The organism is Pseudomonas sp. GW822-FHT07A10 (assembly GCF_058798795.1).
Genome location: NZ_JBXAKV010000002.1, coordinates 56,073 through 286,269, shown reverse-complemented (window position 1 = coordinate 286,269; position 230,197 = coordinate 56,073). Strand labels below are relative to the sequence as shown.

Annotated in this window: 204 protein-coding genes and 3 pseudogenes (1 of these 207 running past the window's edge); 99 read left to right on the top strand and 108 right to left on the bottom strand. The window is 59.9% G+C overall.

All coding sequences use genetic code 11. From position 1 onward, the window contains the following. Window positions 1–29 precede the first annotated feature (29 nt). Both AC1RL4_RS04755 and AC1RL4_RS04750 read left to right on the top strand, forming a co-directional pair. Entirely contained in the window at window positions 30–200 is a 171-nt protein-coding gene (locus AC1RL4_RS04755) for a hypothetical protein (RefSeq protein ID WP_230173221.1), read from the top strand. A gap of 179 nt (window positions 201–379) precedes the next feature. Next, window positions 380–1,873, top strand: a complete 1,494-nt coding sequence (locus tag AC1RL4_RS04750) for a YifB family Mg chelatase-like AAA ATPase (protein WP_019580491.1) — start codon at window positions 380–382, stop codon at window positions 1,871–1,873. Window positions 1,874–1,879: 6 nt separating this feature from the next. Here the strand turns inward: AC1RL4_RS04750 and AC1RL4_RS04745 are convergent, their stop codons facing one another. The 3 genes from AC1RL4_RS04745 to AC1RL4_RS04735 all read right to left on the bottom strand — a co-directional run bounded on the left by AC1RL4_RS04745 (window position 1,880) and on the right by AC1RL4_RS04735 (window position 6,359). Then, entirely contained in the window at window positions 1,880–3,094 is a 1,215-nt protein-coding gene (locus tag AC1RL4_RS04745) for an aldose 1-epimerase family protein (protein WP_019580490.1), read from the bottom strand. Between the two features lie 182 nt (window positions 3,095–3,276). Further along, window positions 3,277–5,253 (bottom strand): methyl-accepting chemotaxis protein, encoded by a 1,977-nt coding sequence (locus AC1RL4_RS04740; RefSeq protein ID WP_230173219.1) that lies wholly within the window; start codon window positions 5,251–5,253, stop codon window positions 3,277–3,279. Window positions 5,254–5,438: 185 nt separating this feature from the next. Further along, window positions 5,439–6,359 carry a LysR substrate-binding domain-containing protein gene (locus tag AC1RL4_RS04735; RefSeq protein ID WP_493119195.1) on the bottom strand — a complete coding sequence of 307 codons (921 nt, stop codon included), beginning with the start codon at window positions 6,357–6,359 and terminating at the stop codon, window positions 5,439–5,441. A 157-nt stretch (window positions 6,360–6,516) separates the two neighbouring features. Here AC1RL4_RS04735 and AC1RL4_RS04730 point away from each other — a divergent pair, with 157 nt between their 5' ends. Continuing rightward, on the top strand, window positions 6,517–7,914 hold the full coding sequence (locus tag AC1RL4_RS04730; RefSeq protein WP_018927512.1) for a NorM family multidrug efflux MATE transporter: 1,398 nt from the start codon (window positions 6,517–6,519) through the stop codon (window positions 7,912–7,914). A gap of 104 nt (window positions 7,915–8,018) precedes the next feature. Here AC1RL4_RS04730 and AC1RL4_RS04725 read toward each other — a convergent pair whose 3' ends face one another. Continuing rightward, window positions 8,019–9,683 carry a putative bifunctional diguanylate cyclase/phosphodiesterase gene (locus tag AC1RL4_RS04725; RefSeq protein WP_019580484.1) on the bottom strand — a complete coding sequence of 555 codons (1,665 nt, stop codon included), beginning with the start codon at window positions 9,681–9,683 and terminating at the stop codon, window positions 8,019–8,021. Between the two features lie 261 nt (window positions 9,684–9,944). Here AC1RL4_RS04725 and rep point away from each other — a divergent pair, with 261 nt between their 5' ends. Together rep and AC1RL4_RS04715 are read left to right on the top strand one after the other, a co-directional pair. Beyond that, window positions 9,945–11,954: a DNA helicase Rep gene (gene rep, locus AC1RL4_RS04720; RefSeq protein ID WP_018927510.1), complete on the top strand. Its 2,010-nt coding sequence runs from the start codon at window positions 9,945–9,947 to the stop codon at window positions 11,952–11,954. Window positions 11,955–12,011: 57 nt separating this feature from the next. Further along, complete coding sequence (locus tag AC1RL4_RS04715) at window positions 12,012–12,584, top strand: xanthine phosphoribosyltransferase (RefSeq protein WP_018927509.1); 573 nt, start codon at window positions 12,012–12,014, stop codon at window positions 12,582–12,584. Window positions 12,585–12,714: 130 nt separating this feature from the next. Here the strand turns inward: AC1RL4_RS04715 and AC1RL4_RS04710 are convergent, their stop codons facing one another. The 6 genes from AC1RL4_RS04710 to dadA form a co-directional block, all read right to left on the bottom strand. Beyond that, window positions 12,715–14,637 (bottom strand): acetyl-CoA hydrolase/transferase C-terminal domain-containing protein, encoded by a 1,923-nt coding sequence (locus AC1RL4_RS04710; RefSeq protein WP_493119192.1) that lies wholly within the window; start codon window positions 14,635–14,637, stop codon window positions 12,715–12,717. A gap of 129 nt (window positions 14,638–14,766) precedes the next feature. Further along, window positions 14,767–15,195, bottom strand: coding sequence for a c-type cytochrome (locus AC1RL4_RS04705; RefSeq protein ID WP_081625748.1), 429 nt, complete (start codon window positions 15,193–15,195; stop codon window positions 14,767–14,769). 170 nt (window positions 15,196–15,365) lie between these two features. Further along, window positions 15,366–15,914 carry a cupin domain-containing protein gene (locus AC1RL4_RS04700; RefSeq protein ID WP_018927504.1) on the bottom strand — a complete coding sequence of 183 codons (549 nt, stop codon included), beginning with the start codon at window positions 15,912–15,914 and terminating at the stop codon, window positions 15,366–15,368. A gap of 128 nt (window positions 15,915–16,042) precedes the next feature. After that, window positions 16,043–17,116 carry an alanine racemase gene (alr, locus tag AC1RL4_RS04695; protein ID WP_019580481.1) on the bottom strand — a complete coding sequence of 358 codons (1,074 nt, stop codon included), beginning with the start codon at window positions 17,114–17,116 and terminating at the stop codon, window positions 16,043–16,045. Between the two features lie 109 nt (window positions 17,117–17,225). Continuing rightward, window positions 17,226–17,579 carry a RidA family protein gene (locus AC1RL4_RS04690; protein WP_019580480.1) on the bottom strand — a complete coding sequence of 118 codons (354 nt, stop codon included), beginning with the start codon at window positions 17,577–17,579 and terminating at the stop codon, window positions 17,226–17,228. Continuing rightward, on the bottom strand, window positions 17,551–18,855 hold the full coding sequence (gene dadA / locus AC1RL4_RS04685) for a D-amino acid dehydrogenase (protein WP_096481591.1): 1,305 nt from the start codon (window positions 18,853–18,855) through the stop codon (window positions 17,551–17,553). The genes AC1RL4_RS04690 and dadA overlap by 29 nt, the downstream gene beginning before the upstream one ends. Window positions 18,856–19,011: 156 nt before the next feature. Between dadA and AC1RL4_RS04680 the strand changes: the two genes are divergently transcribed. After that, window positions 19,012–19,500: an Lrp/AsnC ligand binding domain-containing protein gene (locus tag AC1RL4_RS04680; protein ID WP_003177284.1), complete on the top strand. Its 489-nt coding sequence runs from the start codon at window positions 19,012–19,014 to the stop codon at window positions 19,498–19,500. Window positions 19,501–19,503: 3 nt separating this feature from the next. Here the strand turns inward: AC1RL4_RS04680 and AC1RL4_RS04675 are convergent, their stop codons facing one another. Next, a complete protein-coding gene (locus tag AC1RL4_RS04675; protein ID WP_007934627.1) occupies window positions 19,504–19,857 on the bottom strand; it encodes a YkgJ family cysteine cluster protein in 354 nt (117 codons plus the stop codon). Between the two features lie 147 nt (window positions 19,858–20,004). Between AC1RL4_RS04675 and AC1RL4_RS04670 the strand changes: the two genes are divergently transcribed. Beyond that, the gene (locus tag AC1RL4_RS04670; RefSeq protein WP_230173213.1) at window positions 20,005–21,318 is read left to right on the top strand and encodes an NAD(P)/FAD-dependent oxidoreductase; all 1,314 of its coding nucleotides are present in this window, start codon (window positions 20,005–20,007) and stop codon (window positions 21,316–21,318) included. A gap of 46 nt (window positions 21,319–21,364) precedes the next feature. Here the strand turns inward: AC1RL4_RS04670 and AC1RL4_RS04665 are convergent, their stop codons facing one another. After that, window positions 21,365–21,610: a DUF1127 domain-containing protein gene (locus tag AC1RL4_RS04665; RefSeq protein WP_028939146.1), complete on the bottom strand. Its 246-nt coding sequence runs from the start codon at window positions 21,608–21,610 to the stop codon at window positions 21,365–21,367. Between the two features lie 179 nt (window positions 21,611–21,789). Here AC1RL4_RS04665 and AC1RL4_RS04660 point away from each other — a divergent pair, with 179 nt between their 5' ends. Both AC1RL4_RS04660 and AC1RL4_RS04655 read left to right on the top strand, forming a co-directional pair. Beyond that, window positions 21,790–23,211, top strand: a complete 1,422-nt coding sequence (locus tag AC1RL4_RS04660) for an aminotransferase-like domain-containing protein (protein WP_019580476.1) — start codon at window positions 21,790–21,792, stop codon at window positions 23,209–23,211. A gap of 58 nt (window positions 23,212–23,269) precedes the next feature. Continuing rightward, window positions 23,270–24,841 carry a phospholipase D family protein gene (locus AC1RL4_RS04655; RefSeq protein WP_230173211.1) on the top strand — a complete coding sequence of 524 codons (1,572 nt, stop codon included), beginning with the start codon at window positions 23,270–23,272 and terminating at the stop codon, window positions 24,839–24,841. Between the two features lie 16 nt (window positions 24,842–24,857). Here the strand turns inward: AC1RL4_RS04655 and AC1RL4_RS04650 are convergent, their stop codons facing one another. Beyond that, entirely contained in the window at window positions 24,858–26,000 is a 1,143-nt protein-coding gene (locus tag AC1RL4_RS04650) for an MFS transporter (RefSeq protein ID WP_019580474.1), read from the bottom strand. A 189-nt stretch (window positions 26,001–26,189) separates the two neighbouring features. After that, window positions 26,190–27,683: an aldehyde dehydrogenase gene (locus tag AC1RL4_RS04645; protein ID WP_019580473.1), complete on the bottom strand. Its 1,494-nt coding sequence runs from the start codon at window positions 27,681–27,683 to the stop codon at window positions 26,190–26,192. 236 nt (window positions 27,684–27,919) lie between these two features. Between AC1RL4_RS04645 and AC1RL4_RS04640 the strand changes: the two genes are divergently transcribed. Further along, window positions 27,920–28,282 (top strand): cupin domain-containing protein, encoded by a 363-nt coding sequence (locus AC1RL4_RS04640; RefSeq protein ID WP_019580472.1) that lies wholly within the window; start codon window positions 27,920–27,922, stop codon window positions 28,280–28,282. An 84-nt stretch (window positions 28,283–28,366) separates the two neighbouring features. Here AC1RL4_RS04640 and rpmG read toward each other — a convergent pair whose 3' ends face one another. After that, window positions 28,367–28,522 (bottom strand): 50S ribosomal protein L33, encoded by a 156-nt coding sequence (gene rpmG / locus AC1RL4_RS04635; RefSeq protein WP_003177274.1) that lies wholly within the window; start codon window positions 28,520–28,522, stop codon window positions 28,367–28,369. Window positions 28,523–28,533: 11 nt separating this feature from the next. Beyond that, window positions 28,534–28,767 carry a 50S ribosomal protein L28 gene (gene rpmB / locus AC1RL4_RS04630; RefSeq protein WP_007894701.1) on the bottom strand — a complete coding sequence of 78 codons (234 nt, stop codon included), beginning with the start codon at window positions 28,765–28,767 and terminating at the stop codon, window positions 28,534–28,536. Between the two features lie 446 nt (window positions 28,768–29,213). On the opposite strand from rpmB, the gene AC1RL4_RS04625 reads away from it, so the two are divergent. Next, a complete protein-coding gene (locus tag AC1RL4_RS04625; RefSeq protein WP_019580471.1) occupies window positions 29,214–30,800 on the top strand; it encodes an ABC transporter substrate-binding protein in 1,587 nt (528 codons plus the stop codon). Window positions 30,801–30,866: 66 nt separating this feature from the next. On the opposite strand, the gene radC is transcribed toward AC1RL4_RS04625, so the two are convergent. Continuing rightward, window positions 30,867–31,541, bottom strand: a complete 675-nt coding sequence (gene radC, locus AC1RL4_RS04620; RefSeq protein WP_019580470.1) for a RadC family protein — start codon at window positions 31,539–31,541, stop codon at window positions 30,867–30,869. Window positions 31,542–31,676: 135 nt separating this feature from the next. Between radC and coaBC the strand changes: the two genes are divergently transcribed. From coaBC to AC1RL4_RS04590, 6 genes and pseudogenes are all read left to right on the top strand, one after another. After that, a complete protein-coding gene (gene coaBC / locus AC1RL4_RS04615) occupies window positions 31,677–32,885 on the top strand; it encodes a bifunctional phosphopantothenoylcysteine decarboxylase/phosphopantothenate--cysteine ligase CoaBC (RefSeq protein WP_019580469.1) in 1,209 nt (402 codons plus the stop codon). Window positions 32,886–32,890: 5 nt separating this feature from the next. Then, window positions 32,891–33,346, top strand: coding sequence for a dUTP diphosphatase (dut, locus tag AC1RL4_RS04610; RefSeq protein WP_019580468.1), 456 nt, complete (start codon window positions 32,891–32,893; stop codon window positions 33,344–33,346). Between the two features lie 65 nt (window positions 33,347–33,411). Beyond that, a complete protein-coding gene (locus AC1RL4_RS04605) occupies window positions 33,412–33,612 on the top strand; it encodes a hypothetical protein (protein ID WP_019580467.1) in 201 nt (66 codons plus the stop codon). A gap of 17 nt (window positions 33,613–33,629) precedes the next feature. Continuing rightward, window positions 33,630–35,006 (top strand): annotated as a pseudogene (locus tag AC1RL4_RS04600) (phosphomannomutase/phosphoglucomutase); the annotation flags it as partial. 25 nt (window positions 35,007–35,031) lie between these two features. Further along, window positions 35,032–35,937: an acetylglutamate kinase gene (argB, locus tag AC1RL4_RS04595; protein WP_018927486.1), complete on the top strand. Its 906-nt coding sequence runs from the start codon at window positions 35,032–35,034 to the stop codon at window positions 35,935–35,937. Window positions 35,938–36,133: 196 nt separating this feature from the next. After that, window positions 36,134–36,394, top strand: a complete 261-nt coding sequence (locus AC1RL4_RS04590) for a zinc ribbon-containing protein (RefSeq protein ID WP_019580466.1) — start codon at window positions 36,134–36,136, stop codon at window positions 36,392–36,394. A gap of 91 nt (window positions 36,395–36,485) precedes the next feature. On the opposite strand, the gene pyrE is transcribed toward AC1RL4_RS04590, so the two are convergent. Next, window positions 36,486–37,130 carry an orotate phosphoribosyltransferase gene (gene pyrE, locus AC1RL4_RS04585; RefSeq protein WP_018927484.1) on the bottom strand — a complete coding sequence of 215 codons (645 nt, stop codon included), beginning with the start codon at window positions 37,128–37,130 and terminating at the stop codon, window positions 36,486–36,488. 82 nt (window positions 37,131–37,212) lie between these two features. On the opposite strand from pyrE, the gene crc reads away from it, so the two are divergent. Beyond that, the gene (gene crc / locus AC1RL4_RS04580; RefSeq protein ID WP_007934608.1) at window positions 37,213–37,992 is read left to right on the top strand and encodes a catabolite repression control protein Crc; all 780 of its coding nucleotides are present in this window, start codon (window positions 37,213–37,215) and stop codon (window positions 37,990–37,992) included. Window positions 37,993–38,064: 72 nt separating this feature from the next. Here crc and AC1RL4_RS04575 read toward each other — a convergent pair whose 3' ends face one another. Together AC1RL4_RS04575 and rph are read right to left on the bottom strand one after the other, a co-directional pair. Beyond that, window positions 38,065–38,433, bottom strand: a complete 369-nt coding sequence (locus AC1RL4_RS04575; RefSeq protein WP_018927483.1) for a DUF4870 domain-containing protein — start codon at window positions 38,431–38,433, stop codon at window positions 38,065–38,067. Between the two features lie 30 nt (window positions 38,434–38,463). Then, window positions 38,464–39,186, bottom strand: coding sequence for a ribonuclease PH (gene rph / locus AC1RL4_RS04570; RefSeq protein WP_007934600.1), 723 nt, complete (start codon window positions 39,184–39,186; stop codon window positions 38,464–38,466). Between the two features lie 268 nt (window positions 39,187–39,454). On the opposite strand from rph, the gene AC1RL4_RS04565 reads away from it, so the two are divergent. The 6 genes from AC1RL4_RS04565 to AC1RL4_RS04540 all read left to right on the top strand — a co-directional run bounded on the left by AC1RL4_RS04565 (window position 39,455) and on the right by AC1RL4_RS04540 (window position 44,759). Next, window positions 39,455–40,318: a YicC/YloC family endoribonuclease gene (locus AC1RL4_RS04565; protein ID WP_019580465.1), complete on the top strand. Its 864-nt coding sequence runs from the start codon at window positions 39,455–39,457 to the stop codon at window positions 40,316–40,318. A gap of 12 nt (window positions 40,319–40,330) precedes the next feature. Next, a complete protein-coding gene (gene gmk / locus AC1RL4_RS04560) occupies window positions 40,331–40,951 on the top strand; it encodes a guanylate kinase (RefSeq protein ID WP_018927481.1) in 621 nt (206 codons plus the stop codon). Between the two features lie 167 nt (window positions 40,952–41,118). After that, complete coding sequence (gene rpoZ, locus AC1RL4_RS04555; RefSeq protein ID WP_003177259.1) at window positions 41,119–41,382, top strand: DNA-directed RNA polymerase subunit omega; 264 nt, start codon at window positions 41,119–41,121, stop codon at window positions 41,380–41,382. Between the two features lie 56 nt (window positions 41,383–41,438). After that, complete coding sequence (spoT, locus tag AC1RL4_RS04550) at window positions 41,439–43,544, top strand: bifunctional GTP diphosphokinase/guanosine-3',5'-bis pyrophosphate 3'-pyrophosphohydrolase (RefSeq protein ID WP_007934594.1); 2,106 nt, start codon at window positions 41,439–41,441, stop codon at window positions 43,542–43,544. A gap of 24 nt (window positions 43,545–43,568) precedes the next feature. Next, window positions 43,569–43,949, top strand: a complete 381-nt coding sequence (locus tag AC1RL4_RS04545; protein WP_003177257.1) for a RidA family protein — start codon at window positions 43,569–43,571, stop codon at window positions 43,947–43,949. Window positions 43,950–44,018: 69 nt separating this feature from the next. Next, window positions 44,019–44,759, top strand: a complete 741-nt coding sequence (locus AC1RL4_RS04540; RefSeq protein WP_019580464.1) for a hypothetical protein — start codon at window positions 44,019–44,021, stop codon at window positions 44,757–44,759. A gap of 140 nt (window positions 44,760–44,899) precedes the next feature. Here AC1RL4_RS04540 and AC1RL4_RS04535 read toward each other — a convergent pair whose 3' ends face one another. Continuing rightward, window positions 44,900–45,757: an SDR family oxidoreductase gene (locus tag AC1RL4_RS04535; protein ID WP_028939149.1), complete on the bottom strand. Its 858-nt coding sequence runs from the start codon at window positions 45,755–45,757 to the stop codon at window positions 44,900–44,902. Window positions 45,758–45,946: 189 nt separating this feature from the next. Here AC1RL4_RS04535 and exbB point away from each other — a divergent pair, with 189 nt between their 5' ends. The 7 genes from exbB (at window position 45,947) to AC1RL4_RS04500 (ending at window position 53,195) form a co-directional block, all read left to right on the top strand. Then, window positions 45,947–46,945 (top strand): tonB-system energizer ExbB, encoded by a 999-nt coding sequence (exbB, locus tag AC1RL4_RS04530; RefSeq protein ID WP_028939150.1) that lies wholly within the window; start codon window positions 45,947–45,949, stop codon window positions 46,943–46,945. 6 nt (window positions 46,946–46,951) lie between these two features. Continuing rightward, window positions 46,952–47,380, top strand: a complete 429-nt coding sequence (gene exbD / locus AC1RL4_RS04525) for a TonB system transport protein ExbD (protein ID WP_019580461.1) — start codon at window positions 46,952–46,954, stop codon at window positions 47,378–47,380. Then, on the top strand, window positions 47,377–48,126 hold the full coding sequence (locus tag AC1RL4_RS04520) for an energy transducer TonB family protein (RefSeq protein ID WP_019580460.1): 750 nt from the start codon (window positions 47,377–47,379) through the stop codon (window positions 48,124–48,126). The genes exbD and AC1RL4_RS04520 overlap by 4 nt, the downstream gene beginning before the upstream one ends. 188 nt (window positions 48,127–48,314) lie before the next feature. After that, window positions 48,315–49,244 (top strand): hydrogen peroxide-inducible genes activator, encoded by a 930-nt coding sequence (locus tag AC1RL4_RS04515; RefSeq protein ID WP_008007618.1) that lies wholly within the window; start codon window positions 48,315–48,317, stop codon window positions 49,242–49,244. A 9-nt stretch (window positions 49,245–49,253) separates the two neighbouring features. Next, complete coding sequence (gene recG / locus AC1RL4_RS04510; protein ID WP_018927475.1) at window positions 49,254–51,329, top strand: ATP-dependent DNA helicase RecG; 2,076 nt, start codon at window positions 49,254–49,256, stop codon at window positions 51,327–51,329. A 78-nt stretch (window positions 51,330–51,407) separates the two neighbouring features. Beyond that, the gene (locus AC1RL4_RS04505; RefSeq protein ID WP_028939151.1) at window positions 51,408–52,808 is read left to right on the top strand and encodes an aminoacyl-tRNA deacylase and HDOD domain-containing protein; all 1,401 of its coding nucleotides are present in this window, start codon (window positions 51,408–51,410) and stop codon (window positions 52,806–52,808) included. Between the two features lie 129 nt (window positions 52,809–52,937). After that, window positions 52,938–53,195, top strand: coding sequence for a hypothetical protein (locus tag AC1RL4_RS04500; RefSeq protein WP_230173209.1), 258 nt, complete (start codon window positions 52,938–52,940; stop codon window positions 53,193–53,195). Between the two features lie 93 nt (window positions 53,196–53,288). Here the strand turns inward: AC1RL4_RS04500 and AC1RL4_RS04495 are convergent, their stop codons facing one another. Then, the gene (locus AC1RL4_RS04495; RefSeq protein ID WP_230173207.1) at window positions 53,289–53,660 is read right to left on the bottom strand and encodes a helicase; all 372 of its coding nucleotides are present in this window, start codon (window positions 53,658–53,660) and stop codon (window positions 53,289–53,291) included. Between the two features lie 531 nt (window positions 53,661–54,191). Here AC1RL4_RS04495 and AC1RL4_RS04490 point away from each other — a divergent pair. Then, window positions 54,192–54,572, top strand: a complete 381-nt coding sequence (locus tag AC1RL4_RS04490) for a DUF6124 family protein (protein ID WP_204124197.1) — start codon at window positions 54,192–54,194, stop codon at window positions 54,570–54,572. 62 nt (window positions 54,573–54,634) lie between these two features. Here AC1RL4_RS04490 and AC1RL4_RS04485 read toward each other — a convergent pair whose 3' ends face one another. The 16 genes from AC1RL4_RS04485 to tagH all read right to left on the bottom strand — a co-directional run bounded on the left by AC1RL4_RS04485 (window position 54,635) and on the right by tagH (window position 74,961). Beyond that, the gene (locus tag AC1RL4_RS04485) at window positions 54,635–55,999 is read right to left on the bottom strand and encodes a lysozyme inhibitor LprI family protein (RefSeq protein ID WP_230173199.1); all 1,365 of its coding nucleotides are present in this window, start codon (window positions 55,997–55,999) and stop codon (window positions 54,635–54,637) included. A gap of 50 nt (window positions 56,000–56,049) precedes the next feature. Beyond that, window positions 56,050–56,583: a lysozyme inhibitor LprI family protein gene (locus AC1RL4_RS04480; RefSeq protein WP_493119180.1), complete on the bottom strand. Its 534-nt coding sequence runs from the start codon at window positions 56,581–56,583 to the stop codon at window positions 56,050–56,052. 342 nt (window positions 56,584–56,925) lie between these two features. After that, the gene (locus tag AC1RL4_RS04475) at window positions 56,926–57,390 is read right to left on the bottom strand and encodes a hypothetical protein (RefSeq protein ID WP_026331816.1); all 465 of its coding nucleotides are present in this window, start codon (window positions 57,388–57,390) and stop codon (window positions 56,926–56,928) included. A 99-nt stretch (window positions 57,391–57,489) separates the two neighbouring features. Beyond that, on the bottom strand, window positions 57,490–57,690 hold the full coding sequence (locus AC1RL4_RS04470; protein ID WP_230173197.1) for a hypothetical protein: 201 nt from the start codon (window positions 57,688–57,690) through the stop codon (window positions 57,490–57,492). A 46-nt stretch (window positions 57,691–57,736) separates the two neighbouring features. Further along, entirely contained in the window at window positions 57,737–58,666 is a 930-nt protein-coding gene (gene tagQ / locus AC1RL4_RS04465; protein WP_019580428.1) for a type VI secretion system-associated lipoprotein TagQ, read from the bottom strand. Window positions 58,667–58,750: 84 nt separating this feature from the next. Beyond that, window positions 58,751–60,478: a formylglycine-generating enzyme family protein gene (locus tag AC1RL4_RS04460; RefSeq protein WP_230173195.1), complete on the bottom strand. Its 1,728-nt coding sequence runs from the start codon at window positions 60,476–60,478 to the stop codon at window positions 58,751–58,753. After that, on the bottom strand, window positions 60,471–61,667 hold the full coding sequence (locus AC1RL4_RS04455; protein WP_028939177.1) for an ABC transporter permease: 1,197 nt from the start codon (window positions 61,665–61,667) through the stop codon (window positions 60,471–60,473). Before AC1RL4_RS04455 ends, AC1RL4_RS04460 begins: the two co-directional genes overlap by 8 nt. Beyond that, a complete protein-coding gene (locus AC1RL4_RS04450; protein WP_019580425.1) occupies window positions 61,667–62,383 on the bottom strand; it encodes an ABC transporter ATP-binding protein in 717 nt (238 codons plus the stop codon). Before AC1RL4_RS04450 ends, AC1RL4_RS04455 begins: the two co-directional genes overlap by 1 nt. Next, the gene (locus tag AC1RL4_RS04445; RefSeq protein ID WP_230173193.1) at window positions 62,383–65,415 is read right to left on the bottom strand and encodes a serine/threonine-protein kinase; all 3,033 of its coding nucleotides are present in this window, start codon (window positions 65,413–65,415) and stop codon (window positions 62,383–62,385) included. The genes AC1RL4_RS04450 and AC1RL4_RS04445 overlap by 1 nt, the downstream gene beginning before the upstream one ends. After that, window positions 65,412–66,131 carry a PP2C family protein-serine/threonine phosphatase gene (locus AC1RL4_RS04440; RefSeq protein WP_275406297.1) on the bottom strand — a complete coding sequence of 240 codons (720 nt, stop codon included), beginning with the start codon at window positions 66,129–66,131 and terminating at the stop codon, window positions 65,412–65,414. Before AC1RL4_RS04440 ends, AC1RL4_RS04445 begins: the two co-directional genes overlap by 4 nt. A 12-nt stretch (window positions 66,132–66,143) precedes the next feature. Next, complete coding sequence (gene tagF, locus AC1RL4_RS04435; protein ID WP_019580422.1) at window positions 66,144–66,794, bottom strand: type VI secretion system-associated protein TagF; 651 nt, start codon at window positions 66,792–66,794, stop codon at window positions 66,144–66,146. Beyond that, window positions 66,791–70,291 (bottom strand): type VI secretion system membrane subunit TssM, encoded by a 3,501-nt coding sequence (gene tssM, locus AC1RL4_RS04430; protein WP_230173191.1) that lies wholly within the window; start codon window positions 70,289–70,291, stop codon window positions 66,791–66,793. The genes tagF and tssM overlap by 4 nt, the downstream gene beginning before the upstream one ends. Then, window positions 70,288–71,586: a DotU family type VI secretion system protein gene (locus AC1RL4_RS04425; RefSeq protein WP_019580420.1), complete on the bottom strand. Its 1,299-nt coding sequence runs from the start codon at window positions 71,584–71,586 to the stop codon at window positions 70,288–70,290. Before AC1RL4_RS04425 ends, tssM begins: the two co-directional genes overlap by 4 nt. A 6-nt stretch (window positions 71,587–71,592) precedes the next feature. Then, a complete protein-coding gene (tssK, locus tag AC1RL4_RS04420) occupies window positions 71,593–72,927 on the bottom strand; it encodes a type VI secretion system baseplate subunit TssK (protein WP_019580419.1) in 1,335 nt (444 codons plus the stop codon). A 15-nt stretch (window positions 72,928–72,942) separates the two neighbouring features. Beyond that, complete coding sequence (gene tssJ / locus AC1RL4_RS04415) at window positions 72,943–73,449, bottom strand: type VI secretion system lipoprotein TssJ (RefSeq protein WP_019580418.1); 507 nt, start codon at window positions 73,447–73,449, stop codon at window positions 72,943–72,945. 75 nt (window positions 73,450–73,524) lie between these two features. Further along, window positions 73,525–74,961, bottom strand: coding sequence for a type VI secretion system-associated FHA domain protein TagH (tagH, locus tag AC1RL4_RS04410; protein WP_096479356.1), 1,437 nt, complete (start codon window positions 74,959–74,961; stop codon window positions 73,525–73,527). 404 nt (window positions 74,962–75,365) lie between these two features. Here tagH and tssA point away from each other — a divergent pair, with 404 nt between their 5' ends. From tssA to AC1RL4_RS04310, 20 genes and pseudogenes are all read left to right on the top strand, one after another. Further along, window positions 75,366–76,403 carry a type VI secretion system protein TssA gene (gene tssA, locus AC1RL4_RS04405; protein WP_028939181.1) on the top strand — a complete coding sequence of 346 codons (1,038 nt, stop codon included), beginning with the start codon at window positions 75,366–75,368 and terminating at the stop codon, window positions 76,401–76,403. An 80-nt stretch (window positions 76,404–76,483) separates the two neighbouring features. Beyond that, window positions 76,484–76,993, top strand: a complete 510-nt coding sequence (tssB, locus tag AC1RL4_RS04400) for a type VI secretion system contractile sheath small subunit (protein ID WP_007894500.1) — start codon at window positions 76,484–76,486, stop codon at window positions 76,991–76,993. A 15-nt stretch (window positions 76,994–77,008) separates the two neighbouring features. After that, complete coding sequence (tssC, locus tag AC1RL4_RS04395) at window positions 77,009–78,502, top strand: type VI secretion system contractile sheath large subunit (protein WP_018927417.1); 1,494 nt, start codon at window positions 77,009–77,011, stop codon at window positions 78,500–78,502. A gap of 86 nt (window positions 78,503–78,588) precedes the next feature. After that, on the top strand, window positions 78,589–79,077 hold the full coding sequence (locus tag AC1RL4_RS04390; RefSeq protein WP_018927416.1) for an Hcp family type VI secretion system effector: 489 nt from the start codon (window positions 78,589–78,591) through the stop codon (window positions 79,075–79,077). Between the two features lie 82 nt (window positions 79,078–79,159). Then, window positions 79,160–79,618 carry a type VI secretion system amidase effector protein Tae4 gene (locus AC1RL4_RS04385; RefSeq protein WP_028939182.1) on the top strand — a complete coding sequence of 153 codons (459 nt, stop codon included), beginning with the start codon at window positions 79,160–79,162 and terminating at the stop codon, window positions 79,616–79,618. Then, on the top strand, window positions 79,615–80,055 hold the full coding sequence (locus AC1RL4_RS04380; protein WP_019580414.1) for a hypothetical protein: 441 nt from the start codon (window positions 79,615–79,617) through the stop codon (window positions 80,053–80,055). Before AC1RL4_RS04385 ends, AC1RL4_RS04380 begins: the two co-directional genes overlap by 4 nt. 89 nt (window positions 80,056–80,144) lie before the next feature. Further along, window positions 80,145–80,564, top strand: coding sequence for a hypothetical protein (locus tag AC1RL4_RS04375; protein WP_169342489.1), 420 nt, complete (start codon window positions 80,145–80,147; stop codon window positions 80,562–80,564). Beyond that, window positions 80,558–81,070: a type VI secretion system baseplate subunit TssE gene (gene tssE / locus AC1RL4_RS04370; protein WP_019580412.1), complete on the top strand. Its 513-nt coding sequence runs from the start codon at window positions 80,558–80,560 to the stop codon at window positions 81,068–81,070. The genes AC1RL4_RS04375 and tssE overlap by 7 nt, the downstream gene beginning before the upstream one ends. Then, complete coding sequence (gene tssF, locus AC1RL4_RS04365; RefSeq protein ID WP_493119170.1) at window positions 81,067–82,926, top strand: type VI secretion system baseplate subunit TssF; 1,860 nt, start codon at window positions 81,067–81,069, stop codon at window positions 82,924–82,926. Before tssE ends, tssF begins: the two co-directional genes overlap by 4 nt. Continuing rightward, window positions 82,890–83,942, top strand: a complete 1,053-nt coding sequence (gene tssG, locus AC1RL4_RS04360; RefSeq protein WP_026331811.1) for a type VI secretion system baseplate subunit TssG — start codon at window positions 82,890–82,892, stop codon at window positions 83,940–83,942. Before tssF ends, tssG begins: the two co-directional genes overlap by 37 nt. Then, on the top strand, window positions 83,935–86,613 hold the full coding sequence (gene tssH, locus AC1RL4_RS04355) for a type VI secretion system ATPase TssH (RefSeq protein WP_230175584.1): 2,679 nt from the start codon (window positions 83,935–83,937) through the stop codon (window positions 86,611–86,613). The genes tssG and tssH overlap by 8 nt, the downstream gene beginning before the upstream one ends. 48 nt (window positions 86,614–86,661) lie before the next feature. After that, window positions 86,662–88,599, top strand: a complete 1,938-nt coding sequence (locus AC1RL4_RS04350; RefSeq protein ID WP_230175585.1) for a type VI secretion system Vgr family protein — start codon at window positions 86,662–86,664, stop codon at window positions 88,597–88,599. Between the two features lie 18 nt (window positions 88,600–88,617). Beyond that, window positions 88,618–89,052, top strand: coding sequence for a DcrB-related protein (locus AC1RL4_RS04345; RefSeq protein ID WP_019580407.1), 435 nt, complete (start codon window positions 88,618–88,620; stop codon window positions 89,050–89,052). A gap of 12 nt (window positions 89,053–89,064) precedes the next feature. Continuing rightward, window positions 89,065–93,516: an RHS repeat-associated core domain-containing protein gene (locus AC1RL4_RS04340; protein ID WP_230175586.1), complete on the top strand. Its 4,452-nt coding sequence runs from the start codon at window positions 89,065–89,067 to the stop codon at window positions 93,514–93,516. 2 nt (window positions 93,517–93,518) lie between these two features. After that, complete coding sequence (locus AC1RL4_RS04335; RefSeq protein ID WP_230175587.1) at window positions 93,519–93,800, top strand: hypothetical protein; 282 nt, start codon at window positions 93,519–93,521, stop codon at window positions 93,798–93,800. Between the two features lie 96 nt (window positions 93,801–93,896). Beyond that, window positions 93,897–98,270, top strand: coding sequence for an RHS repeat-associated core domain-containing protein (locus tag AC1RL4_RS04330; protein ID WP_230175588.1), 4,374 nt, complete (start codon window positions 93,897–93,899; stop codon window positions 98,268–98,270). Window positions 98,271–98,278: 8 nt separating this feature from the next. Continuing rightward, window positions 98,279–99,148 (top strand): tetratricopeptide repeat protein, encoded by an 870-nt coding sequence (locus AC1RL4_RS04325; protein WP_019580405.1) that lies wholly within the window; start codon window positions 98,279–98,281, stop codon window positions 99,146–99,148. A 44-nt stretch (window positions 99,149–99,192) separates the two neighbouring features. After that, window positions 99,193–99,264 (top strand): annotated as a pseudogene (locus AC1RL4_RS04320) (RHS repeat domain-containing protein); the annotation flags it as partial. Window positions 99,265–99,671: 407 nt separating this feature from the next. Beyond that, window positions 99,672–100,694 (top strand): IS110 family RNA-guided transposase, encoded by a 1,023-nt coding sequence (locus AC1RL4_RS04315; RefSeq protein WP_204124222.1) that lies wholly within the window; start codon window positions 99,672–99,674, stop codon window positions 100,692–100,694. Window positions 100,695–100,950: 256 nt separating this feature from the next. Further along, window positions 100,951–101,175, top strand: a pseudogene (locus AC1RL4_RS04310) (DUF6124 family protein); the annotation flags it as partial. An 88-nt stretch (window positions 101,176–101,263) separates the two neighbouring features. Here the strand turns inward: AC1RL4_RS04310 and AC1RL4_RS04305 are convergent. From AC1RL4_RS04305 to AC1RL4_RS04295, 3 genes are all read right to left on the bottom strand, one after another. Continuing rightward, on the bottom strand, window positions 101,264–101,539 hold the full coding sequence (locus AC1RL4_RS04305; protein ID WP_003213368.1) for an HU family DNA-binding protein: 276 nt from the start codon (window positions 101,537–101,539) through the stop codon (window positions 101,264–101,266). 192 nt (window positions 101,540–101,731) lie between these two features. Continuing rightward, window positions 101,732–102,880, bottom strand: coding sequence for an NAD(P)/FAD-dependent oxidoreductase (locus AC1RL4_RS04300; protein WP_007934519.1), 1,149 nt, complete (start codon window positions 102,878–102,880; stop codon window positions 101,732–101,734). 18 nt (window positions 102,881–102,898) lie between these two features. Then, window positions 102,899–103,066: a rubredoxin gene (locus AC1RL4_RS04295; RefSeq protein WP_007896465.1), complete on the bottom strand. Its 168-nt coding sequence runs from the start codon at window positions 103,064–103,066 to the stop codon at window positions 102,899–102,901. Window positions 103,067–103,266: 200 nt separating this feature from the next. Between AC1RL4_RS04295 and AC1RL4_RS04290 the strand changes: the two genes are divergently transcribed. After that, window positions 103,267–103,830, top strand: a complete 564-nt coding sequence (locus AC1RL4_RS04290) for a chorismate--pyruvate lyase family protein (RefSeq protein WP_230175589.1) — start codon at window positions 103,267–103,269, stop codon at window positions 103,828–103,830. Then, complete coding sequence (ubiA, locus tag AC1RL4_RS04285; RefSeq protein WP_204124225.1) at window positions 103,830–104,720, top strand: 4-hydroxybenzoate octaprenyltransferase; 891 nt, start codon at window positions 103,830–103,832, stop codon at window positions 104,718–104,720. Before AC1RL4_RS04290 ends, ubiA begins: the two co-directional genes overlap by 1 nt. 66 nt (window positions 104,721–104,786) lie before the next feature. On the opposite strand, the gene AC1RL4_RS04280 is transcribed toward ubiA, so the two are convergent. Further along, complete coding sequence (locus AC1RL4_RS04280) at window positions 104,787–105,170, bottom strand: COG4315 family predicted lipoprotein (protein ID WP_018927397.1); 384 nt, start codon at window positions 105,168–105,170, stop codon at window positions 104,787–104,789. A 152-nt stretch (window positions 105,171–105,322) separates the two neighbouring features. Between AC1RL4_RS04280 and phoB the strand changes: the two genes are divergently transcribed. The 3 genes from phoB to AC1RL4_RS04265 all read left to right on the top strand — a co-directional run bounded on the left by phoB (window position 105,323) and on the right by AC1RL4_RS04265 (window position 108,838). Then, window positions 105,323–106,012, top strand: coding sequence for a phosphate regulon transcriptional regulator PhoB (phoB, locus tag AC1RL4_RS04275; protein ID WP_007896474.1), 690 nt, complete (start codon window positions 105,323–105,325; stop codon window positions 106,010–106,012). A gap of 75 nt (window positions 106,013–106,087) precedes the next feature. Then, window positions 106,088–107,374 carry a phosphate regulon sensor histidine kinase PhoR gene (gene phoR / locus AC1RL4_RS04270; protein ID WP_218585017.1) on the top strand — a complete coding sequence of 429 codons (1,287 nt, stop codon included), beginning with the start codon at window positions 106,088–106,090 and terminating at the stop codon, window positions 107,372–107,374. 123 nt (window positions 107,375–107,497) lie between these two features. Then, window positions 107,498–108,838 carry a hemolysin family protein gene (locus AC1RL4_RS04265; RefSeq protein WP_018927395.1) on the top strand — a complete coding sequence of 447 codons (1,341 nt, stop codon included), beginning with the start codon at window positions 107,498–107,500 and terminating at the stop codon, window positions 108,836–108,838. Window positions 108,839–108,904: 66 nt separating this feature from the next. Here AC1RL4_RS04265 and AC1RL4_RS04260 read toward each other — a convergent pair whose 3' ends face one another. The 8 genes from AC1RL4_RS04260 to AC1RL4_RS04225 form a co-directional block, all read right to left on the bottom strand. Beyond that, entirely contained in the window at window positions 108,905–109,825 is a 921-nt protein-coding gene (locus AC1RL4_RS04260; RefSeq protein ID WP_019580403.1) for a peptidoglycan DD-metalloendopeptidase family protein, read from the bottom strand. A gap of 200 nt (window positions 109,826–110,025) precedes the next feature. Further along, window positions 110,026–110,976, bottom strand: coding sequence for a response regulator (locus tag AC1RL4_RS04255; RefSeq protein ID WP_028940113.1), 951 nt, complete (start codon window positions 110,974–110,976; stop codon window positions 110,026–110,028). A gap of 176 nt (window positions 110,977–111,152) precedes the next feature. Next, entirely contained in the window at window positions 111,153–111,914 is a 762-nt protein-coding gene (gene phoU / locus AC1RL4_RS04250; protein ID WP_007934507.1) for a phosphate signaling complex protein PhoU, read from the bottom strand. A gap of 71 nt (window positions 111,915–111,985) precedes the next feature. Beyond that, complete coding sequence (gene pstB / locus AC1RL4_RS04245) at window positions 111,986–112,819, bottom strand: phosphate ABC transporter ATP-binding protein PstB (RefSeq protein ID WP_008150054.1); 834 nt, start codon at window positions 112,817–112,819, stop codon at window positions 111,986–111,988. A gap of 166 nt (window positions 112,820–112,985) precedes the next feature. Then, complete coding sequence (gene pstA, locus AC1RL4_RS04240; RefSeq protein WP_230175590.1) at window positions 112,986–114,656, bottom strand: phosphate ABC transporter permease PstA; 1,671 nt, start codon at window positions 114,654–114,656, stop codon at window positions 112,986–112,988. Window positions 114,657–114,671: 15 nt separating this feature from the next. After that, a complete protein-coding gene (locus AC1RL4_RS04235; RefSeq protein WP_019580400.1) occupies window positions 114,672–116,954 on the bottom strand; it encodes an ABC transporter permease subunit in 2,283 nt (760 codons plus the stop codon). Window positions 116,955–117,194: 240 nt separating this feature from the next. Beyond that, a complete protein-coding gene (locus tag AC1RL4_RS04230) occupies window positions 117,195–118,196 on the bottom strand; it encodes a phosphate ABC transporter substrate-binding protein PstS (protein WP_019580399.1) in 1,002 nt (333 codons plus the stop codon). A gap of 246 nt (window positions 118,197–118,442) precedes the next feature. After that, window positions 118,443–119,741 carry an MFS transporter gene (locus AC1RL4_RS04225; RefSeq protein ID WP_230175591.1) on the bottom strand — a complete coding sequence of 433 codons (1,299 nt, stop codon included), beginning with the start codon at window positions 119,739–119,741 and terminating at the stop codon, window positions 118,443–118,445. A 363-nt stretch (window positions 119,742–120,104) separates the two neighbouring features. Here AC1RL4_RS04225 and AC1RL4_RS04220 point away from each other — a divergent pair, with 363 nt between their 5' ends. Both AC1RL4_RS04220 and AC1RL4_RS04215 read left to right on the top strand, forming a co-directional pair. Next, window positions 120,105–120,509: an acyl-CoA thioesterase gene (locus AC1RL4_RS04220; RefSeq protein ID WP_007896491.1), complete on the top strand. Its 405-nt coding sequence runs from the start codon at window positions 120,105–120,107 to the stop codon at window positions 120,507–120,509. Between the two features lie 73 nt (window positions 120,510–120,582). Beyond that, complete coding sequence (locus AC1RL4_RS04215) at window positions 120,583–121,482, top strand: D-hexose-6-phosphate mutarotase (RefSeq protein WP_019580398.1); 900 nt, start codon at window positions 120,583–120,585, stop codon at window positions 121,480–121,482. A 47-nt stretch (window positions 121,483–121,529) separates the two neighbouring features. Here the strand turns inward: AC1RL4_RS04215 and AC1RL4_RS04210 are convergent, their stop codons facing one another. The 5 genes from AC1RL4_RS04210 to AC1RL4_RS04190 form a co-directional block, all read right to left on the bottom strand. Next, window positions 121,530–122,066, bottom strand: a complete 537-nt coding sequence (locus tag AC1RL4_RS04210; protein ID WP_026331809.1) for a DUF3299 domain-containing protein — start codon at window positions 122,064–122,066, stop codon at window positions 121,530–121,532. 88 nt (window positions 122,067–122,154) lie between these two features. After that, window positions 122,155–122,400, bottom strand: a complete 246-nt coding sequence (locus AC1RL4_RS04205; protein WP_028940111.1) for a GlsB/YeaQ/YmgE family stress response membrane protein — start codon at window positions 122,398–122,400, stop codon at window positions 122,155–122,157. Window positions 122,401–122,506: 106 nt separating this feature from the next. Continuing rightward, complete coding sequence (locus tag AC1RL4_RS04200; RefSeq protein WP_019580395.1) at window positions 122,507–123,589, bottom strand: 5-(carboxyamino)imidazole ribonucleotide synthase; 1,083 nt, start codon at window positions 123,587–123,589, stop codon at window positions 122,507–122,509. Between the two features lie 11 nt (window positions 123,590–123,600). Beyond that, entirely contained in the window at window positions 123,601–124,092 is a 492-nt protein-coding gene (purE, locus tag AC1RL4_RS04195) for a 5-(carboxyamino)imidazole ribonucleotide mutase (RefSeq protein ID WP_003196369.1), read from the bottom strand. Window positions 124,093–124,389: 297 nt separating this feature from the next. Further along, window positions 124,390–125,304: a LysR substrate-binding domain-containing protein gene (locus AC1RL4_RS04190; RefSeq protein ID WP_019580394.1), complete on the bottom strand. Its 915-nt coding sequence runs from the start codon at window positions 125,302–125,304 to the stop codon at window positions 124,390–124,392. A 180-nt stretch (window positions 125,305–125,484) separates the two neighbouring features. On the opposite strand from AC1RL4_RS04190, the gene aspA reads away from it, so the two are divergent. From aspA to AC1RL4_RS04160, 6 genes are all read left to right on the top strand, one after another. Further along, window positions 125,485–126,909: an aspartate ammonia-lyase gene (aspA, locus tag AC1RL4_RS04185; protein WP_019580393.1), complete on the top strand. Its 1,425-nt coding sequence runs from the start codon at window positions 125,485–125,487 to the stop codon at window positions 126,907–126,909. A 488-nt stretch (window positions 126,910–127,397) separates the two neighbouring features. Continuing rightward, window positions 127,398–128,849, top strand: coding sequence for an alanine/glycine:cation symporter family protein (locus AC1RL4_RS04180; protein ID WP_028940109.1), 1,452 nt, complete (start codon window positions 127,398–127,400; stop codon window positions 128,847–128,849). Between the two features lie 149 nt (window positions 128,850–128,998). Then, window positions 128,999–130,003 (top strand): asparaginase, encoded by a 1,005-nt coding sequence (locus AC1RL4_RS04175; protein WP_019580391.1) that lies wholly within the window; start codon window positions 128,999–129,001, stop codon window positions 130,001–130,003. A 212-nt stretch (window positions 130,004–130,215) separates the two neighbouring features. Further along, window positions 130,216–131,208: an AraC family transcriptional regulator gene (locus AC1RL4_RS04170; protein ID WP_096479346.1), complete on the top strand. Its 993-nt coding sequence runs from the start codon at window positions 130,216–130,218 to the stop codon at window positions 131,206–131,208. 264 nt (window positions 131,209–131,472) lie between these two features. Continuing rightward, a complete protein-coding gene (locus AC1RL4_RS04165) occupies window positions 131,473–132,504 on the top strand; it encodes a histone deacetylase family protein (protein WP_230174600.1) in 1,032 nt (343 codons plus the stop codon). Window positions 132,505–132,516: 12 nt separating this feature from the next. Then, window positions 132,517–133,617 carry a polyamine ABC transporter substrate-binding protein gene (locus AC1RL4_RS04160; RefSeq protein WP_019580389.1) on the top strand — a complete coding sequence of 367 codons (1,101 nt, stop codon included), beginning with the start codon at window positions 132,517–132,519 and terminating at the stop codon, window positions 133,615–133,617. A gap of 193 nt (window positions 133,618–133,810) precedes the next feature. Here the strand turns inward: AC1RL4_RS04160 and pdxR are convergent, their stop codons facing one another. Then, on the bottom strand, window positions 133,811–135,361 hold the full coding sequence (gene pdxR / locus AC1RL4_RS04155) for a MocR-like pyridoxine biosynthesis transcription factor PdxR (protein ID WP_230174602.1): 1,551 nt from the start codon (window positions 135,359–135,361) through the stop codon (window positions 133,811–133,813). 124 nt (window positions 135,362–135,485) lie between these two features. Between pdxR and AC1RL4_RS04150 the strand changes: the two genes are divergently transcribed. Together AC1RL4_RS04150 and AC1RL4_RS04145 are read left to right on the top strand one after the other, a co-directional pair. Then, window positions 135,486–135,932 carry a GNAT family N-acetyltransferase gene (locus tag AC1RL4_RS04150; RefSeq protein WP_019580387.1) on the top strand — a complete coding sequence of 149 codons (447 nt, stop codon included), beginning with the start codon at window positions 135,486–135,488 and terminating at the stop codon, window positions 135,930–135,932. Between the two features lie 17 nt (window positions 135,933–135,949). Further along, the gene (locus AC1RL4_RS04145; protein ID WP_019580386.1) at window positions 135,950–136,621 is read left to right on the top strand and encodes a GNAT family N-acetyltransferase; all 672 of its coding nucleotides are present in this window, start codon (window positions 135,950–135,952) and stop codon (window positions 136,619–136,621) included. Window positions 136,622–136,709: 88 nt separating this feature from the next. Here AC1RL4_RS04145 and AC1RL4_RS04140 read toward each other — a convergent pair whose 3' ends face one another. After that, window positions 136,710–137,609: a homocysteine S-methyltransferase family protein gene (locus tag AC1RL4_RS04140; protein ID WP_019580385.1), complete on the bottom strand. Its 900-nt coding sequence runs from the start codon at window positions 137,607–137,609 to the stop codon at window positions 136,710–136,712. A 110-nt stretch (window positions 137,610–137,719) separates the two neighbouring features. On the opposite strand from AC1RL4_RS04140, the gene AC1RL4_RS04135 reads away from it, so the two are divergent. The 3 genes from AC1RL4_RS04135 (at window position 137,720) to AC1RL4_RS04125 (ending at window position 141,850) form a co-directional block, all read left to right on the top strand. After that, complete coding sequence (locus tag AC1RL4_RS04135; RefSeq protein WP_018927375.1) at window positions 137,720–138,541, top strand: ABC transporter substrate-binding protein; 822 nt, start codon at window positions 137,720–137,722, stop codon at window positions 138,539–138,541. After that, window positions 138,538–139,374, top strand: a complete 837-nt coding sequence (locus tag AC1RL4_RS04130) for an amino acid ABC transporter permease (protein ID WP_230174604.1) — start codon at window positions 138,538–138,540, stop codon at window positions 139,372–139,374. Before AC1RL4_RS04135 ends, AC1RL4_RS04130 begins: the two co-directional genes overlap by 4 nt. 322 nt (window positions 139,375–139,696) lie before the next feature. After that, window positions 139,697–141,850, top strand: a complete 2,154-nt coding sequence (locus AC1RL4_RS04125; RefSeq protein WP_230174607.1) for an autotransporter outer membrane beta-barrel domain-containing protein — start codon at window positions 139,697–139,699, stop codon at window positions 141,848–141,850. A 126-nt stretch (window positions 141,851–141,976) separates the two neighbouring features. Here the strand turns inward: AC1RL4_RS04125 and oadA are convergent, their stop codons facing one another. Both oadA and AC1RL4_RS04115 read right to left on the bottom strand, forming a co-directional pair. Continuing rightward, window positions 141,977–143,785, bottom strand: coding sequence for a sodium-extruding oxaloacetate decarboxylase subunit alpha (gene oadA / locus AC1RL4_RS04120; RefSeq protein WP_105342466.1), 1,809 nt, complete (start codon window positions 143,783–143,785; stop codon window positions 141,977–141,979). Window positions 143,786–143,796: 11 nt separating this feature from the next. Continuing rightward, window positions 143,797–145,212 carry an acetyl-CoA carboxylase biotin carboxylase subunit gene (locus AC1RL4_RS04115; protein ID WP_019580379.1) on the bottom strand — a complete coding sequence of 472 codons (1,416 nt, stop codon included), beginning with the start codon at window positions 145,210–145,212 and terminating at the stop codon, window positions 143,797–143,799. Window positions 145,213–145,402: 190 nt separating this feature from the next. Between AC1RL4_RS04115 and AC1RL4_RS04110 the strand changes: the two genes are divergently transcribed. Beyond that, entirely contained in the window at window positions 145,403–146,365 is a 963-nt protein-coding gene (locus AC1RL4_RS04110; protein ID WP_007934452.1) for a LysR family transcriptional regulator, read from the top strand. Here the strand turns inward: AC1RL4_RS04110 and AC1RL4_RS04105 are convergent. From AC1RL4_RS04105 to AC1RL4_RS04095, 3 genes are all read right to left on the bottom strand, one after another. Then, window positions 146,307–146,519: a PA3496 family putative envelope integrity protein gene (locus AC1RL4_RS04105; RefSeq protein ID WP_019020903.1), complete on the bottom strand. Its 213-nt coding sequence runs from the start codon at window positions 146,517–146,519 to the stop codon at window positions 146,307–146,309. The two genes, AC1RL4_RS04110 and AC1RL4_RS04105, sit on opposite strands and share 59 nt — an antisense overlap. Before the next feature lie 215 nt (window positions 146,520–146,734). Then, window positions 146,735–147,601, bottom strand: coding sequence for a transcriptional regulator HexR (hexR, locus tag AC1RL4_RS04100; RefSeq protein WP_017850032.1), 867 nt, complete (start codon window positions 147,599–147,601; stop codon window positions 146,735–146,737). Window positions 147,602–147,736: 135 nt separating this feature from the next. After that, the gene (locus AC1RL4_RS04095) at window positions 147,737–150,610 is read right to left on the bottom strand and encodes an EAL domain-containing protein (protein WP_230174609.1); all 2,874 of its coding nucleotides are present in this window, start codon (window positions 150,608–150,610) and stop codon (window positions 147,737–147,739) included. A gap of 259 nt (window positions 150,611–150,869) precedes the next feature. On the opposite strand from AC1RL4_RS04095, the gene uvrD reads away from it, so the two are divergent. The 4 genes from uvrD (at window position 150,870) to AC1RL4_RS04075 (ending at window position 155,174) form a co-directional block, all read left to right on the top strand. Further along, complete coding sequence (gene uvrD / locus AC1RL4_RS04090; RefSeq protein WP_007934438.1) at window positions 150,870–153,053, top strand: DNA helicase II; 2,184 nt, start codon at window positions 150,870–150,872, stop codon at window positions 153,051–153,053. Window positions 153,054–153,141: 88 nt separating this feature from the next. Further along, on the top strand, window positions 153,142–153,582 hold the full coding sequence (locus AC1RL4_RS04085; protein ID WP_007934436.1) for an EamA family transporter: 441 nt from the start codon (window positions 153,142–153,144) through the stop codon (window positions 153,580–153,582). A 179-nt stretch (window positions 153,583–153,761) separates the two neighbouring features. Next, a complete protein-coding gene (locus AC1RL4_RS04080) occupies window positions 153,762–154,631 on the top strand; it encodes a Tim44 domain-containing protein (protein WP_230174611.1) in 870 nt (289 codons plus the stop codon). Between the two features lie 135 nt (window positions 154,632–154,766). Then, window positions 154,767–155,174 (top strand): SMI1/KNR4 family protein, encoded by a 408-nt coding sequence (locus tag AC1RL4_RS04075; protein WP_007934432.1) that lies wholly within the window; start codon window positions 154,767–154,769, stop codon window positions 155,172–155,174. 19 nt (window positions 155,175–155,193) lie between these two features. Here the strand turns inward: AC1RL4_RS04075 and AC1RL4_RS04070 are convergent, their stop codons facing one another. Next, window positions 155,194–156,957: a cation:proton antiporter gene (locus AC1RL4_RS04070; protein WP_019580376.1), complete on the bottom strand. Its 1,764-nt coding sequence runs from the start codon at window positions 156,955–156,957 to the stop codon at window positions 155,194–155,196. A gap of 205 nt (window positions 156,958–157,162) precedes the next feature. Here AC1RL4_RS04070 and AC1RL4_RS04065 point away from each other — a divergent pair, with 205 nt between their 5' ends. Continuing rightward, the gene (locus AC1RL4_RS04065) at window positions 157,163–157,645 is read left to right on the top strand and encodes an acyl-CoA thioesterase (RefSeq protein WP_007934430.1); all 483 of its coding nucleotides are present in this window, start codon (window positions 157,163–157,165) and stop codon (window positions 157,643–157,645) included. 80 nt (window positions 157,646–157,725) lie between these two features. On the opposite strand, the gene pdxY is transcribed toward AC1RL4_RS04065, so the two are convergent. Further along, on the bottom strand, window positions 157,726–158,598 hold the full coding sequence (gene pdxY / locus AC1RL4_RS04060; protein ID WP_028940100.1) for a pyridoxal kinase PdxY: 873 nt from the start codon (window positions 158,596–158,598) through the stop codon (window positions 157,726–157,728). A 120-nt stretch (window positions 158,599–158,718) separates the two neighbouring features. On the opposite strand from pdxY, the gene AC1RL4_RS04055 reads away from it, so the two are divergent. Then, window positions 158,719–159,132 carry a DUF3301 domain-containing protein gene (locus tag AC1RL4_RS04055; RefSeq protein WP_019580374.1) on the top strand — a complete coding sequence of 138 codons (414 nt, stop codon included), beginning with the start codon at window positions 158,719–158,721 and terminating at the stop codon, window positions 159,130–159,132. 42 nt (window positions 159,133–159,174) lie between these two features. On the opposite strand, the gene AC1RL4_RS04050 is transcribed toward AC1RL4_RS04055, so the two are convergent. Beyond that, window positions 159,175–160,140 carry a CobW family GTP-binding protein gene (locus AC1RL4_RS04050; RefSeq protein WP_230174613.1) on the bottom strand — a complete coding sequence of 322 codons (966 nt, stop codon included), beginning with the start codon at window positions 160,138–160,140 and terminating at the stop codon, window positions 159,175–159,177. Between the two features lie 27 nt (window positions 160,141–160,167). Here AC1RL4_RS04050 and AC1RL4_RS04045 point away from each other — a divergent pair, with 27 nt between their 5' ends. Then, a complete protein-coding gene (locus AC1RL4_RS04045) occupies window positions 160,168–160,524 on the top strand; it encodes a hypothetical protein (RefSeq protein WP_028940098.1) in 357 nt (118 codons plus the stop codon). Window positions 160,525–160,528: 4 nt separating this feature from the next. Here AC1RL4_RS04045 and AC1RL4_RS04040 read toward each other — a convergent pair whose 3' ends face one another. Continuing rightward, complete coding sequence (locus AC1RL4_RS04040; RefSeq protein WP_204124241.1) at window positions 160,529–161,179, bottom strand: DUF1826 domain-containing protein; 651 nt, start codon at window positions 161,177–161,179, stop codon at window positions 160,529–160,531. Further along, a complete protein-coding gene (zigA, locus tag AC1RL4_RS04035; RefSeq protein WP_230174615.1) occupies window positions 161,179–162,387 on the bottom strand; it encodes a zinc metallochaperone GTPase ZigA in 1,209 nt (402 codons plus the stop codon). The genes AC1RL4_RS04040 and zigA overlap by 1 nt, the downstream gene beginning before the upstream one ends. Window positions 162,388–162,530: 143 nt before the next feature. On the opposite strand from zigA, the gene AC1RL4_RS04030 reads away from it, so the two are divergent. Further along, the gene (locus tag AC1RL4_RS04030) at window positions 162,531–162,908 is read left to right on the top strand and encodes a hypothetical protein (RefSeq protein ID WP_019580369.1); all 378 of its coding nucleotides are present in this window, start codon (window positions 162,531–162,533) and stop codon (window positions 162,906–162,908) included. Here the strand turns inward: AC1RL4_RS04030 and AC1RL4_RS04025 are convergent. After that, complete coding sequence (locus AC1RL4_RS04025; RefSeq protein WP_230174617.1) at window positions 162,905–164,113, bottom strand: N-acetylmuramoyl-L-alanine amidase; 1,209 nt, start codon at window positions 164,111–164,113, stop codon at window positions 162,905–162,907. The two genes, AC1RL4_RS04030 and AC1RL4_RS04025, sit on opposite strands and share 4 nt — an antisense overlap. Window positions 164,114–164,199: 86 nt before the next feature. Between AC1RL4_RS04025 and folE2 the strand changes: the two genes are divergently transcribed. Genes folE2 through AC1RL4_RS03990 form a run of 7 tightly spaced genes read left to right on the top strand, consistent with a single transcriptional unit; the run spans window position 164,200 to window position 170,339 of the window. Then, complete coding sequence (gene folE2 / locus AC1RL4_RS04020) at window positions 164,200–165,096, top strand: GTP cyclohydrolase FolE2 (protein ID WP_204124244.1); 897 nt, start codon at window positions 164,200–164,202, stop codon at window positions 165,094–165,096. Beyond that, the gene (locus tag AC1RL4_RS04015; RefSeq protein WP_204124245.1) at window positions 165,093–165,761 is read left to right on the top strand and encodes a metal ABC transporter ATP-binding protein; all 669 of its coding nucleotides are present in this window, start codon (window positions 165,093–165,095) and stop codon (window positions 165,759–165,761) included. Before folE2 ends, AC1RL4_RS04015 begins: the two co-directional genes overlap by 4 nt. Continuing rightward, complete coding sequence (locus tag AC1RL4_RS04010; RefSeq protein ID WP_230174619.1) at window positions 165,761–166,627, top strand: metal ABC transporter permease; 867 nt, start codon at window positions 165,761–165,763, stop codon at window positions 166,625–166,627. Before AC1RL4_RS04015 ends, AC1RL4_RS04010 begins: the two co-directional genes overlap by 1 nt. 11 nt (window positions 166,628–166,638) lie before the next feature. Then, window positions 166,639–167,514, top strand: a complete 876-nt coding sequence (locus tag AC1RL4_RS04005) for a metal ABC transporter substrate-binding protein (protein WP_019580364.1) — start codon at window positions 166,639–166,641, stop codon at window positions 167,512–167,514. Further along, window positions 167,511–168,071, top strand: coding sequence for a gamma carbonic anhydrase family protein (locus AC1RL4_RS04000; protein WP_230174621.1), 561 nt, complete (start codon window positions 167,511–167,513; stop codon window positions 168,069–168,071). The genes AC1RL4_RS04005 and AC1RL4_RS04000 overlap by 4 nt, the downstream gene beginning before the upstream one ends. A gap of 2 nt (window positions 168,072–168,073) precedes the next feature. Beyond that, window positions 168,074–169,411 (top strand): dihydroorotase, encoded by a 1,338-nt coding sequence (locus AC1RL4_RS03995; protein ID WP_230174623.1) that lies wholly within the window; start codon window positions 168,074–168,076, stop codon window positions 169,409–169,411. A 34-nt stretch (window positions 169,412–169,445) separates the two neighbouring features. Continuing rightward, window positions 169,446–170,339 carry a His/Gly/Thr/Pro-type tRNA ligase C-terminal domain-containing protein gene (locus AC1RL4_RS03990; protein ID WP_028940089.1) on the top strand — a complete coding sequence of 298 codons (894 nt, stop codon included), beginning with the start codon at window positions 169,446–169,448 and terminating at the stop codon, window positions 170,337–170,339. 78 nt (window positions 170,340–170,417) lie between these two features. Here the strand turns inward: AC1RL4_RS03990 and AC1RL4_RS03985 are convergent, their stop codons facing one another. Further along, entirely contained in the window at window positions 170,418–170,939 is a 522-nt protein-coding gene (locus AC1RL4_RS03985) for a DUF3617 domain-containing protein (RefSeq protein ID WP_019580360.1), read from the bottom strand. A 132-nt stretch (window positions 170,940–171,071) separates the two neighbouring features. Here AC1RL4_RS03985 and cls point away from each other — a divergent pair, with 132 nt between their 5' ends. Beyond that, entirely contained in the window at window positions 171,072–172,511 is a 1,440-nt protein-coding gene (gene cls / locus AC1RL4_RS03980; RefSeq protein WP_019580359.1) for a cardiolipin synthase, read from the top strand. Here the strand turns inward: cls and cfaB are convergent. From cfaB to hflK (AC1RL4_RS03955), 5 genes are all read right to left on the bottom strand, one after another. After that, window positions 172,508–173,692 (bottom strand): C17 cyclopropane fatty acid synthase CfaB, encoded by a 1,185-nt coding sequence (gene cfaB / locus AC1RL4_RS03975; protein WP_230174625.1) that lies wholly within the window; start codon window positions 173,690–173,692, stop codon window positions 172,508–172,510. The genes cls and cfaB overlap by 4 nt on opposite strands. Before the next feature lie 203 nt (window positions 173,693–173,895). Further along, window positions 173,896–175,806 carry a heavy metal translocating P-type ATPase gene (locus tag AC1RL4_RS03970; protein ID WP_230174627.1) on the bottom strand — a complete coding sequence of 637 codons (1,911 nt, stop codon included), beginning with the start codon at window positions 175,804–175,806 and terminating at the stop codon, window positions 173,896–173,898. Then, the gene (gene hflK / locus AC1RL4_RS03965) at window positions 175,803–176,861 is read right to left on the bottom strand and encodes a protease modulator HflK (protein WP_230174628.1); all 1,059 of its coding nucleotides are present in this window, start codon (window positions 176,859–176,861) and stop codon (window positions 175,803–175,805) included. The genes AC1RL4_RS03970 and hflK (AC1RL4_RS03965) overlap by 4 nt, the downstream gene beginning before the upstream one ends. Continuing rightward, window positions 176,858–177,913: a protease modulator HflC gene (gene hflC, locus AC1RL4_RS03960; protein WP_026331807.1), complete on the bottom strand. Its 1,056-nt coding sequence runs from the start codon at window positions 177,911–177,913 to the stop codon at window positions 176,858–176,860. The genes hflK (AC1RL4_RS03965) and hflC overlap by 4 nt, the downstream gene beginning before the upstream one ends. Beyond that, complete coding sequence (hflK, locus tag AC1RL4_RS03955; RefSeq protein ID WP_230174661.1) at window positions 177,910–179,874, bottom strand: protease modulator HflK; 1,965 nt, start codon at window positions 179,872–179,874, stop codon at window positions 177,910–177,912. The genes hflC and hflK (AC1RL4_RS03955) overlap by 4 nt, the downstream gene beginning before the upstream one ends. Before the next feature lie 211 nt (window positions 179,875–180,085). On the opposite strand from hflK (AC1RL4_RS03955), the gene lpdA reads away from it, so the two are divergent. Then, window positions 180,086–181,486 carry a dihydrolipoyl dehydrogenase gene (lpdA, locus tag AC1RL4_RS03950; RefSeq protein ID WP_018927339.1) on the top strand — a complete coding sequence of 467 codons (1,401 nt, stop codon included), beginning with the start codon at window positions 180,086–180,088 and terminating at the stop codon, window positions 181,484–181,486. Between the two features lie 44 nt (window positions 181,487–181,530). On the opposite strand, the gene AC1RL4_RS03945 is transcribed toward lpdA, so the two are convergent. Further along, window positions 181,531–182,004, bottom strand: a complete 474-nt coding sequence (locus tag AC1RL4_RS03945; protein ID WP_019580354.1) for an Lrp/AsnC family transcriptional regulator — start codon at window positions 182,002–182,004, stop codon at window positions 181,531–181,533. A 144-nt stretch (window positions 182,005–182,148) separates the two neighbouring features. Between AC1RL4_RS03945 and AC1RL4_RS03940 the strand changes: the two genes are divergently transcribed. Further along, window positions 182,149–182,778, top strand: a complete 630-nt coding sequence (locus tag AC1RL4_RS03940) for a LysE family translocator (protein ID WP_019580353.1) — start codon at window positions 182,149–182,151, stop codon at window positions 182,776–182,778. 3 nt (window positions 182,779–182,781) lie between these two features. Here AC1RL4_RS03940 and AC1RL4_RS03935 read toward each other — a convergent pair whose 3' ends face one another. The 27 genes from AC1RL4_RS03935 to rpmH all read right to left on the bottom strand — a co-directional run bounded on the left by AC1RL4_RS03935 (window position 182,782) and on the right by rpmH (window position 211,148). Next, on the bottom strand, window positions 182,782–184,914 hold the full coding sequence (locus AC1RL4_RS03935; RefSeq protein ID WP_019580352.1) for a hypothetical protein: 2,133 nt from the start codon (window positions 184,912–184,914) through the stop codon (window positions 182,782–182,784). Continuing rightward, the gene (locus tag AC1RL4_RS03930) at window positions 184,901–186,094 is read right to left on the bottom strand and encodes a DUF3142 domain-containing protein (RefSeq protein ID WP_230174630.1); all 1,194 of its coding nucleotides are present in this window, start codon (window positions 186,092–186,094) and stop codon (window positions 184,901–184,903) included. Before AC1RL4_RS03930 ends, AC1RL4_RS03935 begins: the two co-directional genes overlap by 14 nt. A 129-nt stretch (window positions 186,095–186,223) precedes the next feature. Further along, window positions 186,224–186,601, bottom strand: coding sequence for a DUF6124 family protein (locus tag AC1RL4_RS03925; protein WP_230174632.1), 378 nt, complete (start codon window positions 186,599–186,601; stop codon window positions 186,224–186,226). 439 nt (window positions 186,602–187,040) lie between these two features. Next, window positions 187,041–189,071 (bottom strand): 2Fe-2S iron-sulfur cluster-binding protein, encoded by a 2,031-nt coding sequence (locus tag AC1RL4_RS03920; RefSeq protein WP_230174634.1) that lies wholly within the window; start codon window positions 189,069–189,071, stop codon window positions 187,041–187,043. A 63-nt stretch (window positions 189,072–189,134) separates the two neighbouring features. Next, window positions 189,135–189,761 (bottom strand): glutathione S-transferase family protein, encoded by a 627-nt coding sequence (locus tag AC1RL4_RS03915; protein ID WP_018927332.1) that lies wholly within the window; start codon window positions 189,759–189,761, stop codon window positions 189,135–189,137. A gap of 131 nt (window positions 189,762–189,892) precedes the next feature. Further along, the gene (locus AC1RL4_RS03910; protein ID WP_028940081.1) at window positions 189,893–190,795 is read right to left on the bottom strand and encodes a LysR family transcriptional regulator; all 903 of its coding nucleotides are present in this window, start codon (window positions 190,793–190,795) and stop codon (window positions 189,893–189,895) included. 80 nt (window positions 190,796–190,875) lie between these two features. Beyond that, complete coding sequence (gene glmS, locus AC1RL4_RS03905; RefSeq protein WP_019580348.1) at window positions 190,876–192,708, bottom strand: glutamine--fructose-6-phosphate transaminase (isomerizing); 1,833 nt, start codon at window positions 192,706–192,708, stop codon at window positions 190,876–190,878. A gap of 1 nt (window position 192,709) precedes the next feature. Further along, window positions 192,710–193,489 carry a DeoR/GlpR family DNA-binding transcription regulator gene (locus AC1RL4_RS03900; protein WP_172901217.1) on the bottom strand — a complete coding sequence of 260 codons (780 nt, stop codon included), beginning with the start codon at window positions 193,487–193,489 and terminating at the stop codon, window positions 192,710–192,712. 191 nt (window positions 193,490–193,680) lie between these two features. After that, window positions 193,681–195,048, bottom strand: a complete 1,368-nt coding sequence (gene glmU, locus AC1RL4_RS03895; RefSeq protein ID WP_028940080.1) for a bifunctional UDP-N-acetylglucosamine diphosphorylase/glucosamine-1-phosphate N-acetyltransferase GlmU — start codon at window positions 195,046–195,048, stop codon at window positions 193,681–193,683. A 117-nt stretch (window positions 195,049–195,165) separates the two neighbouring features. After that, the gene (locus AC1RL4_RS03890) at window positions 195,166–195,591 is read right to left on the bottom strand and encodes a F0F1 ATP synthase subunit epsilon (RefSeq protein WP_007985046.1); all 426 of its coding nucleotides are present in this window, start codon (window positions 195,589–195,591) and stop codon (window positions 195,166–195,168) included. A 45-nt stretch (window positions 195,592–195,636) separates the two neighbouring features. After that, window positions 195,637–197,016, bottom strand: coding sequence for a F0F1 ATP synthase subunit beta (atpD, locus tag AC1RL4_RS03885; RefSeq protein WP_007911961.1), 1,380 nt, complete (start codon window positions 197,014–197,016; stop codon window positions 195,637–195,639). A gap of 27 nt (window positions 197,017–197,043) precedes the next feature. Further along, window positions 197,044–197,904, bottom strand: a complete 861-nt coding sequence (atpG, locus tag AC1RL4_RS03880) for a F0F1 ATP synthase subunit gamma (protein WP_007934344.1) — start codon at window positions 197,902–197,904, stop codon at window positions 197,044–197,046. A gap of 50 nt (window positions 197,905–197,954) precedes the next feature. Next, entirely contained in the window at window positions 197,955–199,499 is a 1,545-nt protein-coding gene (atpA, locus tag AC1RL4_RS03875) for a F0F1 ATP synthase subunit alpha (protein ID WP_007934342.1), read from the bottom strand. A 21-nt stretch (window positions 199,500–199,520) separates the two neighbouring features. Next, window positions 199,521–200,057 (bottom strand): F0F1 ATP synthase subunit delta, encoded by a 537-nt coding sequence (locus tag AC1RL4_RS03870; RefSeq protein WP_019580345.1) that lies wholly within the window; start codon window positions 200,055–200,057, stop codon window positions 199,521–199,523. A 12-nt stretch (window positions 200,058–200,069) separates the two neighbouring features. Continuing rightward, window positions 200,070–200,540 (bottom strand): F0F1 ATP synthase subunit B, encoded by a 471-nt coding sequence (locus AC1RL4_RS03865; RefSeq protein ID WP_008064601.1) that lies wholly within the window; start codon window positions 200,538–200,540, stop codon window positions 200,070–200,072. 58 nt (window positions 200,541–200,598) lie between these two features. Further along, window positions 200,599–200,856: a F0F1 ATP synthase subunit C gene (gene atpE / locus AC1RL4_RS03860; protein WP_003097235.1), complete on the bottom strand. Its 258-nt coding sequence runs from the start codon at window positions 200,854–200,856 to the stop codon at window positions 200,599–200,601. A 133-nt stretch (window positions 200,857–200,989) separates the two neighbouring features. After that, entirely contained in the window at window positions 200,990–201,859 is an 870-nt protein-coding gene (atpB, locus tag AC1RL4_RS03855) for a F0F1 ATP synthase subunit A (RefSeq protein WP_007934337.1), read from the bottom strand. A gap of 16 nt (window positions 201,860–201,875) precedes the next feature. Further along, window positions 201,876–202,283, bottom strand: coding sequence for a F0F1 ATP synthase subunit I (locus AC1RL4_RS03850; protein WP_007934335.1), 408 nt, complete (start codon window positions 202,281–202,283; stop codon window positions 201,876–201,878). 148 nt (window positions 202,284–202,431) lie between these two features. Further along, complete coding sequence (locus AC1RL4_RS03845; RefSeq protein ID WP_007934333.1) at window positions 202,432–203,304, bottom strand: ParB/RepB/Spo0J family partition protein; 873 nt, start codon at window positions 203,302–203,304, stop codon at window positions 202,432–202,434. Between the two features lie 9 nt (window positions 203,305–203,313). Then, window positions 203,314–204,111, bottom strand: coding sequence for a ParA family protein (locus AC1RL4_RS03840; RefSeq protein WP_007934331.1), 798 nt, complete (start codon window positions 204,109–204,111; stop codon window positions 203,314–203,316). Between the two features lie 18 nt (window positions 204,112–204,129). Next, complete coding sequence (rsmG, locus tag AC1RL4_RS03835; protein ID WP_007934329.1) at window positions 204,130–204,774, bottom strand: 16S rRNA (guanine(527)-N(7))-methyltransferase RsmG; 645 nt, start codon at window positions 204,772–204,774, stop codon at window positions 204,130–204,132. After that, window positions 204,771–206,669: a tRNA uridine-5-carboxymethylaminomethyl(34) synthesis enzyme MnmG gene (gene mnmG, locus AC1RL4_RS03830; protein WP_019580344.1), complete on the bottom strand. Its 1,899-nt coding sequence runs from the start codon at window positions 206,667–206,669 to the stop codon at window positions 204,771–204,773. Before mnmG ends, rsmG begins: the two co-directional genes overlap by 4 nt. A gap of 550 nt (window positions 206,670–207,219) precedes the next feature. Then, window positions 207,220–208,590 (bottom strand): tRNA uridine-5-carboxymethylaminomethyl(34) synthesis GTPase MnmE, encoded by a 1,371-nt coding sequence (gene mnmE, locus AC1RL4_RS03825; protein ID WP_019580343.1) that lies wholly within the window; start codon window positions 208,588–208,590, stop codon window positions 207,220–207,222. Window positions 208,591–208,669: 79 nt separating this feature from the next. Beyond that, window positions 208,670–210,355 carry a membrane protein insertase YidC gene (gene yidC, locus AC1RL4_RS03820; protein WP_019580342.1) on the bottom strand — a complete coding sequence of 562 codons (1,686 nt, stop codon included), beginning with the start codon at window positions 210,353–210,355 and terminating at the stop codon, window positions 208,670–208,672. Window positions 210,356–210,357: 2 nt separating this feature from the next. After that, window positions 210,358–210,603, bottom strand: a complete 246-nt coding sequence (yidD, locus tag AC1RL4_RS03815; protein WP_003213574.1) for a membrane protein insertion efficiency factor YidD — start codon at window positions 210,601–210,603, stop codon at window positions 210,358–210,360. Next, the gene (rnpA, locus tag AC1RL4_RS03810; RefSeq protein WP_026286513.1) at window positions 210,596–210,997 is read right to left on the bottom strand and encodes a ribonuclease P protein component; all 402 of its coding nucleotides are present in this window, start codon (window positions 210,995–210,997) and stop codon (window positions 210,596–210,598) included. Before rnpA ends, yidD begins: the two co-directional genes overlap by 8 nt. Before the next feature lie 16 nt (window positions 210,998–211,013). Beyond that, the gene (gene rpmH, locus AC1RL4_RS03805) at window positions 211,014–211,148 is read right to left on the bottom strand and encodes a 50S ribosomal protein L34 (RefSeq protein ID WP_003213577.1); all 135 of its coding nucleotides are present in this window, start codon (window positions 211,146–211,148) and stop codon (window positions 211,014–211,016) included. A 568-nt stretch (window positions 211,149–211,716) separates the two neighbouring features. Here rpmH and dnaA point away from each other — a divergent pair. From dnaA to gyrB, 4 genes are read left to right on the top strand one after another with little or no spacing between them, the layout of a single operon-like run. Next, window positions 211,717–213,237, top strand: coding sequence for a chromosomal replication initiator protein DnaA (dnaA, locus tag AC1RL4_RS03800; protein ID WP_007934322.1), 1,521 nt, complete (start codon window positions 211,717–211,719; stop codon window positions 213,235–213,237). A gap of 39 nt (window positions 213,238–213,276) precedes the next feature. Then, entirely contained in the window at window positions 213,277–214,380 is a 1,104-nt protein-coding gene (dnaN, locus tag AC1RL4_RS03795) for a DNA polymerase III subunit beta (protein ID WP_007903001.1), read from the top strand. A gap of 20 nt (window positions 214,381–214,400) precedes the next feature. Further along, window positions 214,401–215,504 (top strand): DNA replication/repair protein RecF, encoded by a 1,104-nt coding sequence (gene recF, locus AC1RL4_RS03790; RefSeq protein ID WP_018927321.1) that lies wholly within the window; start codon window positions 214,401–214,403, stop codon window positions 215,502–215,504. A 5-nt stretch (window positions 215,505–215,509) separates the two neighbouring features. Continuing rightward, window positions 215,510–217,927: a DNA topoisomerase (ATP-hydrolyzing) subunit B gene (gene gyrB / locus AC1RL4_RS03785; RefSeq protein WP_007934319.1), complete on the top strand. Its 2,418-nt coding sequence runs from the start codon at window positions 215,510–215,512 to the stop codon at window positions 217,925–217,927. Between the two features lie 123 nt (window positions 217,928–218,050). Here the strand turns inward: gyrB and AC1RL4_RS03780 are convergent, their stop codons facing one another. Continuing rightward, window positions 218,051–218,848: an AraC family transcriptional regulator gene (locus tag AC1RL4_RS03780; RefSeq protein WP_032831051.1), complete on the bottom strand. Its 798-nt coding sequence runs from the start codon at window positions 218,846–218,848 to the stop codon at window positions 218,051–218,053. A 158-nt stretch (window positions 218,849–219,006) separates the two neighbouring features. Between AC1RL4_RS03780 and AC1RL4_RS03775 the strand changes: the two genes are divergently transcribed. After that, entirely contained in the window at window positions 219,007–219,906 is a 900-nt protein-coding gene (locus tag AC1RL4_RS03775) for an EamA family transporter (RefSeq protein WP_028940077.1), read from the top strand. A gap of 123 nt (window positions 219,907–220,029) precedes the next feature. On the opposite strand, the gene AC1RL4_RS03770 is transcribed toward AC1RL4_RS03775, so the two are convergent. Beyond that, window positions 220,030–220,749 carry a response regulator transcription factor gene (locus AC1RL4_RS03770; protein WP_026331802.1) on the bottom strand — a complete coding sequence of 240 codons (720 nt, stop codon included), beginning with the start codon at window positions 220,747–220,749 and terminating at the stop codon, window positions 220,030–220,032. A gap of 236 nt (window positions 220,750–220,985) precedes the next feature. On the opposite strand from AC1RL4_RS03770, the gene AC1RL4_RS03765 reads away from it, so the two are divergent. From AC1RL4_RS03765 to AC1RL4_RS03755, 3 genes are all read left to right on the top strand, one after another. Then, complete coding sequence (locus AC1RL4_RS03765; protein WP_169342502.1) at window positions 220,986–221,189, top strand: hypothetical protein; 204 nt, start codon at window positions 220,986–220,988, stop codon at window positions 221,187–221,189. Between the two features lie 341 nt (window positions 221,190–221,530). Further along, complete coding sequence (locus AC1RL4_RS03760) at window positions 221,531–222,517, top strand: FecR family protein (protein ID WP_425439710.1); 987 nt, start codon at window positions 221,531–221,533, stop codon at window positions 222,515–222,517. 18 nt (window positions 222,518–222,535) lie between these two features. Next, complete coding sequence (locus tag AC1RL4_RS03755) at window positions 222,536–224,848, top strand: CHASE2 domain-containing protein (RefSeq protein ID WP_019580334.1); 2,313 nt, start codon at window positions 222,536–222,538, stop codon at window positions 224,846–224,848. Between the two features lie 182 nt (window positions 224,849–225,030). On the opposite strand, the gene AC1RL4_RS03750 is transcribed toward AC1RL4_RS03755, so the two are convergent. The 4 genes from AC1RL4_RS03750 to glyQ form a co-directional block, all read right to left on the bottom strand. Further along, on the bottom strand, window positions 225,031–225,810 hold the full coding sequence (locus AC1RL4_RS03750) for a lysophospholipid acyltransferase family protein (RefSeq protein WP_018927315.1): 780 nt from the start codon (window positions 225,808–225,810) through the stop codon (window positions 225,031–225,033). Between the two features lie 81 nt (window positions 225,811–225,891). Further along, the gene (gene gmhB, locus AC1RL4_RS03745; RefSeq protein ID WP_177324973.1) at window positions 225,892–226,431 is read right to left on the bottom strand and encodes a D-glycero-beta-D-manno-heptose 1,7-bisphosphate 7-phosphatase; all 540 of its coding nucleotides are present in this window, start codon (window positions 226,429–226,431) and stop codon (window positions 225,892–225,894) included. 4 nt (window positions 226,432–226,435) lie between these two features. Further along, complete coding sequence (glyS, locus tag AC1RL4_RS03740; protein WP_230174643.1) at window positions 226,436–228,490, bottom strand: glycine--tRNA ligase subunit beta; 2,055 nt, start codon at window positions 228,488–228,490, stop codon at window positions 226,436–226,438. Next, a complete protein-coding gene (glyQ, locus tag AC1RL4_RS03735) occupies window positions 228,487–229,440 on the bottom strand; it encodes a glycine--tRNA ligase subunit alpha (protein WP_200667348.1) in 954 nt (317 codons plus the stop codon). Before glyQ ends, glyS begins: the two co-directional genes overlap by 4 nt. Window positions 229,441–229,521: 81 nt before the next feature. Between glyQ and tag the strand changes: the two genes are divergently transcribed. Both tag and AC1RL4_RS03725 read left to right on the top strand, forming a co-directional pair. Further along, the gene (gene tag / locus AC1RL4_RS03730; protein WP_019580331.1) at window positions 229,522–230,079 is read left to right on the top strand and encodes a DNA-3-methyladenine glycosylase I; all 558 of its coding nucleotides are present in this window, start codon (window positions 229,522–229,524) and stop codon (window positions 230,077–230,079) included. A 40-nt stretch (window positions 230,080–230,119) separates the two neighbouring features. Next, window positions 230,120–230,197 carry the 5' end (the start) of a lysophospholipid acyltransferase gene (locus AC1RL4_RS03725; RefSeq protein WP_019580330.1) on the top strand. 810 nt of this gene lie beyond the right edge of the window, so only the first 78 of its 888 coding nucleotides appear in the window; the start codon lies at window positions 230,120–230,122; its stop codon lies off the right edge, out of view.

Below are 230,197 nucleotides of genomic sequence, written 5' to 3'. Positions count from 1 at the left end.
ATCCACTCATCCGGGCACGCGAGGTGTCTATGAAACCCAAAAAGCAAAAAGCGAAGCCATCAAAGATCGCTGAGTATCATGCCGAGGCGCTCCGCTTGGCGGGAAACGTTTCTGTCAGTCAGCGTCGCTTTTTTAAAGTCGCAGCTACGTATGGCAAAGAACTTGAACCTGATGGCTTGCTTGCAGGTGCACGAGTCTGATTAGGCTTCCCGAAGAAACCGCCCGAGTGGCGGTTTTTTTGTGCCTCGCGATTGGCCTGCTTCGTACTTGCAACATCCAGTGAAAGTTTGTCGCCTAAACCACCCCACCAGAACTTCCTCCGCCAACTACCCTTCAAAAACCCGCAGGAAGCGGTTCCCTGTCAGCTCAAGGAACGACCATGTCCCTATCCATCGTCCACAGCCGCGCCCAAGTCGGCGTGGATGCGCCCGCCGTCACCGTCGAAGTGCATCTGGCTAACGGCTTGCCGTCGCTGACCATGGTCGGGCTGCCCGAGGCGGCGGTGAAAGAAAGCAAGGACCGGGTGCGTAGCGCGATCATCAATTCCGGCCTGCAATTTCCGGCACGGCGCATCACTTTGAATCTCGCCCCTGCCGATTTGCCGAAGGATGGCGGGCGATTCGATCTGGCGATTGCCTTGGGGATTCTGTCGGCCAGTGTGCAAGTGCCGACGTTGACGCTGGATGACGTGGAGTGCCTGGGAGAGCTGGCGCTGTCGGGCGCGGTGCGGGCGGTTCGAGGAGTGTTGCCGGCGGCGCTGGCGGCACGCAAGGCCGGGCGCACGTTGGTAGTCCCGCGAGCGAACGCTGAAGAAGCCTGCCTGGCGTCGGGGTTGAAGGTGATTGCGGTGGATCATCTGCTTCAAGCGGTCGCGCATTTCAATGGTCACACGCCCATCGAACCCTACGCTTCCAATGGTTTGCTCTACGCCAGCAAACCCTACCCCGACTTGAATGAAGTTCAGGGACAACTGGCGGCCAAGCGAGCCTTGCTGATTGCAGCGGCGGGGGCTCATAACCTGCTGTTCAGCGGTCCGCCGGGGACGGGAAAAACGTTGTTGGCGAGTCGTCTGCCGGGGCTGTTACCGCCATTGGCCGAGAGCGAAGCACTGGAAGTCGCGGCGATTCAATCGGTCGCCAGTTGTGTGCCGCTGAGTCATTGGCCACAGCGCCCCTTCCGACAGCCTCACCACTCCGCTTCAGGCCCTGCACTGGTAGGCGGCGGCTCGAAACCGCAACCCGGTGAAATCACCCTCGCCCACCATGGCGTGCTGTTCCTCGATGAACTCCCGGAATTTGATCGCAAGGTATTGGAGGTATTGAGAGAGCCATTGGAGTCCGGTCACATCGTGATTTCCCGCGCCAAGGACCGCGTACGCTTTCCGGCGCGCTTTCAATTGGTGGCTGCGATGAACCCCTGCCCCTGTGGATATCTTGGCGAGCCAAGCGGCCGTTGTTCCTGTACGCCGGACATGGTGCAGCGCTATCGCAACAAACTGTCGGGGCCGCTGCTGGACCGCATCGATCTGCACCTGACGGTTGCTCGGGAGGCTACGGCGCTGAATCCTGCGTTAAAACCCGGCGACGATACAGCCACCGCCGCCAAGCTGGTTGCTGATGCAAGAGAGCGGCAACACAAACGCCAAGGTTGCGCCAATGCCTTTCTCGACCTGCCAGGCCTACGCCGACACTGTAAGTTATCCACAGCCGATGAAAACTGGCTGGAATCCGCCTGCGAGCGTTTAACGCTGTCGTTGCGAGCGGCCCATCGACTGCTCAAGGTCGCGCGCACGCTGGCGGACCTTGAGCAGGCTGACGGGATCAGACGCGAACACCTGGCCGAAGCGCTGCAATATCGGCCAACAACACTCTAGTCCGTGTCACCCCTTGGTCAGATCAACCAACGGCGTCTGCCGCACTTCAGTCTCCCGACCACCCTGAATCTCGCTCACCCGCTTCAACGCCTTATCCACAGCCGCCTTATCCGCCAACAAGCTGTAGCTGATACGGAACTGCTTCTGTTCTTTCGGCGCAATTGTCGGCACCAGGTTCAGTGGCCGCTGATACCGGCGGTTATAGGAAAAGCTCGTTCCCGGCTCCAGCCCCGTAACATAGCCCTGGCCTTGGGTATCGGTGTTTTTCCACAGGGAGAACACCGGCAGTGTTTGAGTATTGAAACCGACCGAGACACCCAGGCTGCCGGCCTTGTTATGCAGCACGGTCAACGTATCGCCCTTGGCATCGGCATACGGCACCACGTTGTAAACCGTTTCGTCGTAGTCCTTGGTCGGTGCGCGGTAGGTTTGCCAGTCCGGCAGATCGCCCTTGGCTTTGTCGTTGAACGGCGACACCTGCTTCACCGGAGCGGCGAAACGGGCGCCCTGTTCCAGGAACGGAGTGCTGAAGTTGCTGTGATACAGCGCCTGATATTCCTTCGGATAATCACCGTTGTTGGTCAGGGTGTCGTTGAGGGCGAACACGACGCTGCCGGGTTCGGTGACCAGTTCGGTCGCGACGGAGAAGTCGACTTTCTTGAATGCCTGCTCTTTCAGTTCACCGCGCAGGCTGATGGCGTATGGCGGTTTTTCATCAATATGCAGGGTGACTTTGTTGGCCGGGATGTTGGCGGCGCGACCGTGCAGGGTCAGCAGCTCGCCATTGTCCATGCCGGGATGGCCGACCCATTCGTAGCCGCAGCGGGTGACCAGTTCATTGAAACCTTCCAGCCAGCCCAGGCCACCGCGACCGTTGAGTTCGATGAAGGACGGGTTGACCACTTCCTTGACCGGCGAATCCCAGCCCATGCGCACATTGCCGACCGAAGCTTGCAGCACGTTCATACCGCGAGTCGGCACCACCGAGAGTTTCATCGTGCCGTTATCGATGTCGACGATGCTGACACCCTCCTGCCGACCGCCGTGCAAGGTGCGCAGGGTTACGGAGAAGGGTTTGGCGGTTTTTACGCCGAGTTGCTGGCTGGTGATCTGCCAGTTCTGGGCGGCTTTGTCGGTATCGAGCAGGACGTAATCCCAGGCCATGGCGTGGGAAGCAGCGGACAGTGCGCTGAGGGCAACTAAGAGTTTGAGCGGGGTCATGGCAGCAGCCTTTATTGGAGTTGTGCCATTTTTATAAACTTGAAGAAACGTTTCAGCAAGCATAAAAATCGAGATCACGACGGCAAATGCCAAATGATCGTCGATGCGGGGCTTGTGGGTAACGCGGAGAATCGAGTTGATGCCATCGCGAGCCTACTCGCGATGGCGATTTGGGCAGCGCCTCAACGAAACCGGTCAACCTCATGCCGCAAGTCCGCCGCGAGCTTCTCCAGCTCTTTGGCAGTCACCGCCAGGTTCGACACCACTTCCCGCTGCTCACTGTTCGCCAGGGCAATGCTTTGCAGATTGCTGCTGAGCAAGGTCGCGGTACTGCTTTGCTCTTGGGTGGCGGTGGTGATGGCGGCGAACTGCTGACCGGCCGAGCGGCTTTGCTCATCGATTCGCGCCAGGGCTGAAGCGACCTTGGCGTTGCGCGACAAGCCTTCCTGCATCAGCACGTTACCCTGCTCCATGGTGCTGATCGCGTTGCCGGTTTCCTGCTGGATACTCTGGATCATCCCGGAAATTTCGTCAGTGGCCTGGCGAGTACGTGAGGCCAGGTTACGCACCTCATCGGCCACCACCGCAAACCCACGACCTTGTTCACCGGCACGGGCGGCTTCGATGGCAGCGTTGAGTGCCAGCAAATTGGTTTGCTCGGCGATCGCGGTGATCACCCCGACAATGCCGCCGATTTCCTGGGAGCGCTGACCCAAGGTGTTGATCACAGTCGCGGTGCTGTTCAGCGCACCAGCGATTTGTTCCAGGGATGAGGACGCTTCGTCCATCGACGTACGACCGATCTGGGTTTGCTGTGCATTTTCCTGCGCCAAGCGCTGGGTGTTGCCCATGTTGTCGGCAATGTTCAACGAGGTGGCGCTGAACTCTTCCACGGCGCCGGCCATGCTGGTGATCTCGCCGGACTGCTGCTCCATCCCTTCATAGGCACCACCGGACAAGCCAGACAACGCCTGGGCGCGGCTGTTGACCTCTTCCGAGGCTCTACGAATGTGCTCGACCATGGTCGACAAAGCCTGGCTCATCTGGTTGAAAGCGCGGGCCAACTGACCGATTTCGTCGTTGCTCGACACGCTCAGGCGCACGCTCAAATCACCGGCACCCAAGGCTTCGGCCTGACGCACCAGATCCCCCAGCGGCGCCAGTTTGCTGCGCAACAACCAGACCGCCGAACCCACCGCCAGCAACATCGCCAACAGGCTGCCGATGGCCAGGCGAATGCCGACGCTCCAGGTCACCGCGCGGATTTCCGCTTTCGGCATGCTCGCCACCACCGACCACGGCCCGCCTTCGAACGGCACGGCAATGCTGTAGAAGTCTTGCGACTTGTCGCTCCAGAAATCGCCCTTGCCCGGTGTCTTGGCCAGACCGACGATGGCCGGTGCTGCCACGTCCAACGCTTGCACACCGGCGATCGGTACCAGCCATTTGCTCTGCTCATCGAGCAACGCCAGGGAGCCGGTCTGGCCGATGCGGAAGCGCTTGAGGTTTTCGAATTGGGCGTTCTGTGCGTCGGTGTAATCGAATCCTACGAACAGCACGGCAATCACCTTACCGCCGCTGTCGCGTACGGGGGTGTACTGAGTCATGTAGGACCGTTCGAAGAGCAAAGCACGACCGACGTAGCTCTGCCCGGCCATCAAGCGCGCATAGGCCGGATGAGCGTGATCCAGCAATGTGCCGATGGCCCGGGTGCCGTCCTGTTTGCTCAGGGACGTGCTGACCCGGATGAAGTCTTCGCCACTGCGCACGAACAGCGTCGCAACGCCGGCAGTCATTTGCTTGAACTCATCCACTTCCTTGAAGTTGTTGTTCAACACTTCGCCACCCAGGTGCAGGCCCGGGGTCTGCACACCCGCCACGGTCACCGGCTCATCCGGGTGCACGCTCAGACCGGCGCTGAAGCGCTTCTCGAACAGCCCGCTGAGGCGCTGGGTACTCTCACGCAACGTGCCGTGGAACGTGCTCAGCTGATCGGCCAGCAGCCGCGCCTCGCTGGCCAGGTGCTCTTCGCGGGTGGCGAGGTTGGCGGCGTCCAGCGAGCGCAGGGCAAACACGGCGCTGCCGCTGATGACAATCGCCAGTATCACGGCAAGCGCAAGACCCAGCTGTGAAGCAATCCGAGCACGAGGTTGAGACATGACAGCTCCTGACCCAGTGGGCCGGATCATCCTGATCCCGTCGCACTCGGCTAAATTTCTGATTGTGGGGAAAACGTGGAGCCTGGTACGAAGGTTCCATCAGCAGATTTTCGGCGGCAAAGCCGAATACTTGAGTGATTAACGGGGATATGGCTCAAGGCCGCCATTGCAGCGACTCCATCGATTCAGCCCAGGCGCTCGACATCCGGTAATTCCATAGCCCGGACTTCGCCTTGCAGGAAATCGCTGAGCCGGCGCAAACGTTCACCTCCCGGGCGGGTTTTCGGCCAGACCAGGTAATAATTCTCACCACTGGCGACGGCCGTCGGCCACGGCAAACTCAGACGTCCCTGCGCGACATCCTCCGCCACCATCAGCAAATCACCCATGGACACGCCGTAGCCACGGGCGGCAGCGATCATGCCCAGTTCCAGGGTGTCGAACACCTGCCCGCCCTTGAGCGAGACCTGATCGCTCAGGCCCATGCGCTCCAGCCAGTTGCGCCAGTCACGGCGGTCCGGCGTCGGGTGCAGCAGTTCGGTGTTGGCCAGGCGCGCAACGTCCCACGGTTGATCCTTCAGCAGATTCGGCGCGCCCACCGGAATCAACTCTTCGGGGAACAGCAAAGTCGTCTCCCAGTCCGGTGGAAAATGCCCGTTGCTGAGGATGACGGCGCAGTCGAAGGGTTCGTGGTTGAAGTCCACCGTATCGACGTCCATCCAGGCGCTGGTCAATTGCACCTCGTTCCCCGGGCGCAAATGCCGAAAGCGACTGAGCCGCGCCAACAGCCAACGCATGGTCAGGGTCGACGGGGCTTTCATGCGCAGGATGTCGTCTTCGGCGCGCAAGGTGTTGCAGGCCCGCTCAAGGGCGGTGAAGCCTTCGCGAATGCCCGGCAGGATCAGCCGCGCTGACTCGGTCAGTTGCAGGTTGCGCCCGCTGCGATGAAACAGCCGACAGGCGAAATGCTCTTCGAGCGTACGAATGTGCCGGCTGACCGCACTTTGCGTGATCGACAACTCTTCGGCGGCGCGGGTAAACGAACTATGCCGCGCCGCCGCTTCGAATGCTCGAAGGGCATACAAGGGAGGAAGACGACGAGACATTGGGAAACCTCCTATAGCGCGGTTGCCTCAACTTATCAGAAAGTCCCGAGCATGAGTTTAAATCATGCCACCCATCCTTTTTATCCCTTTGTGGAAACCCCGCAGAGCGCCGAGAATCGACGCTTCCTGTTCTCTCTGACAATCGAGCGTGATGATCATGCAGCATCCAGCGCGTATTGAACTCTGGGCCATCCTGCGGCTGGCGGGGCCGTTGATTGCCTCGCAGTTGGCGCACATGTTGATGGTCCTCACCGACACCTTGATGATGGCGCGCCTGAGTCCCGAGGCGCTGGCCGGCGGCGGTCTGGGCGCGGCGACGTATTCGTTCGTGTCGATCTTCTGCATCGGCGTGATCGCGGCGGTCGGCACCCTGGTGGCGATCCGTCAGGGCGCGGGCGACATCATCGGCGCAGCGCGGCTGACCCAGGCCGGTTTGTGGCTGGCCTGGTTGATGGCGCTGGTGGCGGGCCTGCTGCTGTGGAACCTCAAACCGGTGCTGCTGCTGTTCGGCCAGACCGCAACCAACGTCCAGGCTGCCGGCCAGTTTCTGTTGATCCTGCCGTTCGCCCTGCCCGGCTACCTGAGTTTCATGGCGCTGCGCGGCTTCACCAGCGCCATCGGCCGGGCGACGCCGGTGATGGTCATCAGCCTCGGCGGCACCGTGGCCAACTTCCTGCTCAACTACGCGTTGATCACCGGCATGTTCGGCCTGCCGAAAATGGGCCTGATGGGCATCGGTCTGGTCACAGCGATCGTGGCCAACCTGATGGCGCTGGCGCTCGCGCTGCACATTCGTCGGCACCCGGCCTATGACGCTTATCCGTTGCGCCAGGGGCTGTCGCGGCCCAATCGTCAGTACTTGAAGGAGTTGTGGCGCCTGGGCCTGCCGATTGGCGGCACCTATGCGGTGGAAGTCGGCCTGTTTGCCTTCGCCGCGCTGTGCATGGGCACCATGGGCAGCACGCAACTGGCGGCGCACCAGATCGCCCTGCAAATCGTCTCGGTGGCGTTCATGGTGCCGGCGGGGCTTTCCTACGCGATCACCATGCGCATCGGCCAGCATTACGGCGCCGGGCAATTGCTGGATGCGCGGCTGGCCGGACGGGTCGGGATCGCCTTCGGGGCGGTGTCGATGCTGGGGTTTGCGATGGTCTTCTGGCTGCTGCCGAATCAGTTGATAGGCTTGTTCCTCGACCACAACGACCCGGCGTTCCGCCCGGTCATCGAACTGGCCGTGAGCTTGTTGGCGGTAGCGGCGTGGTTCGAGCTGTTCGACGGCACGCAAACCATTGCCATGGGCTGCATTCGCGGACTCAAGGATGCCAAGACCACGTTCCTGGTGGGTTTGGGCTGCTATTGGCTGATTGGTGCGCCGGCCGCCTGGTGGATGGCCTTCCATCTGAACTGGGGGCCGACGGGCGTCTGGTGGGGGTTGGCGCTGGGGCTGGCGTGTGCGGCGGTGAGCCTGACGCTGGCGTTTGAGTGGAAGATGACGCGGATGATTCGGCGCGAGCCATCGTCGCAGCCGAGCTTCCAAATCACCCAGCCTGATTAAACCCTGCAGGAGCGAGGCTTGCCCGCGAAGGCTGAGTGTCAGTTAACAACAATATCGACTGACACTCCGCCTTCGCGGGCAGGCCTCGCTCCTACGGTACGTTGTTAAGCCAGCACAGCCTGCTGGCTGGAGCCGAAGGTCAAATACTCAACCAATTCCGCCAACGGCAACGGCTTGCTGATCAGATACCCCTGCACCTGATCGCAACCAAATCCGCGCAACAAATCCAGCTGCTCCGGTGTTTCCACCCCTTCGGCAACCACTTCGAGGTTGAGGTTGTGCGCCAGGTTGATCATTGCGTGCACCAGTTTGCGATTCTCTTCCCGCTCTTCCATGCCGCCGACAAAGCTCTTGTCGACCTTCAACAAGGCGATCGGCAGGCTGTTCAGGTGCACGAACGATGAGAACCCGGTACCGAAATCGTCCAGCGAGAAGCGCACACCGAGCCGCCCGAGGGCGTCCATGGTCTGCTTGACCAGGTCACTGCGACGCATCACCGCGGTTTCGGTCAGTTCGAATTCCAGCCATTGCGCCTCGACGCCACGCTCGGCAATCAGCCGGCTCAGGGTCGACAGTAACTGGCTGTCCTGAAACTGCCGGAACGACAGGTTGATCGCCATGTGCAGCGCCGGCAGACCCCGCTCACGCAACGCCTGCATGTCCCGCAGGGCTCGGGAAATCACCCAGTAACCCAGCGGCACGATCAAGCCGCTTTGCTCGGCCAGCGGCACGAACTCGCTGGGGGGCAGCAAACCGCGTTCGCCATGACGCCAGCGCACCAAAGCTTCGAGGCCGACGATCTGACCGTCCTCAAGGTTCAGGCGCGGCTGGTAATGCAACTCCAGCTCATCGCGGCGTAAGGCCCGGCGCAGCTCGCTTTCAAGGTCGGCGATGCTGCGGGCATTGCGATTGATCCGCTCGTTGAAGATGTGAAAGGTGCAGCCTTGAGTACTCTTGGCCTGCTGCATGGCGATGTGCGCGTGCCACATCAGCGGGTCGGCGCCGGCCTGCGCCCGGGCGTGAGCAATGCCGAGACTGGAACCGATCAACAGGCTTTCGCCGTCGATCCAGTAGGGTTCGGACAAGGCTTCGGTAATCCGTTCGGCCATCCATTCAGCGCGCTGCGGGGCGCGGCGGGTGTCGATCAGCAGGGCGAACTCATCGCTACCCAGCCGCGCCAGTTGATCGCCGGCCTCCAGCTGGCTTTTCAGCCGCGAGACCACTTGCAGAATCAACCGGTCGCCTGCCTGGTGGCCGAGGGCGTCGTTGGCATGTCGAAAGTTGTCGAGGTCGAGGTGACCGAGGGCCAGGCCGCGGCCGTCGTTGTCCGCCAGACGCGCCGCCAGCAAGGTCTGGAAACCCTGACGGTTGGCGATGCCGGTCAGCGGATCCTGCTCGGCCAGGCGCTGCAAGGTGTTTTCCAGCACCCCGCGCTCACGCACATGACGCAGACAGCGGCGCAACATGCCGGGATCCAGCAGATTGCGCACCAACCAGTCGCTCACACCGTCGGGCGGCGCCAGCGGCTCGTGTTCGAGCAGCAACACCGTCGGCAGGCTGCAACGGCCAGGTGCCGGCTGCAGAGCAGGAATCGTCAACAACACCGCGCTGCGGTTGTCATCGAACAGGTTGCTGACCGACTCCCAGCTCGGCGCGCTGAGCAGCACTGCCGAACTCCCCATTGGAGCCAGACACTCGCGCAACAACGCTGCCCACGCCGGCTCTTCGGCCAGTAGCAGCAAACGCAAGGGTTCGACAGGCGTAGACAAGCTAGCTCCCTAGACTCTGCAAAGATGTAGGCGGCGCGCATTATGCCGCTCGGGTAACCAATGACCAATATCATCGGTTATCAAACACGACTTCGAGTCTTGAATACGTACATTAGACGCGAATTCATTGCGCATCCTGCGTGAAAGTATCAAAACCGGCAAATAGAGATCGCGTGTTGCGTCACAAGTCGGAGAGAGCAGCACAATTCTCAGAGCCTGTTAAAATGCCGGCCCATTTCGCTAACGACTCCCTGATTTCGTATGTCCCGACTCAATCCCCGGCAGCAAGAAGCCGTGAGCTACGTCGGCGGCCCTCTTTTGGTGCTCGCCGGCGCAGGCTCCGGCAAGACCAGCGTGATCACCCGCAAAATTGCGCATCTGATCCAGAGCTGCGGCATCCGTGCCCAGTACATCGTCGCCATGACCTTTACCAACAAGGCCGCGCGGGAGATGAAGGAACGGGTCGGCACGCTGCTCAAGGGCGGTGAAGGCCGCGGCCTGACGGTGTGCACCTTTCACAACCTGGGCCTGAACATCATCCGCAAGGAACATGTGCGGCTGGGCTATAAACCGGGCTTCTCGATCTTCGACGAGACCGACGTCAAAGCCCTGATGACCGACATCATGCAGAAGGAATACTCGGGCGACGACGGCGTCGACGAGATCAAGAACATGATCGGCGCCTGGAAAAACGACCTGATCCTGCCGCCCGAAGCCCTGGAAAACGCACGCAACCCCAAGGAACAGACCGCCGCCATCGTCTACACCCACTACCAGCGCACGCTCAAGGCGTTCAACGCGGTGGACTTCGACGACCTGATCCTGCTGCCGGTAAAACTGTTCCAGGAACACGACGACATCCTGGAAAAATGGCAGAACAAGGTCCGCTACCTGCTGGTGGACGAATACCAGGACACCAACGCCAGCCAATATTTGCTGGTGAAACTGCTGATCGGCAAACGCAACCAGTTCACCGTGGTAGGCGACGACGACCAGTCGATCTACGCCTGGCGCGGCGCCCGCCCGGAAAACCTGATGCTGCTCAAGGACGATTACCCGTCCCTGAAAGTGGTGATGCTGGAGCAGAACTACCGCTCCACCAGCCGCATCCTGCGCTGCGCCAACGTGCTGATTTCGAACAACCCGCACGAATTCGAAAAGCAGCTGTGGAGTGAAATGGGTCACGGCGACGAGATCCGCGTGATCCGCTGCCGCAACGAAGACGCCGAAGCCGAGCGTGTGGCCGTGGAAATCCTCAGCCTGCACTTGCGCACCGACCGGCCCTACAGCGATTTTGCGATTCTGTATCGCGGCAACTACCAGGCCAAGCTGATCGAGCTGAAGCTGCAGCATCACCAGGTGCCTTACCGACTGTCCGGCGGCAACAGCTTTTTCGGACGCCAGGAAGTGAAGGACCTGATGGCCTACTTCCGCCTGATCGTGAACCCGGACGACGACAACGCCTTCCTGCGGGTGATCAACGTCCCACGCCGGGAGATCGGTTCGACCACCCTGGAGAAGCTGGGCAACTACGCCACCGAGCGAAAAATCTCGATGTACGCCGCCACCGACGAAATCGGCCTGGGCGAACACCTGGACAGCCGCTTCACCGATCGCCTGTCGCGCTTCAAACGCTTCATGGACAAGGTCCGCGAGCAGTGCGCCGGCGAAGACCCGATCTCCGCCCTGCGCAGCATGGTCATGGACATCGACTACGAGAACTGGCTGCGCACCAACAGCTCCAGCGACAAGGCCGCCGATTACCGCATGGGTAACGTCTGGTTCCTGATCGAGGCGCTGAAGAACACGCTGGAGAAAGACGAAGACGGCGAGATGACCGTCGAAGACGCCATCGGCAAACTCGTGCTGCGCGACATGCTGGAGCGTCAGCAGGAAGAGGAAGACGGCGCCGAAGGTGTGCAGATGATGACCTTGCACGCCTCCAAGGGCCTGGAATTCCCTTACGTGTTCATCATGGGCATGGAAGAGGAAATCCTCCCGCACCGTTCCAGCATCGAAGCCGACACTATCGAAGAGGAACGCCGCCTGGCCTACGTCGGGATTACCCGAGCGCGTCAGACGCTGGCTTTCACCTTCGCCGCCAAGCGTAAGCAATATGGCGAGATCATCGACTGCGCGCCCAGCCGCTTCCTCGATGAACTGCCGCCGGACGACCTGGCCTGGGAAGGCAACGACGACACCCCGACCGAAGTCAAAGCCGTTCGTGGCAACAGCGCATTGGCAGATATACGCGCAATGCTAAAGCGCTAGAATTGACCACATTTATTTAGACCTTCGGCGCAACAGACGCCAACAGAGGACAGCTTCATGGAAGCACTGCACAAGAAAATTCGCGAAGAAGGCATCGTGCTTTCCGACCAGGTCCTGAAAGTCGACGCCTTTCTGAACCACCAGATCGACCCGGCCCTGATGAAGCTGATCGGCGACGAATTCGCCTCGCTGTTCAAGGATTCCGGCATCACCAAGATCGTCACCATCGAAGCCTCGGGTATCGCCCCGGCGATCATGACCGGCCTGAACCTCGGCGTACCGGTGATTTTCGCGCGCAAGCATCAGTCCCTGACCCTGACTGAAAACCTGCTGTCGGCGACGGTCTACTCGTTCACCAAGCAGACCGAAAGCACTGTGGCGATCTCCCCGCGTCACCTGACCAGCAGCGACCGCGTGCTGATCATCGACGACTTCCTGGCCAACGGTAAGGCGTCGCAAGCGCTGATCTCGATCATCAAACAGGCCGGCGCGACCGTGGCCGGTCTGGGCATCGTGATCGAGAAATCGTTCCAGGGTGGCCGGGCGGAGCTGGATGCCCAGGGTTATCGCGTGGAATCGTTGGCTCGGGTGCAGTCGCTGAAGGATGGCGTTGTAACCTTCATCGAATAAAGCCGCCATACCGCAAAACCAATGTGGGAGCGGGCTTGCTCGCGAATACGGGGTGTCAGTCAAAGAGGATGTCGACTGATACACCGTATTCGCGAGCAAGCCCGCTCCCACATTTGAGCTATGTTCGCCGCTACTGAGCGGTGGCTTTGAGTCCGGTGAGCAATAGCCGCTGAAACAAATCCTCTTTCAACCCCTCCGGCTTCGTCAGCTGCATCCGCTCCAGATGCACGGGAAACTCCGAAGGTTCTGGCGCATCCAGCGCCGCCTTGCCCAACTCCAGAATCTCCGTGAGCTTGAACTTGCTCTTCAACCAGTTCAGCGCCCGCAATAAATCCCGTTCTTCAGCGGTGAAATCACACCCCAACGGATATTCCGGAAACAGATTCGATTGCCGGGCCTGAATGGCCTGTAAACGCTGCGGGCTGTTGTCGGCGAAACGCGGATCGAGGCGAAAATGCTTCGATAATTTGCCAGCGTTCTGCGCCTGTTCAATCAGCCCCGGCTGGAAGCGTGAGTCGCTGATGTTCAGCAACGCCTCGATCACCGCCGCGTCGGTCTTGCCCCGCAAATCGGCGATGCCGTACTCGGTGATGACGATGTCCCGCAGATGCCGTGGGATCGTGCAATGGCCGTATTCCCAGACGATGTTCGAACTGACCTCACCGCCCGACTCACGCCAACTGCGCAGGAGCAGGATCGAACGCGCGCCTTCCAGCGCATGGCCTTGGGCGACGAAGTTGTATTGCCCGCCAACGCCGCTCAGCACCCGCCCGTCTTCGAGCTGATCCGCCACACCCGCACCGAGCAACGTCATGGTGAACACAGTGTTGATGAAGCGCGCATCAAGGCGCTGCAAGCGTTTGAGTTCTTCCTGACCGTAGAGCTCGTTGATGTAACTGATGCGGGTCATGTTGAATTCGAGCCGCTTGCTCTGCGGCAACTCGCGCAAGCGCTCGTAGAAACTGCGCGGCCCGAGGAAAAACCCGCCATGTACCGAGATGCCATCGGTTTGCGCCGACTCATTCAGCGTCCCGGCGTTCGCCTGCTGCTGGGTCTGCACATCCGGGTAGACCTTGCGTCGCACGATCCCGGCGTCCGCCAGCACCAGCAAGCCGTTGACGAACATTTCGCTGCAACCGTAAAGGCCCTTGGCAAACGGCTCGACGCCACCTTCGCGCTCGATCAACTGCACCCACTGGCTGAGATTCAGATCCGCCAGCAACGCCTTGTAACCGTCACTGTCCGCCTGCCGCGCCAGTAACGCCGCCGTCAGGGCATCGCCCATGGCGCCGATGCCGACCTGCAAGGTGCCCCCATCGCGCACCAGCGTGCTGGCGTGCAGCCCGATGAAATGATCCTGGCAACCTACCGGCATGTTCGGTGTGGAGAACAACGTGGTGTTGTCCTTGGCGTCGATCAGCAGATCGAAGGTGTCGATGCCGACTTCCGCATCACCGGGCATGTACGGCAAATCGTTGTGCACCTGGCCCACCATCAGGATCGTCTCCCCCGCCGCCCGGCGCTTGGCGATCATCGGCAACAGGTCGAGGGTGATGTCCGGGTTGCAGCTCAGGCTCAGGCGATCGGGATGTTCGCTATGGCTGGCGACCAGTTGCGCCACCAGATTCAAACCGGCGGCATTGATGTCCCGTGCGGCGTGGCTGTAATTGCTGCTGACGTAATCCTGCTGGGCCGGGGCGCTGTTCAGCAGGCTGCCCGGTTGCATGAAAAACTGATGAATGTGGATGTTGTTCGGCAGGCTGTCGCGATGCAGGTCGGCGAGGAAATCCAGTTCCGGGTAATCGCCGAACACCCGCTCGATGAAGGGTTCGAGGAAGCGCTTTTGCAAGCCATCACCCAAGGGCGGACGGCCGAGACACAGGGCGGTGTAGACCGTCAGCTGCCGCTCGGGCAGTTGCGCAATGCGTTGATACAGCGCGTTGACGAAGTGGTTGGGTTTGCCCAGCCCCAGCGGCAGGCCCATGTGGATATGCGCCGGCAACCGTGCCAGAACGTCATCGACCGCCTGCTCGATAGAACACAACTGCACCATCTGATCCTCCCGCCCAACCCATGAATTGGGTTGAACCGAGCTTGCCGGGTCTTTGCTGCAAAGAATAGCCTCAGGCAAATCGCAGGCACAAAAAAGCCGCTCGCAAGCGGCTTTTTGTTGAAAACAGGCTTATTTCAGGCCAGACATCTTCTGGATGGCGCCTTCAAGGTCTTTCAGTTCGCAGTCACTGCATGTGCCTTTTGGTGGCATCGCATTGAGCCCGCTCAACGCTACCTTCGCCAAGCCAGCAGCGGTGCCGCCTTCTTTATCGGCACGTTTTTTCCAGTCTGCGGCATCACCGATCTTCGGTGCGCCCAACAGGCCGGTGCCATGGCAAGCATTGCAGTGTTTGGCAATAATTTCGTCAGGAGTTTTCGACGCACCGCCGCCAACCGAAGCAGCGACTTCCATCCCCTTGCATTCTTTACCCTGCACACAGACTTGGCCGACTGGTTCAAGACGTTTAGCGATATCGTCGTTGGTCGCAGCTTGTGCGCTGACTGCCCAAAGGGCCAATACGGTTGCTGGTGCGGCCAGCATTTTCATAATTAGGTTCACGCGTACACCCTCAATGGTGGCTAGTCACGCCTGCGGCCACGGTTCGCAGGCGGGCGCAAGTATAGCGGTAAGCCCGCCACACTGAAACAACCCCAAAGTCGAAGGGGTCTTATCACAAGGCGGGAATACAGCATGGGCGTCTGTGCAATCCGGGCACGACGCCGTGCCTCTTAGAAATTCGCTGGAGTGGCTGCGCTGATTAGTCGCGCCGGGGCATCGAACGGATTCCGGAAACGGTGCGGCTTGGTACTTTCAAAGTAGTAGCTGTCGCCGGCCTCGAGCACAAATGTTTCGAGCCCTACCACCAGTTCCAGCCGACCCTCCACCAGGATCCCGGTTTCCTCGCCCTCGTGGGTGAGCATCTCCTCGCCGGTGTCGGCGCCTGGCGGGTAGATTTCGTTGAGGAACGCGATAGCCCGGCTCGGGTGAGCCCGACCGACGAGCTTCATGGTCACTGCGCCATCGGAAATATCGATCAGCTCGTGGGCTTTGTAGACGATCTGAGTCGGCTTTTCCTGCAGGATTTCTTCGGAAAAGAACTCGACCATGGACATGGGAATCCCGCCAAGTACCTTCCTCAGCGAACTGATCGAGGGGCTGACGCTGTTCTTCTCGATCATCGATATGGTGCTGTTGGTAACACCCGCGCGTTTGGCGAGCTCACGCTGGGAAAGACCTTTGAGCTTACGGATCGATTGCAGTCGTTCACCGACGTCCAATGCTGGAGCCTCCAGGGATTCAGGTTGCAAGAATATTGAGCGTTATCATGGCGACAGCGTTCAGTATTTACAACACTTGCGCCTGAATCCAGCCTGGCGAAGCGACTTTCGGTCGGGAGCGCTGTTTGTCAGGCCCCGGAATAGAGCAGCGGAACCCGACGCAGGTTGCAGAAGATCTGATAAGGAATCGTGTCGGCGGCTGTCGCGACATCACTGGCGAGGATATTTTTACCCCATAGCTCGACGGGCGAACCGAGGCCGGCTTGCGGTACGTCGGTCAGGTCGACGCAGAGCATGTCCATCGATACCCGCCCCAGCAACTGACTGCGCTGCCCGGCCACCAGCACCGGTGTGCCGCTCGGAGCCTGACGCGGATAACCGTCGGCATACCCCATCGCCACCACACCCACACGCATCGGTTTGGGGGTGATGAATTTCGCGCCGTAACCAATCGGCTCGCCGGCCGGCAGTTCACGCACGCAAATCACCTTCGATTCCAGAGTCATCACCGGTTGCAGGCGAGACGCCACGGCATTGGCCTCTTCGAACGGCGTCGCGCCGTAGAGCATGATGCCCGGGCGCACCCAATCGCTCGGAATCTGCGGCCAACCAAGCACCGCCGGCGAGTTACGCAGGCTGATTTCGGCCGCCAAACCCTTACGCGCCGCTTCGAATACCGCGACCTGATCGACGCTGGCGTGGCAGTGCAGTTCATCGGCGCGGGCGAAGTGACTCATCAACACGATCTTCGCCACCTGGCCGCTGGCCAGCAGCCGTTGATAGGCTGCCTGGTAATCCGCTGGATGCAGGCCAACCCGATGCATGCCGGAGTCGAGCTTGAGCCACACCGTGATCGGTTTGCTCAGCGTGGCTTTTTCGATGGCTTCGAGTTGCCACAACGAATGCACCACACACCAGAAGTCATGCTCGACGATCAGCGCCAACTCATCGGCTTCGAAAAAACCTTCCAGCAGCAACACCGGCGCACGAATACCGGCGGCGCGCAGCTCCAGGGCCTCTTCGATACACGCCACGGCAAAGCCGTCCGCCTCGGCTTCCAGCGCCTGGGCGCAACGCACCGCGCCATGGCCATAGGCATCTGCCTTGATCACCGCGAGGGCACGGGCACCCGTGACTTCACGGGCAATCCGGTAGTTGTGACGCAGGGCTTGAAGGTCGATCAGGGCACGGGCAGGACGCATGGCGGCAGACTTCTAGTCGGTCGTTGAAAAAAAACCGGCGCTGGCTGACAGCGTGAACCACCAACAGCGCCGGGAGAGGGATCTTGTGACTTGATTCAGGGCAGAGCGTTTATGGCAACGCGGCAACGACCGACAGCTCGACCAGGATTTGCGGTTCGCACAGTTTCGATTCGACCGTGGCACGGGCCGGCGCGACGCCTTTTGGCAGCCACTGGTCCCACACCGAATTCATGCCTGCGAAGTGCGCGTCGATGTCTTTCAGGTAAATGGTCACCGACAGTAGACGGTTCTTGTCCGTCCCGGCCAGATCCAGCAAACGCTCGATATTGGCGAGGGCTTCACGGGTCTGCTGTTCAATCCCGGCGCCCATGTCGTCGCCGACCTGTCCTGCCAGATACACAGTACCGTTATGGACAACGATCTGGCTCATGCGCTCATTGGTGAGCTGGCGCTGGATTGACATGTTTTGCAGGCTCCTTAAGTTTGTTGCCATAACGAGAAATATCGAGGCCTTCGGCGCTGATCTGCGGCGTTCTCTTGGCCATCAGGTCAGCCAGCAAACGACCGGAACCACAAGCCATGGTCCAGCCGAGCGTACCGTGGCCCGTATTCAAGAACAGGTTTTTGAACGGTGTGGCACCGACAATCGGCGTGCCGTCCGGAGTGGTCGGACGCAGGCCGGTCCAGAAACTCGCTTCGGGCAGATTGCCGCCCTGAGGATAAAGGTCGTTGACGATCATCTCCAGGGTTTCGCGCCGGCGCGGGTTCAACGACAGGTCAAAACCGGCGATTTCAGCCATGCCGCCGACGCGGATGCGGTTGTCGAAGCGGGTGATCGCGACCTTGTAGGTCTCGTCGAGAATGGTCGACGTCGGGGCCATCGCCGGGTTAGTGATCGGCACGGTCAGCGAGTAACCCTTGAGTGGGTACACCGGGGCCTTGATGCCCAGCGGCTTGAGCAACTGCGGCGAGTAACTGCCGAGGGCCAGCACGTAACGGTCGGCGGTTTCCAGCTTGCCGTCGATCCACACACCGTTGATGCGATCACCGGCGAAGTCGAGACGCTGGATGTCCTGGCCGAAACGGAACTCCACACCCAGTTTCACGGCCATTTCGGCCAGGCGGGTGGTGAAAATCTGGCAGTCGCCGGTCTGGTCGTTCGGCAGGCGCAAGGCACCGGCGAGGATGTCGGTGACGCTGGCCAGGGCCGGTTCGACCCGGGCAATACCGGCGCGGTCGAGCAGCTCGAACGGCACACCGGACTCTTTCAGCACGGCGATGTCTTTGGCGGCGCCATCGAGCTGCGCCTGGGTGCGGAACAGCTGGGTAGTCCCCAGGCTACGGCCTTCGTAGGCAATGCCGGTTTCGGCGCGCAATTCGTCGAGGCAGTCGCGGCTGTACTCGGACAGACGCACCATGCGCTCCTTGTTCACCGCGTAACGGCTGGCGGTGCAGTTGCGCAGCATCTGCGCCATCCACAGGTATTGGTCGATGTTGGCGGTGGCCTTGATCGCCAGTGGCGCATGGCGCTGCAGCAGCCACTTGATGGCTTTGAGCGGCACGCCCGGTGCGGCCCACGGCGAGGCATAACCCGGCGAAACCTGCCCGGCGTTGGCGAAACTGGTTTCCATGGCCGGTGCTGGCTGACGGTCCACGACCGTCACTTCAAAGCCGGCTCGTGCCAGATAATAGGCACTGGCGGTACCGATGACGCCGCTACCCAAGACCAGAACGCGCATTTTCATATCCCTCATCGCGGCTTACCGCTGACGTTTATTGTGCAGACCGAAGATGTGGGCAGTTTAAAAAAGATTAGCCAGTGCTTTTCACTATATAAGTGCTTATATTTGGCGACAATTCTCGGCAAAAACCCTTTTCACGGAGGCGCATCCCCTATGCGGACCAATACTCAGACCAAACGTGAGCTGGACAAGATCGACCGCAACATCCTGCGGATTCTGCAAGCGGATGGGCGTATCTCCTTCACCGAACTGGGGGAAAAGGTCGGCCTCTCCACCACTCCCTGCACTGAACGGGTACGGCGCCTGGAGCGCGAAGGGATCATCATGGGCTACAACGCCCGGCTGAATCCGCAGCACCTGAAGGGTAGTCTGTTGGTGTTCGTCGAGATCAGTCTCGACTACAAATCCGGCGACACTTTCGAAGAGTTCCGACGTGCGGTGCTGAAACTGCCCCACGTCCTTGAATGCCATTTGGTGTCAGGGGACTTCGATTACCTGGTGAAAGCGCGGATTTCCGAGATGGCCTCGTACCGCAAATTGCTGGGCGACATCCTGCTCAAGTTGCCGCATGTGCGCGAATCCAAGAGCTATATCGTGATGGAAGAAGTGAAAGAGAGTTTGAGTCTGCCGATTCCGGATTGAGCCCTACACCAACACCTGCCGGGTACTGGCCATGTATTCGTGGATCTGCTTCTCGACCCGCGGGTGAATCAGCTCCACCGGCCGCCGCCCGTTGGGGCAAGGCAACGTCTTGGTGGTACCGAACAGACGACAAATCAGCGGTCGCTCGTCATACACCGTGCAGCCGTTGGGCCCAAGATGGACGCAATTGAGTTCGTCCATCGCCGCGTCCTGCTCGGCCCGGGTCTTGCGCGGCAGGCGGGACATTTCTTCGGGCGAGGTGGTGACCGGCCCACAGCAGTCATGGCAGCCGGGCACGCACTCGAAGGTGGGAATCTGCTGGCGCAGCGTGCGAATTTTCTGACTGTTGCAGCTCATCTGAACGGTGACCGAATGCGGAATAGATGGGGATTCTGACGCAAAAGCCCCGACCCAGACAGCACCAACCGACCAATGTTGCCCGTATCCGAAGGGGCGGCTTATGCTCCGTCAACTTTTTCAAACACACGCATCAGGATCACGTCCATGAACGCCCCCGTTCAGCAACCTGCCCCTAACCACCGGCACGTCGCCTCTTATTACGCCGCCAGCAGCCTGCCGCAACCCGACCTTCCAACACTCACAGGTGAGCTGGTCGCGGACGTGTGCGTGGTGGGCGGCGGGTTCTCGGGGCTGAACACCGCGCTGGAACTGGCTGAACGAGGCTTGCGCGTGGTGCTGCTGGAAGCGCACAAGATCGGTTGGGGCGCCAGTGGACGCAATGGCGGGCAATTGATTCGCGGCGTCGGCCATGGCCTCGATCAGTTCACCAACGTGATCGGTGCAGACGGCGTGCGTCAGATGAAACTGATGGGACTGGAAGCGGTGGAAATCGTCCGACAGCGAATCGAGCGCTTTCAGATCGCTTGCGACCTGACCTGGGGTTACTGTGACCTCGCCAACAAAGCCCATGACCTGGAAGGCTTCGCTGAAGACGCCAGCGAGCTGCGCAGCCTCGGTTACCGTTACGAAACCCGTCTGCTGCAAGCTAACGAAATGCACAGCGTGGTGGGTTCCGATCGCTATGTCGGTGGTTTGATCGACATGGGCTCCGGGCATCTGCACCCACTGAACCTGGCGCTGGGCGAAGCGGCCGCCGCCCGACAATTGGGCGCTAAACTGTTCGAGCAATCGGCCGTAACCCGCATCGATTATGGCCGCGAGGTCAAGGTCCACACCGCCCGGGGCTCGGTCCGTGCCAAGACCCTGGTGCTGGGCTGCAACGCCTACCTCAACGATCTCAACCCGCAACTTGGCGGCAAGGTGCTGCCCGCCGGCAGTTACATCATCGCCACCGAACCCTTGAGTGAAGAGCAGGCTCACGCGCTGCTGCCGCAGAACATGGCGGTCTGCGATCAACGGGTAGCGCTGGATTATTACCGACTCTCGGCGGACCGCCGCCTGCTGTTCGGCGGCGCCTGCCATTATTCAGGACACGATCCGAAAGACATCGCCGCGTACATGCGTCCGAAGATGCTGGCGGTGTTCCCGCAACTGGCCGGGGTGAAAATCGACTATCAGTGGGGCGGGATGATCGGCATCGGGGCTAATCGCCTGCCGCAGATCGGCCGGCTCAAGGAGCAGCCGAATGTGTATTACGCCCAGGCCTATTCCGGTCATGGCGTAAACGCCACGCACCTGGCAGGCAAGTTGTTGGCTGATGCCATCAGCGGCCAGCAGAGTGGTGGTTTCGATCTGTTTGCCAAGGTGCCGCACATTACCTTTCCAGGCGGCAAACATTTGCGCTCGCCGTTGTTGGCCCTGGGGATGTTGTGGCATCGACTTAAAGAGTTGGTTTGAGGAAGATGATCGTTCCCTCGCTCCTGCGTGGGAACGATCAACAGTACTAGATCCGCCAGAAAGGTTTAAGCCCCTCCTCCCGCGCCTGCTCCCGACTCAACCCGACATCCTTGAGTTGCTCCGGCGTCAGCTCCAACAACGCCTTACGCGTGTGCAGACGATGCCAGAACAGACCCCAGCGACCCAGGCAGGACGGTGCGTTGCGCATAATTGCCTCGCGCGCGCCGTTCTGTTGCCCTGCCGCCAGTTCCTGACTGTGTAACGTCAGCCGCACATCGCTCAAGCCGTTCATTTTCGTCGCTCCTGTTTACTTGGGTAGCCAGAGCTTTCATGATGCGCGGACGGCAAAAAGCATTACAGATTCAACAGAGCAGTATTAATTCCATACAGCTTTTCTGTTTCAGCCTCTGAATCGCTTATTTTTGCCCAATCTGTATTGGTTAACCGAATCACCCACATCGAGACTGCACCATGACCCTTTACGTCAACCTCGCCGAGTTGCTCGGCACACGTATCGAACAGGGCTTCTATCGCCCCGGTGACCGGCTGCCCTCGGTACGGGCGCTGAGTGTCGAGCACGGGGTCAGTCTGAGCACGGTGCAACAGGCCTATCGAGTGCTGGAGGACGTGGGCCTGGCGATGCCCAAACCCAAATCCGGCTATTTCGTACCGGTGAGCCGCGAACTGCCAGAGCTCCCCGTGGTTGGCCGCCCAGCCCAACGACCGGTGGATATTTCACAGTGGGATCAGGTGCTGGAACTGATCCGCGCCGTGCCGCGCAAGGATGTCGTGCAATTGGGCCGCGGCATGCCGGATATCACCTCGCCGACCATGAAACCGCTGCTGCGCAATCTGGCGCAAATCAGCCGTCGGCAGGACATGCCCGGCCTGTATTACGACAATATCTACGGCACCCTGGAGCTGCGCGAGCAGATCGCTCGCCTGATGCTCGACTCCGGCTGCCAGTTGAGCGCCAACGATCTGGTGGTCACCACCGGTTGCCACGAAGCGCTGTCCACCAGCATCCGCGCCATCTGCGAGCCCGGCGACATCGTGGCGGTTGATTCACCAAGCTTTCACGGCGCCATGCAGACGCTCAAGGGGCTGGGCATGAAAGCCCTGGAAATTCCCACCGACCCGCTCACCGGCATCAGCCTCGAAGCGTTGGAGCTGGCGTTGGAGCAATGGCCGATCAAGGCCATACAGTTGACCCCCAACTGCAACAACCCACTGGGCTACATCATGCCCGAGTCACGCAAACGTGCGCTGTTGACGCTCGCGCAGCGTTTTGACGTGGCGATTATCGAGGACGATGTGTATGGCGAACTGGCCTACACCTACCCACGCCCGCGCACGATCAAATCCTTCGACGAAGACGGCCGCGTCCTGCTCTGCAGTTCCTTTTCCAAGACCCTGGCACCGGGCCTGCGCATTGGCTGGGTGGCACCGGGCCGTTATCTGGAACGGGTGCTGCACATGAAGTACATCAGCACCGGCTGCACCGCGCCGCAGCCACAGATTGCAATTGCCGAATTTCTCAAGGCCGGACACTTCGAACCACATTTGCGGCGGATGCGGATGCAATACCAGCGCAATCGCGACGTAATGATCGATTGGGTCACCCGTTATTTCCCCGCCGGTACCCGCGCCAGTCGTCCGCAAGGAAGCTTCATGCTGTGGGTCGAACTGCCGGAGGGCTTTGACACCCTGAAACTCAATCGCGCACTGCATGATCAAGGCGTACAGATTGCCGTGGGCAGTATCTTTTCCGCCTCGGGCAAATACCGTAATTGCCTGCGGATGAACTACGCTGCCAAAACGACCCCGCAGATTGAAGAAGCTGTGCGCAAGGTCGGTGCAGCGGCGATCAAACTGCTGGCGGAAACCGACTGACCTTTCTTCGGGATCCAGCGTCGATATGCTAACGACGGCCGCCACCGGAACATTCCACGTGAGAATCAGACAGCCCCTGCTTGCTCTGCTGTTACTCGCCTCGTTCCTGGGTGGCTGCACGACGCTCCACGTCCCTCGCGAACCGAGCCAGGCCCTGCCGGCGGCCGACTCTGCTTTTGGCCGCTCGATCCAGGCCCAGGCGACACCCTACAAGGGCCAGTCGGGCTTCCGCTTGCTGTCCGATAGCACCGAGGCCTTCACCGCTCGCGCCGAGCTGATTCGAAATGCCCAAAGCAGCCTCGACTTGCAGTACTACATCGTCCATGACGGCATCAGCACACGGATACTGATAAGCGAGCTGCTCAAAGCCGCCGACCGCGGCGTGCGGGTGCGGATTCTGCTCGACGACACCACCAGCGATGGCCTGGACCGGATCATCGCAACTCTTGCCGCGCATCCGCAGATTCAGATCCGCGTGTTCAACCCACTGCACCTGGGCCGCAGTACTGGCGTCACGCGAACCATGGGCCGGTTATTCAACGTGTCACTGCAACACCGGCGCATGCACAACAAACTGTGGGTGGCGGACAACAGCGCGGCAATCGTGGGCGGGCGCAACCTGGGGGATGAGTATTTCGATGCAGAGCCCAAACTGAATTTCACCGACATCGACATGCTCAGTGTCGGCCCGGTTGCAGAGCAGTTGGGACACAGCTTCGATCAATACTGGAACAGCGCCCTGAGCAAGCCGATCGAGCAGTTTCTCTCAAGCAGGCCGAGCGCCAGGGACCTGAGAAATACCCGGACCCGCCTGGACGAATCCCTGGAAGAAACGCGCAAGCAGAACCACGCGCTCTATCTGCAGTTGATGACCTACACCACTCATCCACGCCTGGACGCCTGGCGGCAGGAGCTGATCTGGGCCTGGAACAAGGCGCTATGGGACGCACCGAGCAAGGTGTTGTCCGACGGAGAACCTGATCCGCACTTGCTGCTGACCACCCAGTTGGCGCCTGAACTCAACGGGGTCAGCAAAGAGCTGATCATGATCTCGGCCTACGTCGTACCCGGCCAACCGGGACTGGTGTACCTGACCGGTCGCGCCGATGCCGGGGTGTCGGTCAGTTTGCTGACCAACTCACTGGAAGCCACCGATGTACCCGCCGTGCATGGTGGGTATGCGCCTTATCGCAAAGCCTTGCTGGAGCATGGCGTGCAGCTGTTCGAATTACGCCGCCAGCCCGGGGACAACGGCGGCAGCGGACCGAGCCTGTTTCACAGAGGATCATCCAACCAAAGCTCCGATTCCAGCCTGCACAGCAAGGCCATGATCTTCGACCGACAAAAAGCCTTCATCGGCTCATTCAATTTCGACCCGCGCTCGGTGCTCTGGAACACCGAAGTCGGGGTGCTGGTGGACAACCCGGAACTTGCCGAGCGTGTGCGCGAACTGGCGCTGGAGGGTATGGCCCCGGCCCTCAGCTATCACGCGCGACTGGAAAAGGGTCAGATAGTCTGGGTCACCGAAGACGATGGCAAGCAGCACACATTGACCAAGGAACCGGGGAGCTGGTGGCGGCATTTCAATTCGTGGTTCAGCAGTACGATTGGCCTGGAAAAGATGCTGTAGCTTGAGTTGCCAGGATCTACGCCGGCTGCACCGTCCCAAACGCCCCTTGCCGCGATACCAGAATCACCAACCCCAACGCGCCCGCCGCCATCAGCAACGGCAAGGCATGCCCGCTGATCCACTGGCTCCCGGCACCGGCCGCCAACGGCCCGATCAGGCAACCGATCCCCCACAGCTGCGCGATATGGGCATTGGCCCGCACCAGCGCATCGTCGCGATAACGCTCACCGATCAGGATCAGCGACAAGGTGAACAGACCGCCAGCGCTGGCGCCAAACAACACCCACAGCGGCCAGATCAGCAACGTATCGATCAGCAATGGAATCGCCAGGCTCGACAGCAGCAAGAGCATCGCGCAGCCGGTAAACAATGTACGCCGCGACAAGCGATCAGCCAGCGCACCAATCGGCAATTGCAGCAAGGCATCCCCCACCACCACCGTACTGACCATCGCCAAAGCGATTTCCGTGGTGAAGCCCTGACGCAGGCAGTAGACCGGCAACAAGGTCAGGATCATCGCTTCGAACGCAGCAAACAGCGACACCGCCCAGGCAATTGCCGGCAGGCCGCGGCAGAAGTTCAGCAAATCGTTGAGGGTCACGCTGCAGGCCTCACTGGTGGGCGCTCCGCTACGGCCCAGCAGCAGGAACGGTGACGTCATCAGCAAACCGACGCCCACCCAGAAACCGTAATCGTGCTCGGTGCCCAACGCCCCCAACAGTAGCGGCCCGGCCAGCTGACTCAGCGCATAACTGCTGCCATACAGCGCTACCAATCGGCCGCGCCATTGCTCGACCACCAGTTGGTTGATCCAGCTTTCACCAAGGATGAAGACGAGTGTCAAGATCACCCCGATCATCAACCGCAGCACCAGCCAGATAGGGTAGCTCGGCCATAGCGCCAGCAAGCCGATGGACACCGCCCCGGCCCACAGGCACAGGCGCATCAGATTGGCCGTGCCAAGACGGGCCGCGAGATGGCTGGAGATCTTCGCCCCCAGCAACACGCCAATGGCCGGCATCGCCGCCATCACGCCAATCGCGAACGAGCCGTAACCCCAGCCTTCCAGGCGCAGCGACACTAACGGCATGCTGACGCCCAGGGCCAGGCCGACACTCAAGACAGACGCCAAGACGGCGAAATAAGTCGCCCAACGCATGTTCCACGCTCCTGTGGATTGTTATTTTTACTGGCCGCACAAAGTAAATGTGGGAGCGGGCTTGCTCGCGAAGAGGCCATCACATCCAACATCATCGTTGGCTGTTACGGCGCCTTCGCGAGCAAGCCCGCTCCCACAGGGGATCTGTGTCGCTCGGGAGCCCGATGTTCGATCGGGCTCCACACAGGCTTACAACTTGATCCAGGTCGCCTTCAGCTCGGTGTACTTGTCGAACGCGTGCAATGACTTGTCGCGACCGTTCCCGGACTGTTTGAAGCCACCGAACGGCGCGGTCATGTCGCCGCCATCGTACTGGTTGACCCAAACGCTACCCGCACGCAATGCCTTGGCGGTGAGGTGGGCCTTCGAGATGTCCGTGGTCCATACTGCCGCCGCGAGGCCGTAAGGGGTGTCGTTGGCAATCGCAACGGCTTCTTCGGCGGTATCGAACGTGATCACCGACAACACCGGGCCAAAGATTTCTTCCTGGGCAATTTTCATCGCGTTGCTGACACCGTCGAAAATCGTCGGCTCGACGTAGGTGCCCCCGGTCTCCTGAAGAATACGCTTGCCGCCAGCCACCAGTTTGGCGCCATCGGAGTGACCGGATTCGATGTAGGACAGCACGGTGTTCATCTGCTGGGTATCCACCAGCGCACCGACGTTGGTCGCCGGGTCCAGCGGATTACCCGGCTTCCAGGCCTTGAGGGCTTCGATCACCAGTGGCAGGAATTTGTCTTTGATCGAACGCTCGACCAGCAGGCGCGAACCGGCGGTGCAGACTTCGCCCTGGTTGAAGGCAATAGCGCTGGCAGCCGATTCGGCGGCGGCTTGCAGGTCCGGCGCATCGGCGAACACGATGTTCGGGCTCTTGCCACCGGCTTCGAGCCAGACACGTTTCATGTTCGATTCGCCGGAGTAGATCAGCAGTTGCTTGGCGATCTTGGTCGAACCGGTGAACACCAGGGTATCGACATCATTGTGCAAGGCCAGGGCCTTGCCGACGGTATGACCGTAACCCGGCAGCACGTTCAGCACACCTTTCGGGATGCCGGCTTCAACTGCCAGCGCTGCAATACGAATAGCCGTCAGCGGCGATTTTTCCGAAGGCTTGAGGATCACTGAGTTACCGGTAGACAGCGCCGGGCCGAGTTTCCAGCAGGCCATCATCAACGGGAAGTTCCACGGCACGATCGCACCGACCACGCCAACCGGCTCGCGAGTCACCAGCCCCAGCTGATCGTGCGGGGTGGCGGCGACTTCGTCGTAGAGCTTGTCGATGGCCTCACCGCTCCAGCTCAAGGCTTGCGCCGCGCCGGGAACGTCGATGTACAGGGAATCGCTGATCGGCTTGCCCATATCCAGGGTTTCGAGCAGGGCCAACTCTTCGGCATGCTGTTTCAACAAGCCGGCAAAACGAATCATGGTGGCTTTGCGCTTGGTCGGCGCCAGGCGCGACCAGACACCGGAATTGAACGTGGTGCGAGCGTTTTCCACGGCGCGCTGGGCGTCGGCGGCGTCACAGCTGGCAATCTTGCCCAGCAGACGGCCATCGACAGGGCTGATGCACTCGAACGTTTCACCGGAGACTGCATCGGTGTATTCGCCATTGATGTAGGCACGGCCTTCGATCTTCAGATCGCGAGCCCGTTGTTCCCAGTCGGCACGAGTCAGGGTGGTCATACGAGTGTCCTCCTCTTATTGAATACGAGCGCCCACGCTCTTCGCGGGTGCTGTCAGGAATTCTGCCCGGCCAGCCTGCTTTTCGGCTCAAGGCAACCGTTACCCTAAACCAGCGGCGGGTGAAGTTTCAATATATTTGACAAAAGGCCGTTAAACGACCTTGCGATGTTCATTTTAATAAACATAGACTTTCAATTTTCCAGCCAGTCGCGCCGCAATCACGGGGGAATACCAGCATGAGCATTCAGGATATCGTCGATTTCAGTCAGGCCACCACCCAGCCCGATCGCTATCGGCCAGACCAGGCCAAAGTCCTCAAGGGCGACCCCGAGCAAGCGGTGTACAACCACTACAACAGCCCGTGCGGCCAGATGAGTGCAGGTGTCTGGGAAGGCGAAATCGGTCAGTGGCGGGTGAACTACACGGAACACGAATACTGCGAAATCGTTCAGGGGGTGTCAGTGCTGCGCGATGACGACGGCGGCGCCAAGACCCTGCGCGTGGGCGATCGCTTCGTGATTCCGGCCGGCTTCAAAGGCACCTGGGAAGTGCTGGAGCCGTGCCGCAAGATTTATGTGGTGTTTGAACAGAAGGCTTGAAGGTTTGTGCCACTTGAACCGACAGCCAACAAAAAAGGCCCGTATCTCGCGATATGGGCCTTTTTCGTAAGAGGGAAAAATCAATTACTTGATTTTGCCTTCTTTGTAGATCACGTGCTTGCGAACAACCGGATCATATTTCTTGATCTCGATTTTGTCCGGAGTAGTGCGCTTGTTCTTGTCAGTAGTGTAGAAGTGACCAGTACCGGCGCTCGAAATCAAACGAATCAATTCACGCATGATTAGCTCCCTTAGATCTTGCCAGCTTTGCGGATTTCGGCCAGCACGACAGTGATGCCACGCTTGTCGATGATACGCATGCCTTTGGCAGATACGCGCAGACGCACGAAACGTTTCTCTTCTTCAACCCAGAAGCGGTGATGCTGCAGGTTCGGCAGGAAACGACGACGGGTTTTGTTGTTTGCGTGGGAAATGTTATTCCCAGTCACCGGACCCTTACCGGTAACTTGACAGACTCTCGACATGCCTCAGCCCTCTAAAACCACATGCCCAACCCGGCATGGGTTGGCCGCTTAATCTCTCAGTCATTTGGCGCCAGGCGCCGCGTTTCTTTAAGGGTCTTACCGGCTACACCTACAAGCGAAGGAACCGGGCCCCTAGAAAAGAGCGCTGCTTTATACCAGAAAGACCAGAGAGCAACAACAACCGGTGTGAATTGAGTTGATAAAAACCCGGCTTTTCGGGCGCCGAGTGCCTTGGACAAAGGCTGAGCCCGATAGCGACCGCTCGTCGCAGAAAATCGGCCAACAGGCCAATCCAGGGGTTTTATCAATCGTCACCCACCGAAAACAATCGCCCATACTCCCCTCAAAATGAAAAAGGGGATAGTCATTTTCAAAAGAGCCCACTAGGGTAGGCCTTTTCCAGACTGCACTTGCAGATGGGCCTTCATCTGTAAAGGAATCCAACCATGCGCCTCGCTGCCCTACCGCTGCTGCTCGCACCGCTTCTACTGAGCCCCCTGGCCCATGCAGCCGCCCTGAGCGTCTGCACCGAGGCCAGCCCGGAAGGGTTCGATGTGGTGCAATACAACTCGTTGACCACCACCAATGCCTCGGCCGATGTGCTGATGAACCGCCTGGTGGACTTCGATACCGTCAGCGGCAAGGTGGTCGCCAGCCTCGCGGACAGCTGGGAAGTTACGCCGGACGGCCTGACTTACGTTTTCAAATTGCACCCGCAGGTGAAATTTCACCACACCGAGTACTTCAGCCCGACGCGCGACCTGACCGCCGAAGACGTCAAGTTCAGCTTCGACCGCATGCTCGACCCGGCGAACCCGTGGCACAAAGTAGCCCAGAGTGGTTTCCCACACGCTCAATCGATGCAGTTACCGACGCTGATCAAGAAGATCGACGCACTAGACCCGCTGACCATTCGCTTCACCCTCGATCACCCGGACTCGACGTTCCTGCCGACCCTGAGCATGGGCTTCGCCTCGATCTATTCGGCCGAGTACGCCGACCAACTGATGAAGGCCGGCACTCCGGAGAAGCTCAATAGCCAGCCGATCGGCAGCGGCCCGTTCATCTTCACGCGCTTCCAGAAGGATGCGTCGATTCGCTACAAGGCCAACCGCGACTACTTCCAGGGCAGGCCATCGGTGGACCCGTTGATCTTCGCAATCACTCCGGATGCCAACGTGCGCCTGCAGAAATTGCGCCGCAACGAGTGCCAGATCGCCCTGTCGCCGAAACCGCTGGACGTACAGGCTGCGAAGCAGGAACCGACCTTGAAGGTGGAAAAGACTGACGCGTTCATGACCGCATTCGTCGGCATCAACAGCCAGCATCCGCCGCTGGACAAGCCGGAAGTGCGCCAGGCAATCAACCTGGCGTTCGACAAGGCCAACTACCTCAAGGCCGTATTCGAAGACACCGCCGAGCCTGCCAATGGGCCCTACCCGCCCAATACCTGGAGCTATGCCAAAAACCTGCCGGGCTACCCGCATGATGTCGAGAAAGCCCGGGCACTGATGGCCAAGGCCGGGCTCAAGAATGGCTTCCAGACCACCATCTGGACCCGCCCTTCCGGCAGCCTCCTGAATCCCAATCCGAGCCTCGGCGCACAGTTGCTTCAGTCGGACCTGGCGGAAATCGGCATTCAGGCCGAGATCCGCGTGATCGAATGGGGCGAGCTGATTCGTCGCGCCAAGGCCGGCGAACATGACCTGCTGTTCATGGGCTGGGCCGGCGACAATGGTGACCCGGACAACTTCCTCACACCGCAGTTTTCCTGCGCGGCGATCAAATCCGGCACCAACTTCGCCCGCTACTGCAACCAGGACCTGGACAAACTGATCAGCGCCGGCAAGACCACTGGCGAGCAAGGTGTGCGCACCAAGCTTTATGAACAGGCCCAGGCGCAGATCCAGCAACAGGCGTTGTGGCTGCCACTGGCTCACCCAACGGCCTTCGCCTTGACGCGCAAAGACGTCGAGGGTTATCAGGTCAGCCCGTTTGGCCGGCAGGATTACTCCAAGGTCAACTTCAAGTAATCAGCGTCGCCACAAAAGCTGTGGGAGCAGGCTCGCTCCCACAGGGACTCATCCAGCCTTTCCCCTTCACATCCACCCGTACTCAGCCATCGACAACGGATCGCCGTCACCGACGATGAAATGGTCGAGCACCCGCACATCGATCAGGTCCAGCGCCTCTTGCAGGCGCTTGGTCAGCATTCGGTCGGCTTGACTGGGGTTGGAGTTACCCGACGGATGGTTGTGGCAGAGGATCAACGCTGCGGCGTTGTGGGCTAAAGCGCGTTTAACCACTTGCCTTGGATAGACACTGGTGCTGTCGATAGAGCCACGAAACAGCACCTCAAAGGTCAGCACTTGATGCTTGGAATCCAGAAACAGACACCCGAACACCTCGTGAGGCTCGTGGCGCAGCATCGACTTCAGGTAATCACGAACCGCCTGCGGATTTTCCAGCGCCGACTTCTGGCGCGCACGTTCGGCTAAATGCCGCCTGCCCATTTCCTGTGCCGCTTGCAACTGAGCGAATTTCGCTGGCCCGAGCCCCAACTGCCTGCTGAACGCAGCCTGATCGGCTTCGAGCAGTGAGCGCAGGCTGCCAAACTGACTCAACAGATGTCGTGCCAGATCTACTGCACTTTTACCCGATACACCGGTACGTAAAAAAATCGCTAGCAACTCGGCGTCCGAAAGACTCGCCGAACCCAACTCAAGTAACCTCTCCCGCGGTCGCTCCGCCGCTGGCCAATCGCGAATGCTCATAACACCTCCATGTCTGTGGGCGCCGCTGTTCCGTAGCGGTCGCTGTGATATCGTAGCCCATCTTTTTTGCGGGCGATTTCACCCCTGGGGAGGGGGTATCGCCATGCAGTCATCAACGAAATGAAAGGCAGACCTATGCAGCGGCTGTATCGGAAACGCATCGTTCTGGGCGTCGGCGGCGGCATTGCTGCCTACAAGAGCGCCGAGCTGGTTCGCCGCCTGATCGACCAGGGCGCTGAAGTGCGCGTGGTCATGACCCGTGGCGGCAGCGAATTCATTACCCCGCTGACCATGCAGGCCCTGTCCGGGCACCCGGTCCACCTGGACCTGCTGGACCCGGCGGCCGAAGCCGCAATGGGCCACATCGAACTGGCCAAATGGGCCGATCTGGTATTGATCGCCCCCGCCACTGCGGACCTGATCGCTCGCCTGGCCCAAGGCATTGCCGACGACCTGCTGACCACGCTGGTGCTGGCCACCGACGCGGTAGTCGCCGTGGCGCCGGCGATGAATCAGGCCATGTGGCGCGACCCGGCGACCCAGGCCAACCTGCAAACCCTCGAAAGCCGCAACTTCAAAGTCTTCGGCCCGGCCTCCGGCAGCCAGGCCTGCGGCGACGTCGGCATGGGCCGCATGCTCGAAGCCACCGACCTCGCCCAGTGCGCGGCAGACTGCTTCCAGCGTCAGGCGCTGACCGGTAAACACGTGCTGATCACCGCCGGCCCGACCCAGGAAAACATCGACCCGGTGCGCTACATCACCAACCACAGCTCCGGCAAAATGGGCTTTGCCCTGGCCGAGGCAGCGGTGGAAGCCGGCGCCCGCGTGACCCTGATCACCGGCCCGGTGCACCTGCCGACTCCGGATCGCGTCACGCGCATCGACGTGGTCAGCGCCCGGGACATGCTCGCCGCTTGTGAAGCCGCGATTCCTTGCGACCTGTTCATCGCCTCGGCAGCGGTCGCGGATTACCGTCCGGAAGTCGTGGCCCCACAGAAACTCAAGAAAGACCCTACAAGCGGCGACGGCTTGTTGCTACAAATGGTGCGCAACCCAGACATTCTGGCCACCATCGCCACCCGTCCCGACCGTCCGTTCAGTGTCGGCTTTGCCGCCGAAACCGAACACCTGCTCGACTACGCTGCCCGCAAGTTGAAAGACAAGAACCTCGATCTGATCGTCGCCAACGACGTCGCCAACCCGAGTATTGGCTTCAACAGCGAAGAAAACGCCTGCAGCGTGATCGACCGGGAATTGCACGCCACTATTTTTGCCCAGACCAGCAAAGGCAAGATTGCCCGCCAGCTGATCACTTTTATCGCCGAACGTCTGAACCAGGTTTAATTTACATGCACGCTTTGCAAGCCAAGATCCTCGACCCACGCATCGGCACCGAATTTCCGCTGCCGCAGTACGCCACGCCCGGCTCCGCCGGCCTCGACCTGCGCGCCATGCTGGAAAAAGACACTGTCATCAAGCCGGGCGAGACCCTGCTGATCCCTACCGGCCTGTCGGTGTACATCGGCGATCCGGGCCTGGCGGCGTTGATTCTGCCGCGCTCGGGCCTGGGCCATAAGCACGGCATCGTGCTGGGCAATCTGGTCGGCCTGATCGACTCCGATTACCAGGGCCCGCTGATGGTGTCGTGCTGGAACCGTGGCCAGACCGATTTCAACATCGTTGTCGGCGAACGCCTGGCCCAATTGGTGCTGGTACCGGTGGTTCAAGCGCATTTTGAAATGGTCGAAGAGTTCGTCGAAACCCAGCGCGGCACCGGCGGGTTCGGCCACTCCGGCAGCCACTGATCATCGGCATTCAGGCTGGGAGCACTGCCTGGCCTGACCTGCCCTCTGCATTTTAAGGATGAAAATTGCACAGACGTCATCTGGAAGGTTTACCACTGGAAATCAAGGCATTGGCCGGCCAATTGCTCGCCGATGTTGATGGCATGGCCTTTTCACACCACGAACTCTCGGTGGAAAACACCGTCATACCCTTCAGTTTGAGCCTGCCGACGAGTTTTTCGCCGGCAGGTCCAGCCACTTTCAAGATGGAGCATTCCTACAGATGAGCACCCCAGCCCAAGTCGCACCCAAGTTCCCCGACAGCATCTTCCGCGCCTACGACATTCGTGGCACCGTCCCGGAATTCTTGAACGCTGAAACGGCTTATTGGCTCGGCCGCGCCATCGGCTCCCAGAGCCTGGCCCAGGGCGAACCCAATGTGTCCGTCGGCCGCGACGGTCGCCTGTCCGGCCCGGAACTGGTGGAACAACTGATTCAGGGCCTGGCCGACAGCGGTTGCCACGTCAGCGACGTCGGCCTGGTGCCAACGCCAGCGCTGTACTACGCCGCCAACGTACTGGCCGGCAAATCCGGGGTGATGCTCACCGGCAGCCACAACCCGTCGAACTACAACGGCTTCAAGATCGTCATTGCCGGCGATACCCTGGCCAACGAACAGATCCAGGCCCTGCACGACCGCCTCAAGACCAACAACCTGAGCAGCGGCAAGGGCAGCATCACCAAGGTCGAGATTCTCGACCGCTACAACACCGAAATCGTCCAGGACATCAAACTCGCCCGCCGCCTGAAAGTGGTGGTCGACTGCGGTAACGGCGCGGCCGGCGTGATTGCCCCGCAACTGATCGAAGCCCTGAACTGCGAAGTCATCCCGCTGTTCTGCGATGTCGATGGCAATTTCCCGAACCATCACCCGGACCCGGGCAAGCTGGAAAACCTGGTAGACCTGATCGCCAAGGTCAAGGAAACCAACGCCGACCTGGGCCTGGCCTTCGACGGCGATGGCGACCGCGTAGGCGTGGTCACCAACACCGGCAGCGTCGTGTTCCCGGACCGCCTGCTGATGCTGTTCGCCAAAGATGTGGTAGCACGCAACCCCGACGCGGAAATCATCTTCGACGTCAAATGCACCCGCCGCCTGATCCCGCTGATCAAGGAATATGGCGGTCGTCCGCTGATGTGGAAAACAGGTCACTCGCTGATCAAAAAGAAAATGAAACAATCCGGCGCCCTGTTGGCCGGCGAAATGAGCGGGCATATCTTCTTCAAGGAGCGCTGGTTCGGTTTCGACGACGGCATTTACAGCGCCGCGCGGCTGCTGGAGATCCTCAGCAAAGAGAAATCCACCGCGGAAGAGTTGTTCGCGACCTTCCCGAACGATATTTCTACGCCGGAAATCAATATCCATGTGACCGAAGAGAGCAAATTCAGCATCATTGATGCACTGCATGACGCACAGTGGGGTGAAGGCGCCGACCTGACCACCATTGACGGCGTGCGAGTCGACTATGCCAAAGGCTGGGGCCTGGTTCGCGCCTCCAACACCACACCGGTGCTGGTGCTGCGCTTCGAGGCCGATGACGAGGCTGAATTGCAGCGCATCAAGGATGTATTCCACGTCCAGCTGAAGCGCGTTGCACCTGATCTCCAACTACCGTTTTGATCTATTGAAGCACCCGGAGCCCTGAATGACCCTCGAACGCGAAGCCGCCGCCAACACCGCCAAGGTCCTGTCCGAAGCGCTGCCTTACATTCGCCGCTATGTCGGCAAGACGCTGGTGATCAAATACGGCGGCAACGCGATGGAAAGCGAGGAGCTGAAAACCGGCTTCGCCCGTGACATCGTGCTGATGAAAGCCGTCGGCATCAACCCGGTGGTGGTTCACGGCGGCGGCCCGCAAATCGGCGACCTGCTCAAGCGACTCTCGATCGAGAGCCACTTTGTCGATGGCATGCGCGTCACCGACGCCGCGACCATGGACGTGGTGGAAATGGTCCTCGGCGGCCAGGTCAACAAGGACATCGTCAACCTGATCAACCGTCACGGCGGCAGCGCCATCGGCCTGACTGGTAAAGACGCCGAGCTGATTCGCGCGAAGAAGCTCACCGTCACCCGCCAGACCCCTGAGATGACCCAGCCGGAAATCATCGACATCGGCCACGTCGGCGAAGTGGTCGGGATCAACACCGACCTGCTGAACCTGCTGGTCAAAGGCGATTTCATTCCGGTGATCGCGCCGATCGGCGTCGGTGCCAACGGCGAGTCGTACAACATCAACGCCGATCTGGTGGCCGGTAAAGTGGCCGAGGCTCTGAAAGCTGAGAAGCTGATGCTGCTGACCAACATTGCCGGCCTGATGGACAAGAGCGGCAAGGTCCTGACTGGCCTGAGCACCCAGCAAGTCGACGATCTGATCGCCGACGGCACCATTTACGGCGGCATGCTGCCGAAGATCCGTTGCGCACTGGAAGCGGTACAGGGTGGCGTGGGCAGCTCGCTGATCATTGATGGTCGGGTGCCAAATGCAATTCTGCTGGAAATCTTCACCGACACCGGTGTGGGTACGCTGATCAGCAATCGCAAGCGTCCCTGATTCAAAACCTTAAAAAGATCGCAGCCTTCGGCAGCACCTACGGATTTCGGATGTACGAAAAACCTGTAGGAGCTGACGAAGTCTGCGATCTTTTTTATGCGCGCCGGAAATGCCTGACCTGATTGGGCGAAACGTCCGACTTCACGAAGAAAGCAATCTGCATAGGATCTTCTCTGAATCCACAGGAGGTCTACCCATGCAAAAAGACTACGTCCCTTACGGCAGCGATGTTTCACCTGGCACCTATGCCTGTGTCGATTGCGGTCACGAATACTCGAATCAGGGCAAAACATCGATGCCGCCCTGCCCGCAACTCCGCAAAACCGCACACACCCGTCATGGCTGGAGAATTCTGACTGGCCAGGGCGATGCTGTGGCTGATCCGTACCCGGAGAAAACCAATAAACCCACCGGGATCAAAAAGGCCGAGACATTCAGCAGCACCAGCAAAAAATAAAGCTGGGGGACTGGGCCATACATAAACAAAAGACCCCGCTCAGCTTGCTGAGCGGGGTCTTTTGCTGCCTGCGATCCCTGTGGGAGCGTGGTTACACGCCGAACTGGGCGCGGTAGGCTTCAACCGCAGGCAAATGTTGCTTGAGCTGCGGATCGTCAGCCAGGAACTCCAGCACCTGGTTCAGCGAAACGATGCTGATCACTGGAATGCCGAAGTCACGTTCCACTTCCTGGATGGCCGACAATTCACCATTGCCACGTTCCTGACGGTTCAGGGCGATCAGCACACCGGCAGCTTTGGCGCCGTCCTGGGAAGCGATGATCTGCATCACTTCACGGATGGCGGTGCCCGCGGTGATCACGTCGTCGATGATCAGCACGTCGCCAGTCAATGGCGCGCCGACCAGGCTGCCACCTTCGCCGTGGGCCTTGGCTTCCTTGCGATTGAAGCACCATGGCAGGTCACGGTCGTGATGTTCGGCCAGCGCCACGGCGGTGGCTGCCGCCAACGGGATGCCTTTGTAGGCCGGGCCGAACAGTACGTCGAAGGAAATACCGCTCTCGACGATGGCTGCCGCGTAGAAACGGCCCAACTGCGCCAGGGCCTTCCCTGAGTTGAACAGGCCGGCATTGAAGAAGTATGGACTGGTGCGCCCGGACTTCAGGGTGAACTCACCGAAGCGCAAAACGCCGCGATCGATGGCAAAACGAATGAAATCGCGTTGATACGCTTGCATGAAAAAAACCCCAAATACCACGGATTTAGCTAATTAGGTAGACGCCGTGTATCATACCCGCACGCGATTTTTGGGGCCACTTATGCGGATCATCAGTGTGAACGTCAATGGTATTCAGGCTGCAGTCGAGCGTGGTTTGCTCAGTTGGCTGCAAGCACAGAATGCCGACGTCATCTGCCTGCAGGACACCCGCGCCTCCGCCTTTGAACTGGACGATCCAGCCTTCCAACTGGATGGCTACTTCCTTTATGCCTGCGAAGCCGAAGTTCCCGCCCAAGGTGGCGTGGCTTTGTACTCGCGGTTGCAACCGAAGGCTGTCATCAGCGGTCTCGGCTTCGAGACGGCCGACCGCTACGGGCGCTACCTGCAAGCCGATTTCGACAAGGTCAGCATCGCGACCTTGCTGCTCCCTTCGGGGCAGAATGGCGATGAAGACTTGAACCAGAAGTTCAAGCTAATGGACGACTTCGCCCGTTATCTGGATAAACAGCGACGCAAACGTCGCGAGTACATTTATTGTGGCTCGCTGTACGTGGCGCAACAGAAGCTGGATATCAAGAACTGGCGCGACAGCCAGCAATCCCCGGGCTTCCTGGCGCCTGAGCGTGCCTGGATGGACGAGATTGTCGGCAACATGGGTTATGTCGACGCCCTGCGGGAAGTCAGCCGCGAAGGCGACCAGTACAGCTGGTGGCCGGACAACGAACAGGCCGAGATGCTCAACCTGGGCTGGCGCTTCGACTACCAGTTGCTGACCCCTGGCCTGCGCCGCTTCGTACGCAGCGCACGCCTGCCACGTCAGCCACGGTTCTCGCAGCACGCACCGCTGATCGTGGACTACGACTGGACGCTGACCATCTAAGCGTCTTTTCGCAGATGCAAAAAAGCCGACATCGCTGTCGGCTTTTTTGTGCGCGCTGATTTTTACTGCCTGTTATTTGATCAACCGCCAGGTGAAGGGATAGCGGTAAGGCACCCCGTCATTGGCCTTGAGCCCGGCAATGATGCACAGCACCATCGCCCCGATCAGGACCAGCGGCAGCAGCGCAAAACCGATCAACACCAGCATCAGCACGTAACAGATGCCCGAGACCAGGGCCACGGTGATCTGAAAGTTCAGCGCTTCTTTGCCTTGGGCATCGATGAACGGGTCGGCTTCACGCTTCCACTGCCAGAGTATCAGCGGCCCGATCAGGTGACCGAACGGAAACCAGACACCGAGAAACGCCGAGAGGTGACAAAACATCGCCCACTGGCGAGCCTCGGAGCTCGGGGTGGGAAGCAACTGCTGTTCATCACTCATGGCGCTCTCCTTTGCCGGACATCAAAACAATCAGTCAGCCAGTGCAGCCTTCTGCAGTTCGAAAATCTCGATCATGCCTTTCTTCGCCAGTGCCAGCATCGCGTTCAGCTCTTCCGGCTGGAACGGTGCGCCTTCGGCAGTGCCCTGGACTTCGATGAAACCGCCAGTGCTGGTCATCACCACGTTGAGGTCAGTCTCGGCAGCCGAGTCTTCCAGGTAGTCGAGGTCAAGCACAGGTTCGCCCTGATACATGCCCACCGAAACGGCAGCGATCATTTGCTTGAGCGGGTCGCCACCTTTGAGGCCGCCGCGCTTCTTGATCACTTTCAAGGCATCGACCAGTGCAACCATGGCGCCGGTGATGGACGCGGTGCGGGTGCCGCCATCAGCCTGGATCACATCGCAGTCGACGTACAAGGTGACGTCGCCCAGCTTGGACATGTCCAGCGCAGCGCGCAGGGAACGACCGATCAGACGCTGGATTTCCAGAGTGCGGCCGCCTTGCTTGCCGCGGCTCGCCTCACGCTGGTTACGCTCGCCAGTGGCGCGCGGCAGCATGCCGTATTCAGCGGTCAACCAGCCCTGGCCCTGACCCTTGAGGAAACGCGGCACGCCGTTCTCGACGCTGACGGTGCAGATAACCTTGGTATCACCGAACTCGACCAGTACAGATCCCTCGGCGTGTTTGGTGTAGTTGCGGGTAATGCGGATCGAGCGGAGCTGATCGGCAGCGCGACCACTTGGACGTTTCATAGGGATTACCTGTACGGGGGACGGAAAACTGCCGAGCATTATAGAGCCGTGGGCCGCGAGTGGGCACTTCTAAAAAAATCACCCGACGATTGAAGGCTCTGAATAGAGCGTAGCCGACGGCCTGCAGCTCATTGTCACCGCGTGTGATTGGGCGCATCCGCCCCACTGCGCTACAATCCTGCGCCTTTGCTGCCTGTCGGCTTTAATTCACAGATAGCGGGTCCGCGAACCATGGGTTACGCGCCGACCTGCATTGCGAGGTACCTCCATGGTGCACAGCATGACCGCCTTCGCCCGCGTCGAGAAAGCCGGCGTCCAGGGCACCCTGAGCTGGGAGCTGCGCTCGGTCAACAGCCGCTACCTGGAACCCCATCTGCGCCTGCCGGAATCTTTCCGCGACCTCGAGGGCGCCGTCCGCGAAGCCCTGCGCCAGGGAATTTCCCGGGGCAAGCTCGAATGCACCCTGCGTTTCACCGAAGAAAGCACTGGCAAACCACTGCAAGTGGACCGCGAGCGCGCCGCGCAATTGGTCGCTGCCGCCGAGACCGTCGCCAGCCTGATCAAGAACCCTGCCGCGCTGAACCCGCTGGAAGTCCTGGCCTGGCCCGGCGTGCTGGTGGCCGACGCCGCCGACCCGCAAGCGCTGAATGCCGAAGCCCTGACGCTGTTCAACCAAGGCCTGAAAGAACTCAAGGCCGGCCGCGAGCGCGAAGGCGCGGAGCTGGCGCGGTTGATCAACGAACGCCTGACGTCCATCGAAGAAGATGTGGTGATCCTGCGTGAGCTGGTCCCGCAGATGCTCGCCACGCAGCGTCAGAAAGTCCTCGACCGCTTCACCGACATGAAGGCCGACCTCGACCCGCAGCGCCTGGAGCAGGAAATGGTCATGCTCGCGCAAAAGAGCGACGTCGCCGAAGAACTGGATCGCCTGAGCACTCACATCATCGAAGTTCGCCGGGTGCTCAAATCCGGCGGCGCTGCCGGTCGACGCCTGGATTTCCTGATGCAGGAGCTCAACCGCGAAGCCAACACACTGGGCTCCAAAGCCTTCGACCCGCGCAGCACCCAAGCGGCGGTCAACCTCAAGGTGTTGATCGAGCAGATGCGCGAACAAGTACAGAATATTGAGTAAGGCAAACCTGACATGACCCACAGTACCGGCACCCTGTACATCATTTCCGCACCTTCGGGTGCGGGCAAGAGCAGCCTGGTCAAAGCCCTGACCGATGCTGACCAGGAGATCCGCGTCTCGGTCTCCCACACCACCCGCGCCATGCGCCCTGGTGAAGTGAACGGCGTGAACTATCACTTCGTCGAACGCAGCGAGTTCGTGAAGATGATCGAGCACGGAGATTTCCTCGAGCGCGCCGAAGTGTTCGGCAATCTCTATGGCACTTCGCAAAGCCACCTGCAGCAGACCCTGGATGAAGGCCACGACCTGATTCTGGAAATTGACTGGCAGGGTGCAGAGCAAGTGCGCAAGTTGATGCCCCAGGCCCGCTCGATCTTCATTCTGCCGCCGTCCCTGGAGGCCTTGCACCAGCGCCTGACCAATCGCGGCCAGGACAGTGACGAGATCATCGAAGGCCGGATGCGCGAAGCCGTCAGCGAGATGAGCCATTACGTCGACTACGATTACCTGATCATCAACGACAATTTCGCCCACGCACTGGACGATCTGAAGGCGATTTTCCGCGCCAATCAGCTACATCAGAAGCGTCAGCAGCAGCGTCATGGCAAATTATTGGCTGAATTGCTCGGCTAATCAGCTCTTCCCAAAACCGCTGCAAGGGCTTTACATTGGTGCTTATAGCGCGTTGAAGAGCCTGGTCAAAAAATCAGCGCTTCCCTAATCGCTGGTGATTTTTTAAACTGTTGAGTCCGCTCGCCCAACCGGGCAGCGCGCATATTGCATTCGCTCCGAGGAATACCATGGCCCGCGTAACCGTTGAAGACTGCCTAGAACACGTGGAAAACCGCTTTGAGCTGGTCATGCTCTCTACCAAGCGTGCCCGTCAACTGGCCACTGGTGGCAAAGAGCCCCTGGTTCAGTGGGAAAACGACAAGCCTACAGTTGTAGCGCTGCGTGAAATCGCTGAAGGCCTGATGAGCTACGAGTTCATCGCCAACGCTGAAATCGTCGAAGACGAACCGCTGTTCGCAGCGTTCGAGGACGAGTCCAACGAGGCAGTATAAGCCATGCCTGGTCGACGTAGCACGGCGCGGGGTCATAGCAAACGGCAGGTGTCATCATGCCGAGCATAGACGCCCTCGCCGATCGCTTATCGACCTACCTCGGCAAGGACCAGGTCAATCTGGTCCGCCGAGCGTACTTCTACGCCGAACAAGCCCACGACGGTCAACGCCGCCGCAGCGGTGAGGCGTACGTCACGCATCCTCTTGCGGTGGCGAATATTCTTGCCGACATGCACATGGACCATCAAAGCCTGATGGCCGCAATGCTGCATGACGTGATCGAAGACACCGGTATTGCCAAGGAAGCGCTGCAAGCGCAGTTCGGCGAAACCGTGGCCGAACTGGTCGACGGGGTCAGCAAACTGACCCAGATGAACTTCGAGACCAAAGCCGAAGCCCAGGCCGAAAACTTCCAGAAAATGGCCATGGCCATGGCACGCGATATTCGCGTGATCCTGGTCAAGCTGGCCGACCGCCTGCACAACATGCGCACCCTGGAAGTGCTGTCCGGCGAAAAGCGCCGGCGGATCGCCAAGGAAACCCTGGAAATCTATGCGCCGATCGCCAACCGGCTGGGCATGCACGCCATCCGCATAGAATTCGAAGACCTCGGCTTCAAGGCCATGCACCCGATGCGTTCCGCGCGGATCAACCAGGCGGTCAAGCGCGCCCGGGGCAACCGCAAGGAAATCGTCAACAAGATCGAAGAGTCCCTCAGCCACTGCCTGGCCATCGACGGCATCCAGGGCGAGGTCAGCGGTCGTCAGAAACACCTCTACGGCATCTACAAGAAAATGCGCGGCAAGCGTCGGGCCTTCAACGAGATCATGGACGTGTATGCGTTCCGGATCATCGTCGACAAGGTCGACACCTGCTACCGCGTGCTGGGTGCTGTGCATAATTTGTACAAACCGTTGCCGGGGCGCTTCAAGGATTACATCGCGATTCCCAAGGCCAACGGCTACCAGTCGCTGCACACCACGCTGTTCGGCATGCACGGTGTACCGATCGAGATCCAGATCCGCACCCGTGAAATGGAAGAGATGGCCAACAACGGCATCGCCGCCCATTGGCTGTACAAATCCAGCGGCGACGAACAGCCCAAAGGCACTCATGCCCGCGCCCGCCAGTGGGTCAAAGGCGTGCTGGAGATGCAGCAACGGGCCGGCAACTCGCTGGAATTCATCGAGAGCGTGAAGATCGACCTGTTCCCGGACGAGGTCTACGTGTTCACGCCCAAGGGCCGGATCATGGAGCTTCCAAAAGGCTCCACGGCAGTCGACTTCGCTTATGCGGTGCACACCGATGTGGGCAACAGCTGCATTGCCTGCCGGATCAACCGTCGTCTCGCGCCGCTGTCCGAACCGCTGCAAAGCGGCTCCACGGTCGAGATCGTCAGCGCCCCCGGCGCACGGCCGAACCCGGCATGGCTCAACTTCGTGGTCACCGGCAAGGCGCGGACCCACATCCGCCATGCGCTTAAGCTGCAACGCCGCTCCGAATCCATCAGCCTCGGCGAACGCCTGCTGAACAAGGTGCTCAACGGCTTCGACAGCTCGCTGGAAAAAGTCCCGGCCGAGCGTGTGCAGTTGATGCTCCACGAATATCGCCTGGAACTGATCGAAGACCTGCTCGAAGACATCGGCCTGGGCAATCGCATGGCTTACGTAGTCGCCCGCCGCCTGCTCGGCGAAGGCGAGCAGCTGCCAAGCCCGGAAGGTCCGCTGGCCATTCGCGGCACCGAAGGCCTGGTGCTCAGTTACGCCAAGTGCTGCACGCCGATCCCGGGCGACCCGATCGTTGGCCATCTGTCCGCCGGCAAAGGGATGGTGGTGCACCTGGACAACTGCCGCAACATCAGCGAAATCCGCCACAACCCGGAAAAATGCATCCAGCTCTCGTGGGCCAAGGATGTCACCGGCGAATTCAACGTCGAGCTGCGCGTCGAACTGGAACACCAGCGCGGCCTGATCGCCCTGCTGGCCAGCAGTGTCAACGCGGCCGACGGCAATATCGAAAAAATCAGCATGGACGAACGCGACGGTCGTATCAGCGTGGTCCAACTGGTGGTCAGCGTGCACGACCGCGTGCACCTGGCCCGCGTGATCAAGAAACTGCGCGCCCTGACCGGGGTCATCCGCATCACCCGCATGCGTGCGTAGCCCACCCTTCACAAGGAGTCATACATGACCAAGACCGTTATCAACAGCGACAAGGCCCCGGCCGCCATCGGTACTTACTCCCAGGCGATCAAGGCTGGCAACACCGTGTACATGTCGGGTCAGATTCCTCTGGACCCAAAAACCATGGAATTGGTCGAAGGCTTCGAAGCCCAGACCGTCCAGGTGTTCGAGAACCTCAAAGCCGTGGCTGAAGCCGCTGGCGGTTCGTTCAAGGACATCGTCAAACTGAACATTTTCCTCACTGACCTGAGCCACTTCGCCAAGGTCAACGAGATCATGGGCAAGTACTTCGACCAGCCTTACCCAGCCCGCGCCGCCATCGGTGTTGCAGCCCTGCCAAAGGGTTCGCAGGTTGAAATGGATGCCATTCTGGTCATCGAGTAATGTGTCCGGCGCAACCTTGCGAGGCTGCGCCGACTGATCTTGTACAAAGGGTTCTGAAAGGATTCCATCATGCGCCATGCGCTAGCTCTCTCGCTGGTCGCCCTACTCCTGGGCGGATGTGCCAGCAACCCTGCCGACCGTGATATCAGCGGCACCTGGATCAATCAGGCGGCGATCGATTCAGCCTCCAAAGGCGGCTCCCTGCGTGAAGCGCTCCAGGCCTATGGCCCGAACCTGGAATGGGATGTCAACACCAGAGCAGGTCAGGCGCGCTACACCAATGGTTTTGAAAACGTCGAAGGCAAGCTGCTGGGCGAAGAATCCGGCGCCTGGAAAGTCGATTTTTATGGCAGTTCCGCCAGCGAGCTGAAGCGTGATGGCAAGCAACTGCACCAAGTCGCCAGCGAAAACGAACCAGAGCAGCTTTTCGACCGCGCCCAGATCCAGGTCCCGGACGGAGCACCAATCGGTGCCAGCTTCGAGCGCGCGCTGTACTCGGCCTACATGGGCGGCAGCTGGAAAATCATCAGCGGTCCAGGTGAAGGTGGCACTGTGCAGTTTCAGGCCGACGGCCAAGTGTCCGGCCTGCCCGGCGCCGACCGTTACGCCCTGTGCCTGACCGGCGATTGCGCATCGATGAGCATCGGCAACGACAACATCTGGCTGCAACTCAATGGCCAAGGCAATACCTGGATCTTCGCCCGCAAAGGCAAGGAACTGGAGCTATTTCAGGCCGTGAACACCGCCTTGGCGGACGAGATGCCGCAGTTTGCACCCGGCGAGCGCAAGTGGTTGCTCAAAAAGCAGTAACCCGGCCCTAAGGCCAACGCAAAACCCATTGTAGGAGCGAGGCTTGCCCGCGAAGACGGTGTAACAATCAACGTTGATGTTGGATGTTACGACGTCTTCGCGGGCAAGCCTCGCTCCTACAATATTGATGGGCCCGGAAATTAGCAGCGACCTTCAAGAATCGCGGCATAGCCCTCGCGGAAACTCGAATACTTCGGCGTCCAACCCAACGCCTTCGCCCGAGCATTGCTGCAGCGCTTGCTGCCGGCACGACGCACACTGGCATCCTCGGCCCATTCGGTAACGCCCAGATACTCACGCAACCAGCCCACCACCTCTGCCATTGGCGCAGGCGCATCATCGACACCTATATAGGCATCATCCAGCGCCACTCCACGCCGATCCGCCTCAAGCAGGAACGCCAGCAACCCCGCCGCGTCGTCGACGTGAATCCGATTGGCGTACAGCGGCGGATCGATCGCCACGCGATAACCGCGACGAACCTGAGTCAGCAGCCACTCTCGACCTGGACCATAAATACCGGTCAGACGCACGATGCTGGCCGGGATGCCGCTATCACGCGCTACTTGCTCGGCCTCCAGCATCACACGCCCTGAATAGCCAGCCGCCACGGTCGGCGAATTCTCGTCGACCCACTCACCCTCTTGCTGGCCGTAAACACTGCTGCTGGAAACGAATAGCAGCCGATTGGGCACTTGCCCGTAGTCGCCCAGCCATTCCAGCACGTGCTGCAAACCCTGAACATAAGCGGCGCGGTATCCGGCCTCATCGTGATCGGTAGCCGCCGCGCAATACACCAGGTAATCCACCGCCCCGATTGGCCAGGTCGCCGGGCAGTCTTTATTGAACAAGTCACCGGCAACGCCAATCACCCCTTGGGGTAGGCGTGAGACGTCACGCCGCAAGCCGTGAACCTCCCACCCCGAATTCAACAATTGCGTAGCCAGACGGCTGCCGACATCACCGCAGCCGGCGATCAAAACAGAAGGCGCGGACATCAGAAGACTCCCTCAAGAAAGGTACAGACTAGCGCCCGAAATGGATGGACAGCTAGCAATGGAAGAAAAAAAGAGACGCTATTACTTTTGTTAACAAGAATTAATTGCAATAATGCCAGCCACTTTTGTTCTCGGCCTTACGAGGCCTGGAAGAACACTTACCGTCTTTTCCTCTCAGGTCCGGCCAGCATGACACGCAATCAACTCTCCGCTTCGCCAACCAAACGACCTCGCGCCTGGAGCGCGGTAGCCGCCCTGCTGCTCAGCCTGATGCTGGCGCCGACCGCCGCATTCGCTACTGAAACTTCTGTTCCCGCAGCCACCAACGTGCCAGCTGCTCATGCCACGCCTGACGTACCGAGAAACCCCGACGGCAGTGTCGATACTTCATCACTGCCGCCAGAAGTGCAAAAGGCTTTGGCTGAATTCGGTGAACAGACAAAGCTGATGGAAAAGCAGCTGGAAGAAGGTAACTCCCTGGGCATGGCCCACGACCTGTCGCCATGGGGCATGTACCAGAACGCCGATATTATCGTGAAGATCGTGATGATCGGCCTGGCCATCGCCTCGATCATCACCTGGACCATCTGGATCGCCAAGGGCTTCGAGTTGATCGGCGCCAAGCGTCGTCTGCGCGTTGAAATCACCCACCTGAAAAAAGCCGCCACCCTTAAGGAAGCCAGCACAACGGCGGCCAAGGAAGGCACCCTGGCCAACCTGCTGGTCCATGACGCGCTGGAAGAAATGCGCCTGTCGGCCAACAGCCGCGAGAAAGAAGGCATCAAGGAACGCGTGAGCTTCCGCCTTGAGCGCCTCGTCGCAGCCTGCGGTCGCAACATGAGCAGCGGCACCGGCGTGCTGGCCACCATTGGTTCTACCGCGCCGTTCGTCGGCCTGTTCGGTACCGTATGGGGCATCATGAACAGCTTCATCGGCATCGCCAAAACCCAGACCACCAACCTCGCCGTCGTGGCCCCCGGCATCGCCGAAGCCCTGCTGGCGACCGCGCTGGGTCTGGTTGCAGCGATTCCTGCGGTGGTCATCTACAACGTCTTCGCCCGCTCCATTGCCGGTTACAAGGCACAAGTGTCCGACGCCTCGGCGGAAGTCCTGCTGCTGGTCAGCCGCGACCTCGACCACCAGCCGCCCGAGCGCAGCTCGCAACCGCACATGGTGAAAGTGGGGTAATCGGCCATGGGCCTGCATTTGAAAGAAGGCGCAGACGACGATCTGGCCGAGAACCACGAAATCAACGTCACGCCGTTCATCGACGTGATGCTGGTGCTGTTGATCATCTTCATGGTGGCGGCACCGCTGGCCACCGTGGACATCAAGGTCGACCTGCCCGCCTCCACCGCCAAACCGGCGCCGCGGCCAGAGAAGCCGGTGTTCCTCAGCGTCAAGGCTGACCAGCGCCTGTTCCTCGGCGAAGACGAAGTGAAGGCCGAAGCCCTCGGCGCCACACTCGACGCCAAGACCCAGGGCAAGAAAGACACGACGATCTTCTTCCAGGCCGATAAAGGCGTGGATTACGGTGACCTGATGAGCGTGATGGACGCCCTGCGCGCCGCCGGCTACCTGAAGGTCGGTCTGGTCGGACTCGAGACGGCAGCCAAAAAATGATCAACACGCGCCAAAAGCTGACGCGTTACAGCGGTAGCCTGGCCGTGGTGCTGGGCGTCCATGCGCTGGCCATTGCGCTGGCGCTGAACTGGACGTCACGCCCGCCGATCGAGCTGCCGCCGCAAGCGATGATGGTCGAGCTAGCGCCGATGCCGGCCCCGCCACCGCCCGCACCGCCGAAGGTGATCACGCCGCCACAGCCACCGGCACCGGTGGAAGAACTGCCGATTCCAAAACTCGCTGAAGCGCCGAAGGCCGAGATTGCCGTGCCGAAACCGGTCAAACCCAAGCCGAAGCCGCAACCGCCCAAGCCTGTGGAGAAAAAGCCGGAGCCACCGAAGGAAAAGCCTTCCGAGGAGAAGCCTAGCGACACGCAGCCAACCCAGGCGCCGACGGAGAAATCCGCTCAGCCGGCTCCCGGTCCATCACCGGCACAGCAAGCGGCTAAAGCTAACTGGCAAGGAACCCTGCTCGCGCACTTGGCCAAGTACAAAGAGTACCCGGCCAGTGCACGGATGCGAGGCAAGGAAGGTTTGAATCGCCTGCGCTTCGTGGTAGATGCCGAAGGTAACGTGTTGTCATTTGAACTGGTGGACCGCTCGGGCACTGCCGACCTGGACCGGGCCACACTGCAAATGATCCGCCGCGCCCAACCGCTGCCCAAGCCACCGGCCGACATGCTGAACAACGGCACCATCGAAATCACTGCACCGTTTGTTTACTCGCTGGAAAAACGCCGACGCTGAAACACCGCCGCTCCCACAGGTTCTTCGGCAGCCACAAAACCTATAAAAAGGCACCGAAAGGTGCCTTTTTGCATATCTGGAAACGGCAAACCTGCATTGCCCAGTGTCACTTAGCACACTCAGTCTGATAACGTGCGTCTATCGATTGCAGCCGGTATGCTTGGCCCGCAACTTCATGGACGCTTGCTATGACTCTCACAGAATTACGCTACATCGTTACCCTCGCCCAAGAGCAGCACTTCGGTCACGCGGCCGAGCGTTGCCACGTCAGCCAGCCGACCCTGTCGGTGGGCGTGAAAAAGCTTGAAGACGAACTCGGTGTGCTGATTTTCGAGCGCAGCAAGAGCGCCGTGCGCCTGACCCCGGTCGGCGAAGGCATTGTTGCCCAGGCACAGAAAGTCCTGGAACAGGCCCAAGGCATCCGCGAACTGGCCCAGGCCGGCAAGAACCAGCTGACCGCCCCATTGAAAGTCGGCGCGATCTACACCGTCGGCCCGTACCTGTTCCCGCACCTGATTCCACAATTGCACCGGGTCGCCCCGCAGATGCCGTTGTACATCGAAGAAAACTTCACCCACGTGCTGCGCGACAAACTGCGCAACGGCGAGCTCGATGCGATCATCATCGCCCTGCCGTTCAACGAAGCCGATGTACTGACCTTGCAGCTCTACGACGAGCCGTTCTACGTCCTGATGCCAGCCCAGCATCCCTGGACGCAAAAAGAATCCATCGACGCCGCCCTGCTCAACGACAAGAGCCTGCTGCTGCTCGGCGAAGGCCACTGCTTCCGCGATCAAGTGCTTGAGGCCTGCCCGACGCTGGCCAAAGGCAACGACGGCGCCAAACACACCACGGTGGAATCCAGCTCGCTGGAAACCATCCGCCACATGGTCGCCTCTGGCCTGGGCATTTCGATCCTGCCGCTGTCGGCGGTGGACAGCCACCACTACGCCCCGGGCGTGATCGAAGTGCGTCCATTGAGTGCGCCGGTGCCGTTCCGCACCGTAGCCATCGCCTGGCGCGCGAGCTTCCCGCGGCCCAAGGCGATTGAAATCCTCGCCGACTCCATTCGCCTGTGCTCGGTGGCCAAGCCGCCAGCGCCGGTGGTGGCCGGTTAAGTCGCTGTCATGACCGAGTTGTCGCAAGTGTCGGTGACGGCACTCAAGGGTGTCGGCGAAGCCATGGCCGAGAAACTCGCCAAGGTCGGCCTGGAGAATCTCCAGGACGTGCTGTTCCACCTGCCGTTGCGCTATCAGGACCGCACTCGCGTGGTCCCGATCGGCCATTTGCGACCCGGGCAAGACGCGGTGATCGAAGGCACCGTCAGCGGCGCCGACGTGGTCATGGGCCGGCGCCGCAGCCTGGTTGTCCGTCTGCAGGACGGCACCGGCGGGCTCAGCCTGCGCTTCTACCATTTCAGCAACGCCCAGAAAGAAGGCCTCAAACGCGGCACGCGTATTCGCTGCTACGGCGAAGCCCGGCCCGGTGCCTCGGGGCTGGAGATCTACCACCCCGAATACCGCGCCATTACCGGCGACGAACCGCCGCCGGTGGATGAGACCCTGACCCCGGTCTACCCGCTCACCGAAGGCCTGACCCAGCAGCGTTTGCGCCAATTGTGCATGCAAACCCTGACCCTGCTCGGCCCCAGCAGCCTGCCCGACTGGCTACCGACCGAACTGGCCCGGGACTATCAACTGGCGCCGCTGGCCGATGCGATCCGCTACCTGCATCACCCGCCCGCTGATGCCGACGTCGACGAACTCGCCCTCGGTCATCACTGGGCCCAGCATCGTCTGGCCTTCGAAGAACTGCTGACCCATCAACTGTCCCAGCAGCGCCTGCGCGAAAGCATGCGTGCCCTGCGCGCGCCGGCCATGCCCAAAGCCACGAAACTGCCACAACAGTATCTGGCCAACCTCGGCTTCACCCCGACCGGCGCCCAGCAACGGGTCGGCAACGAAATCGCTTACGACCTCAGCCAGCACGAACCGATGCTGCGGCTGATTCAGGGCGACGTTGGCGCGGGCAAAACCGTGGTCGCCGCCCTCGCCGCGCTTCAGGCGCTGGAAGCGGGTTATCAGGTCGCACTGATGGCGCCCACCGAAATCCTCGCCGAGCAGCACTTCATCACCTTCAAGCGCTGGCTCGAACCGCTGGGCATCGAAGTCGCGTGGCTGGCGGGCAAGCTCAAGGGCAAAAACCGCGTGGCCGCGCTGGAGCAGATCGCGGGCGGCGCACCGATGGTGGTCGGCACCCACGCGTTGTTCCAGGACGAAGTGCAGTTCAAGAACCTGGCACTGGCGATCATCGACGAACAGCACCGCTTCGGCGTGCAGCAGCGCCTGGCTCTGCGGCAGAAAGGCGTCGGCGGGCGGATGTGTCCGCACCAGCTGATCATGACCGCCACGCCGATCCCCCGGACGCTGGCCATGAGCGCCTACGCCGACCTCGACACCTCGATCCTCGACGAACTGCCGCCCGGCCGTACCCCGGTGAACACGGTGCTGGTCACCGACACCCGGCGCGTTGAAGTGATCGAACGGGTGCGCGGCGCTTGTGCCGAGGGCCGTCAGGCCTATTGGGTGTGCACGCTGATCGAAGAGTCGGAAGAGCTGACCTGCCAGGCCGCCGAAACCACACACGAAGACCTCACCGCCGCCCTCGGCGAGTTGAAGGTCGGCCTGATCCACGGCCGCATGAAGCCCGCCGAGAAAGCCGCCGTCATGGCCGAATTCAAGGCCGGCAACCTGCAACTGCTGGTCGCCACCACCGTGATCGAAGTTGGCGTGGACGTGCCCAACGCCAGCCTGATGATCATCGAAAACCCTGAACGCCTTGGCCTCGCACAATTGCACCAGTTGCGTGGCCGCGTCGGCCGGGGCAGCGCCGTCAGCCATTGCGTGCTGCTCTACCATCCACCGCTGTCGCAGATCGGCCGTCAGCGCCTGGGCATCATGCGCGAAACCAACGACGGTTTTGTCATCGCCGAAAAAGACCTCGAACTGCGCGGCCCCGGCGAAATGCTCGGCACACGCCAGACCGGTCTGCTGCAATTCAAGGTCGCGGACCTGATGCGCGACGCCGACTTGCTGCCCGCCGTACGCGACGCCGCTCAGGCTTTGCTCGAGCGCTGGCCGGATCACGTCAGCCCGCTGCTCGACCGCTGGCTACGCCATGGGCAGCAATACGGCCAAGTGTGAGCACTGTCGCAGTTTCTGGACCCTGGCCGTAAACAAGCTGGTTATACTCCTGCAATTGTTTGAAAACGGATACAGACCATGACAGAAGCTGCCCTCGCCCCTGAAACCCCGCACGCTCCGTCTGTTATTCGGCTGCTGCTCGGCAAACTGGGCATCGCCTACCAGGAAGTCCTAGACCATCACGGCCTGAACGCCGCGCGTAAAGTGCAGGCGGTTTTGCTGGACGATGCCGTCGGCGCGCTCATGGTGCTGTTTCCGCAAAGCCAATTGCTCGACCTCAACCGCCTCGCCGAACTCACTGGCCGCCGGTTGACCGCTGTATCCACCGAACGCTTGGTAAAAATGCTAGGCAAACACAGCCTGAGCCTGCTGCCCGGCCTGCCGGCGCTCACCAGTTCGCCGTGCCTGTATGACGAAAGCCTGCTGCGCGAGCCTAAGTTGCTGATCAACTCAGGCGAGCCAGGCGTGCTGCTGGAAATCACCAGCGAAGATTTCAAAACCATGCTCACCAAGGCCAGCGCCGGCAACTTCGGCGAAGCCGTGCACAGCATCCGCCCGAACCTCGACCGCCCCGACGATGACCGCGAGGAAATCACCCAGGCCGTGCAAGCGTTCACCGCGCGGCGCATTCAGCAACGCCTGGAAGCGACCATCGAGATACCGCCGCTGGCCGAAACCGCGCAAAAAATCATCAAACTGCGGGTCGACCCCAACGCCACCATCGACGACATCACCGGCGTGGTCGAAACCGACCCAGCCCTGGCCGCCCAAGTCGTCAGCTGGGCAGCGTCGCCGTACTACGCCTCGCCGGGCAAGATTCGTTCAGTGGAAGACGCCATCGTCCGCGTGCTGGGTTTCGACCTGGTGATCAACCTGGCGCTGGGCCTGGCCCTGGGCAAAACCCTGAGCCTGCCCAAAGACCACCCGCAACACACCACGCCGTACTGGCAGCAATCGATCTACACCGCCGCCGTCATCGAAGGCCTGACCCGCGCCATGCCCCGCGCCCAGCGCCCGGAAGCCGGCCTGACCTACCTCGCCGGCCTGCTGCACAACTTCGGCTACTTGCTGCTGGCCCACGTCTTCCCGCCGCACTTCTCGCTGATCTGCCGCCACCTGGAGGTCAACCCGCACCTGTGCCACAGCTATGTGGAACAACACCTGCTGGGCATCAGCCGCGAACAGATCGGCTCATGGCTGATGCGCTACTGGGACATGCCCGAAGAACTGGCCACCGCCCTGCGCTTCCAGCACGACCCGAGCTACGACGGCGACTACGCGGAATACCCGAACCTCGTGTGTTTGGCGGTGCGTTTGCTGCGTAGTCGCGGGATTGGCTCTGGTCCGGATGAAGACATTCCGGATGCCTTGCTGGAGCGTGTGGGGCTGACTCGCGACAAGGCCAACGACGTGGTCAGCAAAGTGCTTGAGGCTGAAGTGTTGTTGCGTGAGCTGGCTTCGCAATTTAGCCAGGCCTGAAAAGCTTCGCGGGCAAGCCTCGCTCCTACAAGGGATCACCAAAACCCTGTAGGAGCGAGGCTTGCCCGCGAAGAATCCACCTCGGTCTGACTGACCACTATGAGTCGATTGCAAATAGAGGGCCTTCCAATGACCCGAACAGCGGCTGTCAGTGTTGCCAGTCAAATCCGCAAGCTTGCTAAAGATCACAAGGTTACGGCTGGACAGAACGGCATGAGTCGTATGGCCGTGAGCATTACCCGCTTGGCTGGCGATGTCGTCGAGTTGGATGGCATCGAACAGTTGCTCGTCAATCTCAAGAAAAAAGGCGTTCTGAGCAAGTCTGAGATCCTGGCTCTCCAAGGGCGCTACCTTCAGGAGAGGCGTTCACAGAAACGTAGCGCATGACTTTTGATCCGTTCGGCGACTTAGAGGCCCAGCCACGCGACGCCCGCGAACCTTCTGAGTCGGATGGCTGTAAAGGCGAGCTTCCTAAAGGACCTATGCCTTCCTAGGCTTCAAATACTTGGTCAACCCCTGAAACCAGATCACCAACGCCGGGTTGCCCTTGATCTGAATCGACTTGTCCTGAATCCCCTGCATGAACGCCAACTGCTTGTTCTTCGCCTGCATCGTGGCAAAGCCATACGCCGCGTTTTTAAAGGCAATCGCAAACGCAGGCTCGGCATACACGCCGGACTTGCTGGTAATGCGCTGATCCTTCACCACGAAATGCCGCGCCACCTTCCCGTCCAGGGTCTGTAGCTGAAACACCAACGCCTTGTCACCCAACTGCTGCTGAAACGCAGGATTAGTCCGACTGGCCTTACCCATCAACAAACCCAGCATCCACAGAAGAAAACGAAATTTCATGCGCACAGCCTCAAAAGAAAAATGAACGGCCGGCGCAGTGTAGCCGCTTCAAGCAAGAACGCCACCGTCGTGTTGCGTTAGAAGAAGATGAACCTCTTTTCCCGCATGATGACTGCCAAGTCACGCTTTGCACTTCATTCTGAGGGACCCGCCCTACACCTGAAGAAACACATTTCTGTAGGAGCTGCCGAAGGCTGCGATCTTTTGATCTTGATGCCCTCAAACCTCTCGGACATTTCCTTCAAAACGCCGGGCTGTCCATGAACTAGGCGCTCTTGGCGTTCATCGATAACCTTTGTTCGTCACCGCAAAATCGGTGACTCGGACGTGCAAGTCCGGAATCGGCACACAATCGGTTATGGCTATTCATTGAGCGTTTTCTTATGCTCCCGGATCGTTATGGCGGCTGTGTGTGGGAGACCTTCGGGTCTGCCGGTTTGCCGATTCCGGTCTTGCACACCTATACACAGCTGCCACCTCATTCGAAGTGCAAGCGAAACGGTGCTAGCCCCTAATATCGGTACTACCCCAATGTTCAAGCCAACACCAAATCCTCCTGAAAACGAAGCCACATCCCCCTACGAATCATTAGATTCCAGAAAACTCCACGAAGCCGCCGAACGCGCCCTCGACCACCATTTCGGCCCGCCACCCAACGAAAAACCCAAGCGCAAAGGCAAACTCTTCACCGTCTCCCCCGACATCGACACCGAAGCCCTTTTGGCCAATGCCTCCGAAGACCTGAAGTCCATCAGCGCCATCGCCGCCGACCTGGCCGACGACATCGAAGGCACCCGCCGCTCAGTCGCCCTGGCACTCAGCAGAATGGCGGATGGGGCGCAGTTGTTGGTGGAGCGAGCGCTGGATCATATTGATTCGCCGAATCCGGCGGAGCATCGGGCGAAGGCGTAGCAAAAAAGTACGAAGGGGACTTAAAGTCCCCTTCTTCAGCGTTTATACCTGCACGGCGAAATTTACAGACAGTGACTGGCCTTTATGTCTGAGCCTTGCGAAACCAAACGCTTCACGCCGGCGCTCCCCCCCGGGCTACCTTTATCAGCTGACATCTGATAACAGGCCAACGCCCGGGACATATCCTTTGCTCCCAATTCACCACTCTCAAAAGAAGACCCCAGGTAGTTCATCGCCTCTGTGGATCCCATGGAAACCGCGCGAATAGCTTCCCTTTCTGCCTGCTCGGGGTGGAGGCAAGGGCCGTTATAGTCGGTGGAATTACCGTTACAAAAATAAGTGGCATAACCCAGCGCGCCGCTCGCTGTCGTCGACGCCGCTTTGAACAAAGCCTCAACCTTGCTGGTTTCCAGCTGAGGTGCCATCTGCGAAAGACTTAAGCTTGCCGCCGACAGACTCGCCTGTGGATCACCCGACTCTGCAGCACAGACATAGTTTTCCAGGGACGCTTCAATCAACTCCCCAGTCAGACGGTATCGTTCAAGAAACCCCAACCCACCCAAGCCCTCAGCACGTTGATAACAAAGGTTCTCCGCGCGGCTCATTCCAGGTCTACCGGATGCGACAAGCTCCTTCTCGCTGATCGACCAATCCTCAATCCCCACCAGCGCCCAGCACGACTTCTTAGCAAAGTTAAAAATCTTGATGTTGCTGTTACCGGCTCGTTTATCCACAACGTTCATGTGAGTGTCGTCGACCGTTTCGATCTCAATTCCTTCAGTCTTGCCTTCCATCGCAGTCATCAACGGAAACGTCAAACTGGAGCCAGTCTCCGCAGTAATTTGCGGTTCAAATCGACCAGGGTCCGAGGTCCGCTTCAACACCAATATTTTCACCGCCAGTGCGGTAAGGCGCTTCTGGGACTCGGCATTGGTGGAAAACACTGGCAGAAACTGCGCGAAGTCTGAGGATGGACACGAAGCACTTCCCCCGCCCCCACTGCCTGAACGACCCACAGTCTCAGGCGCGATCCCGTCCAAATAAGCCGAACGCTCCTGACTCATTTTTGCAATGCAATTGTTCACTACCGCCACATGAGCAGGCTTGGCTGCCTCAATCTCGAACGCCTCTACGGTGCAATTCGTATCCCGTAATTTGATCCACGCACGCTGGGATTCCTTTACCTGCGTCGAATACTCCACCCCTAATTTCGGGTCAACTGAATATTGAGATTCAAGCCTTGCCATCAGTTGGTGATAGCTCGTATTCAACTGAGAATCTGCGGAATTCTTTGCAGCCTCGGAACACGGGACAACCTGCGGGCTAGAGCTGATTTCACTGCAGTCGTCTTGGGCGAACGCGGCTGAAAACGGTAGTAGCGCGAACGCGATTAACACGCTGGTCAACCCTAAAACAAAGCGTTTCACTGTCTTCAATCCTTGATTATGGAACATACCTATTTTTAAGTTTATTTCAGCTACTTTGATGGCGGAGCAACCGCGATTTGCCTGGCACGATCAAGGGTCAGACGAATCAAGCAACTAGCAGATTGCTCACCATATATAGACTTTACGCACTCGAGATCCCGAAACTTCATCCAAGCTCGTTGAACCTCACGAAACGCGGTTCTTTTTTCGTCACTTAAACGATTTGCCTTATCATGGTAAGCCGAATTAAGCAGCGCATCCGCATCCGCCAAAACCAACTGATAAATATCGCTCTCTTGCACTATTTTTACTTGAGGCAAACTCTGAGGAATATCCGCATCCCAGTTATTCAATCCATTATTGTCATCAACTCTTAGCTTAACCGTTTTATTATCAAACCACCCATATTGATTTTTTGTCTGCTCCGATTTGTAAAGCAACTCAATATAAATTGGGTCGCTTCCCCGTTGCGGATCATTTAGCAGAGTCTGCTTTAAAACACCGACATTTCCATCTCCCTCATCCAGTTCGAAAGAAAAGCAAGGGGTTGGCCCAGGCTGAGCAGCTGACTTGCTAGCACGCATACAGTCCGCTCGAGTAGAGCCGCTCGGCTCATTACTTCCCGTTTCTACATCTTGAATTCTAATTAGCAGTCTCAAGTTAGGGGCCGCAGAATAGTCGGCCTGTAATATCTTCGCGGAATAGAACGGTTCTGCTTGAACGGTAGCGACGCTAAATACAAAAAATGCTGAGCACGCCAAGAAAATTGTATTTTTAACCACAGGGCTTAACTCCATTTAATTTAAAAAATGGGGAGATATTTATTTATCGAAAGTTAAAACCTACTTTACAAAATAAATTCGTCCCCTTTTTGCTGATCAGCACCCGCTTGTAGGCGCCGCCGGCAAACGGGTTGGACTTGCTCACTATCTTTCTGGAGGGGATTTCCGACGATCATGGCGCAGCAACCAGACCAGCGGCGGCAACAGCACCAGCAGCGCAAAACCGTCGAGCCACAGATGCGACCAGACCTGTTTTTGCGCTGAAAGCCACATGTCCTGCGGTGCCCATAACAGAACGCCAGCCATCAACCATCCCCAAATTGCGGGTGCTTTAAGACGGTTGCCGAGGTGCACCAACGCGAGCATGTACAGCGAATAACTTTGCAGCGTCGCGCCGAACAACGCGAGCCACCAGACCTGCTGCTCGTGACCGGCAGCAGGAACCGCATCGGCGCCCCAGAACGCGAGTTCGAGGGTGTGAAGATAGCCGTCAAGTAATCCGGAATGACCGGCCCAGGTCAGCGTGAGACCGGCGAGCACATGCACGATCGCGGCGGCATACAGCCAAAGCACCATCGTGGAGCGAAGAGAGAAAGAGGGGGCTGGCATTCCGTGTCCTGAGCGCATTCCTTGAGGGCGGGGAGTTTAATGGAAAATGGGGGTTGTCAGATGCACAAGCGTTAAACGTTTACCGTGACGGGTTCAGGCTCAGCGCTTGTGAAAGCGCGTCACGCATGACTGCGGCCCGTCCATTCCCCAGTAGGTGCTGAGCAAGACTTTGCGTTTCTTGTCTACACGGAGATTGACGAAACCATCGCCACAATCCGGCTGCACTTCCTCGAAGTCAGCGGTTTTCGGCCGGTAGATGAAAATCCGGTGGATCGTATAGGCGTAGCCAGTACAGATCATCCCCACGCAACACGTGGGAATGATCAAAGCCCTACAGAAAACTCAATCAAACATTCGGGCAAGGTACCGGTGCCCAGTCGCCCAGGTCCGGGTTCTTGCACATGCTGTTGACCTGAGTGGTGCCTGCGCTGGCGACTTGCTTGCTTTCCGCCTGTTTGGCTTGTGCGGTTTGCAGGGTTTTCTCGGTGGTGACCGCTTCTTTCGGCACGGTTGGCAGCACCGGTTTTTTCGCTGGTTTCACCGCTTTCTTGCTCTTGGTCGGGGTCACGACCGGTGTGGTGTCGGCGGTCGCCACGGTGACCACGTCAGTGCGCTGCACGCCTACTTGCTGCAGGTCTTTTTCGTAGGCCTGGGTGTAGTTGCTCAGGTCTTCGCTGGCTTTACCGTTCACCGCGACGATCAGGTCGTTGGACTCTTTGAGGCCGGCGACGATTTCTGCCAGGCGCTTGCGGCCCTCGGTGTCGTTGACGGTCTTGGCCTTGCGGTCGGCGACCAGTTTGGTGAACGCGCTCTGGTAGCACTGTTGCGAAGCCTTGGCATACGCGGTGCTGCGGTCGATGTCGGCGGCGCTTTTGTTGACGTCGGAGGCGTAGGACGCGATGCGCTGGTTGTCATCGGCGATCTGCTTCTGACGCTCGTTGTAGTAACCGACCGCGCCGCCCGCCAGGGCACCGCCTGCTGCACCGATGGCGGCGTTGCGGCCACGGTTCTCGGAATCGGTCAGGGCGCCCAACAGTGCACCGCCGACAGCGCCGACCGCCGCACCGGTAACCACCGATTTGGTCATGTTCGAATCGGTGGCGCGCAGGTGCTGCACCGGCTCGTAGCAGTTCGGGTAGTACTCGACCTTGGTGCTCGAGGCGACTTTGGACGTCGGCGATGTAGCGCAACCGGTCAGTACGGTGCTGAAGCCGACGGCAATCAGCAGCAGATGACGCTTGGAAACCGAAGCAAAAGGTTTACGGGAGGAAAGCATAGTTGTGTTCTCGTTTAAGTTTGACCAGCTCAGCACGGCCCATCGCCGCCTGAGTCCCTTCCAAGCTCGCTGTACAACGAACGATCAAGACCGCTGAGCGTTCGATGCGAGCAATTCCTTCAATATCGCCGCCGGGTCGGCTCGTCGTTGCTGACGATAATCACCGACATGGCGAACGAATAACGTCGCGCGCGTCACCAGGCTCTTGCCCAGTACCGGCTTGCGCTCCAACTCTTCCTTGATGCGTTGAAACTGCGCCTGGATCACGGCATCGGTGTAGCGCGTGCCAGTCGCCAGGTTGTCGATGTAGATCGCCACCGCGCCGTCCAGCGCGCTGCGGCCGTTGTCGATGGCCATGGCGAACAGCTTGGCGCTGGCCTCGTCCTTGGCGTCCACGGCCTGCTGGCGACTCTTCTGCAAATTGGTCAGGCGAATGTTGTAGTTGTTGACGGTCTCGGCCACCAGGGCCGCCGACTGGATCAGGTTGCCGGCCGCTTCCTCGCGCTGTTGGGCGATGAGCGAGACGTTGCGCTTGAGCTCTTCGTTGACCAGCCCCAACTCGGCTTGCAAACGCGGATCGACGCTGGCGGCAATGATGCTGTCCAGGCGTTTGGTCGGGTCCTGGGCGTCATCGATGGCATCGGTCAGCGAAGCCAGACGACCTTCTTTCTGCCATTGGGCAAACAGTTCCTTGTAGCGCGAACGGGGCGCCGACAACGCGCCAACCGCGACCCGGAAGCCGGTGGTTTCGTTGTTTTGCTCGGTGCCGTCGGCGGCGAACAGCGAGTACTCGCGGCGCATCCCGGTGAACAAGGTGCCCTCGCCTTCCAGGTAATTGCCACCCTTGACCACGAAGCCACCGTAGGTGCCCTGGCGGCGTCCGGCGTGCACCAGCTGGAAGGACTCCTGGACCATTTCGGCGGCGTTGCCGATCACGTCGAACAAGCCAATGGGGTTTGGCAGTTTGGTACCGATCGGCATCAACCGCGCGGCCTGACCGGTGCCGCCGGCGACCTGATTGAAGACCGCCCAATCGCCCAGCGGTCCGTCGCTTTCGCTGCCGTCCAGGCGCCGTGGAAACAGGCGCCCTTCCAGGTCCTGACGGCTGACGGCCTGCCCGCCACGGGCAGCAAATTCCCATTCGACTTCGGTCGGCAAGCGCACAAAACCCAGCCCGCCCTCCTCTGCCGAGGTGCCGCGACCGCTCACCGGCAGCAGATCCTTGTGGTATTTCATCAGCCAGGCGCTGTACACCGCCGAGAAGCGTTCAGCCTCGAATCGCGACAGCTTCACCTTGGGTAAACGCCCGGCCATGCCTTGCGGAATTTCAGCCTGCAACGCCTCGCAGGCTGGCGCTGGTTCACCGCTGGCCAACGATTGCGCCTGTGCCATGACCTGCGCGTATTGGCGGGCGGTGACTTCGTATTTGCCGATGAAATAGAGCATCGGTTTGAGCGGGGTGTTGGCGTCGGTCTTGGGCATCAACGGGGTGATGCTCTTGCTCCAGTCCTTGGGCAGATCCTTGAGGGTGAACTGGCCATTGATGAAGTCCCGGCGATAACCGGAAATGAACGACTGCTGATAGCCGGCCTCACCTTCGCTGAACGGGTAACCGAGGCTGATCTCACGGTCGTCCAGACTGCCTTGGGCCAGGATGTAGACGTAACGGAACACCATCTGCCCTTCGCACGGCAGCGGCAGGCTGACGTCATCGGGCAACGGCTTGGGGTTGTCCAGCTTGTCGGTGCCTTCATCAGCCCAGACCATGCCGGCCAGGCTCAGCGCCACGGCGGCGCCCAGTAACTTATACATCTCGGATTCCTTCACACGCCTGGATACGCGCCACTCGCCAGCCACCACAGAGCGCCGCCACGGCACTGACGCCGAGCACTGCCGCCAGGGCCAACGCGTAGTGACGCGCCAGCAGATGGCTGGCGTACTCGCCCGGCATCTGCGCAAATAAATGGTTCAGGCCCGATTGCGCCAGGCCATACAGCCCGGCACTCAACAGGGCGGCAAGACCGGCGCTGTACAGCGCCTGCACCACCACAAACAACAGCAACGCTGCCGTGGAAAACCCCAGCAAGCGCAGCACCGATAACGCTCGACGCTTGCGCTCGACCGCCGCCAGCGCCCCGGCAAAAATCGCCGCGAACGCTCCCGCCACGGCCAATCCGGCGATGATCCAGAACACGATCGACAGGTTGCGGCTCAGCGATTGCACTTGGGCGATGGCCTGGGCCTGGGTCGAGACCAGCAGGTTCTGCGCAGCGAAGTACTGACGCAGCGGTTCGACATCCTTGAGGCTGCGGGCGTACAGGCGAAACGCCGGATATACCCGCTGCTCCGTCGCGCCCACCGCATCACCTGGCCAACCGAACGCTGGCACGGCGCGGCCGTCCCGGTAATCTTCAGCCGCTTCCAGTAACGTCAACGGCGCGAACAATCCGTCCCGGGCGAAGGCTTCCAGCGGCAGAACCTGCAGCACCTGAACGCGAGTGTGCTGCGCCTCACCACGACCAGCCACCTGCCGGCCAAAACCGGCCTGTAACCAATCACCGGCCTTGGCCCCGAGCTTTTCGGCGGCGGTCTGGCTGAGCAGCACCTGATCCAGCCCTTGGGGCGCCGGCAGACTGCCGAGCAACGGATCGTTGGCGGTGGTGGGGATCATTTCCACAGTCACCGTCGAAGCGCCTGCGGTCAGATCCGCTGTCGCGGCAATCTGCCGGGTGCGCGGCAAGGCGAACGACACGTCGCTGCGCTGGCTCAACTGCTCGATAAACGCGGCACTGAACCGGCCGCCACCCAGGGGGATGATCTCCCGGGTGGCCGGGTCGTTTTCCAGGCGCTCGGTCAAACTGCTGACCAGGCCGAATTTCAAACCGAACAGCACCAGCAGCGGCGCGATCACCGCCACCAGCGCCAATACCGAGCAGGCCGACAGCCAGGCATCGTTGCGGTAATCCTGCCAGGCCAGGGAAGCCACCAGCGCGCCGCGCATCAGCAGGCCTCCCCAAGGGTGGCGGTGACACCGCCATCGACGTCGCGATGACAACTGATGCGTCGCACCTGCAAACCGCTGGCGCGGGCCAGTGACTCGTCGTGGGTGGCAACGACGCAGCACACCCTGTGTTCACGAGCCTGGGTCACCAGTAACTGCATCACGCGTTCCGCGTTCAGCGGATCGAGGGCAGCGGTCGGTTCATCGGCCAACAGCAGGCGCGGCCCATGGGCCAGGGCGCGGGCACAACTCACCCGTTGCCGTTGGCCGACGGACAAGTCGCACGGTCTTTTGCCCAGTTGATCGGTGATATCCAACGCCCCGGCCAGGCGATCGACGCTGCCGTCGTCTTTCAAGCCGAGCAGTTGGCGCGACAGGTCGATGTTGCCGCGCACGTCCAGAAAATCCAGCAGGCCACCGGTTTGCAGCACGTAGCCCAAGTGCCGGCTGCGCAGGTTCGCCAAGGCACTTTGCGCATCTGCGCGCCACAGCCCGGCAATGTCCGTCGTGGTTTGACCGGACGCAAAATCAAACTGCCCGGCCCGATCCGGCGCCAGCACCAGCGCCAGCAAATCGAGCAACGTGCTTTTGCCGCAGCCACTGGGACCGACCACCGCCAGTTGCTCACCGGCACGCAGTTGCAGCCGTGGAATCACCAGGCTGTAGCGCTGGCTGCCGGCGCCCCGGCTTTTGTGCACTGCGTTCATGTTCAGCATCACGGCAGCGTCGACAATGGAACGCGGTACAAGGCATCACCCGGTTCGGCATCGCCGAAACGCACCCAGTTGGCCAGGTCGTTGTGGAAGGTTTCGTAGAGGCGGATTTTCGAGTCCAGCTCGTCGATAAAGTCCTCCTGCTCGGCCACGCTCAGGGAAAGCCACAAATCCTGGGTCATGTTCAGCGACTTGCTGCGATAAGGCAGTCCTTCCAGGTACTCCCCCAAAACTCCGCCATCGGCCAGATTGCCGCCCTTGCGCAAGGCCGAGGGATCACGGCTCATGTAGGCACTGGCACTGGCGATTTCCTGGAAGAAATTCTTCGGTGAGGTCTGGGTCTTGCGGGCGGCGTCGACGATCAGTTTCAGCGATTGCTGCAAGTCGTTGAGCTGCAGTTTGGTCAGCATCACGCACACTTGGAACGCCGGCAGGGCCGGGTTGGTCAGGTCGCGGTCGGCGGTCCAGGCGCTGACCAGTTGCGGCGCCTGGCTGGCGGCTTTTCGCCCCAGGAAGTCCATGTGCATCGCGTAGCCGATGGCCGCCGATTTGTCGGCCAGGCTCGGCGCAGCGCTCAGCAGCGGCACGGTTTGCGACTTGTTGCTGCGCACCTGATGCACCAGGTCGGCAAACACCGAACCGATCTCGTCCACCCGTTCACCGAACTTGCGCACATCGGCGCCCGGCACCGGGATGTACAGATCGCCGATCTGCGGGTTGGCGTCGGCGGTCAGGGTGCGATACTGACTTTGCGCACCGCCATGGGTTTTCTTGCCGGCATCGCTAAGCAGGTGCAAGGCGTAGATTTTGATCTGTTTGCCCAATGCGGCCTGACGCACTTCGGCCTCGTTCATTTGTGTGGCGGCATACGGGTCGTTCTTGCGCAACGCACCGGCATCGGTGACCAACAGAATCAAGCGTCCGCCATAACCGGACCAGTCCATGCCCTCGACCGCTTCCATCACGCCGGCAAAGGCATCTTCATTGAACGAATGGCTCGAAACCGTGGACGCCTTGACCTGCCGCGCCAAGTCCATGAAGCGCTGTGGGTCGCGGCCCTGGTCCAGGGTGATCAAGGTTTTGGCGACGTATTCCAGGCCCGGGGTTTTCTGGATGCTGTTTCGAAACCCCACCAGGCCAAAGCTGACACTGTCCAGCTCGCCCCGCTCGGCGATGCGGGTTTGCAGTTGGTGCACCACGTCGCGGACCTGATCGATGTAGGGCTGCATGGACACCGTGGTGTCGACGACCAACACCACAGCGGTGCGAAATGCATCGGCATTGGCGGCGCTGATCGGAGTGTTGCCGACAGTGGCCTTCGGTGCATTGCCGGGGTCGATGGACGCCACGTTCAGCAACTGCACCGGCTGGCCGTTTTCATCGAAGCTCTCGCGCGAATCAAAAATCGGCAACAGATAAAACTGGTTCTGCGGCACCGCGCTGGCGGCCGGTTCCAGGGCCAGCACCTGCTGATTGTCTTCACGGTTCTGCTGGGCCTTGAGCAACAGGTTTTTTGCAGCCGACGGATCGGCCAGCAGCCGCTCCACTTCGCCGGGCTGACGCAGGAACATCACCGGCGCACGACCGGAGCGTTCGGTGAACTTGAGCACCAGGCTTTGCTTCCAGTCGCTGACTTGTTCGGCTGGCAACCAGCCGTCACTGCGCCCGTCGGTGGCGGCGCCGACGCGTAGCCACGGGCTGCCGGCCACCTCTTGGCGCTGATAGACGTACAGCACGGAAAACGCCGGCAAGGCCTTATCAGGTGCTGCCCCCGGTTCACTGGCGAGTTTCGCTCCCGGCTTGCTGAGCACCCGCTGGAACAAGGTTTTTTTGCCGGCCATCAGCAGCGGGCGCTGACCGTTATCGACTTCTGTCGCCACAGGGGGGTTCACCGGTGGCGCCACGGCTGGCGGCGGTGTTTTGACTGGAGGCACTGAAGCCACTGGCGCCTTGGCGTCCGCTTCGACGTCACCGGACAGCCACCAATAACCCGCGCCGCCCAAGGCCAGCACCACGGCTACCGCAACAGCGGCAAGCGCGAACACCGGTCCCTTGCGCTGCTCCGAGGCCAAGGATTGCGGCGTCGACTTCGCCGTCGGCGCAACAGGCTTGGCTTGGGGTTGTGGCTGTGCAGGGCTCGTCGGAATGTCGATAGACACCGGCGTCAGTCCCGCCAGGTCATTGTTCATTGGAAGGGGCAACGGCCGGATCGTGGTCGCTTCAACCGATTCCCCGGGCAGATTATCCAGCGCCTGCAACAACGCCTTTGCATCCGGGAAACGCTCGGCCGGATCCTTGGCCAACAGCTTGCGCAGCACCTCTTGATAACGGCCGTGGTGCACCGGCAGCTCCGGCAGCGGTTCGGTCAAATGCGCCAGGGCCGTAGAGAGCGCGTCGTTGCCGGTGTACGGCAGTTTGCCGACGAGGATTTCGTAGAGCACCACGCCCAGGGCATAAAGATCGGCCCGGCCGTCAATGTCCTGGCCGCGCGCCTGTTCCGGGCTCATGTAGCTGGGCGTGCCGACGGCGAAACCCGCTTGGGTGAACTGGGTGCGGTCGTCCAGCGACTTGGCGATGCCGAAGTCCGAGAGCACCGCTGTGCCATCGGCGCGGAACAGAATGTTCGCCGGTTTGACGTCGCGATGAACCAGCCCCAGCCCGTGGGCATAGCCCAGCGCCGAGGCGATCTGGCGGATGTAGATCAGGCCCTGCTCCGGCGTCAGGCCGGCGGAAATGCGCTCCTTGAGCGTGCCATTGGGCAGGTATTCCATGGCCATGTAATACAGCTCACCGACATTGCCGATGTCATGGATGGTGACCGTATGCGGGTGAGACAGGCGCGCCAGGGTTTTGCCTTCGCGCAGGAAGCGCTCGCAGAAACTCGGATCGGCTGCCAGCGCGGCGGCCATGACCTTCAACGCCACCTTGCGCTCCAGCGAGCGTTGGGTCGCCAGGTAAACGCTGGCCATGGCGCCCTCACCGATCTCACCGCCGATGTCGTAGCCCGGGATCAGAATGTTCGCGGTGAGGTTCATGAAGGCACCTTCACGACGACGACGGTGATGTTGTCCGGAGCACCGCGCATCAGGCCCAGGGACACCAGGCTGCTGGCGATTTCCCCTGGCTCGTCGTGGCCCAGCACCTCGCGGATCTCATGATCTTCAACGGTTTTGTTCAGCCCGTCGCTGCACAACAGGTAACTGTCGCCGGGCTTCAACAGCAACTCGACCATCGCCAGCTCCAGCTGTGCCTGGACCCCGATGGCGCGGGTGACAATATTGGACCGCGGGTGCACCCGGGCTTCGGCTTCGCTGAGCAGGCCGCTGTCCTGCAGGTCCTGGACGTAACTGTGGTCCCGCGAGATCCGTTTGAGCCGGCCGTCACGCAGGCGATACAAGCGGCTGTCACCCGCCCACAAACACACCCCACGCAAGTCACGCGCCGCCATCACCACCACCGTGCTGCCCATCATGGTCACGCCGCGGTTGGCGGTTTCTTCACGCACGGCGGCGTTGACCCGCAGCAGGTCGGTTTTCAACGCCGCGACGTATTCATCCAGCGAACGGCCCACAGCAATGCTACGCAGACTGTCGACAATCAGACTGCTGACGTAGTCGCCCGCCGCGTGCCCGCCCATGCCATCGGCGACCACCCACAGGCCTTTTTGCGGCAGGTCCAGGCAAGCGTCTTCGTTAACCTGGCGGACCATGCCGACATGGCTTTTGCTTGCAGACTTCAGGGTCCTTCCCACGTTTGAACACATCTACACAAAACCTTCTTGGCCGAGCAAAAATTGCGCAAAATCAGCGGCGGCCGGCAGGCCCTGGCACCGCAATAAACCGGGGGCGATACGCTCCGAACCCTGGCCCCACCACACACTGGCCCCTTCGCAGGCCTGTTCGGCGAGGGCGATCATTCGCGCCTGCGGATCGGTGACATCAAAGCGGTGCAGGCCGGCAATACGGCTGCTCGGGGTGCGCGGCAGGCAGGTCGGACTGCCCAGTGTCTCCAGCGCTGCACCGAAGGCTTCGAAGCTCGCCTCCACGCTCAACGTGCTCAACAGCAATTGCTCGACCTGTTCAAACCAGGCGTCCGAACCGCTCACCACCGACGCCGGGTCGGCATCGTGATCCAGCAGCACCGCGACGGTCAGCGGAAAATACCGGCCAACCCGATCAATGCTCGGCATCACCACCCCCACGGCGGCCTGCGGCCCACACACACCGGGCGCGACCATAAAGCGCCACAGCGGACTGACCAGATAGGCATTCAGCCAACGGTCGCCAAGGCTCTGGCTGGCGAGCAACCCCGCCGCCAGCCACGAATCCCAAGGGCCGATAAAACTCTGCGGCAAGCCACGGCTGACAAAGTCCCCGCGACTGGCCAACTTTCCATAGAAGCCCGGCGTGCTCATAAGCGCTCCGGCAGGCTGAAACCGCTGAGCACACGGCTCTTGAACGGGTTGAAGGCGCTGTTGGCCCGCAGCTCATAAGAGGCGCTGGCGCCGTCGACCCGCAGCCGCAGGTTGAAGCGGTCCGGCGAGTTGCCGGCGGTGAGATCCGATTGCTCGAGCAGGCGGAACCAGGCCCAGGGCCCGTCCAGAGTGATGCCGGACCGACCGCTGGCCGTGGGCGGCATGATCGAGATCCGCACCACGCCGATGCTGCCGGGGTTGGGCCATTGCATGGCGGTCGGACGGCTCGGGCCGTGGTCGTAGCTCAATTGCTGGCCGTCGAGGTCGAGCAAAAACTGAGTGATGGTGGAATCCATGGCCACGGGCTTGAGTTCGAAGCGCACCATCGGTTGGGTACCGCCGGAACGGAAAAACGCATCCCGGATGGTCGCTGCCCGCTGGAAGGTTTGCAGCACGCCCGGGGCGATGCCGAGCTTCTGCGCGGCACCCGGTTGCCAGCGCCAGGCCTGGGCCGAGGTATCCACATAGGGCTGCAGGTATTTGCGGAAGTAGTTGTCCATCACCCCGCCCACGCCGAAGAACTGACCGAAGTCATCCAGGGTCGCGTCCCGCGCACTGCCCGGCGACATCGGATAACGCCCGGCCAGGGACTGGCGATAGATGTTCACCACTTCGCTGGTCCAGGCCGCGTTCAGTTGATTGCGTACTCCACCCATCATGCTGTTGGTGGTGGAGTTGACCACCGACTTGACCAGGCCCTGCACCAACGCCGGTTGACGCTCGGCGTTGAGGCTGACCCGCGTCGCCGCCGCTGCGGCCTGGTTCTTGGCTTCGCCAAGCAAGGCGTCGCCGCTGGCACCGACCATGGCGCTGACCTGCACATACAGGGCGTTCATGTCGGCCAGCAGGCCGTCGATGGCTGCCGGCTCGCCTTCGTTCTTGCTGACGATGCGGTTGAGTTCGGCAAAATGCGTGGTGACTGGATCGTCACTGGCCTCAGGTGCGTTTTGCATCGCCTGCTCCTGGCCGAGCAAGGTGCCCAGGCGCTCTTTGAGCTTGTCGACCCCACCCTCCACCGGCGCCCCCTTGGCCGCCAGCAGGCGTTCTTCCTGTTGCAGGTCGGTTTCCTTCGCCACCGCCACCAGCAATTTTTTCAACGGCGAAGTCGGCCCGGAAATCACCCGCAGCACATCGGCGGCCTGGGCCACGCTGGTGATCGGCACGAAGTCGATATCAGCCAACAAGGCGTCCCACTGGCGCTGGTAATCCTGGAAATACAGGCGACGCACATCGGCGGCCAGGCTGGCGACGTTCTGTTGTTCTGCCTGATCGCGACCGAGCACCCACTGCTCCTCGGCCAAGGTGCCGGTCTGGTTCAGGCTGGTGAGCAAAAACCCTTGGCGGTAACCCTTGGCCGTGAAGAAGCCACTCAAGGGATCGCCCAGCGGCTTGCCGCTCTTGCGGCTGAACACCAGCGCAGCATCGCGCCCGGCCGCTTCGTTGAGACGAAAGTCCGGGATACCGTCCGGCAGTTTCTGCCGCTTGATCCGGTCATAGACACGCTGGGCCACCGGCAGCTGTTGCAATTGCCGGCGCAAGTCATCGATCAGGCGCGGGTCGAGACGCGCGGTGGGCGGATGGCGCTCGAACAGCGCCTGCAAGTGCTCACCGAGGGCTACGCGCTGCTCGGCCGGCAAGTCGCGGGGCAGGCTGCGGTCCCAGTCCAGGGCGATCCAAGCCTTGATGAAATCAGCATCGTAATGCTCACTGTCGGCGAGCATCAGGTAGGCCTTCAAGCCTTCGTAAAGGAAGTCCGAATTGCCGCCGCCGTGCAGTTGCTCCTCGATACGCGTGAGCAAGCGCGGCGCGAAGACCGCGATCAATAGCTTGCGATAGACGCTGCCGGACTCGGCTTCAAGCATGTCGCCCTGATACAGACCCAGGCCTTCGGCCCAGTTCGGCGCATCATCGGCCAAGTGCTTCACTGCGTTGAGCAAGGGCAACACGGCGAGCACGTCCCGCTGCGCCGGGCTGAGGTTCTGCACGGCCTGGCCCAGGGGCACGACTTTCTGATCGACTTGCGCGATATACGCCTGATTGGCGCGGTAGCTGACCCACCACAAGGTCCCGACCACCAACACCAAGGCTACGGTCGAGGCCAGCACGCCCTGGGCGATCCACTTGCGTCGACGTTCGACTTTCGGATTGACACCCACCAGCCCACGCTCGGCAAAGGCCACGGCGCTGAAGAGCTTTTCGATGAAGTAACTGCGCCCGGTGCCGTTCTGGCGCACCAGGTGCTGGCGGTCCAGGTTCATGCTCTGGGCCATGGAGCCGATCAGCCGGTCAATCGGGCTGCCTTCCTGGGTGCCGCTGGTGAAATACACCCCGCGCAACAGCGCCCGCTCTTCAAAGGCGTTGGGTTTGAACACGCCCTCAAGGAAGCTTTGCAGGCAATCCTTCAACGCGCCGAACTGCTGTGGAAAACCGTAGATCAGATCGCGTCGCGCCGGGTCGCGTTCCTGCTGCAAGCGCTCCACCAGCCGATCGTTCAGGCGTTGCTCCAGACCGGCGAATTCACTTTGCAGATGGGCCAGCGGGCTGTCATTGCTTTTGCCGTCATCCAGAGCGAAGGTCATGCCCCAGACCTGGGCTCGCTCTTCCTTGCTCAGGGAGTCGAAATACTCCATGAACCCAGGCACCAGATCGAGCTTGGTCAGCATCAGGTAGATCGGGAAGCGCACGCCCAGTTGGGTGTACAGCTCCTGAATGCGCAGGCGTATCGCAGCGGCATGGGCGGCGCGTTCGGCATCGCTGCCCAGCAACAGGTCGGAGAGGCTGATGGCGATAAATGCACCGTCGATCGGGCGACGGGCCCGCTGTTTTTTCAACAGACCCAGAAAGCCCAGCCATGCGGCCTTGTCGACCGTCGCGTCGCTGTCCTGAGTGGTGTAGCGGCCTGCGGTGTCGAGCAGCACAGCCTGGTCGGTAAACCACCAATCACAATTGCGCGTACCGCCGACGCCGCGCACCGCACCGGCGCCCAACTGCGCGGCCAACGGAAAATGCAGACCGGAGTTGACCAGCGCCGTGGTCTTGCCCGAACCCGGCGGGCCGATGATCACGTACCACGGCAATTCGTAGAGATTGCGTCGTTCGTCGCCGCCCAGCTTGGCTTTCTTCAACAGCGTCAGGGCTTCGTCCATGCGCTGGCGCAGGGTTTCGAGCTCTTCGGCCGTAGCGATGCTGGTCGGGTCCGGCGGGGTTTGCGCCGCCAGGCTGCGCATGACTTCGGCGGCCTGACGGCGGGCCTGGATGATGCGAAACACTCGATAGGCGATCCACACCGCGAACAGCAGAATGATCAGCGCCCAGCGCCGGCCTTCGGGCACCAGGAGTTCAAGCAGCGGCCCGACAAACCAGATGATCAGGCTCAGGGCGATCAGCCCCAGCAACGGAATGACCCAGCGAGTCATAAAACTGAAAAACGCCTTCACTCGACCCCCTCCGCCAACACTGTGATTTCGACCCGACGATTGCGTGCGCGGCCCTCGGTCGTAGCGTTCGAGGCCAGCGGCTCGGTGTCGCTGCGGCCTTCGGCGCTGAAGCGCTCGGGCTGGCCGGTCTTGGCCGAAAGGATTTGCAGCACCGAAGTGGCCCGCGCCTCGGACAACGCCCAGTTCGATGGAAACCTCAAGGTGGCAATCGGGCGATTGTCACTGTGGCCGGTCACCCGGACCTGGCCCTTGACCTTGCGAATGGCATCGGCGATGCGCAGCATCAGCGGCTGGAAATTGTCGACGATACTGGCGCTGCCCGAGGCGAACAGCTCATCGCCACGGATGGTCACCACTGAACGGTCAACGGCATCTTCCACGGCCACCCGGCCGGCCTTGATTTCATCAGCGAGAAAACCGGCCAAGCGTGGCCGCTCGACCAGTTTCGGCTGCACCACCGGACGGTCGATGGCCTGCACCGGGATCTCGCCCAGCGCATGAATGTTTTTAAACACCGGCTCGGCATCGGCGGCCAGTTTCAAGCGCAGGCCGAACACCAGGGCCAGCAGCAACGCCACGCCGATGGCTACCGCGATCCATGGCGGCATGAATTGCGCCAGTCGATCGCGCGCCACGGTCACGCCGCGCCAATGGGGCGACAGTTCGCGCTCATATTCGCCACGGGCGCTGCGGATAACCGCACTGGTGCGCTCACGCAACGCCTCCAGTTGGCTGCGACCGTCATTCATGACCCGGTAACGCCCTTCGAAACCCAGGCACATGCACAGGTACAACAGCTCCAACAGATACAAACGTTCGCGGGGGCTTTGCAGGCAATGTTCCAGGAGCTGGAACACTTTCTCACCACCCCAGGCTTCGTTGTGCACAGTGATCAACAGGCTTTGCTTGCCCCAGTCACTGGCGCCGCCCCACGGCGTACTCAACACCGCTTCATCCAGGGCGGTGCACAAGGCGTAGCGGGCCAACAACACATCGTTGCGCACCACGCCGGCGGCCTCGGCGCGCTCCTCGAACTGGCGCAGGTAGGCCAGTAGTTGCGCCCGCAGACTCGCTGGTGCCGGGTGGGCAATGGTGTTGCGCAAACGGGTCAGCAAAGCCAGCAGCGGGCCCGCGGCGCTCTCCAGGGGGTTGAGACCTTCGGTTTTACCGGTCAACAGCGGCGCGGCCGGCATCGACAGTGGCGCGGGCTGGGCGCGGCCAGGGTCCGGGCGGGCCGGCTCGGCGCCACGACCACCGGGGGTCGGCATGAACTGGGTACGATCGTCGTTGTTCATCGCGGTTTATCCTCGGATCGCCCAGAAAGCCAGGTTCAACCCCGGGAACTGACCCGCGATGTGGAACGCAAAACCGCCGGAGTTGGCCAGTTGTTGCCAATGCTCGCTGCCCCGGTCGAGTTCGTAATAGGTGGAGCCGGCGTGATAGGGAATCTGCCGTGGCGCCACCGGCAGCGGCAGCAGACCGATGCCCGGCAATTGCAGGTTGACCATGTCGCGAATGTGTTCCACCGAGCCGATTTTGCTCTGCAGGCCGAAGCGGCTGCGCAGGGTCTCGGCAGGTACATCGGCGCGCACCACCAGAATAAAACTGGCGTTGTCGAGCAGGGTCTTGTCAGCCAGCATGGCCACATGAATGCCATAGGCTTTTTCGACGATCGGAATCGGCGTGGCCTTGCTGTCGATCAGCATCGACAGCGCTTCACGCAGGGCTTGCATCACCGGGGCAAAACTCAGCGCGAGGTCATCATGCTGGTACTGCGGGAATTCCTGCGGTCGCCGCCCGGAAGCGGTAAAAGTCGAGAATTCCCCGGCCAGGCTCACCAACTCGCTGTAGAACCGCTCGGGATGCAACGGACTCAACCGGCTCAAGTGCTGGATCAGCGGTTGGGCACGGTTGACCAGTTGCAGCAGCATGAAGTCGGCAATCTCCGAGGCACCGCCAGCACCGGACGCCACCACCCGCCCGGCGAGCGCTTCGCCGCGCTGATGAAGCAGGCCCAGTAGCTCGTTGCGGAACGCAGCCAAGGGCGTGGAGGCAACCACATCCAACAGCGGCGGGATGTAAGTGTCATCGAGCACCAAGGCGCGGTCGGCGCGTTTCTCCTTGATTCGCACCAGGCCGATGGCCGCGTAGTCGCTGATGCCATCCCGGGCTATCAATAATCGCAGCGCCCTCGACCCCACGGCCACCGGGGCCTGGTTTTCGAATGGCGCGTTATCGTCCCGCACTTCGCGCACCTGACTCACATAGCGCGCAGCGCCCAGGGCCTCGCCTTCGTCAACGGTGTCACGCGCACCGGCGCGCTTGAGCGGCAAGGCCAAATACACCAAACCATCGCGCAGGTTGTCATCGATATTCAACGGGCTCGGCGCCAGGTCATCCTGGGGAATGTTGAATGGCGTGCCGTCTGGCAACAGGCCCCGCGCCGAGATGATCGCCAGTTTGCCCTGGGCCAGCAGGCCCTGGTCGATCAGCAACTCAGAAAACCCCCAGGCACCGGCCGACAATGGGCGACTCCGGGCGTCGATGAGGTTCTCCAGGTAACGGTCATGCTGCTGGAAGTGCTGCGTTCCAATGAACATGCCTTCCGACCAGACCACGCGATTGTTCCAGGACATGGGGGCTCCGATTGTTTATTGGGCAGGGCTGGATGGGGGAACCGCGACGGCGCTGCGCACGGCTCGCACGTCGAGGCTGATCTGGTATTCGGTGTATTGGCGCGGCGGGACGTTCATCACCGTGCGCCACAGCGACTGATCCAGCTCGCGATACCCCACCAGCACGCCGATATGGCGGGTGGCCGGATCGAGGTCACGCTGCAGACTCAACTGCTGGCCAGGCTGGATCAGCACTTCGTCCTGGTCGATCAGATCCGCACCGAGCGTCGCCTGGGCTCGTTCGGCCAGTGCGAAATAATCGGAACGACCGAAGGTGGCGGCATTTTTCAATTCGAAAATGCGCACCCGGACCGGGGCCGGCTGGCCAGTGGCTCCGGGGTTGAGCCCGGCGATGGCGTGAAAGTGCAACTCGACGGCGGCCGTGTCGGCCTCAGCCTCTTCGGGCTGGGGTTTGGTGGCATCCTTGGCACACGCGGTCAGCAGAAGCGCGGTGGCGACTGCGAGTAAAAACCTGTGAATCATCCTGCGTCCTCAATGACGTTTCAGCTATCCGTTGTTCCGTTCTTTGCTATGAATCGCGTTATGTGACGGCGACGCTCAGTGGCGACGTTGTCTTGCACTGTGTTCTTCGTAGGCACGGCTGAATTCCCGACCGAACAGGTCCTGGAAATCCTCCTGGGCCTCACGGGAAATATTGCTGTAGAGCTCGGTGAACTGCTGCCAGTACTGGGCCTGTCGTGAACCATTGAAAATGCTCGACAGGCCACCGGGCTTGCCCATGCGCTCTTCCAGTTGTGCCGGTTCGAAACGCGCCAACAGGTGCTTGATCGCAGCTTCCACACCGGCCATCACCGCCAACTGGTGGGCACGCAAGTCATCGAAGCTGTCGCGCACCGCCAGGTCCGGCGCCATGAACGCTTGATTGGTGTGGCGCAACAGCAGCAGCAAGGCCTCATCGACGTTGGGAGCGAATTTCAGCGGGTTGTTTTCCACCGGCTGAATCATCGTCTGCTGAATGCGAAACTCGCCCTTGAGGCTGCTGCGGGCGCGCAAGACATCGATCAGGCCTTCGACCATCAATCGATAACTGCGGCCGATGTTTTCCATCTGCGCTTCGGCCTGGGCCTTTTCCAGGCGCACTTGATCCAGCCCGGCGCCGCGTAGAAAGGCTCGTAACAGGTCGGGTTGCGAATGGTCGACCGGGCCGGGCGGATTGACCGGATGCTCGACGATGGCCACGGGTGGTTCGTGCGGTAGTGACGGCTCGATCGGTACGCTGACTTGAGGCGCCGGCTGCGCAACCTCTGCAACAGGCAAGGGGGCGACAGGCAGGGGTGCAACCGCCACTGGCGCGGGCTTGTCGCTGAACAGGTCCCAATCTTCCGGAATCACCGGGGCTGGGGCTGGGGCTGGGGCCGACGCCAGCGGCACAGGCTCGGCCATGGGCGTCGGGTTGGGGATCGGGGTCGGTGGGCGGAAGTCGTGCTGCTCAGCCGGGACATGGTCGGACTGGGTGGCCGGCGGGACGGTGGTCGGTGCCAGAAAGTCGAACAAGTCCGGCAACGTGTCCATGGCCGACACACCCTGGAAATGTGCAGGTGGTGTCATGGGCGACGATGTCGGCGTAGCCACGCCGGCGCCCTGACGCCCCATCAGAGCCTCGAAGCTGTTGGACGAATCGGCAAAAGGGTTGCTGTCAGTCACCGGCAGATTGAAATCGATGCGCGCCTGGATTTCATAATCACCTATGCGGATAACTTCCCCATCTTGCAACGGCTCGCTGTTTCCTTTGCGCAGACGAATGCCGGCCTTAACCAATTCCACACCATTAGTGCTGTTATCGGTTAAATAATACCGGCCATCTTTATATTGAATAACGCAATGCTTTCCGGAAACCAAGCGCTCTGGATCGGGCAATACCCAGTCATTATCAGAATTGCGGCCAATTGCCATCACTCCCTGATCCATGGATTTTTCAGAGCATTGACCAGGGGTAATCTTGTGATAACTAGTGATAGTCAAACACAGCGGCATCTTGCCTCCTTGCTGCACACTTTGCGCGCCGGCGAATGAGGGGATCAATCCCCGCGGAACTCGCCGACAAACCTTGCAAACAACCTCAAAAACAGCTTTTTACCAGCATATTTGCTGATCTTAACCGGTTTACGTGACAAAAAACCTGCATCAGTACCTTCCCTGACCTACCGGTCGCAAGGGTTGTTAAGCACCTCACATCTGTCACACAGGAGAAATAGCTTACCTTGACAAGCCATAAGTACTACACCAAAAATGAACAACTTTCTTGAATACAGTGATGGCACTTTAAGATCATAGAGGATCCAAAGGGCCATTACGCACAAGGAAACATGCGAAGTTCCACTTGGAGCTTACGTGTGAACTGCCCGATTCTGTCGCGGGCGATAGGGAGATCAATTTCAGTGGAAGTGCCTTTGCTGCTCGCCGCCGTTTCTGCGACTTCGCCTTGTGGCGAAGATCTGGAATACGACGCGGACTTTTTGCGCCTGGAACGCGATTCCCAAGGCCAGCCCGAGCGCAGCATGGGCGATTCGATATTGCCTGCCGAACCGCCTGAATGGCGCAGCATCCAGCAGCAAAGCCTGGACTTGTTGCAACGCAGCAAAGACCTGCGTATCACCCATTTCCTTTTGCAAAGCTCCCTTGCCCTGGAAGGTGTCACCGGCCTGGCCCGCGTCCTGACGCTGATCAGTGAATTGCTCAAGCAATACTGGGCCGACCTGCATCCACGCCTGGATGCCGAAGACGACAACGACCCCACCGTGCGCATCAATGCCCTCGCCGGCCTGGCATCCGATGCCACCATTCGCCTGCTGCGCGAAAGTATCCTGGCCCGTTCGCGAACCTTTGGCGCTGTCAGCCTGCGCGCCGCCGCCAACGCCAGCGGCCTGCAAAGCTTCCCTGACGAAAACCTCGGCGCCGAACAACTCGCCGGAGCGTTCCTCGACAGCGATCCCGAACAGTTGGACATCATCCGCAAAGCCTTGCACGAGGCCCGTAGCGCCGCCGAGACCATCGAGCAACACGTCAGCGAACAAGTCGGCTCCGCCCAAGGCGTTGACCTTGGCCCGTTGAAGCAACCGCTCAAAATGGCCTTGCAGATTCTCGGCCAGTTCGCCCCGCAGAGCGGCGACAGCCCCCTGCCCGATGCCATCAGCGACGACAGTGCCGCGCCGGTTGAATACCCCACCGCACCAAGCGCGCCGCGCAACGCCAGCACCAGCACCAGCACCGGCGAAATCAACAACCGTGACGACGTGCTGCGCAGCCTGGACCGGATTCTTGCGTATTACACCCGTCACGAGCCCTCCAGCCCCCTGCCGGTGCTGTTGAACCGGGCAAAGAATCTGGTGCACGCCGACTTCGCGGCGATCGTGCGCAACCTGATTCCCGACGGCATCAGCCAATTTGAAAACCTGCGCGGACCAGACAGCGAATAAAAGCGTACGGATCACGCAGTCACGTCACCGGCACCGCCGATGACGCCAACACCGTCGCTTGAGCGACCAGGAGCAGCAACGTGGCGAAGCAAAGTTCTCAGAAATTCATCGCGCGCAACCGTGCGCCTCGAGTGCAGATCGAGTACGACGTCGAGCTTTACGGCGCCGAGAAAAAGGTTCAGTTGCCCTTCGTGATGGGGGTTATGGCTGACCTCGCCGGCAAGCCCGCCGAGCCTCTGGCACCTGTGGCCGATCGCAAGTTCCTTGAAGTGGATGTGGACAACTTCGACTCCCGCCTCAAGGCCATGCAGCCACGCGTTGCGTTCCACGTGCCCAACGAGCTGACCGGCGAAGGCAACCTGAGCCTGGACATCACCTTTGAAAGCATGGACGACTTCAGCCCGGCCGCCGTGGCGCGCAAGGTCGACTCGCTGAACAAGCTGCTCGAAGCGCGCACTCAATTGGCCAACCTGCTGACCTACATGGACGGCAAGACCGGTGCCGAAGAAATCATCATGAAGGCCATCAAGGATCCGGCGCTGCTCCAGGCACTTGCCAGTGCGCCCAAGCCCGCCGAGCCTCAGGCTTAATCAGGACGAATGATCATGACCGATCCAGTACGCGCAAGCGCCCAGACACTGGGCACCACCGAAGAAGCCAGCGAGTTCGCCTCCCTGCTGCTGCAAGAATTCAAACCCAAGACCGAACGCGCCCGCGAAGCCGTCGAGACCGCCGTGCGCACCCTGGCCGAACAGGCCCTGGCGCAGACCGACCTGGTGTCCAACGACGCCATCAAGTCGATCGAGTCGATCATCGCCGCCATCGACGCCAAGCTCACCGCCCAGGTCAACCAGGTCATCCATCACCCGGAGTTCCAGCAACTGGAAAGCGCCTGGCGTGGCTTGCACTACCTGGTCAACAACACCGAGAGCGACGAGCAGCTCAAGATCCGCGTGCTCAACATCTCCAAGACCGACCTGCACAAGACCCTGAAGAAATTCAAGGGCACCGCGTGGGACCAGAGCCCGATCTTCAAAAAGATGTACGAAGAAGAATACGGCCAGTTCGGCGGCGAACCTTACGGCTGCCTGGTGGGCGATTACTACTTCGACCAGTCGCCGCCGGATGTCGAATTGCTGGGCGAACTGTCGAAAGTCTGCGCCGCCATGCACGCGCCATTCATTGCCGCCGCATCGCCGACCGTGATGGGCATGGGCTCGTGGCAGGAACTGTCGAACCCGCGCGATCTGACCAAAATCTTCACCACCCCGGAATATGCCGGCTGGCGCTCGCTGCGTGAATCGGAAGACTCGCGTTACATCGGCCTGACCATGCCGCGCTTCCTGGCACGCCTGCCGTACGGTGCCAAGACCGACCCGGTGGAAGCCTTCGCCTTCGAAGAAAACACCGACGGCGCCGACAGCTCCAAGTACACCTGGGCCAACGCCGCTTACGCGATGGCGGTGAACATCAACCGCTCGTTCAAACACTTTGGCTGGTGCTCGCGCATTCGTGGCGTGGAGTCTGGTGGTGAAGTGGAGAACCTGCCGGCGCACACCTTCCCGACTGACGACGGTGGCGTGGACATGAAGTGCCCGACGGAAATCGCCATTTCGGACCGCCGTGAAGCGGAACTGGCGAAGAACGGTTTCATGCCGCTGCTGCACAAGAAAAACACCGACTTCGCCGCGTTCATCGGCGCCCAGTCGCTGCAAAAGCCGGCCGAGTACGACGACCCGGATGCTACCGCCAACGCCAACCTGGCCGCGCGCCTGCCCTACCTGTTCGCCACCTGCCGTTTCGCCCATTACTTGAAGTGCATCGTGCGCGACAAGATCGGCTCCTTCAAAGAGAAGGACGAAATGCAGCGCTGGTTGCAGGACTGGATCCTCAACTACGTCGACGGTGACCCAGCGCACTCCACCGAAACCACCAAGGCCCAGCACCCATTGGCGGCGGCCGAAGTGATTGTCGAAGAGGTGGAAGGCAACCCGGGGTATTACAACTCTCGGTTCTACCTGCGCCCGCACTATCAGCTCGAAGGTCTGACGGTGTCGCTGCGCCTGGTATCCAAGCTGCCTTCGGCTAAAGGCGCGTAACACCGCCCTTGATGTGATCGCTCCCACGCTCAGCGTGGGAACGATCAGAAAAACACAACGTGGTAGACACCACACAGGGAGAGAACATGGCTGTTGATATTTTCATCAAGATCGGCGACATCAAGGGCGAGTCCATGGACAAGGCCCACAAGGACGAAATCGACGTCTTGAACTGGAGCTGGGGCATGTCTCAGTCCGGCAATATGCACGTGGGCGGCGGCGGCGGTGCCGGCAAGGTGAACGTCCAGGACCTGTCGCTGACCAAGTACGTCGACAAGGCTACACCCAACCTGATGATGCACTGCGCCAGCGGCAAGCACATCGACAAGGTCAAGCTGACCGTGCGCAAGGCCGGCGGCGAAAGCCAGGTCGAGTACATGATCATCAACCTGGAAGAAGTGCTGATCAGTTCCCTGAGCACCGGCGGCTCGGGCAGCGATGATCGTCTGACTGAAAACGTCACCCTGAACTTCGCCAAGGTGCTGGTGGACTACCAGCCGCAAAAAGCCGACGGCACCAAGGAAGGCGGGCCGATCAAGTTCGGCTGGAACATCCGCCAGAACGTCAAGGTGTAATCGAACGTGCCCCCGTCGTTATGCGCCGGGGGCATTTTGGTGCTTGCTCGAATCCAATCCTTTCCCATCCGGTGTCTGAGTCATGGCCAAGCCGTCGTTTATTAATTTGTGGAAAGCGTATTCCGATCTCCTGGTCACGTACCCTGATGCAAAGCCCTGTGATGGCCCTTGGGAAAACCAGTGTGCTATCCGCATGAGCATGACGCTCAACACAGAGCTGACCATCAAGGTCAACAAATCCACCTATACCGAACCCAAGTGTGCACATGAGCACGCCCGGGGTGCCGAGTCACTGGCGAACTGGTTGTGGAAACATCATCTGGGGCGGCCACTGATTCTCGGTGGAAGTGCCGAAGAACGTCGGAAGTTGCAAGACAAGACCGGGCTCATCTTCTTCAAGGATTGTTTCCAGCAGACAGGAGAGTCATCGGACAGTCGCACCGGCGACCATATCGACCTGTGGAATCGCGGCCTGACCATCGGCCGGTATAGCGACCCATCCTACCGATCCCGAGCCATCTGGTTCTGGGAGCTGACATGATCAAGTCCAGCCGAAACGCTGTGGTCCTGTGTTGCGTATTGTCGAGTGTATCCGCGTGCGCCGACCAGCAAGCCCCGTCTGCTGCCGCAGACCAGGTAGTCACCCTGGGCGCACAACAGCTGACACTGGAGAACGACCAGCAGCGCTGCGTGTTGCGTAAACCGGATCGGAGCGTGCTGCCACTTGAAATGCCATGGCCTTGCCAATTTGCGGTCGACCGCCAAGGCAAGCCGCACGTCGAGTCCTTCAACAATGTGCCGATTGCCATCGTGCTGCACATAAGCGTTGACCCTGCGAACAGTCGCGACTGTCGGTCCGAGTACCGCGCCGTACGCCAGATCAAAGGCCAGCTCGAACCTTCGGTGGTTTCTCGCAGTGCCAGTTGCCTGCGCGGTGCAGGCGATCAGAAAGACTACACAGCGCTTTTCACTTGGTAAGCGACTTCACATGCAATCACTTACGACTCTGCGCATCGCGCAAAACAGGTTGGGCTTTGAGGGTTGAAATGATCAAACGAACCCTGTTGATGCTGCTGTCCGGCTGCCTGCCGTTGAGCCTCAACGCCTGGGCCGGGCAGCAACCACTTGCTGCCCCCAGCAATGAAGTCATTGTCGCCGGACAAACATTGACTCTGGAAAACCACGATCAGCAATGTGCGTTACGCAAACAGGACCAAAGCATCTTGAAACTAGACATGCCGTGGCCTTGTTTTCTGAGTGTCAACCGTGAGGGTCAGCCACGGGTCGAAACCTTCAACAACGCCCAAATCATTATCGTGGAGCACTCCACGCCCGAGCCCCCTCCCAGCCGTGATTGTGACGCTCGGTATCAGGCCATCCGCCAAATCAAAGGTCAGCCCATGGAAGTGTCAAACGTCGCCCATAGTGCTGGCTGCATGACCGGCGGCATGGACCAGAAAAATTTCGTGGCGCATTTCTCGTGGTAACCGAAATCGCCACCCGTGATCGCCTGCAACCGTCCCTGCTGGATCGGTTGACCGACGACGACCCAAGCAACCTCAAGGAAAGCGCCGACAAGCGCGTACTGTCCCTGACCCAACTCAAAGCCTCGGTGCTGCGGGACCTGGCATGGCTGCTCAACACCACGTCATTGCTCAGCGCCGATGCGACGCTGCACACACCGGCCGGCACTTCGGTGGTCAACTTCGGGCTGCCAGCCCTGGCCGGCAACAGTGCATCGAACGTCGATATCGCGGCGCTTGAAGCACTGATCCACCAGGCCATCGCCACGTTCGAGCCGCGGATTCTGCGCCATACCCTGCGCGTGCGGGCCCGGGCATCAGCCGAGATGAATCACAACGCCCTGAGCTTCGAGATCGAAGGCGACCTCTGGGCCCAGCCAGTGCCGCTGCGCCTGATGCTGCAAACCGACCTGGACCTGGAATCCGGCCATGTGCGAGTGGTCAACGCCGACCAGCGGAGACACTCATGAACCCGCGCCTGCTGGAACTGTACAACCAGGAACTGCACCACGTGCGCGAAAGCGCGGCGGAGTTCGCCCAGGAATACCCGAAAATCGCCAGTCGGCTGACGTTGTCTGGCATGGACTGCGCCGACCCGTACGTCGAGCGCTTGCTGGAAGGGTTCGCCTACCTGACGGCGCGGGTACAGCTCAAACTCGATGCCGAATACCCGACCTTCACCCACAACCTGCTGGAAATCGCGTACCCCCATTACCTGGCGCCGACACCCTCGATGACCGTGGTGCAATTGCAGGCCGACCCCGATGAAGGCTCACTGAGCAGCGGTTTCCCGTTGCCTCGGGATACGGTTCTGCGCGCCGCCCTGGGTCGCGAAAGCCAAACCTGCTGTGAGTACCGCACCGCCCATGCGGTGACGTTGTGGCCATTGCAGGTCAGCCAGGCCGAGTACTTCGGCAACCCGTCCGCCGTGCTCGGGCGCCTGGCCGCCAGCGCCCCCAAGGCCAAGGCTGGCCTGCGCCTGACCCTGCGCACCGGTGCCGAACTGCCGTTCAACAGTCTGGCCCTGGACAACCTGCCGCTGTACCTCAACGGCGCCGACGAACAACCCTTTCGCCTCTACGAACAGTTGCTGGGTAACGCCTGCGCCGTCTTCGCCCGTCAGCCCGGCGGCGATTGGGTAGAACGCCTGCCCCAGGATGCACTGCGCTCCGTGGGGTTCGACGATACCGACGCCGCGTTGCCAGTGGTGTCGCGAGCCTTCCAGGGCTATCGTCTGTTGCAGGAATACTTCGCCCTGCCCCGCCGCTTTCTGTTTGTCGACTTCACCGGGTTGAGCCGGGCGGTCAAACGCTGCCAGGGCCAGGAGCTGGAATTGATCGTGCTGTTCGACCGTCACGATCCGAGCCTGGAAGGCAGTGTCGGTGCCGCACAGTTCCTGCCGTTCTGCACCCCGGCAATCAACTTGTTTCCCAAGCGCCTGGATCGCATCCACTTGTCGGAACGGGTGAATGAACACCATGTGATCGCCGACCGTACCCGGCCGATGGATTTCGAGATTCATTCCCTGACCGCCCTCACCGGCCACGGCACCGGGTCGGAACAGCCTTTTTTGCCGTTCTACGCCGTCCGCGATCCGTCTCGCTACGGCCGCGATCAGGCGTATTACACGGTGCGGCGCGAACCCCGTATGTTCTCCAGCGGTCAGCGGCGCAACGGCCCACGTTCGACTTACATCGGCAGCGAAACCTTCGTCAGTCTGGTGGACAGCCAGCAGGCGCCCTATCGTCACGACCTGCGCCAATTGGGCGTAACGGCGTTGTGCACCAACCGCGACCTGCCGCTGTTCATGAGCGTGGGTAACAACAAGACCGACTTCACCCTGGCCGACAGCGCGCCGGTAGCGGCGGTACGCTGCGTGGCAGGCCCGAGCCGCCCACGCGCCAGCCATGCCCACGACGCCAAGGCCTGGCGGTTGATCAGCCAGCTTTCGCTCAATTACTTGTCCCTCAGCGAGCAAGGCCAGGGCGCCGCCGCTCTGCGCGAGCTGCTGCGCCTGTATGGCGACGACAACGATGCAGCCTTGCAATTGCAGATCGAAGGCCTGCGCGAAGTCAGCAGCAAACCCTGCACCCGACGTTTGCCAATGCCGGGCCCGATCGTGTTTGGCCGCGGTATGGAAATCACCCTGGAATTCGATGAGAACGCGTTTCGTGGCACGGGCGTCTTTTTGCTCGGTGCAGTCTTCGAGCGCTTCCTGGCACGTTACGTGTCGATCAACAGTTTTACCGAGACGGTGATCCGTACCACCGAGCGCGGCGAGATCATGCGATGGAAAGCCAAACCCGGACGCCGTCCGACCCTGTGAATACCCTGGACGCGATGCACCAGCAGCCCTGGGAATACGACTTCTTCCAGGCATTACGGCGCATCGAGTGCGAATCGCCTGAGCTTCCGCGCCTGGGCCATTCGTTGCGCCTGGCCGATGACCCCTTGCGCCTTGGGCAACAGGCCGATTGCACCTTCGCCCCGGCGACCCTGGCCTCGGTACAGCCGGGCATCGACGGTTCGCCGGCGCGTCTGGAACAGTTCTTTTTTGGCCTCGGCGGCCCCAACGGCCCGTTGCCGCTGCACCTCACCGAATATGTGCGTGAACGCCAGCGCAACAACGCCGACAGCACCAGCAAACGCTTTCTGGATGTGTTCCATCATCGCCTGCTGAGCCTGTTTTACCGGGCCTGGGCCGAAGCACGACCGACAGTCAGCCATGATCGCCCGGACGATGACTACTGGTCGGCACGTCTGGCAGCGCTGAGCGGTCGAGGCATGCCGAGCCTGCTCAAACAAGGCCTGATACCCGACACGGCGAAGCTGCATTACAGCGGTCATCTGTCGGCACAAACCCGCTATCCCGACGGTTTGAAGGCAATCATCGGCGAGTACTTCGGCCTGCCGGTGGAGATCGAAGAATACGTCGGCCAATGGCTGGTGCTGCCGGAGCGCAGCCGCGTGGGCGTCAGCGCTCATCAATTGGGCGTGGATTTTTGCCTGGGCCGCTGCGTCTGGGATCGCCAGCACAAATTCCGCATTCGCCTGGGGCCGCTCAAGCTGGATGACTACATGAGCATGTTGCCCGGCAGCCCATCCTTCAATGAGCTGGTGGCCTGGGTGGCCGAATACCTGGGCCATGAACTGGACTGGGATCTGAACCTGGTTCTGAAACAGCCCGAAGTGCCGACACTGCAACTCAATGGCCGCTTCCGCCTGGGGTTCAATACCTGGGTGGGCAAGCCCGCAAAAGATGCCAAGGACTTAATACTCGCCCGGCATTACGCCGAACAAGCCAACACCTCACAGATCTCAAGGAGCCAAGAGCATGGGTGAAATCAGTCGCGCCGCGTTGTTCGGCAAACTAAATAGCGTGGCCTACAAAGCCATCGAAGCCGCCACCGTGTTCTGCAAGTTGCGCGGTAACCCTTATGTGGAACTGGCCCACTGGTTTCATCAGTTGCTGCAATTGCAGGATTCGGACCTGCACCGCCTCATCCGCCAGTTCAATATCGAGCCGGCGCGCCTGGCCCGGGACCTGACCGAAGCCCTGGACCGTTTGCCACGGGGCTCGACGTCAATCACTGACTTGTCTTCCCATGTGGAAGAAGCCGTGGAGCGTGGCTGGGTCTACGGCAGCCTGATGTTCGGCGAAAGCCAGGTGCGTACCGGTTATCTGATGCTGGGCATCCTCAAGACCCCGAGCTTGCGCCATGGATTACTGGGACTGTCGGCAGAGTTCGACAAGATCAAGGTCGAGGCCCTGAGCGAGCGTTTTGACGAGTACGTCGGCGACTCGCCGGAAAATGCACTCAGCGCCAGCGATGGTTTCAACGCCGGCAGCGTGCCCGGTGAAGCCAGTGGCGCCATGGCCCCAAGCGCCATGGGCAAGCAGGAAGCGCTCAAGCGTTTTACCGTCGACCTCACCGAACAAGCGCGCAGTGGCAAGCTTGACCCGATCGTCGGCCGTGACGAAGAGATCCGCCAATTGGTAGACATCCTCATGCGTCGTCGGCAGAACAACCCGATTCTGACCGGTGAAGCCGGCGTCGGTAAAACCGCCGTGGTCGAAGGTTTTGCCCTGCGCATCGTCGCCGGTGACGTGCCGCCGGCGCTCAAGGATGTGGAACTGCGCAGCCTGGACGTCGGCCTGCTACAGGCCGGCGCGAGCATGAAAGGTGAATTCGAACAGCGCCTGCGCCAAGTCATCGAAGACGTCCAGGCCTCACCAAAACCGATCATCCTGTTTATCGACGAAGCCCACACCCTGGTAGGTGCCGGTGGCGCCGCCGGCACCGGGGACGCGGCCAACCTGCTCAAGCCGGCTCTGGCCCGGGGTACCCTGCGCACCGTGGCCGCCACGACCTGGGCCGAGTACAAAAAGCATATCGAAAAAGACCCGGCCCTGACCCGCCGCTTCCAGGTGGTGCAAGTCGCCGAACCGTCCGAAGACAAGGCGCTGCTGATGATGCGCGGCGTGGCCTCGACCATGGAAAAACACCATCAGGTGCAGATCCTCGACGAAGCCCTGGAAGCCTCGGTCAAACTGTCCCATCGCTACATCCCCGCGCGCCAGTTGCCGGACAAATCCGTGAGTCTGCTGGACACCGCCTGCGCCCGGGTCGCCATCAGCCTGCATGCCGTGCCGGCCGAAGTGGACGACAGCCGTCGGCGCATCGAGGCGTTGGAAACCGAGCTGCAGATCATCGCCCGCGAGCACGCCATCGGCATCGTCATCGGCGCCCGCCAGACCCAAAGCGAAAACCTGTTGAGCGCCGAACGCGAACGCCTGGCCGAACTGGAAAACCGCTGGGCCGAAGAAAAAGCCCTGGTGGATGAATTGCTCGCCACCCGCGCCACCCTGCGCGAGCGCGTCGGTGTGGTGGACAGCGAGGACGGCAGCGAGACCAGCCACGCCTTGCGCGAAAAACTGGTGGACCTGCAACAGCGTCTCAGCGCCCTGCAAGGGGAAACGCCGCTGATTCTGCCGACGGTCGATTACCAAGCCGTGGCCTCGGTGGTCGCCGACTGGACCGGGATTCCGGTGGGGCGCATGGCCCGTAACGAACTGGAAACCGTGCTCAACCTCGACCTGCACCTGAAGAAACGCATCATCGGCCAGGACCACGCCTTGCAGATGATCGCCAAACGCATCCAGACCTCCCGCGCCGGCCTCGACAACCCGAGCAAGCCGATCGGGGTATTCATGCTCGCCGGCACCTCCGGCGTGGGCAAGACCGAAACCGCCCTGGCGCTGGCCGAAGCCATGTACGGCGGCGAGCAAAACGTCATCACCATCAACATGAGTGAATTCCAGGAAGCTCACACGGTGTCCACCCTAAAGGGCGCGCCACCGGGCTACATCGGCTATGGCGAGGGCGGAGTGCTGACTGAAGCCGTGCGGCGCAAACCCTACAGCGTGGTACTGCTGGACGAAGTGGAAAAGGCTCACCCGGATGTGCACGAGATCTTCTTCCAGGTCTTCGACAAAGGTGTGATGGAGGACGGCGAAGGTCGGGTGATTGACTTCAAGAACACCTTGATTCTGCTGACCACCAACGCTGGCACCGAGCTGATTGCCCAGGTCTGCAAAGACCCGCAAAACGTGCCGGAGCCCGAAGAAATCGCCAAGGCCCTGCGCCAACCGCTGCTGGAGATTTTCCCGCCGGCATTGCTGGGCCGGCTGGTGACCATTCCGTATTACCCGCTCAGCGACGAGATGCTCAAGGCCATCACCCGCCTGCAACTCAACCGCATCAAGAAGCGCGTGGAAAACACCCACAAGGTGGCTTTCGATTACGACGACGCGGTGATCGACCTGATCGTCTCCCGTTGCACCGAAACCGAAAGCGGCGGGCGGATGATCGACACCATCCTGACCAACAGCCTGCTGCCGGACATGAGCCGCGAATTCCTCACCCGCATGCTCGAAGGCAAAGCGCTGGCAGGCGTGCGGATCAGCGCCCGGGATAACGAATTGCACTACGACTTCAGCGACGCCGCCTAAGCGGCCCTCCTCCGTAGGAAGGAACCGAGCAGTGACAAGGGATAACTGATGCTATTCAAGCAACTCTCACGCCTGGCAAAGATCACCAGCCCCCTGGGGCCGGATGTGCTGTTGCTCAAGGACATGGGCGGAGACGAAGAATTGGGGCGGCTGTTCAGCTATGAGCTGCAGTTGCACTCGCTGGACAACGCCATCGACCTCAACCAGTTGCTCGGCAAACCCATGTGCCTGAGCCTGCAACTGGACGGCGGTGGCGAGCGTCATTTCCATGGCATCGTTGCCCGTTGCAGCCAGAACGTCGACCAGGGCCAGTTCGCCAGTTACCAGGCCACGCTGCGGCCCTGGCTATGGCTGCTGACCCGCACCTCCGATTGCCGGATTTTCCAGAACCTGACCATCCCGCAGATCATCAAGCAGGTGTTTCGCGACCTGGGTTTCTCGGATTTCGAAGATGCCCTGAGCCGGCCCTATCGCGAGTGGGAATACTGCGTGCAGTATCGCGAAACCAGCTTCGATTTCGTCAGCCGCCTGATGGAACAGGAAGGGATCTATTACTTCTTCCGCCATGAACAGGGTCGTCATGTGCTGGTGCTGGCCGATGCCTACGGCGCCCACACCAGCGCGCCCGGCTACGCCTCGGTGCCCTACTACCCCAAGAATGAACAGCAGCGCGAACGCGATCACATCCACGATTGGCACCTGGCCCAGCAAGTCCAGCCGGGTTCGCTGGAACTCAACGACTATGACTTCCAGCGCCCCAGTGCGCGAATTGACGTGCGCTCGGCCATGCCTCGTCCGCACACCGCCGGCGATTATCCGCTGTACGACTACCCCGGCACTTATGTGCAAAGCGCAGACGGCGAACACTACGCCCGCACCCGCATCGAAGCGTTGCAGACCCTGCACGAACAGGTCGAGCTGGCCGGTAACGCCCGAGGCCTGGGCTCGGGTCATTTGTTCAGCCTCACCGGCTTCAGCCGCCATGACCAGAACCGTGAATACCTTATCGTCGGCACCCGCTATTACATTTCCCAGGAAAGCGGGGAAACCGGTGGTGGCGCGCCTTCGGCACAGTTCGAAAGCAGCCTGACCTGCATCGACGCCCAACAAAGCTACCGCCCGCTGCCCAACACCCACCGCCCCATCGTCAAAGGCCCGCAGACCGCGTTGGTGGTGGGCCCCAAAGGCGAGGAAATCTGGACCGATCAGTTTGGCCGGGTGAAGGTGCATTTCTATTGGGACCGGCATGATCAGTCCAACGAAAACAGTTCGTGCTGGATTCGCGTGTCGCAATCCTGGGCCGGAAAAAACTGGGGCTCGATGCAGATCCCACGAATCGGCCAGGAAGTCATCGTCAGCTTCCTCGAAGGCGACCCGGATCGGCCGATCATCACCGGCCGCGTCTACAACGCCGAACAGACCGTGCCCTATGACTTGCCGGAAAACGCTACCCAGAGCGGCATGAAAAGCCGTTCGAGCAAGGGCGGCTCGCCGGCCAATTTCAACGAAATCCGCATGGAAGACAAAAAAGGCGCCGAGCAGTTGTACATCCATGCCGAGCGCAATCAGGACATCGTGGTCGAGGTGGATGAAAGCCACTCGGTGGGCCACGACCGCAACAAAAGCATCGGGCATAACGAGACGGTGACCATCGGCAACAATCGGCTGCGCATCGTCAAGCAGGAAGACATTCTGTCGGTGGGCCAGCGCAAGACCGACAGCATCAGCCAGAGCTACGTCATCGAAGTGGGCGAAAACCTGCGGCTGGTATGCGGCGAAAGCATCCTGGAGCTCAATGCCAGCGGCCAGATCAACCTGACCGGCGTGCAAATCAGCTTCTATGCCAGCGGTGACGCCGAGATCAACACCGGCGGCGTGCTGCACCTGAACAACGGCGGCGGCCCTGGCGCCACGCCTGACGGCCAGGGCGTCAAGGCCAGCATCGACGCCAATATCAATGCCGCGTTTCCCAAGCCCAAGGGCTAATCACGAGATCTGTGTTCCATGGCTTACCGAATCAATGAATTCCAGTTCCAGCTGCCGGCAAGCGAGCTGCAAGACGCGACGATCAACATCCTCAAGTTCCCCGAACTGGGCACCTCGCTGATAGTCAGCCGCAGCTTGCTGGCCGAGGGCGAAACACTGCAAAGCAACTTCGACGACCAGCTCAAGCGCCTGGAAAAACAAGTGCAGGACTTGCGTTTTCAGCCGGGCGTCGCCGTGCGCCTGGGCGCCAGCCAGGAGGTCGAAGGCATCGAGTTGCGCAGCCAGTTCAACAAGGGCAACGACAAAGTCTTCCAGTATCAGTTGGCGCTGGTATTGCCCGGCACCCGCAAAATGCTCGCCCTGAGCTACGTGAAGGCGGAAAAACTCGGCGATGCCGAAGCCGCGCATTGGGCAACCATCAAGAGTTCGCTGTTGTTCGACGTTCCGGCCTGATGAGCACCCTGCATGTCTGACGCACTCTGGGCCGCCCGCCTGGGCGATGCACTCGACCACACCTCGATGATGGCCGACATCCTCGGCGGTGTGCTGGAGGTGGCGGCCAATATCGCGATCACCGCGGTGGCGACGGCTGCCGTGGTGGCGGCGACGGGCATCACCGTCGTCACCGGCGGCCTCGGCTGCTTCCTGCTCGGCGCGGTGGTGGGCACCATCGTCGGCCTTGCCATGAGCAAGACTGGAGCCGACAAGGGCTTGAGTAATCTGTGCGAGAGCTTCAGCAATGCGCTGTTTCCGCCCACGGTGCAGGCGACGATTCTCACCGGTTCCACCAACACCCTCACCAACAACATCCCCGCCGCCCGCGCCGCCGGGGCGATCCCGTCCCATGTCGCGCCGGCCGGCACCGAGCTGGAGGCACCCGAGCCCGAAGCCGAGCCCAGCTATCTGGACATGGCCGAGAGCTTCTTCTCGCAGATGTGGCGCCCCACCGTCGCCACCCCAGCGCCCGGCGCCGTACCCAAGCCGCTGGACCTGGTCACCTGCATGAAGCATCCGCCGATGCCGCCGCAGTTTCTGGCCGAGGGCTCGGACAAAGTCACCATCAACGGCCAACCGGCCGTGCGCAGCGGCGACCGCACCACCTGCGACGCCAAGGTCGTATCGTCCGGGCTGATCTCATCGAACGTGACCATTGGTGGCGGTTCGGTGGTGGTGCGCGAGATCCGCAGCGGCAAGACCCCGGGCGTGGGGCTGGCGGTCACCGCGTTGCTGATGCTCAAGGGCAGCAAGGGCAAGTTCTTCAGCAAACTGCCGTGCATGCTGATCGGCGGCGCGGCATCGATGGCCGTCAGCAGCGCCATGGGCGCCATGGCCAACGCCGCCATGGGTTCGTCGAATCCGGTGCATGCCGCCACCGGGGCCAAGGTGCTGGGTGGGGACGAAGAGCTGGATTTCGTGCTGCCGGGCATCTTGCCGATCGATTGGCAGCGCTTCTACAACAGCCGTGACGAACGCCGCGACGGGTTGTTCGGCGCAGGCTGGAGCGTGTCCTACGAGGTGTGCGTTGAAATCCTGCCTCACCCGGAGGGTGGAGAAACGCTGGTCTACACCGATGAGCAGGGCCGGCGTATCGACATGGGTTCGATTCCTCTGGGCGGCGCGGTGTTCAGTGCGGGTGAAGGGCTGAGTGTTCGGCGACACGTCAATGGGCAGTTGTTGATTGAAAGTACGGACGGGTTGTACCGGCTGTTCGACCCGACGCCGGGATATGCATCGCTGCTGCGCCTGAGCCAGCTCGGAGACCGCAACGACAATCGCATCCACCTCGACTATGGCGATGACGGGCGCCTGCTGCAGCTCCGAGACACCTTCGATCTGGTCAGCATTGAGCTGATCTACGATGCGCGCTGGCGCCAACGGGTCAGCCGGATCGAGCGATTGTATGCAGACCAGCGCCGCGAAGTGCTGATGCACTACGGCTACGATACCCAGGGTGATCTAATCGAGGTGCGCCAGTCCAACGGGCAGGTGAAACGTCAGTTTGCCTATGACACCGGACGCCGTATGGTCGAGCATCAGTTGCCGACCGGGCTGCGTTGCTTCTACGAATGGGCGTTGGTTGAAGACCTTGAATGGCGCGTGGTCCGCCACTGGACCGACGCGGGCGACCAATACACCTTCGACTATGACCTGGCAGCCGGGACCACACGCATCACCGACGGTCTGAATCGGGTCAGCACGCGTCACTGGGATGCTCAGTACCAGATCATCGAAACTACCGACGCGCTGGGACGTACCTGGACATTCCGGTGGAATGACGAAAACCAATTACTTGGGGCGACCGATCCTGCGGGCGGGCAGCATCAATTCAGCTACGACGAAGCGGGAAATCTCAGCGAGACTCGCGACCCGCTCGGGCGCAGCGAATCAACCCTGTGGCTGGAACACTGGGCCTTGCCGCTGGCAGAAACCGATGCGGCTGGAAATACCTGGCTGTATCACTATGACTCACACGGCAACTGCATCCGCGAAACCGACCCGTTGGGCCACGTCACCCGCTATCGCCATGATGCCCACGGCCAGGTCGTGGAGATCATCGACGCCAGCGGCAAGCGCAAAACATTACGCTGGACGGCACTCGGCCAACTCAGTGAACACACCGACTGTTCCGGTTTCACCACGCGGTTGAGTTACTGCGAGCGTGGGTTGCTGCTCACCAGTACCGATACGCTGGGCGAACGCACGCGTTTCACCTACGACGACCAGGGCCGGTTGCTCAGCAAGCAACTGCCAGACGGGCGCACTGAACATTATCAGCGTGACGCGAGCGGCCAGCTGATCGGCTACTGCGACCCCGCCGGGCACACCACTCACTTCGAGCACACATTGGGTGGTCACCTGCGTCTGCGCACCGACGCCCACGGTCGCCGGGTGGAATTGAACTACGACGTCTATGGTCGCCTGCAAACCCTGACCAATGAGAACGGCGAACGCTATATGTTTGCCTGGGATTCCAGCGACCGGCTGATTGCGCAACATAGCCTGGACGGCAGCCTCAAACGCTATGCCTACGACCCGCTGGACAACGTCACTCGCGTGGAGGCACTCACCGCTCCCGGTAGCACGGACCTGGACCTTTCGCCGCAAGCGCCTGTCGTCCATGACTTGGAACGCGATGCGGTGGGTCGATTGGTGGCCAAGGTCACCGAGGATGGTCGCACCGAGTACTGCTATGACGCGCTGGATCAAGTCACCGCCATCACCTTCACCAGCCACACGGGCGAGCAACAGAACCTGGGCTTCAGTTACGCCCCCCTTGGACAACTGATCGCCGAACAGAGCTGGGCCGGACGCCTGGAGCATCGCTATGACGAACTGGGCAACCTGACCCAGACGCTGCTGCCTGATGGCCGATGGCTGAACCGCCTGCATTACGGCAGTGGTCATCTGCATCAGATCAACCTCGAAGGTCAGGTCATCAGTGACTTCGAACGCGATCGCCTGCACCGCGAAGTGCTGCGAACCCAGGGGCGCCTCAATACCCGTAGCGAATACGACCGCAGCGGCCGCCTGCGTACCCGCCAACGTCGGCACCAGAGCCAGTCCGCGCTGCTGCCACCGGCAACGAAAAGCCAATTTGGTTATGACGCCAGCGATCAACTGGTCGAACGTTTCGACAGCCAACCCGACGCCCAGCACCGCCAACTGCTGCACTACGACGCCACAGGTCGCATCCTCGCCAGCCAAGACAATGTCCAGGGCCAGCGCGAAGCGTTTGCCTATGACCCCGCCGCCAACCTGCTCGATGGTTTATCGACGGGCGCAGGTCTGGTGCTGCATAACCGACTGCTGACCTTTCAGGACAAACGTTACCGTTATGACGGCTTCGGCCGTATGGTTGAAAAACGCAGTGCCCAACGCGGTGTCCAGCGCTTCAGTTATGACGCCGAGCAGCGTCTGGTGGAAGTTCGCAACAACGACGGTTCGGTAGTGAAGATGACCTACGACCCTATGGGCCGGCGCATCGAAAAAGCCGAGTATGACCGCCACTCGACCCTGCTGAGCCGAACCCGCTTTACCTGGGATGCGTTGCAACTGTTGCAGGAGCATCGAAATAACCAGACCAGCCTCTACATTTACGCCGACGAGGGCCATGAACCGCTGGCGCGGGTCGACGGGCTGGGTGAGCAACAGAAAGTCCGTTACTACCACAACGACCTCAACGGCCTGCCCGAGCAACTCTCGGAAAGTGACGGCCACACGCTCTGGCAAGCTCGTTACCAGGTCTGGGGCACCACGGCTGAAGAGTTGCGCGAGCCGTATTACATCGAAGAACAGAACCTGCGGTTCCAGGGCCAATACCTGGATCGGGAAACCGGGCTGCACTACAACACGCTGCGCTTCTACGACCCGGACATCGGGCGCTTTACCACACCGGACCCCATCGGGCTGGCTGGTGGGCTGAACCTCTACCAATACGCGCCAAATCCGGTGAGCTGGATCGATCCCTTGGGGCTGATGAAATGCTCGAGCCCGCCAAAGGGCCGAAAAGTCAGCCGAACGGTTTACCGTTTCGAAGAGCCTGGACGTATCAGCACGACCTGGACCGCCCACAAGTGGAACGTTGCATCAACTCACCGTTACACCGCCTCGGGACTGGGTGGAGTCTATGGCGCGAACTCGCGAAAAACCGCATTAGGGGAAGTCACTCACTGGAAAGTCGACTTGTCCACGCGAGTGCTGGTCAGCAAAAAAGTGCAGCTCAACAACGTTCTGGACCTGACCCGCGCCGATGTGCGCAAACAAATGGGGGTCAGCCTCAAAAGCATTACCGGTTCGAAATACACCGAGACTCACCAGATTGGCGCCTGGGCGAAAGCCAACGGCTATGATGGGATCCTGGCGCCGTCAGCCCGTAACCCGACCGGCAGCAACTTAATTTCCTTTGCAGGTTTTTGAAGATGGAAAAACTGGAAGACGATTACCCTGGCGATGCCGAATGGCAAGTGCTTGTGCAGTTATATGAAGAAGACTATCTCGACGACGACGCCCGCTCCCTGGCGAAACAACTGGATGGCAACCTCGATATGGCGGTCATTCTCTACGGTAAAAGAGGGCTCAAGGAAGGTTTGTGGTGGGTCGAACAGCAGGTGCCGGCCTTGGATAACATGCGGCCGGCCGATTGCCTCAAGGATCCGAAGCTGATCAAACGCCTGAGGACTGCGCTAATGCGCATGCCGTAACCAACAAGGAGAAAGGTGCAATGGAAGGCATCGAATTGCGCAACCCGCACAACGATTACGCAGCCGTCAGACACTTACGTCGGATTAACATCCCGCATGTCTGACGCACTCTGGGCCGCCCGCCTGGGCGATGCACTCGACCACACCTCGATGATGGCCGACATTCTTGGCGGCGTGCTGGAGGTGGCAGCGAACATCGCGATCACCGCGCTGGCGACGGCGGCCGTGGTGGCGGCGACGGGCATCACCGTCGTCACCGGCGGCCTCGGCTGCTTTCTGCTCGGCGCGGTGGTGGGCACCATCGTCGGCCTCGCCATGAGCAAGACCGGGGCCGACAAAGGCTTGAGCAACCTGTGCGAGAGCTTCAGCAATTCGCTGTTTCCGCCCACGGTGCAGGCGACGATTCTCACCGGTTCCACCAACACCCTCACCAACAACATCCCCGCCGCCCGGGCCGCCGGGGCGATTCCGTCCCATGTCGCGCCGGCCGGCACCGAGCTGGAGGCACCCGAGCCCGAAGCCGAGCCCAGCTATCTGGACATGGCCGAGAGCTTCTTCTCGCAGATGTGGCGCCCCACCGTCGCCACCCCGGCGCCCGGCGCCGTACCCAAGCCGCTGGACCTGGTCACCTGCATGAAGCATCCGCCGATGCCGCCGCAGTTTCTGGCCGAGGGCTCGGACAAAGTCACCATCAACGGCCAACCGGCCGTGCGCAGCGGCGACCGCACCACCTGCGACGCCAAGGTCGTATCGTCCGGGCTGATCTCCTCGAACGTGACCATTGGTGGCGGTTCGGTGGTGGTGCGCGAGATCCGCAGCGGCAAGACCCCGGGCGTGGGGCTGGCGGTCACCGCGTTGCTGATGCTCAAGGGCGGCAAGGGCAAGTTCTTCAGCAAATTGCCGTGCATGCTGATCGGCGGCGCGGCGTCGATGGCCGTCAGCAGCGCAATGGGCGCCATGGCCAACGCCGCCATGGGTTCGTCGAACCCGGTGCATGCCGCCACCGGGGCCAAGGTGCTGGGTGGAGACGAAGAGCTGGATTTCGTGCTGCCGGGCATCTTGCCGATCGATTGGCAGCGCTTCTACAACAGCCGTGACGAACGCCGCGACGGGCTGTTCGGCGCCGGTTGGAGCGTGTCCTACGAGGTGTGTGTTGAAATCCTGCCTCACCCGGAGGGTGGAGAAACGCTGGTCTACACCGATGAGCAGGGCCGGCGTATCGACATGGGTTCGATTCCTCTGGGCGGCGCGGTGTTCAGTGCCGGTGAAGGGCTGAGTGTTCGACGCCACGTCAATGGGCAGTTGTTGATTGAAAGCGATGACGGCGTATACCGTTTGTTCAATCCAACGCCGGGCAATACGGCGCTGCTGCGCCTTGATCAATTGGGCGACCGCAATGACAACCGCATCTACCTCGACTATGACGACGGCGGGCAGCTTGTTCGGCTGCGGGACACCTTCGATCTGGTGCAGGTCGAGCTGATTCAAGAAGGCCGTCGCGTGGCTCGGGTGGAACGCCTGTACCCCGACCAACACCGCGAAGTACTCGTCAGTTACGGCTATGACGCAGCCGGCAACCTGGCCGAAGTGCGCGACGCCACCGGCCAGGTGCAACGGCGCTTCAGCTACGACGCTAGGCGGCGGATGGTCGAGCATCAGTTGCCCACGGGGCTGCGTTGTTTCTATGAATGGGCCTTGATCGAAGACCTTGAATGGCGCGTGGTCCGGCACTGGACCGACGAGGGCGACACTTACCAGTTCGACTATGACCTGAAGGCCGGTGCAACGCGCATCACCGACGGCTCACAGCGCATCAGTACACGGCGCTGGAACACTCAGCACCAGATCACCGAATACACCGACAACCTCGGCCAGACCTGGCAGTTCGAGTGGAACGACGAACGCCAATTGCTCAGCGCCACCGACCCGCTGGGCGGGCGCTACGAATACAGCTACGACGACGCCGGCAACCTGATCGGCGAAACCGACCCGCTGGGCCGCAGTGACTCGACCTTATGGCTCGAGCATTGGGCCTTGCCGCTGGTGGAAACCGATGCTGCAGGCAACAGCTGGCAATATCGCTACGATCAGCGCGGCAACTGCATCGCCGAAACCGATCCGCTGGACCATGTCACCCGCTACCGCTACGACACCCAAGGCCAGGTCGTCGAGATCATCGACGCCACCGGCAAAAGCAAAAGACTGCGCTGGAACCCGTTCGGCCAACTGGTCGAACACATCGATTGCTCGGGTTATCCGACGCGGTTCAGCTACGACAACCGGGGCTATCTGCAAACGATCACCGATGCCCTCGGCGAACGCACCCAATTCAGCTACGACGCCCAGGGGCGGTTGCTCAGCAGCCAGTTGCCGGACGGCCGCACCGAGCAGTATCAGCGCGACGTCAGCGGCCAGTTGATCGGCTACACCGACCCGGCCGGGCACACCACGCTGTATCAACACAACCGCCGCGGCCAGGTGCGTCAGCGTACCGACGCCCATGGCCGACAGGTGCAGTTCGGGTACGACCGCTATGGGCGGCTGCAATCGCTGACCAATGAGAATGGCGAGAGTTATCGGTTTGCCTGGGATGCAGGGGATCGGCTGACAGAACAACAGGATCTGGATGGCAGTGCCAAGCGCTACACCTATGACCTGCTGGATAACGTCGCGGCGGTCACGGCTGTTCCGGCGCCTTACGGCAACGGCCTGGCCGTCGTCCCCGAGTCGCCCCCCGCTCCCATCGTTCACCGACTGGAACGCGACGCCGTCGGCCGGCTGATCGCCAAAATCACCGACGATGGCCGCACCGACTACACCTACGACCCACTGGACCAGCTCACCGCCGTCACCTTCACCGACCACCAGGGCAACGCACAAACCCTGAGCTTCGCCTACGACGCCCTCGGCCAGTTGCTCGCCGAACACAGCGCGGCTGGCAGCCTGCAATATCACTATGACGAACTCGGCAACCTGATCCAGACCCAACTGCCCGACGGCCGCTGGCTCAATCGCCTGTACTACGGCAGCGGCCACCTGCACCAGATCAACCTCGACGGCCAGGTCATCAGCGACTTCGAACGCGACCGCCTGCACCGCGAAGTGCTGCGCACCCAAGGCCAGATCAGCACTCGCAGCGACTACGACCGCAGCGGGCGCTTACGCTCACGCCAACGCCGACACACCAGCCAGCCATCGCTGATGCCGGCAGCGGTGCAGAAACATTTCGAGTACGACCCCGCCGACAACCTGATCGGCAAACTCGACCAACAACCCACTGCGCAACACCGCCAACTGCTGCACTACGACGCCACCGGCCGCATCATCGCCAGCCAGGACAGCCTGCACGGCCAGCGCGAAACCTTCGCCTACGACGCCGCCGCCAACCTGCTGGACGGCCCACAACCCGGCGCCGGGCTGGTGGTGCACAACAAACTGCTGACCTATCAGGACAAGCGTTATCGCTATGACGCGTTTGGCCGGATGATCGAAAAACGCAGCGCTCAACGGGGCCTGCAGCGCTTCGGTTACGACGCCGAAAGCCGGTTGATTGAAGTGCGCAATGAAAACGGCAGCGTGGTCAGGATGACCTACGACCCACTGGGCCGGCGCATCGAAAAAACCGTACACGACACCAACGGCTACCCTCTCGGCGAAACCCGCTTCACCTGGGACGGCCTGCGCCTGTTGCAGGAACATCGCCATCAACAGACCAGCCTCTACCTCTACGAAGACGAAGGTTACGAACCCCTGGCCCGCGTCGACGGCACCGGCCCACTGCAAAAAATCCGCTATTACCACAACGACCTCAACGGCCTGCCGGAACAACTCACCGAAGCAGACGGCCACAACGTCTGGCAGGCGAGTTATCGGGTGTGGGGCAACACGTTAGAAGAGGTGCGCGAGCCGTATTACATTGAAGAGCAGAATCTGCGGTTTCAGGGGCAGTACCTGGACCGGGAGACGGGGCTGCATTTCAATACGTTCAGGTTTTATGATCCGGATGTGGGGCGGTTTACTACGCCGGATCCGATTGGGTTGGATGGGGAACTCAACCTATACCAATACGCGCCGAATCCGATTGTTTGGGTGGATCCATGGGGATGGAAAACCTGTGGGGCAGCAAACGGAAACTCTAGGCAAAATAACAAGGCGAACCACGTCTACGTCATCCGGAACAAAAAGACTGGCCAGGTTTACAAGTTCGGCATCAGCGGTGGGAAAATTTCTAAAAATGGAAAGTCCTACCGAGCTGAATCTCAGGTACGCAAACTTAACAAGCGCCCAGGCTCTGATAAATACGAGTCCGCCATCATCAGAAAAAATGTAACGAGATCCAAGGCACTGAAAGTTGAGCAAGGTAGAGTCAATGGTTACTCGGTAGCCGCTCAAAGAGCCGGTCAAACGCCTTCGTTTCCAAAGGTTGGTATTAATCCAGTGGGCAACTCACTGCCAAACGCGACGAGATAGAAACTCTGATGAGCAAATATTTATCGACACTTGAAATCGACTCCCCTACGGAGCGCCTCCAGGCTCACAGCATTCGAGAGGCAGCCGTACTCTACGTTTATCTCCTTGCTACTAAGTGCAAGCTACCTGCTGGCGGCATTTCCAAAATAATTCTTCAGCAAGCTCCAGTCGAAGCAGAGAACACGCTTCTGGATGTTTGCACCTACTCTCATCCGTTCAAGCACCTCGATAAGCTACCTGCGGACGCTACGGACAGCGCCATTCGCCAATCGTTAATCGAGGACATTAACGAAGCGCTTTTGTCGCTGGCGGCGCTCAAAGGGTGGGATAGCGACCCGATACATAAGCTCCAAGCTGAAATAATCAAACGTGACTATCGGTTCTCAGGCACCTCGGGACGCTCACTAAAAAACCCGTCCAAAACGCTCACTGCAACGGCTGCTTGGCGCACGGATCAATACATCAACATCGGCGTCCTGATGCAGGGTTCAAAAAACACGCCTGAAGCATTTTTCACAGTCACGCGAATCAGCGTCGCGCTGGGTCTTTTTGAGTCGTTGCTGGGGCCTGTTGAATGGGTGAACGATCAAACCGTTCGGCTATTCCAGGTAAACAAACGCGATTATTGGGAGATTGATACCACATCCCAAACGGTGGAATTTCACTTTCCCCGAGCCGAATCCGGTGATGCCCACGGTCAATATGACTTGGCGAAAATGTACCTTGATGGATGGATAGTCGAGCAGGACTTTGAACGAGCCAGGCAGTGGCTGGAACGTTCAGCCGCTCAAGGTTTTTCCCGCGCAGTAAAGCTTTTGCAGCGAATGAATGATGGCGATGAAAACCTTGCCGATCCGGTGATGAACAGCAAGAAATAAACCAGCGAACACTGCTTCAAGCGCCCTCTGCTGCTCCTGATCGGATTGAAGTGTGCAACGAAAACGGCAGCGTGGTCAGGATGACCTACGACCCGCTGGGCCGACGCATCGAAAAACCGTACCGTCCCACGCCAATGCCTGACAGTGCTTGTTTAAAGAGCCTTGTAGGTAACGTCGTGAAAGCTACAACACCTTGCGTCGTTGCCTACGGCTACGCCAGAATCCGCCGGCTTGTGCGCTTTGGGGTCGGTCGGTAACTTGATTCGTGTCACTGATCGTCAGTGGTCGGGTTTAGTCGCCCGCTGGTAATTGAAGTTGTACAAGCGTCCGTCAGACAGGTACTTGCTACCTGCATTTTGATGGTGGCTGTGCGTAGGGCACCTTTGGGTGCGCCGGCTTCTTCAATTCCCCGGTCCGACTAACCTGCGTACAGCCGCCACCCCTAATGAGATGGTCAGCCCGGTACGGGAACCCCGGTAAATCTAAACTTGCCGGGGTTCTCACTTACTTGCGGAGACCTCTCATGGACAACTTGGACTTGCTCGGCCTGGATATTGGAAAAAGCACCTTTCATCTCATAGGGCACGACGCCAAAGGCAAGGAAGTCCTGCGCAAGAAATTCAATCGCAGCCGCTTGCTTGAGTTTGCCGCAAGGCTGAAGCCCTGCACCATAGCGATGGAGTCTTGTGGCGGTTCACACTGGCTTGCCAGGAAGCTCTTGTCCTTCGGTCATCAAGTGAAATTGATCGCGCCGCAGCATGTAAAACCCTACGTCACCGGAAACAAAAACGACTACATCGACGCTGAGGCAATCTGCGAAGCCGCATCCCGTCCTAAAACACGTTACGTCGCCATCAAAACCGTGGAACAGCAAGTGCTATCGACCCAGCACCGTCTACGGGAGGCGTTGGTAGGTCACCGGACTCAAACGATAAATCGCATTCACGGGTTCTTGCTTGAGTTCGGGATCGCATTGCCTGCAACAAAAGCGGCCATGAATCAGGTTCACCAAATTCTGGACGACCCTGCCGCAGAGTTACCGCAACAGCTGAAGTCCTTTATTGAACATCTGCTGGAAGAGATGAAACGGCTCAACGACGAGATTAAGGCGATTGACCGGAGTATCAAAGAGCAAGTGGACACTGATGATGCGGGAACACGCCTGATGAGCATCCCCGGCATCGGCCCTATCATCGCTAGCGCGCTGCTGGCCGACGTCGGGGACGCTTCCAATTTTCACTCGTCGCGAGACTTCGCCGCTTCGCTGGGACTGGTGCCGAGGCAGTATTCAACAGGCGACCAAACCGTCCTTTTGAACATCAGCAAGCGCGGTGATAAATACCTTCGAAAGCTTATGATTCAAGGCTCGCGTGCAGTTCTGGTGCACATAGATAAACGTACTGATGCTTTGGGGATTTGGTGCAGAGACCTGCTGATACGAAAACACCCGAATAAAGTCGCCTGCGCTTTGGCCAATAAATTGGCAAGGATCGTCTGGGCTGTTTTAGCTCGCGGAGTTAGCTACAACGCACAATCCATGGCTTGATCGAAATTCACTACCGGCTTTTGCGACGACAAGATGATGACGATAAACAGCTCAACTCCTGCATGAAAACCTGGTAAACGAGACAGCTCTCGAAGCTGGCCCCCTTTTTAAGGACAGGCAGGAGCGACTACTAAGGGCCAGGCGGCAAAACTGCCGACCATGAGCCCGGATACATTAGCGCAAGCATGCTTTACCGCTCATCACTCGTGGTTGCAGGAGGTGGGCTGACCATACATTCGTTTAGTCGGCGAAGGGCATCAACACTGAAGCCCTCCTCGCCAATGCCTCGGAAGATATCTTGTCCATCAGCGCCATCGCCGCCGACCTCGCCGACGACGTGGACGGTTCACGCCGCTCCGTAGCCCTGGCGCTCAGCCGCATGGCCGACGGGGTGCATTTGTTGGTGGAGCGAGCGCTGGATCACCTGAATGAGCCGGAAATAGCAGCGATTCTCGCCAGGAAACAAAGCCGAGTCGGCTGATCCGCCAGACAGAAAAAATGGGCACCCAACCTCGTTGGCGTGCCCATTTTTTATCCCGCTCGCCCGCTGCGCGGGAAGTCGGTGCGTGTTACGGATTAACGCTGTCTTTCAACGACTTGCCTGGCTTGAACGCAACAGTGTTGCTGGCTTTGATTTTTACCGGCTCACCGGTTTGCGGGTTCTTGCCGGTGCGGGCACCGCGATGGCGTTGCAGGAAGGTGCCGAAGCCCACCAGCGTGACGCTATCCTTGCGATGCAGAGCGCCGGTGATTTCTTCGAGAACGGCGTTGAGAACGCGATTGGCCTGTTCTTTGGTGAGATCTGCTTTTTCCGCGATGGCAGCGGCGAGTTCTGGTTTACGCATGAGTGAAGCCCCTTTGACGGTTTTTTGTTGTTATGTCCGTGCTGTTCTCGTTGGAACAGCGCCCAAGGCGCCGCAGGTGCTCTACTCTGCGGCAGACGGGAATGAGGATGGCATGCGCGCAAGAGCGGCGCCAGTCTCCCCGCGACCTTTGTGGGGGCAAAAACGGGGTGATTCCGACAGAACGACCGGCATTTACGCCAACAGGGCCGGAAGTTCTTTGTTCAGGGCGAGTTTTTCCATCACCGCCGCGCCGGTCAGGGCATAGCCCAGCAATTTGCCGGCGCTGTCGCGGCACAGCACCTTGATGTCCGCGCCCTGCCCTTCGACCGTCCAGACGCCCTCCGCGCCCCGTGGTGGCGGGGAAACCACCAATGGGCAGACCGGGGTTTTCACGGTGATCGGCATCGGGCCGTAACTCACCGCCGTAGGGTTTCCGGCGAGGGTCTGGGCCAGCGCTCTCGCACAGCTCATGAGGGGCATGACGTACAACAGATTCAGCCCATCGACCTCGGCGCAATCGCCCAGGGCGTAGATGTTGGCGTGAGAGGTTTTCAGGTGACGGTCAACCACCACACCACGATTGACCTGCACCCCGGCAGCGGCCGCCAGGTCGATGCGCGGACGCAGACCGATGGCTGACACCACTACGTCGCAAGGGATGACCTGGCCGTCAGACAAATGCGCTTCCAGGCCGTCAGCCACTCGCTGCAGGCGATTGAGCACCGGCCCGAGGTGGAAGCGCGCGCCCAGGCTTTCCAGGCCGGCCTGGACCGCAGCGGCCGCCGCCGGGTGGAGCAAGGTCGGCATGACTTGTTCGCAGGGGGCAACCAGCTGCACTTCGTAGCCACCGAGAATCAGGTCGTTGGCGAATTCGCAGCCAATCAAACCGGCGCCCAGCAGCAGCACCCGACGCTTGCCGGCCGCGGCTGCGCGAAAACGTGCGTAGTCTTCAAGGTCGTTGATCGGGAAAACCGCGTCGGCCGCGTCGCCTTCGATCGGCACCCGCACGGTTTCCGCGCCCCAGGCCAGGATCAGGTCACGATAGATCACTGATTCTTCGCCGATCCACAGGCGCTTGTGGCCCGGATCGATGCCGCTGATGCGCGTGTGGGTACGCACTTCGGCCTTCAATTGCTCGGCCATGGCGCCCGGTTCGGCCATGCTCAGGCCATCGGCGTCTTTATTCTTGCCAAAGCCGGTGGAAAGCATCGGCTTGGAGTAGGAGCGTCCGTCATCTGCGGTAATCAACAGCAGCGGGGTTTCGCCATCGAGTTTGCGAAACTCCCGGGCCAGGTTGTAGCCAGCCAGCCCAGTGCCGACGATCACGACAGGTGCGTTCATTCCTAGCTCCTTGGATGCTTAGTTGATTTCAATCATTTCAAAATCCATTTTGCCCACGCCGCAGTCCGGGCACAGCCAGTCTTCCGGCACGTCCTGCCATGGTGTGCCCGCCGCAATACCGTCGTCCGGCCAGCCTTCGGCTTCGTTATAGATCAGGCCGCAGACCACACATTGCCACTTTTTCATTCAGGTACTTCCTCGGGATTCAGGCTTTTGCCGGCGCGAACGGTCGATAGATGAAGCGTTGCCGTCCGGCTCAGGGCGTTTTGTACTGATCGGGCCCGTCAGATGCAAGCCTGTTCGGCGCAACGGCAGGCCGGATCAATCAAACTCGCCGCCTGACATGGTAAGCTCGCCGCCTCATTTGCTGCCAATAATGACTCACTGTGCCGCACTCAAAAGCCCCCTCCCCGACGCCGCTCTGGCTTTCTCAAAGCCAACTGATGCCCCGCCCCGACACGTCTACGCTCGATTGGTTATTCGATGAAGGGTCACTGACCCGACGCCTGACCCGTTTGTCGAATGACGGTTTCAGCGTCACACCGCTGTTCGAAGGCTGGCAATCGCTGCGCGCCGACGAATGTGCCGCGCTGGAGCTGGCCGAAGGCAGCGAAGGCTGGGTGCGCGAGGTGTATCTGCGCGGCCACGGTGAAGCCTGGGTGTTTGCCCGCAGCGTAGCCGCGCGTAGCGCGCTACAGGGCGACGGATTGCACATGGATGAGCTGGGCAGCCGTTCTCTGGGTGAATTGCTGTTTTGCGATCAGGCATTTCAGCGCCGGGCCATCGAGGTTTGTCACTATCCTCAAGCGTGGTTGCCGATGGAGGCTCAAGCACCTGAACTGTGGGGCCGGCGCTCACGTTTCGACCGTGGCGCCCTGAGCGTGCTGGTGGCCGAGATTTTCCTGCCGACCCTGTGGAGCGCCGCCCGCGCGCATCCGGAGAACTGCTGATGTACCAGAACCTGCTCAAGTCTCTGAACCGCGTGAATCCTCGGGCCTGGGATTTCATTCAGCTGACCCGCATGGACAAGCCGATCGGCATTTACCTGCTGCTGTGGCCGACATTGTGGGCACTGTGGATTGCCGGTGAAGGTTCGCCGTCACTGGCCAATATCGTGATTTTCGTGCTCGGCGTGGTACTGACCCGTGCTGGCGGCTGCGTGATCAACGACTGGGCGGACCGCAAGGTCGATGGCCATGTGAAACGCACCGAGCAGCGGCCGCTGGTGAGCGGCAAGATCAGCTCCAAAGAAGCCCTGGTGTTCTTCGCGCTGCTGATGGGCGTGAGCTTCTTGCTGGTGCTGTGCACCAACGCGGCGACTGTCTGGCTGTCGCTGGGCGGTTTGGCCCTGGCCTTCACGTATCCGTTCATGAAGCGTTACACCTATTACCCGCAAGTGGTGCTGGGCGCGGCGTTCTCCTGGGGCATGCCGATGGCGTTCACTGCCGAGACTGGTGAGTTGCCGGCGACAGCCTGGTTGCTGTGGATCGCCAACTTGCTGTGGACCGTGGGCTACGACACCTATTACGCCATGACCGACCGGGACGATGACCTGAAGATCGGGGTGAAATCCACCGCGATCCTGTTTGGCGACGCCGACCGGGTGATCATTCTGACCTTGCAAGGCCTGGCGCTGGGCTGCCTGTTGCTGGCTGGCTCGAAATTCCATCTCGGTGGCTGGTTCCACCTTGGGTTGCTGGTGGCGGCAGGCTGCTTTGCGTGGGAGTTCTGGTACACCCGCAGCAAAGACCGGATGCGCTGCTTCCAGGCGTTTTTGCATAACCACTGGGCGGGGCTGGCGATTTTCGTGGGGATTGTGCTGGATTACGCGTTACGTTGACTGCGATTGATCTGTAGCAGCTGCCGAACTCAGGCTTCGCCAGCTGCTACAGGGCAGGCAAATCGCTTACTTGTGTTCGCCAATCACGTGCCACATTTTCATCATGCCGTCGCCTTTCATGTCTCCCGGCTTGCTATCCATTTTGTAGGTGTACATTGGCTTGCCGTCGTAAGTCCATTGCATTGTGCCGTCGTCACGCTTGATCGGCTTCCATTCACCCATGGGCTTGGCATCCATCGGAGCCATCATCGGCGGCCAGTTCTTCGCACACTCACCCATGCACATCGACTTGCCGTCCTTGTCCTTGTCAAAGGTATACAAGGTCATACCCTTCTGATCGACCATCATGCCGCCTTTCATCATGGCGGGTTCTGCCGCAAAGGCCAGGGACGGCAGCGTTAACGCAGCCGTGACCAGCAGGACCTTCCAGGATTTAGCAATGTGATTCATGGAAACCTTCCTTTTGTGGTTGTCAGGATTCGGAATTAGAGCTTAGTTCAGGATCGCGACAATCGCAGGGTGGCTAAAATACTGTCACACGACTGCAATAATTCCGTTATCTAATGCGGCGCAAGACAGTTAAATGACAAGAGGATTAAGGCATGGTTGGCAGGAGCATTCTGATCGTCGACGACGAAGCGCCCATTCGCGAAATGATCGCCGTTGCGTTGGAAATGGCCGGCTATGACTGCCTGGAGGCGGAGAACTCCCAGCAGGCCCATGCCATTATCGTCGACCGCAAACCGGACCTGATCCTGCTCGACTGGATGCTGCCCGGCACCTCCGGCATCGAGTTGGCCCGCCGCCTAAAGCGCGACGAGCTGACCGGGGATATCCCGATCATCATGCTCACCGCCAAGGGTGAAGAGGACAACAAGATCCAGGGCCTGGAAGTCGGCGCCGACGACTACATCACCAAACCGTTTTCCCCCCGCGAACTGGTGGCACGCCTCAAAGCCGTACTGCGCCGCGCCGGCCCGACCGATGGCGAAGCGCCGATCGAAGTCGGCGGCCTGTTGCTCGACCCGATCAGCCATCGCGTGACCATCGACGGCAAACCTGCCGAGATGGGCCCGACCGAGTACCGTTTGCTGCAATTCTTCATGACCCACCAGGAACGCGCCTACACCCGCGGCCAGTTGCTGGATCAGGTCTGGGGCGGCAATGTCTACGTCGAAGAGCGCACTGTCGACGTGCACATCCGTCGCCTGCGCAAAGCCCTCGGCGATGCCTACGAAAATCTGGTACAAACCGTGCGCGGCACCGGCTACCGGTTTTCCACCAAGGCCTGAACAGACCGCCAGCCTCGCTGACAAGGACGCATATTTTCCGTGAACCAAAACTGGCATGGCACCCTGATTCGCCACATGCTGTTGCTGGTCACCGCCTGCCTGGTGATCGGCCTGATTTCCGGCTACTACGGCTGGAGTCTCGCCGTGGGCCTGGGTGTTTACCTGGCCTGGACCCTCAAACAGCTGCTGCGCCTGCACGAATGGCTGCGCCTGCACCAACCCGATGAAGCACCGCCCGACGGCTATGGCCTGTGGGGCGAAGTGTTCGACAGCATCTATCACCTGCAACGCCGCGACCAACGGGTACGCGGACGCCTGCAAGCGGTGATCGACCGAGTCCAGGAATCCACTGCCGCGCTGAAAGACGCAGTGATCATGCTCGACAGCGACGGCAACCTTGAGTGGTGGAACCGCGCCGCCGAAACCCTGCTCGGCCTCAAGACTCCTCAGGACAGTGGCCAGCCGGTGACCAACCTGGTGCGCCATCCGCGCTTCAAGGAATACTTCGAGCAGGACAACTACGCCGAACCATTGGAGATTCCGTCGCCGATCAACGATCGCCTGCGCATTCAGCTGTACATCACCCGCTATGGCAACAACGAGCACTTGATGCTGGTGCGCGACGTGACGCGTATCCATCAGCTGGAGCAGATGCGCAAAGACTTCATCGCCAACGTGTCCCACGAGCTGCGCACGCCCCTGACGGTGATTTGCGGCTACCTGGAAACCCTGCTCGATAACGTCGAGGACGTGAATCCGCGCTGGACCCGTGCCCTGCAGCAAATGCAGCAGCAAGGCGGGCGCATGCAGACCTTGCTTAACGATTTGCTGCTGCTGGCCAAACTGGAAGCCACCGATTACCCGTCGGACAACCAACCAGTGTCCATCGACAGCCTGCTGCAATCGATCAAGAGCGATGCCCAGCAGCTGTCGGGTCAGAAAAATCAGCGCATCACCCTGGAAGCCGACCCGACGATTCTGCTCAAGGGCAGTGAAGCCGAACTGCGCAGTGCGTTTTCCAATCTGGTGTTCAACGCAGTGAAATACACCCCGGCCGAGGGCAATATCCGCATTCGCTGGTGGGGCGACGAGCAAGGCGCACACCTGAGCGTGCAGGATTCGGGAATCGGCATCGACAGCAAACACCTGCCGCGCCTGACCGAACGCTTCTACCGCGTCGATTCCAGCCGCAATTCCAACACCGGCGGCACCGGGCTGGGGCTGGCCATCGTCAAACATGTGCTGCTGCGACACCGGGCACGCATGGAAATCAGCAGTGTGCCGGGACATGGCAGTACGTTTACCTGCCATTTTGCGCCGGCCCAGGTCACCAAATCCCGCGTGATCAGTGCAGCGGACTGATACCGACCAGCACTCACCACTAGGCAATCGATCAGTCAGCCGCTACATTGGCTGACTTGTGCCTGCCCTTCAGGCACTGCATTTCCCCCTTTTTTGAATACACGGAACCCGCAAAACTCCATCATGGACCCTTCCCCTGGCTTGACCCTCGCAACAATATTCGCCGACTTCGGCATGATTCTTTTTGCTCTGATCCTGGTTTTGCTCAACGGCTTTTTCGTTGCGGCAGAGTTTGCCATGGTCAAACTGCGCTCGACCCGGGTCGAAGCCATCGCTGAACAGCACGGCTGGCGCGGGCACATCCTGCGCACCGTACACAGTCAGCTCGATGCTTACCTGTCAGCGTGCCAACTGGGTATCACCCTCGCTTCTCTGGGTCTGGGCTGGGTCGGCGAACCGGCGTTCGCGCACCTCCTGGAGCCTGTACTGAGTGCCGTGGGTGTAGATTCCGCTGAGGTGGTCAAGGCGGTTTCGTTCTTCACGGCGTTCTTCATCATTTCGTACCTGCACATCGTGGTCGGTGAGCTGGCACCAAAATCCTGGGCCATCCGCAAACCCGAGTTGCTGTCGCTGTGGACGGCGGTGCCGCTGTACTTGTTCTACTGGGCCATGTACCCGGCCATCTACCTGCTCAACGCCAGCGCCAACCAGATCCTGCGCATCGCCGGGCAAGGTGAGCCCGGCCCGCACCACGAGCACCATTACAGCCGCGAAGAACTGAAACTGATCCTGCACTCCAGCCGTGGCCAGGACCCAAGCGACCAAGGCATGCGCGTACTGGCCTCGGCGGTGGAAATGGGCGAGCTGGAAGTGGTCGACTGGGCCAACTCCCGGGAAGACCTGGTCACACTTGAGTTCAACGCTCCGCTCAAGGAAATCCTGGCGTTGTTCCGTCGCCACAAGTTCAGCCGCTACCCGGTGTACGACAGCGAGCGTAAAGAGTTCGTCGGCCTGCTGCACATCAAGGATCTGCTGCTGGAACTGGCCGCCCTTGATCACATTCCCGAGTCGTTCAACCTCGCCGAACTGACCCGACCACTGGAGCGCGTATCGCGGCACATGCCGCTGTCGCAACTGCTGGAGCAGTTCCGCAAGGGCGGCTCGCACTTCGCCTTGGTCGAGGAAGCCGACGGCAACATCATCGGCTACCTGACCATGGAAGATGTGCTGGAAGTGCTGGTGGGCGACATTCAGGACGAACACCGCAAGGCTGAACGCGGGATCCTCGCGTATCAGCCGGGTAAGCTGCTGGTGCGGGGTGATACGCCGCTGTTCAAGGTGGAGCGCCTGCTGGGCATCGACCTGGACCACATCGAAGCCGAAACCCTCGCCGGGCTGGTCTACGAAACCCTGAAACGGGTGCCGGAAGAGGAAGAAGTGCTGGAAGTCGAAGGTTTGCGGATCATCATCAAAAAGATGAAAGGGCCGAAGATCATATTGGCCAAGGTGTTGATGCTGGACTGAGCCACGCCCTTGTAGGAGCCGGCTTGCTGGCGATCAGGAGCGCTGCGGTGTCTCTGTTATACCGCGTTATCGTTCATCGCCAGCAAGCCGGCTCCTACTGCCCAACGCAAAGTTGGGCAACGCCCCCACCGGTTGATTGAACTGGTACGGAATCGACACCAGGCCCAACCCGGTATTGCGCTGCACCACGAAGTGCAGGTGCGGGCCGCTGCTGTTGCCGGTGTTGCCCGACAGCGCCAGCGCACTGCCCACCACTACCCGCTGACCTTCCCGTACGCAGACCGAACCTTTCTTGAGGTGCAGGTACACGCCCATGGTCCCGTCATCGTGCAACACCCGCACGAAATTGCCCGACGGATCGTTGCCGCGCCCAGTCTGGCCATTCTCTGTTTTCACCACCACCCCGCCGCGCGCCGCGATGATCGGCGTGCCTTCGGGCATGGCGATGTCCATCGCGTAACGGTTTTTCGGTCCGTAGTGGCTGTATTGGCCATTGGCGCCCTGGGTCAGCCGAAACGGACCGCCACGCCAGGGCAACGGATATCGATAGGCCATGGCAGCCCCTGAGGGGTCGCCCAGGGAATATGCGAACCTTGGGTTATACACGATCGGCCTTCCAGCCTTCGTCGGCGTGAGCAGGGCCAGACGAAGGTTACTGCGCGCCGGCATCACCCGCCGGATCGGTCGGCTCGGCGCACCGCTGACGTTCTGCAGCCCGTCGAAACTCAGCTCGATCTCGACCGGCGCATACAGGTCATTGCGCACGAACACGCTGTCGATGCCATTCATCCTCTTGATGTCGAGGTACACCTGCCGCTCAAGGTGTTCGACCATTCGGTCGCGAAAAACGAACACCTTCGCGCCTTTGGTGGGGCGGTCGCTGTAAGAGACCACGCCACTGGCATCAGTGGACCTGTAGATCGTCATGGCCACAGCCGAGGTGGAGGCCATGAAAAGACCACAGAAAAACAGCAGGCGCGCGAGCATGGGCAAAATTCTGTTGAGTAGGCCTGGGAAGGAGCCTAGCAGCAGAAATGGACCTGCGTAGTCGACAGATGTTTCAAATGATCATTCCCACGCTCTGCCTGGGAATGCAGCAAGGGACGCTCTGCGCCCCATCCGAAGCGGACGCGGAGCGTCCGGGGAGGCATTCCCACGCAGGGCGCGGGAATGATCAGCGGTACACGTTACGCACCCGGTACGAAGTGCTTCTGCGCGGTGCCACGGGCGATCAGGCGGGAGATGTAGTCGAGCTTCTGTGCATCCTGGTCGACAAAGCGGAACGTCAGTTGCAGCCACTCACTGTCCGGCTTCGGTTCGTGGGCGACGATGGCGTGCAGGTAGCCGTTAAGACGGGCAATTTCGGCGTTGTCGCCCTGCTCCAGGTCGAGTACGGCGTTGTCGAGGACTTGCGGCAAGGTGTCGGTGCGTTTCACCACCAGCAGCGCTTCCTTGATGCTCAAGGCCTTGATCACGCATTGCTGAGTGCCGCTCGACAGGCGCAGTTGGCCTTGGCCACGACCGCCAGCTGATGCGGAGGCAGCGGCAGGCGCCTTGACCGGTGGGTTGTTGAGCAGGCCGCGAGACGGCGCCGCAGCCGGGGCTGGCGCGGCGGCGGCAGGTTTGGCAAACGGGTTGACCACAGCAGCCGCGGGTGCGACCACCGCCGCTTTGCCACCGGTCAATGCGCTCAGGGAATCGTTGCCGAACGCCGAGTTCATTTTGGTCGGCGCGCTGTTCATCAAGGTATCGAGCTTGCCGACCTTGTTCAGCGCCTGCTTGACCTTGGTCAGCAACTGCTCGTTGGTGAACGGCTTGCTGACATAGCCGGAAACCCCGGCCTGGATCGCCTGGACCACGTTCTCTTTGTCGCCACGGCTGGTCACCATGATGAACGGCATGGTTTTGAGGTTGTCCTGCTCGCGGCACCAGGTCAGCAACTCCAGACCGGACATTTCCGGCATTTCCCAGTCGCACAGAACCAGGTCGAACGCTTCCTTGGCCAGCATGGCCTGGGCCTTTTTACCGTTGACGGCATCTTCGGTCCGGATCCCCGGGAAGTAGTTGCGCAGGCACTTTTTTACCAGGTCACGAATGAACGACGCATCGTCCACGACCAACACACTGATCTTGCTCATCCAACACCCCTTTAAAAATCCCGGCAAGCATAACGCTGGCTGATGGCACTTTGCCAAAACTCTTCAGTCACGCCGGGACTTTTCGTTCGCGGGTGCTGCTTTTCAATTCGGCTTTTCAAAAAGCCGCACAAACAAAAACGCCCGGCCAAGGGGCCGGGCGCTTTTCTTGGGCAACCTTACTTATCGTCAGCTTTGTCCGGAACATTAGCGGTTTCGGCACTTGTGCCTTCCACTTCTTCCTTCATGCGCTTGAGGCCCAGGTGACGCACGTCGGTGCCGCGTACCAGGTAAATCACCAGTTCCGAGATATTGCGCGCGTGGTCGCCGATCCGCTCCAGAGAACGCAGCACCCAGATAATGCTCAAGACCCGCGAGATAGAGCGCGGGTCTTCCATCATGTAAGTGGCCAGTTCGCGCAGCGCGGTCTTGTATTCGCGGTCGATGATCTTGTCGTACTGCGCCACCGACAGCGCCAAGTCGGCGTCGAAGCGGGCAAATGCGTCCAGGGCATCGCGAACCATGTTGCGCACCTGGTCGCCGATGTGGCGAACCTCGACGTAACCGCGCGGCGCTTCGCCTTCTTCGCACAACTGAATGGCCCGACGGGCAATTTTGGTGGCTTCGTCGCCGATACGCTCGAGATCGATCACCGATTTGGAGATGCTGATGATCAGACGCAAGTCCGACGCCGCCGGCTGACGACGGGCCAGAATGCGCAGGCATTCTTCGTCGATGTTGCGTTCCATCTGGTTGATCTGGTCGTCGACCTCGCGCACTTGCTGGGCCAGGCCGGAGTCGGCCTCGATCAGCGCGGTGACCGCGTCGTTGACCTGCTTCTCGACCAGCCCGCCCATGGCCAGGAGGTGGCTGCGCACTTCCTCGAGCTCAGCGTTGAACTGCTGGGAGATGTGATGGGTAAGGCCTTCTTTACTAATCATGTTGGCGTCCTTGGAGCGTCCGGTAAGGTGCGGTGGGCCGCAGCGTCAGTTCAGTGAGCAACAACAGCTTCCTAGCCGTAACGACCGGTGATGTAGTCTTCGGTCTGCTTCTTCGCCGGATTGGTGAACAGGGTGTCGGTGTCGCCGAACTCCACCAGTTTGCCCATATACATGAACGCCGTGTAGTCGGAAACCCGCGCGGCCTGTTGCATGTTGTGGGTCACGATAACAATGGTGAACTTGGATTTCAGTTCGTAGATCAGCTCTTCGACTTTCAGCGTGGAGATCGGGTCGAGTGCCGAGCACGGTTCGTCGAGCAGCAGCACTTCCGGCTCCACGGCGATGGTGCGGGCAATCACCAGACGTTGCTGCTGACCACCGGACAGACCGAGTGCCGACTCGTGCAGACGATCCTTGACTTCATCCCACAGCGCCGCGCCTTTCAACGCCCACTCGACGGCTTCGTCGAGGATGCGCTTTTTGTTGATGCCCTGGATGCGCAAACCGTAAACCACGTTTTCATAGATGGTTTTCGGGAACGGGTTGGGCTTCTGGAACACCATGCCGACCCGGCGACGCAGCTCGGCCACGTCCTCGCCCTTGCGGTAGATGTTGTTGCCGTAGAGGTTGATCGCGCCTTCTACGCGGCAGCCATCCACCAGGTCGTTCATGCGGTTGAAAGTGCGCAACAGCGTGGACTTGCCACAGCCGGACGGGCCGATGAAGGCGGTCACGCGCTGTTTCGGGATGTTCATGCTGACGTCATACAGCGCTTGTTTGTCGCCGTAGAACAGGCTCAGGCCAGGCACTTCGATGGCCACGGTTTCCTGCTCGAGACTCAGGCTCTGTTTGTCGCGGCCCAGGGCCGACATGTTGATGCCGTGAGTGTGTGCTTCGTGCTGCATGGGAGGCTCCCTGTGCTAACAAATTCGGTTCGGGGCCGCAGGCCAGGCCCGCGGTTACGCAATTCTTTGTAGGAGCCGGCTTGCTGGCGATGCAGACAACTCGGTCCCGCAGGCTCACCGCGGTGATGCCTTCGCCAGCAAGCCGGCTCCTACAGTTCGGTGTTGATTAGCTATCCAGCGCCTTGTACTTCTCGCGCAGGTGGTTACGGATATAAACGGCCGACAGGTTCAATGTCGCGATCACCAGCACCAGCAGCAGCGCCGTGGCATACACCAGCGGCCGCGCGGCTTCTACGTTCGGGCTCTGGAAGCCGACGTCATAGATGTGGAAGCCCAGGTGCATGATCTTCTGGTCCAGGTGCAGGTACGGGTAGTTGCCATCCAGCGGCAGCGACGGCGCCAGTTTCACTACACCCACCAGCATCAGCGGCGCCACTTCACCGGCGGCGCGGGCCACGGCGAGGATCATGCCGGTCATCATCGCCGGGCTGGCCATCGGCAGCACGATCTTCCACAAGGTCTCGGCCTTGGTCGCGCCGAGGGCCAACGAGCCTTCGCGCACGGTGCGAGGAATCCGCGCCAGACCTTCTTCGGTGGCCACGATCACCACCGGCACAGCCAGCAGGGCCAAGGTCAACGAAGCCCACAGCAGACCCGGCGTACCGAAGGTCGGCGCCGGCAAGGCTTCGGGAAAGAACAACCGGTCGATCGAGCCGCCCAGTACATAAACGAAGAAGCCCAGGCCGAACACGCCGTAAACGATCGCCGGAACACCCGCCAGGTTGTTCACCGCGATGCGGATCACTCGGGTCAGCGTGTTCTGCTTGGCGTATTCACGCAGGTAGACCGCCGCCAGCACACCGAACGGGGTGACGATCATCGCCATGATCAAGGTCATCATCACTGTGCCGAAAATCGCCGGGAAGATCCCGCCTTCGGTGTTGGCTTCGCGCGGGTCATCACTGAGGAATTCCCAGACCTTGCTGAAGTAGAAGCCCACCTTGGTGAAGGTGCTCATGGCGTTCGGCTGATAGGCGTGAACCACTTTGCCGATACCGATCTCGACCTCTTTACCGTTCGCGTCACGAGCCGTCAGGCTGTCACGGTTGAACTGCTTGTGCAGGTCGTTCAGACGCGCTTCGATTTCCTGATAACGGGCATTCAGCTCGGCGCGCTCAGACTCCAGGTCCGCCTGTGCGGTAGCGTCGAGACGGCCGGCCAATTCCAGCTTGCGACCGTGCAGACGAACACGTTCGAGACCGGCGTTGATCGCGCCGATGTCGGTTTTTTCCAGGCTCTTGAGCTGCCCAGCCAACTGGTTGACGCGATCGACACGGGCCTGCAACTCAGGCCATGCGGCTTCGCCTTCAGCGATGACCTTGCCGTCCTCTTTGACGTTGACCAGGTAGCCGTAGAAGTTGCCCCACTCGCGACGCTCGATGGTCATCAGCTCTGGCGGGGTTTTCTGGTTGGTCAGCCACTCGCCGACAATCCAGGTGAAGTCCGTGCCGTTCAGATCGCGGTTGCCGACCTTGATCAGCTCGCGGGTCATGAACTCCGGGCCCTGATCGGGCACCGGCAGGCCAGCGGTTTTCAGGCGCTCGCGTGGCACTTCTTCCTTCTGCACCACTTCGCCGATGACCAGGTGGTTGGCCTGGCCCGGCACGTCGTAATTGGCGTGGATCAGGTCCGCCGGCCAGAAGTGCCCCAGACCGCGCACGGCAATGACCGCCAGCAGGCCAATGGTCATGATGACCGCAATGGACACCGCGCCGCCGCTGATCCAGACGCCGGGGGCGCCGCTCTTGAACCATCCATTCAGGGAGTTCTGTTTCACAGACTTCTACCTTTGTTAAAGCGACGAGTATTTCTTGCGCAGACGCTGACGAATCAGTTCCGCGAGGGTGTTCATGATGAAGGTGAACAACAGCAGCACCAGCGCCGAGAGGAACAGCACGCGGTAGTGGCTGCCGCCGACTTCCGATTCGGGCATTTCCACCGCGACGTTGGCTGCCAGTGTGCGCAGGCCTTCGAACAGGTTCATTTCCATGACCGGGGTGTTACCGGTGGCCATCAGCACGATCATGGTTTCACCGACCGCACGGCCCATGCCGATCATCAGCGCCGAGAAGATGCCCGGGCTGGCGGTGAGGATCACCACGCGAGTCATGGTCTGCCACGGCGTGGCGCCGAGGGCCAGGGAACCAAGAGTCAGGCCGCGCGGCACGCTGAACACGGCGTCTTCGGCAATGGAGTAGATGTTCGGGATGACCGCAAAACCCATGGCCAGGCCGACCACCAGAGCGTTGCGCTGGTCGTAGGTGATGCCCAGGTCGTGGGAGATCCACATACGCATGTCACCGCCGAAGAACCAGGCTTCCATGTACGGGCTCATGTACAGCGACAGCCAGCCCACGAACAGAATCACCGGGATCAGGATCGCGCTTTCCCAGCCGTCCGGCACTTTCAGGCGGATCGACTCAGGCAGGCGACTGAAGACGAAACCCGCCACCAGAATGCCGATCGGCAGGAGCATCAGCAGGCTGAAGATGCCCGGCAAATGCCCTTCTACATACGGTGCGAGGAACAGGCCGGCGAAGAAGCCGAGGATCACCGTCGGCATCGCTTCCATCAGTTCGATCACCGGCTTGACCTTGCGACGCATGCCCGGGGCCATGAAGTACGCGGTGTAGATCGCCGCGGCGACGGCCAGGGGCGCGGCCAGCAGCATGGCGTAGAACGCGGCTTTCAGGGTACCGAAGGTCAGCGGCGAGAGACTCAGCTTGGGTTCGAAGTCGGTGTTGGCGGCGGTCGATTGCCAGACGTATTTAGGCTCGTCGTAGTTCTCGTACCAGACCTTGCTCCACAACGCGCTCCAGGAAACTTCCGGGTGCGGGTTGTCGAGCAGCAACGGTTGCAGCTTGCCGCCCTGCTCCACGATCACGCGGTTGGCCCGTGGCGACAGGCCGAACAGGCCTTGGCCGTCGACCACCTGATCCACCAGCAAAGTGCGGTGCGCGGTGCTGTGGAACACGCCGAGTTTGCCGGACGCATCAAGGGCTACGAAGCCTTTTCGACGTTCTTCGGCGGTGATTTCAACAATCGGCGCAGCGCCCATCTGGAAGGTGCGGATTTGCTTCAGGCGCAGTTCGCCATCGTGATCGCGAGCCATGAACCACTGGGCGAGACCGCCCTTGGAGTCGCCGAGGATCAGTGAGATACCACCCACCAGCTGGGTGCTGGCGGTAATCTCGGCATCGCCGTCTTCGAGCAATTTGTAGCGACCGTTGAGACTCTTGTCACGCAGGCTGAACACATCGGCTTGAGCACGACCGTTGACCACGTACAGCCACTGCTGACGCGGGTCGACGAAGATGTTCTTCACCGGCTCGGTCATTTGCGGCAGGTCGATACGTTTCTGCTCGTTGGTGACTTCGCCGGTCATCATGTTTTCTTCGCTGGTCAGCGACATGACATGCAGTTGCGCACCGGTGGAGCCAGCCAGCAGCAGGGTCGAATCGGTGGCATTGAGGCTGACGTGCTCCAGAGCGCCGCCCGCCTCGTTCAGCACGATTGGCGTTTCGCCGTACGGGTATTCGATGGCCGGCGAGATGGTTTTCTTGCCGTCCGGGTAGCTGACTTTATAGGTGTGGCGGAACACCAGCACCTGACCGTTGGACAACCCCACTGCGACCAATGGATGGCCGGGTTGATCTTCACCGATGGAGGTCACGCTGGTACCGGCCGGGATCGGCAGGTCGACGCGGCGCAGTTCGGCGCCGCTATCGATATCAAAGAATAGCGCCTGGCCCTTGTCGGAAACCCGCATGGCCACCTGGTTCTGTTCTTCAAGGGAGATCATCAGCGGCTTGCCGGAGTCTTGCATCCAGGCGGGCGTGATGGCGTCTTTGGCGGTCAGGTCTGCACCCTGGAACAGCGGCGCGACAACATAACCGAGGAAGAAGAAGATCAGGGTGATCGCGCCCAGGACGGCGAGGCCGCCGACAAGAACGTACCAACGGGTCAGGCGATCTTTCAGCGCACGAATACGGCGCTTGCGGTGCAGCTCAGGCGTATTGAAGTCAATTCGCTTGGGGGGATTTGTAGTCATGGTGGAGTTGGCCAGATCATTCATGCGCACACCCTAGCGATCCTGTATGACAGAAAGATGACAATGCAGTGACGCAACAAATCCGCCGCCAGTGGAAACTGGCAGTGGATCGGAAATTTGGGGGCCGGTATTTACCGGCAATTGTAGGAGCAAGGCTTGCCCGCGAAGGGGTCGTTACATTCAACATCAATGTTGACCGACCCACCGCTTTCGCGGGCAAGCCTCGCTCCTACTCAGGTCCGGGTTTACCCCGGACCTAGGGTTTTACTTTTTTGCGACTTCAGCGCCGCCTTCCGCGAGACCCAGGTCAGCCAGTGCTTTTGCAGCTACCTTGGCTGGCAGTGGGATGTAGCCGTCTTTCACTACAACTTCCTGGCCCTGCTTGGACAGAACCAGTTTCACGAACTCGGCTTCCAGCGGGGCCAGAGGCTTGTTCGGGGCTTTGTTGACGTATACGTAGAGGAAACGCGACAGCGGATACTTACCGTTCAGGGCGTTTTCTTCGGTGTCTTCGATGAATTCAGTGCTGCCTTTCTTGGACAGGGCCACGGTCTTCACGCTGGCGGTCTTGTAGCCGATGCCCGAGTAACCGATGCCGTTCAGCGAGGAGCTGATCGACTGCACGACCGACGCCGAGCCTGGTTGTTCGTTGACGTTTGGCTTGTAGTCGCCTTTGCACAGGGCTTCTTCTTTGAAGTAGCCATAAGTGCCGGATACCGAGTTACGACCGAACAGTTGTACTGGCTTGTTGGCCAGGTCGCCGGTCACACCCAGGTCGCCCCAGGTTTTCACATCAGCTTTGGCGCCGCACAGACGAGTCGAGGAGAAGATCGCGTCGACTTGTTCCATGGTCAGGTGCTGGATCGGGTTGTCTTTGTGTACGAAGACCGCCAGGGCGTCCACGGCCACCGGGATAGCGGTTGGCTTGTAGCCATACTTCTGCTCGAAGGCCGCCAGTTCGGTGTCCTTCATCTTGCGGCTCATCGGGCCCAGGTTGGAGGTGCCTTCAGTCAGCGCAGGTGGCGCGGTGGCGGAGCCAGCAGCCTGAATCTGGATGTTTACGTTCGGGTATTCTTTTTTGTAGTTCTCAGCCCACAGGGTCATGAGGTTGGCCAGGGTATCGGAGCCGACGCTGGACAGGTTGCCCGACACACCAGTGGTCTTGGTGTAGCTCGGGATAGCAGGGTCAACAGCGGCAACCGCGTTGGCAGTCGCAACGCCAGCAGCGACAAAAGTCATTGCCGCCATCAAACGCTTCAGTTTCATGCCTTACTCCTAGCAGATAGGGTGTGTTAAGTCGGGGCCAAGTATCAGCAGGCCGTGTGAACACTCTATGGCTGAAATATGACAATTGGATGAAAGGCCAGTATTTGGATTTTTGAAGGGATATCGCGTCATCGTTCTTCGCGGGCAAGTCGGATCGCCGCACCGCTCGCTCCTACAGGATCAGCGTCATTTCAAAACTGGCGCATGACCAAGGAGCGAGGCTTGCCCGCGAAGGCATCGGTCGGCTTAGCGACCTTTCTTCCAGAGGTAACCACCCACCACAATCCCGACGCCGCAGATAATCGCCACGTAATAGGCCGGCCCCATCGGGCTTTCCTTGAGCAGCAGGGTGACGACCATCGGGGTCAGGCCGCCGAAGATGGCGTAGGCCAGGTTGTAGGAGAACGACAGGCCGCTGAAGCGCACCACCGCCGGGAAGGCTTTGACCATCACATACGGCACTGCACCGATGGTGCCGACCAGCAAGCCGGTCAGGGCGTACATCGGGAACAGCCAGTCGGGATGATTGAACAGGCTGTGATAGAAGGTCCACGAGGTCAACAGCAGCAACGCGCTACCGAACACGAACACCCGCCCGGCGCCAAAACGGTCAGCCAGTGTACCGGAGGCCACACAGCCCAGGCTCAGGAACACGATGGCCAGGCTGTTGGCCTGCAACGCGGTAGTCGGCGGGAAGTGGTAAACAGTCTGCAATACAGTCGGCGTCATGAGGATGACCACGATGATCCCCGCGGACAGCAACCAGGTCAGCAGCATGGAAATCAGAATCGCCCCGCGATGGTCACGCAGCACAGCGCGCAGCGGCACTTCTTCGGCCAGGGCTTTACGCAATTGCAGTTCGGCAAACACCGGGGTTTCGTGCAGCCAGCGGCGCAGGTAGACCGAGAACAGGCCAAACACGCCGCCCAGCAGGAACGGGATCCGCCAGGCGTAATCCGCCACTTCCACCGGCGTATAGAGGCTGTTGATCGCGGTGGCGACCAACGAGCCCAAAAGAATGCCGGCAGTCAGGCCGCTGGTCAGCGTGCCGCAGGCATAACCGATGTGCCGCTGCGGCACGTGTTCGGAAACGAATACCCACGCCCCCGGCACTTCACCGCCAATCGCCGCGCCCTGAATCACCCGCATCAGCAGCAACAGGATCGGCGCCCACATACCTATCTGCGCATAAGTCGGCAGCAAGCCCATGATCAGGGTCGGCACCGCCATCATGAAAATGCTCAGGGTGAACATCTTCTTGCGTCCCAGCAGGTCACCGAAGTGCGCCATGACAATGCCGCCCAGCGGCCGGGCCAGATAACCTGCGGCGAAAATGCCGAACGTCTGCATCAGGCGCAGCCACTCGGGCATGTCGGCGGGGAAGAACAGTTTGCCGACCACTGTGGCGAAGAACACAAAGATGATGAAGTCGTAAAACTCCAGCGCGCCGCCCAAGGCAGACAGCGACAAGGTCTTATAGTCGTTACGGGTCAGCGGACGTGCGGGTTGGGCCGGCTGCGCGATGCTCGAGGGCGCTGTGGTCATGGCAAGGCTTCTCTTATAGTCGGATCTGCAACCTCAACAACGCTGGCGGAGGCTTGGGCAGGTTCGGCACGATAGCAAATTGTTCGAAAAAGCACATAGAGGTGCGTATTTGACGGTCGAAATGAGAACCGGACGGTCGTCTCGGAGTCTATCGACCGATATACTCACAACATTGCAACGGTTTGTAAGGGGTTGCTGTGCGAAACCGTCGTTGGCACCCGTCAGCCGATTTCGCAGAGTTTCCCTTTAGGCGCCTTACGAAAAACGTGACGAACGTAGTATGTTCGGGGCTGAATCGTTTTTCCAAGACGGCTACTCACCCGCTATACCTACGAAGAGTCACGGGTCAGAGGCACCCCCGGCATGATAGAGCTCGAACAAGAAGATCCAATCCCGCAAGGCGACCTGGCCCTGCAAATTACCGCGCTTCCGCGTGAAACCAACGGCTTTGGCGATATTTTCGGCGGCTGGTTGGTGGCGCAGATGGATTTGGCGGGCACCGCAATGGCCAGCAAGGTTGCCGGTGGTCGCGTGGCCACCGTTGCGATCGATCGCATGGCGTTTCTGGTGCCGGTGGCGGTGGGCGCTCAGCTCTCCTTCTATACCCAGGCCCTGGAAATCGGTCGCAGCTCGATTCAGATGATGGTTGAAGTCTGGAGCGACGATCCACTGTCCAGCGAGTGGCGTAAAGTCACCGAAGCCGTGTTTGTGTTCGTCGCCATCGACGGCAGCGGCCGCACTCGTTCGGTTCCGCCCAGAGCTCGTTAAACAAGGCGCTCGTTAAACGCGGTGACCGTTTTGCGGTCCATAGCAGTCATTGTTCCTGATTGAGAGTCGCCCCATGAGCACGCCCACCGTCGAAGCCGTGAAACTGGATGAACTGAACTGCTGGCGCATCCGCCACGGTCAGGCCGAATTGCTGGTGGCCCAGCAAGGCGCGCACATCCTCAGCTATCAATTGGCCGGCCAACCGCCGCTGATCTGGCTCAACGACGAGGCGGTGTTCAAGACCGGCAAAGCTATTCGTGCCGGTGTGCCGGTGTGCTGGCCGTGGTTCGGCAATCTGTCGCGCAACCCGCAGAGTGTCCAGGCCATGCGCATCAGCCAGGAGCCGCCGACCGCTCACGGGCTGGTGCGAGCGATGGACTGGGAACTGGGCAGCATCGAAACCGAGGGCGAAAGCCTGAAGGTGGAATTCGTCCTGCCCTACCCTGAAGGCGGCCTGCCAGGCTGGCCGCATCAGGTGGACTTGAAACTGAGCATTCGTCTGGATGAACAGTTGCATATCAGCCTGACGAGCGACAACAAGGGCGCTGAACCCGTCACGATCAGCCAGGCGCTGCACAGCTATTTCGCGGTCAGCGATGTGCGCAACGTGCACGTTGAAGGGCTGGATGGCTTGAGTTACATCGAGACGCTGGACGACTGGAAAACCGTCACGCAGACCGGTGATCTGCGTTTTACCGGTGAGACCGACCGCATCTATCTGAATACCCCACCGACATTGAGCATCGTTGACCCGCATTGGGAGCGACGCATTGAACTGACCAGCAGCGGTTCGCGCTCGGCGGTGATCTGGAACCCGTGGATCGACCGTGCGGCCGCGTTCAGCGACATGGCTGACGATGGCTGGCAGCGCATGTTGTGCATTGAAACGGCAAATGTGATGGATGATGTGGTGACGCTGGCGCCGGGGGCTAGCCATACCCTGGGCGTGAGCATCGCCAGCAAACCGCTTTAACACCACACAATAAATGTGGGAGCAGGCTTGCTCCCACATTTAAAAACCTACAAATCCGACTCCTTGACCACCCGCACCTGCGCCGCGTCCAGCGCATACGCCGCATCCGCCAGGTCGTTGGTGACCTTCTCGATCTTCAGCGTGCCAGTCACCCACAGCGGTGTGTAGATGTCATTCAGCTTCAGGCCTTTGGGATAACGCACCAGCACCAGTTGGTTAGGCGGCGGCGGTGGCACGTGGATACAAGCGCCCGGGTACGGCACGAGGAAGAACAATGTGCTGCGGCCCTTCGCATCGGATTCCAGCGGTACCGGATAACCGCCGATGCGGATGTGCTTGTCGTTCATCGACGGCACGGTCTTGGTCGAATACATCACCGCTGGCAAGCCCTTGCTCTGCTTCATGCCACCTTTTTGGGTAAAGGTGCCATTGGCTTCCGGTGAGTTGTGATCGATTTCGGGCATGGCCTCGAGGGCCTTCTGGTCCGATTTTGGCATCAGTTCGAGCCAGTCGGTTTCCGGCAGTTCGCCGGCATGGGCCAAACCACTGCCCAGGAAGAGAAGAGTCAACAGAAGACGGCGCATGAAGGTGCTCGGCAAAGGAAAGGACGGTGGAACGCCAAGCATTCTAGCCCTCTCCGGTGTTGGCGCAGAGAGGGCTTTGTCGCTTGAATCAGTTCTTTTTGATCAGGCCGTAGACCACCAGCAATATCACCGCGCCCACCAGCGCACCAATGAAGCCTGCGCCCTGACCGGCCTGGTAAATGCCCAGGGCCTGGCCGCCGTAAGTGGCCGCCAGCGAACCGCCGATACCGAGCAGGATGGTCATGATCCAGCCCATGCTGTCATCGCCCGGTTTCAGAAACCGAGCCAGCAGGCCGACGATCAAGCCGATAAAGATGGTTCCGATAATTCCCATGGCATTTCCCTCTGATTGAATTGGCTAAGCGAAAGCCTAGCCAGACTTTGGCATCCTGCCATCAGAGAACGGCGGCCACTGAAGGTTCCGCCGCTGCTACATGAAACTATTCGGCAATCAGCGCTTCGACCTTGAGGATCTGCGCGGCAAGCGTCGCCCGGTCAGCACAACGCAGGTTGGCGTGACCAACCTTGCGGCCGACCTTGAAGGCCTTGCCGTAGTGATGCAGATGGCAGTCGGCAATGGCCAGGACTTTCTCGGTGTCGGGTACTTTGCCGATGAAGTTGAGCATCGCACTCTCACCGACCTTGGCCGTCGAACCCAGCGGCAGACCGGCAACGGCCCGCAGGTGGTTTTCGAACTGACTGCACTCGGCACCTTCGGTGGTCCAGTGCCCGGAGTTGTGCACACGCGGGGCGATCTCGTTGGCCTTGAGGCCACCGTCGACTTCGAAGAACTCGAACGCCATCACGCCGACGTAATCCAGCTGCTTGAGTACCCGGCTGGAGTAGTCTTCAGCCAACGCTTGCAACGGGTGGTCGGTGCTGGCCACGGACAGCTTGAGGATGCCGCTGTCGTGGGTGTTGTGCACCAGCGGGTAGAACCTGGTTTCGCCATCGCGAGCGCGCACGGCGATCAGCGAGACTTCGCCAGTGAACGGCACGAAGCCTTCCAGCAAGCAGGCGACGCTGCCCAGTTCGGCGAAGGTGCCGACCACATCTTCAGGCTTGCGCAGGACTTTCTGACCCTTGCCGTCGTAGCCCAGGGTGCGGGTTTTCAGCACAGCCGGCAGGCCGATGGAGGCCACGGCGGCGTCCAGATCGGCTTGGGACTGGATGTCGGCGAACGCGGGAGTCGGAATTCCCAAGTCCTTGAACATGCTTTTCTCGAACCAGCGATCGCGGGCGATGCGCAGGGCTTCGGCGCTCGGGTACACCGGGACGAATTGCGACAGGAAGGCCACGGTTTCGGCCGGGACGCTTTCGAACTCGAAGGTCACCAGATCGACTTCATCGGCCAACTGACGCAGGTGATCCTGATCGCCGTAATCGGCCCGCAGGTGTTCGCCCAATGCGGCTGCGCAAGCATCCGGCGCCGGGTCCAGGAAAGCGAAGTTCATGCCCAGCGGAGTGCCCGCCAGCGCCAACATGCGACCCAACTGGCCGCCACCGATTACACCGATCTTCATCGTCAACAACCTCAGGCGATGCGTGGGTCTGGATTGTCCAGGACGCTGTCTGTCTGCTCAGCGCGGAATTTTTTCAGCACGGTATGAAACTGCGGATGCTTGGCGCCCAGGATGCTCGCCGAGAGCAGGGCTGCGTTGATCGCACCGGCCTTGCCGATGGCCAGGGTGGCGACCGGAATGCCAGCTGGCATCTGCACGATAGAAAGCAGCGAATCGACGCCCGAGAGCATCGACGACTGCACCGGCACGCCCAGCACCGGCAGGTGGGTCTTGGCTGCACACATGCCTGGCAGGTGGGCCGCGCCACCGGCACCGGCGATGATCACCTCGATGCCACGGGCCTCGGCCTCTTCGGCATACTGGAACAGCAGGTCCGGGGTGCGGTGGGCAGAGACCACTTTCACCTCGTAAGGGATGCCGAGCTTTTCCAGCATATCGGCGGTGTGGCTAAGGGTGGACCAATCGGACTTGGAGCCCATGATCACGCCAACCAGTGCGCTCATCGTCGTGCCTCTTCTCTCTGGGCGCCCGCGGGCGCGTCAAAAAACAACAAGCCACGCAAAATGCGTGGCTTGATTGTACGAATTATGGCCAGTCAAACCGGCCGAAGGCCGCGCAGTATACCTCAATGAAGCAGATAAACAGCCCCCCATACGACCATCTGTCATACGGCGCAAAGCGCCGGTTTTATTGACTTCAGGGTCAGCCTGAAATAGTTCATATCGACCTGAATCTGTAGGAGCCAGGCTTGCCGGCGAAGGCGATCTCGCGGACGCCTTCGCCGGCAAGCCTGGCTCCTACTAACCTGCCGGGTTTTGCGCTGTGCCGCCTTCCAGCTTGCGCCAGAGCAACCGAACATTCGCCTTGCGCACCAGCGCGCAGCGATACAGCCGAATCTCCAGCGGCACATGCCATTGCGGACCACCGCAGATGACCAACTCGCCGCGAGCCAATTCGGCGCGCGCGCTCAAGCGCGGCACCCAGGCGATGCCCAGGCCTTCCAGCGCCATGCTTTTCAGGCTGTCGGCCATGGCGGTCTCGTAAATAGTGGTGAACCTCAGGGCACGCTGGCGCAACAGCATGTTCACCGAGCGCCCGAGAAATGCCCCGGCGCTGTAGGCCAGCAAAGGCACGCTGGTCTCGCCTTCCAGGTCGAACAACGGTTTGCCGTGAGCGTCCGCGGCGCACACCGGGAGCATTTCAGTGTCCCCCAGATGCAGTGACGGGAAAATTTCCGGGTCCATTTGCATCGCGGAATCCGGATCATAGAACGCCAGCATCAGATCACACCCGCCTTCACGCAGCGCATGCACCGCATCGCCGACGTTGGTGGCCACCAGCCGCGTGGCAATGTTCAGCCCTTCGTTGCGCAATTGTGCGATCCAGCGCGGAAAGAAGCCCAGTGCCAGGGAGTGGGCGGCGGAGACCTGGATCACCTCGCCCTGCCCGCCTTCCAGGTGATGAAGATGACGTAACACTTCACCCAGCTGTTCGACCACGGTTCGCGCGGTCACGAGAAACAACTGCCCCGCCGCCGTCAGCTCGACCGGGGTGCGAGAGCGATTGACCAAGGTCAGCCCCAGCGCGGCTTCGAGGCTGCGGATCCGCCGACTGAAGGCTGGCTGAGTCACGAAGCGTCTTTCGGCCGCCTGGGAGAAGCTGCGGGTGGCAGCCAGAGCACTAAAGTCCTCCAGCCATTTGCTTTCCAGATTCATCACGCCCTCCCGGACATGCACCAATTTAGGTCACACGTTCGCCACGTACGCGGCGTCACACCGACATTATGCCGAATGTGCATAGCCCAGTGTTTAACAGCATTGGCCCAAAATTCTTCACAAGCCTAGCATTTGCGCTGTTCCGGCACAGACCGGGTCCATATCGAGATGATTTCTATCATGTCCTCCGCTGCATCTTTCCGCACAGAAAAAGACCTGCTTGGCGTACTCGAAGTACCTGCTCAAGCGTATTACGGCATCCAGACCCTGCGAGCGGTGAACAACTTCCGTCTCTCCGGCGTTCCGATTTCGCATTACCCAAAACTGGTTGTTGGTCTGGCGATGGTCAAACAGGCCGCCGCTGACGCCAACCGCGAGCTGGGTCACCTGAGCGAAGCCAAGCACGCTGCCATCAGCGAAGCCTGTGCCCGATTGATCCGCGGCGATTTCCACGAAGAGTTCGTGGTAGACATGATTCAAGGCGGCGCCGGCACTTCAACCAACATGAATGCCAACGAAGTCATCGCCAACATCGCGCTGGAGGCCATGGGCCACAGCAAGGGCGAATACCAGTACCTGCACCCGAACAACGACGTGAACATGGCGCAGTCGACCAACGACGCCTACCCGACGGCCATCCGCCTGGGTCTGCTGTTGGGTCACGACGCGCTGCTGGCCAGCCTCGACAGCCTGATCCAGGCGTTCGCCGCCAAAGGTGAAGAATTCAGCCACGTTCTGAAGATGGGCCGTACCCAGCTGCAAGACGCCGTGCCGATGACCCTCGGCCAGGAATTCCGCGCCTTCGCCACCACCCTGAGCGAAGACCTGGCGCGCCTGAAAACCCTGGCGCCTGAACTGCTGACCGAAGTGAACCTGGGCGGCACCGCGATTGGTACCGGTATCAACGCCGACCCGCGTTACCAGGCCCTGGCCGTTCAGCGTCTGGCCCTGATCAGCGGTCAACCGCTGGTGCCAGCCGCCGACCTGATCGAAGCCACCTCCGACATGGGCGCCTTCGTGCTGTTCTCCGGCATGCTCAAGCGCACCGCGGTCAAGCTGTCGAAGATCTGCAACGACCTGCGTCTGCTGTCCAGCGGCCCACGCACCGGCATCAACGAAATCAACCTGCCGGCGCGTCAGCCAGGCAGCTCGATCATGCCAGGCAAGGTCAACCCGGTTATCCCTGAAGCCGTGAACCAGGTGGCGTTCCAGATCATCGGCAACGACCTGGCCCTGACCATCGCGGCCGAAGGCGGCCAGCTGCAGCTGAACGTGATGGAGCCGCTGATCGCCTTCAAGATCTTCGACTCGATCCGCCTGCTGCAACGCGCCATGGACATGCTGCGCGAACACTGCATCGTCGGCATCACCGCCAACGAAGAGCGCTGCCGTGAACTGGTCGAACACTCGATTGGCCTGGTCACCGCGCTGAACCCGTACATCGGCTATGAAAACGCCACCCGCATTGCCCGTGTTGCCCTCGAAAGCGGCCGCGGCGTGCTGGAACTGGTGCGCGAGGAACGCTTGCTCGACGAAGAAATGCTCGCCGACATCCTGCGCCCGGAAAACATGATTGCTCCGCGTCTGGTGCCTTTGAAGGCTTAACCAAACGCAGGCTCTTTTGAAGAGCACGCTCACCAGGTCGAGGGACTAGACACCTCTCACCTTTTGAGGGCTTGGGGATTTACTCCCTCAAGCCCTTTTTTTTCAACACTTTTGCGGATTTTACGAACATGTTGAATGTTTTCAGTACCGCAAAGATCGCAGCCTTCGGCAGCTCCTACCGGGTTTGACAGAGACCCGTAGAGGCTGCCGAAGGCTGCGATTTTTTGATTTTGCAGCGCTTTCGTTTCGTCGCTTGCACCACAACTGTGCAGACGGACGGCACTCTCCTATGTATAGTGCCGGCCCTCTTCGCGTGAGCGGTCGTCGATAACGAGACCCAAACCCATGCGAACCCGAACTAATAACAACCCGCGAAATGGAACAGGGACGAACCTTCGACCCACCAGTTGTGCCACGCACACTCCGGTGTAACGCGATGTGTCGACCACCCAGTATTCGCACACACAAAAAATAGCGAGGAATAATCCATGCTCGAAGTCATCAACGACTTCCTCTCAGGGAAAGTACTGATCGCGCTCATTGTCGGGCTCGGTAGCTACTTCACGATCCGCTCGCGTTTCGTCCAATTGCGCCACTTCTTCCATATGTTCGCGGTGTTCCGCGACAGCCTGCGCAGCAGCGCCGGTCAACTCAGCTCGTTCCAGGCCCTGATGCTCAGCCTTGCCGGCCGTGTCGGTGCGGGCAACATCGCGGGTGTCGGTATCGCCGTGACCCTCGGTGGCCCCGGTGCGGTGTTCTGGATGTGGGTGACTGCGCTGGTCGGCATGTCCAGCAGCTTCTTCGAATGCTCCCTCGGCCAGCTCTACAAGCGCTGCGACTCCGAAGGCCAGTTCCGAGGCGGTCCGTCCTACTACATCCAGCACGGCCTGCAGAAACGCTGGCTGGGCATGGTTATGGCCGTGCTGCTGCTGGTGACCTTCGGCTTCGCCTTCAACGGTCTGCAATCCCACGCCGTTACCCACTCGCTGAATAGCGCCTTCGGCCTCGACACCACTTACACCGGGCTGGCCCTGGCGGTATTGCTGGGTCTGGTGTTCATCGGCGGTATCAAGCGGATCGCCAAGGTCGCTGACCTGCTGGTACCGGTGAAAACCCTGGTGTACATCGGCGTGACCATCTACGTGATCGTGCTGCAGTTCGACCACGTTCCAGGGATGTTGATGACCATCGTCAAAAGCGCCTTCGGTCTGGACCAGGCGTTCGGCGGCCTGATCGGCAGCGCTATCGTCATGGGCGTGAAGCGTGGCGTGTTCGCCAACGAAGCAGGCCTGGGCAGTGCGCCGAACGTGGCCGCCGTGGCCGCGGTCGAGCACCCGGTCGCACAAGGCGTGGTTCAGGCGTTCAGCGTGTTCCTCGACACCTTCGTTATCTGCACCTGCACCGCGTTGCTGATCCTGCTGTCGGGCTTCTACACCCCGGGCTTTGAAGGCGACGGCATTGCCCTGACCCAGAACTCCCTGGCCGCCGTGGTCGGTGACTGGGGCCGGATGTTCATCTCCGTGGCCCTGGCATTGTTCGTGTTCACCTCGATCCTCTACAACTACTACCTGGGCGAGAACAGCCTGCGCTTCCTGGTCGGTGAAAACCGCAAGGCGCTGATGGGCTACCGCGCGCTGGTACTGGCGTTGATCTTCTGGGGTGCCATCGAGAACCTGGGCACGGTGTTCGCATTCGCCGACATCACCATGACCCTGCTGGCCTTCGTGAACCTGATCGCGCTGTTCCTGCTGTTCAAGGTCGGCATGCGGATCCTGCGTGACTACGATGACCAGCGTGCCGCCGGCATCAAGACCCCAGTGTTCGATTCGAGCAAGTTCGCGGATCTGGACCTGGACCTGAAAGCCTGGCCGGCCAATCCGCCAGCCGTCACCTCTCAGCCACAGGCCCAGCCTGCAGGCGTGACCGCAGCGCAACGCTGATCGGTAAAAAACCGGGCGCATCCCCTGCGCCCGGCGTGACACAACGTATGACCGGCGTCATGCTCGGTCGTACGTTGTTTTGGTGTCGAGCCTGAAGTCCAATCGCTAGCAGGCTCGCTCCCACAAGTCATCGTTTTCGGAGAACCTCCATGAATTCCTCGACCTACCCTGCCGCGCAGCACGTCATGGTGCTCTACACCGGTGGCACCATCGGCATGCAAGCCAGTGCCCACGGCTTGGCCCCGGCGTCCGGTTTCGAAGCGCGGATGCGCGACTACCTGCACAGCCAGCCTGAGTTGGTGGTGCCGCAGTGGCGCTTTCGCGAGATGTCGCCACTGATCGATAGCGCCAACATGACCCCTGCGTACTGGCAGCAACTGCGTGAAGCGGTGGTCGACGCCGTTGATGTCCAGGGATGCGACAGCGTGCTGATCCTGCATGGCACCGACACCCTGGCCTACAGCGCCGCGGCCATGAGCTTTCAGTTACTCGGCCTGAACGCCCGCGTGTGTTTCACCGGCTCGATGCTGCCAGCCGGCGTGACCGACAGTGATGCCTGGGAAAACATCAGTGGTGCACTGGTTGCCCTTGGTCAAGGCCTGGCGCCGGGTGTTCATCTGTACTTCCACGGTGAACTGCTCGACCCGACCCGCTGCGCCAAGGTTCGCAGTTTCGGTCGTCATCCGTTCAAGCGACTGGAGCGTCAGGGCGGCGGCGTGAAAGCTTCCTCGATACCTGCCCAACTGAACTACAACCAGCCAAGGCAACTGGCGAAGGTCGCGGTGTTGCCGTTGTTCCCCGGCATCGGCGCCGAGCAACTGGATGGCCTGCTCAACAGCGGTATTCAGGGTCTGGTGCTGGAATGTTATGGCAGCGGTACCGGACCAAGCGACAACCCCGGGTTTATCGCCAGCCTGGAACGGGCACGAGACAACGGCGTGGTAGTGGTTGCGGTCACCCAATGTCATGAGGGTGGCGTGAAGCTCGACGTGTATGAGGCGGGCAGCCGCTTGCGCGATGCCGGCCTGTTGTCCGGTGGCGGCATGACTCGCGAGGCGGCGCTCGGCAAGTTGCATGGGCTGCTCGGTGCAGGGCTTGAAACCACTGAAGTTCGGCGACTGGTCGAACTTGACCTGTGTGGCGAACTGAGCTGACACAACACATAACCTTGTGGGAGCGGGCTGTGGCGAGGGGGCTTGCCCCCGTTTGAGTGCGTAGCACTCACAAGATCTTTGGTACATCAGAGATTTTGGGGCAGCTTCGCAGCCCAACGGGGGCAAGCCCCCTCGCCACGGACCGCTCCCACAAGATCGTTGTTGGGCACATAACTTGCTCCCGTTCCAGCATCTCGACGCTGGAAGACTCCATGCTCCACTCCCACCTCACCACCCTCAACGCCGTCTCCCTGGTGCTCAACACCTTCAAGGCCGAAGGCCTGTCCAGCGAGGCGTTGTTGGCCGGCAGCGGCATCAGCGCGGCTGATCTGAGCCGGGCGGACACGCGCATCACTACCAATCAGGAGATGCTGGTGTGCGCCAACGCCGTCGCGCTGCGCCGCGATATCGGTCTGGAGTTGGGCCGGCGGATGCACGTTTCGTCCTATGGCATGCTCGGGTACGCCTTACTCACCAGCGCCACTTTAGGTGACGCCTTGCAGTTGGCGCTGCACTACCCGGCGCTATTGGGAACACTGTTCGAGTTGAGCCTGGAGGAGGATGGCGAGCGCATCTGGCTCACCGCGGGCGACTATCGGGAAAACCCCGCGCTGGCACCGTTCAATGTCGAGTTTTGCCTGGTCTCGATGAAGGTCACCTGTGAAGACCTGCTCGGCCACCCCCTGCCTTTGCTTGGCGCTCGCTTCGATTACCCGGCACCGGACTATCAGGCGCGCTACAGCGAGCGTTTCGACTGTCCGTTGCAGTTTGATGCAGCATCCAACGGATTTGCCTTCGACAAGCGCTGGCTCGAACACCCCCTGCCGCTGGCCGACGCCATCACCCACCAAGCCATGGCCGAACGCTGCCGCAAGCAAAACACCGAGTTCACCGGGCGTCAGGCCTGGCTCGGGCGCATCCGCCAATTGCTCGCCGCACAACTGAGCGCGGCACCCGGTCTGGACGGGTTGGCCGAACAGTTGAACTGCTCGTCGCGCACCCTGCGCCGCCATCTGAAGGATCTGGGATGCAGCTATCAGGAACTGCTCGATGAACTGCGATTCGAACAGGCCAAACGCATGCTCTGCGAGGATCAACTGCCGATCTATCAAATCGCCGAAGCACTGGGCTTCAGCGAGACCGCGAGCTTCCGGCATGCGTTTGTGCGCTGGAGTGGCGTGGCGCCGAGTCAGTTCCGCCCTTGAGCCGCCCCTGTGGCGAGGGAGCTTGCTCCCGTTGGTCTGCGCAGCAGACCCAAACCGAACACCGCATTCCTCCCTTCAGATAGCAGTTGCCGGGTAACGACTGCTGCGCAGCCGAGCGGGAGCAAGCTCCCTCGCCACAGGGGGGGCGAATTTCGGTCAAATGTTTTGGCCACATAGATCCCCTTTTGGCCTTTCCTGCCGTTCTCCCAAACGTCGCCTGCCGCAAGACTGTGTTCAAACCGAATCAGCCTGCGGAGAACAACAATGCTGACGATCTACTCGGACGATCACCACCTGCATCACGGCCGTTGTGAATTGATGGACGGGCAATTGATGCCCTGCTTCGAAATGCCTTCACGGGCCGATCACGTATTGCAACGGGTCAAGGACCAGAACCTCGGCCCGGTTGAAGTGCCGAAAGACTTTGGCCTTGATCCGATCGCGCGCATCCACAGCCGCGATTACCTCGACTTCTTCAAAGGCGCCTGGGCGCGCTGGACTGCATTCAATACCGACGGCGACTTGCTGCCCTACACCTGGCCGGCCCGCACCTTGCGCCGAATCATGCCCACCAGCCTGCACGGCCAGCTCGGCTATTACAGCTTCGACGGCGGCGCACCGATTACCGCCGGCACCTGGCAAGCAGCGTACAGCGCGGCGCAAGTTGCCCTCACGGCCCAAGCGGCGATCCAGCGCGGCGCCCGCAGTGCCTTCGCCCTGTGCCGTCCACCGGGACACCATGCCGCCAGCGATTTGATGGGCGGCTATTGCTACCTCAACAATGCTGCCATCGCCGCTCAAGCGTTCCTCGATCAGGGCCACAAAAAGGTCGCGATCCTCGATGTCGATTACCACCACGGCAACGGCACTCAATCGATTTTCTACGCACGCAACGACGTACTGTTCACCTCGATCCACGGTCATCCAGAAGCCGAGTTTCCGTTCTTCCTCGGCTACGAAGACGAACGCGGTGAAGGCGCAGGCGAAGGGTTCAACTTCAACTACCCGTTGCCCGCCGGCAGTGCTTGGGACCGTTGGAGCGCCGCGCTGGAACAAGCCTGCAAAGAGATCGAAACGTACGGCGCCGACATCGTTGTCGTGTCCCTGGGCGTCGATACGTTCAAGGACGACCCCATCTCCCAATTCAAACTCGACAGCCCGGATTACCTGGCGATGGGTACCCGCATCGCGGGCCTTGGCAAGCCGACGCTGTTCGTGATGGAAGGCGGTTACGCGGTAGAAGAAATCGGCATCAACGCCGTGAACGTTCTCGAAGGTTTTGAAAGCGCCCAATGAGGAATTAGAAGAATGAACAGACTCAAGCGTCTTATCGCTCCAGCGCTCTGCGCCACACTGCTCAGTGGCGCCGTCCATGCTGAAGAACGTACTTTGCGGGTCTACAACTGGTTCGACTACATCACCCCCAAAGCCCTGGACGATTTCAAGGCTCAGAACACCCAGACCAAACTGGTCTACGACATCTTCGACACCAACGAAGCGCTGGAAGCCAAGCTACTGACCGGCAACTCTGGCTACGACGTGGTGGTGCCGTCCAACGTGTTCCTCGCCAAGCAGATCGAAGCCGGCGTATTCCAGCCAGTGGACCGCAGCAAACTGCCGAACTGGAACCACCTCGACCCCAAGCTGATGAAGCTGATCGAAGCCAACGACCCGGGTAACAAATTTGCCGTGCCGTACATGTACGGCACCATCCTGATTGGCTTCAACCCGGCCAAGGTCAAGGCTGCGCTGGGCGACAACGCACCGGTGAACAGCTGGGACCTGATCTTCAAGGAAGAGAACATCAGCAAGCTCAAGCAGTGCGGCGTGGCCCTGCTCGACTCACCTTCGGAGATCCTGCCGCTGGCCCTGCAACACCTCGGCCTGGACCCCAACAGCAAGAAGCCGGCGGACTACGCCAAGGCTGAAGCGTTGCTGATGAAGATCCGGCCATACATCACCTACTTCCATTCATCCAAGTACATGGCCGACATCGCCAACGGTGACATCTGCGTCGCAGTCGGGTATTCCGGCAGCTTCTCCCAGGCCGCCAACCGCGCCAAGGAAGCCAAGAACGGTGTGATCGTCGACATGCGCCTGCCCAAGGAAGGCGCGCCGATCTGGTTCGACATGCTCGCGATCCCCAAAGGCGCGAAAAACCCGGAAGACGCCTACACCTTCATCAACTACCTGCTGCAACCCCAGGTCATCGCACCGGTCAGCGACTTCGTCGGCTACCCGAACCCGAACAAGGACGCCACGGAAATGGTCGACCCGGCGATTCGCAACAACCCGAACCTGTACCCGACCGAAGCGGCGATGAGCACGCTTTACACCCTGCAACCCTTGCCTCGCGATGCTGAACGGGCGCGGACCCGGGCCTGGACCAAGATCAAATCCGGGACCTGAAACACCCGGTGAATCAAAGACCCGCGCCATCGCGGGTCTTTTTTGGTCAACGGCTAATAGGGGGGGCTTTGATCTGCGCGGTGGCAGCAATCAGGAACTCATCGCCATTTATCGCGGCGAGATCAGTCGCACACTCGCTGCCTCAGTGTTTTTCATAGATCAGCGGTTCATTTAAAAACCGGGAGGCCATCGTTCAATCCCGCCAGACCTGCCGCAACCGTGCCAGCGCCGACTCTATCTCTGGCTCTGGCACCGCCGCAAAACCCAATACCAGACCGGCGCGCTGATCGACTGGAGTCCTGGAGTCCGGTAGCCAATAGTTGCTCAAGCCATTGATCTCCACGCCTACGCTTTCCGCTTGTTCGATCAGTTGCCGTTCGCGGGCCAGGCTGTCCACCGAAACCGTCATGTGCAGCCCGGCGGAGACGGTGGGCAGGCTACCCACTCCGGTCATCCCCGCCGGCCAGCCACCCAGCAAACAATTGCGACGGCTGAGGGCGGCACGCCGCATCCGGCGAATGTGCCGCTGGAAATGCCCGGCGGCCATGAACTCGGCCATCACCGCTTGAGTGCTCACTTCGGAATGCCGCACATCCACCGCCCGACGCTGCGCGAATGCGTCCACCAGGCCCGGCGGCAGCACCAGATAACCCAGGCGCAGCGCCGGAAAAGCGACCTTGCCGAAGGTGCCGACATACAGCACCCGCCCATGGCGATCGAGTGCCGCCAGCGGCGCCAGTGGCGCGCCGCTGTAACGGTACTCGCCATCGTAGTCGTCCTCGATGATCCAGCCCTGGTTGCCCTCGGCCCAGGCGAGCAGTTCCAGACGCCGGGCCAGACTCATGACCACACCGGTCGGGTATTGATGGGAAGGCGTAACGTAAGCCAGCCGGCAATCGCTCAACTGCGCCAAGGCGCTGCAGTCGATCCCCTCCTCATCCACCGGCACACCGTGCAACCGTGCACCGGCTACCGCAAAGGCATGGCCGGCAGCGCGATAACCCGGATTTTCAATCCCCACCCCATCGCCAGGCTCCACCAGCAACTGTGCACAAAGGCTGATCCCCTGCTGCGCGCCACTGGTGATCACAATTTGCTCAGCGGCGCACTGCATCCCTCTCGAGCTGCGCAAGTAGGCAGCAATCAATCCGCGCAAGCGTTCATCGCCTGCCGGGTCGCCATAACACAACTGCTGTAAATCCGGTTTACGCCAGAAAGCCGCATTCAGCTTGGCCCAAACCTCGAAAGGGAACAGATCGAACGCCGGCACGCCGACCCTGAATGCGCGCGGCGGGCCACCGGGCGGTGCAGCCAAATGATTCTTTTCAACGCGCCCCAAAGCACCGCTGTGGATAACTTTACTGGATGGAACAACAGGTAAATCCAGCCAATTTGTGGATAAGGCTGTGGGTAACCCTGTTGAAAACCCTGTGGATACTTTTGTGGATAATTTTTTCGCCGGCAACGCCGCCTGAGGCAATTGCGCCACGTAAGTCCCGTCACCCACACGCCCCTCGATGAAGCCTTCAGCGTAAAGCTGATCGTAGGCACGAACCACGCTGTTGCGGGAAATCGATAACGCCGTAGCCAGATCGCGACTGGCCGGCAGTCGTGTGCCGCTGGCCAATCGTCCGTCGAGCACGCGTACCCGCAGCGCTTGATAGAGCTGTCGACTCAGGCCCTGGCGGCGGTCGAGTTCGATACCCGCCGGGTTGAACGACGAGGGAAGCGGCGTATTCGACATGACAATGGACCTATGAAATTGGTCATTAATGGCTCTTACAACAGACCATTAGCCTGCCTAGGATGAAGGCATTCGCCAAGGAATTTTCCATGTACCTGCCACTTTGACGCGTTAAGGAATGAACATGAGTCAGATCGACATCCGCCAGGTCACCACCGACGATCACGCTGCCTGGCTGCCGTTGTGGCAAGCCTACTTGCGCTTCTACAACACCGAGCTGCCCGAGGCGGTCACTCAAAGCACCTGGCAGCGCCTGCTCGACCCGAGCGAACCGACCCACGGGGCGCTGGCCTGGGTCGACGGCAAAGCGGTGGGCATGGTGCATTTCATCTATCACCGCTCGAACTGGAGCATCGAAAACTCCTGTTACCTGCAAGACTTGCTGGTGGCACCCGAAACTCGTGGCACCGGCGTCGGTCGGCAACTGATCGAATTCGTCTACAGCACAGCCAAGGCCGACGGTTGCTGCAAGGTCCACTGGCTGACCCACGAAACCAACGCCACCGCGATCCAGCTCTATGAGCGCATCGCCGAACGCCCCGGTTTCATCCAGTTTCGCAAAGCCCTTTAAGGTTCAAGGAGAACACCATGTCGACTTCACTCGCAGACTGGAAAGGCGTCCCGGCGCCCTCGGCCCAACTGATCGAAGGGCGTTTCATTCGCCTGGAAAAACTCGACCCGGCGCGTCACGCCGATGGTTTGTGGAAAGCCCTGGAAGGCCCAGGCTCGGACCCGAAACTCTGGGACTATCTGCCCTACGGTCCTTTCCCGGAGCGCAGTGCGTTCAATGACTGGCTGAACAATCATGCGGCCAACAGCGATCCGTATTTCTTCAGTGTGATCGACCGTGTCAGCGGCGAGGTGCAGGGTCTGCTCAGCCTGATGTCGATTGTTCCTGCCCAGGGTCGCATCGAGATCGGCCATGTGACCTTCGGCGCACCGATGCAGCGCTCGCCCAAAAGTACCGAGGCGGTTTACCTGCTGGCCAGGGAAGCCTTTGCGTTGGGCTACCGGCGCCTGGAATGGAAGTGCAACAACGGCAACGCTCGCTCCAAGTACGCAGCAGAGCGGTTGGGGTTCAGTTTTGAGGGGGTGTTCCGCCAGCACATGGTGGTCAAGGGTCAGAACCGTGACACGGCGTGGTATTCGATTCTGGACTCGGAATGGCCGACGATTCAGGCGGGGTTCGAGCGGTGGTTGAGCGATGAAAACCAGACGGAATCGGGGCAAGTGCAAACGTTGACGGAGTGTCGCGGGTAATCTTCGACGCCCGTACGGACAACTTCGCGGGCAAGCCTCGCTCCTACGGATCACACGAACCTGGAGCGAGGCTTGCCCGCGAATGGCATCACGCTAATGTCTGGGCGAGTACCGCAATATGCTCTGGCCCGATCCCGCAGCACCCGCCCAAATGGCTGGCCCCGCGCTTGCGCCAATCGGCCGCCCACTGCAGATAACCCGGCGGGTCGAGATCATCACGCAACGGGTCCAAACCGTCGTTGGCCGTGGCTTCTTTCGGTTGAGGCGGGAAAGCATTGGCGTAAGCGCCGATGTGAATCTTCACCCCCAGGCGCTCGAAGGTTTCCCGCGCCGCATCAATCGCCGCACCGATCACTTCCGGCTGGCTGCAGTTGAACAGCAACGTCTCGACACCCAACTCAGCCGCCACTGCGGCGGCCTCAGCCACTGGCTCACCGGAGCGCAAACGCGGCACTTCGTCGGTGTCTTCATCCTTCAAAGTAAACGATAGCCACAACGGTTTGCCGTCCTTCGGCAGCCCGGCATGGATCGCCCGTGCTTCGACGATCGAGCTCTGGGTTTCGGCCAGCCACAGGTCGACATGAGGCGCCAGGCCATTGACCAGAGGGGTCAGCAGTTCAGTCACCCGGGCAGCGTCGAACAAGTCCGGGCGGTAGGAGCCGAACAACGGCGGCAATGAACCGGCCACACGCACCGATTGGCCCGAAGCATCGACTGCACGCCGAGCCAGCTCGCCGGCCAACGCCGCAAGGGCCTGGCCTTCAGCGGCGAAACGTTCTTCGCCAATGTGGAACGGCACCACCGCGTAACTGTTGCTGGTGATCACGTTGGCACCGCTTTCGATATAGGCCGCGTGCACCGCCTCTACGGCTTGTGGCGCCTCGCTCAAGGCCAGTGCCGACCACTCGGGTTGCCGGAACGGCGCCCCTCGGCGTTGCAGTTCACGACCCATGCCGCCATCCAGAATTACCGTGCTGTCTGCGCCCATATGCTTTTCACTCATAAGCTTATGAAAATAACTCACTATCAGAGTCGTTCTTATAACTATTTAATGCGCACCATACGGTTAATAACAACCTCTTTTTTCAGGGATCAACTGTGAAACTTCAACCGCTGCTGGCCCTGGGCCTGACGATTCTGGCTGCCTCCACCCAAGCCTTTGCGGGCGCCACCCTGGATCGCATCGAACAAAAGAAAGAACTGGTCGGTGTGTTGATGGAAAGCTACCCACCCTTCTCGTTCCTCAACGATCAAAACCAGCTCGACGGCTTCGACGTTGAGGTGGCCAAGGCCGTGGCGGACAAGCTGGGCGTCAAGCTGCGTCTGGAAACGCCGTCCTGGGATGTGATCGCCGCCGGCCGCTGGAGCGGGCGTTACGACATCTGCATCTGCTCCATGACCCCGAGCAAGGCCCGCGCCGAAGTCTTCGACTTCCCGGTCGAGTACTACGCCTCCCCTGCCGTGATCGTGGTCAATGCCAAGGACGATAGCATCCACAGCGCCAAAGACCTGAGCGGCAAGAAAGTCGGTCTCACCAGCGCCTCCAGCTATGAAAGCTACCTGAACAAAAACCTGGTGATCGAAGGCGCCGAAGACACTCAATTGCAGTACCCGTTCGAGAACGTGCAGATCGCCCCGTATGACACCGACAACGTCGCGTTCCAGGATCTGGGCCTGGGCGCTGGCGTGCGTCTGGACGCGATCCTCACCAACCTCGTCACCGCGCAACCGCGCCTGAACGAAGACAAGCGCTTCAAGCTCGCCGGCCAGCCGCTGTACTCGGAGCCGAACTCGGTGGCCATCGAAAAAGGCGATGCCCAGTGGGACGCCAAAGTGCGTGATGTGTTCGCTCAGTTGAAACAGGACGGCACCTTGAGCAAGCTGTCGCAAAAATGGATCGGCGCCGACATCAGCAAATGACTTCCTTCCCCAAACCTCCTCAGCCGCCGCAACCGGTGGCTGAGTCATTACTGCAACGGGTCTTCGGCTTCCGTACCCGGCTGTACCTGACCTGGGCGGCGATGTTCGGCTTGTTCGCCAGTTTCTTCCTGAGCTTCGACCTGAAGTTCTCGATCATCCTCGACAAACTGCCGAACCTGATCGGCCTGCACCTGGCGCCCAACGGCTTTCTGCAAGGCGCGGCACTGACGCTGTTCTTGTGCCTGTGCTCGATTGTGGCTTCGTCGCTGCTGGGCTTCATCACGGCCCTGGCTCGACTGTCGAAAAGCGCCGTGGCGTTCGGCATCGCAAGTTTCTATGCCTCGTTCTTTCGCGGCACGCCGCTGCTGATCCAGATATTGCTGATCTACCTCGGCTTGCCGCAATTGGGCGTCGTGCCGGGCGCCATCGCCGCCGGCATCATCGCCCTGTCGCTGAACTATGGCGCCTACCTGAGCGAAATCTTCCGCGCCGGCATCCTCGGCGTTCCCCACGGCCAACGCGAAGCATCGCTGGCCCTGGGCATGCGCGAAACCGTGATTTTCTGGCGCGTCACCCTGCCCCAAGCCATGCGCACCATCATCCCGCCCACCACCAACCAGTTCATCTCCATGCTCAAGGACTCATCACTGATCTCGGTGATGGGGGTTTGGGAAGTGATGTTCCTGGCGCAATCGTACGGGCGCTCGAGCTATCGCTATATCGAAATGCTGACGACGGCGGCGATTATTTATTGGCTGATGTCGATTGGGCTGGAGCTGATTCAGGCGCGGATGGAACGGCATTACGGGAAGGCGTATTTAAGTCGTAGTTAGCAGCGAACAGCCTCGCCAATTTCAAGCTTGCCTTGGGCCCCCTCGGTGTTGGCCACGGCGGCGTGATCGGCAACAACAGCCGTAATCATGGATTGATCGGGCATTGGTAGATGAGTTTCTAAGTTTTCGCCAATGGAAGCGTCCGGGATTGCTGTAAGGAAAAACATCAAATGGTCGGGTGAAAACGGACGTCGTCGAAGACCACCATTGCTTCGGCTACAACCGACGTCTCTAAGCCTTTCGATGCGCCGGGAAACGCCCGGCATCCTGAAACCGGATCGACTTTTAGAGTTTGGCCTCCCTTCAAAAGAGGCTGAACCCAATGTCCAGCAGACACACTTTTCGACCGCAATGCATGGCTCTGACGATTTCCCTCACCCTTGCCCATGCAGGTTCCGCGCATGCTCAACAGCCAACTGTCATCCTGCCGTCACTCGCCAATCAAATGACACTGTTCGAGGCATTCATCAACGGTTCAGACACGGTTAAAACACCGGTAACCAAAACAGAAAAAGGTCCTGATGGCATCGCATTGAAACTGAGCGATGCCAATGATCTGATTACCGTCAGCCGACGCGGCCGTTTCGACGGGATCGTTGATGGAGGCGGCGGCACCAACGCTCTGCAACTCGATATCGTGAGCGGCGGCGAACTTGGGGAGAGCCGGAATTTTAACTACCTGCACGTCAATCGAGGTGAGTGGACGCTGACAGGGACAAGTGACTTCTCCGAAGGCGCCATAGTGAAGGAAAAAGCTGCGCTAACTAATCGCGGGCACATTGTCGGCCAAGTTTCAGTTGATAAAAAAGCGACCTTTCGCGGCAATGGGCAAGTTGGCCACTTGTTGGTAGCAGGTCGGCTTGAAGTCAATGCGATGCACGGTGCACCGCGGGTAAGCGGTAACCTTGAGCTGCACGACACTGGCGAACTGGCCTATGAGATAAATACCGATGGCCGCAGCGAAACCATTCAGGTCGATGGCACCGCCAACCTTGGCAACGCCACGCTGAATATTGTCGCCGTGCCGGGCGACTATGCGTTGAGCAACCAGTACACCGTTATGAACGCCAGCTACGTCGAAGGTGAGTTCGGCAAAGTTCTCAACAACCTGGCTTTCATGACCCCTGCCATTCAGTACAACGAAAAATCTGTTGGCCTGACTTATGCGCGGAACAAGGTGACTATCGAGAGCCTCGCGAGCAGCGACAATGGACGCGAGTTGGCTAACAGCATCGAAGAACCAATAGAGTCCCCCTCTGCTCAGATGCCGTCTGACACGACGAACAACACGATCGCCACCGTGACTCCAACCGCCACCTCCGAATCCTCCATCAGCGCACTGACTCCACCTCTTGCCGCAAAAAATGAGGCCATCGAAGTAGCGTTATCGCCCACTCCCCATCCGACTGTCATCGCTACGAAGTCATCTACCACAACCAACGCCGCCATCGCCGCCCTGCTCGGTTCCAACAAAGCCACCGCCACCCTGGCGATCGAACAATTGGCCGGTGGCAGCAATGCCAACCTGGCCAATGCAACCTTGAGTAGCGCCAATTCGGTGAACAGCAGCCTGCTCTCGGCCATGCGCCAGACGGACAATACCGACTTCAACGGGCAGCACAGAACGCCGAGTTTGGCGGCGGGCAGCAAAGCCACTGGCAGGGTCTGGCTACAAGCACTGGGCAACGGCGGCACACTCGATCGCGACCATGCCAGCAGCGCGCTGCAACATTCCACGGAAGGTCTGGTGCTGGGTGCGGATTGGGCGCTCGATGAGCAATGGCGTGTGGGCGTCATCGGCGCAAAATCGCAGACACGCCTGGACGGAAATCATCTGGACGGAGATCTGGACAGTTGGCACTTGGGCGCCTATGCCCTGCGCCAAAGCGGCCCGTTGGCGTTGCGTCTGGGCGCAAGTCACGGCAACCACGATGGCAGCACCAAACGGCGAGTGGCGTTCAACAGTTTCAGCGATCGCCTGAAAGGCCGCTACGACGCCCACACTCAGCAAGCCTTTACAGAGCTGGGTTACAACCTCGGCAGCGGTAATTTCCGCGCCGAGCCCTTTGCCAATCTCGGCTATCAGCGCTACCAGCGTGGCAGCTATACCGAGAAAGGTGGAGCGGCGGCATTACAGGTCCATGGGCAAACGCAGGGCAATTTCAGCAGCACCTTCGGTCTGCGCCTCGCACAGCTCAATACACTGGATAACGGCATGCAACTGACGCCGCGATTCGGCGCCGGCTGGAAACACACCTACGGTGATGTCGACAGCAGGACTCATCAACGACTGGCAACCGGCGGCAGGACTTACACCGTCAAAGGCGCTGCGCTGGATCGCAACAGCCTGCTGGTCGACGCGGGACTGGATCTTGGGGTTTCGGCAAACCATACATTGGGTGTTGGCCTCACTGGCGAGATCGCCAGTGATAGCCGCAACCATGGCGTGACGGGACAGTGGCGGATGGCGTTCTGACGAACTCGCCTCGTCCTCACTGATTCAGCGCAGTTCCTTGTGGGAGCGAAGGCCCAAACTCCGGGCGAAAAAAAAGGGGAGCACATGCCCCCCCGAGGTTTAAAGCGGTATATCGAGGCTGTTAACTCAGCCTTCGATCTCGATCAGGATCTCGCCCGGGTTCACCCGGTCGCCCTTGGCCACGTGGATGGCGGTAACTTTACCGGCGATGGCCGACTGGACTTCGGTTTCCATCTTCATCGCCTCGGTGATCAGCACGGCCTGGCCGGCTTTCACGGTGTCGCCTTCCTTGACCAGCACGTCGACGATATTGCCCGGCATGGTGGTGCTGACATGGCCCGGTGCCGACGCTTGCTTGCGCTTGCTGCTGCCGCCGCTGACGAATTCGTTGAGCGGTTCGAACACCACTTCTTCCGGCATACCGTCGATGGACAGGTAGAAGTGACGCTTGCCTTCGGCCTTGACGCCCACACCAGTGATGTCGACGCGGTAGGTTTCGCCGTGGACGTCGATGACGAACTCGGTCGGCACGCCTTCGCCACCGGCCGAGGCGACACCGCCCGCCTCAGGAATCGGCAGCAGCACTTCTGGAGTCAGGGTGCCGGCTGCGCGTTCTTCGAGGAACTTGCGGCCGATGTCCGGGAACATGGCGTAGGTCAGCACGTCCTCTTCGGACTTGGCCACGGCGCCGATTTCGGCACGCAGCTTGGTCATTTCCGGCTTGAGCAGATCGGCCGGACGCACGTCGATCACCTCTTCGCTGCCGATGGCCTGACGACGCAGCTTTTCGTTCACAGTGCCCGGCGCCTTGCCGTAGCCGCCTTGCAGGTAAAGCTTCACTTCGTTGGTGATGGTCTTGTAGCGCTCGCCGGCCAGCACGTTGAAGAACGCCTGGGTGCCGACGATCTGCGAGGTCGGGGTCACCAGCGGAGGGAAGCCGAGGTCTTCACGAACGCGCGGGATTTCCGCCAGCACTTCGCTCATGCGGTTCAGGGCGCCCTGCTCTTTCAACTGGTTGGCCAGGTTGGAAATCATCCCGCCCGGAACCTGGTTGACTTGCACGCGAGTGTCGACGGCGGTGAATTCGCTTTCGAACTGGTGGTACTTCTTGCGCACGGCGTAGAAGTACAGGCCGATCTCTTGCAGCAGTTCCAGGTTCAGGCCGGTGTCGAACTCGCTGCCTTTAAGGGCGGCGACCATCGACTCGGTGCCCGGGTGGCTGGTGCCCCAGGCGAAGCTGGAGATCGCGGTGTCGATATGGTCGGCGCCGTTTTCGATGCCCTTGAGTTGGCACATCGCAGCCAGGCCGGCGGTGTCGTGGGAATGGATGAACACCGGCAGCGACTGCTCGGCTTTCAGTGCCTTGACCAGTTCGCCAGTGGCGTACGGGGTCAACAGACCGGCCATGTCCTTGATCGCCACCGAGTCGCAACCCATGGCTTCCATTTGCTTGGCTTGCGCCACGAAAGCCTCGATGGTGTGCACCGGGCTGGTGGTGTAGGCGATGGTGCCCTGGGCGTGTTTGCCAGCAGCCTTCACCGCTTCAATGGCCACGCGCAGGTTACGCACATCGTTCATGGCGTCGAAGATGCGGAACACGTCGATGCCGTTGACCGCGGCCTTGGCGACGAAGGCTTTGACCACGTCGTCGCTGTAATGGCGGTAGCCCAGCAAGTTCTGGCCACGCAGGAGCATTTGCAGACGCGTGTTAGGCAACGCGGCGCGCAGTTGGCGCAGACGCTCCCACGGGTCTTCTTTCAGGAAGCGTACGCAGGCGTCGAAGGTCGCGCCGCCCCAGACTTCCAGCGACCAGTAGCCGACTTTGTCGAGCTTGTCGCAGATCGGCAGCATGTCTTCGGTGCGCATGCGGGTGGCGAGCAGCGATTGGTGGGCGTCGCGCAGGATTGTGTCAGTTACATGGATCTTCTTGGACATTGTCATATTCCTCACAGGCCTGCGTGGGCGGCGATGGCGGCGGCGATGGCCAGGGCCAGCTCTTCGGGTTTGCGCTTGATCGAGTAGTTGGTCAGTTCAGGATGGCTTTCAACGAAGCTGGTGTTGAACTGGCCGCTACGGAATTCCGGGTTACGCAGGATTTCCTGGTAGTACGCGGCAGTGGTCTTGACCCCTTGCACGCGCATGTCGTCGAGGGCTCGCAAGCCACGGTCCATCGCCTCTTCCCAGGTCAACGCCCAGACCACCAGTTTCAGGCACATCGAATCGTAGAACGGCGGAATGGTGTAGCCGGTATAGATCGCTGTGTCGGTGCGCACGCCGGGACCGCCGGGCGCGTAGTAACGGGTGATCTTGCCGAAGCTCGGCAGGAAGTTGTTTTTCGGGTCTTCGGCGTTGATCCGGAACTGCAGCGCGAAACCACGGTGCAGGATGTCTTCCTGTTTCACCGAGAGCGGCAAACCGGATGCGATGCGGATCTGCTCGCGAACGATGTCGATGCCGGTGATTTCTTCAGTGATGGTGTGTTCCACCTGCACCCGGGTGTTCATCTCCATGAAGTACACCTCGCCCTCGGCGAGCAGGAACTCCACGGTGCCGGCGTTCTCGTAACCCACGGCCTTGGCTGCACGCACCGACAGGTCGCCAATGTAGGCGCGCTGTTCCGGGGTCAGTTGCGGGCTCGGAGCGATCTCGATCAGCTTCTGGTTGCGACGCTGGATCGAGCAGTCACGCTCGAACAGGTGCACCACGTTGCCGAAGCTGTCGCCGAGGATCTGCGCTTCGATGTGTTTCGGGTTTACGATGCATTTTTCCAGGAACACTTCCGCCGAACCGAAAGCCTTGGTGGCTTCGGAAATCACCCGAGGAAAGGCCTGTTCGAGTTCTTCGCGACTGTTGCAACGACGAATGCCGCGGCCGCCACCACCGGAGGTAGCCTTGAGCATCACCGGGTAACCGATGCGGTCGCCTTCGGTCAGGGCTTCTTCGATGCCCGACACGTTGCCTTCGGTGCCCGGTGTGACCGGCACGCCCGCCTTGATCATGCTGCGGCGCGCTTCGGTCTTGTCGCCCATGCGGCGAATGACTTCCGCCGACGGGCCGATGAATTTGATTCCGCGTTCGGCGCAGATGTCCGCCAACTCGGCATTTTCCGAAAGGAAGCCGTAGCCGGGGTGCAACGCATCGCAACCGGTTTCCACCGCCAGGTTCACCAGCTTGCGCGGGTTCAGGTAGCCGGCCAGTGGCTCGGCACCGATGCTGTGGGCCTCGTCCGCACGCTTCACATGCAAAGCATGACGGTCGGCGTCGGAATAGATCGCGACCGAGCGAATGCCCATCTCGGCGCAGGCGCGCACGATTCGTACGGCAATCTCACCACGGTTGGCAATCAGGATCTTTTTTATCACTTGGAGGTTCCCTTGAGCCGGTGGCACCCACGACCCGATTAGACAGGTCGACGCGTGACCAAATGTTTCAATTCAGTCGCAGCTCCACACTAGCTCTCGTAAGGGATTAACAAAAATGAATAATAATTGGGTCAGGCATAAGCAAAGACTTATAGTTGAGTCATCGGCCTTCGCTCAGGATTTATAGAAAATGCGTAAGTCATTGATGCGTATGACATTGCGTCAATTGCAGATCTTCAATGAGGTGTGCGATTTAAGGTCCTACAGCCGCGCTGCCGACGAAATGTCTCTCACACAACCTGCCGTGAGCCTACAGATTCGTCAACTCGAAGAGCTGATCGGTCAGCCCTTGTTCGATTACGTCGGCAAAAAGCTCTACATGACCGAGGCGGCCGAAGCGCTGCAGCGCGCCAGCCGGGACATTTTCGGCCGCCTGGAAAACCTCGATATGCAGCTGTCGGACATGCAAGGCTCATTGCAAGGTCAGCTGAAACTGGCGGTGGAGTCCAGCGCCAAGTATTTCGTGCCGCACCTGTTTGCCGCGTTCAAGCGCCAGCACCCGGAAGTGAACCTGCACCTGACGGTGGTCAACCGTGGCCAGGTCATCCGGCGCCTGTCGGATAACCGTGACGATCTGGTGATCATGTCGATGGTCCCCCAGGACATGGGGCTGGAATTCCTGCCGTTCCTCAATAACCCGATTGTAGCCGTGGCGCCGCCGGATCATCCGCTGTGCCATATGGGGCCGCTGCGCTTGCAGGATCTGGAGCCCTACACGCTGCTGTTGCGCGAACCCGGTTCCGGCACGCGGCTGGCCTGCGAGGAGTATTTCAAAGAGAAGCGCGTGCACTTCACCCAGACCCAGGAGGTCGCGTCGGCGGAAGCTCAGCGTGAATGCGTGCTGGCGGGTCTGGGCCTGGCGCTGCTGACGCGCCACGCCCTGAACCTTGAATTGGCGACCGGCGCCCTGATTGAGCTACCGGTCGAGGAGCTGCCGCTGCTGCGTAGCTGGTGCCTGGTGCAGGCCAAGGCCAAACGGCTATCGCCGGTGGCCCACGCATTCCTTGCGTTTATCCGCAGCGAACGGGCGCAAATCAGCGCACTGGTTGAGCGTTTCGACGGGAAGTTACCGGTGCTGCCTGCCAGTAGTTGAGTTCGAGGTCGTCGGGAAATTCGCCGATTTCGGCCAGAAGCTGGCGGCGCTCGCAGCGATCTTCGATGGCGCGGCGAAATTCCATGCGGCGCTGGTCTTCTTGCTGACGACGGGTTTTGACAGCGCTGTTGCGTTCTTCGTAGGGCTGGGCCATTTCGAGTCTCCCAAGGCGAGTACGGGAGTTTCAAGATAGGCGCGAGGGATGACGGTTTGGCGGCGGGAGGGTTACAGAACGATGAAACTCACTGGCTGACCGCGAACCTGTGGCGAGAGAGCTTGCTCCCGCTGGTTCGCAAAGCGGCCCTAAGATTTTGCGACTGCTGCGCAGCCGAGCGGGAGCAAGCTCCCTCGCCACAATTCCAGCCAGAATCAATCGTCCAGCGCTTTTACTGACTTTGGCGACAATCGCAAGCTGCGAAGGCTGCGCTTGACGCTTTTCAAGTGATTGACCAGGCTCGGCCCACGAGCCATGGCCACGCCCATCGCCAACACATCGATCACTACCAGGTGGGCGATGCGCGACGTCAGCGGCGTGTAGATTTCAGTGTCTTCGTGCACGTCGATCGCCAGGTTGACGGTCGACAGCTCGGCCAACGGTGTCTGGCTCGGGCACAGGGTGATCAGCGTGGCGCCGCTTTCGCGCACCAGGTTGGCGGTGATCAACAGGTCTTTTGAGCGACCGGACTGGGAAATGCAGATCGCCACGTCGGTCGGTTTCAACGTCACCGCCGACATCGCCTGCATGTGCGGGTCGGAATACGCCGCCGCAGTCAGCAACAAACGGAAGAACTTGTGCTGGGCATCCGCCGCCACCGCACCGGAGGCGCCGAAGCCGTAGAACTCGACACGCTGGGCCTGGGACATCGCGGTCACGGCTTTCTGCAACGCTACCGGGTCAAGTTTCTCGCGAACTTCCATCAAGGTGTGCAGGGTGGTGTCGAAGATTTTCAGGCTGTAGTCGGCAACCGAATCGTCTTCATGGATCGCGAATTGCCCGAAGCTCGCGCCGGCCGCCAGGCTCTGCGCCAGCTTCAGTTTCAAATCCTGGAACCCGGAGCAACCGATGGCGCGGCAAAACCGCACGATGGTCGGCTCGCTGATGCCTACGCTGTGGGCCAGGTCGGCCATGGAACTGTGCATCACCGCCGCAGGATCAAGCAGCACGTGGTCGGCGACCTTGAGCTCCGACTTGCGTAACAGGTGGCGTGACTGGGCGATGTGTTGCAGCAGATTCAAGGGGCTGGACTCTTTGTTATTGGCAGTTGCCGGGGATGTAGCACGCTTGTAGTTATACTACATGAATCGGCTTTTTGCCTGCTCAATGCGTAACTCTATGTCCCCATATCACGCGACATATGCTCCATGTAGCACCTACGAGGTTTTTTCGTCCGCGCGCAACAGCTCAGCCAGGTCAGCAGCCTCAACCGGACGGCTGATCCAATAACCCTGCACTTCATCGCAATGCTCGACCTTCAAAAACTCCAGCTGCTCCGGCCGTTCGACGCCTTCAGCCACCACTTTCAACGACAGACCATGGGCCATGGCAATAATCGCCCGGGTGATCGCCGCATCTTCACTGCTCTCCCCCAGCCCACGGATAAATGCCTGATCGATCTTCACGTAATCCACAGGAATACGTTTGAGGTAGCTCAGAGACGAATACCCGGTACCAAAATCGTCGATCGCCAGCTTCACCCCCAGATCGCGCAATTGCTGGAAGGTCGCGATGATGTGCTCGACGCTGTCCAGCAACTGGCTTTCAGTAAGTTCCAGCTCCAGATAGTGCGGCGCCAGACCGGTTTCCTCCAGCACCTGACGCACCAGGCTGACCAGTTTCCCCTGACGCAGCTGATGCACCGACAGATTGACCGACACCCGAATCGGCTCAAGCCCCTGACGCTGCCATTCGCAGGCTTGCCAGCAGGCCTGACGCAATACGAACTCGCCGATAGCGTTGATCAGTCCGGTTTCCTCGGCCAGACCAATGAAATCCCCCGGCGGCACTCGACCCAGGGTCGGGTGATCCCAGCGCACCAACGCCTCGGCAGCATTCAGCCGACCGGTGGCGAGGCAGAGTTTCGGTTGATAAAACACCTTCAACTGCTTTTCTTCGATGGCTTTGCGCAATTGGTTCTCAAGCTGCAAACGCTCGAGCGTGCTGGCCTGCAGGCTGTCGGTATAGAACTGGAAGTTGTTGCCGCCCAAGTGTTTGGCATGCTGCATGGCCATGTTCGACTGGCTGACCAGCGCGGAAATCTCCCGCGCGGTGTCCGGCAACAGACTGATGCCCATGGACGCGCTCATCACCAGTTCATGCCCCTCGACGGTGATCGGCAAACGCAGCTTGGTCGACAATCGGGTCGCCACGCGCGCCAGGCTCGACAGGTTGCCGTAGGCGTCGAACAGCACCGCAAATTCATCGCCTGACAACCGGGCGATGGTGTCTGCTTCCGGCAACGCATTGACCAACCGCCGGGCCATTTTCTGTAACAGCTGATCGGCGATTTCGTGACCGAGGCTGTCGTTGAGCAGCTTGAAGCGATCCAGATTGATGTGCAGCAACGCCAGGCTGCGTCGACCGCCTTGGCGCACCCGCTGATGAGCCTCGCTCAGTCGTTCACGGAACAACGAACGGTTGGCCAGCCCCGTGAGCTCGTCGTAATGGGTGAGGTAGCGCATACGCTCTTCGGATTCACGCCGAGCGGACAGATCAGCGAAGAAGCCAACAATATGACTGACATTTCCCCGCATATCGCGCACGGCATTCAGTTGCAGCCACTGCGGATACAACTCGCCATTCTTGCGGGTCTCGACCAACTCGCCCTGCCAACTACCGTGCTGCTCCAGCGCCTGACGAATCGCTGCGTAATGCCGACGGGCGTCGCGGCTGCAAGGCAAATCGACCACGTTGCGCCCGAGCATGTCGCCGATTTCATAGCCAGTCACCCGACTGAAAGCCTGATTGACTGCGATCAGTGCGTAATTCGGGTCGAAAATCACGATGCCTTCGCTGGCCGCCTCGAACACCGTCGCCGCCAGTTGGCGCTGTTCTTCCAGGTGCTTGCTGGCGCTGATGTCGCGGCGGGTGCCGACCATGCGGATCACCCGGCCGTTTTCACTGCGCTCGACCGCTCGACCACGGTCCTCGATCCAGACCCAATGGCCATCGCCATGTCGCACCCGGTACTCGATCTGATAATCCTCGGTGCGGCCCTTCAAATGCTCGACCAGCGCCCGCCTCAGCGCTGGCAAGTCGTCGGGATGCAGCCTCGGCTTGAGGTGGCGGAGCATCGCCGTCACGTATTCCGGCTCCAGCCCGAACAACTCCTGGAGCTGAGTGTGATGAACTTCGTCGGTCTGCAGGTTCCAGTCCCACAAACCGAGCTCGCTCGCCTTCAACGCCAGCGCCAGCCGCGCTTCGCTCTTGCTCAAGGCCTGGTTGGCCGCGTCCAGTTCCAGACTGCGTTGGGCGACCCGGTTTTCAAGGTCGACCTGGGTTTCGCGCAATTCTTCTTCGGCGCGACGACGCTGGTCGATTTCCCTGGCCAGTTCGTGATTGAGTTGCTCGCTGCGACTTTGCGCCTGCTGCAAGTGCTCGATCAGCGCCTGATTTTGAAAACGCCGCAACAAACCCTGATCGATCAACCGATTGACCTGCCAGGCGACCACGCTCAACGAGCCCAGCAGAATCAGCCCGAACCAGCCCCAGCCCTGCTCCTGTTCATCGCCGCCCCAGAACAGATAGCCGATGGCGGGCAACAGACAGGGCAAGGTAAAGGATAGAAATGCTGGCAGGCTGACCGCATAAGCGACGCTGGCCGAGAGGGCCGCGGCGCCGATCAGGCCGAACACCCACGCTTGCTGGATGAAATTGTCAGCGGGCACCAGCGCGATGCCGGCACCGGCCAGGGTCAGGCCGGTCATCGCCGAACCGAGCAGAAACATGCGACGCCAGATCGGATGGGCCTGACGGTGGGGAATCGCCGAATCGAAGGCCGCGACCTGAATCACTCGCAACGCCACCAGCGACAGCAACCAGATCAGCCAGACGCTGACCACGAAGTAACGCTGCGGGCTCCAGAGCAACCCGGCGCAGACCAGACCGTTGATCAGCATGAAAAGCGTCGGCAAGAGCGAGCCCTGGTACAGCAGACGCGTGCGTTCGACCGCCATCTCCATGGCGTACTGTTTGCGGATAGCCCGAGGCTCCACGGAGGGGCCCGACAGGTCGGAGCTGAGGGTCATAGGCGATGTTCTTGTTCTTATAGTTGAGCATGCGAGCCCGAATTGTGGACGGAGCATACACAAGCAAATGCCCGGACCAAACTGCCTCAGGTCATAAAATAGACAAAAGTTTTAGTCGCCCGCATCCGGCGCAAAAGCCGCCAGGCGAGCCCCGTCCCTGCTTGCAGCCAGTGACCAACCGGTCATCGTCGATGCTTCTTTCATCGGCTAATGCAAAGCTCGGTTTGCCCGGTGTGACGGCGCACCCTAGAATGCCCCGATGCGCGATGATCTCTCCCTTCTGCTGAACTCCCTCAACGATGCCCAACGCCAGGCCGTAGCTGCCTCCGTGGGTCGTCAGTTGGTCCTGGCCGGTGCTGGCTCTGGTAAAACCCGAGTGCTGGTGCACCGTATCGCCTGGTTGATCCAGGTCGAAAACGCCTCGCCCCACTCCATTCTGTCGGTGACCTTCACCAACAAGGCCGCTGCCGAGATGCGTCATCGCATCGAGCAGCTGATGGGTATCAACCCGGCCGGCATGTGGGTCGGCACCTTCCACGGCCTGGCGCACCGCTTATTGCGGGCGCACTGGCAAGAGGCGGGCCTGAGCCAGACCTTCCAGATTCTCGACAGCGACGACCAGCAACGGCTGGTCAAGCGGGTGATCCGCGAGCTGGGCCTGGACGAGCAACGCTGGCCGGCCCGGCAGGCCCAGTGGTTCATCAACGGGCAGAAAGACGAAGGTCTGCGTCCACAACATATTCAAGCCAGCGGCGATCTGTTCCTGGCGACCATGCGCAGCATTTATGAAGCCTACGAGGCTGCGTGCCTGCGCGCCGGCGTCATCGACTTCTCCGAACTGCTGCTGCGCGCCCTCGATCTGTGGCGCGACCACCCGGGCCTGCTCGCCCATTATCAGAAACGCTTCCGGCACATTCTGGTGGACGAGTTCCAGGACACCAACGCCGTGCAGTACGCCTGGCTGCGTCTGCTGGCCAAGGGTGGCGACAGCCTGATGGTGGTCGGCGACGACGATCAGTCGATCTATGGCTGGCGCGGCGCGAAAATCGAGAACATCTATCAGTATTCCGACGACTTCCCGGATGCCGAGATCATTCGTCTGGAGCAGAACTACCGCTCCACCGCCGGGATCCTCAAGGCCGCCAACGCCCTGATCGCCAACAATACCGGGCGCATGGGCAAAGAGCTGTGGACCGATGGTGGCGAAGGCGAAGCAATCAATCTGTACGCCGCGTTCAACGAACACGATGAAGCACGCTACGTGGTTGAAACCATTGAAAGCGCGCTGAAAACCGGCTTGGCTCGCAGTGATATCGCGATTCTGTACCGCTCTAACGCCCAATCGCGCGTTTTGGAAGAAGCCTTGCTGCGCGAGCGCATCCCGTACCGCATTTATGGCGGTCAGCGCTTCTTTGAACGGGCAGAAATCAAGAACGCCATGGCTTACCTGCGTTTGTTGGAAGGCCGTGGCAACGATGCGGCCCTGGAGCGGGTGATCAACGTTCCGGCCCGTGGCATCGGCGAAAAAACCGTCGAAGCGATTCGCGATCATGCGCGCCACAGCGACGTGTCGATGTGGGAAGCCATGCGTCAGCTGGTGGCCAACAAGGGCCTGACCGGGCGCGCTGCCGGTGCTCTTGGGGCGTTTATGGAGCTGATCGAGAACCTCGCCGCCAAGTGCATGGAAATGCCGTTGCACCTGATGACCCAGACCGTCATCGAGCAGTCGGGGCTGATCGCCTACCACCAGGCGGAAAAAGGCGAGAAAGGCCAGGCCCGGGTAGAAAACCTTGAGGAACTGGTCAGCGCCGCGCGCAACTTCGAAAACCCGGAAGAGGACGAAGAGCAATCGCCACTGGCGGCATTCCTCGGCCACGCCTCGCTGGAGGCCGGGGATACCCAGGCCGACGAGCACGAAGACAGCATTCAGCTAATGACCCTGCACAGCGCCAAGGGCCTGGAATTCCCTTACGTGTTCCTGGTGGGCATGGAAGAAGGCCTGTTCCCGCACAAGATGAGCCTGGAAGAACCCGGCCGCCTTGAAGAAGAGCGGCGTCTGGCCTACGTCGGTATCACCCGGGCGATGCAGAACCTTGTGCTGACTTATGCTGAAACCCGACGCTTGTACGGCAGCGAGACCTACAACAAGGTGTCGCGTTTCGTCCGTGAAGTGCCCAAAGGCCTGATCCAGGAAGTGCGACTGTCCAACAGCGTCAGCCGTCCGTTCGGCGGTGGCCAGCAGCAGAGTTCCAGCAGCCTGTTCGGCGGCAGCGAGATCCCGGACACCGGGTTCAGCCTCGGCCAGACTGTGCGGCATTCGGTGTTCGGCGACGGTGTGATCCTGAATTTCGAAGGCGCCGGTGCTCAGGCGCGGGTGCAGGTGAACTTCAGCGAAGGCAGCAAGTGGCTGATGCTCGGTTACGCCAAGCTGGAAGCGATCTAAAACCTGCCAGTGATTTAATGTGGGGGCGAGCCTGTTCGCTCCCACAAGGTTCTTTGTTTCAGATTGATCTTATGAAAGGCGCGAAAGCATGGGCTCGGGTTTCTTTTCTTCCTGGACATTCTGGGCCCTGATGTCGGCGGCGTTTGCCGCCATGACCGCGATCTTCGCCAAAATCGGCATCGAAAACGTCAACTCGGACTTCGCCACGCTGCTGCGCACGGTGGTGGTTTTGGTCAGCCTGGCCTTGATTTTGTACGCCACGGGCCAATATCAGTCATTAGGATCGATCTCGGCCAGGAGCTACCTGTTCCTGCTGCTGTCGGGACTGGCCACTGGTGCCTCGTGGATCTGTTACTTCCGCGCGCTGAAACTGGGGCCGGCCTCGTTGGTCGCTCCGGTGGACAAACTCAGCGTGGTGCTGGTGGCGGTGCTCGGCGTAATCCTGCTGGGCGAAAAACTCGACCTGCGCCAATGGGGCGGAATCGGCCTGATTACGGCCGGTGTCGTCATGCTGGCGCTGCGGCGCTAAGCATCCTTCCTACAGAAGCTATCCACTCGTCCTACTGACGAACGTTAACAGGCCTTATTGCGCAGACTGAAGCTGAACAGAACCTGTCAGGCAAAAGCCCGAAACACTCTGCCGCTAGCCAGTGACACTTCAGCTGTGCAACATGGCGCGCGTGCCATCCACAAATGGGAATTCCCTTTATGAAACGTTTTCTTAGCATCGCCATGGCGTTGTGCATCGGCCTGACGATGAGCCTGGACGCCAACGCCAAGCGCTTTGGTGGCGGCAAGAGTGTCGGCGCTGCGCCGGCTCACCAGACCAGCCAAATGGCTCCTTCTTCTCCTGGCGTGGGCGGTGCAGCCGCCACTGCCGGCGCGGCCGGTGCCGCTGGCGCTGCCGCCAAGGCCGGCGGTGCTTCGCGTTGGCTCGGCCCTCTGGCCGGTATCGCGGCCGGTGGCCTGCTGGCTTCCATGTTCATGGGCGGCGGTTTCCAGGGCATGCAGTTCTTCGACATCCTGATCATGGCGGTCATCGCCTTCCTGGTCTTCCGCTTCATTGCCGCTCGTCGTCGCAAGCAGCAGGAGCACCTGGCTCCGGCCGGCGCGCCGATGCAACGTGAAGTGTTCGAGCAGAAGCCTGCCATGGGTTCGATCTTCGGCGGTTCGGCTGCACCTGCCGCACGCCCAGTGATCAATGCTCCGGCCTGGTTCAACGAAGAGCGCTTCGTCGAAGCCGCACGCAACCATTTCCAGTCCCTGCAACAGCACTGGGACGCCAACGAAATGGACAAGATCGCCGAGTTCGTAACCCCGCAACTGCTGGAGTTCCTCAAGCGCGAACGTGCCGACCTGGGCGACGGCTTCCAGTCGACCTACATCGACAACCTCCAGGTACAACTGGACGGCGTTGATGACCGTGCGGACAAGACCATCGCCACCCTGACCTTCAGCGGCGTGTCGAAGACCTCGCGTTTCGACCAGGGCGAAGTGTTCAGCGAAAGCTGGAACATGGAACGTCCACAGGGCGAAAACCAGCCTTGGCTGGTAGCAGGTATCCGCCAGAACGGCTGATAACTCCGCGCTTTCGCATGCTGTAATGAAAACCCCGGCTCTGCCGGGGTTTTCTATTTCACGGTTGCATCTATAGCGAGCTACTGTATAAACCGCCCCAACTAAACCGCGCCATCAAGCAAGAGGATCCCGGACGTGGAAGAAATCATCGAACAACTGCGTGAAGCCAACGAACCGGTACCGGTCCCCTTGGAGTTGCCCGACGAAGATCTGCTGGTAGAAATCGAAGAACAACTGTTCATCGACATTCCCTTCGTATTCAGAGAATTCCTGCTGACCGTCAGCGATGTAGTCTACGGCAGCCTGGAGCCGGTGACCGTCACCGACCCGCAATCCCACACCTACCTGCCGGACGTTGCCGCCAACGCCTGGGACGCTGGTGTTGATCGCAGCCTGATCCCGATTTGCCAGGACGGTGACAACTACTACTGCGTCGAAGAAGACGGCACCGTGGTGTTGTGGCTGGCCGAAGAAGAGTTACTCGCCGAAGAAACCTGGGAATCGGTCTGGCACTGGGCACGGGACGTCTGGCTGGAAAGCTGATTTACCCCTGCACGACTTGTCAGTGGCTTGACGAATCCTTGTGGTTGTCCAGGGTTTCCAGCAAGGCCACCTGCATCCGCGTATGTACGCGGATGAACCAGCGCCAGAGCAGCGCCGCCACCGCGGCCGCGACCACGACAATCAGCACCAGCAACTTGTTGGTCGGCAGAATACTGGCTGACAAGGCTGCCAGCAGCAGGAAAATCACCAACAGCGAGAGGATCGGGATCACTTCGGCGATCACCCGACGCACTCGCTGCGTGTGGCGGCCGGCCATCTCCGGCTTCACCCCCATTTCTGCCAGCAGCATCGACAGCGCCTTGAGCTTGCGATAGGCGGCGATCAGGAACGGCAGCGACAACAGCAACGCCCCGCCCCAGATCAACGCTTTTTGCCAGCTCGGGTCGCTGATCCAGTCTTGCAGGTAAACGGACATGCGCTCGGCGAAGAAGGCGCCCGATAAAAAGATCGCAACCACCAGCGCCAGATTGACCCCCACCTGCAACAGAATCCGCCGAATCATCGACGCCAACAGCGCGCCCTCGCCCTGAGGCTGGATGCTGCGCAGCCATTCGCCATACATCCCCAGCACACGAGCCAGGCGCTGCGGCATCACGGCAGCAAGCTTGATCGACAGCGGATCGGCCGCGCGGATCAGATAGGGCGTCAACAGCGTGGTGATCACCGAGACGGCCACAGCCACCGGATAGAGAAAGCTGCTGGTGACCTGCAGCGTCATGCCCAGCGCGGCGATGATGAAAGAGAATTCGCCAATCTGTGAAAGCCCCATCCCCACGCGCAGTGAGGTGCGTCCGTCATTGCCGGCGATAAACGCGCCGAGGCCGCAGGACAGCATCTTGCCCAGCACTACCGCCACAGTGATCACCGCAATCGGCCAGGCGTATTGCAGCAGGATCATCGGGTCGAGCATCAGGCCGATGGCGACGAAGAAGATCGCACTGAACAGGTCGCGAACCGGCTCGATCAACTGCTCGATTTTCAGCAGCTGGCGAGATTCGGCCATGATCGCACCGATCAGGAACGCGCCGAGAACCATGCTGTATTCAAGCTTGACCACCAGCAAGCAGAAGCCGAAACACAGGCCCAGCACGGTAATCAGCAACATCTCATTGCTTTCGAATTTCGCCACATAGGCCAGTAGTCGCGGCACCAGCAGAATGCCGATGACCAGTGCGACAATCATGAACAGGGAAAGCTTGCCGACGGTGGAAAAGACTTCGCCGGAACTGACCGTACCGCTGACGGCGATGCTCGACAGCAAGGCGATGATGCCGATACCGAGGATGTCCTCGACGATCAGTACGCCAAAGATCAACTGCGCAAAACGCTCGTTCTTCATCTTCAGGTCATTGAGCGCCTTGACGATGATGGTGGTCGAGGAAATCGCCAGGATCGCGCCGAGGAACAGCGAGTCCATGGTATTCCAGTCGAACCAGCGGCCGATTTCGTAGCCGATCCAGATCATCAGGACGATTTCCAGGAAGGCTGCGATAAACGCCGTGGCGCCGACCTTGAACAGCTTGCGCAGGCTGAACTCCAGCCCCAGGCAGAACATCAGGAAAATCACCCCGAGCTCGGCGAGGGTCTTGATGGTTTCTTCGTCGTGGATCAGGCCGAAGGGCGGCGTGTGCGGGCCGATAATGAAACCGGCGACAATGTAGCCGAGCACCACCGGTTGTTTGAGACGATGAAAGAGCACGGTCACCACACCCGCGATCAACATGATCACTGCCAGATCCTGAATGAAACTGATGGCATGCATGGTGTGTGGCTCCTTCGGGGGTGGGCTTTTGAAGGGTAACACCACGACTTCCGGCGCAAAGACGGTGCAATATATGGAAACAGATCGCTTCGGGCGTGACGGCGCCTCCCCGCCCGGCGTCCCGATAACTGTTGGTTTGAAAAACACCGACAAGCACCCACAGAGGTGTAACCCCCAAACCCTGCCTTGAACCCGTGAGTACGTTATGGAACCCGGAAACGCCCAGCTGTCGATGACGGTATTGATGACCCCCGACATGGCCAACTTCTCAGGCAATGTCCACGGCGGCACCCTGCTCAAATACCTCGATGAAGTGGCCTACGCTTGCGCCAGCCGGTATGCCGGCCGTTACGTAGTGACCTTGTCAGTGGATCAGGTGATCTTCCGCGAGCCGATTCATGTCGGTGAGCTGGTGACCTTTCTGGCCTCGGTCAACTACACCGGTAATACCTCGATGGAAGTGGGCATCAAGGTCGTGACCGAGAACATTCGCGAGCGCTCGGTGCGCCACACCAACAGCTGCTTCTTCACCATGGTCGCGGTGGATGACCAGCGTAAACCGGCCTCCGTCCCGCCACTGCAACCGCAGAACAGCGAAGACAAGCGTCGATACATGCAAGCCCAGCAGCGTCGGCAGATTCGTCAGGAACTGGAAAAGCGCTATCAGGAAATCAAGGGCGACGCTTAAAGCAAAAGATCGCAGCCTGGGCAGCGCCCACAGACGCGCAGGAGCTGCCGAAGGCTGCGATCTTTTCTACCGCCACACCATTACAAACTGATCGCCATCGCCTCGAACCGCACCCGCGGATGGGCGATCCGGTCCTGCGCTCGCACCAGTTCCAGCTCATAGCTGGCGCAAGCCTGGGTTTCCAGCAACACTTCATGCACCGCCGCCGCGGTGAACTCAAAGGCGCTCAGCAGACTGTCACCCAGCAGCACGCGCGCCAGGAACAGCCCGGAAGTCAGATCGCCAACGCCCACCGGCTGACGCGGAAACGCCAGCAGCGGCCGACGCAAGTGCCAGCTGCCTTCAGCGGTCACCAGCAACATCTCGAAGCCATCCGCCAGTTTGCCGGGATAGTCCAGATGCTTGACCAACACCGCCTTCGGGCCGCGCGCCAGCAGCGCCCGCGCCATGGCCAGGCAATCGAACAGTGACTGCGCCTTGCGCCCCGAGAAGCTGTTCAGCTCCAGCTGATTCGGGCACATGAAGTCGGCTATTGCCGCTGCCTCTTCCAGCAGGAAATCGCTGACTTCGGCTGGAACGCTGCAGCCTTTCTCCGGATGGCCCATCACCGGGTCGCAAAGGTATAAGGCTTTGGGATTAATCGATTTGATTCGCTCCACCCCCGCCAGAATCGCCCGGCCCTGGGCAGCGCTGCCGAGGTAGCCGGACAACACGGCATCGCAGTTGCCCAGTTCGCCAATCGCCGCGATCCCCTCCACCAATTCCGGAATCTGATGCGGGGCCAGCACTTCCCCGGCCCACTGGCCATATTGCGTGTGGTTGGAGAACTGCACGGTATTGAGTGGCCAGACGTTCACCCCGACCCGCTGCATCGGGAAAACCGCGGCGCTGTTGCCAGCGTGGCCGAACACCACATGGGACTGGATGGCGAGCAGATGGGGCGTACGTTTCATGCGGTGAGTTTTCCATAAACCGATTGAAATTCGAGCCGCGCAGTATGCGACTAAACGCAGCCTGTACGACAGACCAGAGACGCAGTTAAGCTGGCACTATCTTGTTGGAGCACCCTGTTGATGCTGACCCTCGGAAATATCTTCGTGTTCATGCTGCTCGCCACCGGTGGCGCATGGCTGTGGCACAACCACGGATTGCGTGAACGCGCTCTGGAGCGGGTTCAGCAGCATTGCGCCAAGTTGCGGATCGAGTTGCTGGACGGCAACGTAGCTTTGAAAAAGATCGCTTTCATTAAAGACGCCAACGGCCGTCGGCGCCTGGCCCGTGTGTATAACTTCGAATTCACCGTGACCGGTGAAACCCGCCACAACGGCACCATCACTCAGTTCGGCGCCCATAGCGCACAGATCGAGCTCGCGCCCTACCCAATGCCATTCGACGACACACCACCGGTGGTCGAAGTCGCAAAACCCAGCGCCGAGGTGATTGAATTGAGCCAGTGGCGGCAAGAACACACCAAGTGGCGTCCCTGAAGATTAAAAGATCGCACCATAGGAGCTGCGGTCTTTTGATCTTCACCCCGACCGGCAATCGGCCAGATCTCCTTGCAGTGACTCAACACCCTGTACCTCACTGAAAATCAGCTCGATGCGCGAATCCCGTCGCCATTCGCTGGGTTGCCAATCCAGTAACGAGTTATCCAGTGCGTTGGCCGACACCCAGCCCTCGACACTGTGGATAACCAGCTTCGCCCGAAGCCATTCAAGGCTCTCAAGCCACTTTCCGACAAGCACGGCATCGAATGTCTGACTCGGATGCCAGCGCCAGCCGACGCTCCAGCCACCCTCTTGCGCCTGACTCAAGCAAATCGGCTGCGCAGGGTCAGTCCAGATGGCCGGCATCTGTGCCAGTCCCTTGGGCACGATGAAGTTATCCACACCCGCGACAGCCTGAGCCTTGAGGCCCGGTAACTCGCTCAGCGGCAAGACAGCTTGCTGCGTCCAGTACAAAGGACGCGACGGCAACTGTGCGACAACTCGCTGGCGATCACTGTCGTCGAGGCTTTCCGCCTTGTTCAGCAACAGCAACCCGGCACTGTCCAAGGCTTGCTGTTGCGCCGCTGGCAGCGGTTTTCCGGCCGCGAGTGCCCGGGCGTCCAGTACCAACACGCAAGGCTGAACCGCCAGGACGCCTTGCCACGGTGCCTCGCTCAATTGCCTGAGCAACTGCGCCGGATGCCCCAGCCCGGAGGGCTCGATGAACAGTCGATCCGGTCGTGCCTTGCGCAGCAGCCGCCCGAGGCCGATCTGAAACGGCGCACCATTGACGCAACACAAACACCCCCCGGCCACTTCTCCCAGTGCGATACCATCGGCGTCCTGGGTCAGCAGCGCAGCATCCAGGCCGATCTGGCCGAATTCGTTGATCAGCACCGCCCAGCGCTCACCGGCCGGCCGCTGCGCCAGCAGGTGCTTGATCAGGCTGGTCTTGCCGGCACCCAGCGGGCCGGCGATGACGTGGGTGGGAATGTTCTGCAACATGGTCGAAGTTTTCTGAGGAGGTAAAGGATGCGGTTGATGGGATGGTCGTTGCTTCTGGCACTCACGTCGGGTGAAGCGCTGGCCCAGGCCTGCGTGGTACATAGTACGGCAGCGCGGCTGGACGTGAAGGTCTGCCAGCAGAACCGCAACATCCCGGAAAAACTGTTCGCCGACGGCTTCTGCCAGCCGAATCTGGCCGGGCAGAAAGTCGAGGTGCAGTACGTCGACCAATGCCCCGCCGGCGCGTTCGGGGTATGCAGCAACGCTCAAGTCGCCAATATGCCTTACCGGCAGGATATTCACTATTACGGCGTGGCCACCGATGCGGCGTATCTGAAGCCGTTTTGCGAAGCCCAGAGCCAGGGAACCTGGCTCAAACCTTGAGCCGTCAGCCCAGCCAGTCGAGGGTCAGGATCAAACGACGCTCGCCCGGTGCCGGCTGCGGCGAACGGTGAACCAGACCGAAACCTTCGTTGCCGTGCCACTTCTCTCCTTTAAGCAGCGCCACTTCGCCGCTGGCGATGCGCTGGATCAGCGAATCATCCTGGGGTTCGGCGTCAGGCTCGCCTAATCGGCGGCGATCCATCGCCCCTTCTTTCAGCCATTGGCTGCCGGTCCCTGCGTAGGTAGTGATCAACCGCACTGGCACATGATCGACGTGGAAACGCGGGCACATGGCTTTGTCCAGAACCCGCAGGCGCAGGCCGACGCGTTGGGCGCCCAACAGGCAGGCGAACGCGCTGACCAGCCAGGAAACGTCGGCGATAAAGCCTTCGTAGCCTTCAAGATCGCTGAAGCCTGAGGCTAAACCGTGGAGATTGGGTTCGGCGTCATCACTGGCCATGTCAAGGGAAAGCGACTCGGCCAGCGGCTGGTTCAGGGACAACAGCAAGCGACCGAAATCGGCAATGTGCACCGGCAGTTGGCGCTGCCAAAGGGCGAGGTTCACACCGTCGTCCAGAATCCCGGTCAGCACCTTTGGCGTTTCACCTTGAACCTGAGCAATGACCGGTCGTAGCTTCAGACTGGGCGCCAGCATCAGGCGGCCGCCTCTTCGTGCCAGGGACCGAACGGATCGGGCAACAACCGCCAACCCTCGACGCCCAGGGCCATTTCATCATCAGTCAGCAGGCAGTTATCAAGTTCGGCGGTGAGTTGTGCAAAGTCGATGTTCTGGCCGATAAACACCAGTTCCTGCCGGCAATCTCCGGTGGCGGCCGTCCAGTTCTCCATGATCCCGGCGGTGCTTTCTTCGTCTTGCGGCCACTGGTTTTTCGGCACGAAACGCCACCAGCGCCCGGCAAACCCGTGACGCATCAAGCCGCCGGCCTGGGACCAGCTGCCGGCATCCATGTGTTTGCTGGCCAGCCAGAAAAAACCCTTGGAACGCAGCAGTTTGCCGTTCACCCACGGGCGATCGATGAAGCTGAAAAAACGCTGCGGATGAAACGGTCGCCGCGCCCGATAAGCCGTGGAGGCAATGCCGTACTCCTCGGTTTCCGGCACGTGTTCACCGCGCAATTCCTGTAACCATCCTGGTGCCTGAGCGGCCTTCTCGAAGTCGAAACGCCCAGTGTTGAGGATCTTCTTGAGTGGCACCTCGCCCATGACCATCGGAATGATTTCGGCCTGGGCATTGAGCCGTTCGAGGATCGCGATCAGCTCCTGGCGTTCGCGGCTGCTGATCAAATCGATCTTGCTGATCAGGATCACGTCGGCGAATTCGATCTGCTCGATCAACAGGTCAGTGATCGAGCGCTCGTCCTCCTCGCCCAGGGTTTCACCACGGGAAGCGAGGCTTTCGGCGGCTTGGTAGTCGAGCAGGAAGTTCATGCCGTCGACCACGGTGACCATGGTGTCGAGCCGCGCAATGTCGGCCAGGCTCTGCCCTTCTTCATCGCGAAAGGTGAAGGTTTCCGCCACGGGCAGCGGCTCGGAAATGCCGGTGGACTCGATCAGCAGATAATCGAAACGACCGTCCCTGGCGAGTTTGCTGACTTCTTCGAGCAGGTCTTCGCGCAAGGTGCAGCAAATGCAGCCGTTGCTCATTTCCACGAGTTTTTCTTCGGCACGGTTCAGGCTGACATCGCGTTGAACTTCGCTGCCATCAATATTGATCTCGCTCATGTCGTTGACGATCACCGCGACCCGCAAATTATCGCGATTACGTAGTACGTAATTAAGCAGTGTACTTTTTCCGGCGCCGAGAAAGCCCGACAGGACAGTCACGGGAAGACGATTGGGCATCAGGTATTCCTCACAGGGATGCCCGGTCGCAATGTCGGGCTTAATTTATGTTATAGTATAACAACACAAACAAGCCACTCCCCCTCTTGCCCACAACGACAAAGGGCACGATGCTTTAACCCGTCCGCCCCTTGAGAAATGCCATGGGAAACGCCCTGAGATTCTCGCTGCTGAGCCTTTCGTTGCTGATCGCGGTCAATGCCTGGGGACAAGTCCCCAGCCTGGCCAAATGCACCCGTAGCGCCAACCTGCTGGCTTGCGTGGATGCCGACGGTAATGCCTACAGCGTTAATACCGTGGGTAGCACGATCTACTTGCGCGGCTTCGAAGTGGCCAGCAAACGCCATTGGGCGCAAACCAACAGCCGCTACGGGCAACTGACGTTCTTTACCGGCCTCGCATCCGATGGCGAAGCCTGGGTCGGCTACAACCGCCGGGTTGGCTGGACAACCATCAATCGGTTCTCCAGTTCCGGGGGCAGCAGCGCGAAGTTCACCTGTAGCCGGATGACCGGTTGCTAGACCTGTGCCTTTTTCTGCTCCTGCTGCCAGGCGATATAGCTGTTCATTGGGGGATTCTTCTGGAAGTAACGCTGCAAGCCTTCGAATAAACCATCCGCCACGGCCTGCTGATGCCGCGCCGTCACCAGTCGCTGGCTGTCGCGGGCGTTCGAGATGAAGCCGGTTTCCACCAGAATCGATGGCACATCCGGCGACTTCAACACGGCGAAACCCGCCTGTTCCACACGCTTCTGATGCAGCGTGGTAATGCCCGCCAGACTGCCGAGCACCGTGTTGCCCAACTGCAAACTGGCGGCGATGGTGGCGTTCATCGACATGTCGAGAATCACCCCGGCGAGCATCGGATCCTTGTCCTTGAGATTGAGCAAGCTGGTGGCGCCCAACAGGTCCGCGCCGTTCTCCCGTTGCGCCATGAAACGTGCGGTGGCCGAGGTCGCACCACCTTCGGACAGGCAGTACACCGACGCACCTGAAGCCGTGAGACGCGGTGCTGCGTCCGCATGGACCGAAATGAACATGTCGGCCTTGTGCTTGCGGGCGATCTCCACGCGCTTGCGCAGTGGGACGAAGAAGTCGTCGTTACGCACCAGTTTCACGTCGAAGCCCTTTTCACGCTTCAGCCTCTTGGCCAACAGCTGGGCGATCGATAGCACCACGTCTTTCTCCCGCTCACCTTTGGCGCCAACCGCGCCCGGGTCTTTGCCGCCGTGACCAGGGTCGACCACCACAATGATGTCGCGCTTGGGATGAGCCTTGTCGATGATGGGTTCACGTTTGTCCGACGGCGCCGCCGCGATCTGTAGCGGAGCAATGGCCTTCAGATCGAGCACCAATCGGTGCCCCTGCCCATCCTGTGGCGGCAACAGGAAGCTGTTGAGCTGCACCGGACCGCTGAGGTCGAGGACGATCCGTGTATCGCCCTGACCGAAATGCCCGGAACGGATCGCGCGAATCACCGAGTTGTCGAGCGCCAGCTGACTGAAGTCGCCACTGAAGTTGGCGCCACTCAGATCGATGATCAGCCGCTCCGGAGCACTCAGGGAAAAGGTTTTGTACTGCACCGGCCCGCTCAGATCGAACACCAGTCGCAGCTTGTCGTCCGAACGCCACAGTCGTGCATTGCGAATTTGCGTGGCCGACACACCAAAAGGTAACGCAAAGGCTGCGCTGGCCAGAATCAGGTTGAGCAAGTGACGTCTGTGCATGATGAAAACTCGTTCACGAAAAAGGCATCGTCGATTTGATTGTTATAATATAACATGCCAAATCAACTCCCACGATGGACCTGCTCATGAATGCGCTGACTCTGCCGGATATCGCCGCGCAGGCCTCACGCCAAGCCCTGCCACTCGATTGGGTGGGCATGTGCGGCATTGCTCTTCCTGTTTTATTCGATGGCCAGCGACTGAGTGCAAAAGCCGACGCTGGCGTTAGCCTCGACGATGGAGAGGCGCGTGGCATCCATATGTCACGGCTGTACCTGGCGCTGGAGATGCTTGAGCAGGAAAACCTTTCACCCACGTTGTTGCGGCGAGTCTTGCTGAGTTTTCTCGAGACCCATGAAGGACTTTCCCACAACGCTTACCTAAAAATTCACACCGAACTTCTGCTCAAAAGACCCGCGCTCGTCAGTCCGTTGGCCGGCTGGAAAACCTATCCGGTGAGCATCGAAGCGAGTCTGAAAAACGCGATGTTCCACGTGGAACTAAAAATCGACGTTCCATATTCCTCAACCTGTCCATGCTCAGCAGCCCTCTCGAGGCAGTTGATTCAGCAGCAATTCGTTGATGACTTCGCCAATCAACCATTGCAACACGCAGACGTTCTGGCTTGGCTCGGTTCCACGAAAGGCATCGTCGCGACGCCGCATAGCCAACGCAGTAATGCGCAATTGCAGCTGCGTCTGGATGACTATCTGGATGACCTGCCACTGATCGCCGCAATCAACGACGCGGAAGCGGCCCTCGGCACCGCTGTGCAAACCGCCGTGAAACGCGCCGACGAACAAGCTTTCGCCCTCGCCAACGGTCAGAACCTGATGTTCTGCGAAGACGCCGCGCGACGCCTGAACCTGGCATTGAGACGCTCCCCGGGCATCAACGCCTTCAAAGTGCGAGTCGTCCACGCCGAAAGTCTTCATGCCCACGATGCCGTCGCCGAAAGCCGCTGGAACTGGGAGGCCGCATGATCCGATGCCAAGCCTTGCGCTGGGGCGCACCCGGTCAGCCGCTCACTCCAGCAGTTGATTTCGAACTGCCCAAGGGGAGTCTGACCGCCGTCATCGGCGCCAACGGGTCGGGCAAAAGCAGCCTGCTGAAAGTCATCGCCGGCCTGCAAAAGCCACTGGCCGGCAACGTCGTCATTGATGTTCCACGCAAGGGTGGCCTTTCGTTCCTGCCTCAGCAACAACACCTGGACCGACAATTCCCCATCAGCCTGCAAGAGTTGGTGGCCGCCGGTTTTTGGGGCAACAAGCAAACTCCGGAAATTCGCAGCCAGCGACTCAAGGCTGCATTGGAAGACTGGTGCCTGACCGGTCTGGAGCATCGCCCGTTGATGGCCCTCTCCGGAGGCGAATTGCAGCGTGCCCTACTCGCCCGATTGAGCCTCGCCGAAGCGCCCTTACTGCTGCTCGACGAACCCCACGCCGCACTCGACGAACTCGGCCAGGCGCTGCTCTGGAAACACCTCCACGCCTGGCATGCAGACGGCCGAACCCTGGTCGTGGTGTGTCATGACTTGGCCGCCGTGCGCCAACAGATTCCACAAGCGCTACTGATCAAAAGCAGCGGCTGCGTCCTCGGTCCCAGTACCGAGCTGATTCGCCAACAACCTCAGACGCAGGTGGCTTGATGATCGCTGCTGCTCACCTTTGGCAACCGTTTCACGAATTCGTATTCATGCGTCGAGCACTGCTGGGTGGCCTTGTTCTGGCCTGTAGTACGGCGCCGCTTGGGGTGTTTCTGATTCTGCGGCGCATGAGTCTGATCGGCGATGCAGTGGCTCACGGCATCTTGCCCGGCGCTGCACTGGGTTTCTGGGTCGCCGGGTTGAGCCTGCCCGCACTGACCCTAGGCGGTCTCGGTGCCGGCCTGAGCATGGCCGGACTGGCCGCCTGGATCACCCGTCGCACCGGTTTGCGGGAAGACGCGAGCCTGGCGGCGATCTACCCGATCTCCCTGGCCAGCGGCGTGCTGATCCTTGGCATCGCCGGCAAGCGGCTGGACCTGTTGCACCTGTTGTTCGGTTCGGCGCTGGCGGTCGATGGCCCGACCTTGACCGGCATGCTCTGGGTCTCGGGCTTCAGCCTGATCGCCATGGCCCTGATCTACAAACCACTGTTGCTGGACACCCTCGACCCGCTCTTTCTGCAAACCGTCAGCCGCCTCGGGCCGCTGGCTCACGGAGTATTTCTGACGCTGGTGGTGCTGAATCTGGTGATCGGTTTCCAGGCTATCGGCGCACTGATGGTGGTCGGCTTGATGATGCTGCCGGCCGCCGCTTCTCGCTTCTGGAGTCGTCGCTTGCCGGTGCTGATCATCATCGCCGCGTTGCTCGGCAGCCTATCGGTCTGGCTCGGATTGTTGCTGTCGTTCTACTACTCGCTGCCCAGCGGCCCGGCAATCGTGCTGGTGGCTGGCGGTGTGTATCTGCTGTCCGTGGTGTTCGGTCCGGTACACGGTTTGCTGCGCCGCCCGCCTTTGCTCACATCCCAATGAGGTGTAACCCGATGCGCGCTTTACTCGTGCTGTTCAGTCTGATGCTGTCGATGTCGCTGTCTGCCGCGGAAAAACTCCAGGTGGTCACCAGCTTCAGCATCCTCGCCGACATGACCCATCAGGTCGGCGGCGACCATATTCAGATCACCAACATGGTCGGTCCGGACGCCGATGCCCACACCTACGAACCGACGCCGGACGATGCAAAGGCATTGCTCAACACCAGACTGATCATCAAGAACGGGCTGGGTTTCGAGCCATGGCTGGACCGCCTGGTGACCAGCACCGAAACCAAAGCCCCGGTCATCAGCGCCAGCCACGGTGTCATTCCGCGCTCGCTGGATGAAGACGGCGAAACCATTCCCGACCCGCACGCCTGGCACAACCTGGCGAACACCGAGTTGTACATCAGCAACATCACCAAAGCGCTGATCGCCGCCGACCCTGCAAACAAAACCGACTACGAACACAACAGCCAGGCCTATCTGAAAAAGATCTACGCCTTGCTCGCCGAGGCTAAAGCCAAGCTCGGTTCGCTGCCGCCGGGTAATCGCAAAATCGTCACCTCCCATGATGCCTTCGGCTATCTCGGTCAGGCTTACGGCATCAACTTCATGGCGCCGCAAGGTCTGTCCACCGAACGCGAACCTTCGGCCGCCGAAGTCGCTGCGCTGATCACACAGATCCGTCAGGCCAAGGTCAAAGCGGTGTTCATGGAAAACATCAAGGACACGCGCCTGCTCAAGCAAATCGCTGATGAAAGCGGCGCGCATATCGGTGGCACGTTGTACTCCGATGCCCTCGCTGCAACTGGCCCAGCCAGCACCTTCACCGGGCTGTTCGAATACAACCTCAACACCTTGTACGAGGCATTGAGCAAGCCATGATCCGCAAGAATCCTTCAGGTGATCTGCCGTTGATTGCGGAGTCGGCGTACGTGGATAAAACCGCAATCATCTGCGGCAAAGTGGTGATCGGCGAGAACGTCTTCGTCGGCCCCTACGCAGTGATTCGCGCCGATGAAGTGGACGACTCGGGCGAGATGGAAGCAATCACCATCGGCGCCAATTCGAACATCCAGGACGGCGTGGTGATCCACTCCAAGTCCGGCGCGGCGGTGACCATCGGCGAGTTCAGTTCCATCGCCCACCGCTCCATCGTCCATGGCCCCTGCACCGTCGGCAATCGCGTGTTCATCGGTTTCAACAGTGTGCTGTTCAACTGTGCGGTGGGCGACGGTTGCGTGGTGCGGCACAACTCGGTAGTCGACGGTCGTGACTTGCCTGACGCCTTCTACGTGCCCTCCACCACACGCATCGGCCCAAACACCGACCTGTCACAGTTCCCACCAGTCAGCGTCAGCGCCTCGGAGTTTTCCGAAGACGTAGCGCGCACCAACGTCGATTTGGTGCGCGGCTACAAAGCCCTGCAGAACGAGTTCTGACCATGAGCAGCGTACTGATTCGCAACGCCCGGCTGGTGAACGAAGGTCGGGATTTCGACGGTGATCTGCTGGTAAGCCACGGTCGCATCGTAAAAATCGCCAGCAGCATCGAAGGTGAAAAAGCCGCCGTGGAAATCGACGCAAACGGCCAATGGCTGCTGCCAGGCATGATCGATGACCAGGTGCATTTCCGTGACCCAGGAGCACCGGACAAGGGCAGCTTCCATACTGAATCTCGAGCTGCGGTGGCCGGCGGCATCACCAGCTTCATGGACATGCCCAACACCTCGCCGGCCACCCTGACCCTCGCCGCGCTGGCAGACAAGAAACGTCGAGCGGCAACTCACTCAGTGGCCAATTACGGTTTTCATTTTGGCGTGAGCAACGACAATCTCGATACCGTCGCCGCACTCAATCCTTGCGAAGTGGCCGGGGTCAAAGTGTTCATGGGCGCCTCCACGGGCAATATGCTGGTGGACGATCCGCGAATTCTTGAGCGGTTGTTCGCCGAGGTGCCGACCCTTTTGTTGGCCCACTGCGAACACACACCCAGCATTGAAGCCAACGCGACGAACCTGCGAGAGCTGTTCGGCGAGCACCTTCCGCCCGCCGCTCACCCGCTTATCCGCAATGCCGAAGCGTGCTTTCGATCCTCCTCAATGGCCGTCGATCTAGCCAGACGTCACGGCACCCGGCTGCACGTTTTGCACCTGACCACCGCCCGTGAACTGGCACTGTTCGAAGACAAGCCTCTGGCACAGAAACGCATCACTGCCGAGGCTTGCCTGCATCACTTGCTGTTCGACGACCGCGACTACCCGAGCCTCGGCAACCTGATCAAGTGCAACCCGGCGATCAAGACCCAGGCCGACCGCGATGCCTTGCGCAAAGCACTGTTGAGTAATCGACTGGACGTGATCGGCAGCGATCACGCGCCTCACACCTGGGCCGAAAAACAGCGCCCCTACAGCCAGGCGCCGTCCGGTTTGCCGTTGGTGCAACACGCCCTGCCCGCACTGTTGGAACTGGTGGCTGATGAGATCCTGCCGATCACCACCCTTGTGGCCAAAACCAGTCACCGGGTCGCCGATCTGTTTGCCATCCCCGACCGCGGCTATCTGCGCGAAGGGTATTGGGCTGACCTGGTGTTGATCAAACACGAGCCCGATGGCGTGGCCGTTTCCCGGCAACCGATCCTTTCGCAATGTGGCTGGACGCCATTCGCCCGGCATCGCTTTCACCACAGCGTCAGCACCACGATCGTGTCGGGACAAATTGCGTGGCACGACAAACGTCTTAATGACAACTGTCAGGGCTTACCGCTACGGTTTATGCGCTGACGCACGTTATCGAAAACATTCGAGAACACCGATCATGATCCACATCACCCTGCCTGATGGTTCATTGCGTGAGTATGACCAACCGCTGTCCGTGTTTGAGGTTGCCGCGAGTATCAGCCTCGGCCTGGCTAATGCAGCGCTCGCGGGTCGGGTGGACGGCGTGCTGGTGGACTGCGGATTTCTGATCGAGTGCGATGCGCGGGTCAGCATCGTCACGTCCCAGGAGCCCGACGGTCTGGAGATCCTTCGGCGTTCCTGTGCGCTGATGCTGGCCATGGCCGTAAAACAGCTGCATCCGAATACGCAGTTGCGGGCCGGATCGGCGTTGGGTGACGGCTTCTTTTATGAGTTTGCTTTCCAGCGATCGTTAACCCTGGCCGCTCTGCCAGTGATCGAAGCGCGTATGCGCGAATTGGCGGCGACCAACCATTCGATCCGCCGGCAGGAGCAAACGCCAACCGAAAGGCTATCGCTGTATCGTCTGGGGGACTTCGAGGGTTTCGCGGCAGGCCCGCATGTTCCCACCACCAAGGTGTTGCAGGCCTTTGCACTGGACCACATCAGCGGCACGTTGCAGCAACGAATCTATGGCACCTGTTGGCCCAGCCAACAGGAACTGGACACCTGGCGAGCGCCACCCCAGGTCGTGGTTGTGAATATCGATGAGCGTCAGAGCGATTATGCGCACTCGGTGACCGAAGCGCTGCGCCGGCACGGACTGCGCGCCAACTCGGATCTGCGTCACGAGAAAATCAGCCGCAAGATTCGCCAGCACAGCCAGAAAGTGCCATACCTGTTGGTAGTCGGAGAGAAGGAAAAGGACGGTGGGTTTGTCAGCATGCGCAGTGGCAGCGGGGAGGATTTCGGGGAGAAAGGGATTGAGGCGGTGTGTGATTTGTTGAACCCGCCCAAGACTGGTGGTGCCTGAGCGGACGCCTTCGCGGGCAAGCCCGCTCCCACAGGGATCACAAATGACCTGGTGGGAACGAGCCTACCCGCAAAGCTTTTAGGCCCTTGGCTTCACTGTGCCGCAATCCTGACCCAACCACACAGCGCGGGTATCGAGGCTACCCTTCTGCTGAATGCCGGTGGCGTTGAAGGTGCCGTTGACCTTGGTGGTGAACTCACGATCACTCATAAAAGTGGCCACTCCGCTGCCCTGGGCTTTCGGACAGCTGAAACGGAACTTCCACTGGTTACCGGTACGCTCGGTGATTTCCTGCTTGCAGCCCGATTGCGGGTCCGTCAGCGGAATGTTGTCGCTCTTCACCTGCTCAGGTGTCAGGCACGCCCGAATCCCTTTGCCGCCCATGGTGATACCTTGTTTCTCCAGCATCGCCCGCTGTTGGGGGGTCATCTGGTTTTGTAGCTGGCCGAGGATCAATTGCAGATCGGGCATGTTCTGGTCATCGACCTTCATGTTGCTTGAGGTCAATTCCCACAAGCCCGGTTGCAGCATCTGTGCCTGAGCGGCCACAGGAAGTGCCAAACCAAATGCCATGGCCAAACCCAGCAGACGAACGTTCATCGAGTAACTCCTGATCATTAGTGGCCGTTAGACGTCGGCCACGGGCTTCGGTTCATGGGCCAATTAAATAGCGACATTCTGCCCGGAACATGGTCTGTTAAGCATTGAATCTTCAAGGAGCAAGACTGCCCCATGGATTATTTCGGACCGCATGTATTCGGTTATCTGATCGCACTGTTGCACACACTGGGCTCGATCGCCGCCATCCATGCCGTGTTGACCGTTCGGACCGCTCAGGGCTCGATCGCCTGGGCCCTGTCACTGCTGTTCATTCCCTACCTCACGCTGATCCCGTATCTGGTCTTCGGCCGCAGCACCTTCGATGGTTACATCAAGGCCCGACGGCAAGCCAACGAGGAAATGCGCAAGGCCATCTCCGAACTGAACTGGCGCCCCTGGGTAGAAGAGGCACTGGCTGCGCGTGCCTCCAGCGCTTACGCGTCTTTGCGGGCCATGCCGAAGCTGGGGCGCATGCCATGCCTGGCAAACAACGATGTGCGCTTGTTGATCGACGGCCAAGCCACGTTCGATGCAATTTTCGACGCCATCAGCAACGCCCGTAAAGCGGTGCTTATCCAGTTTTTCATTATCCACGATGACCGCCTCGGCCAACGCCTGCACACCCTGCTGACGAAGAAAGCCGCCGAGGGCTTGGCGATTTACTTGCTCTACGACCGCATCGGCAGCCACTCCCTGCCCCACGAGTATGTGCAACCGTTGCGAGATGCCGGTATCGAGGTCAAAGCCTTCGCCACCCGCAGCGGCTGGCTCAACCGCTTTCAGGTGAATTTCCGCAACCACCGCAAGATCGTAGTCGTCGACGGGCTTGTCGGCTTTGTCGGCGGGCTCAATGTCGGCGACGAGTACATGGGCGAAAAACCACCCCTGGCGCCCTGGCGCGATACCCACGTGCAAGTTCGCGGGCCGGTGGTGGCCTGCATGCAGGAGTCCTTCGCCGAAGACTGGTTCTGGGCAGCCCGCTCGCTGCCCCCGCTGATCCTGCCAGACGTTTATCCAGGTGACGGCGTGCTCTGCCAATTACTGGCCAGCGGCCCGGCGGATTCCTACGAAACCTGTTCGCTATTCTTCGTCGAAGCCATCCATGCGGCGACGGAACGCGTGTGGATCACCAGCCCTTACTTCATCCCCGACGAAGCAGTGTTCGCCGCGTTGCGACTCGCGGTGCTACGCGGTGTGGATGTACGGATCCTGTTGCCGTCGCGGCCGGATCACCGGATCGTCTACGCCGCTTCCAGCCTTTATGCCTTCGAAGCCGTACGCGCCGGGGTGCGCGTGTTCCGTTATCAGCCCGGCTTCCTGCATCAGAAAGTGGTGCTGATCGACGACGAGATCAGCGCCATCGGCAGTGCCAACATGGACAACCGTTCGTTCCGGCTGAATTTCGAAGTGATGCTGCTGACGGTCGACAGCGGGTTTGCCGCCGAAGTGGAGCAGATGCTCAACAACGACTTCGCCCAGGCTCACGAAATCGCCAAAGAAGAAAGCCGGGAGACCCACCGCCTGCAACAGGTCGGCATGCGGATCGCCCGGCTTATTTCGCCGATTCTCTAGTTGTAGATGTCGTCGCGGGTCCACGGCAGTTCATGGCTGCCATCGGGATGGGCTTTCACCGCGAGGATTTGATGCAGGTTGATCCAGCCCCTGGCGAACGCATAGGCGCACCCCGCCAGGTACAACCGCCAGATCCGTAGCGCCTGCTCCGGCACCAGTTTGGCGGCGGCTTCCAGATTGTCTTCCAGGCGTTCGCTCCAGTGGTCCAGGGTCCGCGCGTAATGCAGGCGCAGGCTCTCGACGTCGACAATCTCCAGCCCCGCTTCGCTGATCTCGGCGGAGATCATCGACAGGTGCGGCAGCTCGCCGTTGGGAAACACATACTTCTCGATGAACTCACCAGCGCCGCGCCCGACCGGACGACCGTCGGTGTGTTTGGCGGTAATCCCGTGGTTCATCACCAGACCGCCCTCTTTCACCGCGCCGAACAAGGTTCTGCAGTATTCGGCCAAATTGGCGTGGCCGACGTGTTCGAACATGCCGACGCTGACCACCTTGTCGAAACGCCCGTCCTGAGGCAGATCGCGGTAGTCGAGCAGCTGCAGTTCGATCTGGTCTTCCAGGCCTTCGGCTTTCACCCGCTCACGAGCCAAATCCAATTGCGCTTGGCTGAGCGTGATCCCGAACACCTTCGCGCCGAACTCCCGCGCGGCATACCGCGCCAACCCGCCCCAGCCGCAACCGACATCCAGCAGATACTCCCCTGGCTGCAAGCGCAACTTGCGGCACAGGTGGCGAAACTTGGCTTGTTGAGCCTGCTCAAGGGTTTCACTGCCGGTCTCGAAGTAGGCGCAGGAATACGCCATGTCGCTGTCGAGCCACAGCTGATAGAACTCGTTGGAAAGGTCGTAGTGGTAGGAGATGGCTTTGGCGTCGGTTTCCTTGTCGTGAACCAGGCGCACCGGTTGCGCATCGTCGTCTTCGCTGATCAGCGCCTGACTCCATTCATCGCAGACACGAATCACGTCGCTGATGGAGCCTTCCAGCTCCAGTTTGCCTTCGACGAACGCCGCCCCCAGCGCGTCGAGGCTCGGATGGGTGAACTGGGTAACCATGTGCGGGTCCTTGACCACAATGGTGACGCTGGGCGTCGGCCCCAGGTTGAACTCATGGCCGTCCCAGAGTCGCAAGCGAAGCGGTAACTGCAAATTCTGTAAGGCCGGTGGAAGTTGCGCGAGCATGAAAAGTCCCCCTTGTTTCAGACGTCAAATCTGAGGGTAGACCATCCTTGAAAAATAGCAGGCTATCGAATTAATAGCCTTTTTCTATTCCCGGTGTTGCCACCAACGGTAAAGCCCAGCCAACCGGCGAACCTTGTAATGACCCGCCTCTAACCTAAAAGACTACAAACCCGGCACACAGTTCTGAAAAGTTGAGTAGTCGCTCACACCTCATCCTTAAGCTTGAGTAGGGGTTCCTGAAAGCGTAGCAAACGCCCGGCATTACCGAGCACCAATAACGTGCTCAAGTTGTGCAACAGCGCGGCAATCATCGCCCCGGCCGCGCCCAGCCAGCCGAATGCGGCGAAGGCGACAATCGCCAGGGTCCAGCCCAGACCGATGACTACGTTCACCTGTAAAGTCTGCCGGCATTGGCGACTCAGGCGCACACAGGTTCCGAGCCGGCGCAGGTCGCTGCCGATCAGTACGATATCGGCCGAGGCCAGCGCGATGTCCGCGCCGCCCGCGCCCATGGCCACGCCGACCACACCGGCCTTCAGCGCCAGGGAATCGTTGATGCCGTCTCCCACCACCATCGGCCGGAAACCGCTGTCGATTTCTTTCAACACGCGATTGAGTTTGTCCTCGGGCAAGGCCTGGGCTTCGACATCGCTGATGCCCACATCCCGGGCCAGCGTATGAGCCACGCTTTGTCGATCCCCGGTCAACAACAACTGACGACCCAGGCCCAGTTCACGCAACTCGCTCAGGGCAAACCGCGCCTCGGGTTTGACGCTGTCGGCGAGCAACAGCCAGGCGAGAAATTCACCGTTGAGTGCCAGCCCCGCAATCGGGCCATCGTGGCCGGGAACAGCTGAGGTGACGATGCCCAATTGCGCGAACAGCTCCGGACGACCGAGGGCCGCTTCGCCCTGCTCCGTCATCGCCACGACACCCAGCCCCTGACGCTCGCGGATGTCGGAGAGCAGCAGAAAATGTTCCTGAGTGACCAACCCGGCCAACGCGCGGCTGACCGGGTGGCTGCTGGCAGAGCCAAGGCTGGCGGCGAGTTTCAGTACGTGACTGCGATCTTTCAGCGGACTGTCGATCGATTGCAGGCGCAAGGTGCCGAACGTCAGGGTTCCGGTCTTGTCGACCACCAACGACGTCAGGTCAGCCAACTCTTCGAGGAACGCCGAGCTGCGAATCAGAATCCCGTGCCGAGCAGCGACCGCCACCCCGGCAATCGCCGTGGCCGGTGCCGACAACACCAGCGCGCAAGGACAGGCCGCCACCAACACCGCAAGCATCGCCTGGGCATCGTTGGTGACGAACCAGGTCACGGCGGCCAGCAGCAACACCAGCACCATGTAGCTGCCGGCGTAGCGTTCGAGCAAACGGGTGATCGGCGGCTTGGAGCGTTCGGCGTTTTGCATCAGCGCGATGACTTTACCCAGTGTCGACTCGTGACCGGTGCGGGTCACTTCAATGCGCAACAAGCCATCAAGGTTGATCGCTCCGCCGAACACCGGCATGCCCACAACGGCCTCTATGGGCACCGACTCACCGGTGATCGATGCAGTGTCGAGGCTCGCCTGACCGGACAACACCCGACCATCGGCCGGCACGCGATCACCCGCACGCACCTCCACCAGGTCGCCGGCCTTGAGTGTGCCGTTATCGACTTCAACGATAGCGCCGTCAGCCTGAATCTTGCGCGCATGGCTACGCGTCAGTTTGCCGAGGGCATGAATCGCTTCCTGTGAGCCGATCACGCTGCGCTCTTCCAGCACATGGCCGAAGATCATGATGATCGGCAGCAGTGCCGCAGTAAGCAGATCGCCAGTGGCCCAAGCGCCGAGCATGGCCAGGGCAATCAACTGATCGGTGATCCCGTGCAGGCTCGGATAACGCAGGCTGTACCACGCCGAACGCATGACCGGCACGGCCACCAGCAACGAAGCAAAACCCAACAGCAATTGGCTGACCCCGGTCTGCTCCGGCAACAACCAGCGCCAGATCAGGCCGAGCGCAAGCAAGCCCAGTGCAAGCATGGCCAGGGTCAACTGGCGCGCGGCGCTACGTTGTTCAGCCGAAGACAACATGCTCGGCGCGGCGGCGGTTTGGGCAGTCATTGCGCAGCTCCCTGAATGATCAGGCGGGAATCGTCTTTCGGATCGACCGTCGTCACCGAACCGGCCTGCCCGAGAATCTTCGGCATCCGCTCACGGTAAATACGCAGCAGCATTTGCGGATCGGTGCCCTGCTGTTGCGCCTTGGCCAGGCTTAATACTGTGGCGGTGTCGGTGGAGGCTTTGGCCAGGCGTTCGCTGGCCTGAGCGTGAGCCACTTGCAGCGTGCGGTCGGCTTGTTCATTGGCGGACTGAGTCAGCTTCTCGGCTTCCGTGCGCGCATTGGCCACGGCCTTGTCAGCTTGCTGGCTGGCAGTTAACACGGCGTTGAACGCGCTCACTGCCGGGCCGGGCAGACTCGATTGCACATCGACCCGCGCCACTTCGATACCCAAGCCCTGCCCGGTCGCCGTCAGTTCGGCCAAGCGTTGATTGATGCCTCGCACCAGATCGCCGCGCAGACGTTCGCGACGTTCGGCAGCCTGATTGTCGGCACCGATCAGTTCCGGTCGAGCCACCAGAATGGTGTCCAGGTCTCGCGCCGCGGTGAGTGCCACGGCACTGCGCGTCACCAGTCGATCCAGAGCCGGCAACACATGCTCACCCTGAAGAACGAAGGCATAGGGCTCAGTGACTTTGTAGAACACCCGCACATCCAGCTGCACCACGCCCGCGTCACCGGTCAGCAGATAACCGGAGCCGGCGAGCGCATCGCTGAGGGGTGTGGCGAAGCTCGCCACCCGGTCGGCCTGCAACGCGGCATCGGTGCGCAGCAGATTTTCCACCCGACGCTCGATCACCCGGTCCGCTGCCGGCAACAAAACCACCTGCTCAAACGGTCGCGGCCACGCCAACAGCAAACCGGAATTTTGAATGCGATCCAGTGCACCGAAATGCAGCACCACGGCACGATTCTGCGGGTCGATCTGCCGCACATTGGAAAATGCCCACGCCAAAGCAGCCAGCACGGTCACGGCGTAAAGCGCGAGAAAAGCCAAGCGCCCGGCCTGAATCCAGGGGCTGCTCAATTCATTTGTTCCACGTGGAACCAAACTCATGGCTGCGACCCGGACTTGTTATCGAGCGTCGGTGGGCCGTCAACCAACACCCGGAACGGCGCCGCATCAGTGCGCAAAATCAGTTTGGTGCCCGGTGCGACGATGGTGCCCAAGGTGTCGAGCGAACGCAGCAAATTGTAGAGCTGCGGTGAGCCTGCGTAGGCCCGGCCGTAAATCTGCGCGGCTTCGACGCGGGATTGGGCTTCGATGTCTGCGGCCTTTACCGTCGCATCGGCTTGTACGATTCGCGCATCACGCTCGGCTGCGGAGCGGATTTGTGCGGCTTCGCGTTTACCAATGGCTGTGCGTTCAGTGGCGATTGTTTCACGCTCGGCGCGCATACGATCGACCGTCGCGGTGAGCGTCACCGATGGCAGAGTCAAGCGCTCGATACCGACTTGCAGCACTCGCACGCCATAGGTGGTGAGCAACTGCTGATCGATCTGCTGGCGCAGCTGCGCTTCGAAGTCGGCGATGTGCACCTGGTTGGCGTCGGTGTTCACCAGGTTGGCCAGGTCGAAACTGCTGGCCGTGGTTTCCAGCGCCGAGCCGACAAAGGTACGAATCTGCCGCGCGGCTTCATCGGGTTGATTCTGTACAGCGCGCATAAAACGTTGCACGTTGTCAGGGTCGCCCTGTACCTGCCAGGCCACGTAGGCTTGCACGATGATGCGCAGACCGTCGCGCGTGCCCACATCCTGCAAACCGCTGGAGGTGGTGCGCAGCCGCAGATCCACCGGGATCGCCGCCTCAAACGGCGCCGGCCAACGCCAGCCAAGACCCGGCTCCAGCAACACCCGCGATGGATTGCCAAAGCGCGTAATCACCGTGGCCTCCCCCGAGCGCACTTGCACCAGGCTCGCCGCCGCAATGGCAAAGGCCACCAGCAGCGCCGCCCAGCCCATTCGCCGCCACGGAAAAGGGCCAGCTTCGTGCGGATCACCATGGTGGTGATGGTGATGATGACCGTGGTGATGCCCGCCATGGCCGTGATCGTGGCCGGCGTGGTCATCGTGGTCGTGATGATCGTGAGTAGGCGTCGACTGGCTCAATGGGCGGCTCCTGGCTGAGCGGTATTACGCGACGGCGCAGGGTCAGCCGGCAGCGTGAATGTACGTAGGTCGATGGTCGGCGCATTGCTGCTGCCACCCAGACGGTGATCGAGAACCAGCAGCTTGGCGTTAGCCAAACCCTGGGTCAGTTGGCTGAGGTATTGCTCCAGCACGAAGGCTTGGCCGGCACTGGAATATGCCTTTCGCTCAGCGGCAAATTTCAGGTCGGCGGCCTGAGCGCTTGAGTTGATTTCATGGGCACTGGCCGTGGCTTGATCGCGAGCGATACTGGCCTGCAATTGCGCCTGGTTGGTTGCCTCCGCTGCGGCACCGAGCTCGCGGGAGATCAATGCCTGGGCGCCAATCTGCGCTGCTTGAACGCCGTGATAAGCATTGGCAGCCCCCGCTGGCGGATGAATGGCCTCGACCACCGTGGCGAGAATTTCCACGCCGCTGTCGAGTTTTTGCAGATCCGCTTGCACGGCGCGGCCGATTTCTTCAGAGAGCCCTACCCTGTCTTCGCCGAGCAAACCGTCGAGGGTTCTTGAGGCGAAGTCATGAACCAGAATCCGGCTGGCGGTGCTGCGAATCAGCGTCGGCACGTCGGCGCTGTTGTACGTCGCGGCCAGAGCCGCTTGATCGCTCAGACCGATGCGATAGACGAAGCGCACGTCCATATTGACGATCTGAAAGCTCTGCTTGTCGGCACGGCTGCTGGCAATCACCTGGGATTTGTCATTCACATGGCTGGCGTCCCACAAGCGATTGGCAATGGCCGGTGCCGGGCCTTCGGCAGGTTCGGCCGCGACCGGGGCCGATGCTTCGCCCACGCTGGTGGCCAATTCATGGACTACGCCGTTCTCGACGCTCAGCACGCGACCCAGCGGCCACGGCAAACCGGCGTGCAAACCGGGCCCAAACACTTCCACCGGTTTGCCGAAACGTTCGTAGATGCCCCGCCCCTGTAGCGGTATTTCATGAATGCCGGTGAGTGACCAACCGACGATTGCCACCACCGCCAGCACCGGCAAAAACGCCCGGCGCATGTAGGTGAAGGCCCAGATTTGTCGCAGGTCGATACCGAAGCGATTGTGCAACTCGTGCTGCAATGCGAGCAGGGGCTGTGGTGGCCAGCGCAACATATCGGCGACGAAGCTTCGCGCCAGCAAGGTCGGTTCAAGCTGTTCACGACGGGGGCTGAACAGTGACAACACAGCGCGCAGCAACAACTCGATGGCGACCAGCCCCGGCAACAAGCCGATCAGCACCGCCAGACGCACCGGCCAGACGGCTGTTTCGCTGCCGAACAACAGACACAAGGCGCTGAGCACCAGGCCAATAATCGCGACCCGCGCCAGCTGCGCCAACGACCCGGCCTCAGGCCATTGGGCGACATTTTCCTGCGCCAGTTGCCGCTCCAGTACCAGCAAACCGAACGCCAGCAGCAACGACAACGCCGCGCCGACACTGGCCGATAATCCCAACGCAGCGGGTGGCAAAGCGAGGTTCCAGACCTGCTCGATGCTGTACAAACTCAACAACGCCCAGCCACCAAGCCAGAGCGTCGGTGCACCGATCTGCCCCAGCAAGCGCAGCCAACGCTGACTGATGCCGTCCAGCAACCGCTCGTACCAACCTTCGGCGACAACGACTTCTTCAGTGATAGCCACCGGCACCAACGCGGCCGGATTCATCGCGCGTGCACGCCACTGCGTTACCCACCAGGCCGACTGCAGACCGGCGACCAACACCAGCAAACCGGCGCTCTGATTGACCAGCAACGCGGGCCAGAGCGATTGCGGTGCAAACAGCCCGACAAAAAACGCCAGCACCAGCCCTGCGGCCGCCAAGGCACCCAAACCGATTGCCCATTGGCGCAATCGACGTCCTTGAACGACCGCCTGCTGAAAGCGCGGCAGCCCTGCTATCTGTGCTCCATCGCCATCGAGATCGACTTGCATACCACCCCAGCCATTGCTCACATCACAATTCGTTACGATATAACGAAAATGGTGAAATTTTCGTCCTGAATCGTTCTATCTAAAAGCGCTGAACCTGTCGCCAAGCTGAAGCCTTGACCGAAATGGAGAGAAACGCACATATTACGTTCGTAATTTTTTATTGAAGACTACTTTTTATCGATCCCGTCCCTCTCAATCCAGGAGTTGCACCATGAGCACCTATGACGTCGTGATTCTGGGCGCCGGCCCCGGCGGTTACAACGCAGCGATCCGCGCCGGGCAGTTGGGCTTGAAAGCGGCATGCGTGGAAGGCCGCGCCACCCTCGGCGGGACCTGCCTGAACGTCGGTTGCATGCCGTCCAAGGCATTGCTGCATGCCTCCGAGCTCTACGACGCGGCCATGGGGGCGGAATTCGCCAACCTCGGGATCGAGGTTAAACCTGTGCTCAACCTGGCTCAGATGATGAAACAGAAGGATGAAAGCGTCACAGGGTTGACCAAGGGCATCGAGTTTCTGTTTCGCAAAAACAAGGTCGACTGGATCAAGGGGTGGGGCCACATCGACGGGCCGGGCAGCGTCACAGTGACCGACAACCAGGGTGGCAAGACCCGGCTGAGCGCCAAAGACATCATCATCGCCACCGGTTCCGAACCCACTCCCCTGCCGGGCGTGGACATCGACAACCAACGCATCCTCGACTCCACGGGCGCGCTGTCGCTGGCTGAAGTACCGAAGCACCTGGTGGTGATAGGCGCTGGAGTGATCGGCCTGGAACTGGGTTCGGTATGGCGGCGCCTGGGTGCTCAGGTGACGGTCGTCGAATTTCTCGACCGAATCTGCCCGGGAGTGGATGCTGAAGCCGGTAAAACCCTTCAGCGCTCATTGAGCAAGCAAGGCATCCGCTTCAAGTTGAGTTCGAAAGTCACCAGCGCCACCTCCTCGGCGAGCGGAGTTCAACTCAGTGTCGAACCGGCCGCAGGTGGCACCGCCGAGCTGCTGGAAGCCGACTACGTGCTGGTGGCTATCGGTCGCCGTCCTTACACCCAGGGCCTGGGGCTGGAGAACGTCGGCCTCGCCACCGACAAACGCGGCATGCTCGCCAACAAGGGCCACCGCACTGAAGCCGCGGGGGTCTGGGTGATCGGTGACGTCACCTCAGGGCCGATGCTCGCCCACAAGGCCGAAGACGAAGCCATGGCCTGCATCGAGCAAATCGTCGGCAAGGCTGGCGAGGTCAATTACGACCTGATCCCCAGCGTGATTTACACCAAACCGGAGCTGGCCAGCGTCGGCAAGACCGAAGAACAGTTGAAGGCCGAAGGTCGCGCCTACAAGGTCGGCAAATTCCCCTTCACCGCCAACAGCCGGGCGAAGATCAACCACGAAACCGAAGGCTTCGCCAAGGTACTGGCCGATGAGCGCACCGACGAAGTTCTCGGTGTACACCTTGTGGGCCCAAGCGTCAGCGAAATGATTGGCGAATATTGCGTGGCCATGGAGTTCAGCGCCTCGGCCGAAGACATCGCCCTGACCTGCCATCCGCACCCGACCCGCTCCGAGGCCTTGCGCCAGGCGGCGATGAATGTGGAAGGGATGGCGACGCAGATTTAGAACGATCAAAAGATCGCGGCCAAAGACTGCGATCTTTCGCTTTTTCAGTCAGGCAAATGCCCCAACGGCAACGCTCCCGGCGTCTTCACCGTGTGAATTGCAAAATTGCTGCGGATATCGCTCACGCCAGGCAATTTCAGCAATCGCCCGGTGAGGAAACGGTCATAGGCGCGCAAGTCCGGTACCACCACTTGCAGCAGAAAATCCGACTCCCCGGACACCAGAAACGCCGAAATCACCTCAGGCAATGCCGTCACGGCCAGGCGGAACGCTTCGGCTTGTTCATCGTTATGCCGTTCGACCTTGACCCCGACAAACACCGTCAGCCCAAGGCCCACTTCATCTCGATCGAGGTTGGCCTGATAGCCACGAATCACACCGGCCTCTTCCAGCATCCGGACCCGGCGCAAACAGGGCGAGGCCGACAAGCCGATCTCATCGGCCAGTTGTACGTTACTCAGGCGTCCGTCCCGTTGCAGCGCCGTGAGAATTTTGCGGTCGTAGGCGTCCAGTTTCATGTTTTGGCAGATCCTGATGGTTCGATCATCACAAACTGGCAGGTTATGCCAAATATCGAAGCTTTAGAAGCTGACTACGCAACCACCTGCCCTGCCCCTCGGCCGTAGACTGAACCCACCAGATCGACAACGAATGGGGGCAACATGACAGAACTCTGGCTGTTTTTCATGGCATTGACAGTGGTGTACCTGTTGCCGGGCCCGGACATGATTCTGCTGTTGCAGACCGGCGCTCGTCAGGGCAAAGGCGCGGCGCTGGCCACGGCATTGGGGCTGGGCGTGGCGCGCGGTTGTCATGTGGCATTGGCGGCATTGGGTTTGGCGACGCTGTTCAGGACTGCGCCCTGGACCTTCGACGTGGTGCGCCTGGCCGGCGCCGCGTACCTGCTCTGGATCGGCATTCAGTGCCTGCGCACCACGATGCTGCCGAGCTTGAACGGTGCAGACGCAACGACCGATAAACCACGGTGGCCGGAGGCGATCCAGCGCGGTTTGCTGACTAACCTGCTCAACCCCAAGGCGCTGCTGTTTTGCTCGGTGCTGCTGCCGCAGTTCATCAACCCTCAAGCCGGACCGGTGCTCGCGCAATTTGCGACCCTGGGCATGATGCTGGTCGGCGTCGGCTTGCTGTTCGACAGTGCCTACGCGCTGGTCGGCGCTGCGTTGGGCCGTTGGCTGCAACGCAGTCCATCGGCCCAGCGGGTACAGCAGTGGTTGTTTGGCAGCCTGTTGATTGGTTTTGCTGTGCGGCTGACCTTTGTTCAACAAGCTTGAGCGTTATCGCGCTTTCCGACGGCGGCGACTGATCAACAACAGCGCCGCTGCCGTAACGGCCAACACAGCGCTGATCAGCAATGGTTTTTTGTAGGGCCGCAGCGTGGACCGCATAGCGTCGGTGACCTGGGTCACATAGCGCTTGTCGGCGTTCTGGAAGTCCGGCTCCTGGCATTGATGACCGAAATCACCGGCCCAGACCACATAGGGCCCCTCCTCGACATAACGACGATAGAACGCGCTTTGCTCTTGCAGGCTGGTGCCCCACCCCGAGGCCTTGCATAGCACCGAAGCAAACGCCTGACTGCTGTGGGGCAAATGATCGGCAGCCCTACTCGCCAGAGCCGTGGCGACATAACGGTAATGGAAACGCTCATCAGGTTGCGCCACCGTAGCTTGCTGACGCTGCACTTCGCCCTCGGTCATCAGCGGTCCGACCTTGAGCTCCGGAGCTTCCAGGCTGTAATTGCCACCGAAGGTCACGTAATCCGGGGACATCTCGTAGCCCAACAGCTCCATTCCATCGTAGCGAGCCAGCGTCGCGGCGTAGTAGTAAGCGAATGCCTTGGAGGTCGGCCACCATTTGGATTCGGCCTCCTTGCGCAATTGCCCATACCATTTGGCCTTGGCCTGCAAATCCGGGTTGTCGAAGTAAGCCGGAGCCTCATCGTATCGCTCTTCACGCAATAAACGCCGCCCGAGCAGATTGCGCAGGCTCGCGGCCACCGGCAACGGCACATAATTGTCGCGATCCTGCTGGCTGAGCGGTGGCGGTGCCGGCACCTGGGTGTCGACGTACTGCTTGAGTTCATCGAGGGTCAGCACCCGCTCGGCCACGGTGGCCGCGTCGAACCAGTAGATGCCCTGGCTGCGATAGAGCTGATCGAAGGCCTGCAGGTAATCCCCGCGTTGCAGGGCCAGAATCGCGCTTTCACCCTCGACCCGGCACTTGGGCTGGAGTGTTTCGTAATCCCAGTCGGGCGTGCGCCGCTCGCCCCAGGATTCGTTCTGCGGGAAGGCCTGGGCGGCTTTGGCATAGGCCGCTGCGGCGGCGTTTTTGTCGCCATCACGCACCGCCAGCTTCGCCCGCAACCACCACGCAAGGCCACCGTCACCAGCCTGTTCGAGGAAGGCTTTGGCGCTGGCGTAATCGCCCTGTTGATAATTCATCGCCGCCAGGCGATCGGCATTATCCAGACTGCCACGGGTGCTGCTTTGCAGCAGTTTGATCAGTTTCTGTTCGTTCGGCGGTTGATCACCGAATGACCAGCCCAGCCGACTGATCAACGACGCCGTCACCAGTTGCTGCACCGCTTTGCCCTTGAGCAACCCGGCCAGTTGCTCGTCAGGCATAGCGGCCAGATCGGCCATCAACAGCTTCAGCGAGGTGTAGCCCACCGCCGAGCCGTGAAGGTTCTGCGTGGCGTAGAGTTGGATGGCGTTGTCCCAGTCACCCGCAGTGCGGGCCACTCGCGCTTCTTCGCCGAGGCTGGCGACCCCCAGTTCCAATGGGTCGCTGAAGCCGTCGATGCTCAGTTGACGGGTCTGCTCGAAGGCCTTGCGGGACTGAGCCATCAGGTCAGGGGTCGCGCCTGTTTCTGAACTCATGGCAAACAGCGACCGGCCCAACGAGTACGCCGCCCAGGTGCTACGCAACGGGCGTTGTTCCGCCGGCAGCGCCAGCACTTTCTGGAAGTAGTCGGCGGCCAGGCCATGGTCACCGGCGTTGAACGCCACGGCGCCAGCCAGATAGAGCCTGTGCTCGGCCGGCAGATTCGCGCCTTGCTCTTCAACCTGACGGGCATCGGTCAGGCTGCGCAGTTGTTTCACCAGCGCTTGCTGCTCAGGCGTCAGACCGGCCTGTTCAGCGGTATCGCGCTGATGGGTGTAATCAGGCGCATCGCCGTAACCGTCCCCCGGAATGTTGGTGGCGGCGGTGACATTTTTCAGTCCCGCGATGGCATGCCCGAGGCGGCTGATCTCAAGGTTGAAGTTGCCTTCCGGCAGTTCCGCCAGCGACTGGCCACGGTTGTCCAGCAGGCGCATGGGGAAGTCCGGCCCGCAGGCCAGCGCCGAACCCAATGGCAGGCTGAGGCTCAGGCAAAGCACATGGCGGGGCCAGTTACGGGTAAACATTCGAACCTCCTTGATCAATGTGTGCGCAGCGAGCCCAACCGATGGCGCGCTGCCCGCCGGCCGGGATTCGACCGTCACGCAGGCGGGTGAAGGTAAGCAGATCCGGGCGCTGTTGCAACGCATAACCGGCCAGCGCATCGGCGCCCTCGCAGCCCTGCACCGCCAGCGTCAGGCGTTCGGGCCAGGCACTGTCGAGGTTGCCTTGGTTGCTGAGGCTGATGTCATAGAGGCCGTCCTGCGCCGAGAGCTTCAGGCCCATACGACTGTCGAGCGTATCGCCACGCGCCACAGCGATTAGCGTGGTCAGGCTCCAGGCCCTGCGATCATTGGCCAGGGGCAGGCGAAACCAGATCAGCCCGGCCAGATGGGCCGGTGGATCGGCGCGCAACTCGGCGCCGAGCTTGCTCAGTTGCTGCGGGTCTGCCAGCAACTCCCGACGTTCGCCGCCTTGCTCGATGGGCACTTCGCTTTCCACGACCGGCGCGCCACCGGCTCCTGGCAACAGCGCCACGCCATAAGCCGGCAGCGCCAGATAAAACGGTTTCGATGTGTTGCGACTCCAGGCCCTGACCCACTGCCATGCCTGAGCCGGGTCGAATAGCCCACGCCGTGGATCGCTCACCGCGTGCACCTGCAACACGCTGCTGTCGACTGTTGCCAGCAACGCCGGCAATTCAGAACTGTCGAGCCAGGCCGGCAACGCCGTGATGCTCAGTGGCAAGGACGCCGGCAGAACGCCACGCAAATGGGTGAGGAATTCGCGGTAGGCCGGTAACCGGGCGTTGCCCGCATCGTGGTCGATTTCCACGCCGGAAAGGATCAGCCCCTGCCCTTGCCAATCGCTGAGCACCTGCTGGATCTGCGCCGTGACTTCGTCCCGGTCCAGCCCATTGAGCTGGCCATCCAGACGAACCACCGCAATCAGCGGTCGGCCATCACGCTTGAGCAGCGCCGGATCGATCCGCGCCCGGCTCCAGCCAGACTGTGGAAATGCCTGCAAGGCCAGCACGCGCAAAGTCGAGAAATCGGTGTGGCTGTCGCGCAGCGCGGCGTCATGCGCCGGCGTCCATTGCCGTTGCCAGACATAGAGTTGCTGATCGAGCGGCGGCGCGTCCGGTTGCTCGCAACCGTTGAGCAACAACGCTGCCAGCAAAACGATCAAGCGTGTGAAAAAGACCATGAACACCAATCCCTGAAATGCAAAAAGGGCCTCCCAAGGCCCTTTGTCGCTCTGCTCGTTACCCTACTCAGCTATCGGCTTGCGGGCAATGATCACCTGACTTTTCGCCACTACCGCTCCCACATCAAATCAGCTGTGTGGCGCTGGTTTTGGTATGGCGACGTTATCCAGCATCCGGTTCACCGCCAGTTCCGCCAGCATGACGATCTGTTGAATCGCCATCGCCATATGCCGGTGCGGCCCTTCCAGATACCCCGCAAAATCACTCGCCATGACACTGGCCTGGGCCAACGATTCACAAGTGTGGGCCAACAGGTCTTCGTCTTTGATATCCGGCGCAACCATAAACATCGTGCTCGGCTTGCGGGCGACCGGTGCTTTGAGGGCTGAGGGGTTGAGGTAGTGATCGAGCGCGCGCTCGGCGGCTTCGTTGAGCTTTTTTGAATCGAGGGATTCGTAGGGGGAAACGTCGTCCGCTTCGGGCGGATTTGGGGTTGCTTTGAACATGGTGACACTCCATTCGAGAACTGGAGTTCGCCAACACTGCGACCAAGCAGAAGGGTGGCGAACCATACGCGGGTTGGTCGACCAGGGAATGGAACCCGGCAGGGCCTAAGCCCTCCCACGCACAGCTCGCCATGAAGCAAGCACAAAAGTGCGCCATTCTAAACCTGGGCGACCAAACCCGATCACTGAATTTGCAGCGACCCCCAAAGCCTATCCCCCGGACTTCTGACACGACAACCGCTAGAACTTGTCGGATTCGTCCTTCAGAACGGCCAAATCTGTAGGATGTTGGCAAATATTTTCAGGTCAGCCGAGACCTAATGTGGGAGCGGGCTTGCTCGCGAAGGCTGTTTAACATTCAACATGGGAGTTGTCTGATACACCGCTTTCGCGAGCAAGCCCGCTCCCACAGAGGGATTTTCTGTGTTGTCTGGTTCAGTTACAGATCCAACACCAACGGCTGCGAACCCTGCGCCGGCACCGCACAACAAATCAGCACCTCTCCCGCATCGGGAACCTCCGCCGGAGGCTGTGGATAATTCACCTCTCCGCTGATCAACCGGGTTTTGCAGGTCCCGCAAGAACCGCCGCGGCAACTGAATTCCGGGCGTAAGCCACGGCTCTCCGCCAACTCCAGCAAACTGCCGCCGTCCGGCTGCCAACGCGCTTCTTTGGCAGAGCGCTGGAACACGACGGGCACCGAAACGGTAGCGGCCGGCAATTGCTCGATGACCACCGCGTCCGGGTCCGGCTTGCGACGCAGCGTCGACGGGCCAAAGGTTTCGGCATGAATCCTTGAATCAGGGACATCCAGATCCCGCAGGCTGCCGTACAGCCCCTGGGTAAAACTTCCCGGACCGCACAGGACAAAATCCACCTGGTCGTAGTCCTCCACCTCAAGAGTGGTCTTGAGCAAGTCGGCGTCGATGCGCCCTGTCAGGTCGTAATCTTCACCCTCACGGGCATCGGACTCCGGCTGACTGAGTAAACGCAGCACCCGCACCTCATCACCGAGGCCGTCGAGCAGGCGATCCAGCTCAGGGCGAAACGGTTGATCGGCCAAGGTCCGCGAGCTCTGGAAGAACCACACAGGACGGATGCGCCGCGTGCGCAGGCCTTGATAAACCACCTCCCGCAGCATCGACAGCAGCGGCGTGATCCCCACGCCGGCAGCCAATAGCACCAGCGGCCGACGCTCATTCGGCGCCACGGTGAAATGCCCTTGAGGCGCGCGGGCTTCAAGCACATCGCCGACACGAATCTGCTCATGCAGGTGCGAGGACACCAGGCCTTCACGCTTCACGCTGATGCGGAAAAAGTCATCGGATGGCGCGCTCGACAAGCTGTACGTGCGGATGTGCACATCGCCTGCGATGTTGAACCGCAAGGGCAAATGTTGCCCGGCTTGAAACACCGGCAATCCGGCGCCATCGGCAGGTTCCAGATAGATCGAACGGATGTTGTGGCTCTCCCGCTCGATGCGCGTCACCCGCAGCGGCCGCCAGCGATTCCCCAGCGCCTGGGCTTGCAGGCGTGCATTCGCCTGCGCCCAGGTGCCGGTCAGCAGACTGGTGGGCGACACGCCGTCAAAGCGCCAGCGCAAGGCCAGTGCCGCGGGCCGACGCACCGCGTGCTCCACCTCGAATGTCCACAGCCGCTCAGCCCCTTGAAAGGCTTCGATCTGCGGGCCTTCAAGGATGACTTGCGTGCGACCACTGAGGTGCAGCAAATCGCCCGAATCGAAATCGATGAACAGCAAACCGGCCCGAGGGTTGATCAGCAGGTTGCCCAAGGTATTGAAGAACAGGTTGCCGGCGAAGTCCGGGATGGTCAGGCGATTGCCTTCTATCTGGACGAAACCGGCCTGGCCGCCCCGATGAGAAACGTCCACCGAGCGTTGGCCATCGACGTCCACATAGCTGGCGACAAAGAAGGTATCGGCGCTGGCAATCATGGCTTTGGCCGCGTCATCCAGCCCATTGAGATGCTGCGCGATACGGGTCTCCGGATCCGCCAATGGCACCGAGCGAAACTGGCGCAATTGAATGTATTGCGGGCAATTGCCGAAGGATTGCTCCACCGTCACCTCGAAGCCGCTCGCCGTTACAGCGCCGACTCGACCATTGAGACGGTTGCGACGTCGGGTGTGCAGCTCGATACCGAGCAGACCGATCGCCGCCCCGTCTTGCAGTTGTGCAGGGTCGTCGCGACCGGGCAGGCTGCCGATCTGCAACAGCCCGGGCTCGGGGGACTTCGCAAAGCCCGGCGCCCCTTCAAGAATACTGGCCCAAGGGTTGCCGTCGGCATCCACCGCGCCGTACAGCATGAACGGCAGTTGCTGATAGAACGTGCGGTGCTGGTCCGGCATCTCGCCGCGAATCACCCTACGACCCAATGCCTCCATTCGATCGACGACACCCACATGGGCCTGCAATTTTTTCTCGCCTGCGTGCCAAGGTGAACGTTCCATAACGGCTTCTCCCCTGCGCTCATCGCGCAATAAGAACGGCCCGACTGAATAGGGCCGTGAACATCAGGCAGTTTTTTGCAAACCGGCGATGGTGCGCGGCATGCCGACAAACCCTGGCAAGGCTTCAACGCGCGCCAGCCAGGCGCGGATGTTGGCGTAGTCGTCCAGCGACACATTGCCTTCCGGAGCATGGGCGATGTAGCTGTAGGCGGCGATGTCGGCGATGGTCGGCTCGCTACCGGCCAGATAGGCCGTTGCGCCCAGTTCCTGATCGATCACTTTGAGCCAGGTGTGAGAATAGGCGATCACCTCTTCAGCGTTGTAAGGCGCACCAAATACAGTGATCAGCCTTGCCCTGCCGGGGCCAAAGGCAATCGGCCCGGCGGCGACCGACAACCAACGCTGAACCTTGGCTGCACCGACCGGATCGGTTGGCAGCCAGCGACCGTTGCCATATTTTTGCGCAAGGTAGACCAGGATCGCGTTGGAGTCGGCCAGCACCATGCCTTGATCCTCAATTACCGGGACCTGGCCAAACGGGTTGAGCGCAAGAAAATCCGCTTGTTTGTGTGCGCCCTTGGCCAGATCGACGAAGATCAGCTCGGTCGGCAGTTGCAACAACGACAGCATCAGCTCTACACGGTGAGCATGGCCGGAACGGGGGAAGTTGTAGAGTTTGATGGCTTGCATGGTCGACTCCGCTGGGTGGTGGCGCCGCTCAGGAAAGATCAGCGCCGATGGAGCGCTATCTTCCATCCACAACCAAAGCAACAGAATAACCAGCAAACGCAATCCATTATTTCATCCAGTGCAATAAACCTTCAGCCGTGCAGGGCCGGGTGTTCGCGCAGCCCCTTCACCGCAAAGTCCACAAAACTGCGAACCCGCGTCGGGGCCTTGCGCCCACCCTGGTAGACCACATGAATGGGCAATGGCGGCAGTTCGAAGTCAGCCAGGACGATTTCCAGCTCACCGGTGGCGATCTTGCTCGCCACTTGATACGACAGGACTCGGGTCAACCCCAGGCCCATGGCGGCGGCAGTGATCGCCGCTTGATTGGCAGAGACCACCAGACGTGGCTCCGGACGAACACTGACCGGCTCTCCCGCCTCAAGGAACGGCCAGCTTCTGGGCTGCCCGATGGACGAGGTGGCGATGATCGGGGCGCGGCTCAAGTCTGCCGGATGCCGAGGCCGACCATGGTCAGTCAGGAAACCGGGGGAAGCGCATATCACCCGCCGTACTTCGCCCACTCGAATGGCATGCTGATTGCTGTCAGGCAACTCACCGATGCGCACAGCCACATCGATGCCCTCCTCGACCATGCTCACCACCCGGTCGACCAGTACAGCGTTGATGCTGACTTCAGGAAATTGAGTCAAGTAACCGACCATGAGCGGCGTGACGAACAAATCGCCGAACAATACCGGTGCCGTGATCGTCAGTTGCCCACGGGGCTGGGCATGGCTCCCGGCGGCCGAATCCTCGGCTTCCTGCACCTCGGCGAGAATTCTCCGACAGTCCTCCAGATAACGCTGACCTGCCTCGCTCAAATGCACGCTACGGGTGGTGCGCGTCAGCAACTGGGTGCCAATGCGCTGCTCAAGCGCCGCCACTGCCCGGGTAACGCTGGCCGCCGACATCCCCAAACGCCGCGCCGCCGCCGAGAAACCTTGATCCTGGGCGACAGCGGCGAAGACCTGCATTTCCTGGAATCGGTCCATCGGATATGTCCTTCGTTCAGGTAAAAAAAATCGCAACCGTAGGCTGCGATTTTTATTGTTTTCGATCACCTGTGGATAACTTATTCCACCGTCACCGACTTCGCCAGATTTCGTGGCTGGTCAACGTCAGTGCCTTTCAACACTGCCACGTAGTACGAAAGAAGCTGCAACGGAATCGTGTAGAGGATCGGCGACAGGATGTCGTGGATGTGCGGCATGTGCACAACATGAGTGCCTTCACCGTTGGTCATGCCAGCCTGCTCGTCGGCGAAGACGATCAGTTCACCGCCGCGGGCGCGGACTTCCTGGAGGTTGGACTTCAACTTCTCCAGCAACTCGTTGTTCGGTGCCACGGTGACCACTGGCATGTCGTTATCCACAAGCGCCAGCGGGCCATGTTTCAGCTCGCCCGCCGGGTAGGCTTCGGCGTGGATGTAGGAGATTTCCTTGAGCTTGAGCGCCCCTTCCATCGCCACCGGGAATTGCGCACCGCGACCGAGGAACAGCGTGTGGTTCTTCTCGGCGAACAGCTCGGCGATTTTTTCCACAGTGCTGTCCATGGCCAGGGCTTCGCCCAGACGGGTCGGCAGGCGACGCAGTTCTTCCACCAGAGTGGCTTCGACGCCTGCGGCCAACGTGCCGCGAACCTGACCCAGGGCCAGGGTCAGCAACAGCAGGCCCACCAATTGAGTGGTGAAGGCTTTGGTCGAGGCCACGCCAATTTCGCGACCGGCCTGGGTCAGCAGCGTCAGGTCCGATTCACGCACCAGGGAGCTGATGCCGACGTTGCAGATTGCCAGGCTGGAAAGGAAGCCCAGTTCCTTGGCGTTGCGCAGCGCGGCCAAGGTGTCGGCGGTTTCGCCTGACTGGGAGATGCTCACGAACAGGGTATCGGGCTGCACCACTACTTTGCGGTAGCGGAATTCGCTGGCGACTTCGACCTGGCACGGAATGCCGGCCAGTTCTTCGAGCCAGTAACGGGCAACCATACCGGCGTGATAACTGGTGCCGCAGGCAACGATCTGTACATTACGCACCTTGGCAAACAGCTCGGCCGCTTGTGGACCAAACGCCTGCACCAGCACCTGATTCTGACTCAGGCGACCTTCAAGCGTGCGTTGCACCACGGCCGGTTGCTCGTGAATTTCCTTGAGCATGTAATGCCGGAACTCGCCTTTGTCAGCGGCTTCGGCACCGTCACGGTACTGAACGCTTTCACGCTCGACGAGCGTGCCGTTGATGTCCCAGATCTGCACGCTGTCGCGGCGAATTTCGGCGATATCGCCTTCTTCCAGGTACATGAAGCGGTCAGTGACCTGGCGCAGGGCCAACTGGTCGGAGGCAAGAAAGTTTTCACCCAGGCCCAGACCGATTACCAATGGGCTGCCGCTGCGGGCTGCTACCAGGCGATCCGGTTGCCGAGCGCTGATCACTGCCAGACCGTATGCGCCGTGCAGTTCTTTGACGGTCGCTTTCAGGGCCGCGGTCAGGTCAGGCTGCTCTTTGAGTTTTTCGTTGAGCAGATGGGCGATGACTTCAGTGTCCGTGTCCGAGGTGAACACGTGGCCCAGGGCCTTGAGTTGCTCGCGCAGGGCTTCGTGGTTCTCGATGATGCCGTTATGCACCACCGCAAGATCGCCCGAAAAATGCGGGTGAGCGTTGCGTTCGCACGGCGCACCGTGAGTCGCCCAGCGGGTGTGGGCAATGCCCAGACGACCGACCAGAGGCTCTTCGATCAGCGCCTGTTCCAGTTCGCTGACCTTGCCCGGCCGACGCAGGCGCAAGAGTTTTTCATCGTTGGTGTACACCGCCACGCCGGCGCTGTCATAACCACGGTATTCCAGACGCTTGAGGCCTTCGAGCAGGATGGCGGTAATGTTCCGTTCTGCGACTGCACCGACAATTCCACACATGCTATTTCTCCTGACTGACAGCGGCACAAATCACATTGATGCCGCGGGCCTGAATCTGATCGCGGGCCTCAAGCGGCAGGCGATCATCGGTAATAAGGGTATGGACGCTGCTCCAAGGCAGCTCCAGATTGGGGATCTTGCGGCCGATCTTGTCGGCCTCGACCATCACGATCACTTCGCGGGCGACCTCGGCCATGACACGGCTCAGTCCCAGCAACTCATTGAAGGTGGTGGTCCCGCGCACCAGATCGATGCCATCGGCGCCAATAAATAACTGATCGAAGTCATATGAGCGTAGTACCTGCTCTGCCACCTGACCCTGGAAGGATTCGGAATGCGGATCCCAGGTACCACCGGTCATCAACAGCACCGGTTCGTGCTCGAGTTCAGTCAACGCGTTGGCGACATGCAGGGAGTTGGTCATCACCACCAGGCCCGGTTGCTGGCCGAGTTCCGGGATCATCGCGGCGGTGGTACTGCCGCTGTCGATGATGATGCGCGCATGCTCGCGAATCCGCGTGACGGCGGCGCGGGCAATGGCCTGCTTGTATTTGGAAACCGGTTGGCCGATGTCGGCGACCAGCTCCTGCGGCATGGTGACCGCGCCGCCATAACGACGCAGCAGCAGACCGTTGCTTTCAAGCGCCGCCAGGTCCTTGCGAATCGTAACTTCCGAGGTTTCGAAGCGTTTGGCCAGCTCGTCCACACTGACTTCGCCCTGCTCATTGAGCAAGGCGAGGATATTGTGGCGGCGTTGGGGCGTGTTGCGCTTTGACATGATTTGGTAAGTTTCGATTCGAAAGATAACGTAAGCAATCAAAACCTATCAGCGAAACTTCGTCAAGCCAGCATCAGAAAAAAGATGTGTGGATAACTCAAAAAAAGATCGCAGCCTCCGGCAGCGCCTACAGAGTGAACACAAATTCCCTGTAGGCGCTGCCGAAGGCTGCGATCTTTTGATCTGTGGATAACTTAACTCTTCTTGATCTTCTCAGGCCGCTTCCAGCCGTCGATGTTCTTCTGTCGAGCCCGGCCTACGGCCAACTGAGCGTTATCCACATTCTGGGTAATAGTCGAACCGGCCGCCGTGGTCGCACCGGAGGAGATATCCACAGGCGCCACCAACGAGTTATTGGAACCGATGAATACATCTTCACCCAGCACGGTTTTCCACTTGTTGGCACCGTCGTAGTTGCAGGTGATGGTGCCGGCGCCAATGTTGGTGCGCGCACCGATCTCGGCATCGCCCAGATACGTCAAGTGACCGGCCTTGGCACCTTCGCCCATGTGAGCGTTCTTCAGTTCAACAAAGTTACCCACATGCGCGCGGGCTTCCAGCACTGTGCCGGGACGCAAACGAGCAAACGGGCCGGCATCGCTGCCTTCGCCGAGAATCGCGCCTTCGATATGACTGTTGGCCTTGATCACCACGCCTTTGCGCAGGGTACTGTCCTTGATCACGCAGTTCGGGCCGATCACCACGTCGTCCTCGATGACCACTTTGCCCTCGAGAATCACGTTGATGTCGATCAGGATATCGCGACCAACGGTAACCTCACCGCGCACATCGAAACGTGTCGGGTCGCGCAGGGTTACGCCTTGAGCCATCAAACGACGAGCGGCGCGCAGTTGATAATGACGCTCCAGCTCGGCCAGTTGTTTGCGATCGTTGGCGCCCTGCACTTCCATGGCGTCATGGGGTTGTTCGGTGGCCACCACCAGACCATCACTGACCGCCATGGCGATCACGTCAGTCAGGTAGTACTCGCCCTGGGCGTTATTGTTGGATAGGCGGCTCAGCCAATCGCCCAAACGCTGGGAAGGCACCGCCAAAATGCCGGTATTGCCTTCGGTGATCGCACGCTCAGCCGCGTTGGCATCTTTCTGCTCGACGATGGCAGTCACTTTGCCGGCGGCATCACGGACAATGCGGCCGTAGCCAGTCGGGTCATCCAGCTCGACAGTCAGCAGACCCAATTGCTGCGGTGCAGCCTGCTTGAGCAGACGTTGCAGGGTTTCGACTTCGATCAACGGCACGTCACCGTAGAGAATCAGCACGGTGTCGGACTCGATGAACGGCACAGCCTGGGCCACCGCATGACCGGTACCCAGCTGTTGGTCCTGCAGGACGAAATTCAGGTCATCGGCGGCCAGACGCTCGCGCACCGCTTCGGCACCATGGCCGATCACCACGTGGATGCGCTGTGGATCAAGTTGCCGAGCGCTGTGGATAACATGGCCAAGCATTGAATTACCGGCAATCGGATGCAGGACTTTCGGCAAGGCCGAACGCATGCGAGTGCCTTGGCCGGCAGCGAGGATAACGATTTCAAGGGACATGACTGGCTACCAATCCTGGGTGGTCAGCAACTGCGACCAGATGATGAATATCGAAAAAGAAAAAAGGGTAGCCGAGGCTACCCTTTTTAATCAATCGCGCAACAAGTCGATGGCCGATTAGTGGCCGAACTTCTTGCGGATCTGCTGGACGGTGCGCAGCTGAGCTGCAGCCTCGGCCAGACGTGCGGCAGCAGAACCGTAATCGAATTCCGCGCCTCGCTCATGCAAGGCTTTCTCGGCAGCCTTAACGGCTTCCAGAGCTGCGGCTTCGTCCAGGTCGGCAGCGCGTTGCACGGTGTCGGCAAGAACCTTGACCATGTTCGGCTGAACCTCGAGGAAACCACCGGAGATGTAATACACCTCCTCTTCCCCGCCCTGCTTGACCAGGCGGATCGGACCTGGCTTCAGATTAGTGATCAGCGGCGCGTGACCCAGGGCGATACCAAGATCACCCAGTGCACCGTGCGCAATCACCATCTCGACCAGACCGGAAAAGATTTCTCCTTCCGCGCTGACGATATCGCAATGGACTGTCATAGCCATCTGATTGCCTCAACCTAAATTAGCGCCCGTTGCCGGGCGCCGGGATTACAGTTTCTTGGCTTTCTCGATCGCTTCTTCGATGCCGCCAACCATGTAGAACGCTTGTTCTGGCAGGTGGTCGTAGTCACCGTTGAGGATGCCTTTGAAGCCAGCAATGGTGTCTTTCAGGGAAACGTATTTACCCGATGCACCGGTGAAGACTTCAGCCACGAAGAACGGCTGCGACAAGAAACGCTGGATCTTACGAGCACGGTTTACCAACTGCTTGTCGGCTTCCGACAGCTCGTCCATACCCAGGATCGCAATGATGTCCTTCAGTTCTTTGTAACGCTGCAGCACGTACTGGACGCCGCGAGCGGTGTCGTAGTGGTCCTGGCCGATTACGTTCGGGTCCAGCTGGCGCGAAGTCGAGTCGAGTGGATCAACCGCTGGGTAGATACCCAGGGAAGCGATGTCACGGGACAGAACGACGGTAGCGTCCAAGTGGGCGAAGGTGGTCGCTGGCGACGGGTCAGTCAAGTCATCCGCAGGTACGTATACCGCTTGGATCGAAGTGATCGAACCTTCCTTGGTCGAAGTGATACGTTCTTGCAGAACGCCCATCTCTTCAGCCAGGGTCGGCTGGTAACCTACTGCCGAAGGCATACGGCCCAGCAGTGCGGATACTTCAGTACCGGCCAAGGTGTAACGATAGATGTTGTCGACGAACAGCAGAACGTCGTTACCTTCGTCACGGAACTTCTCGGCCATGGTCAGGCCGGTCAGTGCTACGCGCAGACGGTTACCCGGCGGCTCGTTCATCTGACCGTAAACCAGTGCCACTTTGTCCAGAACGTTGGAATCCTTCATCTCGTGGTAGAAGTCGTTACCCTCACGAGTACGCTCACCCACACCGGCGAACACGGAATAACCGCTGTGCTCGATGGCGATGTTACGGATCAGTTCCATCATGTTTACGGTCTTGCCTACACCGGCACCACCGAACAGACCGACTTTACCGCCTTTGGCAAACGGGCAAACCAGGTCGATAACCTTGATGCCGGTTTCCAGCAGGTCGTTGCCGCCTGCCTGTTCAGCGAACGAAGGTGCTGGGCGGTGAATGCCCCAACGCTCTTCGGTGTCGATCGGACCAGCTTCGTCGATCGGGTTACCGAGGACGTCCATGATCCGGCCCAGGGTTGCTTTACCGACCGGTACGGAGATGGCTGCGCCAGAATCGGTAACTTCCAGACCGCGTTTCAGGCCCTCTGTGGAACCCATCGCAATGGTGCGAACCACGCCGTCGCCCAGCTGTTGCTGAACTTCCAGAGTGGTTTCAGCCGCGCTCACTACTTTCAGCGCGTTGTAGATGCTCGGTACGCTGTCGCGTGGAAATTCCACGTCGATAACGGCGCCGATGATTTGAACGATACGTCCGCTACTCATAGCTGGATCCTCTGAATATTTGAACCGTTAAACCGCGGCAGCGCCGCCGACGATTTCCGAGATCTCTTGGGTGATCGCAGCCTGACGCGCCTTGTTGTAGACCAGCTGCAAATCGCTGATCAAATCACCGGCGTTGTCGGTAGCGTTCTTCATCGCGATCATCCGCGCAGCTTGTTCAGCCGCGTTGTTCTCGACCACCGCCTGGTAGACCTGCGACTCCACGTAACGGACCATCAAGCCGTCAAGCAGCTCTTTGGCGTCCGGTTCGTAGAGATAGTCCCAGTGGTGCTTGAGTTCTTGATCCGGGGTTGCCACCAGTGGAATCAACTGCTCCACGGTAGGCTGTTGCGTCATGGTGTTGATGAACTTGTTGGACACCACGGACAGGCGGTCAATACGGCCGTCCAGATAGGCATCCAGCATCACCTTGACGCTGCCAATCAGATCATTGATCGACGGCTCTTCACCCAGGTGGCTGATAGCTGCAACGACGTTACCGCCGAAGTTGCGGAAAAAGGCCGCACCCTTGCTACCAACGACACACAGATCAATCTCGACGCCGTTTTCGCGGTTTACCGCCATGTCCTTGACCAGGGCCTTGAACAGGTTGGTGTTCAAGCCACCACACAGACCACGGTCACTGCTCACTACGACATAACCAACGCGCTTTACTTCACGGTCGATCATGAACGGGTGGCGATATTCCGGGTTAGCGTTGGCCAGATGGCCAATAACCTGGCGGATGCGCTCCGCATAAGGACGGCTAGCAGCCATGCGCATTTGTGCCTTGCGCATTTTGCTGACCGCCACTTTTTCCATGGCGCTGGTAATCTTTTGCGTGCTTTTGATGCTCGCAATCTTACTGCGAATCTCTTTTGCGCCTGCCATGTAACACCTATCAGGTTAGCAAGCGGGAGCCTTGCGGCTCCCGCTGCGGCTTACCAGGTTTGGGTGGCCTTGAACTTCTCGATACCGGCTTTCATGCCAGCGTCGATTTCGTCATTGAAGTCACCTTTCACGTTGATCTTCGCCATCAAGTCGGCGTGATCGCGGTTGAAGAAAGCAATCAGCGCTTGTTCGAAGCTGCCGATCTTGGCGATTTCAACGTCAGTCAGGAACCCACGCTCAGCGGCATACAGCGACAGCGCCATGTCAGCGATCGACATTGGTGCGTATTGCTTCTGCTTCATCAGCTCGGTAACGCGCTGACCATGCTCAAGTTGCTTACGGGTCGCTTCGTCCAGGTCAGAAGCGAACTGGGCGAATGCCGCCAGTTCACGGTACTGAGCCAGAGCGGTACGGATACCACCGGACAGCTTCTTGATGATCTTGGTCTGAGCGGCACCACCCACACGGGATACCGAAACACCGGCGTTCACTGCAGGACGGATGCCCGAGTTGAACATGGCCGATTCCAGGAAGATCTGACCGTCGGTGATGGAAATCACGTTGGTCGGAACGAACGCGGAAACGTCGCCAGCCTGGGTTTCGATGATCGGCAGTGCGGTCAGGGAACCGGTTTTGCCGGTCACTGCGCCGTTGGTGAACTTCTCTACGTACTCTTCCGAAACGCGGGATGCGCGCTCCAGCAGACGGGAGTGGAGATAGAACACGTCGCCTGGGTAAGCTTCACGGCCTGGTGGACGGCGCAGCAGCAGGGAAATCTGGCGGTAAGCCACTGCTTGCTTGGACAGATCGTCATAAACGATCAGCGCGTCTTCACCGCGGTCGCGGAAGAATTCACCCATGGTGCAACCGGAGTACGGTGCCAGGAATTGCAGCGCAGGAGATTCCGAAGCACTGGCAGCCACGATGATCGTGTTGGCCAGGGCGCCGTTTTCTTCCAGCTTGCGAACAACGTTGGCGATGGTCGATTGCTTCTGACCGATTGCTACGTAGACGCAGAAAATGCCGCTGTCTTTCTGGTTGATGATCGCGTCGATCGCCAGAGCGGTTTTACCGATCTGACGGTCACCGATGATCAGCTCACGCTGGCCACGGCCGACAGGGATCATGGCATCGACAGCCTTGTAGCCAGTCTGTACAGGCTGGTCTACCGACTTACGCCAGATCACGCCTGGAGCAACTTTCTCGACCGCGTCGGTCTCGGTGTTGCCCAGTGGACCTTTGCCGTCAACAGGGTTACCCAGTGCGTCGACTACGCGACCCAGCAGTTCCTTACCAACCGGAACTTCGAGGATGCGGCCAGTGCACTTGGCGCTCATGCCTTCAGCCAAAGACTGGTATGCGCCCAATACAACGGCACCTACGGAGTCTTGCTCCAGGTTGAGGGCCATACCGAAGACGCCGCCCGGAAACTCGATCATCTCGCCGTACATTACGTCGGCCAGACCGTGAATCCGCACGATGCCGTCAGATACGCTGACGACAGTGCCTTCGTTACGGGCTTGGGAGGTCACATCGAGCTTGTCGATGCGGCCCTTGATAATTTCACTTATTTCGGAAGGATTGAGTTGCTGCATTGCTCTGCTGCCCCTTCAAACTCAAGATTTCAATGCTTCGGCAAGTTTCGCGATTTTGCCGCGAATCGAGCCATCGATAACCAGGTCGCCGGCGCGGATGACGACACCACCAATAAGGGCAGCGTCCTCCGCAACTTGCAGGCGCACTTCCCGGTTGAGTCGTGCACTGAGAACCTTGGCGAGTTTGTCTTGCTGTTCTTGGTTCAATGCAAAAGCACTGGTTACTTCCACGTCTACCGATTTCTCTTGTTCGGCCTTGTACAGGTCAAACAGAGCGGCGATCTCCGGCAGAAGCGGGAGACGGTCGTTTTCGGCAACGACGTGAATGAAGTTCTGTGCCTTGGCATCAAACTTGTCGCCGCACACGTCAATAAACGTGGCGGCCTTTTCTGCGCTCGTCAGTCGCGGGGCCTTGAGCACGCGCTGCATGGTGTCGTCTTCCGACACCAGTGCTGCCAGGCCGAGCATGGCTGACCAATTGGCCAGTTGCTGGTGGGCCTGAGCGTGCTCGAAGGCCGCCTTAGCGTAAGGTCGGGCCAACGTGGTCAGTTCTGCCATGATCGCCCTCGCTTAGATTTCAGCAGCCAGTTGGTTAACCAGCTCTGCGTGCGCGTTTTGATCGATTGTGGCACCCAGGATCTTCTCGGCGCCGCCGACTGCCAGCAAGCCCACTTGGGCACGCAGCGCGTCTTTGACACTGTTCAGTTCCTGTTCGATCTCGGCCTGAGCCTGAACCTTCACACGGTCAGCGTCGATACGGGCTTTTTCAACAGCCTCTTCGACAATCTGATTACCGCGTTTCTTGGCTTGCTCGATGATTTCAGCTGCCTGAGCTTTCGCTTCGCGCAGTTGCTGACCCGCTTTCTCTTGGGCCAACTCCAGGTCGCGAGCTGCTCGGCTGGCAGCGTCCAGACCATCAGCGATCTTCTTTTGACGTTCGTGCAGAGCCGCAATGACCGGAGGCCATACGAACTTCATGCAGAACAGTACAAAAATCAGGAACGCAACGGACTGGCCAATCAGGGTCGCATTAATGTTCACGCCAACACCTCGCAGTTACGTTGTCCATCACACCAAATTACCCGGAAGATCCGAGTAATTAGCCAGCGATCTGACCAACGAACGGGTTCGCAAAGGTGAAGAACAGAGCGATACCAACACCGATCATGGTTACGGCGTCGAGCAGACCGGCAACGATGAACATTTTAACTTGCAGCATTGGAACCATTTCTGGCTGACGCGCTGCGCCTTCCAGGAACTTGCCGCCCAGCAGGCCGAAACCAATTGCGGTACCCAGTGCGCCCAGGCCGATCAACAGTGCAACAGCGATAGCGGTTAGACCAACTACAGTTTCCATCTTTCCTCCCGACTTTTACGTCGTATGGTTTAGGTTTTTTAGATTTTAAAGCGGTAAAACAAATCGTTTCATAGCCCTGTTAGGGCACCCACCCGTTTGACCGGGTGGGACATCAGACCAGTCGAGACTGGTCTTAATGGTTCTCTTCGTGCGCCATCGACAGGTAAACGATGGTCAGCATCATGAAGATAAATGCCTGCAGGGTGATGATCAGGATGTGGAACACAGCCCACGCCCACTGCAGAACTACGCCCAGGCCGCTAAGCCAGAGCAGACCGCTGCCGAACATCACAGCGATCAGAATGAACACCAGCTCACCGGCATACATGTTGCCGAACAGACGCAGAGCCAGGGAGATCGGCTTGGCGATCAGGGTCACGAATTCCAGCAGGAAGTTCACCGGAATCAGCAGCGCCTGAACAAAGATGTTCTTGCTGCCGAACGGGTGCAGGGTCAGCTCGCCGATGAAGCCGCCGAGGCCCTTGATCTTGATGCTGTAGAAAATGATCAGCGCAAACACCGTGAAGGCCATGGCCAAAGTAGCGTTCGGGTCGGTGGTCGACACGGCGCGGAACGGGATGTGGTGGTCGCCGGAGATCAGGATGGCCAGCTGAGGAATCCAGTCGACCGGTACCAGGTCGATGGCGTTCATCAGGAACACCCAGACGAAGATGGTCAGTGCCAGTGGTGCAACCACCGGGCTACGGCCATGGAAGCTGTCTTTCACGCTGCCATCGACGAATTCGACCAATACTTCAACGAAGTTCTGCAAAGCACCAGGTACACCGGTAGTCGCCTTCTTTGCCGCCATGCGGAAAAGAAGAACGAAGATCAGACCCAATGCGACCGACCAGCCGAGGGTATCGACGTGGAAAGCCCAGAAGCCCATTTCCTTGGCCTCTGCTGCGGAGTGGGCAAAGCCCCAGCCGCCGTTGGGTAGCTGACCGAAGGTCAGGTTCTGCAAGTGGTGCTGGATATAGCCCGAAGCGGTTGTTTCTGCCATGGTTGCCTCAAACGCCCTAAGGTCTCGAAAGTCTTGTTCTCATAAGCAGGGGAGCGAACCAGCTGACCAGTTGGGTCAGCACGAAGACGCCGAATACTGCTAACGGCGCCAATGGCTTCACACCTGCAAACGTCAATGCAAACAGCACTGCCGTCAAAATCAGTTTGCCCGCCTCGCCAGCATAAAAAGACCGGACGATGGCTTGAGCTGCTCGGGCGCCGGAAAACCGAAATGCCCTGTGAGCGAAATAAATATTGGGAAGCAAGGCTATCAGGCCTCCGCAAAGTCCTGAGTACCCGGCAACGACTCCATACCATCGCCAGAGCGCCAAAGCGGCAATCAGCAAAACGACAAGTTGAGCCATTAACACCGGAAAAACAGCCAATCGATGGAAAGGCAAGCGGTCTGGCGTGCGGTTTTCCATCACTTTTGCTCCCCAATGGTCGGCTGCCGAAATTCAATAACTTGGCATAATTTGTGCCGACAAAATGCGCGCAGAGTATAGGGGCGGTTCTGCCCCTATTCAACTGTCAGGTAGTGATTTCCGACTTCACGCTACAAGAGGAATTGTTTCAGCGGATGTGTGCGAGCACACCTTGAAGTTCATCAAGAGAGTTGTAGCCGATCACCAACTGCCCCTTACCCTTCTTTCCGTGGCGAATCTGCACCGCAGAGCCTAGGCGCTCGGCCAGGCGCTGCTCGAGCCGGGCGATATCCGGGTCCGGTTTTGCCGGTTCCACAGGCTCCGGTTTGCCACTCAACCACTGGCGAACCAGTGCTTCAGTCTGGCGCACAGTCAGCCCCCGTGCGACAACATGTCGCGCCCCTTCAACCTGTTGGTTTTCCGGTAAACCCAGCAAGGCACGGGCATGACCCATTTCCAGGTCGCCGTGAGACAGCATGGTCTTGATGACTTCCGGCAACGAAATCAGGCGCAACAGGTTGGCCACGGTGACGCGGGACTTACCCACAGCCTCGGCCACTTGTTGCTGAGTCAGCTGGAATTCCTGCTGCAAACGCTGCAAGGCCACCGCTTCTTCGATCGGATTGAGGTCTTCGCGCTGGATGTTCTCGATCAGCGCCATGGCGATGGCGGTTTCATCCGGTACATCGCGGACCATCGCCGGGATGGTTTCCTGGCCAGCCTGCTGACTGGCGCGCCAGCGGCGTTCGCCGGCGATGATTTCGAAGCGGCCGCTGCCAATCGGACGAACCACGATCGGCTGCATCACGCCCTGAGCCTTGATCGACTGCGCCAGCTCTTCCAGCGCCTGAGGGTCCATGTCCCGACGTGGCTGGTACTTGCCACGCTGGATCAGGTCCAGGGGCAGGTGCTGCAGCTCACGCTGGTCGGCTTGCACCGCTTGTTCTTCCAGCGAGCTGACAGTCGGACCACTCAGCAGTGCATCCAGTCCACGTCCGAGACCTCGTTTCTTGACGGCCATGGGGATTCCTTAAGTTGCCTGGGCAGCGGCGGTGCGTGAATTTTTGCGTTGACGGCGAACCATCTCGCCGGCCAATGCCAGATAGGCAATCGCGCCGCGCGATGATTTGTCGTACGCCAGCGCCGGCATGCCATAGCTTGGCGCTTCGGCCAGACGGATGTTGCGCGGAATCACCGTGTCGTAGAGCTGATCGCCAAAGTGTTCCTTGAGCTGCGCCGAGACGTCGTTCATCAGGCTCAGGCGCGGGTCGTACATGGTCCGCAACAGGCCTTCGACTTTCAGGTTCGGGTTCAGCAGTTCGGCAATGCGCTTGATGTTATCCACAAGGTCGCTCAACCCTTCGAGCGCGAAGTACTCGCACTGCATGGGGATAATGACCCCGTCGGCGGCAACCAGCGCATTGAGCGTGAGCATCGACAGCGATGGCGGGCAGTCGATCAAAATGTAATCGTAGTTTTCACGGATCGGCGCCAACGCGCTGCGCAGGCGGCTTTCCTTCATCTGCATTTCCAGCAGAACGACTTCGGCCGCGGTCAGATCGCGGTTGGCCGGCAACAACTGGTAACCACCGTGTTCGGAATAGTGCATGGCCTGGGCCAGATCACATTCACCGATCAACAGATCGTAGACCGAGTTTTCCAGGCCGTGTTTATCCACACCGCTACCCATGGTGGCGTTGCCCTGTGGATCAAGATCGATCAACAGCACCCGACGCTTGGTAGCGACCAGGGAAGCTGCGAGGTTGATGCAGGTGGTGGTCTTGCCCACACCACCCTTTTGGTTCGCTATCGCGAATACCTTAGCCATTCTTGCTTGTGTTCCCAATCATGCCGTGCGGCGCAGTATCAGCAGATGGCGTTGGCCTTGGCAACCGGGTACGGCCAGGGCGTGTTCGCTATCGAGGTGGAAGTCTGCCGGCAATGCTACCAGCTCATCGGCGGGATGAACGCCCTTCATTGCCAGCCAGCGTGTATCGGCGTCGCCCAAATGGCGAGTCCAGTTGCTGAAGTTCTCCATGCTGCTGAACGCCCGGGAAATGATCCCGTTGAATGGCAGTTCAGGCTGGAAGGCTTCGACGCGACTGTGGATAACTTGCAGGTTATCCAGTTTGAGTTCGAGTTTGACCTGGGTCAGGAAGCGGGTTTTCTTGCCGTTGCTGTCCAGACAGGTCACCTGGGACTCTGGAAACAGGATCGCCAACGGAATACCCGGCATGCCACCGCCGCTGCCAACGTCGAGCCAGCGACCGTTTTCGACGAACGACATCACGCTCAAGCTATCGAGCAGGTGACGGGAGACCATTTCGTCCGGATCGCGCACGGCGGTCAGGTTGTAAGCCTTGTTCCATTTGATCAACAAGGCCAGATAACCCAGCAGCTGAGCGTGCTGGGCTTCCGTCAGTGTGACACCGAGCTGGCGAGCACCTGTGGATAACTCTTCTGCATGTTGCGAGGTAACCAACGAACTCAAGCGCTTTGCTCCAACTGACGGCCCGCGCCGCGTTTTTTCAAATGAATCATCAACAGCGAAATCGCCGCCGGGGTCACGCCCGGAATACGCGATGCCTGGCCCAAAGTCTCTGGACGGGTCGCACCGAGCTTGCTCTGGATCTCTTTGGAGAGACCGGAGATGTTCGTGTAATCGATATCCACAGGCAGTTTGGTGTCTTCGCTGGCCCGCAGGCGTGCGATTTCATCCTGTTGACGGTCGATGTAACCGGCGTATTTGGTCTTGATTTCGACCTGTTCGGCGACCTGTGGATCTTCTGCGCCCCCGCCAGTCACGGCGATCAGACCAGCGTAGTCGATTTCCGGACGGCTCAGCAGGTTGAGCAAATTGTATTCGTGGGTCAGCGGCGTACCGAACTTCTCGGCAATCGCATCGCCCTGCTCGGTGCCCGGGCGAACCCAGGTACTTTTCAGGCGTTGCTCTTCCAAATCGATGCTTTCGCGTTTTTTGCAGAAAGCCGCCCAACGCACGTCATCCACCAGACCCAGTTCGCGACCTTTTTCGGTCAGGCGCAGGTCGGCATTGTCTTCGCGAAGAATCAAGCGGTATTCAGCGCGGGATGTGAACATTCGATACGGTTCCTGGGTACCGAGGGTAATCAGGTCGTCAACCAAAACGCCGATGTACGCTTCATCGCGACGCGGGCACCAGGCATCTTTGCCCTGGGCTCGCAGTGCGGCGTTGGCTCCGGCCAGCAAACCCTGGGCGCCGGCTTCTTCGTAACCGGTGGTGCCGTTGATTTGCCCGGCGAAGAACAAACCGGCGATGACTTTGGTTTCCAGGCTGTACTTCAGGTCACGCGGGTCGAAGTAGTCGTACTCGATGGCATAGCCCGGGCGCACGATGTGCGCGTTTTCCATGCCGCGGATCGATTGCACGATCTGCAATTGCACGTCGAACGGCAAGGATGTGGATATCCCGTTCGGGTACAGCTCGTGAGTGGTCAACCCTTCCGGTTCGATGAAGACCTGGTGGCTTTCCTTGTCGGCAAAGCGGTGGATCTTGTCTTCGATCGATGGGCAATAACGTGGGCCGATGCCTTCGATCAACCCGGCATCGGAATACATCGGCGAACGGTCGAGGTTGGCGGCAATGATTTCGTGGGTCCGGGCGTTGGTGTGGGTAATCCAGCAACTGACCTGTTTCGGGTGCTGCTCTTTGGAGCCCATGAACGACATGACCGGGATCGGCGTATCACCGGCTTGCTCGGTCATGACCGAGAAATCCACAGACCTACCGTCAATACGCGGCGGAGTACCGGTTTTCAGGCGACCGACACGCAATGGCAGTTCACGCAGACGACGTGCCAAAGCAATCGAAGGCGGATCACCGGCGCGACCGCCGGAATAATTCTGCATGCCGATGTGGATAAGTCCACCGAGGAAGGTGCCCGTCGTCAGCACCACGGAGTCGGCGAAGAAACGCAGGCCCATTTGCGTGACAACGCCGCGCACTTGTTCCTGTTCGACGATCAGGTCGTCCGCGGCCTGTTGAAATATCCACAGGTTCGGCTGGTTTTCCAGGGTTTCGCGGACAGCTGCCTTGTACAGAATCCGATCTGCCTGGGCGCGAGTAGCACGCACGGCCGGGCCTTTGCGGCTGTTCAATACGCGAAATTGAATACCACCTTTATCGGTAGCCATGGCCATCGCGCCGCCCAGGGCATCGATTTCCTTGACCAGATGGCTTTTGCCGATCCCACCAATGGCGGGGTTGCAGCTCATGGCACCGAGGGTTTCCACGTTATGCGTCAGCAACAGGGTTTTTGCCCCCATACGTGCTGATGCAAGTGCTGCCTCGGTACCGGCATGACCGCCGCCGATGACGATCACTTCAAAACGGGAAGGGAAATCCACCACGCACCTCGTGCCTGCTTTAGTCAGGTAATCCGGAATAGTTTGAGCTCAGGTTCTTGGACCTGGTCGGCAAGTATAGGGACTTCGCCCTTCCTAAAGAACCCTTTGCACAAAATTTAACCAGCTGTGGAGAAGTCGGGGTTATAGAAATTAAAAAGAGAGAAATTTATTAAATCTTTGTTTTTATGTTTATTTCTACTGACCCACCTTTCTGTGGATAGATTCATACAGGCCTTTATTTTCAATGTGTACAGAGATTCAAAACCCTGTGGTCATGTGCCGAGGAGGCCCTTGGATAACCGGTGTAAGCCTGTGGATGAAAGGGGTTGTTATCCACAGAGGCGGTTATCTTCAGTTTTGAGGCCTTGTTATCAACTGCCCTTAGCGGCAGTTATTCACAGGGCTTAATCCACAGAAAAGGGCTGACCGAGCAAATCCCGGGCACGGAAAATCCGCGCGAACAGAAAAATCTGCTCGGGAGCGGAGGGCTATTTCAGGAGAAGGGGAGCAGACAGGCCAGAACGGCCTGTCTGTGGGTAACGCAGAAGGACTATTTACCGATGCAGAAGCTGGAGAAGATCCTGCCCAGCAGATCATCGGAGCTGAATGCCCCGGTGATTTCGCCCAAAGACTGCTGGGCTTGCCGCAAATCTTCGGCCAGCAGTTCACCGGCACCCGCTAACGTCAGCTGCGCGCGGCCGTGTTCGAGGGACGCACTCGCGTGGCGCAGTGCCTCCAGGTGGCGCCTGCGAGCACTGAAGCTGCTTTCAGAGGTCTGCTCGTAACCCATGCAGGCCTTGAGATGCTCGCGCAACAACTCCAGGCCTTCGCCGGCGGACCTGGCACTGAGGCTGATCGTGACGTGGCCATCGCCACTGACTTCCAGGGCAATCGCTTCACCCGTCAAGTCTGCCTTGTTACGAATCAGCGTCACTTTTGCCGGATCCGGGCGGGTTTCGAGGAATTCAGGCCACAAGGCAAATGGATCAAGGGCCTCGGGAGCCGTGGCATCGACCACCAGCAATACCCGATCCGCCTCGCCGATGGCTTTCAATGCCCGTTCTACGCCGATTTTCTCGACCTGATCGTCGGTATCCCGCAGCCCGGCAGTGTCGACCACATGCAACGGCATGCCATCGATGTGGATATGTTCGCGAAGAATATCCCGGGTCGTGCCGGCAATCTCGGTCACGATCGCGGCTTCACGTCCGGCCAGGGCGTTCAGAAGGCTGGACTTGCCGGCATTCGGCCGGCCGGCAATGACTACCGTCATGCCGTCACGCAGCAAGGCCCCCTGCCCGGCTTCCCGAAGCACTGTGGATAATTCGTCGCGCACTTTGTCCAGCATGCTCAGCACGTGGCCATCTGCGAGGAAGTCGATTTCTTCTTCAGGGAAGTCGATAGCCGCTTCGACGTAAATGCGCAGGCCTATCAATTGCTCGGTAAGGTTATGCACACGCTGGGAAAACGCCCCTTGCAACGAACGCAGGGCATTTCGTGCAGCCTGTGCAGAACTCGCCTCGATCAAATCGGCGATGGCTTCGGCCTGAGCCAGGTCGAGTTTGTCATTGAGGAAGGCGCGTTCGCTGAATTCACCCGGTCGGGCCAGACGGCAGCCCAGTTCCAGGCAGCGTTTGAGCAACATATCCAGGACGATTGGTCCGCCGTGGCCCTGCAGCTCCAGCACATCTTCGCCGGTGAACGAATTCGGTCCCGGGAAATACAGCGCGATGCCTTCGTCCAGCACCTCTTCGTTTTCACTGAGGAACGGGCCGTAATGGGCGAACCGCGGTTTCAGCTCGCGGCCGCTGATGGCTTTGGCCGCCACACTCGCCAGCGGCCCGGAAATACGGACGATGCCCACACCGCCGCGACCTTGAGCGGTGGCGACGGCTGCGATGGTTTCACGAGGAACGCTCATAAACCGGTATCCAGACAAAAGTGACAGATAGCAAAACGCCCCACTAGGGGGCGTTTTGAGTGGTTATCCACAGTGTAAATCAGGCAGTTGCTTTGGTAGCTGCTTCGATCTTACGCGTGATGTACCACTGTTGGGCGATCGACAGGCAGTTGTTCACTACCCAGTACAGTACCAGACCGGCCGGGAACCACAGGAAGAAGAAGGTGAAGATGATTGGCATCAGCTTCATCACCTTGGCCTGCATCGGATCCGGAGGCGTCGGGTTCAACTGCTGCTGGATGAACATGGTTGCGCCCATGATGATCGGCAGAATGAAGAACGGATCCTTGATCGACAGGTCAGTAATCCACAGCATGAATGGCGCCTGGCGCATTTCCACGCTTTCCAGCAGAACCCAGTACAGCGAAAGGAAAACCGGCATCTGCACCAGGATTGGCAAGCAGCCACCCAGTGGATTGATCTTCTCTTTCTTGTACAGCTCCATCATGGCTTGCGACATTTTCTGCCGGTCTTCGCCATGTTGCTCTTTCAGCGCGGCCAGTTTCGGTGCCACTGCACGCATGCGTGCCATGGATTTGTAGCTGGCGGCCGACAGCGGGAAGAAAATCCCCTTGATCAGCATGGTCAGGAAGATGATCGAGAAGCCCCAATTACCAACCAGTGCGTGGATATGTTGCAGCAACCAGAAGATTGGCTGGGCAATGAACCACAAAATGCCGTAGTCGACGGTCAGTTCCAGGCCTGGGGACAACTGTTTCAGGACAGCCTGGCTTTTTGGACCTGCGTACAGAACGGCGCTGGTTTCAACCTTGGCACCTGGCGCAGCGGTCAGAGAAGGACCGGTGTAGCCAATGATGTAGTTGCCTTTGCTGTCTTTACGGGTCTGGACGACGTTGTTTTCGCCCTTGGCCGGAATCCACGCGGTCACGAAGTAATGCTGCAACCAGGCAACCCAGCCACCGCTGACGGTTTCTTTCAGCTGAGCCTTGTCCATGTCCTTCATCGACACTTTCTTGTACGGCTCGTTACTTGTCCACAGGGCGGCGCCCAGGTAAGTCGCGGTACCGGTGGCAGTGCTGGAAGAAGGATCGGAACTGGCGTCACGCTTCAGTTGCGCGAACATTGCACCGGACCAGGGCTGAGCGCTCTGGTTGTCGATCAGGTAGGAAACGGTTACGTCATACAGGCCACGTTTCAGGGTGAAACGCTTGATGTAGTTGACGCCGTCCTTGCTGAACTTCAGGTCCACGACCAATTGGTCCTGACCGTCAGCCAGTTGATAAATCTTCTTCTCGGAGGAGTAAACCGGACGACCGGCAGGACTTGCGTCCGGACCGTTGGTGCCGATCAGGCCGCTCTGAGCCAGATAAGTCCGCTCGTTGCCGTTATCGAACAACTGGAATGGAATTTCCGGATGGTCCTGGCGACGTGGATACAGCGGCAGCGTCAACTGGGCAACATCGCCACCTTGTGGATCGATAGCCAGGTTGAGCACATCCGTTTTGATCTGGATGAGGTCTTTGCTTGCAGCCACTGGCGTTTCAGCAGGTGCAGTTGCACTGGTATCGCTTGCGGCGCGCGGGATGTCGTCACTGGCGGAAGCATTATTGCCAGTCGCCGTATCCGGTAGACCCGGTGCGGTAGTACTGGAAGCAACATTCTGAGTCGGCAGGGCAGCCTGGCCATAGTCCTGGTTCCATTTAAGAACCATAACGTAGGACACGATTGCCAGGGCGACGATCAGGATCGTGCGTTTGATATCCATGATTACTCGGCCATCGAAGAAGAACGGGAGGTAGGGATAGGTGGAACCGGGTCATAACCACCGGGATTCCACGGATGACAGCGACCTAAACGACGAAAGGTCAGCCAGCCACCGCGCAGAAGGCCATGATTTTCTATGGCTTCTAACGCGTAGCAGGAACAACTGGGGTAGAAACGACAGTGATTGGCCATCAGGGGACTAATGGCATAGCGATAAAACTGGATCGGAACGAGTGCCAGTTTACGCATCGGGACTGTCTACCCCTACAGTTTCGGCTTTGACTGCTGGTACCGGCTTGCTGCGTGCCAGACGTTTCCAGAGTTTGCCGAAATGCTGAATCAATTCGGGGTTTTCTACGTCACCCAAACCTTTGCGCGCGACGATAACAATGTCCCAACCGACCAGTGAATCCTGGTTCAGGCGAAACGATTCGCGCATCAGACGTTTGAGGCGATTGCGCTCGACGGAGAGCTTTACGCTCTTTTTCCCGATAACCAGCCCGAGACGGGGGTGATCAAGATCGTTATTGCGCGCAAGGAGCAGGAGATTTTTCCCCGGAACCTTGCCGGTAGGGGAGTCAAAGACTGCCTTGAAATGCCGGGGAGTAAGCAGACGCTTATCCCGACTGAAGTCCTGACTCACCTCCAGTGCCGGATTATCAAACTGCCAGACGCGCACGACCTTTGGCGCGACGACGCGACAGGACGGCACGACCGTTCTTGGTAGCCATGCGAGCACGGAAACCGTGGGTACGAGCGCGTTTGATAGTGCTTGGTTGGAAAGTACGTTTCATTGTCGTGTTACCTGGTTCGTCCACAACGGGCCGGAATGGCCCCCGTTTTAAGAGACCGGGGATTCTAGAGAAAGCAAGCCTCTAGGTCAATTTCCAACCAACGTTTCCTTATAAATAGATCTCCAGAGGATTTGCTCGTCCGCAGGTCGTTCGCTAGATATAGAAATAAAGAAGGGAATTATTTAAAGCTTTTCTGTAAAGCTTGTAAAAGCTAGGCACGCGATGATCTGTGGATAACTGCCTTAAGCCCTTAAAAACCGTGATGTACAGAGAATGACAACTACAGTGGAAAACGGTGATCAGCCTGTGCTGCGCTATCGGATAAGCTGTGTGTGGAAAGGTCAGTTATCCACAGGCAGGTTATCCACCGAGTTTCGCCCCCACTTGTCCAGTGCCCTCATGGGCGGTTATCCACAGAGCTTATGCACATACCGTTGGTCTTCTTTTTGAGGGTTAACGCGTTGATAATTCATGCCCTGTGCGCAACCTGCATGTGGATAAGTGGGCGTCTGGCCGCTACAATGACCGCTTGTTTTTGCCTCACCGGCTTTCAACTTAGGGGATATCCGTGTCAGTGGAACTTTGGCAGCAGTGCGTGGAGCTTTTGCGCGATGAGCTGCCTGCCCAACAATTCAACACTTGGATCCGCCCGCTACAGGTCGAAGCCGAAGGCGACGAGTTGCGTGTCTACGCACCGAATCGTTTTGTTCTCGACTGGGTCAACGAAAAGTACCTGGGCCGCGTCCTTGAACTGCTGGATGAGCACGGCAATGGCATGGCGCCGGCGCTTTCCTTATTAATAGGCAGCAAACGCAGTTCGGCACCGCGTGCGGCACCCAATGCCCCGTTGGCCGCTGCGGCGTCCCAGGCTCAGGCGGCGGCCGCACCGGTCAGCGCTCCAGCCCCTGCTCCGGCAGCGGCACCGACCAAGCGTTCGACGCAAAAAGTTGCCGAGGTCAGTGAAGAACCGTCCCGCGACAGCTTCGACCCTATGGCCGGCGCCAGTTCGCAACAGGCCCCGGTTCGTTCCGAGCAGCGCACGGTGCAGGTCGAAGGTGCGCTCAAGCACACCAGCTACCTGAACCGCACATTCACCTTCGAGAACTTCGTCGAAGGTAAGTCCAACCAACTGGCACGGGCTGCGGCCTGGCAGGTGGCGGACAACCCCAAACACGGTTACAACCCGCTCTTCCTTTATGGCGGCGTCGGTTTGGGTAAAACCCACTTGATGCACGCTGTGGGTAACCACCTATTAAAGAAGAACCCGAATGCCAAGGTCGTGTACCTGCATTCGGAGCGTTTCGTGGCCGACATGGTCAAGGCGCTGCAGTTGAACGCGATCAACGAGTTCAAACGCTTCTACCGTTCGGTGGATGCGTTGCTGATCGATGACATTCAGTTCTTCGCTCGCAAGGAACGTTCGCAGGAAGAGTTTTTCCACACCTTCAACGCCCTGCTCGAAGGTGGCCAGCAGGTCATTCTCACCAGTGACCGCTATCCGAAAGAAATTGAAGGCCTTGAAGAACGCCTCAAATCCCGCTTTGGCTGGGGTCTGACGGTTGCCGTCGAGCCGCCGGAGCTGGAAACCCGTGTAGCGATCCTGATGAAAAAGGCCGACCAGGCCAAAGTCGATCTGCCACACGACGCGGCATTCTTCATCGCTCAGCGTATTCGCTCCAACGTCCGTGAGCTGGAAGGCGCGCTCAAACGCGTGATCGCCCACTCGCACTTTATGGGCCGCGACATCACCATCGAGTTGATTCGCGAATCCCTGAAAGACTTGTTGGCGTTGCAAGATAAACTGGTCTCTGTGGATAACATTCAGCGCACCGTCGCTGAGTATTACAAGATCAAGATCTCCGACCTGCTGTCCAAGCGTCGTTCACGCTCGGTAGCACGTCCGCGTCAGGTCGCTATGGCGTTGTCCAAGGAATTGACCAACCACAGCCTGCCGGAAATCGGCGATGTGTTTGGCGGCCGCGACCACACGACTGTTTTGCACGCCTGCCGCAAGATCAACGAGCTTAAGGAATCCGACGCGGACATCCGCGAGGACTACAAGAACCTGCTGCGTACACTGACCACTTGATGAACACCAGCGCAGCTTATTAAGGCAAGGGACTAGACCATGCATTTCACCATTCAACGCGAAGCCCTGTTGAAACCCCTGCAACTGGTCGCAGGCGTCGTCGAGCGCCGACAGACCTTGCCGGTGCTTTCCAACGTGCTGCTGGTTGTCGAAGGCCAGCAACTGTCGCTGACCGGTACCGACCTGGAAGTCGAGCTGGTCGGTCGTGTGCAACTCGAAGAGCCTGCAGACCCGGGTTCCATCACTGTGCCTGCGCGCAAGCTGATGGACATCTGCAAGAGCCTGCCAAACGATGCGCTGATCGACATCAAGGTCGATGAGCAGAAGCTCGTGGTGAAGGCCGGCCGTAGCCGATTCACCCTGTCGACCCTGCCGGCCAACGACTTCCCGACGGTGGAAGAAGGCCCGGGTTCGCTGACCTGCAGCCTTGAGCAAAGCAAACTGCGTCGCCTGATCGAACGCACCAGCTTCGCCATGGCGCAGCAGGACGTGCGTTATTACCTCAACGGCATGCTGCTGGAAGTCTCGGCCGGGATCATCCGCGCCGTGGCGACCGACGGTCACCGTCTGGCCATGTGCTCGATGCAGGCCGATATCGGTCAGCCGGATCGTCATCAGGTGATCGTGCCACGCAAAGGTATCCTGGAACTGGCACGTCTGCTGACCGAACCGGACGGCAACGTCAGCATCGTGCTGGGCCAGCACCACATCCGTGCCACCACCGGCGAGTTCACCTTCACCTCGAAACTGGTCGACGGTAAATTCCCTGACTACGAGCGCGTTCTGCCTAAAGGCGGCGACAAGCTGGTACTCGGCGATCGCCAGGCCCTGCGTGAAGCGTTCAGCCGTACCGCGATTCTGTCCAACGAGAAGTACCGCGGCATCCGTCTGCAACTGGCCAATGGTCAGCTGAAGATCCAGGCGAACAACCCGGAGCAGGAGGAAGCGGAAGAAGAAGTGGGCGTTGAGTACAACGGCGGCTCTCTGGAAATCGGCTTCAACGTGAGCTACCTGCTCGACGTATTGGGCGTGATGACCACCGAGCAGGTTCGCCTGATCCTGTCCGACTCCAACAGCAGTGCGCTGGTGCAAGAGTCCGACAACGACGACTCGGCTTACGTTGTCATGCCGATGCGTCTGTAATCATGCTCAGCAGAAGCTAGATGTCCTTAAGTCGCGTCTCGGTCACCGCGGTGCGCAATCTGCACCCGGTGACCTTCTCCCCCTCCCCCCGAATCAACATTCTTTACGGCGCCAACGGCAGCGGCAAAACCAGTGTTCTGGAAGCCATTCATCTGCTGGGGCTTGCCCGTTCGTTTCGTAGCACCCGCCTGTTGCCGGTTATTCAGTACGAACAATTGGCGTGCACGGTATTTGGCCAGGTCGAATTGGCCGAGGGCGGGCACAGCGCATTGGGGATATCTCGCGATCGTCAGGGAGAGTTCCAGATCCGCATCGACGGGCAGAACGCCCGTAGTGCGGCACAACTGGCGGAGATCCTGCCGCTGCAGTTGATCAACCCGGACAGCTTCCGCCTGCTGGAAGGCGCGCCGAAGATTCGCCGGCAGTTTCTCGACTGGGGTGTGTTCCACGTGGAACCGCGATTCATGTCTACGTGGCAGCGCTTGCAGAAGGCCTTGCGCCAGAGAAACTCTTGGCTGCGGCATGGTACACTTGACGCCGTTTCGCAAGCGGTTTGGGACAGGGAACTGTGCCAGGCCAGCGATGAAATAGATGAATACCGCCGCGCTTACATCAAAGCCTTGAAACCAGTCTTTGAACAGACCTTGAGCGAACTGGTTGAGCTTGAGGGCTTGACGCTCAGCTATTACCGAGGCTGGGACAAAGACCGTGAGTTGAGTGCAGTGCTCGCCGGATCCCTTCAGCGGGATCAGCAAATGGGTCATACCCAGGCCGGACCACAACGGGCTGATTTGCGTCTCCGATTAGGCGCACATAACGCCGCGGACATCTTGTCCCGTGGTCAGCAGAAGTTGGTGGTCTGTGCATTGCGGATTGCCCAAGGGCACTTGGTCAGCCAGGCCCGACGCGGCCAGTGTATTTATCTGGTGGATGACCTGCCGTCCGAACTGGACGAGCACCACCGTCGCGCGCTTTGCCGCTTGCTGGAAGACTTACGCTGCCAGGTCTTTATCACCTGTGTAGATCACGAATTATTGAGGGAAGGCTGGCAGACGGAAACGCCAGTCGCTTTGTTCCACGTGGAACAGGGCCGTATCACCCAGACCCACGACCATCGGGAGTGAAGGCATTGAGCGAAGAAAATACGTACGACTCAACGAGCATTAAAGTGCTGAAAGGCCTGGATGCCGTACGCAAACGTCCCGGTATGTACATTGGTGACACCGACGATGGCAGCGGTCTGCACCACATGGTGTTCGAGGTGGTCGATAACTCGATCGACGAAGCTTTGGCCGGCCACTGCGACGACATCAGCATCATCATTCACCCGGATGAATCCATCACTGTTCGCGACAACGGTCGTGGCATCCCGGTAGACGTGCACAAAGAAGAAGGCGTTTCGGCGGCCGAGGTCATCATGACCGTGCTGCACGCCGGCGGTAAGTTCGACGATAACTCCTACAAGGTTTCCGGTGGTCTGCACGGTGTAGGTGTATCGGTGGTTAACGCCCTGTCCGAAGAGCTGGTCCTGACCGTTCGCCGCAGCGGCAAGATCTGGGAACAGACTTACGTCCACGGTGTTCCGCAAGAACCGATGAAAATCGTTGGCGACAGCGAATCCACCGGTACCCAGATTCACTTCAAGCCTTCGGCTGACACCTTCAAGAACATCCACTTCAGTTGGGACATCCTGGCCAAGCGGATTCGCGAACTGTCCTTCCTCAACTCCGGTGTCGGCATCGTCCTCAAGGACGAGCGCAGCGGCAAGGAAGAGTTGTTCAAGTACGAAGGTGGTCTGCGTGCATTCGTTGAATACCTGAACACCAACAAGACTGCGGTCAATCAGGTGTTCCACTTCAACATCCAGCGTGAAGACGGCATCGGCGTGGAAATCGCCCTGCAGTGGAACGACAGCTTCAACGAGAACCTGTTGTGCTTCACCAACAACATTCCACAGCGCGATGGCGGTACTCACCTGGTGGGTTTCCGTTCGGCACTGACGCGTAACCTGAACACCTACATCGAAGCTGAAGGCCTGGCGAAGAAGCACAAAGTCGCCACCACCGGTGACGATGCCCGCGAAGGCCTGACGGCGATCATTTCGGTGAAAGTGCCGGATCCGAAGTTCAGCTCCCAGACCAAAGACAAGCTGGTGTCTTCCGAAGTGAAGACCGCGGTCGAACAGGAAATGGGCAAGTACTTCTCCGACTTCCTGTTGGAAAACCCGAACGAAGCCAAGCTGGTCGTCGGCAAGATGATCGACGCGGCGCGTGCTCGTGAAGCGGCGCGTAAAGCCCGTGAGATGACCCGTCGTAAAGGCGCGCTGGACATCGCCGGCCTGCCGGGCAAACTGGCGGACTGCCAGGAAAAAGACCCTGCCCTTTCCGAACTGTACCTCGTGGAAGGTGACTCTGCTGGCGGCTCCGCCAAGCAGGGACGTAACCGCAAGACCCAGGCCATCCTGCCATTGAAGGGCAAGATCCTGAACGTCGAGAAGGCGCGCTTCGACAAGATGATCTCTTCGCAAGAAGTGGGCACCTTGATCACCGCGCTAGGCTGCGGCATCGGTCGCGACGAGTACAATATCGACAAGCTGCGTTATCACAACATCATCATCATGACCGATGCTGACGTCGACGGTTCGCACATCCGTACCCTGCTGCTGACCTTCTTCTTCCGTCAGCTGCCGGAGCTGATCGAGCGCGGCTACATCTATATCGCTCAGCCACCGCTGTACAAAGTGAAGAAAGGCAAGCAAGAGCAATACATCAAAGACGACGACGCCATGGAAGAGTACATGACGCAGTCGGCCCTGGAAGATGCGAGCCTGCACCTGAACGAGGAAGCACCGGGTATCTCGGGTGAAGCCCTCGAGCGTCTGGTGAATGACTTCCGTCTGGTGATGAAGACCCTCAAGCGCCTGTCGCGCCTGTACCCACAGGAACTGACCGAGCACTTCATCTACCTGCCAGCGGTCAGCATGGAGCAACTGTCCGATCACGCAGCGATGCAGGATTGGCTGGCTCAGTACGAAGTTCGTCTGCGCACCGTCGAGAAGTCCGGCCTGGTCTACAAGGCCAGCTTGCGCGAAGACCGTGAGCGTAACGTCTGGCTGCCAGAGGTCGAACTGATCTCCCACGGCCTGTCGAACTACGTCACCTTCAACCGCGACTTCTTCGGCAGCAACGATTACAAGACCGTCGTTTCCCTGGGCGCTCAACTGAGCACCCTGCTGGACGATGGCGCTTATATCCAACGTGGCGAACGCAAGAAAGCCGTCACCGAATTCAAGGAAGCCCTTGAATGGTTGATGGCCGAAAGCACCAAGCGTCATACCATCCAGCGATACAAAGGTCTGGGTGAGATGAACCCTGATCAGCTGTGGGAAACCACCATGGATCCGGGCTCGCGCCGCATGCTCAAAGTGACCATCGAAGACGCCATCGGCGCCGACCAGATCTTCAACACCCTGATGGGTGATGCGGTCGAACCTCGCCGTGACTTCATCGAAAGCAATGCCCTGGCGGTGTCCAACCTGGACTTCTGATCCGGCAGGACCGCTAAAATAAAAAAGGCCAACGCTAAGCGTTGGCCTTTTTTATTGCGCGTGTCCCGTCCTGAATAAGGTTTACACCTGTTTCAGGACTAGACACCCTTCCTGATCAATCGCTCAGAACATCGATGCGCCTTTGGACTTGGCCAGATAACGCCCCGGTGAATCCCCCAGGTTACGCCGAAATACCGAGGTAAATGCGCTTGGGCTGCTGTAACCCAGATCCATCGCCACTTCGGTGATAGATGAACCATTGCTCAGTCTGGATGTTGCTTCCAGCAAACAGACTTGTTGCCGCCAGAACACAAAACTCATGCCAGTCGCTGCCCGAAAACTTCGCGTGAACGTTCGCCGGCTCATGTTCGACCAGCTGGCCATTTCACTGATGGAGATATTCTGCGTGGGGGCATCCAGGAATCGATGGCACGAAACGGCCAGTCGAGGTTCCGAAGGCAATGGTGCGCTCAATGGAAGCTCCGACATGGCGCCGATTTCATCCACCAGCAGCGTCTGTACGGACTGGCTTCGGATACTAGGCGCTTGCTCCGGGTCGATGGCCAGCGCTGCTTCCAACAGATGCCTCAGCAACGGCGAAACATCGTAGACCTGGCAATGCTCCGGCAAACCGGCGCGGATGGAGGCAGCCTCATTGAGGTAAGTATTGATCATGGTCACTTCGCCGTGCATATGCATTTCATGCGACACGCACGCGGGAACCCAAAGCGCTCTTTGAGGCGGGACAACCCAATTCCCCTGATCGGTGAACATCTTCAACGCGCCCGTCGAGGCGTACGCAAACTGACCACGACTGTGCGTATGCCGCGCAAAAACAGTACCCGAAGAATACTTGCTCAGGTTCACCACAGCATCGGGGCTTCCATGCTCGTAGGGATCTAGTGTTGGATTGATCGACATGGCCCGATTTTGACAAAAGTAGACCTGCTATAGCAAGCAGGCCAAATTTTTGGACCATAGAATCACATCTCCAAAAATGCCTGATGCAGAAACGGTTCGCATTGAACTGATTGGAATGAGGCATACCGCGGTGTGCCGCTTAATGTGAGGATAGGGATATGCAGAAAAAACATTTGGTTCTGGCGATACTCGTCACTTTAGTGTGGGGAGTGAACTTTCCAATCACCAAGCTGGGGTTACGCTCGATCGATCCCTTTGTGTTAACCGGAATACGCTTTGCACTCGCCGCCATACCTTTGGTGTTCTTCATAAAGCGCCCCGCCATCAAGTTCAGCTATGTTGTCGCCTACGGCTTCATTTTCGGATTGGGTATGTGGGGCGTAATCAACTATGGCATCCAAGTCGGTGTCAGCCCCGGTATTGCTTCGCTGATCATCCAGCTCAGCGTGTTCTTCACCATGGGGTGGGGGGCGTTATTATTTAAAGAGAAGCTACGTAGGGCTCAGCTTATCGGGGCACTGCTGGCATTGGTCGGGTTGGCGGGCATCATTTCTACCCAGCAAGGGGAGCACGCGATACTTGGAGTACTGCTGATTGTGCTGAGTGCAGTCGCCTGGAGCGTCGGCAACATGATTATCAAGACATCCGGTGTCAAAGAGATCTTTTCATTTATGGTCTGGGCCAGTCTGTTTCCACCCATCCCACTCTTCTTCATCGCCTGGCTCATGCAAGGTGCCGCGCCCTTTGAGAATCTGCAAAGCAGTCTCGACCTGACAGCTGTGCTATCGATTATTTTCCAGGTTTATCTGGCCACACACTTTGCCTATTGGGGGTGGAACTCGCTCTTGAAGCTTTATCCTGTTTCAACAGTGGCACCGCTGTCGTTGTTGATTCCGGTATTCGGCATCGGCAGTTCGATGCTGATTATCGGCGAACACATCTCGATACCGAACTTGATTTCAATTGCGATCATCATTATGGGATTGGCAGTCGGCCTCTATCGCAAGTCTGCCGACACAATCCATGCCGCCCCCAGAGCCAGGTTGCGCTCGGACTAAGGCGGTCGTGCCAGAACATTGATCAATTGAAATCTACATGGGCGGGGGATTTATTTCCCGCGCAGAACTACCGTAATGGACACTGCCAACGCTCAGCGTTGGACTTTTATATTGTTCGTCGAATCATTCGCTAGCGGTGGCTACGCTCTCAAGCCGATACCCATACCCGTAAATCGTCAGCAGTTGCCAACCGCGATCAGCCGTCAGGCCCAGCTTGTTGCGCAGGCGATAAATATGAGTATCCAGGGGCCGGGAGGAGACGATTTCTTCATGGGTCCAAAAGCGCTCATACAAGTATTCACGGGATAAAGGTCGGCCCAGATTGGCGAACAGGCAGCGGGCGAGACGGTATTCCCGTTCGGTCAGGCTGATGGGGGTGGAGGCACGGGTGACAGTGAGTTCGGCGTCGTCGAATTCGAGGTCATTGAATGTGAGTACTTCGGTGGCTGCCGCGCGTTGCAGTCCATGCCGACGAAGCACGGCGCTGACCCGAGCCATCAGCTCGTTAGGACGAAACGGTTTGCTCACGTAATCGTCGGCTCCGGCGTTCAAGGCCTGGACGATATCGCTTTCGGTATCGCGACTGGTGAGCATGATCGCGGCCGGTGGTGAGTCCATGTGTTCCCGGGTCCAGCGCAACAACGACAGACCGCTGATGTCGGGCAATTGCCAGTCGAGGATCAGCAGATCGAAAGTTTCCCGGCGAAGTTGCCGTAACAGGTCCTCTCCCCGCTCGAAACTGTGCAACGTCCACGCCTGCTCCCCCGTGACGGGGATCTGTCGCAGTGTCTGTTCCACCCGGCGGAGTTCGGCGGGTTCGTCATCCAGTATTGCGACACGCATGCCGAGTGCTTCCTTCATCTCGTAAGTGCAACGGTTAAGAAAATTCCTGCGGGAGTTTAGGCTGATTGATTGAATCTGAACAATTGTGGCGAATTGCTGTGAACTTCCCAAGTGTGGATACGCTGATATCACTTAGCCGGTAGGCGATGAATTATCGGCAGAATGCTCCAGAGGGACTGTGGGAAAAAATGCGTCTAAAGATTATCTTTAACGGGTTTACAAGATTAGCAGCGTTGATGTTGGCCGCGGGTCTCGGATTGGGATGCACCACGGTCCAGTCAATATCAGTCATCGAGCAGAATGTTACACCGCGTTACTTCGGCCCGGCAGAGACGAACACGGTGATGGGCGACTCGCCAGGCTTTGCCCCGGTGCACTCCGCACAGGTGGAAGCCGCCCAGCTCGACATTCGCTCGGCGCAACAACGCTGGGTGTTTTAGGCGCCTTCAGTCAATTCTGAACAAATATTGAGAATGACCGCGCAAGGTCGCTTATGCCGGTAAATTCGTTTTCGCTGAGCGGCACAGGGGCATTGGGATGTGCTCCGACGCAGGGAGCGTCAATGCCAAACTGCAGGACCGTCGATCGCCGGTTTTCGGCGGGTCTGCAGTTCAGGGGAAAACACATGGAGTGCCTGCTCAGTTCTGACACAGGGATGTGTCATCTCATTTCCTTTGCGCCCATGGCTATCTGCCAGAGCATCCGGTCAGGTATCGTGCGTCAGCGCGGGCGTTTCCCGGCATGATTTGTATAAGAGCATAAAAGCCAATCCATGAACCTCATGACCTTATTGCTCCCACGCCGTTCTGGCGTTTGTCTTTTACTGGTTGCCGGGTTGATGGAATTGTTCACCCAGAGTGCATCGGCGGCTGCCGCCTCGGCAAAACGTCTGCCTTATATCGATGACAATCAACAATGTCGCGGCCAACCGCTGCCCGCGACTGTCGAGCACCTGACCGGCGAAGCCTGGAAGCTGGATGCCAAAGGTAAACAGACGCCACTGCAGGAAGGCATGCCGATCGATGAGCAGGAAGGCATCAAGACTTCACCCTCGGCGTTTGTCAGCCTGTCCCTGGGCGATGGCTCGCGGGTAGTGCTGCCTTCCAGCTCCCAGATCACGCTACACCTCAATGAAGAACATTCGATCCCTCAGGTTATCCTCGAGCAGGGCCAGGTCGAGTCGTATGTGATCAAGCGTGCCAGCGACCATGATCGTTTTCAGATCGTCACGCCGGTCGGTGTACTGGGCGTACGGGGTACGCACTTCCGGGTGCGCAACGATGATGATGGCCAGGCATTACTGGAAGTGCTGAACGGGCACGTGGCGGTCAATCGTGATGAGGAACTGTCGCGCCCCCGCTCTGCCCGCTCCACTGCCAAACGGACTCAGGGCCCTGAGGATGATGAAGTCCAGGTCATGGCCCGTCAGGGTTTGCGTATTCAGAAACAAGGCACGTTGACGCCAATCGACTTGTTACCTGCCCCACGTTTGTTGGGGCAGGCCGGTCAAACGGGTAATGTGCCTGTCTGGCAATTGATCATGAAGCCCATCGAAGGCGCCACGCGTTATCGGGCGCAAGTGGCCACCGACGCGGCCTTTCTGGACATCAAGCAAGAGCAGTTTTCCAGCACGCCCGAGGTCAAATTCAGCGGGTTGAAGGCGTTGTTCTACCATGTTCGCCTGTCGGCGTATGACGCTCAGGGGTTAGAAGGAGAGACCGGGGTGTATGACATTTTCTATTACCCCAGGACCACGCGTGTCCAATAGCGCCCTGGCCGACGACCGATGAAGGGCCGCCCAAGGAAGGATGGTCGCGAGCCGACCCAGGCTCAGCGGCTGTTTCGGCGAATGGTCCGCGAGTGGCTGTGGGTCAGCCTGATCCTGTTGCCGCTGACGGCAGTGCTGTCCATGACCCATGGCCTGGTCTTGAGCAATCTGCTGTACGACAACCTGCGTCGGCTGAGCCCGCTGCCGGTGGACCCACGAATACTCATCGTCACGATCGATGACTACAGCTTGCAGCAGCTAGGCAAATGGCCTTGGTCGCGGGCCATGCACGCGCAGTTGCTTGATCGGCTAGGCGCTGCGAACGCCAAAGGCATTCTGTTCGACGTAATTTTCAGCGAGCCCGATAGCCATCCCGGCAACGATCAGCTTCTGGCCCAGGCGGCCTGCCGTGCCGGAAATGTCTTCGTGCCGTTGCTGCGTGAAGGCGTGGCGCGTTATGGACAGCCTTTGGGGGAAATTGAACCGGTGGCGCCACTGAGCCATTGCGCCAAAGGCGTCGGGCACATCAATGCCCAAGCGGATGCCGACGGGATCGTTCGCAGTGTGTACTTAAGCGAAGGACCGGCACAACAAACACGTGCGCAACTGGCCTGGCTGCTGTACGAACAGACCCTTGCCGACAAGGAGAATGTACCGATGCCCGGGACCCCGGCCCTGCCGTCGACACAAGGCTGGCAGCGAGCCCACGAAATACGGATTCCTTTCATCCGTTCCGATGCGGGTTTTCCCAGTGTGCCCTACGTCAGCGTCTTGCGCGGTGAAGTCCCGCCCGAATTGCTGCGCGATCGCTTGATCCTGATCGGCTCCACCGCTCCAGGTTTGGGGGACCGTTACGTGACACCGCAATCGGCGAGCATGGGCACCACCCCGGGCATCGAAATTCAGGCAAATATCCTCAATGGGCTGCTGCAACAGCGCAACATTGTGGCTCTCGATGAACGTTTGGCGGCGTTGTTATCGGTGGTGATTGTCGGTGAGTTGCTGGGCCTGATGTTGGTGCGTCCGCGTCGCGCGTTATGGCTGACCCTGGGGGCAATGGCGGTCGCGCTGCTGGGTTCGAGCCTGCTGTTACGTCTTGGCTGGTGGTGGTCACCGGCCGCGAGTCTGCTGGGTATGCTGTTGGGTTACCTGATCTGGAATTGGCGAAGGCTGAATGCGGTGCTCGCCTATTTCGGCTGGGAACTGGCGCGTCTGGACAGCGAGCCGAAAGTGTTTCCCGAACGCCGCCGTACCCAGGCTCCGGCTGGCGATGTGCTGCAAGGGCAAATCGTCGCGCTGGAACAGGCCATGAGCCGGACACGTGACACCCGGCGTTTCATTGCCGATGGCCTTGAGTACTTGCCGGTGGCGACGCTGATCAGCGATCCGAACGGGCGCATTCTGTTGGCCAACCGTAAGGCTCGAGAGATATTTTCCAGCAGCCTGGTGGGCGAGGAGATGCTCGAGCAACTGAGCGAGTTGGGTTACCCGGTGCCGTCCGATGGAACGCTACCGGCGTTGTCGACCCTGGAGCCGCTGGAATTTCGTGACACTCAGGCACGCAGCCTGCGTCTGGACCTGGCGCCGCTGTTGCCGGCCGAGGGCGACTCGGTGATTGGCTGGTTACTGAGCCTCACTGACTTGAGCGTCGAACGGGACGCCGAGGAGCAGCGGGCCGTGTTGCTGCGTTTTCTGTCTCATGACCTGAGGGCCCCCCACTCGGCGATTCTGGCTTTGCTCGACGTTCAGCGGCATCAGGTGTCTGGCGACACTCAAGTGTTCAGTCAGATCGAATTACAAGTACGCAAGGCGCTGAACCTGACCGAGGCCTTTGTGCAGTTGGCAAAGGCTGAATCCGAGGCCTATCAGTTTCAGCCGAGTATGTTCGCGATGTTGCTGCTCGATACCTTCGACCAGGCCTCGAGCATCGCTCATCTGAAGAACATTCAGTTGCTGCATGACCTCGACGAAGATGCTGAAGCGCTGGTCCTGGCCGATCAGTCGTTACTGACACGGGCACTGTTCAACCTGCTGGAAAATGCCATCAAGTACAGTCCGGCAGGTTCGCGGATCAGCGTGCGGGTGAGTTGTGCCGAGGGTTGGTTGACGTGCGAGATCGCCGACCAGGGCCGAGGGATTGCCGTCGAAGAACTCCCCGAGTTGTTCAGTCAGTATCGACGCTTTGCATCGGCTCACGGCAGTGACGGCCTGGGGCTGGGGTTGTCCATGGTCAAGGCGGTGGTGGATCGTCACGGCGGGCGGATTTCCTGTCATAGCGTGGTGGGGCAAGGTACGACGTTCAGTGTCCAGCTGCCCCTATTGAGCGAGTGAGCCTGATCTTTTTCACAGGCATAAAAAAACCGGCTATATCAGCCGGTTTTTTTACGTCCGAAAAAAACTTATGCACGTTTTCCGAAGTTTTATTTGCTTAAGAAATATGTATGCAAATCAAAAGCTTAAAAACGAAATACAGCGATTTTCAACAAAACGGTACACAGGTTATCCACAGAATCTCAGACAGTCACTTGATCGGTTGCACTTGGTGCCGCCGGGGCTGCTGGCAGCGAACCCATTTCGCGCTGCATCTGTTCGTTCCAGGCCTGCACCCGGTCATTCAGGTCGGCGATGGCCCGTGGCCCGCTGCCCTCGGCGTACATTGGCGCGCCGATGATCACGGTAATCACGCCCTGCTTTTTGGCCCAACCGGTTTTTGGCCAGAACTTGCCGGCATTGTGTGCAATCGGCAGCACGGGCAATGACGCATTGACGGCCAACGCGGTGCCGCCTCGGGAGAACTTGCCGATGGTGCCGTAGGGAACGCGAGTCCCTTCTGGGAAAATCAGCACCCAGACATTGTCCTTGAGCAGTTCATCGCCCTTCTTTGCTACATGCTTGAGCGCAGCTTTCGGGTTGTCACGGTCGATGGCGATCGGCCGCAGCATGGCCATGGCCCAGCCGAAAAACGGCACGTAGAGCAATTCGCGCTTGAGCACCTGGCTTAACGGTTCGAAGTAGGCCGAGAGAAAGAACGTCTCCCAGGTGCTCTGGTGGTTCGACTGAATCACGCAGGGCTGTTCAGGCACATTCTCGGCGCCCTTCACTTCGTAGCGAATACCCAGAAAGACTTTGCTCAGCCACAAGGCGCAGCGGCACCAATACACGTTGATAAAGCGATAACGCGCCTTGAATGGCAGAAACGGCGCGATAAAAAAGCTCAGGGTGCACCAGAGCAACGAACTGGTGCCCAGCAGCAGGTAAAAGAGGAAAGTTCTGATGGCCTGCAGTATCGACATGGCGACATTTACCGTTGCGGGCACTGCCCGCCTATTCAAGCGCACTCCCGATCAGTCCTTGGCCAGGATGTCAGAAGAGCCTTAGTTGTGGATAAGTTCTGCGGCAATCGCCGCCAGATCGTCAAAAATCAAGGTGCCTGCCGGTAGGGTCTTGCCCTGAGTCTTTTCGCCTTTCCCGGTCTTTACCAAAACTGGCTGACAGTCGACGGCTTTGGCGGCCTCCAGGTCACCGAGAGTATCGCCGACGAACCATAGATTCGTCAGCGAAACGTTGTAATGCGCGGCGATGGTTTTCAACATCCCGGGTTTTGGCTTGCGGCAATCGCAGCCATCGTCTGGCCCGTGCGGGCAATAGACGATCAGCCCGACTTCGCCACCCTGCTCCGCCACCAACTCGCGCAAGCGCGCGTGCATGGCCTCCAGGGTGGCGATGTCGTAATAGCCGCGAGCGATGCCCGACTGGTTGGTGGCGACCGCCACCGTCCAGCCGGCCTTGCTCAACTGCGCGATCGCTTCGATCGAACCGGGGAGTGGAATCCACTCCTCCACCGACTTGATGTACGCGTCGGAGTCGTAATTGATCACCCCGTCCCGATCGAGAATCAGCAGTTTCAACAGCAGCTCCTCAGCCCAGCAATGAAATGTCGGCGACGCCGAGGAACAACCCACGCAGACGCGCCAGCAGCGCATAGCGGTTGGCTCGCACCTTGGCGTCTTCGGCGTTGACCATCACGGCTTCGAAGAACGCATCCACTGGCTCGCGCAATGCGGCCAGACGCGCCAGCGATTCGCTGTATTGACGGGCAGCGGCCATTGGCTGCACAGCCTGGTCCGCCTGCTGGATCGCCGAATACAGCGAGAACTCATTGGCGTTGTCGAAGTACTTGGCTTCAACGACCGTCGGCACGGAGCCTTCGACTTTGCTCAGCAGGTTCGACACGCGCTTGTTCACGGCGGCCAGGGCGGCGGCTTCCGGCAATTTGCGGAACGCTTCTACCGCTTGTACACGCTGGTCGAAGTCCAGGGCCGAACCCGGCTTCAGGGCACGTACCGACAGGTAGGTCGCGACGTCCACGCCTTCGTCTTCGTAACGAGCACGCAGACGGTCGAAGATGAACTCCAGCACCGCGTCATTAAGGCCGGCAGCCTTGACCTTGGCACCGAACGCATTCACGGCGAAGGCCACGGCGTCGTTCAGGTCGAGATCGAGCTTCTTGTCGATCAGGATCCGCAACACACCCAGCGCGGCACGGCGCAGGGCATACGGGTCTTTGCTACCAGTCGGCAGCATGCCGATACCGAAAATGCCCACCAGGGTGTCGAGCTTGTCGGCGATGGCCACGGCCGCACCGGTCAGGGTGGTCGGCAGTTCAGCGCCGGCACCGCGCGGCATGTACTGCTCGTTCAGCGCCAGGGCGACGTCTTCCGGCTCGCCGTCGTTGAGGGCGTAGTAGTAACCGGCGACACCTTGCATCTCCGGGAACTCACCGACCATCTCGGTCGCCAGGTCGCACTTGGACAGCAGGCCGGCACGCGCCGCCCAGGAAGCATTGCCGCCGATGCGAGCGGCGATGTAGGCCGCCAACTTCGACACGCGCTCGGCCTTGTCGTAGACGCTGCCGAGTTTTTCCTGGAACACCACGTTCTGCAGACGCAGATTGAATTCTTCGAGTTTTTGCTTCTTGTCTTGCTTGAAGAAGAACTCGGCGTCGGTCAGGCGTGGGCGAACCACTTTCTCGTTACCGGCGATGATCTGCTGCGCATCCTTGCTTTCGATGTTGGCCACGGTAATGAAACGTGGCAGCAACTTGCCGTCGGCATCCAGCAGGCAGAAGTACTTCTGGTTGTCCTGCATGGTGGTGATCAGCGCTTCTTGCGGCACGTCGAGGAAACGTTCTTCGAACGAGCACACCAGCGGCACCGGCCATTCAACCAGCGCGGTCACTTCGTCGAGCAAGGCTTGCGGAACGATCGCCGTACCTTCCTGCATTGTCGCCAGTTCATCGGTGCGCTTGCTGATCAGCTCGCGACGCTCGTTGGCGTCGGCCAGTACATAAGCCGCACGCAGATCGTTCAGGTAGTTGGCCGGCGAGGTGATGCGCACGCTTTCCGGATGGTGGAAGCGGTGACCACGGGAATCGCGGCCGGCCTTCTGGGCGAGGATGGTGCAGTCGATGACGTGGTCACCGAGCAGCATCACCAACCATTGGGTCGGACGAACGAATTCTTCCTTGCGGGCACCCCAGCGCATGCGCTTGGGGATTGGCAGGTCGTTCAGGGAATCTTCGACGATGGTCGGCATCAGGCTCGCGGTCGGCTTGCCGGCGATGCTTTGGCTGTAGCGCAGCTTCGGGCCGCTCTGATCGATTTCGCTCAGTTCTACACCGCACTTCTTGGCGAAGCCCAGGGCTGCTTGAGTCGGGTTGCCTTCGGCATCGAACGCAGCCTGACGTGGCGGGCCGTCGAGGTTGATGCTGCGATCAGGCTGCTGGGTCGCCAGCGCGGTAATCAGCACGGCCAGACGACGCGGCGCGGCGTAGACGGTTTTGCTCTCGTAGCTCAGGCCAGCGGCTTGCAGGCCTTTGTCGATACCGGCCAGGAATGCCTCGGCCAGGGTGTTCAGGGCTTTGGGTGGCAGTTCTTCGGTGCCCAGTTCAACCAGAAAATCTTGAGCACTCATTGTGCAGCCTCCAGCTTGGCCAGTACTTCATCACGCAGGTCCGGGGTCGCCATCGGGAAGCCGAGCTTGGCGCGAGCCAGCAGATAGGCTTGCGCGACGGAACGCGCCAGGGTGCGTACACGCAGAATGTATTGCTGGCGCGCGGTCACCGAGATCGCCCGGCGCGCATCCAGCAGGTTGAAGGTGTGGGAAGCCTTCAACACCATTTCATAGCTCGGCAACGGCAGCGGCTGTTCGAGTTCGATCAGGCGCTTGGCTTCGCTTTCATAGAAGTCGAACAGTTCGAACAGCTTCTCGACGTTGGCGTGTTCGAAGTTGTAGGTCGATTGCTCCACTTCGTTCTGGTGGAACACGTCGCCGTAGGTCACCTTGCCGAACGGACCGTCAGCCCAGACCAGGTCGTAGACCGAGTCCACGCCTTGCAGGTACATGGCCAGACGCTCCAGACCGTAAGTGATCTCGCCGGTCACCGGGTAGCACTCAATGCCGCCCGCTTGCTGGAAGTAAGTGAACTGCGTCACTTCCATGCCGTTGAGCCAGACTTCCCAGCCCAGACCCCAGGCGCCCAGCGTTGGCGACTCCCAGTTGTCTTCGACGAAACGGATGTCATGCACCAGCGGGTCCAGACCCACGTGCTTGAGGGAGCCCAGGTACAGTTCCTGGAAGTTGTCCGGGTTCGGCTTCAGCACTACCTGGAACTGATAGTAGTGCTGCAGACGGTTCGGGTTTTCACCGTAGCGGCCGTCAGTCGGGCGACGACTGGGCTGCACATAAGCGGCGTTCCAGGTTTCCGGGCCGATGGCGCGCAGGAACGTGGCAGTGTGGAAAGTGCCGGCGCCTACTTCCATATCGTAGGGCTGAAGTACCACACAACCTTGCTCGGCCCAGTATTGCTGGAGGGCGAGGATCAAGTCTTGGAAGGTACGCACGGCTGGCGTAGGCTGGCTCACGAAATTCACCTGTTTCTTGGGCTGCGATTTAAAGAGCGGGAGTATACCCGATTCGGTCCTGCGCACGCCCCCTGGAGCCTTATGCCACGCTGCTTTTGGTGTACCGAAGATCCGCTGTACATGGCTTATCACGATCAGGAGTGGGGCACGCCGCTACGCGATGCGCAGGGATTGTTCGAGTTGCTTTTGCTCGAAGGGTTCCAGGCCGGGCTTTCCTGGATCACTGTATTGCGCAAGCGAGAGCGTTATCGCGAGGTGCTGTTCGGCTTCGACGTGCAGCGCGTGGCGCAGATGAGCGATGCGGAAATCGATGAACTGATGCTCGATCCGGGGATCATCCGCAATCGTCTCAAACTCAACGCAGCCCGGCGCAATGCCCAGGCCTGGCTGGAGCTGGAAGACCCGGTGGCGTTTCTCTGGTCGTTCGTCGGCGGCACGCCGGTGATCAATCATTTCAAGGATCGCAGTGAAGTGCCGGCGGTGACACCGGCCGCCATCGAGATGAGCAAAGGCCTGAAAAAAGCCGGCTTCACGTTCGTCGGCCCGACCATTTGTTACGCGCTGATGCAGGCTTCAGGCATGGTCATGGACCACACCCTGGATTGCGATCGCTACGCCACCTTGGCGAACGGCGGTTAGAATAGCCGCCTCGCGCACAGCACAAGATCAGGAGTGACCTGTGGATAAGTTTAAAGGCGCCTTGCTGGTAGGCGCTCTGCGGCTGTTTGCCCTACTGCCATGGCGGGCAGTGCAGGCG

What these genes read in the sequence shown, in the direction of transcription:
- AC1RL4_RS04475 (WP_026331816.1), bottom strand. Translation starts at nt 57,390, where the DNA reads ATGCCAGCCCCCTCTTTCTCTCTTCGCTCCACGATGGTGCTTTGGCTG.
- rpmH (WP_003213577.1), bottom strand. Translation starts at nt 211,148, where the DNA reads ATGAAACGTACTTTCCAACCAAGCACTATCAAACGCGCTCGTACCCAC.
- AC1RL4_RS04490 (WP_204124197.1), top strand. Translation starts at nt 54,192, where the DNA reads ATGTTCAAGCCAACACCAAATCCTCCTGAAAACGAAGCCACATCCCCC.
- oadA (WP_105342466.1), bottom strand. Translation starts at nt 143,785, where the DNA reads ATGTCCAAGAAGATCCATGTAACTGACACAATCCTGCGCGACGCCCAC.
- AC1RL4_RS04140 (WP_019580385.1), bottom strand. Translation starts at nt 137,609, where the DNA reads ATGGGCGCAGACAGCACGGTAATTCTGGATGGCGGCATGGGTCGTGAA.
- lpdA (WP_018927339.1), top strand. Translation starts at nt 180,086, where the DNA reads ATGAGCACCTATGACGTCGTGATTCTGGGCGCCGGCCCCGGCGGTTAC.
- AC1RL4_RS04005 (WP_019580364.1), top strand. Translation starts at nt 166,639, where the DNA reads ATGCGCGCTTTACTCGTGCTGTTCAGTCTGATGCTGTCGATGTCGCTG.
- AC1RL4_RS04330 (WP_230175588.1), top strand. Translation starts at nt 93,897, where the DNA reads ATGTCTGACGCACTCTGGGCCGCCCGCCTGGGCGATGCACTCGACCAC.
- gmk (WP_018927481.1), top strand. Translation starts at nt 40,331, where the DNA reads ATGACCCACAGTACCGGCACCCTGTACATCATTTCCGCACCTTCGGGT.
- AC1RL4_RS04105 (WP_019020903.1), bottom strand. Translation starts at nt 146,519, where the DNA reads ATGGCCCAGCCCTACGAAGAACGCAACAGCGCTGTCAAAACCCGTCGT.
- pyrE (WP_018927484.1), bottom strand. Translation starts at nt 37,130, where the DNA reads ATGCAAGCGTATCAACGCGATTTCATTCGTTTTGCCATCGATCGCGGC.
- AC1RL4_RS04425 (WP_019580420.1), bottom strand. Translation starts at nt 71,586, where the DNA reads ATGAACAACGACGATCGTACCCAGTTCATGCCGACCCCCGGTGGTCGT.
- AC1RL4_RS03930 (WP_230174630.1), bottom strand. Translation starts at nt 186,094, where the DNA reads ATGGTCTTTTTCACACGCTTGATCGTTTTGCTGGCAGCGTTGTTGCTC.
- AC1RL4_RS04050 (WP_230174613.1), bottom strand. Translation starts at nt 160,140, where the DNA reads ATGTTGCAGAACATTCCCACCCACGTCATCGCCGGCCCGCTGGGTGCC.
- tssK (WP_019580419.1), bottom strand. Translation starts at nt 72,927, where the DNA reads ATGTCCTGGAACAATCGCGTGGTCTGGTCGGAAGGCATGTTCATTGGA.
- AC1RL4_RS04015 (WP_204124245.1), top strand. Translation starts at nt 165,093, where the DNA reads ATGATCCGATGCCAAGCCTTGCGCTGGGGCGCACCCGGTCAGCCGCTC.
- AC1RL4_RS03850 (WP_007934335.1), bottom strand. Translation starts at nt 202,283, where the DNA reads ATGGAAAACCGCACGCCAGACCGCTTGCCTTTCCATCGATTGGCTGTT.
- AC1RL4_RS04390 (WP_018927416.1), top strand. Translation starts at nt 78,589, where the DNA reads ATGGCTGTTGATATTTTCATCAAGATCGGCGACATCAAGGGCGAGTCC.
- phoU (WP_007934507.1), bottom strand. Translation starts at nt 111,914, where the DNA reads ATGATTAGTAAAGAAGGCCTTACCCATCACATCTCCCAGCAGTTCAAC.
- AC1RL4_RS04295 (WP_007896465.1), bottom strand. Translation starts at nt 103,066, where the DNA reads ATGAAAAAGTGGCAATGTGTGGTCTGCGGCCTGATCTATAACGAAGCC.
- AC1RL4_RS04160 (WP_019580389.1), top strand. Translation starts at nt 132,517, where the DNA reads ATGAACAGACTCAAGCGTCTTATCGCTCCAGCGCTCTGCGCCACACTG.
- AC1RL4_RS03920 (WP_230174634.1), bottom strand. Translation starts at nt 189,071, where the DNA reads ATGGAACGTTCACCTTGGCACGCAGGCGAGAAAAAATTGCAGGCCCAT.
- cfaB (WP_230174625.1), bottom strand. Translation starts at nt 173,692, where the DNA reads ATGCTCGCGCAACTTCCACCGGCCTTACAGAATTTGCAGTTACCGCTT.
- hflK (WP_230174628.1), bottom strand. Translation starts at nt 176,861, where the DNA reads ATGAGTTTGGTTCCACGTGGAACAAATGAATTGAGCAGCCCCTGGATT.
- AC1RL4_RS04730 (WP_018927512.1), top strand. Translation starts at nt 6,517, where the DNA reads ATGCAGCATCCAGCGCGTATTGAACTCTGGGCCATCCTGCGGCTGGCG.
- AC1RL4_RS04480 (WP_493119180.1), bottom strand. Translation starts at nt 56,583, where the DNA reads ATGCGTGCTAGCAAGTCAGCTGCTCAGCCTGGGCCAACCCCTTGCTTT.
- AC1RL4_RS04375 (WP_169342489.1), top strand. Translation starts at nt 80,145, where the DNA reads ATGCTGCTGTCCGGCTGCCTGCCGTTGAGCCTCAACGCCTGGGCCGGG.
- rpoZ (WP_003177259.1), top strand. Translation starts at nt 41,119, where the DNA reads ATGGCCCGCGTAACCGTTGAAGACTGCCTAGAACACGTGGAAAACCGC.
- tagQ (WP_019580428.1), bottom strand. Translation starts at nt 58,666, where the DNA reads ATGCTTTCCTCCCGTAAACCTTTTGCTTCGGTTTCCAAGCGTCATCTG.
- AC1RL4_RS04080 (WP_230174611.1), top strand. Translation starts at nt 153,762, where the DNA reads ATGAAACGTTTTCTTAGCATCGCCATGGCGTTGTGCATCGGCCTGACG.
- tssH (WP_230175584.1), top strand. Translation starts at nt 83,935, where the DNA reads ATGGGTGAAATCAGTCGCGCCGCGTTGTTCGGCAAACTAAATAGCGTG.
- AC1RL4_RS04740 (WP_230173219.1), bottom strand. Translation starts at nt 5,253, where the DNA reads ATGTCTCAACCTCGTGCTCGGATTGCTTCACAGCTGGGTCTTGCGCTT.
- AC1RL4_RS04750 (WP_019580491.1), top strand. Translation starts at nt 380, where the DNA reads ATGTCCCTATCCATCGTCCACAGCCGCGCCCAAGTCGGCGTGGATGCG.
- AC1RL4_RS04625 (WP_019580471.1), top strand. Translation starts at nt 29,214, where the DNA reads ATGCGCCTCGCTGCCCTACCGCTGCTGCTCGCACCGCTTCTACTGAGC.
- AC1RL4_RS04315 (WP_204124222.1), top strand. Translation starts at nt 99,672, where the DNA reads ATGGACAACTTGGACTTGCTCGGCCTGGATATTGGAAAAAGCACCTTT.
- AC1RL4_RS03940 (WP_019580353.1), top strand. Translation starts at nt 182,149, where the DNA reads ATGACAGAACTCTGGCTGTTTTTCATGGCATTGACAGTGGTGTACCTG.
- AC1RL4_RS04150 (WP_019580387.1), top strand. Translation starts at nt 135,486, where the DNA reads ATGAGTCAGATCGACATCCGCCAGGTCACCACCGACGATCACGCTGCC.
- rpmG (WP_003177274.1), bottom strand. Translation starts at nt 28,522, where the DNA reads ATGCGTGAATTGATTCGTTTGATTTCGAGCGCCGGTACTGGTCACTTC.
- glmU (WP_028940080.1), bottom strand. Translation starts at nt 195,048, where the DNA reads ATGTCCCTTGAAATCGTTATCCTCGCTGCCGGCCAAGGCACTCGCATG.
- yidD (WP_003213574.1), bottom strand. Translation starts at nt 210,603, where the DNA reads ATGCGTAAACTGGCACTCGTTCCGATCCAGTTTTATCGCTATGCCATT.
- AC1RL4_RS03765 (WP_169342502.1), top strand. Translation starts at nt 220,986, where the DNA reads ATGTTGGCCGCGGGTCTCGGATTGGGATGCACCACGGTCCAGTCAATA.
- AC1RL4_RS03760 (WP_425439710.1), top strand. Translation starts at nt 221,531, where the DNA reads ATGACCTTATTGCTCCCACGCCGTTCTGGCGTTTGTCTTTTACTGGTT.
- AC1RL4_RS03995 (WP_230174623.1), top strand. Translation starts at nt 168,074, where the DNA reads ATGAGCAGCGTACTGATTCGCAACGCCCGGCTGGTGAACGAAGGTCGG.
- pdxY (WP_028940100.1), bottom strand. Translation starts at nt 158,598, where the DNA reads ATGAAACGTACGCCCCATCTGCTCGCCATCCAGTCCCATGTGGTGTTC.
- AC1RL4_RS04735 (WP_493119195.1), bottom strand. Translation starts at nt 6,359, where the DNA reads ATGTCTCGTCGTCTTCCTCCCTTGTATGCCCTTCGAGCATTCGAAGCG.
- AC1RL4_RS04085 (WP_007934436.1), top strand. Translation starts at nt 153,142, where the DNA reads ATGGGCTCGGGTTTCTTTTCTTCCTGGACATTCTGGGCCCTGATGTCG.
- AC1RL4_RS04180 (WP_028940109.1), top strand. Translation starts at nt 127,398, where the DNA reads ATGCTCGAAGTCATCAACGACTTCCTCTCAGGGAAAGTACTGATCGCG.
- uvrD (WP_007934438.1), top strand. Translation starts at nt 150,870, where the DNA reads ATGCGCGATGATCTCTCCCTTCTGCTGAACTCCCTCAACGATGCCCAA.
- AC1RL4_RS04515 (WP_008007618.1), top strand. Translation starts at nt 48,315, where the DNA reads ATGACTCTCACAGAATTACGCTACATCGTTACCCTCGCCCAAGAGCAG.
- pdxR (WP_230174602.1), bottom strand. Translation starts at nt 135,361, where the DNA reads ATGTCGAATACGCCGCTTCCCTCGTCGTTCAACCCGGCGGGTATCGAA.
- AC1RL4_RS04650 (WP_019580474.1), bottom strand. Translation starts at nt 26,000, where the DNA reads ATGCGTTGGGCGACTTATTTCGCCGTCTTGGCGTCTGTCTTGAGTGTC.
- AC1RL4_RS04500 (WP_230173209.1), top strand. Translation starts at nt 52,938, where the DNA reads ATGACCCGAACAGCGGCTGTCAGTGTTGCCAGTCAAATCCGCAAGCTT.
- AC1RL4_RS03870 (WP_019580345.1), bottom strand. Translation starts at nt 200,057, where the DNA reads ATGGCAGAACTGACCACGTTGGCCCGACCTTACGCTAAGGCGGCCTTC.
- AC1RL4_RS04460 (WP_230173195.1), bottom strand. Translation starts at nt 60,478, where the DNA reads ATGTATAAGTTACTGGGCGCCGCCGTGGCGCTGAGCCTGGCCGGCATG.
- dnaN (WP_007903001.1), top strand. Translation starts at nt 213,277, where the DNA reads ATGCATTTCACCATTCAACGCGAAGCCCTGTTGAAACCCCTGCAACTG.
- dadA (WP_096481591.1), bottom strand. Translation starts at nt 18,855, where the DNA reads ATGCGCGTTCTGGTCTTGGGTAGCGGCGTCATCGGTACCGCCAGTGCC.
- AC1RL4_RS04450 (WP_019580425.1), bottom strand. Translation starts at nt 62,383, where the DNA reads ATGCTGAACATGAACGCAGTGCACAAAAGCCGGGGCGCCGGCAGCCAG.
- AC1RL4_RS04385 (WP_028939182.1), top strand. Translation starts at nt 79,160, where the DNA reads ATGGCCAAGCCGTCGTTTATTAATTTGTGGAAAGCGTATTCCGATCTC.
- AC1RL4_RS03890 (WP_007985046.1), bottom strand. Translation starts at nt 195,591, where the DNA reads ATGGCTATGACAGTCCATTGCGATATCGTCAGCGCGGAAGGAGAAATC.
- AC1RL4_RS04380 (WP_019580414.1), top strand. Translation starts at nt 79,615, where the DNA reads ATGATCAAGTCCAGCCGAAACGCTGTGGTCCTGTGTTGCGTATTGTCG.
- AC1RL4_RS04200 (WP_019580395.1), bottom strand. Translation starts at nt 123,589, where the DNA reads ATGAAGATCGGTGTAATCGGTGGCGGCCAGTTGGGTCGCATGTTGGCG.
- pstB (WP_008150054.1), bottom strand. Translation starts at nt 112,819, where the DNA reads ATGCAGCACGAAGCACACACTCACGGCATCAACATGTCGGCCCTGGGC.
- AC1RL4_RS04545 (WP_003177257.1), top strand. Translation starts at nt 43,569, where the DNA reads ATGACCAAGACCGTTATCAACAGCGACAAGGCCCCGGCCGCCATCGGT.
- AC1RL4_RS04340 (WP_230175586.1), top strand. Translation starts at nt 89,065, where the DNA reads ATGTCTGACGCACTCTGGGCCGCCCGCCTGGGCGATGCACTCGACCAC.
- AC1RL4_RS04070 (WP_019580376.1), bottom strand. Translation starts at nt 156,957, where the DNA reads ATGCATGCCATCAGTTTCATTCAGGATCTGGCAGTGATCATGTTGATC.
- tssJ (WP_019580418.1), bottom strand. Translation starts at nt 73,449, where the DNA reads ATGATTCACAGGTTTTTACTCGCAGTCGCCACCGCGCTTCTGCTGACC.
- rpmB (WP_007894701.1), bottom strand. Translation starts at nt 28,767, where the DNA reads ATGTCGAGAGTCTGTCAAGTTACCGGTAAGGGTCCGGTGACTGGGAAT.
- AC1RL4_RS04745 (WP_019580490.1), bottom strand. Translation starts at nt 3,094, where the DNA reads ATGACCCCGCTCAAACTCTTAGTTGCCCTCAGCGCACTGTCCGCTGCT.
- AC1RL4_RS04680 (WP_003177284.1), top strand. Translation starts at nt 19,012, where the DNA reads ATGCGGACCAATACTCAGACCAAACGTGAGCTGGACAAGATCGACCGC.
- AC1RL4_RS04055 (WP_019580374.1), top strand. Translation starts at nt 158,719, where the DNA reads ATGCTGACCCTCGGAAATATCTTCGTGTTCATGCTGCTCGCCACCGGT.
- atpA (WP_007934342.1), bottom strand. Translation starts at nt 199,499, where the DNA reads ATGCAGCAACTCAATCCTTCCGAAATAAGTGAAATTATCAAGGGCCGC.
- ubiA (WP_204124225.1), top strand. Translation starts at nt 103,830, where the DNA reads ATGTACCAGAACCTGCTCAAGTCTCTGAACCGCGTGAATCCTCGGGCC.
- AC1RL4_RS04575 (WP_018927483.1), bottom strand. Translation starts at nt 38,433, where the DNA reads ATGAGTGATGAACAGCAGTTGCTTCCCACCCCGAGCTCCGAGGCTCGC.
- AC1RL4_RS04010 (WP_230174619.1), top strand. Translation starts at nt 165,761, where the DNA reads ATGATCGCTGCTGCTCACCTTTGGCAACCGTTTCACGAATTCGTATTC.
- AC1RL4_RS03945 (WP_019580354.1), bottom strand. Translation starts at nt 182,004, where the DNA reads ATGAAACTGGACGCCTACGACCGCAAAATTCTCACGGCGCTGCAACGG.
- zigA (WP_230174615.1), bottom strand. Translation starts at nt 162,387, where the DNA reads ATGCCCAATCGTCTTCCCGTGACTGTCCTGTCGGGCTTTCTCGGCGCC.
- AC1RL4_RS04335 (WP_230175587.1), top strand. Translation starts at nt 93,519, where the DNA reads ATGGAAAAACTGGAAGACGATTACCCTGGCGATGCCGAATGGCAAGTG.
- aspA (WP_019580393.1), top strand. Translation starts at nt 125,485, where the DNA reads ATGTCCTCCGCTGCATCTTTCCGCACAGAAAAAGACCTGCTTGGCGTA.
- AC1RL4_RS03970 (WP_230174627.1), bottom strand. Translation starts at nt 175,806, where the DNA reads ATGACTGCCCAAACCGCCGCCGCGCCGAGCATGTTGTCTTCGGCTGAA.
- AC1RL4_RS04445 (WP_230173193.1), bottom strand. Translation starts at nt 65,415, where the DNA reads ATGAACCTCACCGCGAACATTCTGATCCCGGGCTACGACATCGGCGGT.
- tssC (WP_018927417.1), top strand. Translation starts at nt 77,009, where the DNA reads ATGACCGATCCAGTACGCGCAAGCGCCCAGACACTGGGCACCACCGAA.
- AC1RL4_RS04000 (WP_230174621.1), top strand. Translation starts at nt 167,511, where the DNA reads ATGATCCGCAAGAATCCTTCAGGTGATCTGCCGTTGATTGCGGAGTCG.
- AC1RL4_RS04505 (WP_028939151.1), top strand. Translation starts at nt 51,408, where the DNA reads ATGACAGAAGCTGCCCTCGCCCCTGAAACCCCGCACGCTCCGTCTGTT.
- AC1RL4_RS04110 (WP_007934452.1), top strand. Translation starts at nt 145,403, where the DNA reads ATGCGTAAGTCATTGATGCGTATGACATTGCGTCAATTGCAGATCTTC.
- folE2 (WP_204124244.1), top strand. Translation starts at nt 164,200, where the DNA reads ATGAATGCGCTGACTCTGCCGGATATCGCCGCGCAGGCCTCACGCCAA.
- atpE (WP_003097235.1), bottom strand. Translation starts at nt 200,856, where the DNA reads ATGGAAACTGTAGTTGGTCTAACCGCTATCGCTGTTGCACTGTTGATC.
- AC1RL4_RS04660 (WP_019580476.1), top strand. Translation starts at nt 21,790, where the DNA reads ATGACCCTTTACGTCAACCTCGCCGAGTTGCTCGGCACACGTATCGAA.
- exbD (WP_019580461.1), top strand. Translation starts at nt 46,952, where the DNA reads ATGGGCCTGCATTTGAAAGAAGGCGCAGACGACGATCTGGCCGAGAAC.
- AC1RL4_RS04670 (WP_230173213.1), top strand. Translation starts at nt 20,005, where the DNA reads ATGAACGCCCCCGTTCAGCAACCTGCCCCTAACCACCGGCACGTCGCC.
- AC1RL4_RS04470 (WP_230173197.1), bottom strand. Translation starts at nt 57,690, where the DNA reads ATGATCTGTACTGGCTACGCCTATACGATCCACCGGATTTTCATCTAC.
- AC1RL4_RS04665 (WP_028939146.1), bottom strand. Translation starts at nt 21,610, where the DNA reads ATGAACGGCTTGAGCGATGTGCGGCTGACGTTACACAGTCAGGAACTG.
- rph (WP_007934600.1), bottom strand. Translation starts at nt 39,186, where the DNA reads ATGAAACGTCCAAGTGGTCGCGCTGCCGATCAGCTCCGCTCGATCCGC.
- AC1RL4_RS04190 (WP_019580394.1), bottom strand. Translation starts at nt 125,304, where the DNA reads ATGAATCTGGAAAGCAAATGGCTGGAGGACTTTAGTGCTCTGGCTGCC.
- AC1RL4_RS04345 (WP_019580407.1), top strand. Translation starts at nt 88,618, where the DNA reads ATGGCTTACCGAATCAATGAATTCCAGTTCCAGCTGCCGGCAAGCGAG.
- crc (WP_007934608.1), top strand. Translation starts at nt 37,213, where the DNA reads ATGCGGATCATCAGTGTGAACGTCAATGGTATTCAGGCTGCAGTCGAG.
- AC1RL4_RS04125 (WP_230174607.1), top strand. Translation starts at nt 139,697, where the DNA reads ATGTCCAGCAGACACACTTTTCGACCGCAATGCATGGCTCTGACGATT.
- AC1RL4_RS04210 (WP_026331809.1), bottom strand. Translation starts at nt 122,066, where the DNA reads ATGCGCCGTCTTCTGTTGACTCTTCTCTTCCTGGGCAGTGGTTTGGCC.
- AC1RL4_RS03780 (WP_032831051.1), bottom strand. Translation starts at nt 218,848, where the DNA reads ATGTCGATCAATCCAACACTAGATCCCTACGAGCATGGAAGCCCCGAT.
- dut (WP_019580468.1), top strand. Translation starts at nt 32,891, where the DNA reads ATGCACGCTTTGCAAGCCAAGATCCTCGACCCACGCATCGGCACCGAA.
- rep (WP_018927510.1), top strand. Translation starts at nt 9,945, where the DNA reads ATGTCCCGACTCAATCCCCGGCAGCAAGAAGCCGTGAGCTACGTCGGC.
- AC1RL4_RS03910 (WP_028940081.1), bottom strand. Translation starts at nt 190,795, where the DNA reads ATGGACCGATTCCAGGAAATGCAGGTCTTCGCCGCTGTCGCCCAGGAT.
- cls (WP_019580359.1), top strand. Translation starts at nt 171,072, where the DNA reads ATGGATTATTTCGGACCGCATGTATTCGGTTATCTGATCGCACTGTTG.
- AC1RL4_RS04710 (WP_493119192.1), bottom strand. Translation starts at nt 14,637, where the DNA reads ATGGTGCAGTTGTGTTCTATCGAGCAGGCGGTCGATGACGTTCTGGCA.
- atpD (WP_007911961.1), bottom strand. Translation starts at nt 197,016, where the DNA reads ATGAGTAGCGGACGTATCGTTCAAATCATCGGCGCCGTTATCGACGTG.
- coaBC (WP_019580469.1), top strand. Translation starts at nt 31,677, where the DNA reads ATGCAGCGGCTGTATCGGAAACGCATCGTTCTGGGCGTCGGCGGCGGC.
- AC1RL4_RS03925 (WP_230174632.1), bottom strand. Translation starts at nt 186,601, where the DNA reads ATGTTCAAAGCAACCCCAAATCCGCCCGAAGCGGACGACGTTTCCCCC.
- exbB (WP_028939150.1), top strand. Translation starts at nt 45,947, where the DNA reads ATGACACGCAATCAACTCTCCGCTTCGCCAACCAAACGACCTCGCGCC.
- AC1RL4_RS04215 (WP_019580398.1), top strand. Translation starts at nt 120,583, where the DNA reads ATGAGCACGCCCACCGTCGAAGCCGTGAAACTGGATGAACTGAACTGC.
- AC1RL4_RS04535 (WP_028939149.1), bottom strand. Translation starts at nt 45,757, where the DNA reads ATGTCCGCGCCTTCTGTTTTGATCGCCGGCTGCGGTGATGTCGGCAGC.
- atpB (WP_007934337.1), bottom strand. Translation starts at nt 201,859, where the DNA reads ATGGCAGAAACAACCGCTTCGGGCTATATCCAGCACCACTTGCAGAAC.
- glyS (WP_230174643.1), bottom strand. Translation starts at nt 228,490, where the DNA reads ATGAGTGCTCAAGATTTTCTGGTTGAACTGGGCACCGAAGAACTGCCA.
- AC1RL4_RS04235 (WP_019580400.1), bottom strand. Translation starts at nt 116,954, where the DNA reads ATGAATGATCTGGCCAACTCCACCATGACTACAAATCCCCCCAAGCGA.
- tagF (WP_019580422.1), bottom strand. Translation starts at nt 66,794, where the DNA reads ATGAGCACGCCGGGCTTCTATGGAAAGTTGGCCAGTCGCGGGGACTTT.
- glmS (WP_019580348.1), bottom strand. Translation starts at nt 192,708, where the DNA reads ATGTGTGGAATTGTCGGTGCAGTCGCAGAACGGAACATTACCGCCATC.
- alr (WP_019580481.1), bottom strand. Translation starts at nt 17,116, where the DNA reads ATGCGTCCTGCCCGTGCCCTGATCGACCTTCAAGCCCTGCGTCACAAC.
- spoT (WP_007934594.1), top strand. Translation starts at nt 41,439, where the DNA reads ATGCCGAGCATAGACGCCCTCGCCGATCGCTTATCGACCTACCTCGGC.
- AC1RL4_RS04145 (WP_019580386.1), top strand. Translation starts at nt 135,950, where the DNA reads ATGTCGACTTCACTCGCAGACTGGAAAGGCGTCCCGGCGCCCTCGGCC.
- AC1RL4_RS04265 (WP_018927395.1), top strand. Translation starts at nt 107,498, where the DNA reads ATGGACCCTTCCCCTGGCTTGACCCTCGCAACAATATTCGCCGACTTC.
- AC1RL4_RS04675 (WP_007934627.1), bottom strand. Translation starts at nt 19,857, where the DNA reads ATGAGCTGCAACAGTCAGAAAATTCGCACGCTGCGCCAGCAGATTCCC.
- AC1RL4_RS04095 (WP_230174609.1), bottom strand. Translation starts at nt 150,610, where the DNA reads ATGACCCTCAGCTCCGACCTGTCGGGCCCCTCCGTGGAGCCTCGGGCT.
- AC1RL4_RS04495 (WP_230173207.1), bottom strand. Translation starts at nt 53,660, where the DNA reads ATGAAATTTCGTTTTCTTCTGTGGATGCTGGGTTTGTTGATGGGTAAG.
- AC1RL4_RS04175 (WP_019580391.1), top strand. Translation starts at nt 128,999, where the DNA reads ATGAATTCCTCGACCTACCCTGCCGCGCAGCACGTCATGGTGCTCTAC.
- AC1RL4_RS03915 (WP_018927332.1), bottom strand. Translation starts at nt 189,761, where the DNA reads ATGCAAGCCATCAAACTCTACAACTTCCCCCGTTCCGGCCATGCTCAC.
- AC1RL4_RS03755 (WP_019580334.1), top strand. Translation starts at nt 222,536, where the DNA reads ATGAAGGGCCGCCCAAGGAAGGATGGTCGCGAGCCGACCCAGGCTCAG.
- recG (WP_018927475.1), top strand. Translation starts at nt 49,254, where the DNA reads ATGACCGAGTTGTCGCAAGTGTCGGTGACGGCACTCAAGGGTGTCGGC.
- AC1RL4_RS03770 (WP_026331802.1), bottom strand. Translation starts at nt 220,749, where the DNA reads ATGCGTGTCGCAATACTGGATGACGAACCCGCCGAACTCCGCCGGGTG.
- AC1RL4_RS04715 (WP_018927509.1), top strand. Translation starts at nt 12,012, where the DNA reads ATGGAAGCACTGCACAAGAAAATTCGCGAAGAAGGCATCGTGCTTTCC.
- AC1RL4_RS04255 (WP_028940113.1), bottom strand. Translation starts at nt 110,976, where the DNA reads ATGAGCAAGATCAGTGTGTTGGTCGTGGACGATGCGTCGTTCATTCGT.
- AC1RL4_RS03935 (WP_019580352.1), bottom strand. Translation starts at nt 184,914, where the DNA reads ATGTTTACCCGTAACTGGCCCCGCCATGTGCTTTGCCTGAGCCTCAGC.
- AC1RL4_RS04640 (WP_019580472.1), top strand. Translation starts at nt 27,920, where the DNA reads ATGAGCATTCAGGATATCGTCGATTTCAGTCAGGCCACCACCCAGCCC.
- phoB (WP_007896474.1), top strand. Translation starts at nt 105,323, where the DNA reads ATGGTTGGCAGGAGCATTCTGATCGTCGACGACGAAGCGCCCATTCGC.
- AC1RL4_RS04520 (WP_019580460.1), top strand. Translation starts at nt 47,377, where the DNA reads ATGATCAACACGCGCCAAAAGCTGACGCGTTACAGCGGTAGCCTGGCC.
- AC1RL4_RS03985 (WP_019580360.1), bottom strand. Translation starts at nt 170,939, where the DNA reads ATGAACGTTCGTCTGCTGGGTTTGGCCATGGCATTTGGTTTGGCACTT.
- radC (WP_019580470.1), bottom strand. Translation starts at nt 31,541, where the DNA reads ATGAGCATTCGCGATTGGCCAGCGGCGGAGCGACCGCGGGAGAGGTTA.
- AC1RL4_RS04225 (WP_230175591.1), bottom strand. Translation starts at nt 119,741, where the DNA reads ATGACCACAGCGCCCTCGAGCATCGCGCAGCCGGCCCAACCCGCACGT.
- AC1RL4_RS04165 (WP_230174600.1), top strand. Translation starts at nt 131,473, where the DNA reads ATGCTGACGATCTACTCGGACGATCACCACCTGCATCACGGCCGTTGT.
- AC1RL4_RS04280 (WP_018927397.1), bottom strand. Translation starts at nt 105,170, where the DNA reads ATGAATCACATTGCTAAATCCTGGAAGGTCCTGCTGGTCACGGCTGCG.
- tagH (WP_096479356.1), bottom strand. Translation starts at nt 74,961, where the DNA reads ATGCCGCTGTGTTTGACTATCACTAGTTATCACAAGATTACCCCTGGT.
- AC1RL4_RS03990 (WP_028940089.1), top strand. Translation starts at nt 169,446, where the DNA reads ATGATCCACATCACCCTGCCTGATGGTTCATTGCGTGAGTATGACCAA.
- AC1RL4_RS04170 (WP_096479346.1), top strand. Translation starts at nt 130,216, where the DNA reads ATGCTCCACTCCCACCTCACCACCCTCAACGCCGTCTCCCTGGTGCTC.
- AC1RL4_RS03750 (WP_018927315.1), bottom strand. Translation starts at nt 225,810, where the DNA reads ATGTCGATACTGCAGGCCATCAGAACTTTCCTCTTTTACCTGCTGCTG.
- AC1RL4_RS04645 (WP_019580473.1), bottom strand. Translation starts at nt 27,683, where the DNA reads ATGACCACCCTGACTCGTGCCGACTGGGAACAACGGGCTCGCGATCTG.
- AC1RL4_RS04230 (WP_019580399.1), bottom strand. Translation starts at nt 118,196, where the DNA reads ATGAAACTGAAGCGTTTGATGGCGGCAATGACTTTTGTCGCTGCTGGC.
- AC1RL4_RS04755 (WP_230173221.1), top strand. Translation starts at nt 30, where the DNA reads ATGAAACCCAAAAAGCAAAAAGCGAAGCCATCAAAGATCGCTGAGTAT.
- AC1RL4_RS04130 (WP_230174604.1), top strand. Translation starts at nt 138,538, where the DNA reads ATGACTTCCTTCCCCAAACCTCCTCAGCCGCCGCAACCGGTGGCTGAG.
- AC1RL4_RS04220 (WP_007896491.1), top strand. Translation starts at nt 120,105, where the DNA reads ATGATAGAGCTCGAACAAGAAGATCCAATCCCGCAAGGCGACCTGGCC.
- AC1RL4_RS04565 (WP_019580465.1), top strand. Translation starts at nt 39,455, where the DNA reads ATGGTGCACAGCATGACCGCCTTCGCCCGCGTCGAGAAAGCCGGCGTC.
- tssF (WP_493119170.1), top strand. Translation starts at nt 81,067, where the DNA reads ATGAACCCGCGCCTGCTGGAACTGTACAACCAGGAACTGCACCACGTG.
- AC1RL4_RS04590 (WP_019580466.1), top strand. Translation starts at nt 36,134, where the DNA reads ATGCAAAAAGACTACGTCCCTTACGGCAGCGATGTTTCACCTGGCACC.
- AC1RL4_RS04690 (WP_019580480.1), bottom strand. Translation starts at nt 17,579, where the DNA reads ATGTCAATCCAGCGCCAGCTCACCAATGAGCGCATGAGCCAGATCGTT.
- AC1RL4_RS03775 (WP_028940077.1), top strand. Translation starts at nt 219,007, where the DNA reads ATGCAGAAAAAACATTTGGTTCTGGCGATACTCGTCACTTTAGTGTGG.
- tag (WP_019580331.1), top strand. Translation starts at nt 229,522, where the DNA reads ATGCCACGCTGCTTTTGGTGTACCGAAGATCCGCTGTACATGGCTTAT.
- recF (WP_018927321.1), top strand. Translation starts at nt 214,401, where the DNA reads ATGTCCTTAAGTCGCGTCTCGGTCACCGCGGTGCGCAATCTGCACCCG.
- AC1RL4_RS04305 (WP_003213368.1), bottom strand. Translation starts at nt 101,539, where the DNA reads ATGCGTAAACCAGAACTCGCCGCTGCCATCGCGGAAAAAGCAGATCTC.
- AC1RL4_RS03845 (WP_007934333.1), bottom strand. Translation starts at nt 203,304, where the DNA reads ATGGCCGTCAAGAAACGAGGTCTCGGACGTGGACTGGATGCACTGCTG.
- AC1RL4_RS04030 (WP_019580369.1), top strand. Translation starts at nt 162,531, where the DNA reads ATGGGAAACGCCCTGAGATTCTCGCTGCTGAGCCTTTCGTTGCTGATC.
- atpG (WP_007934344.1), bottom strand. Translation starts at nt 197,904, where the DNA reads ATGGCAGGCGCAAAAGAGATTCGCAGTAAGATTGCGAGCATCAAAAGC.
- AC1RL4_RS04065 (WP_007934430.1), top strand. Translation starts at nt 157,163, where the DNA reads ATGGAACCCGGAAACGCCCAGCTGTCGATGACGGTATTGATGACCCCC.
- AC1RL4_RS04040 (WP_204124241.1), bottom strand. Translation starts at nt 161,179, where the DNA reads ATGCTGGCGCCCAGTCTGAAGCTACGACCGGTCATTGCTCAGGTTCAA.
- AC1RL4_RS04325 (WP_019580405.1), top strand. Translation starts at nt 98,279, where the DNA reads ATGAGCAAATATTTATCGACACTTGAAATCGACTCCCCTACGGAGCGC.
- AC1RL4_RS04540 (WP_019580464.1), top strand. Translation starts at nt 44,019, where the DNA reads ATGCGCCATGCGCTAGCTCTCTCGCTGGTCGCCCTACTCCTGGGCGGA.
- AC1RL4_RS04300 (WP_007934519.1), bottom strand. Translation starts at nt 102,880, where the DNA reads ATGAACGCACCTGTCGTGATCGTCGGCACTGGGCTGGCTGGCTACAAC.
- AC1RL4_RS04350 (WP_230175585.1), top strand. Translation starts at nt 86,662, where the DNA reads ATGCTATTCAAGCAACTCTCACGCCTGGCAAAGATCACCAGCCCCCTG.
- yidC (WP_019580342.1), bottom strand. Translation starts at nt 210,355, where the DNA reads ATGGATATCAAACGCACGATCCTGATCGTCGCCCTGGCAATCGTGTCC.
- argB (WP_018927486.1), top strand. Translation starts at nt 35,032, where the DNA reads ATGACCCTCGAACGCGAAGCCGCCGCCAACACCGCCAAGGTCCTGTCC.
- hflK (WP_230174661.1), bottom strand. Translation starts at nt 179,874, where the DNA reads ATGCAAGTCGATCTCGATGGCGATGGAGCACAGATAGCAGGGCTGCCG.
- AC1RL4_RS04205 (WP_028940111.1), bottom strand. Translation starts at nt 122,400, where the DNA reads ATGGGAATTATCGGAACCATCTTTATCGGCTTGATCGTCGGCCTGCTG.
- AC1RL4_RS04025 (WP_230174617.1), bottom strand. Translation starts at nt 164,113, where the DNA reads ATGCACAGACGTCACTTGCTCAACCTGATTCTGGCCAGCGCAGCCTTT.
- AC1RL4_RS04260 (WP_019580403.1), bottom strand. Translation starts at nt 109,825, where the DNA reads ATGCTCGCGCGCCTGCTGTTTTTCTGTGGTCTTTTCATGGCCTCCACC.
- purE (WP_003196369.1), bottom strand. Translation starts at nt 124,092, where the DNA reads ATGAGCGCACTGGTTGGCGTGATCATGGGCTCCAAGTCCGATTGGTCC.
- AC1RL4_RS03840 (WP_007934331.1), bottom strand. Translation starts at nt 204,111, where the DNA reads ATGGCTAAGGTATTCGCGATAGCGAACCAAAAGGGTGGTGTGGGCAAG.
- mnmE (WP_019580343.1), bottom strand. Translation starts at nt 208,590, where the DNA reads ATGAGCGTTCCTCGTGAAACCATCGCAGCCGTCGCCACCGCTCAAGGT.
- phoR (WP_218585017.1), top strand. Translation starts at nt 106,088, where the DNA reads ATGCTGTTGCTGGTCACCGCCTGCCTGGTGATCGGCCTGATTTCCGGC.
- AC1RL4_RS04045 (WP_028940098.1), top strand. Translation starts at nt 160,168, where the DNA reads ATGCGGTTGATGGGATGGTCGTTGCTTCTGGCACTCACGTCGGGTGAA.
- AC1RL4_RS04455 (WP_028939177.1), bottom strand. Translation starts at nt 61,667, where the DNA reads ATGCGCGGCGCGCTGGTGGCTTCCCTGGCCTGGCAGGATTACCGCAAC.
- tssG (WP_026331811.1), top strand. Translation starts at nt 82,890, where the DNA reads ATGGAAAGCCAAACCCGGACGCCGTCCGACCCTGTGAATACCCTGGAC.